The organism is Actinomycetota bacterium, assembly GCA_035697485.1.
GTDB lineage: Bacteria > Actinomycetota > UBA4738 > UBA4738 > HRBIN12 > JAOUEA01.
This window is the reverse complement of sequence record DASSCU010000063.1, coordinates 1-205,344: the sequence shown is the minus strand read 5'-3', so window position 1 is coordinate 205,344 and position 205,344 is coordinate 1. Positions and strand designations below refer to the sequence as shown.

Annotated in this window: 212 protein-coding genes and 1 riboswitch; of the genes, 115 read left to right on the top strand and 97 right to left on the bottom strand. The window is 69.8% G+C overall.

Going from position 1 to position 205,344, the window contains the following annotated elements; all coding sequences use genetic code 11:
• The 6 genes from VFI59_16770 to VFI59_16745 all read left to right on the top strand — a co-directional run.
• A partial coding sequence (locus VFI59_16770) for a type II secretion system F family protein (protein HET6715350.1) occupies positions 1-471 on the top strand: 471 nt, incomplete at its 5' end.
• Positions 472-758: 287 nt separating this feature from the next.
• Positions 759-2,387, top strand: coding sequence for a sugar transferase (locus tag VFI59_16765; protein ID HET6715349.1), 1,629 nt, complete (start codon positions 759-761; stop codon positions 2,385-2,387).
• Complete coding sequence (locus tag VFI59_16760) at positions 2,384-3,235, top strand: WecB/TagA/CpsF family glycosyltransferase (GenBank protein ID HET6715348.1); 852 nt, start codon at positions 2,384-2,386, stop codon at positions 3,233-3,235. Before VFI59_16765 ends, VFI59_16760 begins: the two co-directional genes overlap by 4 nt.
• Positions 3,236-3,299: 64 nt before the next feature.
• The gene (locus tag VFI59_16755; protein HET6715347.1) at positions 3,300-4,625 is read left to right on the top strand and encodes a UDP-glucose/GDP-mannose dehydrogenase family protein; all 1,326 of its coding nucleotides are present in this window, start codon (positions 3,300-3,302) and stop codon (positions 4,623-4,625) included.
• The gene (locus tag VFI59_16750; protein ID HET6715346.1) at positions 4,615-5,568 is read left to right on the top strand and encodes a UDP-glucuronic acid decarboxylase family protein; all 954 of its coding nucleotides are present in this window, start codon (positions 4,615-4,617) and stop codon (positions 5,566-5,568) included. Before VFI59_16755 ends, VFI59_16750 begins: the two co-directional genes overlap by 11 nt.
• A 160-nt stretch (positions 5,569-5,728) precedes the next feature.
• Positions 5,729-5,968, top strand: coding sequence for an LPXTG cell wall anchor domain-containing protein (locus VFI59_16745; GenBank protein HET6715345.1), 240 nt, complete (start codon positions 5,729-5,731; stop codon positions 5,966-5,968).
• A 78-nt stretch (positions 5,969-6,046) separates the two neighbouring features.
• On the opposite strand, the gene VFI59_16740 is transcribed toward VFI59_16745, so the two are convergent.
• On the bottom strand, positions 6,047-8,047 hold the full coding sequence (locus VFI59_16740; GenBank protein HET6715344.1) for a DUF4012 domain-containing protein: 2,001 nt from the start codon (positions 8,045-8,047) through the stop codon (positions 6,047-6,049).
• Positions 8,048-8,106: 59 nt separating this feature from the next.
• On the opposite strand from VFI59_16740, the gene pheA reads away from it, so the two are divergent.
• Both pheA and VFI59_16730 read left to right on the top strand, forming a co-directional pair.
• The gene (pheA, locus tag VFI59_16735) at positions 8,107-8,955 is read left to right on the top strand and encodes a prephenate dehydratase (protein HET6715343.1); all 849 of its coding nucleotides are present in this window, start codon (positions 8,107-8,109) and stop codon (positions 8,953-8,955) included.
• Between the two features lie 44 nt (positions 8,956-8,999).
• On the top strand, positions 9,000-10,505 hold the full coding sequence (locus VFI59_16730; GenBank protein HET6715342.1) for a PQQ-binding-like beta-propeller repeat protein: 1,506 nt from the start codon (positions 9,000-9,002) through the stop codon (positions 10,503-10,505).
• 16 nt (positions 10,506-10,521) lie between these two features.
• Here VFI59_16730 and VFI59_16725 read toward each other — a convergent pair whose 3' ends face one another.
• From VFI59_16725 to VFI59_16695, 7 genes are read right to left on the bottom strand one after another with little or no spacing between them, the layout of a single operon-like run.
• Positions 10,522-11,472, bottom strand: coding sequence for a rhomboid family intramembrane serine protease (locus tag VFI59_16725; GenBank protein HET6715341.1), 951 nt, complete (start codon positions 11,470-11,472; stop codon positions 10,522-10,524).
• A 55-nt stretch (positions 11,473-11,527) separates the two neighbouring features.
• Complete coding sequence (locus VFI59_16720) at positions 11,528-12,508, bottom strand: hypothetical protein (GenBank protein ID HET6715340.1); 981 nt, start codon at positions 12,506-12,508, stop codon at positions 11,528-11,530.
• A gap of 50 nt (positions 12,509-12,558) precedes the next feature.
• On the bottom strand, positions 12,559-13,086 hold the full coding sequence (locus VFI59_16715) for a methylated-DNA--[protein]-cysteine S-methyltransferase (protein ID HET6715339.1): 528 nt from the start codon (positions 13,084-13,086) through the stop codon (positions 12,559-12,561).
• Between the two features lie 10 nt (positions 13,087-13,096).
• The gene (locus VFI59_16710; GenBank protein ID HET6715338.1) at positions 13,097-13,846 is read right to left on the bottom strand and encodes an SCO1664 family protein; all 750 of its coding nucleotides are present in this window, start codon (positions 13,844-13,846) and stop codon (positions 13,097-13,099) included.
• The gene (locus tag VFI59_16705) at positions 13,810-14,334 is read right to left on the bottom strand and encodes a DUF3090 family protein (protein HET6715337.1); all 525 of its coding nucleotides are present in this window, start codon (positions 14,332-14,334) and stop codon (positions 13,810-13,812) included. Before VFI59_16705 ends, VFI59_16710 begins: the two co-directional genes overlap by 37 nt.
• Positions 14,335-14,339: 5 nt before the next feature.
• A complete protein-coding gene (locus VFI59_16700) occupies positions 14,340-15,032 on the bottom strand; it encodes a histidine phosphatase family protein (GenBank protein HET6715336.1) in 693 nt (230 codons plus the stop codon).
• A gap of 55 nt (positions 15,033-15,087) precedes the next feature.
• Positions 15,088-16,254, bottom strand: a complete 1,167-nt coding sequence (locus tag VFI59_16695; protein HET6715335.1) for an ATP-binding protein — start codon at positions 16,252-16,254, stop codon at positions 15,088-15,090.
• 206 nt (positions 16,255-16,460) lie between these two features.
• On the opposite strand from VFI59_16695, the gene VFI59_16690 reads away from it, so the two are divergent.
• From VFI59_16690 to VFI59_16655, 8 genes are all read left to right on the top strand, one after another.
• The gene (locus tag VFI59_16690) at positions 16,461-17,477 is read left to right on the top strand and encodes a phosphate ABC transporter substrate-binding protein PstS family protein (GenBank protein ID HET6715334.1); all 1,017 of its coding nucleotides are present in this window, start codon (positions 16,461-16,463) and stop codon (positions 17,475-17,477) included.
• A gap of 92 nt (positions 17,478-17,569) precedes the next feature.
• The gene (gene pstC, locus VFI59_16685; GenBank protein ID HET6715333.1) at positions 17,570-18,514 is read left to right on the top strand and encodes a phosphate ABC transporter permease subunit PstC; all 945 of its coding nucleotides are present in this window, start codon (positions 17,570-17,572) and stop codon (positions 18,512-18,514) included.
• Positions 18,514-19,461: a phosphate ABC transporter permease PstA gene (gene pstA / locus VFI59_16680; protein ID HET6715332.1), complete on the top strand. Its 948-nt coding sequence runs from the start codon at positions 18,514-18,516 to the stop codon at positions 19,459-19,461. The genes pstC and pstA overlap by 1 nt, the downstream gene beginning before the upstream one ends.
• Positions 19,445-20,341, top strand: coding sequence for a phosphate ABC transporter ATP-binding protein PstB (gene pstB, locus VFI59_16675; GenBank protein ID HET6715331.1), 897 nt, complete (start codon positions 19,445-19,447; stop codon positions 20,339-20,341). The genes pstA and pstB overlap by 17 nt, the downstream gene beginning before the upstream one ends.
• Entirely contained in the window at positions 20,338-21,018 is a 681-nt protein-coding gene (phoU, locus tag VFI59_16670; protein HET6715330.1) for a phosphate signaling complex protein PhoU, read from the top strand. The genes pstB and phoU overlap by 4 nt, the downstream gene beginning before the upstream one ends.
• A 26-nt stretch (positions 21,019-21,044) precedes the next feature.
• Positions 21,045-21,749, top strand: a complete 705-nt coding sequence (locus VFI59_16665) for a response regulator transcription factor (protein HET6715329.1) — start codon at positions 21,045-21,047, stop codon at positions 21,747-21,749.
• A gap of 92 nt (positions 21,750-21,841) precedes the next feature.
• Positions 21,842-22,459 (top strand): DUF47 family protein, encoded by a 618-nt coding sequence (locus VFI59_16660; GenBank protein ID HET6715328.1) that lies wholly within the window; start codon positions 21,842-21,844, stop codon positions 22,457-22,459.
• Positions 22,456-23,448: an inorganic phosphate transporter gene (locus VFI59_16655; GenBank protein ID HET6715327.1), complete on the top strand. Its 993-nt coding sequence runs from the start codon at positions 22,456-22,458 to the stop codon at positions 23,446-23,448. The genes VFI59_16660 and VFI59_16655 overlap by 4 nt, the downstream gene beginning before the upstream one ends.
• Positions 23,449-23,664: 216 nt before the next feature.
• Here VFI59_16655 and VFI59_16650 read toward each other — a convergent pair whose 3' ends face one another.
• Positions 23,665-24,288 carry a DUF47 family protein gene (locus VFI59_16650; protein ID HET6715326.1) on the bottom strand — a complete coding sequence of 208 codons (624 nt, stop codon included), beginning with the start codon at positions 24,286-24,288 and terminating at the stop codon, positions 23,665-23,667.
• A 113-nt stretch (positions 24,289-24,401) separates the two neighbouring features.
• Between VFI59_16650 and ppk1 the strand changes: the two genes are divergently transcribed.
• Genes ppk1 through VFI59_16635 form a run of 3 tightly spaced genes read left to right on the top strand, consistent with a single transcriptional unit; the run spans position 24,402 to position 28,818 of the window.
• Positions 24,402-26,477 (top strand): polyphosphate kinase 1, encoded by a 2,076-nt coding sequence (ppk1, locus tag VFI59_16645; protein HET6715325.1) that lies wholly within the window; start codon positions 24,402-24,404, stop codon positions 26,475-26,477.
• Positions 26,474-27,967, top strand: a complete 1,494-nt coding sequence (locus VFI59_16640; GenBank protein ID HET6715324.1) for a CYTH and CHAD domain-containing protein — start codon at positions 26,474-26,476, stop codon at positions 27,965-27,967. Before ppk1 ends, VFI59_16640 begins: the two co-directional genes overlap by 4 nt.
• Positions 27,964-28,818, top strand: coding sequence for an NUDIX hydrolase (locus tag VFI59_16635; protein HET6715323.1), 855 nt, complete (start codon positions 27,964-27,966; stop codon positions 28,816-28,818). The genes VFI59_16640 and VFI59_16635 overlap by 4 nt, the downstream gene beginning before the upstream one ends.
• Here the strand turns inward: VFI59_16635 and VFI59_16630 are convergent.
• Positions 28,784-29,614, bottom strand: a complete 831-nt coding sequence (locus tag VFI59_16630) for a GNAT family N-acetyltransferase (protein ID HET6715322.1) — start codon at positions 29,612-29,614, stop codon at positions 28,784-28,786. The two genes, VFI59_16635 and VFI59_16630, sit on opposite strands and share 35 nt — an antisense overlap.
• Before the next feature lie 39 nt (positions 29,615-29,653).
• On the opposite strand from VFI59_16630, the gene corA reads away from it, so the two are divergent.
• Entirely contained in the window at positions 29,654-30,628 is a 975-nt protein-coding gene (gene corA, locus VFI59_16625) for a magnesium/cobalt transporter CorA (GenBank protein HET6715321.1), read from the top strand.
• Positions 30,629-30,630: 2 nt separating this feature from the next.
• Positions 30,631-30,963: a hypothetical protein gene (locus VFI59_16620; GenBank protein ID HET6715320.1), complete on the top strand. Its 333-nt coding sequence runs from the start codon at positions 30,631-30,633 to the stop codon at positions 30,961-30,963.
• 21 nt (positions 30,964-30,984) lie between these two features.
• Here the strand turns inward: VFI59_16620 and VFI59_16615 are convergent, their stop codons facing one another.
• Complete coding sequence (locus VFI59_16615) at positions 30,985-31,428, bottom strand: transglycosylase SLT domain-containing protein (GenBank protein HET6715319.1); 444 nt, start codon at positions 31,426-31,428, stop codon at positions 30,985-30,987.
• 361 nt (positions 31,429-31,789) lie between these two features.
• On the opposite strand from VFI59_16615, the gene VFI59_16610 reads away from it, so the two are divergent.
• Positions 31,790-32,764 (top strand): 4-hydroxy-3-methylbut-2-enyl diphosphate reductase, encoded by a 975-nt coding sequence (locus VFI59_16610; protein HET6715318.1) that lies wholly within the window; start codon positions 31,790-31,792, stop codon positions 32,762-32,764.
• Between the two features lie 12 nt (positions 32,765-32,776).
• Here the strand turns inward: VFI59_16610 and VFI59_16605 are convergent, their stop codons facing one another.
• From VFI59_16605 to VFI59_16585, 5 genes are all read right to left on the bottom strand, one after another.
• On the bottom strand, positions 32,777-33,328 hold the full coding sequence (locus VFI59_16605) for an Lrp/AsnC ligand binding domain-containing protein (GenBank protein ID HET6715317.1): 552 nt from the start codon (positions 33,326-33,328) through the stop codon (positions 32,777-32,779).
• A gap of 62 nt (positions 33,329-33,390) precedes the next feature.
• Positions 33,391-34,578 (bottom strand): TrkA C-terminal domain-containing protein, encoded by a 1,188-nt coding sequence (locus VFI59_16600; protein HET6715316.1) that lies wholly within the window; start codon positions 34,576-34,578, stop codon positions 33,391-33,393.
• Positions 34,578-35,825 carry a magnesium transporter gene (locus VFI59_16595; protein HET6715315.1) on the bottom strand — a complete coding sequence of 416 codons (1,248 nt, stop codon included), beginning with the start codon at positions 35,823-35,825 and terminating at the stop codon, positions 34,578-34,580. The genes VFI59_16600 and VFI59_16595 overlap by 1 nt, the downstream gene beginning before the upstream one ends.
• 83 nt (positions 35,826-35,908) lie before the next feature.
• The gene (locus VFI59_16590; GenBank protein ID HET6715314.1) at positions 35,909-37,102 is read right to left on the bottom strand and encodes a magnesium transporter; all 1,194 of its coding nucleotides are present in this window, start codon (positions 37,100-37,102) and stop codon (positions 35,909-35,911) included.
• A gap of 144 nt (positions 37,103-37,246) precedes the next feature.
• Complete coding sequence (locus tag VFI59_16585; protein HET6715313.1) at positions 37,247-38,167, bottom strand: Fe-S cluster assembly protein HesB; 921 nt, start codon at positions 38,165-38,167, stop codon at positions 37,247-37,249.
• A gap of 23 nt (positions 38,168-38,190) precedes the next feature.
• Between VFI59_16585 and VFI59_16580 the strand changes: the two genes are divergently transcribed.
• The 3 genes from VFI59_16580 (at position 38,191) to VFI59_16570 (ending at position 41,866) form a co-directional block, all read left to right on the top strand.
• Complete coding sequence (locus VFI59_16580; protein HET6715312.1) at positions 38,191-38,463, top strand: hypothetical protein; 273 nt, start codon at positions 38,191-38,193, stop codon at positions 38,461-38,463.
• Positions 38,460-38,804 carry a TraR/DksA C4-type zinc finger protein gene (locus VFI59_16575; GenBank protein ID HET6715311.1) on the top strand — a complete coding sequence of 115 codons (345 nt, stop codon included), beginning with the start codon at positions 38,460-38,462 and terminating at the stop codon, positions 38,802-38,804. Before VFI59_16580 ends, VFI59_16575 begins: the two co-directional genes overlap by 4 nt.
• Before the next feature lie 62 nt (positions 38,805-38,866).
• Positions 38,867-41,866, top strand: a complete 3,000-nt coding sequence (locus tag VFI59_16570; GenBank protein HET6715310.1) for an MMPL family transporter — start codon at positions 38,867-38,869, stop codon at positions 41,864-41,866.
• Positions 41,867-41,891: 25 nt separating this feature from the next.
• Here VFI59_16570 and VFI59_16565 read toward each other — a convergent pair whose 3' ends face one another.
• Positions 41,892-43,811, bottom strand: a complete 1,920-nt coding sequence (locus tag VFI59_16565; protein ID HET6715309.1) for a glycoside hydrolase family 15 protein — start codon at positions 43,809-43,811, stop codon at positions 41,892-41,894.
• A 72-nt stretch (positions 43,812-43,883) separates the two neighbouring features.
• On the opposite strand from VFI59_16565, the gene otsB reads away from it, so the two are divergent.
• Positions 43,884-44,612, top strand: a complete 729-nt coding sequence (gene otsB, locus VFI59_16560; protein HET6715308.1) for a trehalose-phosphatase — start codon at positions 43,884-43,886, stop codon at positions 44,610-44,612.
• Positions 44,613-44,653: 41 nt separating this feature from the next.
• On the opposite strand, the gene VFI59_16555 is transcribed toward otsB, so the two are convergent.
• The 3 genes from VFI59_16555 to gabT all read right to left on the bottom strand — a co-directional run bounded on the left by VFI59_16555 (position 44,654) and on the right by gabT (position 48,870).
• Positions 44,654-46,129, bottom strand: coding sequence for a trehalose-6-phosphate synthase (locus VFI59_16555; GenBank protein HET6715307.1), 1,476 nt, complete (start codon positions 46,127-46,129; stop codon positions 44,654-44,656).
• Positions 46,130-46,194: 65 nt separating this feature from the next.
• On the bottom strand, positions 46,195-47,493 hold the full coding sequence (locus tag VFI59_16550; protein ID HET6715306.1) for an MFS transporter: 1,299 nt from the start codon (positions 47,491-47,493) through the stop codon (positions 46,195-46,197).
• A 36-nt stretch (positions 47,494-47,529) separates the two neighbouring features.
• Positions 47,530-48,870: a 4-aminobutyrate--2-oxoglutarate transaminase gene (gene gabT / locus VFI59_16545; protein HET6715305.1), complete on the bottom strand. Its 1,341-nt coding sequence runs from the start codon at positions 48,868-48,870 to the stop codon at positions 47,530-47,532.
• 145 nt (positions 48,871-49,015) lie between these two features.
• Between gabT and VFI59_16540 the strand changes: the two genes are divergently transcribed.
• From VFI59_16540 to VFI59_16525, 4 genes are all read left to right on the top strand, one after another.
• On the top strand, positions 49,016-50,572 hold the full coding sequence (locus VFI59_16540; GenBank protein ID HET6715304.1) for a PucR family transcriptional regulator ligand-binding domain-containing protein: 1,557 nt from the start codon (positions 49,016-49,018) through the stop codon (positions 50,570-50,572).
• A gap of 147 nt (positions 50,573-50,719) precedes the next feature.
• Positions 50,720-52,159: an aminobutyraldehyde dehydrogenase gene (locus VFI59_16535; protein ID HET6715303.1), complete on the top strand. Its 1,440-nt coding sequence runs from the start codon at positions 50,720-50,722 to the stop codon at positions 52,157-52,159.
• Positions 52,160-52,255: 96 nt separating this feature from the next.
• Positions 52,256-53,686 carry an aldehyde dehydrogenase family protein gene (locus VFI59_16530; protein HET6715302.1) on the top strand — a complete coding sequence of 477 codons (1,431 nt, stop codon included), beginning with the start codon at positions 52,256-52,258 and terminating at the stop codon, positions 53,684-53,686.
• Between the two features lie 11 nt (positions 53,687-53,697).
• On the top strand, positions 53,698-53,868 hold the full coding sequence (locus tag VFI59_16525) for a hypothetical protein (GenBank protein HET6715301.1): 171 nt from the start codon (positions 53,698-53,700) through the stop codon (positions 53,866-53,868).
• Here VFI59_16525 and VFI59_16520 read toward each other — a convergent pair.
• Positions 53,860-54,510 carry an alpha/beta fold hydrolase gene (locus tag VFI59_16520; protein HET6715300.1) on the bottom strand — a complete coding sequence of 217 codons (651 nt, stop codon included), beginning with the start codon at positions 54,508-54,510 and terminating at the stop codon, positions 53,860-53,862. The two genes, VFI59_16525 and VFI59_16520, sit on opposite strands and share 9 nt — an antisense overlap.
• A 363-nt stretch (positions 54,511-54,873) precedes the next feature.
• Here VFI59_16520 and fdxA point away from each other — a divergent pair, with 363 nt between their 5' ends.
• Together fdxA and VFI59_16510 are read left to right on the top strand one after the other, a co-directional pair.
• The gene (gene fdxA / locus VFI59_16515; protein HET6715299.1) at positions 54,874-55,200 is read left to right on the top strand and encodes a ferredoxin; all 327 of its coding nucleotides are present in this window, start codon (positions 54,874-54,876) and stop codon (positions 55,198-55,200) included.
• 148 nt (positions 55,201-55,348) lie between these two features.
• Positions 55,349-57,436 (top strand): hypothetical protein, encoded by a 2,088-nt coding sequence (locus tag VFI59_16510; protein HET6715298.1) that lies wholly within the window; start codon positions 55,349-55,351, stop codon positions 57,434-57,436.
• A 22-nt stretch (positions 57,437-57,458) separates the two neighbouring features.
• Here the strand turns inward: VFI59_16510 and VFI59_16505 are convergent, their stop codons facing one another.
• Complete coding sequence (locus VFI59_16505; protein ID HET6715297.1) at positions 57,459-60,386, bottom strand: PAS domain-containing protein; 2,928 nt, start codon at positions 60,384-60,386, stop codon at positions 57,459-57,461.
• Between the two features lie 116 nt (positions 60,387-60,502).
• Positions 60,503-61,633: a Coenzyme F420 hydrogenase/dehydrogenase, beta subunit C-terminal domain gene (locus VFI59_16500; GenBank protein HET6715296.1), complete on the bottom strand. Its 1,131-nt coding sequence runs from the start codon at positions 61,631-61,633 to the stop codon at positions 60,503-60,505.
• 126 nt (positions 61,634-61,759) lie between these two features.
• On the opposite strand from VFI59_16500, the gene VFI59_16495 reads away from it, so the two are divergent.
• Positions 61,760-62,152: a cupredoxin domain-containing protein gene (locus VFI59_16495; GenBank protein ID HET6715295.1), complete on the top strand. Its 393-nt coding sequence runs from the start codon at positions 61,760-61,762 to the stop codon at positions 62,150-62,152.
• A 40-nt stretch (positions 62,153-62,192) separates the two neighbouring features.
• Here the strand turns inward: VFI59_16495 and VFI59_16490 are convergent, their stop codons facing one another.
• Both VFI59_16490 and VFI59_16485 read right to left on the bottom strand, forming a co-directional pair.
• On the bottom strand, positions 62,193-62,543 hold the full coding sequence (locus VFI59_16490) for an iron-sulfur cluster assembly accessory protein (GenBank protein ID HET6715294.1): 351 nt from the start codon (positions 62,541-62,543) through the stop codon (positions 62,193-62,195).
• A 58-nt stretch (positions 62,544-62,601) separates the two neighbouring features.
• Positions 62,602-63,789 (bottom strand): M20 family metallopeptidase, encoded by a 1,188-nt coding sequence (locus VFI59_16485; protein HET6715293.1) that lies wholly within the window; start codon positions 63,787-63,789, stop codon positions 62,602-62,604.
• Between the two features lie 8 nt (positions 63,790-63,797).
• On the opposite strand from VFI59_16485, the gene VFI59_16480 reads away from it, so the two are divergent.
• Genes VFI59_16480 through VFI59_16470 form a run of 3 tightly spaced genes read left to right on the top strand, consistent with a single transcriptional unit; the run spans position 63,798 to position 64,974 of the window.
• Entirely contained in the window at positions 63,798-64,379 is a 582-nt protein-coding gene (locus VFI59_16480; protein ID HET6715292.1) for a CoA pyrophosphatase, read from the top strand.
• On the top strand, positions 64,364-64,810 hold the full coding sequence (locus tag VFI59_16475) for a CoA-binding protein (GenBank protein HET6715291.1): 447 nt from the start codon (positions 64,364-64,366) through the stop codon (positions 64,808-64,810). The genes VFI59_16480 and VFI59_16475 overlap by 16 nt, the downstream gene beginning before the upstream one ends.
• Positions 64,807-64,974, top strand: coding sequence for a hypothetical protein (locus VFI59_16470; GenBank protein HET6715290.1), 168 nt, complete (start codon positions 64,807-64,809; stop codon positions 64,972-64,974). Before VFI59_16475 ends, VFI59_16470 begins: the two co-directional genes overlap by 4 nt.
• Positions 64,975-64,978: 4 nt before the next feature.
• Here VFI59_16470 and VFI59_16465 read toward each other — a convergent pair whose 3' ends face one another.
• Positions 64,979-66,193, bottom strand: a complete 1,215-nt coding sequence (locus VFI59_16465) for a PQQ-dependent sugar dehydrogenase (protein ID HET6715289.1) — start codon at positions 66,191-66,193, stop codon at positions 64,979-64,981.
• Positions 66,194-66,220: 27 nt separating this feature from the next.
• On the opposite strand from VFI59_16465, the gene VFI59_16460 reads away from it, so the two are divergent.
• Entirely contained in the window at positions 66,221-66,883 is a 663-nt protein-coding gene (locus tag VFI59_16460; protein ID HET6715288.1) for a VOC family protein, read from the top strand.
• Positions 66,884-66,900: 17 nt separating this feature from the next.
• On the opposite strand, the gene VFI59_16455 is transcribed toward VFI59_16460, so the two are convergent.
• From VFI59_16455 to VFI59_16440, 4 genes are read right to left on the bottom strand one after another with little or no spacing between them, the layout of a single operon-like run.
• On the bottom strand, positions 66,901-67,635 hold the full coding sequence (locus VFI59_16455) for a class I SAM-dependent methyltransferase (GenBank protein ID HET6715287.1): 735 nt from the start codon (positions 67,633-67,635) through the stop codon (positions 66,901-66,903).
• A gap of 19 nt (positions 67,636-67,654) precedes the next feature.
• Entirely contained in the window at positions 67,655-68,815 is a 1,161-nt protein-coding gene (locus tag VFI59_16450) for a cystathionine gamma-synthase (GenBank protein HET6715286.1), read from the bottom strand.
• 9 nt (positions 68,816-68,824) lie between these two features.
• Positions 68,825-69,664 (bottom strand): DUF429 domain-containing protein, encoded by an 840-nt coding sequence (locus VFI59_16445; protein ID HET6715285.1) that lies wholly within the window; start codon positions 69,662-69,664, stop codon positions 68,825-68,827.
• Positions 69,665-69,672: 8 nt separating this feature from the next.
• Complete coding sequence (locus VFI59_16440; GenBank protein ID HET6715284.1) at positions 69,673-71,049, bottom strand: cystathionine beta-synthase; 1,377 nt, start codon at positions 71,047-71,049, stop codon at positions 69,673-69,675.
• Between the two features lie 222 nt (positions 71,050-71,271).
• Between VFI59_16440 and VFI59_16435 the strand changes: the two genes are divergently transcribed.
• Complete coding sequence (locus tag VFI59_16435) at positions 71,272-72,264, top strand: response regulator (protein ID HET6715283.1); 993 nt, start codon at positions 71,272-71,274, stop codon at positions 72,262-72,264.
• A 12-nt stretch (positions 72,265-72,276) separates the two neighbouring features.
• Here VFI59_16435 and VFI59_16430 read toward each other — a convergent pair whose 3' ends face one another.
• A complete protein-coding gene (locus tag VFI59_16430) occupies positions 72,277-73,482 on the bottom strand; it encodes an EAL domain-containing protein (GenBank protein ID HET6715282.1) in 1,206 nt (401 codons plus the stop codon).
• A gap of 137 nt (positions 73,483-73,619) precedes the next feature.
• On the opposite strand from VFI59_16430, the gene hutU reads away from it, so the two are divergent.
• From hutU to hutH, 3 genes are read left to right on the top strand one after another with little or no spacing between them, the layout of a single operon-like run.
• Entirely contained in the window at positions 73,620-75,284 is a 1,665-nt protein-coding gene (gene hutU, locus VFI59_16425) for a urocanate hydratase (GenBank protein HET6715281.1), read from the top strand.
• The gene (locus tag VFI59_16420; protein ID HET6715280.1) at positions 75,281-75,988 is read left to right on the top strand and encodes a peptidase E; all 708 of its coding nucleotides are present in this window, start codon (positions 75,281-75,283) and stop codon (positions 75,986-75,988) included. Before hutU ends, VFI59_16420 begins: the two co-directional genes overlap by 4 nt.
• Positions 75,985-77,517, top strand: a complete 1,533-nt coding sequence (gene hutH, locus VFI59_16415; GenBank protein HET6715279.1) for a histidine ammonia-lyase — start codon at positions 75,985-75,987, stop codon at positions 77,515-77,517. Before VFI59_16420 ends, hutH begins: the two co-directional genes overlap by 4 nt.
• On the opposite strand, the gene hutI is transcribed toward hutH, so the two are convergent.
• Positions 77,514-78,755 carry an imidazolonepropionase gene (gene hutI / locus VFI59_16410; GenBank protein ID HET6715278.1) on the bottom strand — a complete coding sequence of 414 codons (1,242 nt, stop codon included), beginning with the start codon at positions 78,753-78,755 and terminating at the stop codon, positions 77,514-77,516. The genes hutH and hutI overlap by 4 nt on opposite strands.
• A gap of 58 nt (positions 78,756-78,813) precedes the next feature.
• Here hutI and VFI59_16405 point away from each other — a divergent pair, with 58 nt between their 5' ends.
• From VFI59_16405 to VFI59_16390, 4 genes are all read left to right on the top strand, one after another.
• Positions 78,814-79,266: an SRPBCC family protein gene (locus VFI59_16405; protein ID HET6715277.1), complete on the top strand. Its 453-nt coding sequence runs from the start codon at positions 78,814-78,816 to the stop codon at positions 79,264-79,266.
• A gap of 22 nt (positions 79,267-79,288) precedes the next feature.
• A riboswitch (TPP riboswitch) is annotated at positions 79,289-79,382 on the top strand.
• A 6-nt stretch (positions 79,383-79,388) separates the two neighbouring features.
• Positions 79,389-80,030, top strand: coding sequence for a thiamine diphosphokinase (locus tag VFI59_16400; GenBank protein HET6715276.1), 642 nt, complete (start codon positions 79,389-79,391; stop codon positions 80,028-80,030).
• Positions 80,027-81,091 (top strand): thiamine ABC transporter substrate-binding protein, encoded by a 1,065-nt coding sequence (locus VFI59_16395; GenBank protein HET6715275.1) that lies wholly within the window; start codon positions 80,027-80,029, stop codon positions 81,089-81,091. The genes VFI59_16400 and VFI59_16395 overlap by 4 nt, the downstream gene beginning before the upstream one ends.
• Complete coding sequence (locus VFI59_16390; GenBank protein HET6715274.1) at positions 81,067-82,662, top strand: iron ABC transporter permease; 1,596 nt, start codon at positions 81,067-81,069, stop codon at positions 82,660-82,662. The genes VFI59_16395 and VFI59_16390 overlap by 25 nt, the downstream gene beginning before the upstream one ends.
• Before the next feature lie 3 nt (positions 82,663-82,665).
• Here VFI59_16390 and VFI59_16385 read toward each other — a convergent pair whose 3' ends face one another.
• A complete protein-coding gene (locus tag VFI59_16385; protein HET6715273.1) occupies positions 82,666-82,995 on the bottom strand; it encodes a cupin domain-containing protein in 330 nt (109 codons plus the stop codon).
• A gap of 99 nt (positions 82,996-83,094) precedes the next feature.
• Here VFI59_16385 and VFI59_16380 point away from each other — a divergent pair, with 99 nt between their 5' ends.
• The 5 genes from VFI59_16380 to VFI59_16360 all read left to right on the top strand — a co-directional run bounded on the left by VFI59_16380 (position 83,095) and on the right by VFI59_16360 (position 87,570).
• The gene (locus tag VFI59_16380) at positions 83,095-84,573 is read left to right on the top strand and encodes a leucyl aminopeptidase (GenBank protein HET6715272.1); all 1,479 of its coding nucleotides are present in this window, start codon (positions 83,095-83,097) and stop codon (positions 84,571-84,573) included.
• Between the two features lie 12 nt (positions 84,574-84,585).
• A complete protein-coding gene (locus VFI59_16375) occupies positions 84,586-85,311 on the top strand; it encodes a PIG-L deacetylase family protein (GenBank protein HET6715271.1) in 726 nt (241 codons plus the stop codon).
• 33 nt (positions 85,312-85,344) lie between these two features.
• Positions 85,345-86,301: a GNAT family N-acetyltransferase gene (locus VFI59_16370; protein ID HET6715270.1), complete on the top strand. Its 957-nt coding sequence runs from the start codon at positions 85,345-85,347 to the stop codon at positions 86,299-86,301.
• A 127-nt stretch (positions 86,302-86,428) separates the two neighbouring features.
• Complete coding sequence (locus VFI59_16365; GenBank protein HET6715269.1) at positions 86,429-87,112, top strand: class I SAM-dependent methyltransferase; 684 nt, start codon at positions 86,429-86,431, stop codon at positions 87,110-87,112.
• Between the two features lie 68 nt (positions 87,113-87,180).
• Complete coding sequence (locus VFI59_16360) at positions 87,181-87,570, top strand: cupredoxin domain-containing protein (protein ID HET6715268.1); 390 nt, start codon at positions 87,181-87,183, stop codon at positions 87,568-87,570.
• Between the two features lie 7 nt (positions 87,571-87,577).
• Here the strand turns inward: VFI59_16360 and VFI59_16355 are convergent, their stop codons facing one another.
• Positions 87,578-88,177, bottom strand: a complete 600-nt coding sequence (locus tag VFI59_16355; protein ID HET6715267.1) for a nitroreductase family protein — start codon at positions 88,175-88,177, stop codon at positions 87,578-87,580.
• Positions 88,178-88,233: 56 nt separating this feature from the next.
• Between VFI59_16355 and rlmJ the strand changes: the two genes are divergently transcribed.
• Positions 88,234-89,091: a 23S rRNA (adenine(2030)-N(6))-methyltransferase RlmJ gene (rlmJ, locus tag VFI59_16350; GenBank protein ID HET6715266.1), complete on the top strand. Its 858-nt coding sequence runs from the start codon at positions 88,234-88,236 to the stop codon at positions 89,089-89,091.
• Positions 89,092-89,095: 4 nt separating this feature from the next.
• Here the strand turns inward: rlmJ and VFI59_16345 are convergent, their stop codons facing one another.
• Positions 89,096-89,890 carry a methyltransferase domain-containing protein gene (locus VFI59_16345; GenBank protein HET6715265.1) on the bottom strand — a complete coding sequence of 265 codons (795 nt, stop codon included), beginning with the start codon at positions 89,888-89,890 and terminating at the stop codon, positions 89,096-89,098.
• Positions 89,891-89,947: 57 nt separating this feature from the next.
• Between VFI59_16345 and VFI59_16340 the strand changes: the two genes are divergently transcribed.
• From VFI59_16340 to VFI59_16310, 7 genes are read left to right on the top strand one after another with little or no spacing between them, the layout of a single operon-like run.
• On the top strand, positions 89,948-90,724 hold the full coding sequence (locus tag VFI59_16340; protein HET6715264.1) for a hypothetical protein: 777 nt from the start codon (positions 89,948-89,950) through the stop codon (positions 90,722-90,724).
• 3 nt (positions 90,725-90,727) lie between these two features.
• Positions 90,728-91,366, top strand: coding sequence for a CPBP family intramembrane glutamic endopeptidase (locus tag VFI59_16335; GenBank protein ID HET6715263.1), 639 nt, complete (start codon positions 90,728-90,730; stop codon positions 91,364-91,366).
• Positions 91,363-92,310: a pyridoxamine 5'-phosphate oxidase family protein gene (locus tag VFI59_16330; GenBank protein ID HET6715262.1), complete on the top strand. Its 948-nt coding sequence runs from the start codon at positions 91,363-91,365 to the stop codon at positions 92,308-92,310. The genes VFI59_16335 and VFI59_16330 overlap by 4 nt, the downstream gene beginning before the upstream one ends.
• Positions 92,307-92,756, top strand: a complete 450-nt coding sequence (locus tag VFI59_16325; protein HET6715261.1) for an SRPBCC family protein — start codon at positions 92,307-92,309, stop codon at positions 92,754-92,756. The genes VFI59_16330 and VFI59_16325 overlap by 4 nt, the downstream gene beginning before the upstream one ends.
• The gene (locus tag VFI59_16320; protein HET6715260.1) at positions 92,753-93,346 is read left to right on the top strand and encodes a phosphatase PAP2 family protein; all 594 of its coding nucleotides are present in this window, start codon (positions 92,753-92,755) and stop codon (positions 93,344-93,346) included. Before VFI59_16325 ends, VFI59_16320 begins: the two co-directional genes overlap by 4 nt.
• 11 nt (positions 93,347-93,357) lie before the next feature.
• Positions 93,358-94,344, top strand: coding sequence for a prolipoprotein diacylglyceryl transferase family protein (locus VFI59_16315; GenBank protein ID HET6715259.1), 987 nt, complete (start codon positions 93,358-93,360; stop codon positions 94,342-94,344).
• The gene (locus tag VFI59_16310) at positions 94,341-94,763 is read left to right on the top strand and encodes an ACT domain-containing protein (GenBank protein ID HET6715258.1); all 423 of its coding nucleotides are present in this window, start codon (positions 94,341-94,343) and stop codon (positions 94,761-94,763) included. Before VFI59_16315 ends, VFI59_16310 begins: the two co-directional genes overlap by 4 nt.
• Here the strand turns inward: VFI59_16310 and VFI59_16305 are convergent.
• The gene (locus VFI59_16305) at positions 94,760-95,860 is read right to left on the bottom strand and encodes an Mrp/NBP35 family ATP-binding protein (protein HET6715257.1); all 1,101 of its coding nucleotides are present in this window, start codon (positions 95,858-95,860) and stop codon (positions 94,760-94,762) included. The two genes, VFI59_16310 and VFI59_16305, sit on opposite strands and share 4 nt — an antisense overlap.
• A gap of 75 nt (positions 95,861-95,935) precedes the next feature.
• Here VFI59_16305 and VFI59_16300 point away from each other — a divergent pair, with 75 nt between their 5' ends.
• Both VFI59_16300 and VFI59_16295 read left to right on the top strand, forming a co-directional pair.
• Entirely contained in the window at positions 95,936-96,616 is a 681-nt protein-coding gene (locus VFI59_16300) for a helix-turn-helix domain-containing protein (GenBank protein ID HET6715256.1), read from the top strand.
• 148 nt (positions 96,617-96,764) lie between these two features.
• Positions 96,765-97,886 carry a PilT/PilU family type 4a pilus ATPase gene (locus VFI59_16295; GenBank protein ID HET6715255.1) on the top strand — a complete coding sequence of 374 codons (1,122 nt, stop codon included), beginning with the start codon at positions 96,765-96,767 and terminating at the stop codon, positions 97,884-97,886.
• On the opposite strand, the gene VFI59_16290 is transcribed toward VFI59_16295, so the two are convergent.
• The 5 genes from VFI59_16290 to VFI59_16270 all read right to left on the bottom strand — a co-directional run bounded on the left by VFI59_16290 (position 97,883) and on the right by VFI59_16270 (position 102,315).
• Positions 97,883-98,419: a plastocyanin/azurin family copper-binding protein gene (locus VFI59_16290; protein ID HET6715254.1), complete on the bottom strand. Its 537-nt coding sequence runs from the start codon at positions 98,417-98,419 to the stop codon at positions 97,883-97,885. The genes VFI59_16295 and VFI59_16290 overlap by 4 nt on opposite strands.
• A gap of 66 nt (positions 98,420-98,485) precedes the next feature.
• Positions 98,486-99,304, bottom strand: coding sequence for a hypothetical protein (locus VFI59_16285; protein HET6715253.1), 819 nt, complete (start codon positions 99,302-99,304; stop codon positions 98,486-98,488).
• Positions 99,301-99,897, bottom strand: a complete 597-nt coding sequence (locus VFI59_16280) for a sigma-70 family RNA polymerase sigma factor (protein HET6715252.1) — start codon at positions 99,895-99,897, stop codon at positions 99,301-99,303. The genes VFI59_16285 and VFI59_16280 overlap by 4 nt, the downstream gene beginning before the upstream one ends.
• 103 nt (positions 99,898-100,000) lie before the next feature.
• Positions 100,001-100,945, bottom strand: a complete 945-nt coding sequence (locus VFI59_16275) for an SPFH domain-containing protein (GenBank protein ID HET6715251.1) — start codon at positions 100,943-100,945, stop codon at positions 100,001-100,003.
• Positions 100,945-102,315, bottom strand: coding sequence for a nodulation protein NfeD (locus tag VFI59_16270; GenBank protein HET6715250.1), 1,371 nt, complete (start codon positions 102,313-102,315; stop codon positions 100,945-100,947). Before VFI59_16270 ends, VFI59_16275 begins: the two co-directional genes overlap by 1 nt.
• A gap of 188 nt (positions 102,316-102,503) precedes the next feature.
• On the opposite strand from VFI59_16270, the gene VFI59_16265 reads away from it, so the two are divergent.
• The 4 genes from VFI59_16265 to VFI59_16250 are packed head-to-tail and all read left to right on the top strand — an operon-like array spanning position 102,504 to position 105,188.
• Positions 102,504-103,076, top strand: coding sequence for a sigma-70 family RNA polymerase sigma factor (locus VFI59_16265; protein HET6715249.1), 573 nt, complete (start codon positions 102,504-102,506; stop codon positions 103,074-103,076).
• Complete coding sequence (locus tag VFI59_16260) at positions 103,073-103,873, top strand: zf-HC2 domain-containing protein (protein ID HET6715248.1); 801 nt, start codon at positions 103,073-103,075, stop codon at positions 103,871-103,873. The genes VFI59_16265 and VFI59_16260 overlap by 4 nt, the downstream gene beginning before the upstream one ends.
• A gap of 41 nt (positions 103,874-103,914) precedes the next feature.
• Entirely contained in the window at positions 103,915-104,922 is a 1,008-nt protein-coding gene (locus VFI59_16255; GenBank protein ID HET6715247.1) for an LLM class flavin-dependent oxidoreductase, read from the top strand.
• Between the two features lie 8 nt (positions 104,923-104,930).
• Complete coding sequence (locus VFI59_16250) at positions 104,931-105,188, top strand: hypothetical protein (protein HET6715246.1); 258 nt, start codon at positions 104,931-104,933, stop codon at positions 105,186-105,188.
• Here VFI59_16250 and VFI59_16245 read toward each other — a convergent pair.
• From VFI59_16245 to VFI59_16180, 14 genes are all read right to left on the bottom strand, one after another.
• Positions 105,185-105,451 (bottom strand): hypothetical protein, encoded by a 267-nt coding sequence (locus VFI59_16245; protein ID HET6715245.1) that lies wholly within the window; start codon positions 105,449-105,451, stop codon positions 105,185-105,187. The two genes, VFI59_16250 and VFI59_16245, sit on opposite strands and share 4 nt — an antisense overlap.
• A gap of 87 nt (positions 105,452-105,538) precedes the next feature.
• Entirely contained in the window at positions 105,539-106,498 is a 960-nt protein-coding gene (gene glpX / locus VFI59_16240) for a class II fructose-bisphosphatase (GenBank protein HET6715244.1), read from the bottom strand.
• Positions 106,499-106,577: 79 nt separating this feature from the next.
• Entirely contained in the window at positions 106,578-107,573 is a 996-nt protein-coding gene (locus VFI59_16235) for an NAD-dependent epimerase/dehydratase family protein (protein HET6715243.1), read from the bottom strand.
• 5 nt (positions 107,574-107,578) lie between these two features.
• Positions 107,579-108,190 (bottom strand): CDP-diacylglycerol--glycerol-3-phosphate 3-phosphatidyltransferase, encoded by a 612-nt coding sequence (gene pgsA / locus VFI59_16230; GenBank protein HET6715242.1) that lies wholly within the window; start codon positions 108,188-108,190, stop codon positions 107,579-107,581.
• Between the two features lie 36 nt (positions 108,191-108,226).
• Positions 108,227-110,776, bottom strand: a complete 2,550-nt coding sequence (gene ptsP, locus VFI59_16225) for a phosphoenolpyruvate--protein phosphotransferase (protein ID HET6715241.1) — start codon at positions 110,774-110,776, stop codon at positions 108,227-108,229.
• Positions 110,777-110,782: 6 nt separating this feature from the next.
• Positions 110,783-111,154 (bottom strand): hypothetical protein, encoded by a 372-nt coding sequence (locus tag VFI59_16220; protein ID HET6715240.1) that lies wholly within the window; start codon positions 111,152-111,154, stop codon positions 110,783-110,785.
• Entirely contained in the window at positions 111,154-111,618 is a 465-nt protein-coding gene (locus VFI59_16215; GenBank protein ID HET6715239.1) for a succinate dehydrogenase, read from the bottom strand. The genes VFI59_16220 and VFI59_16215 overlap by 1 nt, the downstream gene beginning before the upstream one ends.
• Complete coding sequence (locus VFI59_16210) at positions 111,615-112,373, bottom strand: succinate dehydrogenase/fumarate reductase iron-sulfur subunit (protein ID HET6715238.1); 759 nt, start codon at positions 112,371-112,373, stop codon at positions 111,615-111,617. The genes VFI59_16215 and VFI59_16210 overlap by 4 nt, the downstream gene beginning before the upstream one ends.
• Entirely contained in the window at positions 112,370-113,554 is a 1,185-nt protein-coding gene (locus VFI59_16205; protein ID HET6715237.1) for an FAD-dependent oxidoreductase, read from the bottom strand. The genes VFI59_16210 and VFI59_16205 overlap by 4 nt, the downstream gene beginning before the upstream one ends.
• Positions 113,555-113,587: 33 nt before the next feature.
• A complete protein-coding gene (locus tag VFI59_16200) occupies positions 113,588-113,821 on the bottom strand; it encodes a hypothetical protein (protein HET6715236.1) in 234 nt (77 codons plus the stop codon).
• Between the two features lie 14 nt (positions 113,822-113,835).
• Positions 113,836-115,332 (bottom strand): glycerol kinase GlpK, encoded by a 1,497-nt coding sequence (glpK, locus tag VFI59_16195; GenBank protein HET6715235.1) that lies wholly within the window; start codon positions 115,330-115,332, stop codon positions 113,836-113,838.
• 18 nt (positions 115,333-115,350) lie between these two features.
• Positions 115,351-116,001, bottom strand: a complete 651-nt coding sequence (gene dhaL, locus VFI59_16190) for a dihydroxyacetone kinase subunit DhaL (protein HET6715234.1) — start codon at positions 115,999-116,001, stop codon at positions 115,351-115,353.
• 43 nt (positions 116,002-116,044) lie between these two features.
• Complete coding sequence (gene dhaK / locus VFI59_16185) at positions 116,045-117,046, bottom strand: dihydroxyacetone kinase subunit DhaK (GenBank protein HET6715233.1); 1,002 nt, start codon at positions 117,044-117,046, stop codon at positions 116,045-116,047.
• Between the two features lie 67 nt (positions 117,047-117,113).
• Positions 117,114-117,845, bottom strand: a complete 732-nt coding sequence (locus tag VFI59_16180; GenBank protein ID HET6715232.1) for an MIP/aquaporin family protein — start codon at positions 117,843-117,845, stop codon at positions 117,114-117,116.
• A 184-nt stretch (positions 117,846-118,029) separates the two neighbouring features.
• On the opposite strand from VFI59_16180, the gene dhaL (VFI59_16175) reads away from it, so the two are divergent.
• From dhaL (VFI59_16175) to VFI59_16150, 6 genes are read left to right on the top strand one after another with little or no spacing between them, the layout of a single operon-like run.
• On the top strand, positions 118,030-118,716 hold the full coding sequence (gene dhaL / locus VFI59_16175) for a dihydroxyacetone kinase subunit DhaL (protein ID HET6715231.1): 687 nt from the start codon (positions 118,030-118,032) through the stop codon (positions 118,714-118,716).
• On the top strand, positions 118,713-119,525 hold the full coding sequence (locus VFI59_16170; GenBank protein HET6715230.1) for an IclR family transcriptional regulator: 813 nt from the start codon (positions 118,713-118,715) through the stop codon (positions 119,523-119,525). The genes dhaL (VFI59_16175) and VFI59_16170 overlap by 4 nt, the downstream gene beginning before the upstream one ends.
• Positions 119,526-119,575: 50 nt before the next feature.
• Positions 119,576-120,601, top strand: coding sequence for an alpha-hydroxy acid oxidase (locus VFI59_16165; GenBank protein HET6715229.1), 1,026 nt, complete (start codon positions 119,576-119,578; stop codon positions 120,599-120,601).
• A gap of 39 nt (positions 120,602-120,640) precedes the next feature.
• A complete protein-coding gene (locus tag VFI59_16160; protein ID HET6715228.1) occupies positions 120,641-121,471 on the top strand; it encodes a PHP domain-containing protein in 831 nt (276 codons plus the stop codon).
• A gap of 39 nt (positions 121,472-121,510) precedes the next feature.
• The gene (locus VFI59_16155) at positions 121,511-122,182 is read left to right on the top strand and encodes an HAD family hydrolase (protein ID HET6715227.1); all 672 of its coding nucleotides are present in this window, start codon (positions 121,511-121,513) and stop codon (positions 122,180-122,182) included.
• Positions 122,183-122,191: 9 nt separating this feature from the next.
• Positions 122,192-123,484, top strand: a complete 1,293-nt coding sequence (locus VFI59_16150) for an FAD-dependent oxidoreductase (protein HET6715226.1) — start codon at positions 122,192-122,194, stop codon at positions 123,482-123,484.
• A gap of 181 nt (positions 123,485-123,665) precedes the next feature.
• Here the strand turns inward: VFI59_16150 and VFI59_16145 are convergent, their stop codons facing one another.
• Positions 123,666-124,133, bottom strand: coding sequence for a CBS domain-containing protein (locus VFI59_16145; GenBank protein ID HET6715225.1), 468 nt, complete (start codon positions 124,131-124,133; stop codon positions 123,666-123,668).
• Positions 124,134-124,222: 89 nt separating this feature from the next.
• On the opposite strand from VFI59_16145, the gene VFI59_16140 reads away from it, so the two are divergent.
• Positions 124,223-124,828: a hypothetical protein gene (locus VFI59_16140; protein HET6715224.1), complete on the top strand. Its 606-nt coding sequence runs from the start codon at positions 124,223-124,225 to the stop codon at positions 124,826-124,828.
• On the opposite strand, the gene VFI59_16135 is transcribed toward VFI59_16140, so the two are convergent.
• Positions 124,815-126,173 (bottom strand): TldD/PmbA family protein, encoded by a 1,359-nt coding sequence (locus VFI59_16135; protein ID HET6715223.1) that lies wholly within the window; start codon positions 126,171-126,173, stop codon positions 124,815-124,817. The two genes, VFI59_16140 and VFI59_16135, sit on opposite strands and share 14 nt — an antisense overlap.
• On the bottom strand, positions 126,170-127,612 hold the full coding sequence (locus VFI59_16130) for a TldD/PmbA family protein (GenBank protein ID HET6715222.1): 1,443 nt from the start codon (positions 127,610-127,612) through the stop codon (positions 126,170-126,172). Before VFI59_16130 ends, VFI59_16135 begins: the two co-directional genes overlap by 4 nt.
• Before the next feature lie 123 nt (positions 127,613-127,735).
• Here VFI59_16130 and VFI59_16125 point away from each other — a divergent pair, with 123 nt between their 5' ends.
• The 4 genes from VFI59_16125 (at position 127,736) to VFI59_16110 (ending at position 130,167) form a co-directional block, all read left to right on the top strand.
• Positions 127,736-128,005 (top strand): DUF5661 family protein, encoded by a 270-nt coding sequence (locus tag VFI59_16125; protein ID HET6715221.1) that lies wholly within the window; start codon positions 127,736-127,738, stop codon positions 128,003-128,005.
• Between the two features lie 100 nt (positions 128,006-128,105).
• Positions 128,106-128,480: a cupin domain-containing protein gene (locus VFI59_16120; GenBank protein ID HET6715220.1), complete on the top strand. Its 375-nt coding sequence runs from the start codon at positions 128,106-128,108 to the stop codon at positions 128,478-128,480.
• Complete coding sequence (locus VFI59_16115) at positions 128,480-129,673, top strand: amidohydrolase family protein (protein ID HET6715219.1); 1,194 nt, start codon at positions 128,480-128,482, stop codon at positions 129,671-129,673. Before VFI59_16120 ends, VFI59_16115 begins: the two co-directional genes overlap by 1 nt.
• The gene (locus VFI59_16110; GenBank protein HET6715218.1) at positions 129,670-130,167 is read left to right on the top strand and encodes a carbonic anhydrase; all 498 of its coding nucleotides are present in this window, start codon (positions 129,670-129,672) and stop codon (positions 130,165-130,167) included. Before VFI59_16115 ends, VFI59_16110 begins: the two co-directional genes overlap by 4 nt.
• Here VFI59_16110 and VFI59_16105 read toward each other — a convergent pair.
• Positions 130,164-130,574, bottom strand: a complete 411-nt coding sequence (locus VFI59_16105) for a MarR family transcriptional regulator (GenBank protein HET6715217.1) — start codon at positions 130,572-130,574, stop codon at positions 130,164-130,166. The two genes, VFI59_16110 and VFI59_16105, sit on opposite strands and share 4 nt — an antisense overlap.
• A gap of 103 nt (positions 130,575-130,677) precedes the next feature.
• On the opposite strand from VFI59_16105, the gene VFI59_16100 reads away from it, so the two are divergent.
• Positions 130,678-131,346 (top strand): ankyrin repeat domain-containing protein, encoded by a 669-nt coding sequence (locus VFI59_16100; protein ID HET6715216.1) that lies wholly within the window; start codon positions 130,678-130,680, stop codon positions 131,344-131,346.
• A 162-nt stretch (positions 131,347-131,508) separates the two neighbouring features.
• Here VFI59_16100 and VFI59_16095 read toward each other — a convergent pair whose 3' ends face one another.
• From VFI59_16095 to VFI59_16080, 4 genes are read right to left on the bottom strand one after another with little or no spacing between them, the layout of a single operon-like run.
• A complete protein-coding gene (locus VFI59_16095; protein HET6715215.1) occupies positions 131,509-132,594 on the bottom strand; it encodes a C45 family peptidase in 1,086 nt (361 codons plus the stop codon).
• Positions 132,591-133,949 (bottom strand): transaminase, encoded by a 1,359-nt coding sequence (locus VFI59_16090; GenBank protein ID HET6715214.1) that lies wholly within the window; start codon positions 133,947-133,949, stop codon positions 132,591-132,593. The genes VFI59_16095 and VFI59_16090 overlap by 4 nt, the downstream gene beginning before the upstream one ends.
• Before the next feature lie 10 nt (positions 133,950-133,959).
• Positions 133,960-135,192: a PQQ-binding-like beta-propeller repeat protein gene (locus VFI59_16085; GenBank protein HET6715213.1), complete on the bottom strand. Its 1,233-nt coding sequence runs from the start codon at positions 135,190-135,192 to the stop codon at positions 133,960-133,962.
• Positions 135,193-135,209: 17 nt separating this feature from the next.
• A complete protein-coding gene (locus tag VFI59_16080; protein HET6715212.1) occupies positions 135,210-135,935 on the bottom strand; it encodes a phosphatase PAP2 family protein in 726 nt (241 codons plus the stop codon).
• A 71-nt stretch (positions 135,936-136,006) separates the two neighbouring features.
• Here VFI59_16080 and rmuC point away from each other — a divergent pair, with 71 nt between their 5' ends.
• Positions 136,007-137,029, top strand: a complete 1,023-nt coding sequence (gene rmuC / locus VFI59_16075) for a DNA recombination protein RmuC (GenBank protein HET6715211.1) — start codon at positions 136,007-136,009, stop codon at positions 137,027-137,029.
• Positions 137,030-137,051: 22 nt separating this feature from the next.
• Complete coding sequence (locus VFI59_16070) at positions 137,052-137,387, top strand: hypothetical protein (protein HET6715210.1); 336 nt, start codon at positions 137,052-137,054, stop codon at positions 137,385-137,387.
• Between the two features lie 205 nt (positions 137,388-137,592).
• On the opposite strand, the gene VFI59_16065 is transcribed toward VFI59_16070, so the two are convergent.
• Entirely contained in the window at positions 137,593-137,844 is a 252-nt protein-coding gene (locus VFI59_16065) for a hypothetical protein (protein ID HET6715209.1), read from the bottom strand.
• Positions 137,845-138,056: 212 nt separating this feature from the next.
• The gene (locus tag VFI59_16060; GenBank protein HET6715208.1) at positions 138,057-138,371 is read right to left on the bottom strand and encodes a hypothetical protein; all 315 of its coding nucleotides are present in this window, start codon (positions 138,369-138,371) and stop codon (positions 138,057-138,059) included.
• 269 nt (positions 138,372-138,640) lie between these two features.
• Between VFI59_16060 and argC the strand changes: the two genes are divergently transcribed.
• From argC to argH, 7 genes are read left to right on the top strand one after another with little or no spacing between them, the layout of a single operon-like run.
• The gene (gene argC / locus VFI59_16055) at positions 138,641-139,693 is read left to right on the top strand and encodes an N-acetyl-gamma-glutamyl-phosphate reductase (GenBank protein HET6715207.1); all 1,053 of its coding nucleotides are present in this window, start codon (positions 138,641-138,643) and stop codon (positions 139,691-139,693) included.
• A complete protein-coding gene (gene argJ / locus VFI59_16050; GenBank protein ID HET6715206.1) occupies positions 139,690-140,889 on the top strand; it encodes a bifunctional glutamate N-acetyltransferase/amino-acid acetyltransferase ArgJ in 1,200 nt (399 codons plus the stop codon). Before argC ends, argJ begins: the two co-directional genes overlap by 4 nt.
• Positions 140,886-141,803 (top strand): acetylglutamate kinase, encoded by a 918-nt coding sequence (gene argB / locus VFI59_16045; GenBank protein ID HET6715205.1) that lies wholly within the window; start codon positions 140,886-140,888, stop codon positions 141,801-141,803. Before argJ ends, argB begins: the two co-directional genes overlap by 4 nt.
• Positions 141,800-142,978: an acetylornithine/succinylornithine family transaminase gene (locus VFI59_16040; GenBank protein HET6715204.1), complete on the top strand. Its 1,179-nt coding sequence runs from the start codon at positions 141,800-141,802 to the stop codon at positions 142,976-142,978. Before argB ends, VFI59_16040 begins: the two co-directional genes overlap by 4 nt.
• The gene (locus VFI59_16035; protein HET6715203.1) at positions 142,975-143,451 is read left to right on the top strand and encodes an arginine repressor; all 477 of its coding nucleotides are present in this window, start codon (positions 142,975-142,977) and stop codon (positions 143,449-143,451) included. The genes VFI59_16040 and VFI59_16035 overlap by 4 nt, the downstream gene beginning before the upstream one ends.
• On the top strand, positions 143,452-144,654 hold the full coding sequence (locus VFI59_16030; GenBank protein ID HET6715202.1) for an argininosuccinate synthase: 1,203 nt from the start codon (positions 143,452-143,454) through the stop codon (positions 144,652-144,654).
• Complete coding sequence (argH, locus tag VFI59_16025; protein ID HET6715201.1) at positions 144,651-146,039, top strand: argininosuccinate lyase; 1,389 nt, start codon at positions 144,651-144,653, stop codon at positions 146,037-146,039. The genes VFI59_16030 and argH overlap by 4 nt, the downstream gene beginning before the upstream one ends.
• Here the strand turns inward: argH and VFI59_16020 are convergent.
• The gene (locus VFI59_16020) at positions 146,036-147,001 is read right to left on the bottom strand and encodes an SDR family NAD(P)-dependent oxidoreductase (GenBank protein ID HET6715200.1); all 966 of its coding nucleotides are present in this window, start codon (positions 146,999-147,001) and stop codon (positions 146,036-146,038) included. The genes argH and VFI59_16020 overlap by 4 nt on opposite strands.
• An 88-nt stretch (positions 147,002-147,089) precedes the next feature.
• Between VFI59_16020 and VFI59_16015 the strand changes: the two genes are divergently transcribed.
• Positions 147,090-147,575 (top strand): N-acetyltransferase, encoded by a 486-nt coding sequence (locus VFI59_16015; protein ID HET6715199.1) that lies wholly within the window; start codon positions 147,090-147,092, stop codon positions 147,573-147,575.
• Here VFI59_16015 and VFI59_16010 read toward each other — a convergent pair.
• Complete coding sequence (locus tag VFI59_16010; protein HET6715198.1) at positions 147,532-148,659, bottom strand: hypothetical protein; 1,128 nt, start codon at positions 148,657-148,659, stop codon at positions 147,532-147,534. The two genes, VFI59_16015 and VFI59_16010, sit on opposite strands and share 44 nt — an antisense overlap.
• A gap of 81 nt (positions 148,660-148,740) precedes the next feature.
• On the opposite strand from VFI59_16010, the gene VFI59_16005 reads away from it, so the two are divergent.
• The 3 genes from VFI59_16005 to VFI59_15995 all read left to right on the top strand — a co-directional run bounded on the left by VFI59_16005 (position 148,741) and on the right by VFI59_15995 (position 150,380).
• The gene (locus tag VFI59_16005) at positions 148,741-149,451 is read left to right on the top strand and encodes a PIG-L deacetylase family protein (protein HET6715197.1); all 711 of its coding nucleotides are present in this window, start codon (positions 148,741-148,743) and stop codon (positions 149,449-149,451) included.
• Between the two features lie 6 nt (positions 149,452-149,457).
• A complete protein-coding gene (locus tag VFI59_16000; GenBank protein ID HET6715196.1) occupies positions 149,458-149,973 on the top strand; it encodes a DUF5319 family protein in 516 nt (171 codons plus the stop codon).
• Positions 149,974-150,059: 86 nt separating this feature from the next.
• Positions 150,060-150,380, top strand: coding sequence for a GYD domain-containing protein (locus VFI59_15995; protein HET6715195.1), 321 nt, complete (start codon positions 150,060-150,062; stop codon positions 150,378-150,380).
• 19 nt (positions 150,381-150,399) lie between these two features.
• On the opposite strand, the gene ligD is transcribed toward VFI59_15995, so the two are convergent.
• Positions 150,400-152,985 (bottom strand): non-homologous end-joining DNA ligase, encoded by a 2,586-nt coding sequence (ligD, locus tag VFI59_15990; protein HET6715194.1) that lies wholly within the window; start codon positions 152,983-152,985, stop codon positions 150,400-150,402.
• 153 nt (positions 152,986-153,138) lie between these two features.
• Between ligD and VFI59_15985 the strand changes: the two genes are divergently transcribed.
• The 7 genes from VFI59_15985 (at position 153,139) to VFI59_15955 (ending at position 159,521) form a co-directional block, all read left to right on the top strand.
• Entirely contained in the window at positions 153,139-153,675 is a 537-nt protein-coding gene (locus VFI59_15985) for a hypothetical protein (protein HET6715193.1), read from the top strand.
• A gap of 5 nt (positions 153,676-153,680) precedes the next feature.
• The gene (locus tag VFI59_15980) at positions 153,681-153,932 is read left to right on the top strand and encodes a DUF6457 domain-containing protein (protein HET6715192.1); all 252 of its coding nucleotides are present in this window, start codon (positions 153,681-153,683) and stop codon (positions 153,930-153,932) included.
• 100 nt (positions 153,933-154,032) lie between these two features.
• Positions 154,033-154,959, top strand: a complete 927-nt coding sequence (locus VFI59_15975; protein ID HET6715191.1) for a Ku protein — start codon at positions 154,033-154,035, stop codon at positions 154,957-154,959.
• Complete coding sequence (locus VFI59_15970; protein ID HET6715190.1) at positions 154,956-155,900, top strand: GNAT family N-acetyltransferase; 945 nt, start codon at positions 154,956-154,958, stop codon at positions 155,898-155,900. Before VFI59_15975 ends, VFI59_15970 begins: the two co-directional genes overlap by 4 nt.
• 29 nt (positions 155,901-155,929) lie before the next feature.
• Complete coding sequence (locus tag VFI59_15965) at positions 155,930-156,268, top strand: P-II family nitrogen regulator (GenBank protein HET6715189.1); 339 nt, start codon at positions 155,930-155,932, stop codon at positions 156,266-156,268.
• Positions 156,269-156,284: 16 nt separating this feature from the next.
• Entirely contained in the window at positions 156,285-158,750 is a 2,466-nt protein-coding gene (locus VFI59_15960; protein ID HET6715188.1) for an ACT domain-containing protein, read from the top strand.
• Positions 158,751-158,858: 108 nt separating this feature from the next.
• Positions 158,859-159,521: a phosphoribosyltransferase gene (locus tag VFI59_15955; protein ID HET6715187.1), complete on the top strand. Its 663-nt coding sequence runs from the start codon at positions 158,859-158,861 to the stop codon at positions 159,519-159,521.
• Between the two features lie 15 nt (positions 159,522-159,536).
• On the opposite strand, the gene VFI59_15950 is transcribed toward VFI59_15955, so the two are convergent.
• From VFI59_15950 to VFI59_15910, 9 genes are all read right to left on the bottom strand, one after another.
• Entirely contained in the window at positions 159,537-160,037 is a 501-nt protein-coding gene (locus VFI59_15950; GenBank protein ID HET6715186.1) for a hemerythrin domain-containing protein, read from the bottom strand.
• 519 nt (positions 160,038-160,556) lie between these two features.
• Positions 160,557-161,939 (bottom strand): NAD(P)(+) transhydrogenase (Re/Si-specific) subunit beta, encoded by a 1,383-nt coding sequence (locus VFI59_15945; GenBank protein ID HET6715185.1) that lies wholly within the window; start codon positions 161,937-161,939, stop codon positions 160,557-160,559.
• Positions 161,936-162,262 carry an NAD(P) transhydrogenase subunit alpha gene (locus VFI59_15940; GenBank protein ID HET6715184.1) on the bottom strand — a complete coding sequence of 109 codons (327 nt, stop codon included), beginning with the start codon at positions 162,260-162,262 and terminating at the stop codon, positions 161,936-161,938. The genes VFI59_15945 and VFI59_15940 overlap by 4 nt, the downstream gene beginning before the upstream one ends.
• Complete coding sequence (locus VFI59_15935; protein ID HET6715183.1) at positions 162,259-163,428, bottom strand: NAD(P) transhydrogenase subunit alpha; 1,170 nt, start codon at positions 163,426-163,428, stop codon at positions 162,259-162,261. Before VFI59_15935 ends, VFI59_15940 begins: the two co-directional genes overlap by 4 nt.
• 596 nt (positions 163,429-164,024) lie before the next feature.
• On the bottom strand, positions 164,025-165,008 hold the full coding sequence (locus tag VFI59_15930) for an ABC transporter substrate-binding protein (protein ID HET6715182.1): 984 nt from the start codon (positions 165,006-165,008) through the stop codon (positions 164,025-164,027).
• Complete coding sequence (locus VFI59_15925; protein HET6715181.1) at positions 165,008-165,136, bottom strand: hypothetical protein; 129 nt, start codon at positions 165,134-165,136, stop codon at positions 165,008-165,010. Before VFI59_15925 ends, VFI59_15930 begins: the two co-directional genes overlap by 1 nt.
• A 25-nt stretch (positions 165,137-165,161) precedes the next feature.
• Entirely contained in the window at positions 165,162-165,902 is a 741-nt protein-coding gene (locus VFI59_15920) for a class I SAM-dependent methyltransferase (protein HET6715180.1), read from the bottom strand.
• A 109-nt stretch (positions 165,903-166,011) separates the two neighbouring features.
• Entirely contained in the window at positions 166,012-167,367 is a 1,356-nt protein-coding gene (locus VFI59_15915) for an adenylate/guanylate cyclase domain-containing protein (GenBank protein ID HET6715179.1), read from the bottom strand.
• Positions 167,368-168,015: 648 nt separating this feature from the next.
• Entirely contained in the window at positions 168,016-169,362 is a 1,347-nt protein-coding gene (locus tag VFI59_15910) for an alpha/beta fold hydrolase (protein HET6715178.1), read from the bottom strand.
• A gap of 188 nt (positions 169,363-169,550) precedes the next feature.
• Between VFI59_15910 and VFI59_15905 the strand changes: the two genes are divergently transcribed.
• Entirely contained in the window at positions 169,551-170,903 is a 1,353-nt protein-coding gene (locus VFI59_15905) for an adenylate/guanylate cyclase domain-containing protein (GenBank protein HET6715177.1), read from the top strand.
• 86 nt (positions 170,904-170,989) lie between these two features.
• Here VFI59_15905 and VFI59_15900 read toward each other — a convergent pair whose 3' ends face one another.
• Positions 170,990-171,727, bottom strand: a complete 738-nt coding sequence (locus VFI59_15900) for a DUF72 domain-containing protein (protein ID HET6715176.1) — start codon at positions 171,725-171,727, stop codon at positions 170,990-170,992.
• Between the two features lie 19 nt (positions 171,728-171,746).
• Between VFI59_15900 and VFI59_15895 the strand changes: the two genes are divergently transcribed.
• The 5 genes from VFI59_15895 to VFI59_15875 all read left to right on the top strand — a co-directional run bounded on the left by VFI59_15895 (position 171,747) and on the right by VFI59_15875 (position 174,410).
• The gene (locus tag VFI59_15895) at positions 171,747-172,415 is read left to right on the top strand and encodes an alpha/beta family hydrolase (GenBank protein ID HET6715175.1); all 669 of its coding nucleotides are present in this window, start codon (positions 171,747-171,749) and stop codon (positions 172,413-172,415) included.
• Positions 172,415-172,714, top strand: a complete 300-nt coding sequence (locus VFI59_15890; GenBank protein HET6715174.1) for a hypothetical protein — start codon at positions 172,415-172,417, stop codon at positions 172,712-172,714. The genes VFI59_15895 and VFI59_15890 overlap by 1 nt, the downstream gene beginning before the upstream one ends.
• A 179-nt stretch (positions 172,715-172,893) precedes the next feature.
• A complete protein-coding gene (locus VFI59_15885) occupies positions 172,894-173,280 on the top strand; it encodes a hypothetical protein (GenBank protein HET6715173.1) in 387 nt (128 codons plus the stop codon).
• Positions 173,277-173,930 carry a histidine phosphatase family protein gene (locus VFI59_15880; protein ID HET6715172.1) on the top strand — a complete coding sequence of 218 codons (654 nt, stop codon included), beginning with the start codon at positions 173,277-173,279 and terminating at the stop codon, positions 173,928-173,930. The genes VFI59_15885 and VFI59_15880 overlap by 4 nt, the downstream gene beginning before the upstream one ends.
• Before the next feature lie 96 nt (positions 173,931-174,026).
• Positions 174,027-174,410: an SCP2 sterol-binding domain-containing protein gene (locus tag VFI59_15875; protein HET6715171.1), complete on the top strand. Its 384-nt coding sequence runs from the start codon at positions 174,027-174,029 to the stop codon at positions 174,408-174,410.
• Here VFI59_15875 and VFI59_15870 read toward each other — a convergent pair.
• Entirely contained in the window at positions 174,404-174,850 is a 447-nt protein-coding gene (locus VFI59_15870) for a PaaI family thioesterase (protein HET6715170.1), read from the bottom strand. The two genes, VFI59_15875 and VFI59_15870, sit on opposite strands and share 7 nt — an antisense overlap.
• Before the next feature lie 123 nt (positions 174,851-174,973).
• On the opposite strand from VFI59_15870, the gene VFI59_15865 reads away from it, so the two are divergent.
• From VFI59_15865 to VFI59_15850, 4 genes are read left to right on the top strand one after another with little or no spacing between them, the layout of a single operon-like run.
• Positions 174,974-176,095: a BMP family ABC transporter substrate-binding protein gene (locus VFI59_15865; GenBank protein HET6715169.1), complete on the top strand. Its 1,122-nt coding sequence runs from the start codon at positions 174,974-174,976 to the stop codon at positions 176,093-176,095.
• A gap of 44 nt (positions 176,096-176,139) precedes the next feature.
• A complete protein-coding gene (locus tag VFI59_15860) occupies positions 176,140-177,651 on the top strand; it encodes an ABC transporter ATP-binding protein (protein HET6715168.1) in 1,512 nt (503 codons plus the stop codon).
• Positions 177,651-178,832 carry an ABC transporter permease gene (locus VFI59_15855; protein HET6715167.1) on the top strand — a complete coding sequence of 394 codons (1,182 nt, stop codon included), beginning with the start codon at positions 177,651-177,653 and terminating at the stop codon, positions 178,830-178,832. Before VFI59_15860 ends, VFI59_15855 begins: the two co-directional genes overlap by 1 nt.
• Positions 178,832-179,800: an ABC transporter permease gene (locus VFI59_15850; GenBank protein ID HET6715166.1), complete on the top strand. Its 969-nt coding sequence runs from the start codon at positions 178,832-178,834 to the stop codon at positions 179,798-179,800. The genes VFI59_15855 and VFI59_15850 overlap by 1 nt, the downstream gene beginning before the upstream one ends.
• A gap of 34 nt (positions 179,801-179,834) precedes the next feature.
• Here VFI59_15850 and upp read toward each other — a convergent pair whose 3' ends face one another.
• Positions 179,835-180,461: a uracil phosphoribosyltransferase gene (gene upp / locus VFI59_15845; GenBank protein HET6715165.1), complete on the bottom strand. Its 627-nt coding sequence runs from the start codon at positions 180,459-180,461 to the stop codon at positions 179,835-179,837.
• Between the two features lie 236 nt (positions 180,462-180,697).
• On the opposite strand from upp, the gene aroF reads away from it, so the two are divergent.
• Positions 180,698-181,723, top strand: coding sequence for a 3-deoxy-7-phosphoheptulonate synthase (gene aroF / locus VFI59_15840; GenBank protein ID HET6715164.1), 1,026 nt, complete (start codon positions 180,698-180,700; stop codon positions 181,721-181,723).
• A 69-nt stretch (positions 181,724-181,792) separates the two neighbouring features.
• Positions 181,793-183,166: an amidohydrolase family protein gene (locus VFI59_15835; GenBank protein ID HET6715163.1), complete on the top strand. Its 1,374-nt coding sequence runs from the start codon at positions 181,793-181,795 to the stop codon at positions 183,164-183,166.
• Between the two features lie 11 nt (positions 183,167-183,177).
• Here the strand turns inward: VFI59_15835 and VFI59_15830 are convergent, their stop codons facing one another.
• Positions 183,178-184,089: a hypothetical protein gene (locus VFI59_15830; GenBank protein HET6715162.1), complete on the bottom strand. Its 912-nt coding sequence runs from the start codon at positions 184,087-184,089 to the stop codon at positions 183,178-183,180.
• Between the two features lie 389 nt (positions 184,090-184,478).
• On the opposite strand from VFI59_15830, the gene VFI59_15825 reads away from it, so the two are divergent.
• Positions 184,479-184,850, top strand: a complete 372-nt coding sequence (locus VFI59_15825) for an RNHCP domain-containing protein (protein HET6715161.1) — start codon at positions 184,479-184,481, stop codon at positions 184,848-184,850.
• Between the two features lie 47 nt (positions 184,851-184,897).
• Here the strand turns inward: VFI59_15825 and VFI59_15820 are convergent, their stop codons facing one another.
• The 12 genes from VFI59_15820 to VFI59_15765 form a co-directional block, all read right to left on the bottom strand.
• Positions 184,898-186,298, bottom strand: coding sequence for an alpha/beta fold hydrolase (locus VFI59_15820; GenBank protein ID HET6715160.1), 1,401 nt, complete (start codon positions 186,296-186,298; stop codon positions 184,898-184,900).
• Between the two features lie 114 nt (positions 186,299-186,412).
• A complete protein-coding gene (locus VFI59_15815) occupies positions 186,413-186,850 on the bottom strand; it encodes a hypothetical protein (protein ID HET6715159.1) in 438 nt (145 codons plus the stop codon).
• A gap of 130 nt (positions 186,851-186,980) precedes the next feature.
• Positions 186,981-187,535 carry a hypothetical protein gene (locus tag VFI59_15810; GenBank protein HET6715158.1) on the bottom strand — a complete coding sequence of 185 codons (555 nt, stop codon included), beginning with the start codon at positions 187,533-187,535 and terminating at the stop codon, positions 186,981-186,983.
• Positions 187,536-187,745: 210 nt separating this feature from the next.
• Positions 187,746-188,822, bottom strand: a complete 1,077-nt coding sequence (locus VFI59_15805) for a hypothetical protein (protein HET6715157.1) — start codon at positions 188,820-188,822, stop codon at positions 187,746-187,748.
• Positions 188,823-188,872: 50 nt separating this feature from the next.
• Positions 188,873-189,805: a hypothetical protein gene (locus VFI59_15800; GenBank protein HET6715156.1), complete on the bottom strand. Its 933-nt coding sequence runs from the start codon at positions 189,803-189,805 to the stop codon at positions 188,873-188,875.
• A 184-nt stretch (positions 189,806-189,989) separates the two neighbouring features.
• Positions 189,990-191,258: an alpha/beta fold hydrolase gene (locus tag VFI59_15795; protein ID HET6715155.1), complete on the bottom strand. Its 1,269-nt coding sequence runs from the start codon at positions 191,256-191,258 to the stop codon at positions 189,990-189,992.
• Positions 191,259-191,528: 270 nt separating this feature from the next.
• Positions 191,529-192,101, bottom strand: a complete 573-nt coding sequence (locus VFI59_15790) for a hypothetical protein (GenBank protein HET6715154.1) — start codon at positions 192,099-192,101, stop codon at positions 191,529-191,531.
• A gap of 4 nt (positions 192,102-192,105) precedes the next feature.
• Entirely contained in the window at positions 192,106-193,554 is a 1,449-nt protein-coding gene (locus VFI59_15785; protein ID HET6715153.1) for an alpha/beta hydrolase, read from the bottom strand.
• A 195-nt stretch (positions 193,555-193,749) separates the two neighbouring features.
• On the bottom strand, positions 193,750-194,172 hold the full coding sequence (locus VFI59_15780; GenBank protein ID HET6715152.1) for a hypothetical protein: 423 nt from the start codon (positions 194,170-194,172) through the stop codon (positions 193,750-193,752).
• Between the two features lie 257 nt (positions 194,173-194,429).
• Positions 194,430-195,026, bottom strand: a complete 597-nt coding sequence (locus tag VFI59_15775; GenBank protein HET6715151.1) for a hypothetical protein — start codon at positions 195,024-195,026, stop codon at positions 194,430-194,432.
• A complete protein-coding gene (locus VFI59_15770) occupies positions 195,019-195,555 on the bottom strand; it encodes a sigma-70 family RNA polymerase sigma factor (protein HET6715150.1) in 537 nt (178 codons plus the stop codon). The genes VFI59_15775 and VFI59_15770 overlap by 8 nt, the downstream gene beginning before the upstream one ends.
• 143 nt (positions 195,556-195,698) lie before the next feature.
• Positions 195,699-196,073 carry a glyoxalase superfamily protein gene (locus tag VFI59_15765; protein ID HET6715149.1) on the bottom strand — a complete coding sequence of 125 codons (375 nt, stop codon included), beginning with the start codon at positions 196,071-196,073 and terminating at the stop codon, positions 195,699-195,701.
• A gap of 72 nt (positions 196,074-196,145) precedes the next feature.
• Here VFI59_15765 and VFI59_15760 point away from each other — a divergent pair, with 72 nt between their 5' ends.
• Together VFI59_15760 and VFI59_15755 are read left to right on the top strand one after the other, a co-directional pair.
• The gene (locus VFI59_15760; GenBank protein HET6715148.1) at positions 196,146-196,502 is read left to right on the top strand and encodes a metalloregulator ArsR/SmtB family transcription factor; all 357 of its coding nucleotides are present in this window, start codon (positions 196,146-196,148) and stop codon (positions 196,500-196,502) included.
• Complete coding sequence (locus VFI59_15755; GenBank protein ID HET6715147.1) at positions 196,492-196,992, top strand: SRPBCC family protein; 501 nt, start codon at positions 196,492-196,494, stop codon at positions 196,990-196,992. The genes VFI59_15760 and VFI59_15755 overlap by 11 nt, the downstream gene beginning before the upstream one ends.
• A 70-nt stretch (positions 196,993-197,062) precedes the next feature.
• Here the strand turns inward: VFI59_15755 and VFI59_15750 are convergent, their stop codons facing one another.
• Positions 197,063-197,842, bottom strand: a complete 780-nt coding sequence (locus VFI59_15750) for a hypothetical protein (GenBank protein HET6715146.1) — start codon at positions 197,840-197,842, stop codon at positions 197,063-197,065.
• A gap of 56 nt (positions 197,843-197,898) precedes the next feature.
• The gene (locus VFI59_15745) at positions 197,899-199,083 is read right to left on the bottom strand and encodes a zinc-dependent metalloprotease (GenBank protein ID HET6715145.1); all 1,185 of its coding nucleotides are present in this window, start codon (positions 199,081-199,083) and stop codon (positions 197,899-197,901) included.
• A 50-nt stretch (positions 199,084-199,133) separates the two neighbouring features.
• On the opposite strand from VFI59_15745, the gene VFI59_15740 reads away from it, so the two are divergent.
• Together VFI59_15740 and VFI59_15735 are read left to right on the top strand one after the other, a co-directional pair.
• Positions 199,134-199,586 carry a molybdenum cofactor biosynthesis protein MoaE gene (locus VFI59_15740; GenBank protein HET6715144.1) on the top strand — a complete coding sequence of 151 codons (453 nt, stop codon included), beginning with the start codon at positions 199,134-199,136 and terminating at the stop codon, positions 199,584-199,586.
• A gap of 35 nt (positions 199,587-199,621) precedes the next feature.
• Positions 199,622-200,629, top strand: coding sequence for a rod shape-determining protein (locus VFI59_15735; GenBank protein HET6715143.1), 1,008 nt, complete (start codon positions 199,622-199,624; stop codon positions 200,627-200,629).
• An 18-nt stretch (positions 200,630-200,647) separates the two neighbouring features.
• Here the strand turns inward: VFI59_15735 and VFI59_15730 are convergent, their stop codons facing one another.
• On the bottom strand, positions 200,648-201,013 hold the full coding sequence (locus VFI59_15730; protein HET6715142.1) for a hypothetical protein: 366 nt from the start codon (positions 201,011-201,013) through the stop codon (positions 200,648-200,650).
• 95 nt (positions 201,014-201,108) lie between these two features.
• On the opposite strand from VFI59_15730, the gene VFI59_15725 reads away from it, so the two are divergent.
• Both VFI59_15725 and VFI59_15720 read left to right on the top strand, forming a co-directional pair.
• The gene (locus tag VFI59_15725) at positions 201,109-202,086 is read left to right on the top strand and encodes a S16 family serine protease (protein HET6715141.1); all 978 of its coding nucleotides are present in this window, start codon (positions 201,109-201,111) and stop codon (positions 202,084-202,086) included.
• Between the two features lie 79 nt (positions 202,087-202,165).
• Complete coding sequence (locus VFI59_15720) at positions 202,166-205,054, top strand: UPF0182 family protein (protein ID HET6715140.1); 2,889 nt, start codon at positions 202,166-202,168, stop codon at positions 205,052-205,054.
• A 22-nt stretch (positions 205,055-205,076) separates the two neighbouring features.
• On the opposite strand, the gene VFI59_15715 is transcribed toward VFI59_15720, so the two are convergent.
• Positions 205,077-205,344 (bottom strand): aldehyde dehydrogenase family protein (locus VFI59_15715; GenBank protein ID HET6715139.1); only part of this gene is annotated, 268 nt, incomplete at its 5' end.

Below are 205,344 nucleotides of genomic sequence, written 5' to 3'. Positions count from 1 at the left end.
AAGGTGCAGGAGCGTCAGAAGGAGATCCTCAAGACCCTGTCCGACACGCTCGACCTGCTCACGATCAGCGTGGAGGCGGGCTTGTCGCTCAACGCCGCGATCGCCCAGGTCGTGCAGAACGTGCCGGGCGTGCTCTCGGCTGAGTTCGCCCGCATGCTGCAGGAGATCCAGCTCGGCGTGCCGCGTTCCGAGGCGTTCCGCCATCTGGCCGATCGCACCGATGTCGAGGAGCTGAACGGGTTCGCCCTCGCGATGATCCAGGCGGACGTGTTCGGTGTGTCGATCGCGAGCGTGTTGCGCACCCAAGCACAACAGCTGCGCATCAAGCGCCGTCAGGCCGCTGAGGCCAAGGCGCAGCAGACGCCGGTGAAGATCGTCTTCCCCCTGGTGCTCTGCATCTTGCCGGCCCTGTTCGTGGTCATCGTCGGCCCAGGGGCGATCCAGATCGTCACGCAGCTCTTCGCGAACTAGCACGAGCTGCACCTCGGCCCCGCGCCTCGCGCCGGCCGCTCCCGGACCCTTCCAGGTCCGGCTGCGGCCGGCGTTCGCGCATGCGACCTAAGCCATCATCCGTCTGTACCATCGAAGGAACACCCCTTGGTCGGATAGCACAGCGCGCCTAGAGTGGTTATCGTCCCCCATACAGGGGATGAGGGCAGTCACCCTCCTCGCCAGGGACAATTGGAACGTGGGGACGTCAGCTTGGCCGAACGTCTCGCCGACATCTCCCCCCGACACGAGCGAACATGAGGCGATCGGTGGAGCGACGGATCGAGGATGCGACGCCGGGAGAGGCGGCCGCCAGTCAAGGTCGACTGGAACCCCCTCCTGAGGTCGTGGTCGAAGACGAGGTCGTCGAGGAGGTCCTCGACGACCTGAGCGTGATCTCGCAAGAAGGCGATGTCGCGGTCATCCGCGACCTTCAGCCGGAACGGGCGGCGCCCGCGGACGTCGCGTCGGAGGTCGCGCCGCCCGACGTGGGGGCGCTGGCTGCCCCCGACGGCGCGACCCAGACCCGATACCGGATGTTGGTGGCCGGCCTCGTCGCGAGCGATGTGCTCTGCCTCAACCTCGTCTTGTCGGCCACCGATCTGCTCGACGAGATCGTGGTCGCCCAATCCCTCGGGCGATACGGCTGGTTGATCGCGATCGTCGGCACGCTGGCATGGGTGGGCATCTTCCACGCCTTCGGCCTCTACGCGTCGAGGCATCTCTCGTCCCCAGAAGAGATCCGGCGCGTGATCGGTGCGACGTCGGTGGGTGCCGCGCTGCTGCTGATCCTCGGCGCGGGCAGCATCACGGGCGGTCCACCTGTCATCGGCTTCGCGCTCCTGACGCTCGTGCTGCTCGAGATCGCGAGCCGGCTGGTGTGGCGGCGGTACGCGCGAAGCTTGCGACAGAAGGGGCTCCTGGCGTACCGGACGATCGTGATCGGCTCCGCGCGCGATGCGGCCGCCGTGTCGCGGGCGATGATCGACGACGAACGCAGCGGCTTCTTCCCGATCGGTCGTGTCGCGCACGAGCGGGGGAGCGATACGCCGGGGGCGCCGCACTTCCTCGGTCCGATCGGCGACTTGGCCGGGGTCGTGCGCGAGTCGAGCGCGGAAGCGATCGTCGTCGCGTCGCCGGTCTTGAGCCTCGCCGACCTCGACGCCGTGCAGCAGCTGTCTCGACGGGAGCACCTGGCGCTCCGCCTCGTGGCCCGGGTGCCGCACATGCTGACGCATCGTCTGACCCTGCAGCCGGTCGGTTCCGTCATGACCGTGTCCGTACGCCCGGCTGAGCTCTCCGGGAACCAGGCAGCGCTCAAGCGTGGGTTCGACATGGCCGCCGGCAGCTTCGCGCTGCTGATCACACTCCCCATCCAGCTGGTGATCGCCGCAGTGATCGCGATCACGTCGCCCGGGCCGGTGCTCTTCCGGCAGAAGCGGGTGACGAAGGACAACCGAGCGTTCACCGTGTACAAGTTCCGCACGATGGTGCACGGAGCCGATCGGGATATGGATGCTCGCGGTGTCGACCGCACGCAGCCGTTCTTCAAGGGTGGCGACGCACCCCCGATCACGGGGGTGGGCAAGGTGTTGCGGGCGCTGAGCCTCGATGAGCTTCCGCAGCTGTGGAACGTCGTGCGGGGTGACATGAGCCTGGTCGGGCCACGCCCGCTTCCGGCGGAGCAGGTCGAGGCGAACCCCGAGCTCTTGGGTCCACGTCACGAGGTGCGTGCGGGGCTCACCGGGTGGTGGCAGGTGAACGGTCGCAGCGACGTCGGTCCGGAGGAAGCGATCAAGCAGGATCTCTTCTACATCGAGAACTGGTCGCTCTCGCTCGACATGTACATCATCCTTCGAACCATCGGCGTCCTGCTGTTCCGCAAGGGCGCCCGATGAGCGTCTCCGAAGAGACGGTGCCGCCCGGCCTCGGCGAGGAGGCGAAGCGGGCGGCGTCGACCGGCGTCGGGAACCTCGGGCTGCAGCATCGCGAGATCTTGGGCATGCGTGTCGACGCGACCACCTACCCGGACGCGATCGATCGGGTGCTCCGCTGGGCCGACGCCGGTGGATCGCGGACCGTCGGCGTCGCCACGGTGAACAACGTGATGGAGTCGCACGACGATCCATCGTTCCGCGACGTCATGAACGACTGCGACCTCGTGACGCCCGATGGGGTCCCCCTCGTCTGGGCCCTCAAGCTCCTCGGCGTCGGGGACGCCACGCGCGTGTACGGGCCGGAGCTCACGCCTCGGCTCCTGGCTCGGGCAGCGCGCGACGCCGTGCCCGTCGGCTTCTACGGGGGGAGTCCTGAGGTGATCGACGCGCTCCGCGACGTGGCCGCGGAGCGCTGGCCCGAGCTGCGGATCGCGTACGCGTACAGCCCGCCCTTCCGACAACTCGACGAAGGCGAGGACGACGAGATCGTCAACGCCATCCTCGCGAGCGGGACGCGGATCCTCTTCGTGGGCCTCGGCTGCCCCAAGCAAGAGCGGTGGATGCGGGCCCATCGGGACCGGCTGCCGATCGTCCAGCTCGGCGTCGGCGCCGCGTTCGACTTCCTCGCCGGCACGAAGCGTCAGGCACCGGCGATCATGCAGCGTGCCGGCCTCGAATGGTTGTTCCGTCTCGCGACCGAACCCCGACGGTTGTGGAAGCGGTACCTGCGGCACAATCCGAGGTTCGTGGTGCTGTTCGGGGCGCAGGCGGTTCGCGCGCGTCGCGGTCAAGGTGGCGCGCGAGACTGACGATGCTGATTCCGGGCCGCTCGGGCCGGTGCGGAAAACCACGGAAGGTGCGGGAGGACTCGGGATGCGGGTAGGAGTCATCGGGACGGGGCACGTCGGGCTGATCACGTGTGCCTCTTTCGCGGCCGTCGGTCACGACGTGGTCGGCACCGACGCCGATCGGAGCAAGATCGACGCCCTGCTCGCCGGCGACATGCCCTTCCATGAGCCGGGCGTCGCCGATTCGATCCGCGAGGGCGTGGCCGCGGGACGACTGTCGTTCGCGCACGAGACCGAGGAGGCCGTCCCCGAGGCCGACGTGGTGTTCGTCTGCGTGGGCACGCCCCCGCGCGCGACCGGCGAGGCGAACCTGGTCGCGGTTGAACAGGCCGCTCGACAGGTGCTCCAGCATGCCGCCGCCGGTCTCGTGATCGTCGAGAAGTCGACCGTGCCGGCAGGCACCGCCGATCGGCTCGTGCGCTCGGTCTCGCTGCAGCGCGCCGATCTCGTGGGCTCGGTCCACGTGGTCTCGAACCCGGAGTTCCTCCGGGAGGGGCACGCGATGGCGGACGCGATGTCTCCGGAACGGATCCTCGTGGGTGCCTCATCGGAGTCGGCGTTCGCGGTGATGCGCGCGCTCTACGAGCCGTTCACCGATCGAGGGGCTCGCATGATCGAGACCGACATCAGGACGGCCGAACTCGCGAAGCACGCGTGCAACGCGTTCCTGGCCCTCAAGATCTCCTACGCGAACGCGCTCGCTCGTCTCTGCGAACGGGCAGACGCCGACGTCGACGCCGTCACCGAGGTGATGGGTGCCGACTCGCGGATCGGCCCTGCGTTCCTGAACGCCGGCCTCGGCTACGGGGGCTACTGCTTCCCCAAGGACCTGGTCGCGTTCGACCGGCTGTCGACCGCCCTCGGCTACGACTTCGCGATGTTGCGGGAGGTCCAGCGCATCAACGACCAGGCGGTGGACGCAGCCGTCGAGAAGATCCGAGATGCGCTGTGGAACCTCGACGACAAGCGGATCGCCCTCCTCGGCCTGGCGTTCAAACCGGGGACCGACGACGTGCGCATCGCACCGGCGCTCGAGCTTGCGTCGCGGCTCCGAGACCTCGGTGCCACCGTCGTAGGGTACGACCCGCACGCGGCGGAGAGCGCGGTTCGCGCCCAGCCGGAGCTCGAGATCGCACCCTCGGCGTACGAAGCGGCACATGGAGCCCACTGCGCGGTGCTGTGCACGGAGTGGGAGGAGTTCCAGGAGCTCGACTTCGCCAAGCTCGGTGAGGTCATGGCGACCCGGGTCTTCGTCGACGGTCGGAACGCGATCGACGCGGACGAGGTCGTCGGGCACGGGTTCCACTACTACCCGGCGGGGCGGCGCCCCTCGATCCCCGATCGTGCCTAAGGCCCTCGTCACCGGCGGGGCCGGGTTCCTCGGATCGCACCTGTGCGACCGACTTCTGGCCGATGGCTGGGGCGTCATCGCGTACGACTCGCTCCTGACCGGACGTCGCGAGAACCTCGACGAGGCCGATCGCAACCCCGACTTCGTGTTCGTGGAACACGACGTCACCTACGAGCTCCCCGATCCGGGTCCGGTTGACTGGGTGCTGCACTTCGCCTCTCCGGCCTCGCCTCCCGACTACTTCGGTCACCCCATCGAGACGCTGCGGGTGGGTGCGCTCGGCACGATGCGCGCGCTGGAGCTCGCACGCGAGCGAGGCGCGCGGTTCCTGCTCGCTTCGACCTCGGAGGTCTACGGCGATCCCGCGGTCCACCCTCAGGTGGAGTCGTATTGGGGAAACGTGAACCCCGTCGGCCCCCGGTCCGTCTACGACGAGTCCAAGCGCTACGCGGAGGCGCTCACGATGGCCTACGGCCGAACGTACGCGATGGACGCGAAGGTGGTGCGCATCTTCAACACCTACGGACCGCGGATGCGCCGGGACGACGGCAGGGCTGTGCCGAATTTCGTGGCCCAGGCGCTGAGCGGTCGACCGCTCTCGGTCTACGGGGATGGGTCGCAGACCCGCTCGCTCTGCTACGTCGACGATCTGATCGAGGGATTCCGGCGGTACCTCGACGTCGAGGAGGTCGGGCCGATGAACCTCGGGAACCCCGAGGAGGTCACGATCCTGCGGTTGGCCCGCATGGTCTCCGAGATCGTCGGCGTTGAGGAAGATATCGAGTTCCTTCCACCACTCGTGGACGATCCCGCGGTACGCTGCCCCGACGTGACGAACGCGAGACGCTGGTTGGGGTGGGAGCCGACCGTGACGCTGCGTGACGGTCTCGAGAGGACGGTCTCTTGGGCCCGAAACGCCGGGTGGGGCGCAGCTCCATCGTGACTCCCGCGCCGGCTCGTTCCGGCGGAAAGCGTTTGAAACGTGTGAGGAACGGAAATAGGCCCTTCGACGGGTTGCTCACCGTAGCCCGAACGGCCTATGATGTGCCCCAGATCGGGCGACACGGCCGTGCGGGTGCCGTGTCCAAGAGGAAGGAACGTGCATGAAGAAGGCTGCTGCGGTCTTGGTCGGCGCGATGGTCTTCATGACCATGCTCGCCGGAACCGCCTTCGCCGACTACACGGATTCACCACCGCCCGAGAACGTGGTCGAGGGCGCAGGCGGTGGCACCGCGTTCACCGGCGGCGACGCTTCGACGGCCGCGATCGTGGCGGTCGCGCTCGTTGCGGTGGGTCTCGTCGCGCTGTTCGTCGCGCGGCGTCGCACCGCGACCACGTCGTAACCGGCGGCAGGCATCGAACGAGATGCCCCGGGGCCTCAAGGCCCCGGGGCATCTTCGCGTTCCCGGGGGTCCGCGTCCTCAGCCGAAGGCGTTGGTCGCGTTGCGCCACCATCGCAGCGGCGCACGCGCCCGGAAGTGCACGACCAGGTCCACCCTGCCTTCGGGAGTGCCGCGCCAGATCGCCGCGCCGTCACGCGACGCCATCGGCTCGCTCGTCCAGACGACGTCGGTGCCCGACGGTGGGCGCACGACGACCTCGACCGCGGTCGGTTGGACCGTGATCTGCGGCAGGATCGTGAGGCGATAGACCCCTCCGGAGGAGTTCCCCCTCCACACGTCGTCGCGATGCGTGACGATCCGCAGCGTGGATCGCCCGCCGCCGGGGGTCGTGATGACGTCCTGATACCGAGGACGGCCGAGCTCCTCGCCGACGCGCATCGCCTGGTCTCGCCCGTTTCGTTGCGCCTCGATCAGCTCGCACGGCCCGGGGCACGAGGCGGTGATGATCGAGACGTTGTCGCCGGGCACGTGGCCCTCGATACCGACGCCGGGGCCGATCACGTACCGCGGCACGTCTTCGGTGGGCGCGTCGTTCTGGATCGCGATCTCGGTCGTGGCGAACGCCTCGCCCTCTCCCCCGAGGAGCACGTCGTAGCGGATCGACCGCGTCGCGTAGTAGTCGACCTTGCTCGCCGAGCGGTTGTTCACGTGCACGGCGAGGAGGTCGTTCCCGTCCGGCGCGGTCAACCCTCGATCGAGGCCCGCGAGCTCGAGGCCGCGCTGGATGGTGGGGTCGGTCGAGTAGAACTTGAGGTGTCCACCGGCGATCGCATCCGCGATCGAGTCGATCTTGCGTTGCTGGTCGGATCGCTCGGCGAGGAACCGCTCGAACGCCTGGCCGACGAGCAGCCCGAGCACGCCCTTCCGCTCCTTCGCGGCGCTGGGGTAGAGCACGTAGGCCTCGTTCGCCATGAAGTCGACGACCGACCGTGCATCGACCGAGACGCCGAGTGAGGGGATCGTTGCCGGGCCGGTGACGCGGAGCAGCTCGGCCACCGCGAACGGGTCCGCGACGATGACGCCGTCGAGTCGCTCTCCGGTTCCGAGCTCGTACGTCGAGAGTGCCGCGCGCGCCGCGGAGGGGAAGTCCGCGGTCATGTTCATGTCTCGCCAGGACCCCGCGCCTCCGTAAGCGTCCCAGTTGCGGCGGTAATCCGGGTTCGGCGCGGGCACCTGTCCCGGGTTCGCCTCCGGAAGGGTGCGGATCGGGTTGAACCGGCCGACCGACAGCGTTCCGTCCTCGGCCGTCAGGATCGCGTACGCGCCCCAGATGCCTCCGGTCCCGCGCTGTTCGGACGGACTCTCCGCGATCACGAAGTACCGTCGGGGACCGTCGGCCCCGGCGAATGCGGGGAGCCCCTCGACGAGAAGCGAGGCCGCATCGAGCGAACGGCTCGCGAACGCCATCTGCTCCTCGGCCTCGAAGCGGGCGTCCGCCACGACGGCGGGGAGCAGGCTCGACGGGGTGGCTCGAACCTCGGCGAGGGCTGCTCGCGCCGCGTCCGCGGCGAGGGCAACCTCGTCGCCCAGCTCCGACACGGTGTCGATCGGCAGCGATCCGTCCGACGGAGCGAGCGAGCCCAACCCGTCCGGGAGCGACGCGATCGCCTCGGTGAGGTCGGCGGCGGCGGCGGCGAGCGTCGCGCCGGCGTCCGCGACCCCCGAGGCGACATCGAAGGTCCGTCCGAGGACTGGGAGGATGCTCAGGGCACCTCCCAGGCCGTGCGACGCCCGGTCCCGCCCGTCGGCGAAGTGGGCCTCGGCCGCCTCGAACCGCTCCTGCGCTCGTTCGAGGTCGCCGGCGAGCAGTGCCCGGCGGCCCTGGGCGACGGCCACGCGCCCGGTCTCGGCGTCTGCCCGCACGCCGAAGCCGACGAGGAGGGCGAGCGCGACGATCGTCACGACGACGGCCACGCTCACGAGGAGGAGCGCCGTCAGTCGACGACGGTTCTTCCGCGGTCGGACCTGATCGGGTTCGTCGGCGAGGGCGTCGTCGGGGGGATGAGCCGAGATCTTCATGGGAGGGCGCGCCGTCCGACGAAGGTCGTCGGGTCGACGAACGAGCCTATCATCGGGGGTTGCGCAGGTTGTTAGGCTTCCCGGCCATGCAGGTCGCCTATCAGGGGGAACCCGGCGCCTACAGCGAGCGGGCGGTGCGCTCCCTGTTCCCCGATGCCGATCCGATGCCGTGCGAGACCGTCCGGCTCGTCTTCTCGCGGGTGACCAGCGGTGAGGCCGACCACGGCGTGGTGCCGCTCGAGAACTCGCAGGCAGGCTCGGTCAACGAGACCTACGACCAGCTCCAGCACACCAGCCTCCTGCACATCGTGGGGGAGGTGCTGGTCCGTGTCGACCACGCGCTGCTGGGGGTGTCAGGGGCCCGGCTGGAGCAGGTCCGACGTGCGCACTCCCACTGGCAGGCGCTCGCCCAGTGCGAGGAGTTCCTGTCGTCGATGCGTATCGAGCCGGTGCCCGTGCACGACACGGCCGGTGCCGCACGCCTGGTCGCTCAGCGGGGCGATCGCGAGGACGCGGCGATCGCGAGCGTGGAGGCCGGGGCCGCGCTCGGGCTCGCTGTCTTGGCGGAGCGGATCCAGACCGAGAAGGAGAACTTCACGAAGTTCGCCGCGATCTCGACGGGCGCTCCCGATCTCGGAGCTGCGGACAAGACGTCCCTGGTGATGGCCGTGCGCGACCGGCCCGGTTCCCTGCTCGCCTCCCTGCAGCCGTTCGCGGAGCGCGAGATCAACCTGCACAAGCTCGAGTCCAGGCCGAGGAGGGGCAAGCCCTTCGAGTACGTCTTCTACGTGGACCTCATGGCGCCCGTCGACGCGCCCGAGGTGGAAGACGCGCTCGCCCGCGTCGCCGAGCACACCTCGCTCCTGCGCGTGCTGGGCAGCTACCGGTCGGCGGGAGAGCCGGTCTGACGGGGTACCCGGGTGGGTTCCTCGCTGCCGATACGATGGGCCGCATGGCGCAGGACGATCGTTCCTTCCGGCCATCCCGTCGGAGCGTCGGCATCGCCGCCGGGGTGGTCTCGGCGCTGGTGGTCGCCACGGTCGGGTGGGCGCTGGTGCGCGGTGGCGACGATGGCGGCAGCACCGGCGCGGCGCCCCCCGCCTCGGTGTCCGTGCGCACCCCGAAGCCCGCGAACCGGGCCGTCCGCGGCGTCACGACGTTCCGTGGGAACGCGACCCGCTCCTACTACGGGCGTGGGCCGGTGCCGCTCGACCCCGTCGTGCGGTGGCGGCACCCGGAGGTCACGAAGCTCTGCTCAGAGTCGATCGTGGGCGTCGACGTCACGGAGTGGTGCGGCACCGGATGGACGGGCCAGCCCAACGTGATCGAGGTGCCGGGCGGCGGCGTCGAGGTGCGTGAGGGCGCCTACGACGGCAGGTATCACTTCGTGGACGGCGAGACCGGGGAGCCGGTGCGTCCCCCGCTCGTCACGCTGGATCTCGCGAAGGGATCGGCGACGACCGATCCCGACGGCTTCCCCCTCTACTACGCGGGCTCCCGCGACGGGCACCTCCGGGTGGTCGCGCTCGATCGCGACGAGCCCGAGACGCTCTGGAGCCTCGATGGGGGAACGAGCGCCCCGCGGCCTCTCCGCAACGACGACTGGGACGGCGCGCCGCTCGTGATCCGTGACCACCTGCTCGCGGGCGGTGAGAACGGCTGGTTCTACGTGATCCGCCTCGACCGCGCGTACGGGGAGGACGGACTCGTGACGGTGGCCCCCGAGGTCGTCGCGACGATCCCGGGCTTCGACGACGAGTTGTTGGCGGTGCTCGGAGACCAGGAGGTCTCGATCGAGAACTCCGTGGCCTACCGCAGGGGCGTCGCCTACTTCGCGAACTCCGGCGGGCTCGTGCAGGGATGGGACATCGGGGGCCTGCTGGACGGCGGCACCGAGGTCGAACGGGTCCTGCGGTTCTGGGTCGGCGACGACGTCGACGCGTCGATCGCGATCGACGGTCAGGGGTTCCTGTACGTCGCCGCGGAGTATCAGCGGTTCAACGATCGCTCCCGCGAGGTCGGGCAGCTCATGAAGCTCGATCCGCGACGGCCCGACGATCCCCTCATCTGGAGCATCGACGCCCGTGAGATCGGGTTCGAGGGTGCGGGCGGCAGCTGGTCGACCCCGGCGCTCTACGGCGACGTCGTGTTCTTCTCGACGGCGGCGGGGCGAGTGCTCGAGGTCGATCGAGGCACGGGGACCGTGCTGCATGAGCTGCAGGTCGGGGCGCCCTCGATCGCATCACCCGTGGTCGTCGACGGCGTGCTGATCCTGGGGGACTGCCTCGGCGACCTGTACGCGTGGGATGTCACCGATCCGTCGATCGAGCCGCCGCTGCTGTGGAAGATGCGGTTCGAGGGGTGCATCGAATCGACGCCGGCGGTGTGGCGGGGGTGGCTCTACCTCGGCACGCGCGAGGGGTACATGTACGGCATCGCCGACGCCAACGGGTCGTGAGCTCGCCTCGCTCCGCTCAGAAGAACGCGGGGAAGTCGGCTCGGTACTGCGCCGTCTGCCACGCCGCCAGCGCGAGGGCGCCGACCGTGAGGGCGGCGAAACCGGCAACGGCGATCGCGGTGCGCGTCGAGCGCGAACCCCACCCCTCCGCGATGATTCCGGCGGCCAGTCCTGCGGCGAACCCGCCGAGGTGCGCCCGCCAGTCGATGAACGAGTTGAGGCCGAACCCCAAGAGGAGGTTCAGGATCAGGAACGGCACCAGCCCTCGGAGGCGTGCCGCGGCCAAGGCCAGCTCGCGGTGCCGGTAGTTGTACGCGACGAACGCCCCGACGACGCCGAAGATCGCCCCTGAGGCCCCGACGCTCACCTGGGTGGGCTCGCCCGCGAACGCGTACGAGGCCGCGCTCGCGAACAGGCCCGTCGTGAAGAAGATCAGCAGGAAGCGCCCCCGCCCGAGCTCGCGTTCCACCACGGGACCGAAGAGCCACAGCGCGTAGGCGTTCATCAGCAGGTGCAGGATGCCACCGTGCAGGAAGATCGCCGTGACCATGCGCCACTGTTCGCCGGCCGCGATGCCGACGATGTCGCCGTCCGGGAGTTGAGCGAGGCCGATCGAAGCCCCGAGCCGCACCAGGTCGATCGTGTTGGGGCCGCTCAGCAGCGAACCTGCCCCGCCCGCCACCACCTCGAGCGCGTATCCGATGCCGATGAGCACGAGCAGCACGCTCGTGACCGACGTGGCTTTGGCGTTCGCGATCGCCACACGCCGGCCTGGTCCCTGCCGGTACTCGCGCCGCGCCTCGGCGACGCAGGTCGGGCATTGATGCCCCACCGGGGCGGCGATCATGCATTCTGTGCAGATCGGGCGACCGCACCGTGTGCAGTGCACGCCGGTGGCCACCGCGGGATGGCGGTAGCAGTGATCACCCCCGGGTGGGGGCGGCGGGATCACCGGCTGCTGTTCCATGCCGTCCATGCTACGGGCACCCCGGCGGAAGACGACGATCGATGGTCGAGTCCACTCAAGGGCGCAGGCCGTCGAGCGAGGCTCGAACGTCGTCGAGATCGAACAGCGGGCCCCACCGCTCCACGATCGTGCCGTCGGCGTCGATCAGGAACATCCACGGCTCGGTGAGGTCGCCGTCGCGCAGGAGCCAGTCGGCGGCGGCCCGGTTGACCGTGCTCTCCTCGTAGTCGCGCCAGATCTCAACGTGGATGAACTCGGCGTCCCCCCGGTACTCGTCGGCGAGCGCCTCCAGGGCCTCGACCGTGGGGCCGCAGAACTGACTCTGGCAGTACACGGGGGTTGCGAACTGGACCAGCACCGGGCGGCCCTGGCGGAGCGCGTCGGCGATCGTGGTCGCGTGCAGGTCGGGATCGGGCACGTCCGCCCCGTCCTGTGCTCGGGAGTCGATCGCGACGGCGGGCACACCCTTGGAATCCATCGTCAGGTTCTTCGTAGCGAGGGCGGCACTACCCGGCGCAGGGATCCGATGTTCCGGGTAGACCGTGAAGGCCGCATCGAGCGTCGCCAGCGCACCGTCGATCGAGGTCGTGACCGTCGCGTTCCAGATCCCCGGCTCGGGGAACGTGACGTCGGGCGTCACGTAGACGCCCGCGACGTCGGACGGGTTCGTGAGCGTTGGCCCGTCGCCGTCGCCCGGTTCGTTGCCCGGAGCCGGGACGAACCCTGCCGTCGTCGCCGGGCCTTCGAGCGGTTCCTGAGACCCGTCGCTCCCGAGGTAGCTGAAGGCGACGTCGATCTCCCCGAACGACAGCAACTGCACACCGGCCTCCTCGGTGCTCGAGAAGACCCCCACCTGCACGGCCTCGGGGGAGTCGGCCGCAAGGTCGGAGCTCGCGACCTGGGCCGAGAGCGAGGCGGCGTCTCCGGTCGGCTCGGTCGCGGACGACGTCGTGGCGGGGTCGGCCCGGTCGTTGCCGGTGCACGCCGCGGTGAGCAGCGTGAACCCGAGCACGGCGGGCAGGAGGCGTCGCGTCATGGACATCATCCTCTCGCACCGATGGTCGAACGACCGGTCGTCTCGAACGCTCACGGCACCGAGCCCTCGTGCCGCAGGAGCCAGCGTTTGCGGTCGTCGTGGCGTCCGTACCCGCCGATCGTGCCGCCCGCGTGCACCACCCGATGACACGGCACGAAGAGCTCGATCGGGCAGGCCGCGAGGGCGCTTCCGGCGGCTCGTGCGGCGCGCGGGCTTCCCGCCATGCCGGCGACGTCGCCGTAGGTCCAGAGCTCGCCGAAGGGGATCGTGGCGACGACCTCGAGCACTCGGCGTCCGAATCCCTCGCCCACGAGGGAGAGGTCAGGCGGTACCGAGAGCTCGTGTATGCGACCGGCGAAGTAGCCACGCGCCTCGCGCTGGGCCGTTGCCGCGATCGCTGTGGCCCCCGACCCCACGCCGGTCGCCGCCGGCCGTTGCCCGAACCAGCGCTCGATGCGGGCCAGCTCGAGGTCCCGACCGTCGTCGTCGAAGATCGTGGCGACGACCCCGCGATCGGAACAGACGATCGTGAGCGTCCCGATCGGGGTCGACAGCGTGCGGTGGCGCACCGCGGTCATCGTCGCAGGGTCACACGGGCGGCCACGGGTAGGGTCGTTCCCCGAGCGGCGAAGGGAACACGGGTCGGGCGAGGACGGCGTCGACCCGGCGGCCCATCGCATCGACCTCCTCGTCGGAGAGGAGGGTGTCCAGCCGCTCACGCGGAGACGTGCCCGAGGCCAACGCCTCGCCGAAGACGCCGAGCCGGTCGACGAGTGCCTGGGGGATCGGCTCGTCCATGTACTCCCAGATCACGGTGCGCAGCTTCGGGTCCTCGTGGAAGCAGACGCCGTGGTCGATGGCCCAGATGCGTCCGTCCTCGCCGAGCAGGCAGTGCCCGCCCTTGCGGTCGGCGTTGTTCACGACGAGGTCGAACGCCGCGATCTCGCGGAAGGCGTCGGGGAACCGGTCCTGCAACGTGAAATAGTGCTCCTGCGGTTCGAAGGGCACGAACAGCTGCACCGACCCGAAGCCTTCGGGCCCTTCCCGAAGCACGGTGGGAGGCACGTTCGGCCAGCCGAGCGCGGACGCGACGAGGTACGCGGCGACCTCCCGCCGCCCGAGCGATCCCTCCGGGAAGTCCCAGAGCGGGCTCTCGCCGCGGTGGGGCTTGTACACGGCCAGGGCCTCGCCGCCGTCGGGTGCCGAGGCGCGGACGAGGAACGTGTAGTTCGACGAGTTGGGGAGCAATCCGAGCAGCTCCAGGGCACCGCGCTCGAGCGCCGGCGGCACCGGCGGGGGCGTCAGTCCCGCTTCGAATGACCGTTCATCGCGGGACACGCGTGCCCCTCCGCATCGATCGGGTTCCCGCAGAACTGGCACGTCGGACGGCCCTGCTCGACGACGGCAGCGCCGTGTCGCGAGAGGGCGAACATCTGTTCCCGGGTGGCCGCGAGCTGCACGACCTCAGGCCGACCGGCCTCGTCGAGCACGGACGCGTCGTCGTCCTCGGCCTCCGGCACGGATTCCTCGATCTCGAGCACGAACAGCTGCAGGTCGTGGTCGTAACCGATCGAGAGCCTCCCGGCGCGCCACATCGGGTCGACCGGTTCCTCGAGACCGAGCTCGTCGTCGCTGGGCCCGACGCCGGTCTCGAGCTCCAGGTCGGCGAGGAGCTCGAGGATGGACGCCGCCAGCAGCTGCACCTGCTCCTTCTCCACGACGACCGTCATGAGCTGACCACGCCCCCGAGCCTGCAGGTAGAACGTGCGGGACCCCGGCTCGCCGATCGTGCCGGCGGTGATTCGGTCGACGGGCCCGAGATCCATGCGGCCTATCCTCGCAGGTTCCCTTCGGGACGCCGCCCGCGGCCGGGTGGGCGCGCCGTCTCCCAGGCGGGCGTGGCGCCGCCGGGGGCGAACCGACGCAGGTCGCCGGTGTCGTTCACGAGCAGCACCCGGGGGCTGCCCTCGCGGTCGAGCGTCACGACCGAGACCGACGCCGTGTCGACGACGATGCGTTGGAACCGTCCCAACGGCGCGCCGGCGAGGTCGGCGAGCATCACCCTCACGATGTCGCCATGGGTCGCGACGACGACGCGGCCCCGTCGATGCCGCTTCGCGATCGCATGGAGCTCACCGATCGCCCTGGCGTGGGCCTCCGGGAAGCTCTCGCCGCCCCCCGGGAACCGGAAGGTCTCGGGACGCTGCTGCACCTCACGCCATGCCTTCGTGCGACGCAGGCGCGTCAACGTCTTCCCGGTCCACGAGCCCGCGTGCATCTCGATCAGCGCGTCGCGTTCGACCACCGAAAGCCGGCAGGTCGCCGCGAGCGGCTCCACGGTCTCGACGCATCGCTCGAGCGGGCTCGAGTAGATCGCCGTGGGCCGGAGCGGTGCGAGCCGCTGCGCCAGCTGCTCGGCCTGGGCGAGACCCCTGTCGTCGAGGCCGACGCCCCGCGTCTGACCGTAGAGGATCCTCCCGGTCTGGGCGGTGAGTCCGTGTCGCACGAGGAACAGGGTCGTCATCGAGGAGCGCAGCATACGGTCGTCGGCCGTGGCTCGGCGGGCGAGGGGACGGGCCTCAGCCTTGTGCGGACGGCGACGTGGTGGGCAGCCGCACGACGAACATCGATCCGGCGCCGAGTTCGCTCGTGACGGAGACCGATCCACCGTGGTTCTCCGCCACGTGCCGGACGATCGACAGACCGAGCCCCGTGCCGCCCGTCTCGCGTGAGCGTGCGCGGTCGACCCGGTAGAAGCGCTCGAACACCCTGGGCAGATCGCGGACCGGGATCCCGATGCCGGAGTCGCTGACCGTAAGGGTCACCCCGTCGGAGCTCTCCGCGACCCGGATGTCGACGGCCCCCCCGGGTCGGGTGTACCGGATCGCGTTGTCGATCAGGTTCCGTACGAGCAGGGAGAGATCGCGGGCCGCGCCGCGGACGGTCGCAGGCACGGGCGCCTCGACCGTCAGGCGCACGTTCGCCTCTCGCGCCTGGTCCTCGTACCGTTCGGCCTCCTCGCGGACGAGCGCGTCGAGGCGGACCTCCTCGCTCAGCTCGCTGCCGGATTCGAGCCGAGAGAGGTCGAGCAGATCCGCGACGATGCGCGAGAGCCTGAGCGCTTCGCGTTCGAGCTGCGCGGCGAACCGCGTGACCGCCCGCGGGTCGTCGTCCACGACCGAGCGCAGGGTTTCGGCCGCGGCCTGGATCGACGCCGCCGGCGTCTTGAGCTCGTGGGATGCGTTCGCGACGAAGTCACGGCGGACCGTCTCGATGCGGCGGGCGTCGGTGATATCGGTCACGACCACGAGGACCGAGCCTTCGCCCGCAGGCGTGGCGGTCACGCGCAGCCAGCGAGGCGGAGCGCTGCGCTCCATCTCGACCGTGATCGGTGCCGACGACGCCGCCACCTGACGGACCGCTTCACGCAGATCGAGCGGAAAGAGCTGGGATGCTGAAGCCGGGCGACTCCCGAGATGACGCTCGAGCGCATCGTTGGCGAACGCGGTACGCAGGTCGGGATCCAGCAGCAAGACACCCTCCTGCATCGACGCCAGGATCAGGTCTTGGACCGCGCGCTCTTCCCTGACGTCCTCCTCGCGGCGGGCCAGCTCCGACGTGGCTTCGTCGGCGCGGCGCCGGGCGTCGTCGAGCCTCGATCTCGTGACCAGCATGCCCAGGAGCGCACCGAGGCCGCCGACGGCGACGAGACCGAGCACCGTGATCGCGATCGCGCCCGTGTCCATGCAGACCGGGAGCATACGCAGCGCGTTCATCGCTTCCCCGCCCGTTCGTCTCTTGTTCAGGGAATGGCACGCCGAATCTGTTGCCCGCGGACGCCGCCCTTCGGTCTGACCGAAGTTCGTTCACCCAGCGTTCATCTCGAGGTAATCGACCGTCCACCCTTCCTGCCTAACGTCGCCATCGACATGACGCTCCGAGGAGGCGGTCGATGAGGAAGCTCAGGAAGCACGTCGGGGTCCTCGCAGGACTGCTCGGGCTCTCGCTCGTGGCGACGGCGTGTGGCGGCGATGACGGTGGTTCCGGCGGCGACGTTCTCGAGGGTTCGATCGTGATCTCGGGCTCCTCAACCGTCGAGCCGATCTCATCTTTCGTGGCAGAGATCTTCAACGAGACGAATCCGAACGTCGCGATCAGCGTCGATGGGCCGGGCACGGGTGACGGCTTCGAGCTGTTCTGCAACGGCGAGACGGACATCTCCGACGCCTCCCGGCCGATCGAGGACGAGGAGGTCAAGCTCTGCGAGAAGAACGGCATCGAGTTCACCGAACTCGAGGTCGCGCTCGACGGCCTGACCGTGATGACGAGTCCGGAGAACACAGGCGTCACCTGTTTGAACGATGGTGACCTTTACGCCTTGTTCGGGCCCGAATCCGAGGGGATCGAGACATGGAACGGAGCCGACTCGCTCGCGACTGAGGTCGGCGGCAACGGGGGATTCCCCGACGCGCCGCTGGAGATCACCGCACCGGGGGAGGAATCGGGCACCTACGACGCTTTCATCGAGCTATCGGGCATCCCCGACATCGCCGAGGCGCAGGGTGTGCCCGAAGACGACTGGGAGACCCTGCGCAACGACTACCAGCCCTCGCCGAACGACAACGTGATCATCACCGCGATGGAAGGCTCCCCGGGCGCCCTCGGATTCGTGGGGTTCGCGTTCGCTGAGGAGGCTGGTGATGCGATCAAGGAACTCGAGGTCGACGGTGGCGACGGCTGCGTCGCGCCCAGCGCCGAGGCCGTCGCCGACGGCTCCTATCCGCTGTCTCGTTCGCTCTACATCTACGTGAGTGCCGACGCGGCGGCGCGCCCCGAGGTCGCCGCCTACCTCGACTACTACGTGAGCGACGAGGCCATGACCACCTTGGTGGAGGAGGTCGGCTACATCGCCCTGCCGACCGAGCGGGTCGAGGCGACGCGCTCCGCGTGGGGGTCGGCCGCTGCATGATCGAGATTGAACGCGGAGGGCGGGAACGGCTGGGGGGCGGATACCGCCCCCCGCCGCCCTCCCCGGATCGAAGCGAAGGGTAGGCCGTGGAGATGGCCAAGCCGACCGCGGACGCCCGTCTCTCGATCGGGTCGCTTCAGGGCAGCCCTCGACGCCGGCGCAAGGAAGGGTTCGTCCGGATCCTCCTGATGGCGGCCGCGATCGTCTCGATGGTCGTGAGCGTCGCCATCATCGTCGCGCTCGCCGGCAAGGCCGTCACCTTCTTGTCAAACGTGGAGCTCGGCCAGCTCTGGAGCGACGGATGGCGGCCCCGCAGCGGCGAGTTCGACGTCCTCACGATATTCATCGGGACGATCGAGGTGTCGGTCATCGCGATGATGATCGCGACCCCGCTCGGACTCGGCGCGGCGATGTACCTCTCTGAGTATGCAAACCCGAAGACGCGACGCAAGCTCAAGCCGATCCTCGAGACCCTCGCGGGGATCCCGAGTGTGGTGCTCGGGTACTTCGCCCTGCAGGTCATCAACCCGGCGCTCGTGCAACCGCTGTTCTCGTCGGCCGGCACATTCAACGTCATGGCGGCCGGCATCGGGGTCGGGATCCTCACGATCCCACTGGTCGCATCGGTCGCCGAGGACGCGATGTACGCGGTGCCGAGCGCGCTCCGCGAGGCGGCCTACGGGATCGGCGCGCGCCGCCGGAGCGTGACGACCAAGGTCGTGTTCCCGGCCGCCGTCTCGGGCATCGTGGCCGCCCTGATCCTCGGTTTCTCGCGGGCCGTCGGGGAGACGATGGTCGTGGCGATCGCCGCGGGCGCGACCGGCAGCGCGACCCGTCACCTGAATCCCCTCGAGCCGGGTCAGACGATGACCGGCGCGATCTCGTCGCTCGCGATCGGATCGGACCAGGTGAAAAGTACGACCGGGCTGAATCCGTTCGACTCGCTCTTCTTCGTCGGGCTGTTGCTGTTCGTCATGACCCTGGCCCTCAACGTCGTGTCGGAGCGGTACGTGCGGAAGGTTCGCAAGGACTTCTGATGGCGGCGATCGCACCCACCCGGCAGGTCCAGGGCTCCGTCGAGCTCGCGCTGCGGGGCAAGAAGCGCGACCTGTACGGCCGGTTCTTCCAGGCCACGTTGCTGCTCTCGTTGCTGCTCTCCCTCGCGATCCTGATCGTGCTGCTCGGCACCGCGATCTCCGATGCCTGGCCGGTGCTGTCCACGAGGGCGGGGGACTTCCTCACGAGCAACGTGTCGCGGTTGGACACACGCGCGGGTGTCCGACAAGGCATCGTCGGATCGTTGATCCTGATCGGGTTCGTCGCGGCCGTCGCGCTGCCGCTAGGCATCGCCGCCGCGATCTACCTCCAGGAGTACGCGAAGGACACGCGGACCAACCGCCTACTGACGACGAACATCCGGAACCTCGCCGGGGTGCCGTCGATCGTGTACGGCATCCTCGGGCTCGTCCTCTTCGTCCAGACCATGCGCACGGTCACCGGTCCGGACACCTTCGGCCGGAGTTTCATCTCCGGCGGCCTGACCCTGGCGGTGCTCGTGCTGCCGATCGTCATCCTCATCACGATGGAGGCCCTCAGGGCGGTACCCAAGAGCATCCGGGAGGCCGCCTACGGCGTGGGAGCCACCCGTTGGGAGGTCGTCCGGAGCCACGTGCTGCCGTACGCCGCCCCCGGCATCTTCACCGGCGTGATCCTCTCCCTGGCTCGTGCGTTCGGCGAGACCGCGCCCCTGCTGCTGGTCGGCGCCGTCACCGGCTACCTGTCGACCCCCGGCAGTCGATCACCCCTCGAGATCCTGCAAGGTCAGTACACCGCCCTTCCGACCCAGATCTTCTCGTGGTCCCGTCTCGCGGGTGAGGGCTGGAAGGCCAACACGGCGGCGGCGATCGTCGTGCTCCTCGTGATCATCCTCGTCGTGAACCTCGCCGCGATCCTGCTGAGGAACCGGTATGACCGAAAGTGGTGAGCCCATGGATACGACCGACCTGACAGCGACATCCCCCGTCGCCGAAGATGGTCCGCAACTGATCGTGAAACCGTCCGTCATCACCGAAGCCGACGAGGCCGCTCGTGAGGTCGTGTTCTCAACGACCGACCTCGCCGTGTACTACGGCGCCTTCCGGGCCGTGCGCGACATCAACCTGCCGATCCTGAAGAACGAGATCACCGCGCTGATCGGACCCTCGGGCTGTGGCAAGACCACCTTCCTGCGCTGCCTGAACCGCATGAACGACCTGATCGAGGGCGCTCGGGTCGAAGGGAAACTGCTGTACCACGGCGTCGATCTCTACGACGAGCAGGTCGACCCGGTCGAGGTTCGCCGGCGGATCGGCATGGTGTTCCAAAAGCCGAACCCGTTCCCGAAATCGATCTACGACAACATCGCGTTCGGGCCCAAGATCGCCGGGTACAAGGGGAACATGGACGAGCTCGTCGAGGAGAGCCTGCACCGAGCCGCGTTGTGGGACGAGGTGAAGGACAAGCTGAAGGAGTCCGGAATGGCGCTGTCAGGCGGCCAGCAGCAGCGCCTCTGCATCGCGAGGGCGATCGCCACGAAGCCCGACGTGATCCTGATGGACGAGCCGTGCTCGGCGCTCGATCCGATCGCGACGGCGAAGATCGAGGACCTGATGCAGGAGCTCGTGGCCGACTACACGATCGTGATCGTGACCCACAACATGCAGCAGGCGGCGCGCGTCTCCGACCGCACCGCGTTCTTCACGGTCGATGTGCACGAAGACGGCTCCCGCACCGGCACGATCGTGGAGTTCGACCGCACGGAGACGATCTTCACCAACCCGAGTGACCAACGGACCGAGGACTACGTGACGGGGCGATTCGGATGACCAGAGAGACGTTCCACGAAGAGCTCGAGAAGACCGAGCTCGAGCTGCTCAGCTTGGGTGAGCTCGCGGGCACAGCGGTCCAGCGCGCGATCGAGGCGCTGGTGCAGCATGACGACGCCAAGGCACAGGAGGTGATCGACGGAGACGATGAGATCGATGACCTCTATCTCAAGATCGATTCCGGGGTCCTGCAGATGCTCGCGCTTCAGTCGCCGGTCGCACTCGACCTCCGCCTGATCTCGGCGATCCTCCACTGCGATCTCCACCTGGAGCGTATCGGGGACCAGGCCGTCAACGTTGCGAAGCTCTACCTCGCAACCAGGGATGCTCGCGGCAGCGAGCCGATGCGCCAGCAGATCGAAGAGATGGGCACCCACGTCGTCACCATGGTGCGCACTTCGATGGAGGCATTCGGGCGGCGCGACCTCGATCTCGCATTGAAGGTGCCAGTGATGGATGATCCTGTCGATCGCCTCAACCGAACGACGCATCTCGAAGCGCTGAAGCTTGCGGACGATCCCTCGCAGCTCGACTGGGGACTCCACATGAATATGGCAGCTCGGGCGCTCGAGCGGGTCGGAGACAACGCGGTGGACATCGCCGAGCAGGTTGGCTTCCTCCTCACGGGAGAGTTCCGCGAGTTCACCGATGCCTCACATCCGGTCTCGATGGAGTGAGTGTGTTGCGGGATGGTGGCGCGGTCGTGTCCGATCCTCCGGTCTCGATACTGATCGTCGAGGACGAGGAGTCCCTCGCCGACTCGGTCCGATACAACTTGGAAAGGGAGGGGTACCGCGTCTCGGTCGCTGCGGACGGTCGGCAGGCGCTGGAGCGGTTCCGCGCGGAGCGCCCGTCGCTCGTGATCCTCGATCTGATGTTACCCGAGCTGTCGGGGCTCGATGTGTGCCGCTCGATCCGCGCGGTGAGCGACGTACCCATCATCATGGTGACGGCGAAGGATTCGGAGGCCGACAAGGTCTCAGGTCTCGAGCTCGGTGCCGACGACTATGTGACCAAGCCATTCTCCGTCCGAGAACTCGTCTCCAGGGTCCGAGCACACCTCCGTCGCGCCACGATGCGCGGCGAGCCTGAGTCGATCGACGACGTGATCCAGGGAGGACCGGTGGAGATGGACGTCGCTCGGCATGAGGTGCGGGTCGGAGGTGAGATGGTCGCGTTCCCGCCCAAGGAGTTCGAACTGCTCGAGGCTCTCCTGCGCAGGAAGGGCCGCCTGCTCACGCGCCTCTTCCTGATCGAAGAGGTGTGGGGGGCTGATTACGTTGGAGACACGAAGACTCTCGATGTGCACGTGAAACGGATCCGCCAGAAGATCGAGGCCGACCCGCACCATCCCCGTCATCTCGTGACGGTCCGTGGGCTCGGCTACCGGTTCGTCGACGACGACTGACGACGTGGTTCGCCTCTCAGTCTCGGTGGACACCCGTGGGCAAGGCCTGTACGTTCCGCACGGCCATTGTGCGGTGGGAGGGTTGTCGCGTCGTGCCGTTCCAGGTGATCCCGCGGGAGCTTGAGTTCTTCGACCTGTTCGATCGAGCTGCCGACGGCATGGTGCGGGCCGTCGTCGATCTTACGGTGCTCCTCTCCGACCTCCCGAACGCCGCACACCATGCCGAGCGGATCCGAACCCTCGAGGAAGGGGGAGACGAGCTCACCCACCAGATCCTCGCGCTCGTGAACACGACGTTCGTCACACCGTTCGACCGCAAGGACATCCATTCGCTCGCCTCGTCCATCGACGATGTGCTCGACGCCATGGAGGGACTCGCCGACCTGCTGGCGCTGCTGCCGATCAGCCACCCGTTGCCCCACTTCATGCAACAGATCGATGTCCTGCAGCGGGCGGCGACCAGCGTCGCACTCGCGGTCCATGACTTGCGAACGCTCACCGGCGTGGAGGCCGCATGCGCCGAAGTCAAGCGCGCGGAGCGCGAGGGCGACTGGGTCTACCGCCGTGGTGTTGCGGTGCTGTACTCGGGCGACTTCGGAGCGATGGAGGTGCTGATGTGGAAGGACCTCCTCGACGGAGCCGAGGACGCGATCGATCATTGTGAGGACATCGCCAACATCGTCGAATCGGTGGCGCTGAAGTTCGCATGACGATCTGGGTCGCGGCGATCATCTTCATCGCGCTTGCGTTCGACTTCTTCAATGGGTTCCACGATGCTGCGAACTCCATCGCCACCGTCGTGTCGACGCGAGTGTTGTCACCGCAGCGGGCCGTCGTGTGGGCGGCATTCTTCAACTTCGTCGCATTCATGGTCTTCGGAACCGAAGTCGCCGCGACGATCGCAAACGATGTCGTGCACCCCGACGTCTTCACCAACGCAGTGATCTTCGCCGGACTCGTCGGAGCCGTGGCGTGGGACATCATCACCTGGTGGGTTGGACTTCCGACGAGCTCTTCGCACGCCCTCGTCGGCGCGATGGCTGGGGCAGCGGTTGCCAGTGCGGGCTGGGCCTCGCTCATCGCGTCCGGGTTCCAGAAGATCGCCGTGTTCATCGTGCTGTCGCCCGTCGTCGGGCTGTTGCTGGGGTTCACCCTCATGGCGGCGATCTACTGGACGTTCCATCGATACCGCCGACTCGAGCGTCTCAACCGAGGGTTCCGGGTGGGGCAACTGTTCTCAGCAGCCTCGTTCAGCTTGGCCCACGGTGCGAACGACGCCCAGAAGACGATGGGCATCATCCTGGCGTTGCTGATTGCCAACGGAGTCCTTCCGAGTGACGCCGATGTCCCTCTCTGGGTGGTCCTGTCGGCCCATACGGCGATCGGATTGGGGACCCTCTTCGGCGGATGGCGCATCGTGCACACGATGGGTTCCAAGATCACCAAGCTCCAGCCCGCGCAGGGGATGGCGGCGGAGACGGCGGCGGCCGCGACCATCATGGCGAACACGGTTGCCGGCATCCCTGTCTCCACTACGCAAACGATCACGGGCGCGATCGTGGGGGTCGGGTCGACCCAGCGTCTGTCGGCGGTACGTTGGGGTGTCGCCGGACAGGTCGTTTGGGCGTGGGTCCTCACGATCCCAGGGGCATTCGTGATCAGCTACGTGGCGTATCTCCCGTTCAAGGCATTCGGATGACCCTCGGACGTCGATCGCTCTTCTTCGCTGCGCTCGCGGGCGTCAGCCTGCTGCTGTGGGAGCCCACACCGGCGGAGTACCGATGGGTGAACCTATTCGCGGCGGCGCTCGCCCTGCTCTGGGCGATCGCGGTCGCCCTTGAGGATCGGTCACTTGGGCGCTGGCGGCCCGCGAGCGAGAGGCGGCGGAAACCGAGGACGGGGCCGAAGGACCCGTCTACGCGTGTTTGAGAACGACGGCCTCGATCACATTCGCCACGTTCTCGAGCCCGTCGAGCGCTTCCTCGAGCGTTTCATTCACAGCCTTCCAGCGGAGCACGTCCATGGCTCGGTGGTCACCTGAGAACAGATCGGCGACCGCCCGACGGTAGAGACGATCACCCTGGTTCTCGAGGCTGTTGATCTCGACCCAGTAGGGCTCGAGCTGATCCCGTCGCAGGTTCCGGAAGGCGATCATCGCCTGCTCGGTCTGGCGAGCGGCCTGGCAAAGGACATCGACTTGATCACGCATCGCCTGACGAGGCTCCTCGATCGCGTGGAGCACGAACAGGTCGGCCGTCGCTTCCACCGCATCCATCACGTCGTCCAGCGCGGTCGCGAGCTGGTAGATGTCCTCGCGATCCATCGGGGTGACGAACGTCGTGTTGATCAGGCGGATGATCGCGTGGGTGATCTCGTCACTCTCGTGCTCCCGCTCGGCGATCCTCCGCGCCTTCGCTTCGACGTCCTCGTACTCATGCACCAGGTTGCGGAGTTGATCGGTCGCCGCGCACAGACTCGCAGCTGATTCCTGGAACAGGTCGAAGAACTGATCCGGCTTCTGTGACACCTTCAACTTCACGACCGGCCTCCCGCTTTCCTGGACCCGTACCGTCGCATCATGGCAGTCGTTCGTCCATTAGACCTTCGGTGGTTGCAACCCTCGGCTACCCGTCCGTACGATGGCCGTCCACCGTGGATGCCCAGCCCTTCCCCGAGTCCGTGACGGCCACGACCTCGCGGTACATCAATCGCGAGCTCTCCTGGCTGGAGTTCGACTCGCGCGTCCTCGCGCTGGCCGAAGATCCGGCCCGCCACCTGCTCGAGCGGGTGAAGTTCGTCGCGATCTACACGCAGAACCTCGACGAGTTCTTCCAGATCAGGGTCTCGGGTCTCGAGGAGCAGGTCGATGCCGGCGTGGCGGCCATGACCCCCGACGGCATGAATCCCCAGGAGCAATTGGAGGCAAGCCGCGAACGTGTCGTCGCGATGCAGGAACGCGCCGACGCGCTCGTGCTCGGCGACCTGCTGCCCGCGCTCGAGAAGGAACGCATCCGGGTGGTGCACTGGGAGCAGCTCGCCGACGCCGACCGGGAGTTCCTCGGGAGGCGCTTCCGCGAGCGCATCTTCCCCGTGCTCACGCCCTTGTCGGTCGACCCGTCGCACCCCTTCCCCTACATCTCCAACCTGTCGCTGAACCTCGCGGCGGCGATCCGCGATCCTCTGACGGGTGAACGCCGCTTCGCCCGAGTGAAGATCCCTCCGCTGCTGCCGAGATTCACCGACCTGCCCGACGGCGAGCGCTTCGTGCCACTCGAGGAGGTCGTGGCTGCCCACCTCGACCAGCTCTTCCCGGGTATGGACATCCTCGGGGTGCACGTGTTCCGCGTGACTCGCGACGCCGACGTTGAGGTCGAGGAGGACGAGGCCGACGACCTGCTCGCCGCGATCGAGACCGTGCTCCAGCGCCGGCAGCGAGGTGCGACCGCGATCCGGCTCGAGATCGACCCGACGATGAGCGACGAGATGCGCCAGCTCCTGATGCGCGAGCTCGGCGTCGACGAGTCCCAGGTCTACGTGGGGGAATGGCTGCTGGCGCTTGGCGACCTGTGGTTCTTCGCCCACCTGGACCGTCCCGACTTGAAGGACGAACCCTGGACGCCCGTCACCCCACCCACGCTGCAGTCGGCGGAGGGCACGGCAGACGTGTTCGAGGCGATCCGTCGCGGTGACATCCTCGTGCATCACCCGTACGACTCCTTCTCGTCGTCGGTCGAGGCGTTCGTCGAACAGGCCGCCAGCGATCCAGACGTGCTCGCGATCAAGCAGACCCTCTACCGCACGTCGTCGGACAGCCCGATCATCCATGCGCTCGTGCGCGCCGCGCAGGCCGGAAAGCAGGTCGTGGCCCTCGTCGAGCTGAAGGCGCGGTTCGACGAGCTGGCGAACATCACGTTCGCGAGGACGCTCGAGACCGCGGGCGTGCACGTCGTCTACGGCGTGGTCGGCCTCAAGACGCACGCCAAGACGTGCCTCGTGGTACGCCGCGAGGGCGGCGGCATCCGCCGCTACGCACACATCGGCACAGGCAACTACAACCCGACCACCGCCCGCCTGTACGAGGATCTCGGCCTGCTGACCGCCGATCCCGACCTCGGCGCGGACCTCACCGACCTGTTCAACCTGCTCACGGGGTACAGCCGGCAGCGCGAGTACCGCAAGCTCCTCGTCGCCCCGGTGACGATGCGTCCGGGACTCGAGGCCCTGATCCGTCGGGAGATGTCGCACGACGACGGATCCATCGTGTTGAAGATGAACAGCCTCGTCGACGCAGACCTGATCGACGCCCTCTACGAGGCGTCGCAGGCCGGGGTCGGCATCGACCTGCTCGTCCGCGGAATCTGCTGCCTCCGTCCCGGCGTGCCGGGGCTTTCCGAGGAGATCCGGGTCCGCTCGATCGTCGGTCGGTTCCTCGAGCATTCTCGCATCTACAGGTTCGGGAGCGAGCAGCGGGGATACGACTACCTGATCGGGTCGGCCGACTGGATGCCTCGCAACCTCGACCGTCGTGTGGAGGCGTTGACGCCGGTCGAGGATCCGGCGCTGCAGGAACGCCTGGACGAGATCCTGCGCGTGGGGTTCGACGACGACGAGCTCGCGTGGGAGCTGGACCCCGAGGGCGTCTGGGGCAAGGTCGCGGCGACCGAGGGCGTCGAAGCCCACCGCGTGCTCCAGGAGCTGGCGGTGGCGCGCGCCGGCGGCGATCGGTGAAGCTCGAGCGAGAGGCCAAGCTCGAGGTCGAGCCCGGCTTCCGGATGCCGGACCTCTCCTCGCTCGACGGGTCCTTCTGCGGGCGATCCGGTACGACCGAGCGGTTCGTCAGCACCTACCACGACACCGACGACCTGCGACTGGTCCGCTGGGGGGCGTCTCTCCGATACCGCAACACTGAGGGGTGGGTGGTCAAACTCCCACGGTCGGTCGCCGCCCCGACGGTGGTGCGGCAGGAGCACTCCTTCGACGGAGGTGCGGGGAAGGCGCCGGCGGAAGCGGCCGACCTCGTCCGCGGCCTCGTCCGGGGTGGATCGATCGGGCCGGTACTCCGCCTGCAGACCGTCCGCCACCGAACCCGGATCGTGCGACCGGCCGACGATCGCATGGTGGCCGAGGTCGTCGACGACGAGGTGTCGGTGCTCGAGGGCCGTCGCATCGTTGACCGGTTCCGCGAGATCGAGGTCGAGCTCGCGCACGATGCGGCCGACCCGGCGATGGCTCCGATCGTCGATCTGCTGATCGACGCCGGGGCTCGCATCGGCGAACCGTTGCCGAAGATCGTGCGCGCGCTCGGCGAACGTGCCCATGCCCCACCTGACGTGGTCGCGGCAGAGGTCGGTCCGTCGTCGACCGTCGAGGAGGTCGTTCGGTCGACGATCGCGACGTCGACGCGACGCCTGATGCAGCATGACGCTGTCGTGCGGCTCGGCGTCGACCCCGAGGGAGTGCATCAGGCTCGGGTCGCGACCCGACGGATCCGCTCCGACCTGAGGACGTTCCGCTCCCTGCTCGAGCCCAGATGGCGCGACGAGCTCCGAGGGGAGCTGGGATGGCTGGGAAGGGAGCTTGGAGGGGTCAGGGACTGCGACGTGCTCGGGGAGCGGCTTCGGGAGGACGCGCTCCTGTTGCCCGACGACGACGCGACGAACGTGGCGAAGGTGCTCGACCGGTTGCGTGCGAGACGCGATGCCGCTCGCGCCGAGATGCTCTCCGCGATGCGCGAGCCGAGGTACCTGCGGCTGCTCGACGCCCTGGTCGCCGCCTCGGCCGAACCGTGCATGCTCCGCGACGTGGCCGGTGCGCCGGCGGCCGAGGTGATGGGGGTCCTGATGGACTCCCCGTGGGGGCACCTCAAGAAGCTCTGCGACGGCCTCGGCCCCGACTCCGCCGACGCCGAGCTGCACGAAGCCCGCATCCGGGCCAAACGCGTGCGCTACGCGGCCGAGGTGCTCACCCCGGTCTTCGGCAAACCCGCCCGGACCTTCGCGCGGCGCGCCGAGACGTTGCAGGAGGTGCTCGGGAGCCATCAGGATGCGGTGATGGCCATCGCGTGGCTCCGGGAGCAGGCAGGGGGAGCGACGCCTCGCGTCGCATTCACCGCCGGTAGGCTCGCGGGCATCGAGGCGACTGGGCGCGACGAGGCACGGCGAGCGTGGCCAGACGCTTGGGCCGGCCTCCGCCGGAAACGCTTGAGGTTCTGGGAGTGAAGACCCAGATCCGCGCCGGTGGCGGTGTGGTGCGTCGACGGGGTCGCGTCGGCCCCGAGTTCGCGCTCGTGCACCGGCCGCGCTACGACGACTGGACGTTCCCCAAAGGGAAGGCCGAGGACGGGGAATCCGACGAGGAGAACGCCGAGCGCGAGGTGCGCGAAGAGACCGGCTTCCGATGTGAGCGTGGCCCCGAGGTCACCACGATCGACTACCTCGACCACCTCGACCGCCCGAAGACGGTGCGCTACTGGCTGATGTATCCGGCGGGAGGCGCGTTCGCGCCGAACGCCGAGGTGGACGAGCTGCGGTGGGTCGATGCGCCGACCGCAGCCGCCCTGCTCACCTACGACCACGACCGAGGGGTGCTGGACGCGGCGCGCTCGTTCGATCAGCCGGTCTACCTCGTGCGGCACGCGAAGGCCGGCGACCGCGACGCATGGATCGAGGACGACGTCCTGCGTCCGCTCTCGAGGCGGGGCAAGGCGCAGGCGGAAGGGCTCGTGACGCTGTTCCGCGAACTCGAGGTCGACCACCTGCTGTCGAGCCCGGCGGTGCGGTGCGTGCAGACCGTGCGGCCGCTGGCCCTCGCGAGGTCGATCACGATCGAGGAGCGTGACGAGCTCGCCGAAGGCGCGCCCACCGAGTCGGCGCTCTCGCTCGTCCGGTCGCGCGGGGGCGCCGTGGTGATATGCAGCCACGGCGACGTGATCCCCGCGATCGTGCTTGGCCTCGCCGAACGCGGGATCGAGATGCACGATCCGCCCGCCTGGCGGAAGGGCTCGACCTGGATGCTGGAACGCGACGGGGGCCTGTTCACGGCTGTCCGCTACCTCGGTCTGCCCGATTGATCGCGCCGGGGTCCACCGGGCCTCTGGTCGCAGCGAGCACGCCCGCGTGCCGGAACCCGAGCCGTTCGTACATGCCGACAACCGATCGGTCGTCCGCGTCGGCGAACAGGCAGACGTGGGAGGCGCCGCCCCGCACCGCGACCCCGATCATGTGGGCGGTCACGGCGCTCGCGAGTCCGCGCCCGCGTGCATGCTCGAAGGTCGCCACGTTGTCGATGTAGCCGACATCGTCGAGCACCAGCAGCGCTCCCAGCGACGTGAGATCTCCGCCGTCGTCGCGCACGCCGAACCAGCGCTTGCTACCCGGTGCGAGCACATCACGCTCGATCCGGGCCAGCTGGTCGGCGGTCGTGTCGTCGTCGATGCCGAACAGTGCCAGCGACTCGCGGACGCGGCCCCACAGCTCCGGTCCGTTCGGGAGCGCTTCCACCTGCCAGGACCCTTCGGCGGGCGGTTGGACGTCGAGATCCATCACCAGGTCCCAGGTGAGGCGGTGACCGCGGTCCGCGAGCTCCTGGAGCAGGCGCTCGGTGGCGCGCGGGTAGAACGAGACGACGTGCTGCACCGACGAACCCGTCTCGAGGAGCGCCGGCAGCAGGGACGCCTCGACCTCCGCGAGCGTGAGGTCGGCAGCGGCCACGTCGACGCGGGCGTAGTTCGCGTCCCAGACCGCCGGGAAGCGGCCGTCGGTCACGACAGCGCCCCACCGCGTCGGCTCCACCCGGCCGAACAGGGCGTCGAGCGCGCGCCAGAACCGCAGCACGTGCTCGGGGATCCGCGAGTCCAAGGGGATCACGACGCGAGTGTAGACGGGGCCTCCGTTAGGCTTCCTGCGATGATCACCGGCCGCCTCTATCGAGCGGGACAACCGAACGGCGAGCCGCTCGACCCCGAGCGAGCGGATGGCTGGACCCGCGGGACCGGCAGGTTCGCGTGGATCGATGTCGTCGATCCGGACGCCGCCGACCTCGCATACCTCGAGCACACGTTCGGCCTGCACCCCGTGACCCTCGAGGACGCTCAGCACCGGCGCCAACGGACGAAGGTCGAGCTCTTCGAGGGCTACGCGTTCGTCGTGCTGCGGCCGGTCACGATGGCCGGGGACACCGTGACCGCGACCGAGCACGAGATCCACGCGATCGCCGGCGCCGATTTCCTCGTGACCGTGCGATGGACGCCGCTCTACCCGTTGGATGCCGTCAAGACGAGGTGGGAGCGTCATGCCGACCTCCACGGCGCTGGGTTCGGCCTGTACGTGTTGCTCGACGAGGTCGTCGACGGCTACCTCTCCGTGGTCGAGGGTCTCGAGGACGAGGCGGACGAACTCGAGGACGTGGTCTTCGAGCGCGACGACAGCTCCGAGCGAGGATCGCATGTGCAGGAGCGTCTGTTCCGCTTGAAGCGATCGACCGTCCTCCTTCGACGCTCGGCCGCCCCACTCCGCTACGGCATCGACCTCCTGCAGGAAGAGCCTGCGTTCGCGTCCCCGGCGCTGTCGCCTTACTTCCGCGACGTGATGGACCATGTGATCCGAGTCGCCGAGCTGGCGGACAACGTGCGCGACCTGCTGACCTCGATGCTCGAGGTTCGCGTCGCTCAGGCCGCGAACCGGCTGAACGAGGTGATGAAGCAACTCAGCGCCTGGGCGGCCATCGTGCTCGTGCCGACCCTCATCGCCGGCATCTACGGCATGAATTTCAGGGACATGCCGGAGCTGCGCTGGCAGCTCGGCTATCCGCTGGCGCTCGGCATGATGGTCGGCACGGCGATCGGGCTCTACGTGGTGTTCAAGAAGCGCGGGTGGCTCTGAGGATGTGTCGAGCCCTCGTCGTGCTCTGCGTCGCTGATGACCCCGAGGGGCTCGCGGCCCTCAAGGCTTCGGCCGTCTCCGCCGAGTGGGAGCTCGCTCCGGGCGCGACCGACCTGCGATCGGCTCTCGACCAGATCGATGCCGAACGACCGCACGTGATGGTCGCGTTCGGCGCCCATGCCGAGCTGGTACGCATCGCGCGGGAACGGTTCCCGTCGATGCGGATCGTGACGGACCGGGACACGCCTGGGGCCAGCGTCGTGGCCACCTCGCTCGGCGAGGTGCGGGGCACGGTGCTCGGCCTGCCCCGCCCGGGCGGTCCGGTCGGCGCCTGATCGGCGTCCCCGTGAACGGGCTCAGATGCTCCAGTGGCTCCAGCTGCCCATGCGATGCACCATGCGCATCGTCACCATGACGTTGGCTCGGGCATTGAACGCCGACCAGCCGTCGAAGCCGAAGGAGTCGGCTCGCTCGGGCCAGTACTGACGCAGGTGCTGGAAGATGCCGCTCGCCCCGCTGTAGCCGTTGTAGGCCTTCGGGTTGAGGTGGGATTCCCGGTTGGCCACGTACAGGGCCATCGATGATCCTCCAGGCACGCTCCAGCGATCTTCGGCACATCGGATGAGCTGTTTGATGTGCCAGTCGCCCTTGCGCCAGTCGATCTGGCAGATGTGGCGACCGATGTCGGCCTCGCGGGCGTGCGCGGTGTTCACGATGGAAGCGGCGGGCACGAGGGTGATCAGCGAGGCAAGGAACAGCGCGGCCGGGAAGCGGCGGCGCTCGGTGTCGGTACGGGTCATAGATCGATTCACCCCCGCGGTGAACGGAGCTGGCAGCTGCGTTCGGGTCGCCCGGCCGTGCGGTGAGCTCTTCACCTGCGTCGCCGATCGCCCCGCGGTAGGTCGTGGGTGCGGACATCACCTCCTGTGGTCGAGATCTCAATCTGTGTGACCTATCGCGCGACGCGGCGTTCCCGACCTGCTCCCGGGCGCATGCAGGCATACGCGTACCGACCCTGGGAAGGTGGTGAGCGCAGCGTGCGCCGGGAGGAAGCGGAGGGGAACCATCCGCGTCGTGCCCGGTCACCCTACGGGCGGGCTCCGACATGCGACAACATGAACCTGACCGGTGGTCATAGACGCTGCGGCATACCATGGTTGCATGTCCGGCACCTCCGGCACCGTGCTGCTCGCTGCCCCGCGTGGCTACTGCGCAGGGGTGGAGCGCGCCGTCGACGCGGTTGAGCGTGCGCTCGCGAAGCACGGGGCCCCCGTCTACGTCCGCAAGCAGATCGTGCACAACATGCACGTCGTGCGAGACCTGGAGTCGAAGGGAGCGATCTTCGTCGAGGAGGAGACGGAGGTACCCGAGGGAGCCGTGGTCGTGCTCTCGGCACACGGGGTCGCGCCGTCGGTCTACGAGAACGCGGGGCGCCGGCACCTCGACGTGATCGACGCGACATGCCCGCTGGTCACCAAAGTGCACGTAGAGGCTCGCCGGTTCGCCGGCCGGGGTCGCACGATCGTCCTGATCGGCCACCAGGGTCACGAGGAGGTCGAGGGCACGAGCGGACAGGCTCCGGAGCGAACGATCCTCGTGCAGTCGCCGGACGATGCGCGGACCGTCGACGTGCCCGACCCGGACAACCTGAGCTACCTGACCCAGACGACCCTGTCGGTCGACGAGACGAACGAGATCGTGCGCATCCTCGAGCAGCGGTTCCCGTCGATCCAGGGACCCCCCCGCGACGACATCTGTTACGCGACCCAGAACCGACAGGACGCCGTGAAGGTGATCGCGCCGAAGTCCGATGTCATGCTCGTGATCGGATCGCAGAACTCCTCGAACTCGAATCGCCTGGCCGAGCTCTCGAGGGAGCTCGGCACGCCGGCCTTCCTCGTCGACGACGAGACCGACGTCGACGCGGCGTGGCTCGAGGGCGCCGACACCGTCGGCCTGACGTCCGGCGCGTCGGCGCCCGAATGGCTGGTGCACCGCATGTTGACCTGGCTCGCCCATCGCGGGTTCGCGACGGTCGAGGAGGTGACGCTCACCGAGGAGCGGGTGCGGTTCTCCCTGCCTGCGGGGGTGCGGCAGATCCCGGTCTCGGTCGTCGATCCGCCGAAGGCGCCCTGACGGACCGAGACCCTAGGTCCACGACGAGAACTGGTCGCGGTCTTCCTCGGGTTCCTCGTACACGATCGAGACGAGCGTGTCGGTCGAGACCACACCCGGCAGGCCGTGGATCTCCTCGAGGATCACGCCGCTCGCGACCTCCCACGGCTGCGCGACGCAGGCCATCAAGTCGTATTCGCCGCCGAGCACGGCGACACCGGAAACGTCACCCATGTCGCCCAGGCGTTCGGCGATGCCCGCGGCCGCGCCGGCCGCAGCCTTGACGTGCACGTAACAGGCGTCGCCGATGATCGCGGGAGCCTTGGGCGCCCCCCATCCGGCGATGCCGATGCGATCGGGAGGGACGACGGGTGCGGTCACGGTGCGAAGCACCCCCGGCACGTGGTGGATCTCGGAGAGCACCTGGGTGGCGATCGTCGCCAGATCGGCACCCTCGGCGTGCATCAGCACGTCCCAGGCGCCGACCACCGCGGTCGCCCGGCGCACCTGCGACTTCGATGCGAGCCCCGTGAGCACGTCGCTCATCCTCCCAGGCTCGACGTGGAGGTAGACGTAGGCGTCCATGCGCCGAGGCTAGGTCAGGGAGGGAGCCGGTACAAGGAGCCGGTCGCGTGTTGCGCTCGGCATCATCCTTCCGCTGCGACCGGCGCGCCGGTGAGGGCCCAGAGCTCCTCCTCGCCCTCCTCCGGTCCGACCGAGATCAGGCGGTCACCCTCCATGACCACGAAGCCGGGGCGCGGCCGGTAGATCCACCGGGCGCCTCGCTGCACCGCCAGCACGAACATGCCGGTCTCGGTCTCGAGCCGCATCTCCTTCAACGAGCGACCCGCCGCCGGCGAGCCCGGCTGCACGATCGTCTCCGCGCTCGTCTCCTCGGTCTCCTCGAGCGCCATCTGCACGACGGGGTGGAGCGCCTCTCCATGCTCCACGTACCAGGTCATGTCGCGTGCCGCGTCGCACATCGCCTCGCTCGCTCCGGCGAGCCGGATCAGTCCGCGGAGCTCGTCGGGATCGCGTGCCTCGGGGGCGGCCCGCAGCACCCACGATTCCAGTTCGTCGCGGAGCTGATCGCTCCGAGCCTCGAGCGCGCCGACCTCGGCGGCCAGCGATCGGTTGTTGAACAGTAGCGACGAGTACGCCATGCCCACCGCGGCCTCCGCCAGGTCCTTCATCTCCACGAGGATGTCGACAGCACGATCGAGTTCTGACAGGGCGGGTTCGTCGCCTTCGGGTGGTAGCGGCAGCGGGGGTGCGCCCGCGAGCTTGCGGAGCTCGTTCACGCCTTCGTCGGGCCCGCGCACCACGAGCACGTCGCCGTCGGCGATCACGTCGTCGGGGCCAGGGTCGAAGCGCCAGTCCAGGCCGGATCGGATCGCCACGATCCACATGCCGGTCTCGGTGGGCAGCGAGAGCTCGCGAAGGTCCCGCCCCACGAGCTCACCGCGCTCACGGACCTTCACGCGGGCGGTCATCTCGTCAGCGTGGCGCAGGTCGGGCTTGAGGGCGTCGGGGATGCCGAGCCGGGCGGCGACCACCCTGGCGATGTCGGAGGCGGCATCGCCCACCTGCTCGATCGCGTCGGCGATCCACAGGACCCCCGCCATGCCCTCGGCATCCTCGGGGCTACGCGCGGCGAGCATGGCGGTGGTGCGGAGGCGGCGCAGGTCGTCGGTCATCCGCGACTCGAGGCGCGCGACCTCGCGAGCGAGCTTGTCCTCGTTGAAGAAGACCGCGGCGTACGCGAGGTCGACCATGAGCTCGGAGGCATCTTTGAGCTCGACGAGCAGATCCTTGACGTTGCGCGGTTCGTTCATCAGGTGACCCCCAATACTGACATGACGAAGAGCACGGCGGCGACCCCGGTCAGGTCGAGCGTGGCGGTGATCGTCGGCACCCCGTGGTTGTCTGGGTCGAGTCCGAATCGAGTCGTGAGCACCGCGACGTAATAGCCCACGACCAGGGTCACCGGAAGCACGAGCAGACCCGCGAGCACGGTGCCGATAACCATGAGCCCCGACGGGGGCCGAGCGACGCCGGTGATCGACGCGAGCACGGCGGCGATCACTCCGATCGCGGTGAAGACGACGAGTCCGAGCGCGATGACGATCGTTGCGTCGACGAGCGCGGGGCGTTCGGGACGCCCTCTGGGGGTGATCACGCCCAGCTGAAGCTTGGAGGACAGGCGCGACGACAGGATGCCGCCGATGGCGCCGGCCTGGGAGACGAACGGCGGGATCAGGATGAGGATGCCCGGGATCGCTTCGAGTTCCGTGCGATGTGCCTCGAGCACGGCGCCGGCGAAGATGTCGAGCAGCGGGGCGAGGGCGCTCACACCCGCCATCTCGAGCAGCGTGCGTTGCACCACGGGAGGGCTCCGCACCACGGCCCAGGCCAGGGCACCGACCGCCGCCGCCGTGCAGAGTGCCGCAGCGACCGCATTCAGGGAAGGGTTCCGCGCGATGAACGTCGCGAGGAACAACGCGGGCAGCGTGATCATGTCGCCGATCGCCGTGACCATGGGGGTCGACACGGCATCGAGGTCCCATCCTCGACGGAACGACTGGATCGAGAGGCGGATGGTGACCACGAGGATCACCGCCGACGCGAGCACTCCGCCGATCACCGAGATCGTGACGAGATCCCAGAACGACACGGTGTCCTCGCCGAACGCCGACGCCACCAGCTTCGCCATGCCCGCGAGGTAGAAAGAGGACAGGACTGCGGAGACCACCGCGACCTCGACGTTGTGTGCGAGCAGGCCACCGCGACGGAGGGTGGGCTCGAATACGCCCGCGGCGATGCCGGTTCCGAGCCGGGCACCCATCGCTCCGAAGATCATGCCTCGCATGCCGACCGAGGCAGGGATCAGCACCAGCAATCCGGGGAGCAGCTCGAGTGTGCCAGCCATCGACCCCAGGATCAGCCCCGCGACGAAGCCGGCAGCCGTGCTGAGCGCGAGGGCGGCCACGCCCTGCTGCAGGGTCCGCCGCTCGGCGCGCAAGGTGTCGTAGACACGACGAGCGCGTCGGGGAACCAACCGGGTGCTCCTGGACGTGGCCATGGATAGGAGATTCGAGGCGCCGTCGGCGTCGGGCCGGTGGTGGCGGCCGAAGTATCGCCCGAGGTCCGGGGCCGAACAAGCTCTCAGCCAGGCAGGACCCCGAGCAACGACATCACCACCAGCAGAGCGGCGACACCCGTGAGGTCCATGCAGCTGGTGATCACGGGCACGCTCTGATCGTCCGGGTCGAGGCCGAGCCGCGCCGTTGCCACCGCGACGCCGTACGACAGCGCCAGCAACACGGGCAGCAGCGAGAGCCCGGCGAGGAGGGTGCCGCCGATCATCTCCCAAGCTCCGGGATGCGTGCGCGTGGTCAGATCCGCCAGCGCCGTCGCGCCCGATCCCACGACCAGGAACGTCACGAGCGCGAGCAGGGACACGATCGCCGCATCCACCCAGGCGAGGGGGTCCGGCCACGGGGTCGGGCGCACGAGGCCGACCTGGATCTTCGAGGAGAGACGGGAGGCGAGGATGCCTCCGAGTGCACCCGACTGTGAGACGAACGGAGGGATCAGGATGAGGATGCCCGCGTTGCGGACGAGTTCAGACTGGAACCGCCCGAGCAGGCCACCCGCGGCGACATCCAGCAACGGAGTGAGCACGATGACCCCGGTCATCTGAAGCACGATGCGGCGCACCGCGGGGCGGTCGCTCCGCATGGCCGCAACGACGCTGTACGCCGCGGCGCCGATGCATGCGACCGCAGCCGCCGCCGTCACGAGGTCGTTCTCGACCAACAAGGAGGCGAGGAACAACGTCGGAAGGGTGGCCGCATCGCCGAGCGCTGTCACCATCGGCGTGCCGACGGAGTCGAGGTCCCAGCCTCGCCGGAACGAGACCACCGAGAGCCCGACGGTGAACCCGAGGATCACGACCGACCCGAGCGCGCCGCCGACGACGGAGATCACGACGAGCTGGATCAGCGAGATCGAGGGTTCGCCGAACAGCTCGGAGGTGAGCTTCGCGAGCATCGCGAGCCAGAGCGACGACGTCAACGTCGTGACGATCGCCACCGTCACGTTGTCCCTGAGCACGCCGTCTCGAAGGAGCGTGGCGTGGAAGAGGCCAGTGTGGATGCTCGTACCCAGGCGGGCCTCGAGCGCCCCGAAGATCGTCCCTCGCATCCCGACGGCTGCCGGTATCAACACCAGGAGCCCGGGGAACCGTTCCAGCGCTCCCGTGATGTGGCTGAGGATCAGGCCCGCGACGAAACCCGCGCCCGTGCTGAGGACGAGCGCCACGATGCCCTGCCGGATCGTTCGACGTTCTGACCGCACGGCAGCGATGAGCCGCGATTGGCGGCGGACGCTGGGCATAACGGCACGTGGCTCATCGATCGGCTCCTCTGGGGGTGGGCTCAGTATCGTGGGGGGTGGGCTCAGTATCGTGCGGGAGACGAGACAGGGGCAACCGGTAGCCGATCACTCGATCCAGTCGCGGGTGAGGAACAGCCAGAACGCCAGCCCGGCCTCGTCGCCGTATCGACGGAACCGGCGCACGATCGCCGCGTCGGCCACGGGCTTGGTACGACCCGTGAGGCGAGCGTATTTCGGCCGGGTCCAGCTGTCGAGGATCAGCCGGGAGTTGCGACCGAGCGTCATCATCACGTGGGCCGCCGCGTACGGACCGACCCCCGGCAGATCGAGGAGCGCTGCCTCCAGGTCGTCGTCGGAGAGCTCGTCGGAGGTCGCCGTCGCCATCGCCTCGAGATCGACCTCGCCGGCGTCGACCCTGCGGGCGAGCTCGATCAGGTAGGGACCGCGGTATCCCGCTCGCACCTCGTCCCGGTAGAAGGCTTCAGGAGCCCCCCTCATCGCCGTGGGGGTCGGGAAGGCGTTCGTGAGCGGGCCGTCGCCACCGATCGCCGGTTCGCCGAGCGAGGAGACGAGGGCGTTCACCATCCGCACGGTGGCCCCCCAGGCGCAGTTCGTCGTGCAGATCGTCTTCACCACGTCTTCGAAGACGGTGGGGGACCGCAGCATCCGTCCGGCCCCGGTCGCCGCCCATGAGAGGTCGGGATCGTCGGCGATCAGCGCGTAGAACCTCGAGAGATCGTGATCGAGCCGCAGGACATGTGCGGCGCCCGCCAGCGCGGCGGCCTGCACGCGAGGCCCGGCCGCGGGCCCGAGCACCTCCACGCGGGCGCCTCCGCCTGGCCCGGGCCCGATCCGGATCCGGCGGGGACGAGCCTTCGGCACCCGCACGGTGACGGAGAGCGCGGTCGCGGTTTCGTCGAGCGTCGTCGGCGCCAGCTCGGCGAACCCGTGGGAGTTCAGCGTGCGCACGAGGTCGACCGGCTCCCCGCTCGGGCCGCGCAGGGGCAGCGGCAACGAGGTCGACACGACGGCCACGGTAGCATCGGGCGATGATCAGGTGCACCCCCCGAGCGGTGGCGTTGTTGCGCACCGCCGACGAGGCGGCGCGACGGTTCAACCCCGACGCCCGCATCCGACTCGTGCCCGACGACGGCGGGGTCCGGTTCGAGCTCACCGACGGGGCCGACCCTGCCGACACGGTCCTCGATCACGACGCCGGGTTCTCGCTCGTCGTGGCTCCCGGCCTCGCAGGCACTGTGGACGTCGCGGATCCCCACGACCGCCTCGTGCTGATCGCCGACGACGAGGATAGCGTCACGTGAGCCTCGATCTCGACGCGATGCGGGACACGCTCGAGGCCGAGCTCGGGTCCCTCGAGAGCGAGCTCGCAACGTTGACCGCGGTCACACGCGAACCCACCGCGACGATCGGGTTCGGTAAACGCGTCGGGGAAGGGACGAGTGAGGCGATCGGCCGGATCGAGCGGGTGGGCCAGGCCGACGCTCTCTCGGCGAAACTCGCAGGCGTGCGGCGCGCGCTGGAGAAGTTCGAGGATGGCACGTACGGCATCTGCGATCGATGTGGCGCGACGATCCCCGACGAGCGGCTCGAGGCCCGACCCTCGTCGGTGCGGTGTGTGCGTTGCAGCGCTGCGGTTCCGTGAAAGACCCCGGCCGCGCTCGGGTTTGACCCCCCGAGAACCCCCGCCCTAGGGTGGGCGCCCAGATGGCCCGTTTCCTCTACCGCATCGGACTGTTCGGCGCCCGTCATCGTCTCGTCGTCGCCGCAGTGTGGGTGGCCGTCGTCCTCGCCAGCGTCGGCGCCGTCCGGATGCTCGGCGCGAAGACCGACAACCAGCTCACGCTGCCGGGTACCGACAGCCAGGCGGCGTTCGACGTGCTCGCCGACCGGTTCCCTCCACAGCAGAACGGTACGAGTCCGTTCGTGTTCACCACCGACGACGGGAGGCTGACCGAGCGGAAGGCGAAGGATGCGGTCGACGCGACCTACCGGCGCATGAAGGGTGCCGAGCACGTGCACAGCGTCACGAACCCGCTGTCGAAGGACGGGCGGACGGCCGGCCTGCTGAGCGACGATGGGACGATCGCGTTCATGCCGGTGCTGCTCGACATCGACTCCGGGTTCATCACCGTCGATCTGGCCGAGAAGGTGCTCGACGCGACGCAGCCTGCCCGCGAGGCCGGGATCCAGGTCGCGGTGGGCGGGCCGATCGGCAGCGAGCTGTCCCAGCCCGACACCACGACCAGCGAGCGTATCGGGAACCTCTCGGCGATGGTGATCCTGGCGCTCGTGTTCGGGAGCCTCGTCGCGATGGGGTTGCCGATCCTCACCGCCGCGGTCGGCCTCGCGGTGGCCACGTCGCTGATCGGCCTGCTCGGACACCTGATCGCGGTGCCGACGGTCGCGCCCACGCTCGCGATCATGATCGGGCTCGGGGTCGGCATCGACTATGCGCTGTTCCTCGTCACGAAGCACAAGGAACAGCTGGACGCCGGCGTCGAGATGTGGGAGTCGATCGCCCGCGCCGTCTCGTCGTCGGGCAGCGCGATCGTCTTCGCGGGCAGCACCGTCGTGATCGCGCTCGTCTCGTTGGGAGTCGCCGGCATCCCGCTCGTGAGCACGCTGGGCCTCGCGTCGGCGATCGCCGTCCTGTGCGCGGTCGTCACCTCGATCACGCTGATGCCCGCGATCCTGTCGCTGGTGGGCGGCTGGATCAACCGGGTGCGGGTGCCCCGCTTGTTGCAGCTCAGGAAGCGCCCGGAGGGTCACACGCGCTGGGACGCGTGGGCGGGCGCTGTCGCCCGGCATCCCTGGCTCGCGATCGCGCTCGCCGCGGCGATCCTCACGCCGTTGATCGTTCCCCTGTTCTCCCTGCGGCTCGGGCAGGAGGACATCGGCGTGTCGCCGAAGTCCACGACCGAGCGCCAGGCCTACGACCTGCTCACGCGCGGGTTCGGCGTCGGATACAACGGCCCCCTGCTCATCGCGATGCGGCTCGACCCTCCGGCCCACCCGAGCGTCGGCTACACGAGGAAGTACGACGAAGCCATCTCGCTGCAAGCCGAGCTCGAGAAGGAACAACGGCGCCTCGAGCGGCAGCAGGCCGAGCTCGAGACCCAGCAGGACGAGCTCGAGGAGGAGCAGGCCCGACTCGAACGCAAGGGAGCCGCGCTGCAGCGCCGACAGGCGCGGCTCGAGCGGCAGCGGGCCGAGCTCGAGTTGCAGCGGGCCCGGCTCCTCCAGCAAGAGGCGCGGTTGCGCGCCCGAGCCGAGCGTCTCGCTCAGCGGGCGCGGCCGATCGCGGCCCACCTCGCCTTCATCCTGGGCCGGGAGCGGCTCGTGCAACGCCTGATCGAGCAGACGACCGACCCCGACAAGCTCGAGCGTCTACGTCGGCGCCTCGCGCGCCTCGAGGACAAGGAGGCCCGCACCCGCGTCCGGCTGGAACCGCTCCTCGAGCAGGGCCGTGCCGTGCTGGCGGACGCGGAGCGGCTCCGAGCCGAGGGCGAGGCCCTCGAACGACAGGCCGACGCGCTGCGGTCGCGGGCCGCCGGTCTCGAGGTCCAAGGAGCCGAGCTCCAGCGCCAGGCGGCGGCACTGCAGCGCGAGGGCGCGGCGCTCCAGCGGCAGGCCGACGAGCTCCAGTCCGAGGCCAACGAGGCCAACGCCCAGGAACAGCGGGCCCTGCGCCTACAGGACGAGCTCACCGACATCCTCACGAAGGCCGGAGGGGACGATCGCGGCACCGATCACCGCGTCGTGCAGGTGCAGGATGCGCTGACCTCGACCGACGGGGTCGTCGGACTCTTCCCGCCCCAGATCAACGATGCGGGAGACGCCGTCATCGTGAGCGCGATCCCGGAGCGCGCGCCCTCGTCACCGGCGACCGCCGACCTCGTCGGCACCCTGCGGATCGATGTGCTGCCGGACGCCACGGAGGGCGAGGGGGTGGTGACGAACGTCGGAGGGTCGACCGCGTCGAACGTCGACCTCGCCACGAAGATCGGTCAGCGGCTGCCGCTCGTGATCGCCACGGTGGTGCTGCTGAGCTTCCTGCTGCTCACGGTTGCCTTCCATTCGTTGACGGTGCCGCTGCAGGCTTCGGTCACCAACCTGCTGTCGGTGGCGGCGGCCCTCGGTGTGCTCACGGCCGTCTTCCAATGGGGATGGGGGCTCTCGTTGATCGGGCTCGACGTGCCTCGCGGCACCGTGCCGATCGCGAGCTACGTGCCACTGATGATGTTCGCGGTGCTGTTCGGCCTGTCCATGGACTACGAGGTGTTCTTCGTGAGCCGCGTCGAGCAGCAGCACGCCGCCGGGAGGCCGCCCCGCGAGGCCGTGCCGGCAGGGCTCGGGGCGAGCGGCCGTGTGATCTCGGCCGCGGCCCTGATCATGTTCTGCGTCTTCGCGAGCTTCGTGATCAACGGCGACCCGACCGTGAAGCAGTTCGGGGTCGGCCTGGCGGTCGCGGTGCTGCTGGCGGGCACGATGGTCGTGCTGCTGGCCCCCGCGATGCTCGTGCTCTTCGGCGGGTCCGTCTTCCGTCTGCCGGGCTTCCTCGATCGGGTGGTGCCGCGCATCGACGTCGAGGGGGGTGTGAAAGAGCGGAGCCACACCGACGTGGTGGGGGTTGCGATCGATCCGAGGGAGGTCGAGCCTGTGGGCAGCGAGCCGGCGAGCCGGCCGGGCTCAGAGGACGCATGAGCGGTCGCTCGTACGAGGCGCCGCGTCAGCGGAGCGGCGACGCCGGCGCCTCGGCCTCGGCGCGCACGATATGCATCAGGGCGTTGATCTGCGCCAGGTGCGTGAAGGCCTGCGGGAAGTTCCCCCAATGCCTGCCCGTCCGCGGGTCGATCTCCTCGGCGTAGAGACCGAGCGGGCTCGCGAACGAGAGCATCCGCTCGCAGAGGTCGCGGGCGCGTTCGAGCTCGCCGATCTCCACCAGCGCGGAGATCAGCCAGAACGAGCAGATCGCGAACGTCGCCTCCTCGCCGTCGAGACCGTCATCGATCTCCCCGACGCGGTAGCGCATCACCAGCCCCTCGAGCGTGAGCTCGTCGGCGATCGCGAGCACCGTCGCGCGGATGCGGGGGTCGTCGGCAGGCAGGAACCGCATCAGGGGGGCGAGCAGCAGCGAGGCGTCGAGGGCGTCGGACCCGTAGATCTGGGTCAGCACGCCCCGGTCATCGACGCCGTGCTCTAACACGTCGGCCTTGATCAGCTCCGCTTCGGCGGACCAGCGAGCCGCAAGCTCCGGCTTGTCGAGCACCTCGGCGAGCCTGGCTCCCCGGTCACAAGCGACCCAGCACATGATCTTCGACGACACGAAGTGCTGGGGCGTGCCGCGCATCTCCCAGATGCCCTGATCGGGCTCTCGCCAGTGCTCGACCGCCTCCTCCACCTGCCGCTCGAGACCGAACCACGCCCGGCCCGTGAGGAACTCGCCCGAGCGCATGTGCAGGTACACGCTGTCGAGCAGGGCGCCCCACACGTCGTGCTGGCGCTGATCGTGAGCGTCGTTGCCCACGCGTACGGGGCGCGCGTGCTCATAGCCTGTGAGGTGGTCGAGGAGCTGCTCGGTGAGCTCGGTCTCGCCGCCCACCCCGTACATCACCTGCAGGGACGAACCGTCTTTCACCTGATCGGCGATGAAGTAGAAGAAGCTGTTGGCCTCGAAATCGAACCCGAGCGTGTACAGGCCCCACAGCGCGAACGTCGCATCGCGCACCCAGCTGTAGCGGTAGTCCCAGTTGCGCTCACCGCCGGGGGTCTCCGGCAGCGAGGTGGTGGGCGCCGCGATCAGGGCGCCGGTCGGCGCGTAGGTCAGACCCTTCAGCGTGAGCGCCGCCCGCTGCAGATGGGAGCGCCACGGATGGTCGGGGAACTCGCCCATGTTCAGCCAGGCACGCCAGAAGTCCGCCGTCTCGTACACCCGCCGCCAGGCCCCCTCGGCGTCGGCGGGAGCGGCGTTGAGGTCGCCGTTCCAGCTCAGGGCGGCGAACGCCGACTCACCGTCGTTGAGTCGGGTGAACGCTACGGCGGCACGGCCCTCGAGGCCCAGCCGCATGTCGGTGGTGAGCCGCAGCGTGGGATCGTCCTCGCCGCCCCGTGCGATCGCCTCGGTCCAGCCGGGGCCGGCGTATTCCCAGCGCCCGTCGGTGCGACCGTAGTCGAACGCGGGCTCGCAGTTCAGCACGAGGTCGACCTGTCCCTGGATGCAGCGCACCACCCGCAGCAGCATGTGCTCGGCACGGTAATCCCCCGGCGGGCGCCGATACCCCTCGGGGCGCTCGTCGTCTCGCCAGGGGCCCATCACGAGCGCGTCCCGCACGATCAGCCACCCGGTCCGCGTCTGCCATGTGGTCTCGAGCACGTTCGAACCCGGCATGTACCGTCGGCCGGCGGGGACCAGCAGCTCGGCAGGGCCCAGCCGGAACGCCCCGGCCGAGCGGTCGAGTATCGCGCCGAAGATGCTGGGGCTGTCGGGCCGGGGCGCGCACAGCCACTCGACGCTGCCGCTGGGGCCGACCAGCGCCGTGACCTCGCGATCGCTGAGGAACCCGTACTCGGCGATCGGCGGGAACGGGCTCTGATGGCTCTGCAACGGTGCGACCGATCCACCCTGGGGCGGGTCCGCCGGGCCGGGCAGCGGGACGACGTTGGCGCTGCTCACGGGTGGCGAGTGTAGCTCCCTGCCGCGCGAACACTAGGATTTCAGGCGATGGATCGTCTCGCGTCGTTCCGAGCCTGGGAAGGCCGTGCGGGCGTGCTACTCGATTTCGACGGCACGCTGAGCCCGATCGTGGCCAAGCCCGAGCTCGCGCGCATCCGTGACGGAGCGCGCGACGCGATCGCCCGGCTGGTCGGCCGGTACGCGGTCGTCGCCATCGTCTCGGGTCGCACGGGCGACCAGCTCCGCCAGCTCGTCGGGGTCGATGGGGTCCGACTCGCGGCGCTCTACGGCCTGGCCGAGGAGGCGACGCCCCTCTCGAGCGACGTGCTCGACGAGGTGCGGAGCGTGGCGGACGGCGTGCAGGGTGCGCGGGTCGAACCCAAGGGAGGGTCGGTCGCGGTGCATTACCGCGCCGCCGAGGATGCAGCCTCGGCCCAGGGGGCGCTCGCGACCGGCCTCGCGCCGGTCGCCGAGGCGGCGGGTCTCGCGCTGCTCCCCGGCAAGATGGTGATCGAGCTCGTCCCCGCCGGGCGCCCGCTGAAGGAGGGCGCGGTCGAGCGCATCGTCGAAGAGGAGCGGCTCGACGCCGTGCTTTACGCGGGCGACGACGTGGCCGACCTACGGGCGTTCGAGGCGCTCGACCGGCTCGCCGAGCGGGGAGTGCGCACGGTGAAGGTCGCCGTGCACGGGCGCGAGACCCCCGGGGCGTTGAGCGACGCGGCCGACGTCGTCGTCGACGGTCCGGCGGGCCTCGTCACGTTGCTGCGAGGCCTGTGACCGATCCTCGACCGGACGAGGGCGGTCGGCGGCGCCCGGCGTCAACGCCGGCGTCGGGGCGGCCTGACCTGGTCGACCGCCTCGAGCTGGTCGGCGAGCCAGTTGGCCGGCGTGTGGGCCTGCACCGTGCGCGAGAGGCCGCGGGCTCGCCTCGCTCGTTCCTCGTCGGGCATCTCGAGCGCTTCACGGATCGTCTCAGCCGTCTCGGCGAGGTCGAACGGGTTCACCCCGAGCGATTGACGGCCGAGGCGACTGAACGCCCCCGCGTTGCGTGAGAGCACCAGCACGCCGTCGCGGCGGTTCACGAGCGGACCCTCCATCGCCACGAGGTTCATGCCGTCGTAGGTGGGGTTCACGAAGAGCACGTCGTAGAGGTCGTACGCGGCCACGGCGAAGGCGTAGTCCTCCTGCACCCGCACGTCGATCGGCTTCCACGTCTTCGTGCCGAACTCGGCGTTGATCCGGTCGGCCTCGGCCAGGCACTCCTCCCCGTAGTTCTGGTACTCCGGCACGTCCTCGCGCGAGGGGCTGAACAAGCAGAGGAACCGCACCGATCCGACCCATGACGGGTTGCGGCGCAGGAAGAGCTCGTACGCGAGGAAACCCCTGAGGATGTTCTTCGACGGCTCGAGCCGGTCGACCCGCAGGATGATCTTGGCGTCGCCCGCCCACTCGCGGAGCTCGACTCGCACCTCGTCGGCCTCGGGACGGTTCGCGGTCTCGCGCAGCGGCTCGGCGCTGACCGCCACCGGGAACGAACGCACGGCGCCCGTGCGCCCGTCGATGTCGAGGCGCCCCCCTCGCAGCACGCGGAGCTCGGGCAGGCTACGCGCCGACAGCAGGTAGTTCTCGGCCCACTGCTTCGACTGGAAGCCGAGCACGTCCGCTCCGGCCATGCCGCGCAGGAGCGCGGTGCGCATCGTCACGGGCAACACCCTGAGGTAGGTGGCGCCCGCGAACGGGGTGTGGGAGAAGTGCACGATCTTCGCCTCGGGCACGAGCTCCCGCAGCATGCCCGGCACGAGGCAGAGGTGGTAGTCCTGGATCAGGTAGACCGGGTCGTTGTCCGCCTCCTGGGCGAGCGCCTCGGCGAACGCCCGGTTCGCATCGACGAAGTCATGCCACGCGTCCTGCGTGCCGTCGTCGAACATCGGCGAGCGGGGGATGTCCCACAGGTTGTGGTGCACCATCCACAGGATGCGGTTCGAGACCTCGTTGTAGTAGCCGTCGTAGCGCTCCGGCGGGATCACCACGTAGCGCATGCGCTGGTGCGAGTCCGACGTGACGGTCCGCCCCTTGAGGGCGACGGCGCGGTCGCCGTCGGTCATCGCGGCCGACACCCAGGCGGTGTCATCGCGGTAGAAGACGCCGGAGAGCGCCGTGACCAGTCCGCCGGTGCCACGGCGCGGGCTCAGCCTGCCCCGGTCGTCGCGGTCGAAGCTCACGGGCCCGCGGTTCGACGCGACCACGATGGGCGACTCGATCGCACTCGCGCCGCCGGTTCCTCTCCGTGACATCGCCCGCAGTGTATCCGGACGGCTCGGGGTCGATGGGTGCGTGATCAGCGTGGCAGGACCGGGCCTCAGGCGGCGTCCGAGGGGGTCGCGTCCGCCCGGTAGCGGCGCAGCTCGGGGTAGGCGATCGCGACGACCCCGGCCCCCGCGATGCACGCCAGCCCACCGGTCACGACGCTGATCGTTGGCGTGAACCAGGTCGCGACCAGGCCCGCCTCGACGTCACCGAGCTTGGGCCCTCCGGTCACCACCAGCGAGAAGATGCCCCACAATCGCCCTCGCAACCGGTCCGGGACCATGACCTGCAGGATCGTCGACCGGAAGATCGCGCTCACCACGTCGGCGGCGCCCGCGATCGCGAGGAAGAGCAGGGCGAGCGGCAGGTTCGACCCGACGAGGCCGAATGCGGCGATCGCCGCCCCCCACCCGGCCACTGCCCAGATCACCGCCTCGCCCTGGTGCCGGATGCGCGTGACGCTGCCCGAGAACAGGACCTGTGCCAGGGCACCCACGGCGGGCGCCGCGAAGAGCAGTCCGACCACCGCCTCGCCACGGTCGAACTGGCTGACGGCCAGCACCGGGAAGAGCGCGGCCGGCATGCCGAAGATCATCGCGACGAGGTCGATCACGAACGTCGACTGGATCAGACGGTGATGCACGACGTAGCGGAACCCTTCGATCACCGCCCGGCCGCCCACGCTGGGAAGGTCTTCGTTGACTTGAGGCGGCAGGGGCTTCATCGCTACGGCCGCGATCAGCATCCCCGCGTAGCTCACGAGATCGACCGCGTACGCCCAGCCGGGACCGGTGGCGGCGATCAACACCCCGGCCAGGGCAGGGCCGACGATGCCGGTCACCTGGAACTGCATCTGGGACAGTGCCACCGCCTGGGGCATCAGCTCGTCGCCGACCAGTCGCGGCACCGACGCCTGTCGTGCGGGCATGTTGATGGCCGCCAACAGCCACGTCAGGGCGTTGGCGACGTGCAAGACTGCGATCGGTGGTTCCGGGACGAGAGCGGTCGCGACGAGCACGCCGGCGACGACCACGTGGCCGACCTGCGTCCACACGATGACCGATCGCCGGTCGTGGGCATCGATGAAGGAGCCGCCGACGAAGGTGCCTGCGACGCTTCCGACCAGGCCCGAGAGGCCGAGCAGGCCCACGGCCGCGGGCGATCCCGTGAGGGCGAACACCTGCACGTACAACCCCACCCTCGCGAACTGGGAGCCGAGCGCCGAGACGAACGAGCCGGTCCATAGCAACCGGTAGTCGCGGGACACGCGTAACGGGGTGAGATCGAGGAGCAGGCGGCGCAGACGCGGACGCACCCGACCGTCGCGGTCAGGTGCGTCGTCGGTGGGCATCCCCCAACGGTAGCAACCGTTCCGGGAACGCTGCGGTTAGGCGGTGACGGCTCCCAGCGCGGTGTCGAGCACGTCGAGGCCGTCGGCGAGCAGCGCGTCGTCGATCGTGATCGGCGGCAGCAGCCGCACCACGTTCCCGTACGTGCCGGCCGTCAGCACGAGCACGCCCTCCTCGAGGCACCGGCGAGCGATCGTGTTCATCGTCTCGGCGCTCAGCGGTTCCTTGGTGCCCCGGTCGGCCACCAGCTCGATCGCACACATCGCGCCGCGGCCCCGCACGTCGCCGACCACGTCGTAGCGCTGCGCGAACCCGTCGAAGCGGTCCATGATCGTGGCACCCACCCGGCGGGACCGTGCGAGCAGGTCATCGCGCTCGATCATGTCGAGAACCGCGAGCGAGGCCGCGGCGGCGACCGGGTTCCCGCCGTACGTGCCTCCGAGCCCACCGGCGTGCACGGCGTCCATGATCTCGGCGCGGCCCGTCACGGCGCTGATCGGCATGCCGCCGCCCATCGACTTCGCCGTGGTCACCAGATCCGGAACCACGTCCTCGTCCTCGATCGCGTACCACCGTCCGGCGCGGCCCATGCCCGACTGGATCTCGTCGGCGATGAACACGATGCCATGCCCGGCGCAGAAGTCGGCGACACCCTTCACGAAGCCGGGCGAAGGCACGATGAAGCCGCCCTCACCCTGGATCGGCTCCATGATCACCGCCGCGATGTTCTCCTCGCCGATGTGCTTGTGCATCTCGTCGACCGCGTACGCGAGCGCCTCCTCGGTGACGCGGTCGGGATGGCCGAGCCAACGGTAGGGGTAGGCGAACGGCAGTCGGTAGATCTCGGGCGCGAACGGCCCCATGCCCTGCTTGTAGGGCATCACCTTGGCCGTGAGGCTCATCGCCAGCAGCGTGCGCCCGTGGAACGCGTGGTCGAACGTCACGATGGCGCTGCGCCCCGTGTGGTAGCGGGCGATCTTCACCGCGTTCTCGACCGCCTCGGCGCCCGAGTTCGCGAACATCGTTCGCTTCGCGTGCGGGCCAGGGGTGAGGTCGTTCAGCCGCTCCGCCAGCTCGATGTAGGGCTCGTTCGCGGTCACGTGGAAGCAGGTGTGGGTGTCGAGCTCGGCCTGCCGCGTGATCGCGGCGACCACGTCCGGCGCGGCGTGCCCCACGTTCAGCACCGCGATGCCGGTCGCGAAGTCGATCAGGCGGTTCCCGTCGACGTCCTCGACGATCGCGCCGCTGGCGCGCGCGGTGACGATCGGGTGGATGTTCGCGACGCCGGCCGCGACGGACCCGCGCCGGCGCGCGAACCACTCGTTCGACTTGGGCCCCGGGATCTCGGTGACGAGCTTGCGTTCCTGAGGGATGTCCATGCTAAGGAGTGTCGGAGCCGCAGGAGGCCCTGTCAGGCACCCGCGGCGCTATGAACGGGCACCGCGTTTGTACGAACCGTCCATCTCGTTGTGGGCCGGGGGCGATGCATGGCCTTCCTCGCTGTACGGTCCGTACAATCGGCGCATGGCAGTGGCCGTGAGGGACATCGTCGCGATCCCGGGCATGCCGCTGCGCCTGCTGGCCGGCGAGGAGGACATCGACCGGCCGATCCGGTGGGTGCACGTCTCCGAGCTTGAGGACCCCACGCCTTGGCTCAAGGGCGGCGAGCTGATCCTCACGACGGGGCTCGGCATCGGGACGACTCCGGCGAAGCAGCGGGCGTACGTGAAGCGGCTGGCCGACGCGGGACTGACCGGGCTCGGCTTCGGCCTCGGTTTCACCCACGACAAGACGCCGCGTTCCTTGATCACGGCCGCGAGCCAGGTCGGCTTCCCCTTGTTCGAGGTGCCGTACCCGGTGCCGTTCATCGCGATCACCGAGGCGATCTTCACGAGGATCGTCGCCGAGCAGTACGACACCCTGCAACGTGCCGTCGACGCCGAACACGTGCTCACCCGGGCAGTGATGGAGGGCTCAGGCACCGAAGGGATCGCGCGGTCGCTCGCCGACGTCACGAAGGGGTGGGCCTTGCTGCTCGACCTGCACGGGCTGCCGATCGCCAGCACCGGGCGCGCCGCGAGCCTGCGCGCCGAGCGGGTCTGGGAGGAGCTGCGGACCCGGCGGCCCGACGGGACCTCGTTCAGTGTCACCCTCGTCGATCGCGGGCACCACATCTGGGTCCAGCCCGTGGGCGCCCGCGGCCGGGTCGAGGCATTCCTGGCCGTCGGCAAGCCGGAGCAGCCGAGCCAGCTCGATCGCATCGTGGCCGGGCACGCGCTCAGCCTCTTCGCGATCGAGCTCGCGAAGTCGCGCGCGGTGGCCGACGCGCAACGCCGTTTGCAGGGCGATTTCTTCGACGAGCTCGCGCGCGGCTCGCTCTCGACGGGCGAGGCGGTCCGTGGCCTCGCCCGGTTCGGGTTCGACAAGCACGCCCGGGTGATCGTGCTGTCTCTCGAGGCCGTCGACGGCGACCCGGAACCCGGCACGCTCGCCGACGCCGTCACCGACGATCGGTCCCGCGTGGGGGGCGGGTTCCTCGCCTCCTCGCATGACGCGGGGGTGCATCTGCTGCTGCCCGCCGATCCGGCCCCCGACCTCGCGGAGATCACGGCCTCGATCGTGGAACGGTTCGGCGGGGGGCTGCGGGTCGGCGCCGGTTCCCCGGTCGATCCCACCGACGTCGCGCGCTCCCTGCGGGAGGCTCGGTACGCGCTGCAGGTGTGCAGGCTCGAGGGCTGGCCGCACGCGGGCTTCGCCGACCTCGGGACGTACCGCTTGCTGCTGTCGATGGCCGATCCCGATGCGCTCCGAGCGTTCGCCGATTCGATGCTCGACCCACTGGACGCCTACGACCGCGACCACGGTGGCGAGCTGCTCGAGTCGCTCCAGGCCTTCCTGCAGCACAACGCGCGCTGGGAGACGGCCGCGGCGCAGCTGTTCGTGCACCGGCACACGCTGCGCTACCGCATGCGCAAGGTCGAGGAGCTCACCGGTCGCGACCTCTCGAGCAGCTTCGACCGTATGGAGTTCTGGCTCGCCCTGCGGGCTCGCGATCTGCAAGCGGCGCAGATCGACGGATGACGACCGGTCACGACTTGTCCACGGCGTCCAACGCCGGGGTGGCGTGCGGCCGTTGCGTCGGGTGGTCCGTTCGCGTACGGGCGATGCATACTGACCGCCTGAGCGTTGGTTCAGCCGAAGGTTCGCTCCCGAGCGAGGAGGGGGAACATGGGTGAGGAGAAGACCTGGAAGATGTTCATCGGTGGGGAGTGGGTGGACTCCTCGAGCGGCGAGACCGAACCCGACGTCAATCCTGCGACGGGTGAGTCCGTCGCCACCGTTCAGATCGGAACACGCGATGACGCCGACAAGGCGGTCGCCGCGGCGCGGAAGGCGTACGAGGAGGTCTGGTTCGACACACCTCCGAAGGAACGCTCCGCGATGATGTTGAAACTCGCCGACGCGCTCGACGACGACGCGGACAACCTGACCCGCCTCGAGGCTGAGGACGTCGGCAAGCCGATCTCCGTCTCGGCGGCAGACATCCCGTTCATCACCGACAACCTGCGGTTCTTCGCGGGCGCGGCCCGGGTGCAGGAAGGGAAGTCCACCGGAGAGTATGAACGAGGGTTCACGAGCATGATCCGCAGGGAGCCCCTCGGGGTAACGGTCGGGATCTGCCCATGGAACTACCCACTGATGATGGCAGCATGGAAGATCGGCCCCGCGCTCGCGGCCGGGAACACGACCATCCTCAAGCCGGCGGAGCTCACGCCTCGCACGACGTTGCGGCTGGCAGAACTCGCCGCCGACATCTTCCCGCCGGGAGTGATCAACGTCGTCACCGGCCACGGATCGGAGGTCGGCGACCAGCTCGTTCGCCATCCCGATGTCCGTCTCGTTTCGGTGACCGGCGACATATCGACCGGCAAGATCATCCAGGCGACCGCGGCGGAGACGGTCAAGCGCGTCCATCTCGAGCTCGGCGGGAAGGCGCCGGTCGTCGTGTTCGACGATGCCGACATCGAGAAGGTGGTCGAGACGCTCAAGTTTGCCGGCTACACGAACACCGGTCAGGACTGCACGGCGTCGACCCGCGTCGTCGCCGGATCCGGGATCTACGAGGACCTGCTGGCCGAGCTGGTCCCCGCGGTGGAGTCCATCAAGGTCGGAGACATCTACGACGAGACGGTCGAGATGGGGCCGCTCGTCTCCACGGGGCAGCGTGAGAGCGTTGCCGGCTTCGTGGAGCGGGCCCAGGAGACCGGGGCCAAGGTCATGACCGGCGGCGAGCCGATCGACGGCCCGGGCGCCTACTACAAGGCCACCGTCGTGGCCGACGTGGACCAGAAGGCCGAGATCATCCAGAAGGAGGTCTTCGGCCCGGTCGTGACCGTGCAGCGGTTCAGCGACGAGGATCAAGCCGTCCAATGGGCGAACGACGTCGTCTACGGTCTGGCCTCGTCGGTCTGGACCAAGGATGCGGCGCGGGCTGCGCGCGTCGCCCGCAGGCTGCAATTCGGAGCCGTGTGGGTGAACACACACTTCATGATCTCTCCCGAGATGCCCCACGGCGGTTACAAAGAGAGCGGGTACGGCAAGGACATGTCGATGTACTCGCTCGAGGACTACACGCAGATCAAGCACGTGATGTGGTCGCTCGACTGAGAGCGGCGACCTCGAGCGCGGAGCAGATGAGCGGCGATCGGGACGTCCGCCGGGGCGCCCCGTCCGCTGCCTGACGAGGAAGAGGTGACACCCCTGATGGCCGAGATCAGGCCGTTCCTGGTGAACGGCGAGTGGCGAAGCGGCGACGGCACCTTCGAGGTCCGCAACCCGTTCGACGACGAGGTGGTCGCCCTGCTCGGAGTGCCGACCGATGCCGACGTCGAGGAAGCCGTCGCGACCGCCGCCGCGACGTTCGAGGACTCGCCGAAACTGTCGGTGGCTGCGCGTTCGAGCGCGCTCGACCACATCTCGCGACGGCTCGCCGAGACGCAGGAAGAGAACGCCGAGCTGATCGCGCGCGAGGGCGGCAAGCCGCTGAAGTGGGCGCGCGTGGAGGCCGCGCGGGCCGTCTCGACGTTCCGATGGGCCTCTGAGACGCTCCGGCACGGGCAGGACGAGGCGATGCGGCTCGATACCGAGGCGGCGTTCGGCTCGCGGTTCGGCATCCTGCGACGGTTCCCGATCGGACCGGTGCTCGGCATCACGCCGTTCAACTTCCCGCTGAACCTGGTCGCGCACAAGGTGGCGCCCGCGCTCGCGGTGGGGGCGCCGATCGTCGTCAAGCCCGCGAGCGCGACCCCGCTCGGGGCCCTGCGCCTGGCGGAGTTCTTCGACGAGACCGACCTGCCCAAGGGCATGTACCAGGTGTTGCCGGTCAGCTCGAAGGTCGCCGACGCGATGGCGCGCGACGACCGGTTCCGCAAGATCTCGTTCACGGGATCGGCCGGCATCGGCTGGTACCTGAAGGGCCTGGACCCGAAGAAGAAGGTCACCCTCGAGCTCGGTGGCAACGCCGGGGTGATCGTGCACTCCGACGCCGACCTCGACCTCGCGGCCCAGCGGATCGCGTTCGGCGGCTACTACCAGGCCGGCCAGAGTTGCATCAGCGTGCAGCGGGTGCTCGTCGCGAGCGAGGTGTACGAGGACTTCGCGGCGCGGCTCACCAAGCAGGTCGAGCAGCTGAAGGTCGGCGACCCGATGGACGAGACGGTCGATGTCGGCCCGGTGATCACCCGCAGCGAGGTCGACCGCATCGCTGAGTGGGTCGCCGAGGCTGAGGCGCAGGGGGCGGAGGTGCTCACAGGCGGGAAGGCCGACGGGCCGTTCTTCGAGCCGACCCTTATCTCGCAGACCACGCCGCAGATGAAGGTGCGCTGCGAGGAGGTGTTCGGCCCCGTCTGCACGATCACGCCGTACCAGACCTTCGAGGAGGCACTCGCCGAGGTCAACGACTCGAAGTACGGGCTGCAGGCCGGCGTGTTCACGAACGACATCAACCGCGCCTTCGACGCGCACCGCACCCTCGAGGTCGGCGGCGTGATCGTGAACGACGTGAGCGCGTTCCGGGCCGACCAGATGCCTTACGGCGGCTCGAAGGAATCCGGGTTCGGGCGTGAGGGATTGCGCTTCGCGATGGAGGAGATGACCGAGCCGCGCATCATGGTGCTCTCGCACGTGCCGCTCTAGGGCGCGACCGCGTGGAGCTCGTCAGCTACGCCGTTGCCGCCGCGGTGGTGGCGTTCGGCATCTTCGTCGTGCGGCGACTGATCCTGTCGTGGCGTCGCACATTTCGCCCCGACGAGGGGGACGGAGCCGGCGGGGTTGGGCGGTCGGGCGAGGAGCCCGGCGGCGGGGCACCGTCAGGCTGACGCGGCGAGCACGTCGTCGACGAACGCACCGACGACCGCCGCAGCCTCGCGCTCGCGTCGCCACAGGTAGTGATCGGCGCCCTCGACGACGTGGAGACGGCCCTCGGGCAGGCCGGCCGTGAACCTACGGGCGTCCTCGGGTGGGCAGTGCGTGTCGTCGTCGCCGGCGAGCACGAGCACCGGACGCTTCAGGGCGCGAAGCTCCGAGGGATGCGGGATCGGGGGCAGCGCCAGGTCGTCGGGGCGCAGCGGCATGCCGAGGAGCGCCAGGGCGGCCACCCGGCTGTCGTCGAGCGCCTCGCGAAGCGCGACGCTCGCCCCGAACGACCAGCCGCAGGCGACCGTCGGCAGGTCGGGCGCGTCCTCGCGTACCCGCCCGATCGCCGCGCGTGCGTCGCGGATCTCCTCGCGGCCACCGCCGTACGTGCCGCCCGAGCCCATCACCCCACGGAAGTTGAACAACAGCACGACGAAGCCACGGGCCCCGGCGAGCTCGTTCCGCAGGGCCCACAGGATCGGGTGGTCCTTGCTGCCGCCGTGCTCGGGATGCGGATGGCAGAGGATCGCCGACCCCTTCGGGGCATGGTCCGGGCGTCGGAGCTCACCCTCGATGCGAAGACCGTCGTCGGTCGAGAACGTCACCGGTTCCACCTCTGCGACGATGGCAGTCGTGGACGCGTCGCGACAACCGGCGAGGCGATGGGCGTGGGATCCGCCGCCGCGGCCGCCGCCGGGTCGGGAGGGGCCGGATCTGACTCGAGGCCGTGAAGCCCTTGCTCGCACGGGTGTGTCTGACCTGCGACGCATCCCACGCCCGAGCTCGGCTCCACGCTACCGGCGGCCGGGGTGCGATCTGCCCGTGGCGTACCCGGTGCCCCACGGCGCGGACGGTCAGGCGCGGTGGCACACCTTCCGGAATCTCGCCCCGCTGGGTGAGTTGCAGCGGCGGTCCGGGGGCGTACACTGGGTTTGCAAGGTCGACACCGTGGAAAAGAGGTTTATGCCATGACCTACACGATCGCGGAACCCTGCATCGACGTGAAGGACCGAGCGTGCGTCGATGAGTGCCCGGTCGACTGCATCTACGAAGGCCCGCGCATGCTCTACATCCAACCCGACGAGTGCGTGGACTGCGGCGCGTGCGAGCCCGCCTGCCCCGTCACGGCGATCTTCTACGAGGACGACGTGCCCGGCGAGTGGAAGCAGTTCACGCCGATCAACGCTGAGTTCTTCAACGACGACGTGAGCGGCCTCGGATCGCCCGGTGGAGCGGCCCAGGTCGGACCGGCAGCCGTCGACCACCCCGTCGTGGCCGGATGGCAGGCGATCTAGCGTCCGGGTGGTGAGCACGACCTCGCAGGGCCCTGGGCTTCGCCCGGGGCCCTTCAGCGTGTGCCACCTGGGATGACGCGCCTCGACCCTGGAGTCGGAACGTTTCCCACATGACAGGATGTCCTGGACGACCCGGAGGCGGATGGTGATGGATCGACGGAGACGCCTGCCGGCGTTCATGTATGCGGCACCGATCGCGATCGTGATCACCGTGCTGGCGGTGTGGGCGCCGATCGGGGCCACGGCCGAGGAGCCCTCGACCGTGGCCGGCGCCGGATCGACGCTCGCTCCGGCGGTCGCACCCGAGGTCGCCCGCGCCGTACTGCGTCGCCCTGGTGCCGTGGTGCGATCGGGGGACGACTTCACCGTGGAGGAGGTCGACGTCCCTCCGGCCATGCGGGCCCCCGGGACCCCGGCTCGTGTCTACCGGGTGCGGTTCGCCGGCCGGTACGCGCCGCGAGCCCTCCAGTACGTGCTGACCCTCGACGGCGTCCCCCTCGCGACCGCCGTGCCCTCGCCGAACCAGCGCTCGGTCGTGGCGCTCACCGACGATGGGGCCGTCGCGTCGGGGGCGCTCGCGCTCACCTATGGCGGCCGCCCGGCCTCTGAGTCGCCGACATCGGCGATCGAGGCGCCGTCTCATCGGCGACCGCGACCCCTCCCGTCGCCCGGGCCCTACGACGTGGCGCGACGCGAGTACGACTTCGGCGACCGGGCGTTCCAGCCGACCGAGCTCGGCGCCAAGGTCGAGGTCAGGGCCGACGTGCACTTTCCGAAGGGGTTGCCCGACGGGCCGTATCCGATCGTGCTGTTCATGCACGGGAACCACTCGTCGTGCTACCGGGGGGCTCGCGCCGGATACCGCTGGCCCTGCCGGGAAGGCTGGAAGCCGCTCCCGAACCACGAGGGGTACGACTACGCGGCCTCCCGCCTCGCGAGCTACGGCTACGTCGTGGTCTCGGTCAGCGCCAACGGGGTCAACGTGTTCGGCAATCGGCTGGAGGACTCGGGCATGCGCCAGCGCGGCGAGTTGCTCGAGGAGCACCTCGACCTGTGGCAGACGTGGTCGACGACCGGCGGCGAACCGTTCGACGACCGGTTCGTGGGACAGGTCGACATGACCACGATCGGCACGATGGGTCACTCCCGCGGCGGCGAGGGTGTGGTGTGGCACGTGATCGTCGACCGGGAACGCGCCGATCCGTTCGGTATCGACGCGATCCTGCCGATCGCGCCGGTCGACTTCACCCGTGAGACCGTGAATCGCGCCCCGCTGGCGGTCGTGCTGCCGTACTGCGACGGCGACGTCTTCGATCTGCAGGGGGTGCACCTCTTCGACGACGCGCGCTACCGGGTGGCGGGCGACCCTGAGCCGAAGCACTCCCTCACGCTGTACGGGGCGAACCACAACTACTTCAACACCGTCTGGACCCCGTCGTCCGGCTATCCGGGCTCGTTCGACGATACGTTCGGGCGATGCGAAGGCAAACTCACGCCGGCGCAGCAGCGACGCATCGGGGCTGCGTACATCGTGTCGTACTTCCGCCGGTACCTCGGCGGCGAGACCGGCCTGGACCCGGAATGGACCGGAGAGAGCACACCGGTCGGCGTGAACCCCACCCGCGCGCTCGTGTCCTACCTGGCGCCCGACCAGCCCGGACGCCGCCTCGACGTCGACCGCTTCACCCGCGAGCGCTCGATCGCTCGCACCGAGACGGGGGAGGCCGTGGTCGCATCGAGCCTGTCGCTGCTCGCGTGGTGCGCGAACACCTTCGAGATCCCGTGCGTGCCGGGCGATCTATCGTTCACCGATGCCCACCTGCCCGGGCTCTCGCGTGGTGTGTTCGGCTGGTCGGGCCGCGACGGTGTGGCGCGGTTCGACCTCGGCGCGGGGGTCGACGTGCGAGCGTTCGACGCCTTGCAGTTCAGGGCCACCGTGAACCCCGGTTATCGGGCCAACGCGGGAGTTTCGTATCAGGACCTTTCCGTGTCCCTCATCGACGGCAACGGCGATGAGGTCTCGGTGGCGGCCGCCGAGGTCGGGAACGAGGCGCTCCGCTTCCCGTCGGGACTCCGTCGGTTCTCCGGGCACGTGATCCTGCAGCAGCTGCGCTTCCCGCTGGCAGGCTTCGACGCCCTCGATCTCGCAGACGTCCGGGCGATCGAGATCCGGTTCGATCGCACGAACAAGGGTGTGATCGACGTAGCCGACCTCGCGTTCAGCGCGGGCGTCTGAGCCGTCCGCGACGCTCGAACGATCAGCGGGGCGGGGGCGTCGCGAACGGGTCGGTGTCGGCGTCGCTCGGCTCGGTTGCGTCGCCGGCCGCCTCGGGGTCGGCCGGCAAGAAGACCCGGAACGATGCCCCGCCGCCGTCGCGCTCCTGCACCCACGCCCGACCCCCCTGCAGCTCGGCGAAGCGGCGTACGAGCGTGAGCCCGACACCGACGCCGGGGGAGTGACGGGGCGCGTCGGGTCCCTGCCGGAATGCTTCGAACACCGTGTCCTGCAGGCCCTCGGGCACGCCCGAACCGTCGTCTTCGACCGCGATCCGGACCCCGCCGGGGTGCGCCTGGACCCGAACCCAAACGGTGGCCGTGGCGGGAGCATGGCGCGCGGCGTTGGCGAGCAGGTTCTCCACGATGCGCTCCACCTTGGCCGCGTCGACCGGCTGCCGCACAGGCTCCAGTTCGACGATGAGGCGATCGCGGGGCACGAGCTCGGATTCCTCGACGACGCGGCCGACGAGCGCGTCCACGTCGGTCTCCTCGAGCTGGGGGGCGACGATGCCGCGGGCGAGCCGATCCATGTCGAGCAGGTTCGTGACGAGGCGTTCGAGCCGTCGGGCGTTGGCGGCGATGCGACCGGCGAGGTCGCGAGAGTCGGCTTCGTCGAGCTGCATGTCGCCGCGCTCGAGCGTGATCGCGAGGCCGAGGATCGCGGCGAGCGGTGTCCGGAGGTCGTGCGAGACTGCTTGCAGGAACGTGTTCTTCATCTCGTCGAGCGAGCGGAGCCGCTGGCTCGCCTCGCGCTCGACGGCGAGCGCCCGCTCCAGCTGTGCCTGGGATTCCTTCCGTTCCGTCACGTCGAGCAGGAACCCTTGCCAGTAGGGCGTCTTGCCGGGTAGTTCCACCAGGCGGGCCTCGTCCTGGACCCACACGATCCGCCCGTCCTTCGCGATCATCCGGTACTCCATCGAGAAGTGGTCGTCCCCCGTGGTGTTGCTCTCGGCATCTGCAGAGAGCACGCGGTCGCGATCGTCCGGGTGGATGATCGATCGCCAGAGTGTGGGATCGGCTCGGATGTCCTCGAGCGTGTAGCCGATCAGGTCCGTGTTGCCGGGCGCGATGTACGTGGTGAGCGAGACCGTCGGGTCGTCGGGATCGATCTCCTGGGTGTAGAAGATCGCCTGGTTCTGCTCGACGATCGTTCGGAATTTCAGCTCGGCCTCGCGGAGCCGCTCCTCCGCCTCCTTGCGCTCGGTGATGTCGACCAGGAACCCCTGCCAGAAGCCCTCGTCGTCGGGGTCGGGCACGAACGTGGCCTCGTCGTGCACCCAGATCCATCGGCCGTCGGCGTGCCGGAAGCGGTAGTCGAGCGTGTAGGGCTCCTTCGTCTCGTTGGAGCGGTCGTCGACCTCGTGCACGAGCGCCCGGTCGTCGGCGTGGATCCGATCCCGCCAGAAGTCGGGGGTCCAGGTCCAGAGCTCGGGCGTGTAGCCGAACAGGTCAACCACCTGGGGGCTGATGTAGAACTTCGCCGGATCACCTTCCGGCGATTCGCGGTACACGACGGCCGGGATGTGCTCGATCAGCGCGCGGTGTCGCTGCTCGGCCTGGCGGAGCTGTTCCTCGGCGTGCTTGCGCTCGGTGACGTCGAGCATCACGCCCTGCCAGTAGAGGGGACCGCCGAGCGCGTCGCGCACGACCACCGACTCGTCGTGGATCCACACCTCGCGGCCGTCGACCGCGATCATCCGGTACTCCTGCTGGTACGGCTCGAGGGAGCCGTTCGTCCGCACGCTCTCGGCCATCACGCGGTCGCGATCGTCGGGATGGATCACCTCGAGCCAGAACCCGGGGGCTCCCCATGCCGCCGGGGGGTACCCGAGGACCGCCTCGATCTGTGGGCTCAGGTAGCTGCTGACGGACGTCGGCTCGTAGAGCTCGACGATCGACTCGGTGTAGGTGATCGCGGGTGTGCGCTCCACGAGCAGGCGGTAGCGCTCCTCGGCCTGACGCACGTCTTCCTGGGCTTGCATGCGTTCCGTGATGTCCATCATGAAGCCGAGGAAGTGATCGAGCTGCCCGTCGTCACGCAGGACCGGGGTCGACGTGTCGTGGATCCATCGGTATGAGCCGTCCGCGGTCCGCATGCGGTACACCTCGTCGAACGTCGAGACGTCGGCGGACTCGAGCACCCCCGACGCCTCGAGCCTCGCCAGGTCGTCGGGATGGATCAGCGTGAACCAGAATGCGGGGTCGGCGAGGAACCGCTCGGGCTCGTAGCCCAGGATCGCCCGGACCTGTGGGCTGACGAACTCCATGCGGACGTCGCCGGGCGCGACCACCGCGTCGACGTAGGTGACGGCCGGGATGTGCTCGATCACTTGTCGCCACCGCTGCTCCGCGACCCGACGGTCGTCCTCGACCTGTTGGCGGGACACCGCGGCGCCGATCAGCGTGGCCGCGGCACGCAGCGCCTCGAGCTCGGAGCTCCACCGACGCTCGCGCTCGCAGTCGTCGAACCCGATCGTGCCCCACCACCGGTCACCGGCGAAGATCGGATGCTCGGCGATCGACACGACGCCGTGTCGGACGAAGACGGGTCGCTCGGTCTCGGGCAGCTCTGCGATGTGGCTCACCACGGGCTCTCCTCGCGCGAGCATCGTCGCCCACCGCGCGAACCCACCGTCCCACGGAGTCCCCGCGAAGGCGGGGCCGGCTCGCGGCGGCACACCCGGGCCGCACCACTCGTGTCGCATCGTGCCGAGTGCCCGACCCGTCTCGTCGGTGCGGTTCTCGATCACGAACGCTCGTGACGCCCCCGCGGCGCGTCCCATGCGATCGAGCACCTCGTCGGCGGCCTCCCGCCAGTCGGCGGCGAGCAGGAGGCGCTCGGCTGCATGGGCCACCGCCTCGAGCACGGCGTCGTGGCGCACGGACTCGGCCGTGCGGACTGTGTCCACCCCTGTCGCCTCCTCTCGTACCCCGGTCCGCGGTGCGGGCGCACGCGGACAGGACCCCGAAGGGTCACGTCTCGTGTATCGGCCGATGGTGGCCGGGGTGTAGGCGGCGCGAGCGGTCAGGCGGGATCTGGCATGAGGCCAGGTGTGGTTCCTGCGGAAGGCATCTCGCCGGGTTCCGGCCACCTGGCTCGCGACTTCGCCGCGAGCTTGAACATCAGCTCGACCGCCTTCGGGTCCTCGGAGGCCGGCCGGGCCTCGACGACCTCGTCCGCGAGGGCGCGTTGCCAGATGTCCGCACCGCGATCGGTCCGCACGATCGTGAGCGTCCACCCCTCGGACTGCCCGAGACCGCCGAACGAGATGTCGGCATGCTCCGCTGCGAAGTCGGGGCAGCGCAGGCACCCCGGACGCGTGTACCGGTGGGCCTCCTTCAGCGAGTAGGCCTGCTCGTCACCGTCGTCGGTGTAGAAGAGCAGCTTGCCCTTCACGTTCACCCGGGCGAGGCGATCGAGGTCGAGCCCCAGCTCGTGCTGGGCGATGTCCACCATGAGCCCGTCGTAGGTGAACGTCTTCGAGCACAGCAGGCCGAACGTCCAGGCGATCTTCCTGCGCCACTTGTTCACGCGTCGCGCCTCCATCGACCCGGTCACGCTGGCCTGGCAGCTCATGCCGACGAGGGCGACCTTCGACAGTCCCATCTCGGCCGCCTGCAGGAGAGCCAGGGGGTTCGCCGAGTAGGTGTAGCGAGAGCCCGCCGTGTCGAGCACACCCTGGGCGTCGGTGACGACCGTGGGTTCGGCGTCCCACGCCCGGTCGTCGGAGAGCTTCGACGTGCATGCTCCGTCGATCTGACCGGTGGCGAGCCCCCAGATCAAGAGCGACGAGACGACCCCGCCGTCCTGGCCGCTCATCAACACCTCAGGAGCTGTGGCGCGGGCGAGCACGATCTCGCGGTGCTTGCCGATCACCTCGTCGGGGCTGCGCGCCATGCCGAACAGCGTGGTATCGATCTCGGCTTCCCAGTCGCGGAACCTCGGGCACGCGAGGGTGCACAGCGAGCAGCCCTTGTCGCCGTGAGAGCAACGGTCGGGGCCTTCGTCCTGCAGCTGCACGGGCTCGTAGTCCTCGTAGCCCAGCACGTTGAACGGACAGGCGACGATGCACGCGGTGCAGCCGGTGCACAACCCGGTGGTCACCACCTCGTCGTAGAGATGCTTCCACTGGGTCTTGTCGGTCGGCGCCGGCATCGCCCGCAGCATAGCCCACGATGTCGCCCGGACCGTCGCCGTTCGCAGAGCCGTTGGGACTGGGATAGGCTCGGGAGGCCGTCGCGACTCCGATCGATCGGGGCATCCGGGCAAGAAGGGGGAACGATGAGACCGACCACGGTCCGATCAGCGACATCGTTCGCGACGATCCTCCTGCTGATCCTCGCGGTCGGGGCGTGTTCGGGCGACTCGGACGGCGGAGGCTCGGAGACGTCGGAGACGGACGCCGAGGTGGGAGACCTCGCGCCCGGGTCGGCCGCGGTCAACATCGTGGACCTCACGTTCGAGCCCACCACGATCACGGTGGCCGCGGGATCGACCGATATCGCGATCACGAACGCCGACTCGACCGACCACACGTTCACGCTCGACGACGACACCGTGAACCAGCCGGTGGCGGCGGGGGAGAAGGTGACGGTCACCGTGGACCTCTCTTCCTCGGTGGGATTCCACTGCGAGATCCATCCGTCGATGACGGGTACGCTGCAAGTGGCGTGACGGTGCGGTCAGGCGACCAGGGGCAGCCGGACGCTACCGGTCAGACGCTGAAGGATTCACCACAGGCGCACTCATGCTTGGCCTGCGGGTTCACCATCTTGAGCCCGCCGCCGAGGAGCGAGTCGTTGAACTCGAGGGTCGAGCCGGAGACGATCGGGGCGCTGGCCGGGTCGATCAGGACCCGGAAGCCGCCGGGACCCTCCACCACGTGGTCGCCCTCGGCGGGCGCATCGTCGAGGGTCAGCTCGTAGCTGAAGCCCGAACACCCACCCGCGGTCACGCGGATGCGCAAGGCAGCCTGGGGGCGGCCGTCACGCTCGGCCAACGCGCGCGCCCTCGCCGCCGCGGCGTCCGTGATCGTGATCAGGGGCGTGGTGGCGATGATGTCCATCCCCCAAGGATACGCCGGGAAACGGCGAACGCGAAGGCGGCGGAGGAACGCGGAGCGACTACGCGAGCGACGCCGCGAACATGCGTGCGTACGCCCGCGCCCCGGCCACGAGCTCGTGGACCGGCACCCACTCGTCGGCGGCGTGGGCCACCGTGAGGGATCCCGGTCCGCAGATCACCGTGGGGATGGAGGCTTGGTTGATGTAGAAGCGTGCATCGGTGATGCCGGTAAACCCGACCAGCTCGGGCGCGGTGCCCGTCGTCGCCCGGACGGCCTCGACCGCGATCCGAGCGATGTCGGTGTCGGACGACGCTTCGGCCGCGTCGGTCCATTCCCGGAGCTCGACTTCGATCTCGACCTCGGGGTGCTCGGCGCGCAGTGACGCGACGAGCGCCAGGAACGGCGTGCGCACGGCGTCGGGATCGGACTCGCCCGGCACGGTGCGGCGGTCGATATCGACCTCGCATCGGTCCGGGACGACGTTGGGGGCGCTGCCGCCGGCGATCAGGGCGGCGTTCACCGTGGGCCGGCCCACGAGGGGATGTTCGAGGTCGGGGAGCGCGTCGGACAGCCGCAGCAGGAAGCGCGCCATCGAGGTGATCGCGTTCACGCCCTGGTGGGGCTGGGAGCCGTGGGCAGCCCTCCCGAAGGCCGTCGCCGTGAACCAGGCGCCCCCGCGCTCGGCGATCCCGACCTGCAGCTCGCTCGGCTCGCCCACGATCGCCGCGTCCTGGACCAGCAGGCCGCGTTCCCAGAGCACCTTCGTGCCGTGCACGCCGGCGAGCTCCTCATCGGCCGCCAGGTGGAAGACGAGCGAACCCGTGAGGGGCGTGGCGGCCCGGCGCAGCGCCGATGCGGCGGCGAGCGCGGCCCCGATCGAGCCCTTCATGTCCGCGGCGCCGCGCCCGACGAGGCGCCCGTCGTCGCAGACCTCGCCGGCCCACGGGTCGTGTCGCCACGTGTCGAGGGAACCGGCAGGCACGACGTCGAGGTGGCCGTTCCACGCGAGGCGGTAGCCGGTCTCGGTGCCCAGCGAGGCCACCACGCTCGGTCGCCCGGCATCCGAGCGGACGATCTCGGGCGTCGCCCCGAGCTCCATGAGGATGTCGCTCGCGACGGCCGCCGCCAGATCCTCAGTGCCGCCGGGGTTCTCGCTCTTCGCGGCGATCAGCGCCCGGGTATAGGCGAGCACCTCGTCGGGATCGACGGCGGCCGCGGCGGCGTCGAGCACGGCCTCCTCTACCATGGCGCGCGATGCTACACGCCGACGCGCTCGCGTCGCTCGCCGCGTCGCTCGACGACGAGCCGTCGCCGTTGCCCGGGACCGGCGACCGTCTCGCCGCGGTGCTCGCCCCGATCGTCCTCGAGCCGGCGCCGTCCCTGGTCTTCACGGTGCGGGCGGCCGCGCTCTCGCGCCACGCCGGGGAGATCTCGTTCCCGGGGGGGTTGCAGGACCCAGGTGAGACACTCGCCGAGACTGCGCTGCGCGAGGCGCACGAGGAGATCGGGCTCGAGCCGGCGCTGCTCCACCTGCTCGGCGCTCTGCCTCCCGTGCACACGTTCGTGAGCGGCATCCTCGTGGTGCCGTTCGTCGGCGTGCTCGACCGCACGCCGGCGTTCACGGTGAACGAAGCTGAGATCGACGAGGTGCTGGTGTTCGGCATCGAACGCCTGGCGTCGGCCGAGCGGACGGTGAGCTACGACCGCCCGGACGGGCGCACCTGGCGAGGGTTCGCCTACGAGATCGAGGGACACACCGTGTGGGGAGCGACCGGATGGATGCTCCACACGTTGCTCGAGACGATCAGGAAGGAGACGACATGGCCGATGCCGTGAACGCGGTGGCTCCAGAGGATCGAGAGCTTCGCATCCTGCTGGGGGAGGCCCGCACGATCGCCGTGGTGGGGCTCTCGTCGAGGCCCGGCCGCCCGTCGCTCGACGTCGCCGCCTACTTGCAACAGCGTGGTTACCGCATCGTGCCCGTGAATCCGCGAGAGACCGAGGTTCTGGGCGAACCGGCCTATCCGTCGTTGCGGGACATCCCTGAGGACCTGGCGATCGACGTGGTGGACGTATTCCGGCGCGCGGAGGACACGCCGCCGATCGCGCGCGATGCCGTGGCGATCGGTGCGAAGGTGCTGTGGCTGCAGGACGGCATCGTGAACGAGGAGGCGTACCGCATCGCGACCGAGGCGGGCCTCGAGGTGATCATGGGCGTGTGCATCAGGCGCACCGATCAACGACTGCAAAGGGAGGGGACCGCATGACCGCGTGGGAGTACTTCGTCGCGCCGCTGCTCGAGCACAACCCGGGCGAGATCCTGAACACGTTCGGCAGCGACGGCTGGGAACTGGTCTCGGTCGTGGCGCAGCCGACGCCTTCGGGGGCGCTCTCCACGGTCGCCTACATGAAGCGGCCGAAGCCCGCCTGACCGCTCATCGATCGTCGCCGGGATCGCCCTGCCGGAGCCGGCGACCGGCCACGAGCCGGGCGCCGAGCGCGCCCGCCAGCACGACGAGCGCGGCGATCGCGATCCATGGACGCAACGAGTCGCCGTCGTCCGCCGTGGCCCCCACCTGTGGCGAGGGGATGGCCGAGCGTGGGTCGGTCAGCGTCGGGGCCCGGGTGGACCCGCTCGCCTCCTCGAGGCGGAGGGTCCAGATCGAGTCGGCGGTGGCGACGTAGAGGGCGCCGTCGGGCCCGAGCAGCACGTCGGTCACCCCCGCCGGGAACCGAGCGATCTCCTCCGCCCCCGCGGTGGCGTCCGCCGATGCAGGTAAGCGCCACAGTCGGCCGTCGAACGATCCGAACCACAGGTCGCCGTCGGCCACCGCGCAGCCGGTCAAGGCGACCGTCTGGGGGAACACCACGACGGGATCCACGAAACGGCTGTCGCCGGAGGTGCCCGTGACCGCCGGCCAGCCGTAGTTCCTCCCCGGTTCGATCAGGTTCACCTCGTCGTCGACGTCGGGTCCGTTCTCGGTCTCCCAGAGCGCCCCGGTCGCAGGATCGACGCAGAGGCCGAACGAGTTGCGGTGCCCGATCGACCAGACGGGGTTGTCGGGCCCGAACGGGTTGTCCGGCGGCACGCCCCCCGCAGCCGTCAGCCGCACGATCTTGCCGCCGATATCGGTCTCGTCCTGCGCCCGATCGGACTCGTGCGCCTCGCCCAGCGCCACGAACAGCGAACCGTCGCTCCCGAACGCGAGGTCTCCGCCGTTGTGGTAGCCGGCGACGGCACTGATGCCGTCGAGGAGCGTCTCCGGCTGACCCCCGGCGACCGTACCGTCCGCAAGCACGCGGACGAGCCGGTTCAGGCCATCCCTCGGATCGGAGTGGTACAGGTAGATCCACGGGTCGCGTTCGAAGTCCGGATGCACTGCGATGCCGAGCAGTCCGCGCTCCGCGTCGCCGATCACCGGAAGCGTGATGAACGGCCGATCGACCAGCCGGCCGTCGGGCGCGACGACCCGCACGTTGCCGGTCTCCTTCTCCGTGAACAGCAGCGTCCCGTCGGGCAGGAACGCCATGTTCGTCGGGAACGCGAGGTCGTCGAGGAACCGCCGAGGCGCGAGGTCGGCAGCGGCGGCCGGTGCGGCGAGGGCGGCGACGATCACGAGGGTCGCGACCGCGAGTCTGGCCGGGCGCATCCATCGACGGTATCGCGAGATGGGACGATGGCTGGGTCCGCGACGACGGAGGTGCGGGTGTACTCGATCGATCACGTGGTGCTCGCGGTGTCGGACCTCGACCGAGCGGGGGAGCGGCTGCATCGCGAGCACGGGCTTGCCTCGGTCGCCGGCGGCGCGCATCCGCGGTGGGGAACGGGCAACCGCATCGTGCCGCTGGGTGACAGCTACATCGAGCTCATCGCCGTCGTCGATCACGAGGTTGGCAGCTCGACCCCACTCGGGCGGGCGCTCCTGGCGTCGTCCGAGGACGGGCGAGACCGGTGGTTCGCCGTCTGCGTGTCGGATACCGAGCTCGAGGTGACCGCCCAACGACTCGGGCTGCATGTGGAGGCCGGCGCTCGCAGGCGACCCGACGGGGTGGAGCTCCGGTGGCGCGGCGCAGGCATCGACGACGAGGCACGCGATGCGTGGCTGCCGTTCTTCATCACCTGGGACGTGCCCGCCGATCTGCATCCAGGACGGACGGCGATCCGCCACGAGGTCGACGTCACCGGGATCGCGCGCGTAGAGATCGCGGGCGACCCCGTACGCCTGCGCGAGTGGCTCGGACCCGAGGGCGGCGGCCTGCCGATCGACGTGTCCGACGGCGACGCTCAGGTTCGAGCGGTGTATCTCTCGCTCGCCGACGGCGCGACGCTCAGGCTCTGAGGCCAACCTGCGCCGGCTCAGTCCGGTCGGTGGCCCACGATGGCACGGAGGCCGACGGGCAGCGTCTCGTCCCCGAACGCCGGTCCGACGGTCGCCTCCACACCGTGCCCGGCGAGCAGGGCCGGCACGAGCGAGGTGTCGACCATCACGTTGTCGTGCCGCTCGTCGTCGCGCCGCCACGAGCCGTCGTCCTCGCGGATGAACGTGGCCATCCGGCGCACGAACCGGTCGGGGGAGGGCACCGAGAACTCGGTCACGATCGCCCAATCCTCGCCGACCCATCCCCTGCTGGGCTGGTCGATGCGGGACGCGGCCCACTCGAGGTCGCACAGGTCGAGCGCGAGCACGCCGCCGGGTCGCAGCGAGTCCGCGATCGCCATCAGCGCCCGGTCGATCGCCTCTGCGGTCGGCAGGTAACTGAGCGCGTGTCCGACCGAGACGATCGCGTCGGCGGCGGGGATCGGATCGTCGGGGAGGGTGAGGCGGCGGATCTCCTGAGCCTTACCGGCGACCACCCCGGCGAGCTCGAGCATGGCGGGCGAGGCGTCGGTGGCGATCACGCGATGACCGGCGTCGAGCAGATGCCTCGTCAGCAACCCGCTGCCGCATCCGAGCTCGACGACGAGACCGTCCCGGGCGCGGACCGGCTCGAGCAGCGCCAGGATGCCCGGGGCGCAGTCGTCGGCATGGAACCCGAACCCCCGATGGTGCACGAGGGCCAGGTCGCGCCGGTAGTAGGGCTCGTCGCTCATGGGCCCCTCGACGGCACGCTCACGGCTGGCCCGTGAGGGCACGGTCGAGGTCCTCGATCAGGTCGTCGGGGTGCTCGATCCCCACGGAGAGCCGCACGAGGTCGGCCGGCACCTCGAGCGGCGACCCGGCCACGCTCGCATGTGTCATCGGACCGGGTACCTCGATCAGCGACTCGACCCCGCCGAGCGATTCCGCCAGGAGGAAGAGCTCGGTTCGGCGCGCGACGCCGAGCGCCCGCTCGGCGCTGCCGACCCGGAACGACACCATGCCGCCGAAATCGGTCATCTGCCGGGCGGCCACGTCGTGCGCTGGATGGCCCTCGAGGCCGGGGTAGAGGACCCGGGTGACGGCCGGGCTGGTGCGCAGGTAGCCGGCGACCGCCTTCGCCCCGGCGCAGTGGGCCCGCATCCGTACCGCGAGCGTCTTCAGGCCCCGCAGGGCGAGGTAGCTGTCCATCGGACCGGGCACGGCACCCACGGCGTTCACGAGGAAGCCGAGCCGCTCGATCCACTCCTCGTCGCTCGTGACGATGGCTCCGCCGATCAGGTCGGAGTGCCCGCCGACGTACTTCGTCACGCTGTGCACGACTGCGTCGGCGCCGAGCACGAGCGGACGCTGCAGGGCAGGCGTGGCGAACGTGTTGTCGACCACGACGCGGGCGCCGTGCTCGTGGGCGACGGCGCATACCGCGCCGATGTCGACGATCTTCAGCAGCGGGTTCGACGGCGTCTCGATCCAGACGAGCTTCGTGGCCGGTGTCAGCGCCGCCGACAGCGCATCGAGATCGCCGAGGTCGACCGTCGAGAACGCGAGACCCCAGTCGGTCAGCACCTTCGACAGCAGCCGGTAGGTGCCGCCGTACACGTCGTCGGCCAGCACGACGTGGTCGCCCGGTCGAAGGGTCAACAGGAGGGTGGTCTCGGCGCCGAGTCCGCTCGAGAACGCGAACCCGTGCGCGCCGCCCTCGAGCGAGGCGAGCGCCTGCTGGAAGGCCTCCCTCGTTGGGTTCCCGCCGCGCGCGTAGTCCCAGACCTTCGGGGAGCCGACCTCGGGTTGTGCGTAGGTCGAGGTCTGGTAGATCGGCACGTTCACCGCGCCGTAGAGGGCGTCGGGGTCCTGCCCGGCGTGGATCGCTCTGGTCTCGAACCGATATCGGCCGGTGGCTTCCTCGTCACTCATCGGCGCTCCTCATCGCATCTCGGGTGGTGGCTTCCAACCACGGGTAGCGAGCTCGTCCATCGCGTCGGCGCCTTCGCGGGCGCGCCTCCACAGCATGGCCTTGCGCTTCGCGTCGTGCCCAGGCGCGAACTCTCCACGGACGAGGCGATCGCAGGCCGGGTCGCCGCACGCGCAGTAGGTGAACAGCGGCTGGGTCTCGCGTGGTGCGGCCGAACCCTGTCGGTAGGGCGTGGCCGGCAGCGCGGCCGACGGCACCACGATCACGCCCTCGCTCGGATCGCCTGGGGCGAACCGCTTCCCGTCGAGCGCGTACAGCCCGGTGAGCGCGGCGAGGGCGGCGTCCACGCGATCGGCGGACCCGAGCTCGTCGGTTCGCACGCCTTGAGCCCGCAAGACGGCCGTACGCCAGGCGCGCTTGTTCGTCCCCTTGGGCGCGAGGCAGCCCGCCAGCACGACGGCGGTGGCATGCGGGAAGACCTCGAGGGCTTTCCCGCGGGGGCTGCCGGCTGAGTACGCCGGGAACCCCGCGGCGGCGGCCTGCGTGAACACTTCGAACCCGACCTCCATCCAGGCGAAGAAGCGATTGCCCTTGCCGTGGGCCTCGCTCGGCGTGTTGAACGAGGAGATGTTGAGGGCCGCCAGCTCGCGCTCGGTCAACCGTGAGCGACCTGACGGCGCCCAGCGAGGCGGCGAGTCGATCGCGACGACGTCGGGAAGCAGCTTGCGGATCAGTCGCTCGACGTCGTGCACGTGCACGCGAGAGGACACGTGCAGGGGAACGCGACGCTCGTCGAGCAGCACGACGTCGAGGCCCTTGCCCGCGCCGACGTCGATACCCAGCGACCGCACCGCAGCCGCTACCGCTGGGCCTGGCGACGGTGGGCGATGAAGTCGAGCAGGTCGCTGCGCGTGAGCACGCCGAGCACCTGGCCGGCCTTCGCGACGAGCACCGCGGGCGCCTGCTCGAGTTGTGCGAAGGCCGCCTCGATCGGTTGGTCCCACTCGACGAACGGGATCGGCGGCGCCATGACCTCGGCCACGTCTGCCTGCAGCGCGTCCGGGTCGCGGAAGACGCGCTCGAGCAGCTCACGGTCGCGGATCGAGCCCACGAACTGGGTCACGTCCGCGGACCTCTCGCGCACGACGGGCGCCTGGGAGATCGAGCTCGCCTGCAGCACGTCGACCGCCTGGCGCACCTTGTCGTGCGCGTTCACGGTGATCAGCGCCGGTAGCTCGGCACCCTTGGACGAGAGCACCTGCTCGACGGTCGTCACCTCGGGCCCCTCGAGGAACCCGTACTGGCGCATCCAGCCGTCGGAGTACAGCTTCGAGAGGTAGTTGCGGCCGGTGTCGGGCAGCAGGACCACGATCGTGGTGTCGTCGCCGTAGTCGCGCGCGACCTCGAGCGCGGCGTAGACCGCGGAGCCGCACGAGCCGCCGACGAGGATGCCTTCCTGTCGCGTGACGGCCCGCGCCGTGAGGAACGCCTCGCGGTCGGGTACCCGCACCCAGCGGTCGACGATGTCGGGGTCGAACGTCTCCGGGAAGAAGTCCTCGCCGATGCCCTCGGTGAGGTAGGGGCGCGGCTCGTCGCCCGTGTACACGGAACCCTCGGTGTCCGCCCCGACGATCACGACGTCGGGGTTCTGCGACTTCAGGAAGCGGCCGACGCCGGTGACCGTGCCGCCCGTGCCGACCCCGGCGACGAAGACGTCGATGCGCCCGTCGGTCTGTTCCCAGATCTCGGGGCCGGTCGTGTCGAAGTGCGTGGCGGGGTTCTCCTGATTGAAGTACTGGTTGGGCTGGAACGCCCCGGGGATCTCGTCGGCCAGGCGGGACGCGACCGAGTAGTACGACTCCGGCGACTCCCGCGGCACGGCGGTCGGGGTGATGATCACCTCGGCGCCGTACGCGCGCAGCAGCGAGATCTTCTCTTGGCTCATCTTGTCGGGCATCACGAAGATGCAGCGGTAGCCGCGGATCGCCGCGGCGATCGCGAGACCGTGCCCGGTGTTGCCCGAGGTGGGTTCGACGATCGTGCCGCCTGGGCGCAGCGTGCCCGCGCGTTCGGCGGCTTCGATCATGCGGATGCCGATGCGATCCTTCACGGACCCGCCCGGGTTCAACATCTCGACCTTGGCCAGGATCGTCGGGTGCAGCCCGCGCGAGACCGACCGCAGGCGCACGAGGGGGGTGTTCCCCATCGCGTCGAGGAACGTGTCCAGCACCTGCATCGACCGACCCCCTTGCCCAGTGTGGTGCGGCTATCGTGCCACGCGGGGCCGACCGGCGTCCGGGGCCGCGCCGGGTGTTCGACAGGATGCTCGGACATGCTTCACCTCGCGGGATAAAGTGCCGAATCCATGAACCGACGCATGCGGCGACGCGCATGACGACCTGAACGCGTCGCCGATGGCCGAGGTCGCGCGGGAGCGCGAGGGATCGAGGATGATGTGGTGACCGAGGGGAACCGCACCGACCAGGCGGAGATCGAGACCGCCGCCGACGGCAACGGCGGTGGAGAGAGCCTCCTCGTGGTCGACGACGACCCGTTCATCGCCAGGTTGCTCGAGATCGAGCTGCGCGCCGCTGGCTACGACGTGCGGGTCGCCGCCGACGGCGCCCTCGCGCTCGACGCGGCGCGCGAGCGTCGCCCCGACCTCGTACTGGCCGACGTGATGATGCCCAACATGGACGGTTTCGAGCTGACCCGCCGCTTGCGGCAGGACCCGAGCACGGCGGCCGTCTCGGTGATCATGCTCACCGCGCGTGGACTCTCGGCCGACAAGCTCGAAGGGTTCGCGATCGGCGCCGACGACTACATCGTCAAGCCCTTCGACACCCCGGAGCTGTTGGCCCGGATCCGCGGCGTGCTGCGCCGCTCCCGCGACACGCGCACGCAGTCGCCGCTCACCGGACTGCCCGGCAACGTGCGTATCGAGGAGGAGATCGACGCCCGGCTCGCGCGCTCCGACCCGTTCGCGATCCTCTACGCCGACCTCGACAACTTCAAGGCGTACAACGACCACTACGGTTTCATGCGGGGCGACGAGGTGATCCAGGCGTCGGCCCGGCTGATCGGCGACGCCGCACGTTCTGCGTCCGACGGCGCGGCCTTCATCGGCCACGTCGGCGGTGACGACTTCGTGGTCGTGGTCGCTCCCGACCTGTCGGAACCGGTCGCCCAGGCGATCGTGTCGGCGTTCGACGGGGCCGCGCCCGGCTTCTACGACGAGAGCGACCGTGAGCGCGGCTACATCGAGGTCACGAACCGCCGCGGCGAGCTGCAGCGGTTCGGCGTCCTCACCCTGTCGATCGGGATCGCGAGCACGGCCAAGCGATCGTTCCAGCATTACGCCGAGGCCGTCGCCGTCGCCGCGGAGATGAAGCAGTACACGAAGGGGTCGGAGACGTCGTCGTGGGCGGTGGACCGCCGCAGCGGCGAGTAGCGACCGGGAGGGTCAGGGAAGCGGGCCGGGCTCCGCGAGGTAGAACCCCTGTCCGTAGCCCACGCCCAGCTCGCGCAGCGTCGCGAGCTCGTTCGCCGTCTCGATGCCCTCGGCCACGAGCGAGAAGCCCATCTCGTGCGCGAACGAGACGAGCGCCGTCGCGAGCGCGCGCTTCGCGCGGTCCGAGTCGATGTCGCGGGTGAGGCTCAGATCGAGCTTCACGATGTCGGGCGCGATGCGCACCGTGTGCCGCAGGCTGGCGAAGCCCGCCCCGGCGTCGTCGATCGCCACCCTCGCTCCTCGAGCCCGCAGGGGGGCCAGTGCGTCGACGAGGTCGTCGTAGTCCTCGACCGCCTCGTGCTCCGTGATCTCGAGCAGCAGCCGGTCGGCGACCGGCTCGACGAGCGCCGCCAGCTCGGCCGAGACGGCGGCGCGGTGCGAGCAGTTCACGGCGAGGTACACGCCCGGGTCGATCCGCGGCAGGACGCGCAACGCTCGGGTCAGCGTCGTCAGCTCGAGCTGCACGCCGAGCGCCAGCGAGACAGCCTCGGTGAACCACTCGTTGGGTGGCCGGGGCGGAGGCGTCGCGAAGCGAGCGAGCGCCTCGATGCCCACCGTCGTGCCCACCGCGAGATCGACGATCGGCTGGAACGCCATCGAGATGCCCTCGCCGTCGACGAACCGCTGGATCTCGGCACGGCGTGCGTCGAGCCGCTCGCGCTCGTCCTCCTCGCGACGCAGCTGCTTCGTGAGCTCCGACACGATGCCGGCGATGACCTCGGTCGACAGGCTCGCGCCGCCCGCCATCACCTTCTGGATCGAGCCGACGATCTCCTCACCGGCGGTCCCCTTGACGAGGTAGCCCACCGCGCCGGCCCGGAGCATCTCGAGCACCGTCGACCGATCTTCGAACGCGGAGAGCGCGATCACGCGTGTGTCGGGGGAGCAGCGGGCGATCTCGCGTGCCGCCCGGGCGCCGCCGCCCGCCGGCATCGAGACGTCGACGAGCGCGACGTCGGGGCGCTCGTCGCCGGCGAGCGCGATAGCCTCGTCGGCGTCGCCCGCCGCGCCGATCAGCCTCAGGTCGTCCTCGTGTGCGAGTAGGTCGGCCAGGGCGACTCGCAGCTCGGGCTCGTCGTCGGCGATCAGCACGCGGATCGGCTCGGTCACGAGCCCACCGGCGCCGCCAGCATCGTAGGGGGAAGTTCCGACGGCCATCGGAGGGACGCTACCCGGCCTGAACGGGCCACTCAAGCATCCCGGACACGCCGAGAGCCATGCCCGCCCTGGGCGAGCGGGCCTGCCGCCGCAGTAGCATCGCGCGGAAGGAAGCGTCGGGCCGTGGAGGTGACGCGATGACCGCTCGAGAGATCCGTGCGCCACGTGGCAGCGAGTTGTCGTGCCGATCCTGGCCGCAGGAAGCGGCGATGCGCATGCTGATGAACAACCTCGACCCCGAGGTGGCCGAGCGGCCGCAGGACCTCGTCGTATACGGCGGCACCGGGCGCGCCGCTCGCAGCTGGGAGGCATTCGACGCGATCGTGCGCTCGCTGCGTACGCTCGCCGACGACGAGACCCTCCTCGTGCAATCGGGCAAGCCGGTCGCGGTCTTCCGGACTCACGACCTGGCCCCTCGCGTGTTGATCTCGAACTCGATGCTCGTGCCGAAGTGGGCCGACTGGGAGACGTTCCGCGCGCTGGAGGCCCAGGGCCTCACGATGTACGGGCAGATGACCGCCGGGTCGTGGATCTACATCGGGACCCAGGGCATCCTGCAAGGCACGTACGAGACGCTCGCCGAGTGCTCGCACCAGCACTTCGACGGCTCGCTCGCCGGCACGGTGACGCTCACCGGCGGGCTCGGCGGCATGGGCGGTGCCCAGCCGCTCGCCGTCACGATGAACGGCGGCGTCGCGCTCTGCGTCGAGGTCGACCCCGCGCGCATCGAGCGTCGCGTGAAGACGCGCTACCTCGACCGCGAGACCAACGAGCTCGACGAGGCGCTGCGCTGGGCCGACGAGGCGAAGGCAGCGGGGGAGGCGGTCTCGATCGGGTTGGTCGGCAACTGCGGCGAGGTGTTGCCGGCCCTGCTCGCCCGAGGCTGGCAGCCCGATGTCGTCACCGATCAGACCTCCGCCCACGACCCGCTCGGCGGCTACGTGCCGGCCGGTCTCTCGCTCGCCGAGGCCGTCGAGCTGCGCGTGCGCGACGCCGCCGGGTACGTGCACCGTGCCGAAGCGTCGATGGCGGCCCACGTCGAGGCGATCGTGGGCTTCGCGGCCCGCGGAGCGGTCGCGTTCGACTACGGCAACAACCTGCGCGCCGGGGCGGAGGCCGGCGGGCTCCCGCACGACGTCGCGTTCAGCTACCCAGGGTTCGTGCCGGCGTTCGTGAGGCCGCTGTTCTGCGAGGGCAAGGGCCCGTTCCGGTGGGCGGCGCTCTCGGGCGACCCCGCCGACATCGCCGCGACCGACGCCGCCGTGGCCGAGCTCTTCCCCGACGACGAACGCCTGCAGCGGTGGCTGCGCCTCGCGTCCGAACGGGTGACCTTCCAGGGTCTGCCCGCTCGCATCTGTTGGCTGGGCTACGGCGAGCGCGATCGGGCGGGGACGCGGTTCAATGAACTCGTCGCTTCGGGCGCGGTGAGCGCGCCGATCGTGATCGGGCGTGACCACCTCGACGCCGGCAGCGTCGCGAGCCCGTACCGCGAGACCGAGGCGATGCGCGACGGCTCCGACGCGATCGCGGACTGGCCGATCCTGAACGCGCTCGTGAACACGGCCGCCGGCGCCCACTGGGTGAGCGTGCACCACGGGGGCGGCGTGGGCATCGGCTCGTCGATCCACGCCGGCATGGTCGTCGTGGCCGACGGCACGGTGAACGCGGCCGAGCGCCTCGAGCGTGTGCTCACCTCCGACCCGGGCATGGGCGTGGTCCGCCACGTCGACGCCGGGTACGAACGGGCGATCGAGGTCGCGCGGGAGCGCGGCGTACGGGTGCCGATGCAGGAGGCGGAGTGAGCGACGCGCACATCGTTGCGATGGGCGGCGGGCAGTGGCCCGACGACCCGGTGTACGGCTTCATCTTCGACCTGACGGGGGCGGCGCGCCCCAAGGTGCTGTTCGTGCCGACCGCCGTCGGCGACGCCGACCGCGCCGTCGCCACGTTCTACCGATCGTTCCCGTCGCACTCGTTCGAGCCGAGCGATCTCGCCCTCTTCCATCGCACGGTGGAGGACCTGCGCTCGTTGGTGCTCACCCAGGATGTCGTGTTCGTGAGCGGCGGCAACACCCTGAACCTGCTCGCGATCTGGCGGGCGCACGGGCTCGACGGGATCCTGCGGGAGGCTTGGGACGCGGGCGTGGTGCTCGCGGGGGGCAGCGCCGGCGCGAACTGCTGGTTCGAGGCCTCGACGACCGACTCCTACCTCCTCGGGCGTGCCGACCCGCTTCCGGACGGGCTGGGGTTCGTGCCGGGAAGCTTCTGTCCTCACTTCGACTCCGAGGCGTCGCGCCGGCCCGAGTACCGCCGCCTGGTCGGGGAAGGCGTGCTGCCGCCCGGCATCGCGTGCGACGACCTCGCCGCGGTGCACCTGATCGGCAACGAGGTGGCCGAGGTGCTGGTCTCCGATGCCGGCGCCGGCGCGCGACGGGTCGAGCCGGGCGAGCGCGGCGACGTGGTCGAGACCCCGCTCGAGACACGGCTGCTGGCGGCATCGGCATGACCGTTGCGATCGGCGGCCGGTTGTCGGCGTCCGACGTGGTGGCGGTCGCCGGCGGGGCGCCCGTCTCGTTCGGCGACGACGCCCGCGCCCGGGTCTCTGCGGCGCGGGCCGTGATCGACGATGCTGTGGCGAGCGGCGACACGATCTACGGGGTCACGACCGGCTTCGGAGCGCTCGCCCACACCCGCGTGGAACCGGCGCAGGCATCGACCCTGCAGCACGGCATCGTGCGGTCACACGCGACGGCTGTGGGTGCGCCGCTGCCGCGTGAGGAGGCACGGGCGATGCTGCTGCTCCGCGCCCACGTGCTGGCCCTCGGGCACTCGGGGGTGCGGCCCGAGGTGGTCGACCTGATGGTCGCGATGCTGAACGAGGACGTGGTGCCGGCCGTACCCCAGCAGGGATCGCTCGGCGCGTCGGGCGATCTCGCCCCACTCGCGAACCTCGCCCTGCCGCTGATCGGCCACGGCGATGTGCTGTCGCCGGAAGGCGGCGTGGAACCGGCCGTCGGCGCGATGGCCCGAGCCGGGCTCTCGCCGCTGACGCTCCAGGCGAAGGAAGGACTCGCCCTGGTGAACGGCACCCAGGGCATGCTGGCGATCGGCATCCTGTCGGTCGAGCGAGCCGCGACGCTCGCACGAACCGCCGACGTCGTCGCGGCGATGACGATCGAGGCGTCGCTCGGCACCGACCGTCCCTTCGACGAGCGGTTGCAGGCGCTGCGTCCGCACCCGGGGCAGGCGGTGAGCGCGGCGAACCTGCGCCGGCTCCTCGCCACCTCGCCGATCCTCGCGTCGCATCGCGAGTCGCCGCACATCGTGCAGGACGCGTACTCGCTGCGGTGCGCGCCGCAGGTGCACGGCGCGACCCGCGACGCGCTCGACTACGCGCGCGGCGTGCTCGCGATCGAGATCAACAGCGTGAGCGACAACCCGATCGTGCTGCCCGACGGCGGCGAGGTCGTGAGCGGGGGAAACTTCCACGGGCAGCCGGTGGCCGTGGCGCTCGACACCGTGGCGACCGCGCTCGTGTCGCTCGCATCGATCGCCGAACGCCGTCTCTACCGCCTGCTCGACGAACACCAGTCCAATGGGCTGCCGCCGTTCCTCGTGCACGGCTCCGGGCTGAACTCCGGCTTCATGCTCGTGCAGTACACGGCAGCGTCGCTCGTGAGCGAATGCAAGACGCTCGCCCACCCTGCGTCGGTCGATTCGATCCCGTCGAGCGCCGGCCAGGAGGACCACGTGAGCATGGGCATGACGTCGGCCCGCCACGCGCGGGAGATCGTCGCGAACGCCGAGACCGTGCTCGCGCTCGAGGCGCTCGGGGCGGCGCAGGCGCTCGACCTTCGGGCGCCGCTCGAGCCGGGTCCGGCAACGCGGGCGGTGCACGCGACGATCAGGGCTCACGTGCCGTTCTTCGAGGCCGACCGCGAGTTCGGCCCCGATATCGAGGATGCCGTGAGCCTGGTGCGAGAAGGCCGCTTGATCGCGGCCGCGGAGGCGGCGACCGGCGGCCCGTTCGACTAGTCCATGACGGACGAGTCGGCTCGGCGCCGATAGGCGATCTCGCCACTCACGATCGTCGCGACCACCGGGTGATGACCCGGGCGATACGGCACCTGGGCGAACGACGCGTCTTCCAGCAGCACCAGGTCGGCGCGTTTCCCGGGCTCGAGCGTGCCGAGGCGGTCCGCGAGGCCCAGCACCCACGCGGGGTTGAGGGTCGCTGCGGTCAGCGCCTCGAGGGGCGGCACCTCGTAGACCCCCGCCGCCATCGCGATCACCTCGGGCATCGACACCACGGGCGACGTGCCGGGGTTCGCGTCGGTTGCGAGCGCGATCGGCACGCCGGCGTCCCTGAGGGCCCGGGCCGGCGCCGGCTCCCCGCGCAGGAAGAACGTCGACGCGGGCAGGAGGCCGGCGACCGTCCCGCTCGCGGTCAGGGCCGCCACGCCCTCGGGCGAGCAGTGGTTCAGGTGGTCGGCGCTGCGCGCGCCGAGCCGCGCCGAGGCCGCCGCAGCGCCCGAGTCGCCGAGCTGGTCGGCGTGCACCCGCAGCTCGAGCCCGGCGCCGCTCGTCGCCGCGGCGATCGCATCCAGGTCGTCGACCGAGAACGCGATGTCCTCGACGTAGACGTCGACCGCCTGGGCGAGTCCTCCTCGGGCGGCTTCCGGGATCAGCTCGTCGCACGCGATGCGTACCCAGTCCTTCCGAGCTATCCCCGCCGGCACCGCGTGGGCGGCGAGCAACGTGACGCTGCAGGTCTGGCGTGCCTCATCGGCCAGCCGGCGCGCGAGCCGCGCGCCGCGCAGCTCCTGTTCCACCGAGAGGCCGTAGCCCGTCTTCAGCTCGAGGGCCGTCGTGCCGTGGACGAGCATCTCGTCGAGCAGCGCACTCGAGAACGCGACGATCTCATCGTCGGTGGCCTCGGCGAACATGCGCGCCGACCGGAAGATGCCACCGTCGCCGCCGTGCAGCTTCCGATAGGAGACGCCGCGCAGGCGCGCCTCGAACTCGTCGGCGCGCCAGCCGACGAACGGCAGATGCGTGTGCTGGTCGACGAACCCCGCCACCAGGCACCCGCGATCTGCGTCGCCGAGGGTCGGTTCCCAGGGAAGGCCGTCGGCGGTGCCCGCGTGCACGATCGTGCCCTCGCCGTCCCAGGCGATCCCGACGCCTCCCTCGGTCGTCCTGGCCGGCTCGACCGACGGGCGGGTGCCTCGCGCCGTCGCCATCGCCGCAGCCACGACCGCACCCCGCGCCATGGCGGCAGCTTACGCGTGCATCGGCTCGCCTTTCGCGCCTCCGCCTAGACTCGACATCGTGTTGGTCCAACGCGAGATCGTGCTGCCGGTTCCCCTCGAGGAGGCTTGGACCGTGCTGATGGACTGGGAGCGCCAGGCCGACTGGATGCTCGACGCCGACGGCGTGACGGTCGTGTCCGAGCAGCGGGAAGGGGTCGGCGTGCGGCTCGCCGTGCGGACACGCATCCTCGGGGTGCCGGCGTTCACCGAGCCGATGGAGGTGGTGGTGTGGGATCCGCCGCGCCGGCTCGACATCCGCCACGGCTCGCTCGTGACCGGCACGGGCACGTGGCTCCTCGACCCGATCGAGGGTGGGACCCGGTTCACGTGGCGCGAGGACGTCCGCCTCGCCGTGCCGGTCGTCGGCGAGCTGGCGGCGACCCTCTACCGACCGGTGATGCGGGTGCTGATGGGCCGGGCGATGCAGGGGCTGCGCGGGTTCCTGATCGCGACCGGCCCCGCCCGGACCTGAGTGCGGCCCTATACTCGGGGGAGAACAGGGGAGCTCGGGGGACCGGGCTGAGAGGCCGGCTGATGGTGCCGGCGACCCGACGAACCTGAACCGGGTAATGCCGGCGGAGGGAGTTCCGGGCGGTGCGATCGGCATTCATCTTCTGCGGCGGCGGTCCCGCGCGCCTTCCGGTCGAGGTGCCCGACGGCGCGCTCGTGATCGCGGCCGACGTCGGCCTGGCCGAAGCGAACCGGCTCGGCGTCGCCGTCGACCTGCTCGTCGGCGACCTCGATTCGGTGGATCCGGTGGACCTCGAGGCGTTCGAGGACGCCGGCGGCGAGGTGCGGCGGCATCCCGAGGACAAGGACGCCACCGACCTCGAGCTCGCGATCACCGACGCGATCGTCGCGGGCGCGGGGCGTCTCCTCGTCGTCGGCGGCGATCGTGGCCGGCTCGACCACCTGCTCGCGAACGCCGTGCTGCTGGCCTCCCCTCGTCACGCAGCGGTCGAGGTCGACGCGATCTTCGGCGCCACGCGCCTGCACGTCGTGCGCGGCCGCCGGGAGCTCGTGGGGGTGCCCGGCGAGCTGATCAGCCTGTTCGCGCTCGGCGGGCCGGCTCACGGCGTGCGTGCCTTCGGGGTGCGATGGCCGCTCGACGGCGCCGTGCTGGAGCCCGGCTCGAGCCTCGGGGTCAGCAACCGTTTCGTCACCGAGCGCGCCGTGATCGAGGTACGCGACGGCGTCGTGCTCGCGATCCGGCCGGGCGTCGAGGACGACGCATGAAGGCACGCGCCCCCGTGGCGGCGCTCGCGCTCCTCGCGCTCGTCGCCGGCGCCTGCTCGGGCAGCGAGGAGACCGCCGACGGCCCGCAGCCGACGGTCACCGTCACGCTGCTCACGCACGACTCCTTCGACGTCAGCAGGGACGTCGTGCGCGCGTTCGAGCGAGAGAGCGGCATCGATCTGCAGATCGTGCCTGCCGGCGACGCCGGGCAGCTCGTGAACCGGGCCATCCTGACCGCGGGCAACCCCGAGGGCGACGTGCTGTTCGGCGTCGACGACAACCTGTTCCCGAAGGCAGTCGAGGAAGGCGTGTTCGAGCCGTACGAGTCGCCCGAGCTCTCGCGGGTCGAGGAAGCCTACGAGCTCGATCCGACCCATGCCGTCACGCCGGTCGACCACGGGGACGTCTGCCTCAATGTGGACCTGGGTTGGTTCGGAGAGCGGGGCCTCCCGCCGCCCGGAGACCTCGGCGACCTCACCGAAGGGCGGTACCGGGGACTCACCGTGGTCGAGAACCCGGCGACCTCCACGCCCGGGCTCGCGTTCATGCTCGCGTCGATCGTCCGGTTCGGCGACGACGGCTGGCAGGCGTTCTGGCGCGACCTGCGCGCGAACGACGTGCTCGTCGTCGACGGCTGGGAGCAGGCCTACTTCGGCGAGTTCTCGGGAGCGGGCGGGGGGGAGGGCGAGCGTCCGATCGTGGTGTCGTACGCGACGAGCCCGGTCGCCGAGGTGGTCTTCGCCGAGGAAACGCTCGATCGGGCGCCGACCGCCGCGGTCATCGAGAGCTGCTACCGCCAGGTGGAGTTCGCCGGCGTGCTCGCCGGCACCGAACACCCTCGCGAAGCCGGAGCGGTGATCGACTTCCTGCTGTCGAGGCCCTTCCAGGAAGATGTGCCCCTGCGCATGTTCGTCTTCCCGGTGGTGGGCGACGCCGAGCTCCCCGAGGAGTTCGTCCGGTGGGGCGAGGAGCCCGAGTCGCCGCTCGCCCTGCCGCCCGAGCAGGTCTCGGCCGAGCGGGAGGCGTGGGTGCAGACGTGGACCGACCTGATGCTCGGCTGAGCCGGGCCACCGCCGGACGTCTCGCGCTCGCCGCCGTGCCGGCGGTGTTCCTCGGCCTCTTCTTCGTCTACCCGCTCGTCTCGATCGTCGGGTCGGTGGTCGGCGACGTCTCGCCGGGGACCGTGCTCGGCGATGCCCGCCTGCGTGGCGTGATCTGGTTCACGACCTGGCAGGCCGTGGTGTCGACGGCCATGACGCTCGCGGCCGGCCTGCCGGCCGCGTACCTGCTCGCACGCTTCCGGTTCCCGGGGCGGTCGGCCCTGCGGGTCGCGACGCTCGTGGCCTTCGTGCTGCCGACCGTCGTCGTCGGCGCCGCGTTCGCGGGTCCTCGACCCTCGTTGGCCGCCCTGTTCGCCGCGCACGTCTTCTTCAACCTCGCGGTGGTGGTGCGCGTCGTCGGCGGGTTCTGGTCGCAGCTCGACCCCGCCTACGAGGACGTCGCGGCCGAGATAGGTGCGACCGGACTGCGGCGCTTCACCGACGTGCTGCTGCCGCTCGCGCGTCCATCGATCGTGGGGGCGGCGACCCTGGTCTTCCTGTTCACGTTCACGTCGTTCGGCGTGGCCCTGCTGCTCGCGGGGCCGGCACGGGCGACGATCGAGGTGGAGATCTTCCGGCAGACGTCGCAGCTGTTGAACCTGCCGGTGGCGGCGGCGCTGACGCTCGTGCAGCTGGCGATCGTCTCGGGGTTGCTGTGGGCGACCTCGGTGACCGAGACGCGGACCGGGGTGCGCCAACAGGTGGTGGCGTCGACCGATGCGGCTCGGCGACCTCGCACTCGGGGAGAGCGTCTCTTCGTCGCCGTGGTCGCCCCGCTCCTCGCGGTCGCCGTGGTCGCGCCCCCGATGCGCCTGCTGTGGCGATCGGTGCGCACACCGACCGGGCTCACGCTCCGGCGCTACCTCGACCTCGGGGACGTGCGCGAGGGCAGCGCCCTGCCGATCTCGCCGCTCGACGCGGTGGCGACGTCGCTCCGGGTCGCGGTCGGGGCCGCGGTGATCTCGATCGTCGTGGGCGTGGTCTCGGCCTGGGTGGTGGCGAACTCGCGCCGGGGCTCGTGGCTCCGCGGCCTGTCCGCCGTGCCTCTCGGCGTCTCTGCGGTCACGATCGGGTTCGGATACGTCGTCGCCTTCGACGCCGGCGTGCTCGACCTGCGTGGCAGCGTCTTCCTGCTCGTCGCGGCGCAGGCGGTGGTCGCGGTCCCCTTCGTCGTGCGCCTTGTCGAGCCTGTGCTCAGCGCGACCGGCGTCGAGCTGCGGGAACAGGCAGCGGCGCTGGGCGCCTCGCCGTGGCAGACGGCTCTCGACGTGGTGCTCCCGGTCGCTTCCCGGGCGATCCTCGGCGCCGGCGCCTTCGCGTTCGCCGTAGCGCTGGGGGAGTTCGGCGCGACCGCGTTCGTCGCCCGGCTTGACTCGCCCACCATGCCGGTCGCGATCGTCCGCCTGCTCTCTCAGCCCGGGGCCGCTTCCGTGGGCCAGGCCACCGCGATGAGCGTGGTGCTGATGGCCGTGACGGCCGCGATCACGGTCGCGATCGACCGCTTCAGGGTCGGCGCCTTCGGCCGGATCTGACGGTCAGATCGAAGGCGTCGGGGGAGGCGCCGCGGTCACCTGCACGACCGCCGGTTCCTCCGAGGCGTTACGGATCGTGAGCTCGGTGCCGGCCGGCACGAGCACGGCGTTCCATTGGCTCATGCGGGTGCGCCCCTTGCCGACCTGCACCGCGACCTCGCCGGCGAGCACCGACACGATCGCGTCGGAGCCGGTGTCGGCGATCGGGCCGATGCCCTGCGCACCCTGCAGGCAGATCAGCTGGCTCCAGATGTGCTCGGTCTCGAACAGGACCTCGGTGCGCGCCGCCTCGTCGTCGAACCAGACGAGGTCTCGCATGTCTCGCGGCTTCATCGCCGCTCAGCCTACGAGCCGCGCCGATAGACTGCCCGGCAACGCGCGCGTCCATCGCGGCGCCCGGTTGAGACCCACGACGAAGGAGCGGAACGCCACGTGACCACCTACGCCTACTCGAGCGAGTCCCCCGCCGATGTGAAGGCCGGGCTCCTGATCGTGCCGGTGTTCCAGGGACCGAAGCCCGGACCGGGGGTCCGAGAGACCGGGCTCGCGCGGGCCTACGCCGACTCGAAGCTCACCGGGAAGAAGGGTGAGGCGGTGCTCGTGACGCGGCGCGACCGCGACCGGTTCGCCGCCGGCGCCGTCCTGCTCGTCGGGGTCGGACCCAAGGAGGAGCTCACGATCGAGGGCATGCGCCGCGCGCTCGGCCGCGCCGCCGGCACCGCACGACGCTTCGCGAGCGTCGCGACGACGTTCCCCCAGGCCTTCGGAGCGCGTCAGGCGGCCGACGCCGTCCAGGCGGCCGCGGAGGGCCTCGGGCTCGGCGACTACCGTTTCGACCGCTATCGCACGAAGCGCGAGGACCCGACCGGCCTGAAGCGGGTCGTGGTCGTTGGCAACCCGAGGTGGGAGGCGAGGGGACTCGCCGCGGCCGTGAAGCGCGGGTCGATCGTCGTCGACGCCGTCTGCTGGGCGCGCGACCTCGTGAACACCCCGGCGGGCGACATGCCGCCCGCCGAGATCGCCCGCGAGGCGCAGCGCATGGCCCGCTCGGTCGGCCTTACCTGCAAGGTCTGGAACGAGTCCCAGCTCGAGAAGGGCGGGTTCGGTGGCATCCTCGGCGTGGGCAAGGGGAGCGTGAACCCTCCGCGCCTGATCGAACTCACCTACACGGGCGCCGGCAACGCCACACCGATCGCCCTCACGGGCAAAGGCATCGCCTTCGACTCGGGCGGCTTGTCGATCAAGGACGCCAAGGGCATGGAGACGATGAAGGACGACATGGGCGGCGCCGCGTCGATCCTCGGCACGATGAAGGCGATCGCCCGGCTGAAGCCGAAGATCAACGTGATCGCGGCGATCCCGTGCAGCGAGAACATGCCGAGCGGCTCGGCGCAGAAGCCCGGCGACGTGATCACCCACCGCGGCGGGAAGACCTCCGAGGTGCTGAACACCGACGCGGAGGGCCGGCTCGTGCTCGCCGACGCGCTCGCCCTGCTGGCCGAGCGCAAGCCCCAGCTGATCGTCGACACCGCGACCCTCACTGGCGCGTGCGTGGTCGCGCTCGGCACCGCCATCACCGGGGCGTTCGGGAACGACGACGGCGTGATCCGCGACCTGATCGCCGCGGGAGACGCGACCGGCGAGCCGATCTGGCAGATGCCGCTGCACCAGGACTACCGCCCGCTGATCGACTCCAGCGTCGCCGACATCAAGAACATCGGCGACCGCTGGGGGGGCGCGATCACCGCGGCGTGGTTCCTCGCCGAGTTCGTCGGCGACACCCCCTGGTGCCACCTCGACATCGCGGGCCCGGCGTTCAGCGATCGCGGCACCGATCTCAGCCCTCGCGGTGCCACCGGCACGCCCGTGCGGGCGCTCGTTCGGTTCGTGCTCGACCGGGCGGCCGCATAGGGGTCCGACGCGATGGCAGCGGCCCCTCCCGATCCGCGTACGGGACCGGCGCTCGGCATCTTCGCGCACCCCGACGACGCCGAGATCGCTGCGGGGGGGCTGCTCGCGAACTGGGTCGACGCCGGGCGCGAGGTCCACCTGCTGGTGCTCACGAACGGCGATCGAGGTTCGCAGGATCCGCAGCTGGATCGGGCAGAGCTGGCCCGCGTCCGTGCCCGCGAGACGCAGGACGCCGGCGACGTCCTCGGCCTCGCGAGCGTCCGTATCCTCGACGTGCACGACGGCGACCTGCAGAACACCGACGACGTGCGGGAGCAGGTCGTGCGGCGCATCCGCGAGGTGCGAGCCGAGACCGTGCTCTCGGTCGACCCGACCGCCGTGTTCTTCCGCAACAGCTACTACAACCACTCTGACCACCGCAACGCGGGCTGGATCGCGCTCGACTCGGCGTTCCCCGGCTCGGGGAACCCGCACTTCTTCCCCGAGCACCTAGGCGACGGCATCGGCGTGCAGGACGCCACCGACGTCTGGCTCGGCTGGACGAACGAGCCGAACCACACCGAGGATGTCACCGGTACGTGGCAGCGGAAGATCGACGCCCTCGCGAAGCACGACTCTCAGCTGTCCGAAGGCATCGCGTACTTCGAGCGGTTCCTGGTCGAGGAGGCCGAGGCATCGGGGACGAAGATCGGTGTCGGCCGGGCCGAGGAGTTCCGTCGGCTCGATCTCTCGGAGTGAGACGCGCACCGCTGTGGCACGGAGGGCAGAGCGATGGCGAACGGAAGCATGAACCTCCCCGCCGGCTACGGGTTCCGGCCGCCGACACCCGACGATCTCGACGCGGTGGGCGGCGTGCTCGTCGCCGACCTCCGCGAGGCTGCCGAGGAGTCCGTCCTCGACGCCGACTTCATCCGGCAGGTGTGGAGCCGGCCGGACTTCGATCTCGCCGCCGACGCCTGGGTCGTGACGGAGGGCGCGGGAACGATCGTCGCATACGGGCAGGTCAGGAGTGAGGAACCCGACGTCGTCGGCTCGTGGGGGGTCGTCCATCCCGAGCACCGAGGGCGCGGCATCGGTTCGTCGCTGTTGGACCGGATCGAAGCGCGGGCCGACGAGCGCTTGGCGGGGGTCCCGTCTCCGCGATTCCGCCATTCGATCAACGCGGGGGACCGAGCCGCGGCGGCGTTGCTTCGTGTCCGAGACCTGTATCCGATCCGCCACTACTGGCACATGCGGATCGACCTCACGCCACCGCTCGAGCCGGGGCCCTCGTCGGAGGCGATCGAGATCGGTGGGATCGAGCCGGGCGACGATCTCCGGGCGATCCACGCGGTCCTCGAGGACGCGTTCGCCGACGACCCGGGCGACCATCCCGGATCGTTCGATCGTTGGATCGAGGAAGAGACGGCGAGCCCGAGCTACGATCCCACGCTCTGGCTCGTGGCGCGGGACCGCGGGGCCGCGGTTGGCGCGCTCGCCGCGAGCGCAGGCGACGACGGTGGATGGGTGGACTGGCTCGCGGTCCTCGCCTCCCATCGAGGGCGTGGGATCGGCGCGACACTCCTTCGTCGTTCGTTCGCGTTATTTGCGGCCCGCGGGGTGCGACGGGCGATGGTGAGCGTCGACTCGGAGAACGTGACCGGCGCGACGGCCGTCTACGAGCGCGTGGGCATGCGGGTCGTCAGCGGGTGGGACCTGTGGGAACGCCTGCCTGCCGACCCGCGCTGACACGGACGCTCGCGACGATCGATCAACCCCGACGTACGATCCGCGCCATGAACGAGTGGATCGTCGTCGTCGGACTCGTGGTGGTCGTCATCCGCGCGAGAGCGTCAGGCGGGCCGGTCGACGTTCGATGAGCTGGCCAGAGGCGTTCGCGGATCGCTACGACGAGTGGTCGGCACACATGGCCGACGATGTCGCGTTCTACGTCGGGCTGGCGCTCGAGACCGATGGACCGCTCGTCGAGCTCGCGGTCGGTAATGGCCGGGTCGCGATCCCGGTCGCGCGAGCGACCGGTCGCCGCGTCATCGGCATCGACTCCTCGCCGGCGATGCTCGAGTTGGCTCGCAACGATGCGGCCGAGGCTGGCGCCGAGCTCGACCTGCGTGAGGGCGACATGCGCGACATCGCTCTCGACGAGCTGGCGGCGCTGATCTACTGCCCGTTCCGAGCCCTCCTGCACATTCCGACCTGGCAGGACCGTCGCCGCACGTTCGAACGGGTCACCGCCTCGCTCCGTCCAGGGGGGCGGTTCGCATGGAACGCGTTCGCGTTCGATCATCGGATCGCGAGCGAGCTGGACGGGCGGCACCAGGACGCGCCGGTGCCTCACACGAACCGGTACGCCGTCGGGGAAAACCGCATCGACATCGAGCTCGATGGCGGTGACACCAGCTCGCTGTGGTGGGCGACCAAGAACGAATGGCTCGGGTTGATCGATGTCGCGGGCCTCCACCTCGAGTCGCTCCACGGAGGCTTCGCAGGCGAGCCGTTCGACGACGAGAGTCGCGAGTACGTGTTCGTCGTGCGCCGCTGAACGCCGCGAGTCGGGACGATGCCCCGGCGCGTGGTCGGCGGTATCCTTGGTCGAACCGAGGGGGGCTGATGACGAAGGCGACGATCCTGGCGGTCCTGGTCGCGACGTTCACCGTGGTGGCGTGCTCGGGCGACGAGACGGAACCGGTCGAGGAGACGGGTTCACCCGCCGCGGCGCAGGAGCAGGGATGCGACTCGCCGGTCGAGACCGCGACGATCCAGATCGCCGACTTCGCCTTCGACCCGAACTGCATCGAGTTGCCGGCGGGCACGGATACGTTGGCGATCGAGAACAGCGACGACACCGATCACACGTTCACGATCGCCGAGGCGGACCTGAACGCTGAGATCGGTCCGGGGGAGGACGTCGGGGTCGACGTCGCAGCGATCAACGACGGCGTCTGGGCGTTCCGATGCAGCATCCACCCGCAGATGACCGGGTTCCTCACCCGCCGCTGACCCCGTCCTACCAACGCCCGCGGTGGACCTGTTCTTCGAACGGGCGTCGCAGTCGTTTCGCGCCCGAGCCGCTCGGCCCCTCGTCGTCGGCTCGCAACCCGAACCCCAGGATGCCGATCGGACGCAGACCCTCCGGCACTCCGAAGCGGTCCAGCAGGTCGCGCTCGCCATGGGTGATGCCGAAGAACCAGCCGCCGAGGCGCTCGTCGACGGCTGCCAGCAACATCAGCATCGACGCCATCGCGGCATCGATCTCCCAGAACTTCACCGGCCAGTTGTCGGCGGTGTCCATGCCGAACGCGATCTTGTCCGGCTGGGAGTACCGCTCGAGGTAGCGACCGGGGTCCGGGATCGGGAGCACGATCACCGTCGGCCCGACCCCGACGTCGTCGAGGTCCCAGCCGAACTCCGGATCTCGCGTGACCTCCCAGAAGATCGCGATGTCGTCGGGCTGATCGAGTACGAGGAACTCCACCCCTTGGGCGAACCCAGCGGACGGTCCTCGTCGGCCGGCCTCAAGCACCCGGTCCATCAGCTCGCGTGGGACGGGGCGTTGGTCGAACCGCCGCACCATGCGCCGACGCCGGACGACCTCCGTGAACTCCATGGTGGCGAGAGCCTAGCCCACCACGCGATCGCCACCTGCCGTAGGCTCCCGTTCGAATGGCGAACCCCCACTTCGGCGCGATCGGTGACGTCTGGAAGCATCTCGTCCTCGGCGACCTGCTCGATCGCCTGCGTCCCGCCCGCTACTGGGAGACGCACGCCGGGTCGGGCACTTATACGCTCGATCGCGAGTGGGAGCGCGAGTACGGCATCTTCACGCTGCTGCGTGAGGCGCCTCGGGCGCCGGCGATCGAGGCCTCGAGGTACCTCTGGCTCGTCCGCACCCTGCCGCCGGCCGAGGACGAGGAGCCCCGCTATCCGGGCTCGGCGCGTCTCGCGATGGAGGTGCTCGGAGATTCGGCGACCTACCTGCTCTGCGACCTCGACTCGGGAAGCGTCGCGGATCTCACCCGATCGGCGCGTGAGCTCGACCTGACCGACCTCGTGCGTATCGAACACGCCGACGGCATCGCGACGATCAACGATGCGGCGCGGCAGCTCGGGCCCGGGAGCGCCGCCTCGACGCTCGTGATGATCGACCCGTTCGACGAAGGCCAGCGCTCCGTCGACGACATGGATTCGCTCGATCTCTTCCAGGAGCTGGCACGCGCCGGCTTCCCGACCGTGCTCTGGCACGGCTACGACGACGCGGCCGACCGCGACGCAGCCAGGTCGCGTGCCTCCATCGAAGGCCTCGACTCGTGGTCACTGGACATCGACACGGCGTTCTTCCGTGGTGACTCGACGCTGAACCCGGGGGTCGGGGGGTGCGGGATGCTCCTCGCGAACGTGCCGGGCGACGACCTGGGCCACGCGGAGCGGCTCGGCCGCCAGCTCGCGGCCCTCTACGACGAGGCCCTGATGCCCGATGGCTCTCCGGGCTCCCTGTCGTTCGCGAGGACGGACCTCGGCTGAGCCGTCAAGCTGGCTTCGTCGCCGTCGCGATGATGACCTCTCGGAAGTCGTTCAACGGATCGGGGAACCGCTCCGCGAACATGGCTCTCGTACGTTCCCGCAGCGACGCCCATCCCGACTCTCCGAGCATGTTCCGCACGAAGCGTCCGGTCGCCCAGACCTGCAGGCCGTCGAGGTAGTCGTCGAGCGCGTAGGTCCAGTGGTACTTCACGACCTCGGTCCGCACGCTGCGGAACCCCGCGTCGATCAGCGTCTCCTCCACGTTCGTGCGCGAGCGGAAGCGCTCGTGCCATGGAGCGGCCTCCGCGTACGCGGGACCAAGCATCTCCCTCGGCACGACCGACTCGACCATCTCGCGCCAGGCCTGCTGGTACGCGTCGACCCCATCGGTCCACGAGGTGAACCCGACCCGGCCCCCCACGCGCAGCACCCGCGCGATATCGAACAGGGCCGTCTCGACTTTGTTGAAGTGGGCGAGCACGAACGAGCCGATCGCCGCGTCGAACCGGCCCGGCCCGAACGGCAGATCGATCACCTGGGCGGCCGCGACCGGCACCTTCGGTCGTTCGCGGCAGGCGACGCGGAGCATGCCGATCGACTCGTCGACCCCGACCGCCCGCCCCCCCGCATCGGCCGCGACCTGTGCGGCGACCCCGGTGCCGGTGCCGACGTCGAGCACGTCGGCCCCGTCGGCGATGCCCACCATCTCGACGAGGTCGCGTGCGACCTCGACGAAGCGCGAGGCATGCACGCGCTCGTAGGTCTCGGCTACATCGTCGTAGGTGCGCCAGTCGTTCATGCCCGCCAGCCTACCGGGCCGCGGGTAGGCTTCGGGCCGTATGCGACGGGGCACACGGTGACCGGCGCGGCCGGCTACATGGCGCTCGTGCTGGCCGAGGCGGTGGCCGGCTCGCTCTCGTTCCTCTGGCTCAGCCCTCTGTGGAACGAGGTCAAGCGGGGGTTCTTCACGCTCACGACCGCGATCCTGCTCGCGCTCGCCGCCGGAGCCTGGCTCTCGACCCGCGCCGCGTCGATCCCGGGAGACGATCCCGGTCGATGGGCCGAGACGCTGACGCTCGCGAGCGCGGCCGCGGTCGGGATCTCGTTCGTGCTGATGCTCGCGAAGCAGCATCTGCCTGCGCGGATCATCGGCGTCGCGAGCGTCGGGATCTCGATCGCCGCCCTTGTGGCGATGGCGGGCACCGGACGTCAGTCGTTCTCGGTCGCCCTGTTCCAGCTGCTCGCCGGTGCCGCGTTCCTCGGCTCGATCACCGTCGGCTTGCTGTTGGGCCACTGGTACCTCACCGACCGTGGTTTGAGCCGCGGCCCGATCGACCGGCTCACGACCGCGATGCTGATCGCCGTGGTGGTCGAGGCTGTCGCGGTCGTCACCAGTGGTTTCGGCGGCGTCGAGAGCTCCACGTCGCTGAACCCACTGCTCACCGCGGGGGCGCTCGCCCCGTGGATCGCGCTGGGCATGGTCCTCGCGACGTTCCTGATCGCGCTGCTGACCCGGGCAGCGCTCAAGGGGGAACGGGCGTCCGCCGTGCAGTCGGCCACCGGCTTCTACTACCTCGCGGTCGTCACAGCCTTCACGGCCGAGGTCGCCGTGAAGACCCGGTTCCTGGGCTAGGCGATGCAGGTCGCCGTCATGCTCGTTGGGACCGTCGCCGAGATCGTCGGTTGGTGGCTCGTGTCCACCGGTCGCTTCGACGTGTGGAAGCTCATGCCGATCGTGCTCGGCTCGATGGGCGTCGCCGCCGTGCTCGTGCATCCACCGGTCGCCGCGGTGGACCCCTCGGTCGCGGCCGCGGCGGCCGTCGGGATCGGCGCCGGACTCGCGCTCTACCTCGGCACGCGCGTCTTCGTATGGATCGCGTCGCGCTGGGCGCCGTTCCGCCGCGACGTGCTCGATCAGTACGGACAGGCGGGCGAGGTCACGCTCGCTCGGTCCCTCGTGCTGAGCCTCGCGATCATGGTGCCGGCTGAGGAGTTGTTCTGGCGTGGGTTGTTCCAGGGGCGCCTCGGTCAGGTCACCACGGCGAGCGCGGCGGCAGTGATCGCGTGGCTCGCGTACATCGTCGCCAACGTCGCGAGCCGCAGTCTGCCGATCGTGGCCGGGGCGATCGTCGGAGGCGCCGTCTGGGGAGCCCTCGCATGGTGGTCGGGGGGTGTGCTCGCGAGCCTTGCGAGCCATATCCTGTGGACCGGACTGATGCTCGCGTTCCCACCGGGGGCGGGGCGGCCGGCGATCGAAGGAGGGTCGGCGAGGTGAGCTTCCTGTCGACGGCGGTGCAGCAGGTGCTGGAAGACGCGCGGTTCTGCGCCGTGGCCACCTCCACGCCGCGGGGCCCCCATTGCACGCCGCTCGTCTTCGCGTACTCGGGCGGGCGTGTATGGCTCACGACCTCGCGTGGCTCGGTGAAGACGCGCGCGTGGAAGGTCGACTCCGGCGTCGCCGGCCTCGTGCGTCTCGGCGATCTCGCCGTCACCTTCACCGGCACGGTCAAGACCTACGACGCGCTCGACCGCAACTCCTGGGCGGCGGCGGTCACCGGCGCCACCTCGATCGCGCGCGCCACCGCGCGGTTCAGCAAGAAGAACGCTCGATTCTTCGCCGGATACGCGTTCGACGCCCGGCAGGTGCCGCTCGCATGGACCCCGCCGGGCCGCGTCTTCGTGGGCATCGATCTCGAACGAACGGCCCTGCTGGACGAGGACGGCGTGCAGGAGGGCCGGGGTCGATGGGGCGGCGAGGCGATGGGGCACGCCACGTTCCGCAAGGTGAAGCAGGGCACCGATCCGCTCGCCGTGCTGCCGCCCGACGTGGCGACGACGCTCGGTCGCAGCGGCGAGGGCGCGCTGACCGTCTCGGGCACCCGCGGGCCCGTCGTGCTCCCGGTGCGGTGGCTCGCCGAGCCTTCCGCCCTCTACGCGGCGCTCCCCGCTGAGTCGCTCGCGCTCGCCGGCGCCGGACCCGACGCGCCGGTGGCCCTCACGATCGACGAGGCGAGCGAGTGGCGTGCGCGTGACATGGCCGGCGCGATGGTGCAGGGCACGGCTGCGCTCTACGTGCTCGACGCACTCGGCTCGGGCGCGAAGTCCGCGCGCACGATCGCGACCGCGCTCCATCCGGGCGCCGGCGCACTCGTGCGCATCAACCCGAACCGCCTCGTGTGGTGGAAGGGTTGGTCGAGCGGGAGCGCGGCGGCGGCATGACGACGGTCGAGTTCTCCGTCGAGGTCGACGCGCCCGCCGAGACGGTGTGGGAGATCGCCAGCGACCCGCGGAACCTCCCTCAGTGGGACAAGCACATCGTCCGCGTAGATGTTCCCGAAGGAGGGATGGCACGGGATGCTCGGTACGACGTCGTGATGTCCCTCATGGGCGTGCAGGCCACGGTGCGCGCCACTGTGCTGGAGTGGGAACCCCCATGGCGGTCGAGCGTGCGCCTCGAGGGGCTGATCGACGCGACCGTCACGACCTCGGTGGCCTCCCTGCCGTTCGATCGCAGCGTGCTACGGCACGAGGTGACGTATCGGTTCCGCGGCCCCCTCGGCGGGTTCGGCGCGGCGGGCCTGAACGCGATGGGCGGTGCCGGCTACGCGCTGCGCCACGGGGTGCTCGCGCAGAAGCGAGAGATCGAGGAGCGAGCCCGGGCGTGACGTTGCGCTCGGTCGTGAAGGGGGCGGCGTACGCGGCCTCCGCCGCCGCTCTCGGCTACGTCGCCCTCGCGACCGACGAGGGACGCGCCGCCGACGCGGATCTCTTCGCAGCCGTGAACCGGGGACACGGTCCGGTCGCCGACCGCCTGTTCGCCGGGATCACCGAGCTCGGCTCCCTCTACGGGGTCGGAGCCGCTGCGGGCACGCTGGCCGCGCTGGGCCGTCCACGCGAGGCCGGGCGGGCGTTCGCCGCGGCCGGCGCCACGTGGCTGCTCGGGCAGGGGGTGAAGAAGCTGGTCGACCGGCCACGGCCCTACGATGCCGATCCCGGCGGCACCCGCGCGATGATCGCGCCACCGACGGGCACGTCGTGGCCGAGCAGCCATCCGGCGGTGCTCACCGCGTTCACGAGCGTCGCGGGGCGCGAGCTCGGCTCGGCTCGGTTCGCGCGAGCCGGCATGACGGCGCTGGGTGCGACGGTCGCCGCTTCCCGCGTGTACCTGGGCGTGCACTACCCGAGCGACGTGGCGAGCGGCCTCCTGGTGGGACACGCCGTCGCAGCGATGTGGCCTCGGGGACGGCGCGGCTAGACTGCCGCGCGGTGGTGCATCCCCTCGCGCAGATCGGCTGGCCGGTTCTCGACCGTTTCCGTTTCGGGGACGCGTTCGCGATCTCCCCCCACGGCCTGTTCATCGCGATCGGCTTCGTGGTCGGCGCCTGGCTGCTCGGGCGCATCGCGCCGCGCTGGGGGGTCGCGCACGACGACGTGCAGGGGGTCGTGTTCTGGTCGCTGATCGGCGCGATCGTCGGGGCCCGGCTCTTCTACGTGATCGGGCACTTCTCGGAGTTCGACTCGGTCGTCGGCATGCTCAAGATCTGGGAAGGCGGCATCTCGCTGCTCGGCGGCATCGCCGGCGCGGTGATCGTGAACGTCCCGCGGGTCCGCCGCGAGGGCTACCGGTTCTTCCAGGTCGCCGACCCCGTCGCACCGTCGCTCGCGCTCGGCATCGCGATCGGTCGCATCGGCGACCTGATCATCGCCGATCATCTCGGCAGGCCGACCAGCTGGCTCCTCGCGTGGACCTACCGGGGCGGCGCGATCGCGCCGCCGTTCTCGTGCCGGGAAGGGTTCTGCCAGGCATCGCTGCAGGGAGGACACCTCGAGACGGTCTCGGGCGACGGCGCCCGGTTGCTCGACGATGCCGGACGGGTCGTCGCCGACGGCGTCGGGGTTCATCAGACCGCCCTCTACGACCTGCTGAGCGCGACCGCGCTGTTCCTGCTGTTGTTCGTCGTGCTGATGCGCCGGCCGCGGCGCGAGGGCATCCTCACCCTGACGTTCGGCCTGTGGTACGGCGTCTCGCGCCTCGTGGAGGACTCGTTCCGCATCGACAAGCGCTTCGCCGGTCTCACGGGCAGCCAGTGGACCGCGCTCACGGTCGCCACGGTCTGCGCCGCGGTGCTGGTGTGGTTCGCGCGCCATCCAGATCCGAACGCGCCGAGCAGCGGGGGACCGGCGCGCCCGGACGAGCCGACCTCCGACGAGCGAACGGTCTCGGCCGGTCCGCCGACCGAGGTGGTCGCGTGAGCGCCGTTCGTCCCGACGCGTCGGCGCTGCGCATCGTGGCGATGCCGGGCGCGTACACCGTCTGCCGGTTCCCGGCGGGCGATCCGGTGCCGTCGTGGGTCGCGGGACCCTTCACGTCGGTCACCCGCACATCGAACGAGCTCTCGATCGTTTGCCGCACCGAACGGGTGCCCGCCGAGGTCCCCGGGGAAGACGGCTGGCGGTGCCTTCACATCGACGATACGTTCGACCTCTCGCTCGTCGGCGTGCTGCATTCCCTGACGGAACCGCTCGCCGCCGCCGGGGTCTCGGTGTTCACGATCGCGACCTACGACACCGACTACGTGCTCGTGCGCCGCTTCGCCGAGGCGGTGGCGGCACTGCGGAAGGCCGGGCACGAAGTTGTCGGCGACCTCGACGACGAGTCCATAGGGGACTAGCTGGTCATCAGCGTCAGGGGCTTGCCCACGTTCGACTTCGTCGCGCGCGCAACCGCCGACGCGGCCTCTCTCAGGGCCACGCTCGCCGGCGCGTCGGGCTCCGTGATCACGATCGGCGAACCCGTGTCGCCGCCCTCGCGCATCGCGGGCATCAGGGGCACCTGCGCCATCAGCGGCACGTTCAGATGCTCGGCCGCCTCCCGCCCGCCCCCCTCGCCGAAGATCGCCTCACGCTCGCCGCAGTGCGGGCAGACGAACCAGCTCATGTTCTCGACGACGCCGATCGGACGCAGGTTCGTGCGCTCGGCCATGCGGCCGGCCCGCTCGGCCACGGTGCGCGCGGCCTCCTGCGGGGTGGTGACGACGAGCATCGAGGCTCCCGGCAGGAACGAGGCGAGCGAGATCGACACGTCGCCCGTGCCCGGGGGCAGGTCGCACAGCAGGAAGTCGAGGTCGCCCCAGTAGACATCGCCGAGGAACTGCTCGATCGCTTTGTGCAGCATCGGGCCGCGCCAGATCACCGGCGTATCGTCGGGTACGAAGAAGCCCATCGAGATCACTTTCACGCCGTAGCCTTCGAGCGGCAGGATCATGTTCTCGAAGCCCACGGGCTTCCCCGAGACGCCCAGCATGCGCGGCACGCTGAAACCCCAGACGTCGGCGTCGAGCACGCCGACCTTCTTCCCCTCGGTCGCCATCGCCGCGGCGAGGTTCACGGTGATCGACGACTTGCCGACCCCGCCCTTGCCCGAGGCGACCGCGATCACCGAGGTCGACGGCGGGAACTGGATCTTCTGCTGCGGGGCGGGGGCACCGCCGCGGAGCGTCGAGACGAGCCCCTCGCGCTGCTGCTGGCTCATCGGGGTGAGTCGCACGTCGACTCGCTCGACCCCCTCGAGCGGCTCGACGACGGCGGTCACGTCGTTCGTGATGCGGTCCTTGAGCGGGCACCCCTCGATCGTGAGGAGCACGTGCACCTCGACCCGGGCGCCGTCGATCGCGATCGACTCAAGCATTCCGATGTCCTCGATCGGGCGCCCGATCTCGGGGTCCATTACGCCTCGCAGCGCCTGTCGCACCTGCTCCTCGGTGACCACGGTCGTCCCTTTCCCTCTAAGCTTGATTCACACGGTGTTGGCCGTGGAAATCCATGATACGCGCGGGGGGTCCGAGTGGCCGAGCCGTCTCCGATCGAGGTCCACAAGGCGCTGGCCGACGACACGCGGTACCGGTTGTACCGCTACCTGCGCTTGTCGGGCCGCCCGGTCTCGGTGCGGGAGCTTTCGATCCGACTCGGGCTGCACGTCAACACGCTGCGCCCGCACCTGCGGCGCCTCGAGGAAGCCGGCCTGATCACGAGTGAGGCGCAGCGGGGCGTCGCCTCGGTGGGCCGACCCCAGACGGTCTACTCCGTCGTCGATCGTGAGGAACGCGAGGGTCGAGACTACCGCCTGTTTGCGGAGATCGTGGCCGGGCACGTCACGGGTGCCCGACAGCGGTCGCGCGCGGTCGCATCCGCGCGGGAATGGGGTGCGTACCTCGTGGGACGAGCGGCGCCGAGGCCGGGCGGTCGCACCTCGAGCGGTCCGAACCTCGCGGTGCTGCAGGAGGCGCTCTCCGAGGCAGGGTTCGACCCGCGGTTCCGACGGCGCGGGCGTGACAGGGTGGACATCACGCTGCGCGACTGTCCCTTCCGCGATCTCCTCGACGAGCACCGCGACCTCGTGTGCCAACTGCACCGTGGGCTCCTCGAGGGCATGCTTGCGAGCTCCCGGCCGCCGATGCGCCTGGACACGTTCGAGCCCCTCGCCGATCGTTCCGCGGTCTGCCGCCTCTCGGCGGTGCCCGACTGAGCCTTCGCGACCTACGTACGTATCGCCCGTGGCGAACCGCGTACTCAGACTGAAGTCGAGCCCCGTCTCGTCCGATGCAGAGGGAGCACACCCGGGCGACGGCGGTTGGCCCGGCATCGTCCTGCGAACAACGTCGGAGGAACAGGGTATGGAGCAGTTGGCCACGTCGTCGTCGGACGGCACGCCCATCGTGCCGGAGTTCAACGCCTGGCTCGAACAGCTCGTCGACGGGGAAGGTTCGGACTTGCACGTGAAGGTCGGCTCGCCCCCGATGATCAGGCTTCCGAAGGGACTTCGGCGGCTCGATCGCGATCCGCTCACCGGCATCGAGTGCCAGGCGATCGCCGACGGCATCATCCCTCCCGATCGGAAGCAGCGGTTCCTCGACACGGGTGAGGTGGACTTCGCCTACTCGATCCACAACGTCGGACGCTTCCGAGTGAACGTGTTCCGTCAGCGTGGCTCGGTCAGCATGGTGCTGCGGAAGCTGCGGTTCGGCGGACCGGCGTTCGAGGAGATCGGCCTGCCCGATGCCGTGCGCAAGATCGCCGACGAGCAGCGAGGACTGGTCCTCGTGACAGGACCGACCGGGTCGGGGAAGACGACGACCCTCGCCGCGATGATCGACTACATCAACAAGTCCAAGCCCGTGCACATCGTCACGATCGAGGACCCGATCGAGGTGTTGCACAAGGACGAGATGGCATCGATCAACCAGCGGGAGGTGGGCAACGACACCCAGGACTTCCTCGTCGCCCTGCGTGCGGCCATGCGGCAGGACCCCGACGTGATCCTGATCGGCGAGATGCGCGACACCGAGACGGTGCGGGCGGCGATCGCCGCCGCCGAGACCGGGCATCTCGTGATGTCGACGCTGCACACGGTCGACGCGACGGAGACCGTGAACCGCGTGATCGACTTCTTCCCGCCCTACCAGCAGAAGCAGGTGCGACTCGCCCTGGCCGGCACGCTGCGCGGCATCATCTGTCAGCGGCTCGTGCCGACCGTCGACGGCGGTCGTCTGCCCAGTCTCGAGATCCTGATCAACACGGGACGCGTTGCCGAGCGCATCGCCGACCCCGACAAGACTCACGAGATCAAGGACGTGATCCAGGACGGGTCCTTCTACGGCATGATCACGTTCGATCAGTGCCTGCTGCAGCTCGTGCAGGAGGGCAAGGTCACGGTCGAGGACGCCTTCCAGGCCGTCTCGAACCGCCACGACTTCGAGCTGGCGATGCAGCAGGCCGGCATGCCGCTCCCTGTCTAGGCGGCCGTCGGGCTCGCGGCGTCGCGCCTGCGGAGGCCGGCCAGGCCCACGCCCGCTGCCGCCCCGAGCACCAGGCCGACGGCTCCCGCGGCGAGCCATGCTCCGCTGTCCGACTCGGACCCCGACGAGGCGGTGGGCGGTCCGGTGTCGGCGAGCGCCTGCACGCCGGTATCCTCGCCGACCACGACCACCCCGTTCATGCCGGGATGCAGCGTGCAGGCGAACGGGTAGATGCCGTCGACCTTGAACGAGGTCGTGAACCGATCGCCCTGCCCCATGTCCTCGTAGTGGCCCCACCCCGTGCCGCTCACGTTGTGTGCGAAGGGGTCGCGGTTGACGAACGTGATCGTCTCGCCGACGTCGACCCGAAGCGTCGACGGCGTGAAGCAGGCACCCTCCAACGCCACCTGTTCGGCCGATCCCTCGGTCGGAGCGCAGTGGCCGCCGCCACCGGCGGCCGCGATCGTCGTGCCGGCGAGCGCTCCGATCGTGCCCAGCACGACGATCGTCGCGATCCTTCGTGTGCGCGTCATCACGGCCTCCCGTCCCCTCTCTCGATCCCGCCCTCACTACACCGTCGGCGGACGCGGGGTTCCGTCTCAGCCCACGTCGACGACGGGCTCGACGGATCCGGCGATACGGACCGCCCGGTGCTTCCCGAGCGCGGTCTCGAGGCGGAACGTGAACCCGGCGTCCTGCCAGATCAGCACGTTCCCCGTCACGAGCACCTCGATCGGCTCGTCGTCGGTGATCATGACCAGCTCGTGCTCGCCGGTCGTCCAGAAGGCCGGCCGGCCCTCGACGATCGCCTCGCCGAAGCGGTTCGTCTCGGCGAACAGCTGCTTCGATGCGACTTCCCATGAACCCTCGAACTGCATCAGCACGGCTCCCACTCCCGTGCCCGGGAGCACCGGCAGGTCGGAGGTGGGTGACCACGCGCTCGTGATGCGCCGGACGACGCGATCGGAGTCGAAGGCGATCTCGGTCTCGTCGACCCATGTCCGGTCGGGGGGGCCGAGCGCCGGCGGCAACGCGGCGGGGAACCCCGCGATCGCCTCGGCCTCCTCCGGCGACACCTCGCGCCCGAGGTCGGCGGATGTCGCGACGTTCGTAGGGAGCGCCGTCGGCCTGCCGGGCAGCACCTCGACCACCACGGCGCCGAGCTCGAACACGACCCTCGCGGCCAGGGCGGCGCCGGCGAGCGCGAGCAGCGCCGCGGCGATCACGAGCAGCGTGCGCCGGCGACTCGGGAGTGAGAGCCGGGGCGCGACGAGCGACGGCGAGGCCTCGAACGCGCGGATCGTGGTCCCGACCGCCGCCGCGACGTCCGGCGTCCGAGGCCAGTCGACGCGGGTGGCCAGCTCGGCGAGCGCGGCCTCCAGCTGCTTGTCGGTCGGCGCGCGCATCCGGTCGCTCACGGTCTCTCCGCCTCCGCGAATGGGGTCGTCGCCGCCAGCTCCGTGCGCAGCCGCACGAGCGCCCTCGAGAGCCTGGACTTCACCGTGCCGGGGGCGACGTCGAGCGCCTCGGCCGTCTCGGCCTCGGACATCTCGAACAGGTACCGGTAGGCAACCACCATCCGGTCTCGCTCGGGAAGCCGGTCGATCGCGGCGAGCAGGCCCTCGGCGTCGGCCCGCCCGAGCGCCGCGGCTTCGGGCGAGGGGGCCGCGACCTCCGATCCGATCGCCGCCGCCCGCACCGCGAGGCCTTCCCGGCGCCGCGCGGACCGCCCGCGGTTGCGCGCTTCGTTCGCCACGATCCGCAGGACCCACGGCCGGAACGGCGCGCCGGGCCGGAACCTCGGCAGCGCGTAGTACGCCTTCACGAACGCGTCCTGCACGGCATCCTCCGCCTCGCCACGGTCGCGCACGACCAGCCAGGCGACGCGGAAGGCGATGGCTTGGTACCGCGTCACCAGCTCTTCGAACGCGCCGACGTCGCCGTCGCGGGCTCGGACGGCGAGCTCGGCGTCCTCCGATGGTCGGCCCTGCATGGGGCGCTGATCGCTCACGTCTCGACCGTCATACACCAGCCCGTGGCTCCGGGTTCCCGGCGCACGAGGGCGCCCGCCGGAGCGGACGCCCTCACGGAAGGGACGGCGTCGGAGCGATCGGTCAGGACGCCGGAGCGGCGACCTCCGGTCCGGGCGACGGGCCGTTCGCCGACGCGGCCTCCGCCACGGCCGTGAAGCCGGAGACGAGGCTCGAGAGCTCCATCGGGACGATGACCTTCGACGACGGCGACATCCCGAGGGACCGCAGCGCTTCGAGGTACTGCAGCTTCATCGTCTTGGCGTCGGCGCCCATCGCCTGCTCGTTGATCGTCTTCAGCGCGAGCGCGAAGCCCTCGGCACGCAGGATCGCCGCCTGGCGCTCACCCTCGGCCGTGAGGATCGCGGACTGCTTCGATCCCTCGGCGTTCAGGATGGCGGCTTCCTTGTTGCCCTCGGCGACCGTGATCGCCGCGGCTTTGGCGCCGTCGGCCTCGGTGACGACCGCGCGCCGCGTGCGCTCGGCCGACATCTGGCGGGTCATCGCCTCCTGGACCGAAGCGGGCGGGATGATCTCGCGGATCTCGACGTTCGTGACCTTCACGCCCCAGCGCTCCGTCACTTCGTCGAGCTTGATGCGCAGCAGCGTGTTGATCTCGTCGCGCTTGGCGAGCATGTCGTCGAGGGGGATGTCGCCGATCACCGCGCGCAGCGTGGTCGACGCGATGTTCAGCGCGGCGCCGGCGAAGTTCCCCACCTGCACCACCGAGGTCTGCGCGTCCATCACCTTGTAGAACATGACGAAGTCGACCGCGATCGGGGCGTTGTCCTTGGTGATGGAATCCTGCCGCGGGATCTCCAGGTAGAACTCGCGGAGATCCACCGTGATGCCCTTGTCGACGAAGGGGATCAGGATCACGAGTCCCGGTCCCTTCTGTCCCAGCAGGCGACCCAGCCGGAAGACGACCAGGCGCTGGTACTCCGGCACGATCTTGATCGCCTTGGCCAGGAACAGCACGACCAACAGCACCACCAGGATCATCCCGATCAAGGCGGGACTGATGTTCATCAGTGGTTCCTCCCTTCCTCGGCCGCCATGGTGGCTGCCGCATCGTGCTCGGAGGTGTCGCGGTCGACGGTGAGCACGAGACCGTCGAGGCTGGTGACCCTGACCGGCGAGCCGGCAGGGATCGTGGACCCGTCGGCCGAGATGGCGCGCCATTCCTCGGACGCGACCCGGACGATGCCGTGGGGGGTGAGCCCGGCCCCGATCGCGACGCCGGTGCGCCCGACGACGGTCTCGGCCCCCTGGGCGGCGGGCATGCGGCGGATCGAGAGCACCTTGCGCAGCACGATCGCGAAGAACGCGCCGACGAAGACCGCGGTGCCAACGAGCACGGCGGGCGACACCGAGACGCCGCCGGCGCGGTCGTACAGGAACCACCCGCCGAGCAGCAGGCAGATCGTGCCGGCGATGCCCCACAGGCCGAACCCGGGTGCGTTCAGCTCGACGACCATCAGCACGGCGGCGGCGACGAGCAGGATGATGCCGACCAGCTGCACCGGCAGCACGCCGAACGACACGATCGCGAGGATCAGCATCGCGGTGCCGATCGTGCCCGAGAAGATGTGGCCGGGCACGAGCAGCTCGAGCACGATCAACGCGAGACCGAGCCAGAAGAAGACGAACGCGAGGGTCGGATCCAGCAACGTGTGCAGGAACCCGACGAAGCCCCCCATCGAGCGATCGACGACCGGCGTGCCCGCGGTCTCGAGCGTGACCTCCTGGCCGTCGCCGAGCGTGACCGTCTCGCCGTCGATCTCGTCGAGGAGCGCCTCGGTGGTCGGCGCGATGAGGTCGATGACCCCGTCGGCGAGTGCCTGTTCGGCGCTGATGCTGACCGCGTCGGTCACGAACGATTCGGCCACGTCGGCGTTGCGGTCGTACTCCTCAGCGATCGCGCGCATCGAGGCGGCGGCGTCGTTCACGGCCTTGTCGGAGCCGACCGCGCCGTCGATGCCCACCGGGGTCGCGGCACCCACGTTCGTGCCGGGCGCCATCGCGGCGATGTCGCACGACAGCAGAACGAACGACCCCGCCGACGCCGCCCGAGCGCCCGACGGAGCGACGTAGCACACCACGGGCACGTCGGCGTTCAGGGTCGCCTGTGTGATCTCCCGGGTCGACGACACGAGACCGCCCGGCGTGTCGATCTCGATCAGCACCGCGGGTGCGCCGGTGTCGGCCGCCTCCTGGATCCCGTTCGCGAGGTAGTCGGCCACGAAGGGATCGACCACACCGTCGAGGTGCAATCGCAGGACCGAACCCTGGTCGGGCGATTGAGCGTCGGAGGGCCCGGCGAGGCCGATCAGGCCGAGGACCGAGAGGGTCAGCGCCGTGGTGAGCCGAGCCGCGTGACCCAACCGTGTCGTCGTCATCTCCGTGCCATGGATTCGCCACATGTTGCGGTTCGGTTCTCCTTCGTCGGCCCGCGGAACCGAGCCTAGCCTGCCGGCGAACCCGATACAGCAAGGAGCGTCGGAGTACGATGGATGTCCGCGACCGCGGGTCGTGCCGGCGGCAAGCCGCGATCGTCCGAGGCTCCGTATACCGGAAGGAACACCGGGTGCAGGCTCGCAACGACGGACCGCTCCTCCCGAAAGAGGAACAGCAACTGATGGAAGGGCTCCTCGCCGGCAACGACGACGCGATCCGCGCGCTCTACGCGCGGTACGGTCGACCGATCTACTCGCTCGGCTACCGGCTGCTTGGTACGCGGGAGTCGGCGGAGGAGCTCACGCAGGACGTCTTCCTCACCGCGTGGCGCAAGGCAGCGCGGTTCGACCCCTCGCGGGGGCGCCTCTCGACGTGGCTGATGACGATCGCGCACAACCTCGCGGTCGATCGGCTCCGTCGCGAGACCGGCGTCTCCCGGCCCACCCTCGTGCTCGTCGACGAGGTGCCCGATGCTCCTGGGCTCGACGAGGAAGCCGTGCTGATCGAACGGGACGCGGCGCTGCGGGCGCTATCCTCGCTCACCGAGGCCGAGCGTCGCCTGGTGGCGCGCGCGTATTTCCGGGGGATGACCGCACGCGAGATCGCGGAATCCGACGGCATCCCGCTCGGAACGGTCAAGACCCGGCTGCGCTCGGCGATGATCAAGGTACGGAAGGCGAACGAGGGCAAGGAACTGCTGTGAACTGCGCGACGGTGCGCGATCGATTGGCGGAGCATGCCCTGGGGGCCTTGTCCCCGCGCGACGTCGCGCCCGTCGACCGCCATCTCGCCTGGTGCGCCGCCTGCCGGAAGGAAGCGGGCGAGCTGCAGCGAGCCACCGCCACCCTCGCGTTCGGGGTCGCCTCGCTCGCGCCGCCCGTGGAGCTCGAGGAACGGACCATCGCTGCCGTGCACCAGGCCGTCGAGCAGCGCGACCGCCGGCCATCGACGCCCCGTCGCAGCCGGCTCACGCTCATCGCAGCCCTGACCGGGATGCTCGCGGTGCTCGGCACGGGCTGGGGCGCGGTGATGGCCAACCGGGCCGCGGATTCCGATCGGCTCGTGCAGCTCGAGACGCTTCGCTCCCAGAGCGCCGTGGAGCGGTTCCGGGACCTGTTGAACTCCGCCGAGTTCGGAGATCCGGAGGACGAGGTGTTCCTCGGCACGCTGAGTCCGTCGGCCACCGGTGGCGGAGGGGGGAGCGCCCTCACGCTCGTCTCGCCATCGATCATCGACATGTCCATCGTGCTCGTGAACGGCGTGCCGCAGGAGGCCAGGGAGCAGCTGCCGTTCACGGTTCGGCTCCGCGGTGACGACGGCGTGCTGATGGTCGGTCGCATCGAGAAGGGCGACCTCGACGACAGTGGCGCCGGCATCGTGATGCGGGAGTTCGACGAGCTCGTGGGGTACGACTCGGTGGTCGTCCGCGACGTCGACGGCGACATCGTGATGAGCGGCTTGATGCAGACGCGCGCGACCGTCACGAGCCCTGGTCCCTAGCCAGGCGCCGGTCGCCGACTCGCGAGCCGTATCCTCCTCGCATGCGATTCGGCCTCAGCCTCCCGCACTACGGCTTCTCGCTCCCAGGAGGAGCTCCGATCACGTTCGAGGCGATGTGCGACTGGGCGGCGCGCGCCGAACGCCTCGGGTTCGATTCGATCTGGGTCTCCGACCACTTCTACTACTCGTTCGATCGATACGGCGCCGATCCGACGCCGATCGCGGCGGTCGAGCCCCTGACCGCGATCGCCGGACTGGCGACCGTGACCGAACGGATCCGCATGGGAACCCTCGTGCTGGGTGCCCCGTTCCGTCACCCGTCGATCCTCGCGAAGATGGCGACGACGATCGACGCCATCTCTCACGGGCGGCTCGAGCTCGGCCTCGGGGCCGGCTGGCTCGAGCGAGAATTCACCGCGTTCGGCTATCGATACGGCTCCGTCGGCGAACGCTTCGACGCGCTCGAGGAGTCGTTGCAGGTGCTGCACGCGCTGTTCTCCGGTGGCCCGGCCACGTTCGAGGGCCGCACGGTCTCGCTGCGTGATGCGCACCTACGACCGGCGTCCACGCAGTCGCGCATCCCCGTCTGGGTGGGCGGCAAGGGGGGGCCACGCCTGTTGCGTCTCGCCGCCCGCTACGCCGACGGATGGAACGCCGTGTGGCGGTGGTCCCCCGAGACGTACGGCGAACGTGCCACGGCTGCCCGCGCGGCATGTGAGCGGGAGGACCGCGATCCGGCGACCTTCCGGTTCTCCGTGGGACTCTACTCGTTGTTGGGTGAGACCGAGGAGGCCTTCCGGGCGGTGTTCGAACGCGGCAGAGCGGCCATGCCGGGAGATGCCATGCGCGACGAGACCGAGTCGTCATGGCGGGCCGACACCCTCTCGGGCACGCCGGAGCAGGCGATCGAGCGGATCCGCGAGTTCGGGGCCGTCGGGGTGGAGGAGATCGTTGTCGCGCCGTGGATCTTGCCGTTCTCGGTGCACGAGCCGGAGATGGTCGACCTGCTCGCCGAGCAGGTCATCGCACCGTTCCGTGACCTGGGATGACGGGATCCATGGACGACGGCTCGTCTGACGACACGCTGGCATCGGCGGTCTCCGTGCTCCGAGATGCTTCGGAACCGCTCCATTGGACGGTGATCCAGGACCGCGCCCTGCGGGCGGGGTTGCTCGACCCGTTCAGGACGCCCAACGTTCGCCGGGAGCTGCTCGCCGCGCTCCGTCGCGGTGTGCAGCAGGGTGTGCTGCAGGCCGCCGGCACGGGCGTGTACGAGCTCGCTCGATCGCCGAGCGAGGGCGGTGAAGGAGACTAGCCGGCCTTCTGCTTCGGAGGGCGGCCGCGGCGCTTCCCGGTGGCCGTTCGACTCGTGGGCTTCTTCGCGCTCGATGCGGAGGCGCGACCGGCCACCACACCCTTGCGACGTCCCGGTCGCGGCTTGCGGGCTCCCGTGACCAGTTCGTTCACATGGTTCGAACAGAGGTCCTTCACGAAGTTGCCGCGTGAGACCTTGATCGTGATGGTTTCCGCGGCGGGCTTGCCGCACGCGTCGCAAACGAGGATCGTCTTCTCGGCCATCCCTTCCCCCCCCAGATCGTCGGGACCGGGCTCAGGATACGCGCAACCGAGAGGGTTCCACCAGGCGTGCGCGACGAGCGCTGGTTCTCAGGGGCGGTAGGCGATGGGGGAGAACCGTTCGAGTTTCTCGAAACGGTGTTCCGCCTCGACCCACCTGACGGTGCCCGAACGTGAGCGCATCACCATCGAGTGGGTGGTCGCGCCATCGGGCCAGTATCGGACGCCGCGCAGCAGCGAACCGTCGGTGATGCCCGTCGCGGCGAAGAACACGTCGTCACCGCTCACCAGGTCGTCAGCCGTGAGGACCGCCTCGAGATCGAACCCGCCGTCGATCAGCGCCTGGCGCTCGGCGTCGTCGCGAGGGTACAGGCGGCCTTGGATCGCTCCGCCGAGGCACTTCAGCGCCGCTGCCGCGATCACGCCCTCGGGTGTGCCGCCGATGCCGAGCAGCAGATCGATCCCCGTGCGCGGCGCCGCCGCTGCGATCGCTCCGGCCACGTCGCCGTCGCTGATCAGGAAGACGCGCGCGCCGACGCTGCGCACGGCATCGATCATATCCGAGTGGCGTGGCCGGTCGAGGATCGTCACGCTCACGTCCTCAGGCTTGACGCCCTTGGCCTTCGCCACGAGACGCACGTTCTCCTCGGGCGGGGCCGTCACGTCGATCACCCCCGCCGCCTCGGCCCCGGCGGCGATCTTCTCCATGTAGACCGCGGCGCCCGGGAAGAACATCGTGCCCCGTTCCGCCAGCGCGATCACGGCCACCGCGTTGGGCTGGCCGACCGCGGTGAGACGGGTACCGTCGATCGGATCGACCGCCACGTCGACGCCGGGGCCGTCACCGTTGCCGACGTCCTCGCCGTTGAAGAGCATCGGGGCCTCGTCCTTCTCGCCCTCGCCGATCACCACGGTGCCGTTCATCGAGACGGTGTCGATCATCAGACGCATCGCGTCGACGGCGGCCGCGTCGGCCGCGATCTTGTCGCCGTGTCCGATCCAGCGCCCGGCCGCCAGCGCCGCTGCCTCGGTGACACGTGCGAGCTCCATCGCCAGGTTCCGGTCCGGACGGGCCTCATTCACGGGTTCCTCCTCGTTCTCCGCGGCTGCCGTGTGGACGCGTGCGACTTCATCCTATCGGTGGCGGCGCGAGGCCTCGATCCGAGTACCAGGCGAGCGTGCGCCGGATCGTGACCTCGATCGGCGTGTACCGCAGGCCGAGTTCCCGCTCGGCGAGCGACGCGTCGAAGCGGTGCCCGTGCAGCAGTGTGCGTACCGTCTCGTGACAGATGCGGCCGTCGCGCCGCAACACGCGCGCCATCGCGCCGGCGACGGCGCCACCCATCGAAGCCAGTGCGCGAGGGGCGAACCAGACCCTGCGCGGATGGCCGGAGGCCTGCCGGAGTAGCGTCACGGCCGTGCGCACGTCGAACGACGCGCCGCTCACGAGGTAGCGCTTCCCGGGCACCCCGTCGCGCTCGGCGAGCAGGTGGGCGTCGGTGCAGTCGTCGATGTCGACCACCGAGAGCCAGGTGTTCACGAGCACGGGCAGGCGACCGTTCACGATGTCGAGCAGCAGCAACGCTGAGCCTCCCGTCCGGCCCGGTCCCTGCACCGACGACGGGTTCACCGACACGACCGGCACCCCGAGCCTCTCCCCGAGCGAGAGCACGCGACGTTCCCCCAGGACCTTCGAGCGTTCGTAGTTCGAGAGGAAGGTGCCGCGATGCGGGGTGTCCTCGCGGCCGATCCGCCCGGTCCGTTCGCCGATCGTGGTCGCCGACGAGGTATGCACGACCCGTGATGCCCGCGCCGCCGCCGCCGCGCGCACCACCGCGGCGGCGCCCTCGACGTTCACGCGGAGCATCGGGCCCGGGTCGCGTGCGCACATCGCGTTCGCACCCGCGACATGGAAGACGGTGCCGCACCCACGCATCCCCCGCAGCAGAGCCTCGTGGTCGAAGAGGTCGCCCCGCACGACCATGGCCCCGAGCGCTGCGAGCATCGCCGCCGTCTCCTCCGAGCGCGCGAGCACACGCACCTGCCGCCCTTCGGCGAGCATCCGTCGGACGAGGGCGCCGCCCAGGAACCCCGACGCACCCGTGACGAAGACCGGTCCCGGCACGGGTCTCAGCGACCCGACGCGGCCGAGTCGCGCCCTGGTGCCGTCGAGGTGCGGCCCGACAGCACCGAATGGAACCGCACCAGGTACTGCACCGCCGAGACGATCGTGACCACGGCCGCGACCGCCATGAGCCATTGGTCGAGGTACCAGTCGCCGATGCGGATGTCGGGCCGCCAGATCGCGAAGGTGATCGCGACGAACTGGATCGTCGCTTTCCACTTCCCCCACATCGATGGGGTCAACACGATGCCGTCGGAGGCGGAGACCGCACCCCGCAGCCCCATGATCAGCAACTCGCGGCCCACGATCACGAACGCGATCCAGGCGGAGACGTGGTCCACGGCGACGAGCGCGAGCACCACCCCTGAGACGAGCAGCTTGTCGGCGGCGGTGTCGAGGAAGCTGCCGAACGTGGTGGTCTGCTTCCACCGGCGGGCGAGCCGCCCGTCGACGAAGTCGGTGGCGGCGGCGACGGCGAACAGCAGCGCGGCGGTGGGTTCGACCCACGGGGCCGGGTCGTGCACGAGCACCATGCCCATCACCACCGGAGTCAGCGCGATGCGCAGGTACGTGATGAACGCGAGGAAGGCGGCGGCTCGTTCGTCGGGGTTCCTCATGGCCTCGTGAGCGAATCGTACCGGCTCGACCCGACGCTACGCCGAGCCGAGCAGATCGCGGACCTCGGCCGCCGTCGTGCACGCGAGGGCCCGGGCGGCGATCGCCCGGGCGTCGGCGACGGTCGTCGAGCGGACGGCGTCCTTGACGCTCGCGATCGCCGGGGCTGCCATCGAGAGCTCCCGCACCCCGAGCCCGAGCAGGAGCGCGGTCGCGAGCTCGTCACCGGCGAGCTCGCCGCAGACGCCTACCCATCGGCCGTGCGTCTCGGCACCGTCGGCCGTGGCCGCGATCAGGCGTAGCACGGCCGGATGCAGAGGGTCGTTGAGCGCGGCCACGTGCTCGTTGCCTCGATCGGCCGCGAGGGTGTACTGGGTCAGGTCGTTGGTACCGATCGAGAAGAAGTCGGCGTCCGCCGCCAGGCTGGCGGCCGTGAGGGCGGCGGACGGCACCTCCACCATGATGCCGACCTCGATCGCCGGGTCGAGGGCCGTCTCCCGACGCGCTCGATCGAGTGCGGCGCGAGCTTCCTCGAGCTCGCCGGTCGTCGCGATCATGGGGAACATCACGCGGACCGGGTGATCGACGGCGACGCGGAGCAGCGCCCGGAGCTGTGCGAGCAGCAGCTCGGGGCGAGCGAGGCCGAGCCTGATGCCGCGCACCCCCAGGAACGGGTTCTCCTCGCGCGCCTGTCCCAAGGCGGCGACCGGCTTGTCGGCGCCCGCGTCGAGCGTGCGGACGAGGAGCGGCCGTCCGTCGAGCGCCTCGCCGGCTGCGCGGTAGGCGGCCTCCTGCTCGTCCTCGTCCGGCAGGGCGGCGCGGTCCATGAAGAGGAACTCGGTGCGGAACAGCCCGATGCCGTCGGCGCCCGCGGCGACGGCGGCGGCCACCTCCGCCGGTCCGCCGACGTTCGCCGCCACCTCGACCGTCGTACCGTCGATGGTCGTGGCGGGCTCACCCGCGCTCGCCAACAACCCAGCCAGGCGCTCGGCCCGCTCCCGTCGCTCGGACTCGAACCGCGCGACGACGTCGGGCGGAGGATCGACGACGACCTCGCCGCTGGCGCCATCGACCGCCAGCGACGAACCCTCGGCGAGCGAGAGCACGCGGGGTCCGACGCCCACGACCGCCGGGATGCCGAGCGCGCGCGCCAGCACGGCGGCGTGCGAGGTCGGACCGCCGTGGACGGTGACGATGCCGAGCGTCATCGCCGGATCGAGCCCGGCCGTGTCGGCGGGCGTCAGGTCGGCGGCGACGAGGATGCCGGGTTCGTCGAGCCGGGGCGCCGGCACGGGCACGCCGAGGACGCGGGCCAGCACCTGCGCGCCGACGCTGCGCAGGTCGATCGCCCGCGCACGCATGTACTCGTCGTCGAGCACGTCCCACTCGGCGGCCACGGCGTCGACCGCGTCGCGCCATGCGACGGCCGCGGTGCGGCCTCGCTCGGCGATCGCCCGGCGGGCCGGCCCGAGCAGGGCTTCGTCGCGCAGGAACAGCAGGTGCGCGTCGAAGATGCTGGCCTCGTCCTCGCCGGCGCGCAGCGCGACCGCGTCGCGCTGCGCCACGATCGCATCGGCGGTCGCGCGCAGGGCGGCGTCGAGCGTGGCGTGCTCCTCGGCAGGGTCGGTCCCCGCGGTCTCGGGCACGTCGAGGGGGGGCGTGTGGAATCGACGCAGCTCGCCCACGGCGACGCCGGGCGAGGCGGCGAAGCCCGTCACCACGCCCTCGTCGAAAGCCCCGGCGGTTCCTCGATCCGGCTCGGTGACGGGCTCGGGCAGCGCCGCCGTCTCCACCGCCGTGGCATCGAGCGGCTCGTCGAACCGGCGAGCGGCGAGCGCCCGGATCTCGGCGATCGCGTCCCTCGCACCGGGCCCCTCGGCTCGCACCTCGACCTCGTGGCCCGCACGCACGCCGAGCGTCGCCACGGCGTTCAGGCTGCTCGCGTCGGCAGGGCCGACACCGGTCGTGACGTTGCGCACGCTCACGGAGGCTTCGTATCCGGCGGCGGTCTGCACGAAACGGGCGGCAGGCCGAGCATGGAGCCCGTGGGGGAGGTCGACGGGGAACACGGCTACCGCGGTCGCACCGGCCTCGGCCGACGCCGCGCCGGGCTCTCCGGACGGCTCGCCGGCCACGGTTGGTCTCGCGCCCTCCTCTGCATCGGTTGCGAGGTGGGCGATCTTGCCTGCCAACCCCGAACGGGCTTCCGCGGCGACCGCCTCGAGCGGCATGCCCAGCTTGGCGGTGACCGCCGCCGCGACGGCACCCTCGACGAGCGGGGCCTCGCAGAGCAGGATCCGGTCACGCCGCTCGTCGCCGATCAGATCGACGGCCATCTCGGCCGAGAGCACCGCGCTGCCCAGGTCCATCAGGACGAGCACGCCGTCGTCGGACCATGCCCGCTCGATCGCCTGCATCACGAGGACCGCATCCGTGCCGATCGGATGCTCGGGACCATCGGGCCCTTCGACGGCCTCGAGTCCGCCGGCCGTCTCGAGCCTCACCTCGGATCCGCCCATCTCACGCGCGAGCTCGGCCACGCCCTTGGCGATGCGGGCGCTGTGGGAGACGATGACGACGCCGACCACGACCCGTCAGGCCCTCGAGGCCAGCACGCCGATCAGCGCGAACCCGTACGCGACCGTCAGGACCCCGAGGATGACGAGACCGCGTTCCAGCAACCGCCGCCGGTGGTCCGACAGCCCGAAGTCCAGCAGCACCGAGCGCAGGCCGAGCATCGCGTGGGCGGTCACGACGACCAGGAACACCCCTTCGATCACGAAGATGATCGGCGTGCTGACGTAGTCGAGCACGTGCTGGTACGTGCGCAGGCCGCCGACCTCCTCGACGACGAAGTGGTGCGCCACCATGTGGATCGTCACGAGCACCAGCAGCGAGATCCCGGTGATCGCTGTCCATCGCCAGCTGCGAGACCTCGTCGACCGTTGTGGGGTGGCCGTCGCCATCAGCCGCCGGCCCCGAAGACGTGGAGCGCCGTGTAGACGAGCAGGATCGTGCCGAACGCCATGAGCGACCAGAACAGTGCCTTCTGGTGGCTCGTCACGAAGCCGCTCCCGACCAGCGCCAGTCGCGTGCCGTTCAGGCCGTGCACGAGCAGGCCGAAGACCAGCAGCACGTCGAGCCCGAGGAACAACGGCGTCGTCGCGATCTCGAGGAAGTCGTTCCAGGAGTCCTCGCCTCCGAGCAGCAGCGTCAGCACGGCCAGGTGCAGGTAAAGGTAGAACACGATCCCGAGGCCGGTGATGCGATTCATCGAGAACGCGAGATGGCCGGTGCTGCGGCGACGCACGTCGAACCAGGCGACGGGCCCCGGCAGCTTCCGCGGCACCGGGCCCGCCTCGCGACGGCTGCGCAGGATCTCCTCCACGCCGGGATCGCGCTCGGGCGCGGGGGTATGCGACCCGTTCATGCCGAGGCCTCGCTCGCGCTCGACGGGCGCTCGGGCACCTCGAGATCGCGATCCTTCCTGCGGTGACGCAGCTCCTTGCGCAGGGCCATGATCCGCTGGGCGGGTCGCACGTCGCTCGGGCAGGCTTCCGTGCACTCGAACGCGGCATGGCATCGCCACGCGCCCGTGTCCTGGTCGGCCCAGTCGAGGATCGCGTCACGATCCGCGCCGCGCGCCTCCTCGAGCAGCCGCTGCGCGTACGCCAGGGCGGCGGGGCCCAGGTACGTGTCATCGGTCGCGGCGACGGGGCACGCCGAGAGACAGAGCCCGCACTCGATGCAGTCCTCGTAGCGCTCGTGCTCGTCGATACCGTCGGCCGTGCGGGACTCGGACAGGAACTCGCTCCCCCGCACGATCGGATGCGGCTCTGGGTAGCGCGCCACGAACGGCCCCATGTCGACGACCACGTCGTGGAGCACCGGCAGGTTCGCGAGCGGGTCCACGGTGACCGTGCCCGAGATGTCGGAGAGCTTCGTCACACACGCGAGCCGCTCCTTGCCGTTCACGCGGACCCCGCACGTGCCGCACGACGCATGGAAGCACGAATGCCGCAGCCCGAGCGTCAGGTCCTGGTGGAGCTGGATCCATCGCAGAGCCTCGAGCACCGTCGTGCGCTCGTCCACCGGCACGTCGTGCTCCTCGATGTGGGGCTGGTGGTCGCCGCGCTTGAATCGGTGCACGCGGAGCCGTCGAGTCGTGACAGCGTCGTCCGTCATGCCGCGAACGCCGCCGTGTGGGGGAGGAGCACCGTGTCTCGCGTGCGGCACGCGGTCTCGATGCCGAGCTTGCGGCTCACCACATCGGCGCAGACCTCGGCCATGCCCCGCAGCGTCGTGCCCTTCCCGCCGGTGATCGTGACGAAGCCTTCGACGCCGTCGTCGACCGCGTGGTCGATCGTCTTGAAGGTGCGGGAGAGCTCACGTCCCGAATCTGCATCGTCACGGGAACCGATCAGCGGACGAGCGGCGGACCAGGCAGAGCGATAGGGCGCCTCACGCACCGCCGGCACGAGCACCGACCCCTCGTCGATCATGCGTTGGACGTGGTCGGAGGGGACGCCGAGATCGTCGGGATCCTCGACCACCCACGAGCTCGTCCCGATGACGGACAGAGCGCGTTGGGGCACCACGATGTCCCCGTCTCCCGAGCTGTGGAGCCGGTTGATCACCATGTTGCAGAGCCGCCCTCGCACGGCGAGCATCACGCCGGGCGAGGGGCGGATCGGCACGTCGACCCCAGCCATGCGCGCGACCTGCTCCGACCATGGACCGGTCGCGTTCACGACGAGGTCGGCGCCGATGCGGGTCTCACGGCCGGTGACGAGGTCGCGCACCCGCGCCCCCGAGACGACCCCCGCCGCGAGCTCGAGGTCGATCACGTCGACCCAACTCAACAGGTCGGCCCCGTTCGCCTTCGCCGTGGCGAAGAACCGGAGCGGCATGCGCATCGCGTCCATCGTGGCGTCGGGTACGCGCACCGCGACCTTCAGCGCCGGGTTCAGCAGAGGTTCCAGGCGAAGTGCCTCGTCCGGCTGCAGCACCTGGGTCGGGATGCCGGTCTCCTCGCACCCCGCGAGGAAGCCGGGCAGGTACGTCATGTCCTCGTCGGTCACGCCCACGAACAGCCCGTCGTTCTCCTCGAAGGACCCGGGCGCGATGCGGCGGAGCAGCATGTTCTCCTCGATGCACTCCACCGCGGACTCCTGATCGTTCACGGCGTAGCGCGCCCCGCTGTGCAGCAGGCCGTGGTGGCGCCCGGTCGTGCCTGACGTGAACTCGCCGCGCTCGACGAGGGTCACGCGCGCGCCTCGGAGGGCCAGATCGTGGGCGAGGGCGCCACCGGTGCCGCCGCCGCCCACGATCAAGATGTGTGGAGTCGAGCCCGCACCCCCGTTCATCGGCGGATCATGCCACGATCAGGAGGATCGGGATCAGTCGTCCTCCCGTTCCTGGCCAGCCGCGAAGTCGCCGCGCTCCGGGGTGTCGGGGCGCTCGTCCTCGTCGGCCTGGCCCTCGCCGAACGTGCCCTTCTCGACCTCCTCGGGCTCGTGATGTTCCTGCTCCTGGCCCTCGGCGAAGTCGCCGTGGGTGTCGGTGTCGGGGTCGTGCTCGGCCTGCCCTTCGGCGAACGTGCCCTCGTGCTCGTCGTGTTCCTTCTCGCTCATCGCGACCTCCCGGCTCACTCGACCCAGTCGAAGGTGCGGGTCACGGCCTTCTTCCACATCGCGTACTCCTTCTCACGCTCGGCCGCGTCCATGACGGGTGTCCATTCCTTGTCCTTGCCCCAGTTGCCGCGCAGATCGTCGATCGTGCTCCAGAACCCCGTCGCGAGGCCGGCCGCGTAGGCGGCGCCGAGTGATGTGGTCTCGGCCACGGTCGGGCGGATCACCGGCACGCCGAGCACATCGGCCTGTGTCTGCATCAGCAGGTCGTTGTACACCATGCCTCCGTCGACCTTCAGCGAGGTGAGCTCGACGCCGGAATCGGCGTTCATGGCGTCGACCACCTCGCGGCTCTGCCACGCGGTGGCCTCGAGCGTGGCACGCGCGATGTGCCCGGCGTTGACGAAGCGGGTGAGTCCCGCGATCACGCCTCGAGCCTCGCTGCGCCAGTAGGGGGCGAAGAGACCCGAGAACGCGGGCACGAAGTAGACGCCTCCGTTGTCGTCGACGGTCCGCGCGAGCGCCTCGACGTCGGGTGAGGCGTCGATCATCTTCAGGTTGTCGCGCAGCCACTGCACCAGGGCACCCGTGATCGCGATCGAGCCTTCGAGCATGTATGCGGCAGGCTGGTCTCCGATCTTGTAGCCCACGCCCGTGATCAGCCCGTTCTTCGATTGCACCGCCTCCGTCCCCGTGTTCAGCAGCAGGAACGACCCGGTGCCGTACGTGTTCTTGGCCTCTCCGACATCGAAGCAGGTCTGGCCGAACAGGGCCGCCTGCTGGTCGCCGAGATCGCCGGCAACTGCGACGCCCGCCGCCGCGCCGACCGCCTCACCGTAGACCTGGCTCGAAGAGCGGATCTCGGGCAGCATCGAGCGAGGCACGCCGATCGAGTTCAGGAGATCGTCGTCCCAATCCAGCGTCTCGAGGTTCATCAGCATGGTGCGGCTGGCGTTGGTCACGTCGGTGACGTGCTGGCCACCGTCGACGCCGCCCGTGAGGTTCCAGATGCACCAGGTGTCGATGTTGCCGAACGCCAGTTCGCCGGCATCGGCTCGAGCCCGCGCCCCTTCGACGTTCTCGAGGATCCATCGGACCTTCGGGCCGGAGAAGTACGTGGCGATCGGGAGCCCCGTCTTCTCGCGGAAGCGGTCCTGGCCGCCGTCGGCGATGAGCTCGTTGCAGATCTGGTCGGTGCGTGTGTCCTGCCACACGAGCGCGTTGTGGATCGCCTGTCCCGTGGAGCGGTCCCACACCACCGTCGTCTCACGCTGGTTCGTGATGCCGATCGCAGCGATGTCGCCCGCCGACAGACTCGCCTTCGCGAGGGCGCCGGCGATGACCTCCTGGCTGCGGGTCCAGATCTCGGCGGGGTCATGCTCGACCCAGCCAGGCTTGGGGAAGATCTGCTCGTGTTCCTTCTGGTCGACCCCCACGACCTGGCCGCCGTGGTCGAAGATCATGAAGCGCGTGCTGGTCGTGCCCTGGTCGAGGGCTCCGACGTACTCAGCCATCTGGGGCCTCCTCCGTTGTCAGGCGTCGCCGACCCAAGTGTCGGCGACGCTTCGCAGCAACAGGTAGCTCGAGGTCGCGCCGGGATCCTGATGCCCGGCGCTGCGCTCACCGAGGTAGCTCGCCCGTCCCTTGCGGGCGACGAGCGGGATCGTGTCGGTCATGCCCTGCTCGGCGGCATCGGCCGAACGACGGAGCGCCGCGGGCAGGTCCGCTCCCTCTGCGATCGCGGCGGCGAACGCGTCACGGCCGGGGATCAGCGCATCGACCATCGTCTTGTCGCCGGGCTCCGCCTTCCCACGTGCCTGCACGCCCGAGACCGCGGCGGCGAGGGCGGCCGCCCAGTCGTCGGCCGTGATCGGATCCTTGCCGGCCGTCGCGATGCCGAGCTGCAGGAACAACGTGCCGTAGAGGGGCCCGCCGGCCCCGCCGACGGTCGAGACGAGGGTCATGCCGACGACCTTGAAGAGGGCGCCGACGTCGCCGGGCGGGGACGAGTCGAGCTTCGCCAACACCGCCTGGAACCCGCGATCCATGTTGATGCCGTGGTCGGCGTCGCCGATCGCGGAGTCCAGTTCGGTCAGGTAGGCCCTGTTCTCGGCGATCGTCGCCGCGAAGGCCTTCAGCCACGCCACGACGGCGTCGTAGGAGATGCCCGTGCCCTCGCTCATCTCGGCGCCGATCCCTCCGTTCCGCCCGCCGGGGGCGAGGGGTTCAGACCCCCCACCGCAGACCGGCCGTCTTCACGGGAGCGTCCCACAGCTGCGTGAAGTCGTCGCTCAGCTTCAGCAGCGTGATCGAGCACCCGGCCATCTCGAGCGAGGTGATGTACGAGCCGATCAGGTTCCGCGAGATCGTGATGCCGCGGCCCGAGAGGAACTTGTTGAGCTCGTTGTAGACCACGTACAGCTCGAGCATGGGTGTGCCGCCCATGCCGTTCACGAACGCCAGCACCTGGTCGCCCTTGCCGAACGGAAGGTCGTCGACGATCGCGGTCGCCATCATGTCGACGATCTCCGACGCCTGCTTCATCTTCATGCGCTCGCGCCCGGGCTCGCCGTGGATGCCGACGCCCATCTCGATCTCGTCGTCGCCCAGCTCGAAGGTTGGACTGCCCGCCGCCGGCACGGTGCACGACGTGAGCGCCATGCCCATCGAGCGGCCGTTGGCGTTCACCTCTCGGCAGATGTCGGCGACCTCCTTCAGGGGCCGCTTCTGTTCCGCGGCCGCACCGGCGATCTTCTCCATCAGTACGGTCGTGCCCACTCCCCGACGACCCGCGGTGTACAGGGAGTCCTGTACCGCCACGTCGTCGTCGACCACGACGGATTCGACCTCGGTGCCCTCGGCGCGACAGAGCTCCGCCGCCATCTCGAAGTTCATGACGTCGCCGGTGTAGTTCTTCACGATGTGGACGACGCCGGCCCCGCCGTCGACGGCCTTGGTGGCCGCTTCCATCTGGTCGGGGGTGGGAGAGGTGAACACCTCGCCGGGGCAGGCGGCGTCGAGCATGCCCGCGCCGACGAATCCACCGTGCATCGGCTCGTGTCCGGACCCTCCCCCCGAGATGAGGGCGACCTTGCCCTGCACGGGGGCGTCGGCCCGGGTGATGAAGTACGGGTCGTACGACACCTTCACGAGGTCGGGGTGGGCCGCCTCGATGCCCTGGAGCTCTTCCCGGACGACGTTCGCCGGGTCGTTGATCAACTTCTTCATGCGTGCCTCGCTTCCCGTCGCGGAGGGGCGGCGGGAGGGCTCACGGACCCCCCCGCCCGACCGTCTCTCAACCGAAGACCGCGTCGGCCGCCAGCGCGCCGAGCACGCCGCCGACGATCGGCCCGACGACCGGGATCCATGAGTAGGCCCAGTCGGAACTGCCCTTGCCGGCGATCGGCAGGATCGCGTGCATGATGCGCGGGCCGAGGTCGCGGGCGGGGTTGATCGCGTACCCGGTCGGTCCGCCGAGCGACAGGCCGATGACGAGGACCAGCAGGCCGACGGGCAAGGCGCCGGTCTCGAGCCACCCTCCCGTGGCGAGGTCCGCGGCGAAGACCTGCGGCACGATCGCGAGGATCCCGAACACCAGCATGAACGTGCCGACGATCTCGGTGATCAGGTTCGCGGCCGTGTTGCGGATCGCCGGCCCGGTCGAGAACACCGCGAGCTTCAGACCCGGGTCGTCGGTGTCGGCCCAGTGCACGAGGTATGAGAGGTACACGAGCAAGGCCCCGATCGCCGCGCCGAGGAACTGACCTGCGATCAGCGTCGGCACGTCGCTCCACTCGACCAGGTCGATCGAGGCGAGGCCGATCGTGACGGCGGGGTTCAGGTGCGCGACGCCGCCGCTCACCGCAACGCTCGCCAGCACGCCCATGAAGACCGCCATCCCCCATGCCCAGGTGACGACGATCCATCCGCCGTTCTGCGCCTTCGACTTGTTCAGCAGCACCCCGGCGACGACCCCGTCGCCGAGCAAGATCAGCACCGCCGTGCCGACCACCTCTCCGAGGAACATCTGAGCGACCACCCCCTCCGTACCGGGCCCCACCGTCGGGACCATGTCGAGGCGAGCCAACTCTGTTCGCAACAAGTTGTCAATAGTCCCGTCATACCGTCGCAACATCGACCATAGAGAACATCGTTCGGTATCGTCGAACACTCGAAAGTGGAAGTTGACACGGCCTGGAGGCGGTTCGATGGTGGCGGCGGTGACAGAACGGGCCGACGACGGGCGTGAGAGGGTGTTCGACGTGTACGACGCCACTACCATCCGGCGCTGGGTTCGCGGATGTGCCGACGAGATCGCCGCCAACCGGGACTTCCTGACCCAGCTCGACGCGGCGATCGGCGACGCCGACCACGGCATCAACATGGATCGCGGATTCTCGGCCGCCGTGACCGACCTCGACGCGACCTCCGACCTTCCCGCGGGTGAGCTGTTGATCCGGGTCGGGGGCACCCTGATCTATCGCGTGGGAGGCGCGGCCGGACCGTTGTTCGGCACGTGTCTGCGCCGGGCCGGGGAGGCGTTCGGCGACGTCGAGTCGTTCGATGCCGAGGACCTGCTGAAGGCGCTGCGCTCGGGCCTCGACGGCATCCAGGGGCTGGGGGCGGCGGAGGAAGGCGACAAGACGATCGTCGACGCCTACGCGCCGGCGCTCGCGGCGTTCGAGCGGGAGCTGCGCGCCGGCGGCGACGGGGGCACGGCGTCCCGCAAAGCGGCCGAGGCCGCGCGCGAGGGCATGCGTGCGACGGTGCCGATGCAGGCGCGCAAGGGCCGGGCCTCGTACCTCGGACCGAGGAGCGTGGGGCACCAGGATCCGGGGGCAACCTCGACCTCGTACCTGTTCGCTGCCCTCGCACGATCGTTGGACGGTGGTCGTTGACCGGTTCGGCACCGCGCAGAGGCACGATCCAGTCGGTCGAGCGCGCCGCCCGCATCCTCAAGGTGCTCGGCACGGGCACGTCGCGCATGGGCGTCACCGAGGTGGCCGAGCGTCTCGGGCTCGCGAAGGGCACGGCCTACGGCCTGTTGCGCACGCTCGAGGCGCAGGAGCTCGTGGAGCAGGATCCTGAGACCGACAAGTACCGGCTCGGGCCGGCGATGCTGCAGCTGGGGAACGCGTTCCTCGACAACCACGAGCTGCGGGCACGGTCGCTGCTGTGGGCCGACTCGCTCGCATCGCGGGTCGGCGACGCGGTGCGCGTGGGGGTGTTGCACGGGTCGAACGTGCTGATCGTGCATCACGTGTTCCGCCCCGACAACTCGGTGCAGATCCTCGAGGTAGGCGCCTCGATCCCGTGGCACGCGTGCGCTCTGGGCAAGGCCATCGTGGCGTATCTGCCGGAGGCATCGCGCCGGGCGCTGCTCGGGTCGGAGCTTGTGCCGCTCACCGGTCGCACGGTCACCGACCCCACCGTGCTCGAAGCGATGCTCGCCTCGGTGGCCGAGGAAGGCACCGCACTCGAGGACGGCGAGGCGATCGTCGGAGAGGCCGAGATCGCTGCACCGGTCTTCGACGACCGTGGCCACTCCGTCGGGGCGATCGGCGTCGTGGGCCCGGTCGAACGGCTCCTGCCCGAGGGGCGGCACGCCGCCGCGGTCGTCGCGGCGGTGCGCGAGACATCGCGGGGTCTCTCCCGCGACATGGGCGCCGGTCGCGTCGGCGCGAGGAGCGGGGCTGCCCGTCGATAGGTCGATAGTGTGGTGTCCGGACATGGGGCGCCGACGATAGGCTCCCGCCGATGAGCGAAACCCCCCGGTACGTCACGGTCGAGGACTACCTGCCGGTCGCGCGCGCCGCGATCGCCGCGGACGTCTGGGATTACTACGAAGGCGGGGCCGGCGACGAGCGGACGCTCGCGGAGAACCGACGCGCCTTCGACCGGTGGATGCTGCGCCCCCGGTTCCTTCGGGGCGCGGGGTCTCCCGACACCTCGACCGGCATCCTCGGCTCGACGTTGCGGTTCCCGGTCGGTGTGGCGCCGTGGGCCTACCAGCGACTCGCGCATCCCGACGGGGAGCTCGCCACCGCTCGGGCGGCGGCCGCCGTCGGCACCGTGATGGTCGTGTCCTCGACCGCCGAGTCCTACCTCGAGGATGTCGCGGCCGCGAGCGACGGCCCGAAGTGGTGGCAGCTCTACGTGGCGGAGGATCGTGGATTCACCGAGGCGATGCTCCGGCGCGTGGTCTCGGCGGGATACGAGGCGATCTGCTGGACCGTCGATTTCGTCGTCAACGGGCTGCGGCACCGCGACACGCGCAGCGGGTTCGTGATGCCGATCGGCATCGGAGCGAGCGACTACCTGTTCGACGCGTCGATCACGTGGGACGACCTCGGCTGGATCAAGGATCGAGCACCCGGGGTGCCCGTGATCGTCAAAGGTCTCCTCACCGCGGAGGACGCCGAGCTCGCCGTGCAGGCGGGCGCCGACGCGATCGTCGTCTCGAACCACGGAGGGCGCCAGCTCGACCGGTCGCCGGCGGGGCTCGACGCCCTGCCCGAGGTGGCGGCGCAGGTCGCGGGACGGGTGCCGGTGCTGATGGACGGTGGCGTTCGGCGCGGTACCGATGTGCTCACCGCCTTGGCGCTGGGCGCGAGCGCGGTGCTCGTTGCACGCCCGACGATCTGGGGTCTCGCAGCCGATGGGGAAGCGGGGGTCGCGGGTGTGCTCGAGATCCTCCGTGCAGAGTTCGAGAACGCGATGGCGCTGACCGGGTGCCGCTCGGTCGACGAGATCGGCCGGGCGCTCGTGACGCCTGCACCGTAGTCGGTCGGTCCCGCGAGCGCTGTCTGGGACCATCTGGGGATGAGCGGATACGACCTCCACACCCACTCCACCTTCAGCGACGGCACGGAGACGCCCACCCACAACGTGAGGCTCGCGCTCGAGCGCGGCATGGCCGGCCTCGGCGTCACCGACCACGACACGTTCGCCGGCCTCGACGAGGCGGCGGCCGCGGCCCACGGCACCGGTCTCGAGATCGTGCCCGGCATCGAGTTCTCGGCCGAGTACGACGGGGCCAGCCTGCACGTGCTCGGCTACTGGGTCGATCCCGCCCACGAACCTCTGCAAGAGGAGCTGAAGCGGCTCACCGACACCCGGTTCCGGCGCGGCGAGATGATGATCGAGAAGTTGCAGGAGGCGGGCTACGAGATCTCGTTCGACGACGTGCGGCAGATCGCGGGCGACGACCTGATCGCTCGCCCCCACGTCGCACAGGCCATGGTCGAAGCGGGCATCGTCGAGACCGAGAAGGAAGCCTTCGATCGGTACATCGCCGACGGTGGCCTCGCGTACGTGCCGAAGCATGCGTTGCACCCGGTCCAGGCCCTGCGGCTGATCGGCGATGCGGGGGGCGTCTGCGTGCTCGCCCACCCCGCGATGTGGAAGGGCAACGGTTCCGTGCCCGATGAACTGATCGAGGAGATGGCCGAGGGTGGCATGGTCGGACTGGAGGTCGACCATCCCGACCACGACGAGGCCACCCGCGCCTCCTACCGAGCGATGGCCGAACGTCTCGACCTGGTGCCGACGGGGTCGAGCGATTGCCACGGGGCCCGATACGGATTCCGGCTCGGGTGCAACACGACGCCGGTCGAGCTCGTCGACGAGCTGAAGCGGCGCGCGGGCCGCTGAGCCCTCGTCCGGCCCGCGGGTGCGTCTACGATGCCCACCGTGACCGATCCGGCGCTCGAGATGGTGTTCTTCGACATCGGTGGAGTGATGTACGACGACACGGTGTACGCGCGCTCGTGGCGGAGTGCCCTGCGCGAGTCCGGCGCCGAATTCACCGACGAGGAGTTCGACCTCGAGTACGCGGCAGCCCGGGCAGAGCAGTCGGAGTCCTTCCGACGTCGGCTCACGACGCGGTTCCTGGGCTCCATCGACGACCTCACCGCCGTCGAGGCGCGCGCCGCGCGCTACTGGGCATATCCGCCCACCGCGCTCTACCCCGACGTCGTGCCGTGCCTCGAGGCGCTCGAGGGACGCTTCCGGCTCGGGGTGATCGCGAACCAACCGTCGTCGGTGCGACGGGCGATGGAGCGCGACGGCCTGACGCGGTTCTTCGAGGTCTGGGGCGTGAGCGACGACCTCGGCCTGCAGAAGCCCGACCCTCGGCTCTTCTCGCACGTGCTCTACACCGCAGGCGTGTCGCCGGCGCGCTCGGTGATGCTGGGCGACCGTCTCGACTACGACGTGTGTCCGGCGAAGGCCGCGGGCATGCGGGCGGTGTGGGTGCTCCGCGGGGAGGCGCCCGACGAGCCCACCCAAGCGCAGCTCTCGCAGGCCGACGCGTCGATCGACGATCTCGGCGAGGTTCCCGCGTTGCTCGTCTCCTGGTCGTAACGTCGGGCCATGCACGTCGTGATCGTGGGGGGAGGCGCCGCCGGACTGAACGCGGCGCGGGGGCTGCAGCAGCGGCTGCGCTCGGGAGGGCATTCCCTCACCGTGGTCTCGACGGAGAACGTCTTCCTCTACCAGTCGCTGCTACCGGAAGCCGCGGGGGGAACGCTCGAGCCCCGTCACGTGGTCGTACCGCTGCGTTCGGCGCTCCGACACGCCCGGGTGGTCGTCGGCGACGTCGAGCGGGTCGACGTCGGGCACCGGCTGCTGCACCTGCGGGGCGTCGACGGTGACCGGTTCGAGTTGCCGTACGACCAGCTCGTGCTGGCACCGGGGTCGCGCTCGCGCACGCTGCCCGTGCCCGGACTCGCGGCCCACGGCATCGGGTTCAAGACGCTCGGCGAGGCGATCCTGCTGCGCAACCACGTGTTGTCGAGGCTCGAGGCCGCATCGCAGCGTCCGCCGCGCGACCCGCGGCGCCGGGCCGCCCTCACGTTCGTGTTCGTGGGGGCAGGGTACGCCGGGGTCGAGGCCCTGGGGGAGCTCGAGGACCTCTGCCGATGGGCCCTGAAGCACATGCCGGAGATCGGACCCGATGAGCCGCGCTGGGTGCTGGTCGAGGCACTCGATGAGATCCTTCCCGAGATCGGCGGCGATCTCGGGACGTGGGCCGCGCGGGAACTGGCCGAGCGGGGCATCGAGATCAAGACGGACACGCGTCTGGACTCGGTCGAGGGCGGGGTGGTGCGGCTGAGTGACGGGGAGACGTTCCCGGCGGAGACGCTCGTGTGGACCGCAGGCGTCAAGCCCGAACCGCTCGCGGCACTCTCCGACCTACCCGTCGACGATCACGGCAGGCTGCGGGTCGACGCCGCGATGCGCGTGCAGGGGTTCGAGGGCGTGATCTGGGCGGCGGGCGATGCCGCGGCCGTGCCGGACCTCGTGACCGGCGGGTTCTGCCCGCCGTCGGCGCAGTACGCGACGCGGCAGGGCAGGCGGCTCGCGGCGAACGTGCTCGCGACGATCGAGGGCCGCGACGTGGAGCCCTTCCGGTTCAAGGCGTTGGGGGCGTTGTGCTCACTCGGGCGGTACCGGGGGGTCGCCGTCGTCATGGGTGTGCATCTGCGCGGGTTCCCGGCGTGGTTCGTGACCCGCTCGTACCACCTGCTGCAGCTGCCCACGCTGAACCGGAAGGTGCGCGTCGTGCTCGATTGGACGCTGTCGCTGTTCTTCCCACGCGACGTGGCGGCGCTGGGGTCGCTGCACGACCCGACGGAGGCGTTCGAGAGAGCGTCGGAGGGATAGCCCCGGGGGGTTTGGGGCCGGGTGTCGAGAGCGGCGACCCGAGCCGACTCGGCAGGGAGCCTCGTCGCCACTCGGCAGGGTGTCCGCAGCACCCCCTGCGACGGAACACGGAAGCCCTTGCCCAAGTCACCGGAACGCGAGCAAGGCAGGCGCTGCCGTTGGCGCCGACCCGGGCCGGGCCCTACGCGCCCTTGCGGCGCTGTTTCTGCAGCTCGCTCGCGGCCTTCAGCGCCTTGTGGCTCCGTGCGATGTCGGGCATCTCAGCGCCGCTCGCGAGCTCCTCGGCGGCCCACCGCGTGAGGTCGCGGATCGACACGATGCCGACCACTCGCCCCCGGTCGACCACCGGCAGGTGACGGATGTTCCGCGCCACCATGTGCTCGGCGGCGTCGGCGAGGTCCATCTTGGGGGCCACGGTCTCGAGGTCGCGCCGGGTCATGCCGTGCGCCACCTTCACCGAGTGGGGATCACCGCCTGCGGCCACCAGGTTCACGATGTCGCGCTCGGTCACGATGCCGGCGAGCTTCTTCCCGTCGAGCACCACCACCGACGAGATGCCGTTCGTGCGCATCGTCTTGGCGACGTCGGCGAACGTGTCTTCGGCGTCGGCCGTCTTCACGTCGGTATGCATCACGTCGGCGACCTGCATCGTTGCCTGCCTCCTCGAGGAAGGGCTCGGAACCTTTGGAGGCGGTCAGCCTACCGCGTCGACAGGCTCGGCCGTCGTAGAACCGTTCCGTGCACGGCATCAGGGCTCTCGTCGTCTCGCTCATGCTCGCGGTGCTCGTGCCGTCGTGTTCGATGAGGCATGCCACGGTGGGCGTGCGGGCGAACCGCGAAGGCGAGGCCGTGATCCTGGCGCCGCAGTGCGCAGACGAGCGCATCGAGGCCGTGCAGGTCGCCGATCTCGACGGACCCGTGCGGTGGCGGATCGAGGGAGGCGGGAGCGCGGTCGTCCCCGTCTTCGTGGTCGGTGTCGTGCCGCCGTCGATGCGCGAGCGCGATCCGCTCGAGGGCGTGCTCGATCCGGACGACGCCTACGTCGCCACCGTGGAGTACGCGGGCTCGATGCCCGACACCGAGGTGGAGTTCCGCACGGCGAGCCTGTCGCCCGACCGGGTGATCGACGACGAGGGCGTCTACCGCACGCGACAGGAGTTCATCGAGGAAGCCGACCTCGGTTGCGCGGGGGGCTGGCTCTGGGTGGCCGCAGCGATCGGCATCGTTGTGCTGCTCGCCGTTGCCGCCGGCAGCGTCTGGGTGATCGTGCGCACGCTCCGGAAGGCCAAGCGCTTGCGCGAGGCGGAGGCGACCCCGGACCGTCCCGATCTCAGTGGTCGCTGACCCCCGAGAAGTGGAACTCGTCGACCTTCAGTGCAGGTACGCGTGAAGCGCTGAAGAAGAACTCGCTCGCGAGGTGCGCCTCGCGCCCGACCATCGAGACGCTCGAGAGCGCCCCGAGGATCGACTGCGTGAACCGCAGGTTGCGCACGGGCCCGACGACCTCACCGTGCTCGATCAGGAACGTCCCGTCGCGCGTCATGCCCGTGATCGACGATTCCATCGGGTTCACGATGTTCGAGTAGTGGAACCTGGTCACGAGGAGTCCTCGCTCCGTGGAGCGGACCATCTCCTCGACCGTCGCGTCGCCGGTGCCCATGAACAGGTGCAGCGGGAAGGGTCCCTCGGGGTTCGGCGACGGCAGGCCGTGGCCGGTCGACGGGCGGCCAGCTTCCTTGCCGGTGCGCCGGTCGTACACGACGCCGCGGAAGACGCCGTCGCCGACCAAATCGACCCGCTGTTTCGGGGTGCCTTCGAAGTCGAACGGCACCCCGAGCGTGCGGGGGTCGGTGCCGTCGTCCCAGATCGACACCGACGGCGCCGCGACCTGCCGGCCTTCCTTGCCGTCGAAGCAGGAGCGTCCCTCGATGTAGGCGCGCCCGGCGAAACCCACCCATGCGAGGAAGCCCACGAGCGTCGCCGTGGCGGCGGGCTCGAGCACCACGGTGTACGTCCCGGCGTCGAGCGCCCGCGGAGAGGCGGACCCGACCGCCTTCTCGTTGGCTGTGCGACCGATCGCGCCGGCGTCGATCGGGCCGGTCGAACCCGCGAAGACCTCGGCGAACCCGCTGCCGCCGTCAGGCCCGGAGACGACCGTTGTGAGCGAGGCCAGCGTCGACGGCGCCCAGCAGAACTGGCCCTCGCTGTTCGCGAGCCCCAGCTCGACGGCGATCGTCTCGTAGGCGCCGGCCGCCCTGCAGTCGGGGGCGCACGCTCCGATCAGCTGCGCGACTGCGTCCGCCCGCATCGCGGGTGAGGCCGAGGCGGTGTCCTCGAAGAACCGATCCACGTCTGGGGCGGGCGCGGGCGGTGCGAGCCCCGGCCACTGAGGGTCGGCCGCGACGACCTCCGCCATCTCGAGCGCGCTGCGGGCGGCGGCTAATGCGCCCTCGGGTGTGGCCTCGTTGGAGGCAGCCACCCCGACGTGGCCGCTCTTCACGACGCGCACACGCAGCCCGGTGTCCTCGCGCGCGATGCTCTGGTGGATCTCCGAGTTCGCGAACCGGGTGAGCCCGCCCGATTCGTGCATCAGCAGCACCTCGACCCCGTCGGCGCCCCGCAGCTCCAGGGCGCCGCCGGCGATCCGACGGAACGAGTCGGGGCCGAGCACGCCCCCGGCACCGCTCACCCGCGCACCCCCACCTGCACGTTGTGGAACCGCGCCGGGGAGGCCCCGTGCCCGACCCGGCCCACCTGTCCGGGCTGCCCCTTCCCGCAGTTCGGCGTGCCCCACACGACCCAGTCCTCGGCGCCACCGATCGCGTCGCACGACCCCCAGAACTCCGGGGTGATGCCCGTGTAGTTCGGGTTCTTGTACGGGGTGGCGAGGGCGCCGTGCTCGATGCGCCACGCCTGCTCGCATCCGAACTGGAAGTTGATGCGCTTGTCGTCGATCGACCACGAGCTGTTCGTCGTCATGAAGATGCCTCGATCCGTGTCGCCGATGATCTCGGAGAGGGTTCCCTCACGGGGCTCGATCGAGATGTTCGTCATGCGGATCAGCGGCAGGTGGCTCCACCCGTCGGCCCGGCTCGTGGCGTTCGAGGTCTGGCCCACGACGCCTGCGGTCTCGCGGCTCGACAGGAAGTTCTCGAAGATGCCGTCGACGATGATCGGCACGCGCTGGGCCGGCACGCCTTCGTCGTCGAAGCCGAAGGTGCCGAGCCCTCCCGGCAGCGTGGCGTCGGCCGTGATCGACACCAGGTCGCTCGCGTACCGCACCTTCCCCCGGTCGTCCGGTGAGAGCCACGACGACCCGGCGTAGGCCTCCTCCATGCCGAGCACGCGGTCGAGCTCGATCGGGTGGCCGATCGATTCGTGGATCTGCAGCTCCATCTGACCCGAGTCGAGCACCAGGGTCGTGACCTCGCTCGGGCACTCGGGCGCGGAGAGCAGCGCCACGGCCTCGGCACCGATACGTTCGGCCTCCTCGATCAGGCCCAACGTGCGGATGTGCTCGTAGCCGGCCGCCTTCACGTGTCCGCGGAACGAGTTCGGATAGCTGCGCCGCTGCATGTCACCGTCGGCGACCGCGACGGCCTCGATGCCGCCGCCCGAGTTCGTGATCACCTGCTCGATCGCGGCGCCGTCGCTCGAAGCGAACCAGGTCGAGCGGCGGAAGAAGTCGAGGCCGGCCTCGGCGAAGGAGAGTCCGGGCACACCCTGCATCACGCGCGAGGCCTCCATCAGCAGGGCGACCTTCTCCTCGAGCGGCACGGTGAAGGGGTCCTCCTTCACGGGCGTGCGCCACGAGGCCGTGGCCGGGTCCACCGGCGTCAGCGAGACCGCGTCGCCGGGCAGGCGCTGCGCGGCTTTGGCCATCTCGACGGCGAGCCGCGCGGTGCGAGCGATCTCGGCGTCATCGAGCCGGGCGGTGGCGGCGAAGCCCCAGCGCCCGCCCACCAGCACCCGGATCCCGACCCCCGTCGATGTCGAGCGGTCGATGCCCTCCATCTCCTGGTTGCGGACGGTGAGCGACTCGCTCTCGTCGGTCCCGGCGCGCGCATCGGCGAGATCGGCGCCCGCCGATCGTGCGGCGTCGACGGCCATCTTCGCGACGTCGAGCACGCGAGCCTCCCTCCGGTCCGGAACGTATCGGCCCCGGGCCGAGGACCCGGACGACGCGGGGCATCGTACCCGGTGCGACCCACGGATACCCGGTCACGATGGAGATGACACGGGAGGTGTGGCATGGACGGACAGCGGCATGGGTTCACCGAGGAGCAGGCCCTCGCTTCGGCGGCCGAGATCGGCCTCGATCTGAGCACCGCGCCCTTCGACGTCGAGCAGTTCCGACGGGGCATGGAGGTGGAACTGGAACACGGGCGCCGCGATCCTGTGACCGACGTCACCGATGACGACCCGCTGGTCACGGCCAAGATCGCGTGGGCGCACCTGAAGGAGTTCCCCGACTACTACGACCGGCTGGAGCGCATGGAGGCCGAGGCAGAGGCGACCTGAAGACGGCGTGACCCGAACGTCGGACCGGCGGGTTGGTGGGCTCGCGGGCCCGGGTGGGAAGATGCCCGCCCGAGTCGACGACGCCTGAGGAGGACCTTCCGTGCCGGTCGAACGCGCCGACGATCACCCCACCTTCGAGCTGGGCGGCAACACCGTGACCAGCCTCGCTGCACCGAGCCGTGGTGCCGATGAGGCGGCGTTGTTCCGCATCTCCGTGCCTCCTGGTGGCGGCCTGCCGGCTCACCACCACGATCACCTCGACGTCTTCGCGGTGGAAGCCGGTGGCGGAACGTTCCACATCGACGACGCGTCGTTCGAGCTGTCAGCGGGCGACTCGGTCGTCGTGCCGGTCGGTGCCGTGCACTACCTGGAGGCCGGCGACGCCGGCGCGACGATCGTGGTGACGATGCTCGCCGGCACGAAGCTGGTGCGGGCCGACGACGGCACCGAGATCGTCCCGCCCTGGGTGGGCTGATGGCGCGCGCCACCTACGTCGCCGACGTCACGCTCTTCGACGGGCTGCGGGTCCGACGCCGGCAGGGCGTGTTGATCGAGGGAGAACGCATCGTCTGGACGGGGTCGCACGTTCGGGCGCCCCGTACCACCCGCGCCGCCCGCGCCGTCGACGGGACCGGCCGCACGCTTACCCCTGGCCTCGTCGACTGCCACGTGCACCTCAACTTCGACGGGGGCGCAGACTTCGCTGCGGAAGCCGCCGAGATGGGCCTGGCCCTCGCGACGATCAAGGCGACGGCGAACGCCGGGAAGCACCTCGGGGGCGGCGTGACCACCGTGCGCGACCTGGGCGGACTCGGCACGTGCGAGCTGGCCTGGGCGATCGACCGGGGCGTGGTCCCGGGGCCTCGGTTGGTGGCGGCGGGTCGGGCCCTCACGATCACCGGGGGTCACGGGCACAACGTGGCCTTCGCGCGCGAGGTCGACGGCGCCGATGCGGTCCGCAGGGCTGTGCGCGAGGAGATCAAGTCGGGGGCGAGGGCGATCAAGGTCGTGGCGACCGGCGGAGTGCTGACCCCCGGGATCGGCGCCACGTTCACCGCGTTCACGCCCGAGGAGATCGGCGCCGCGGTCGACGAGGCACACTCGTGGGGCAGGGGTGTGGCGGCACACGCGATCGGCGCGGAGGGCGTGACGGGCGCGGTCCGGGCCGGGGTCGACTCCGTCGAGCACTGCGTGCAGCTCACGAGGGCGACCGCCGCGCTGATGGCCGAACGCGGCACGTTCCGGGGGCCGACGTTGTCGGCGGCGTTCGGCATGGTGGAGCACCCGGCCGAGGTGCCCGACTATGCCCTCGAGAAGATCCATTCGGTGCTCGACGATGCCGAGCGGGCGCAGACGCTCGCGCTGCGGATGAAGGTGCGCCATGTCTGCAGCACCGACGCGGGCACCCCGTTCAATCCGCACGGGAACGCGCCGGTCGAGCTCGCGCGCTTGGTCGCATGGGGCATGCGCCCGCTCGACGCGATGGTCGCGGGCACCTCGAGCGGCGCTGAGCTGCTCCGAGTGCCCGACGTCGGACACGTGCGCGAGGGTGCCCTCGCCGATCTCGTGCTCTACGACGCGAACCCCGTCGACGACATCGCCGCGCTGCAGCGGCCGCGCGCCGTCTGGAAAGGCGGCGAGGTGGTTGCCGGGAGGGCGGTCCGGTGAGCTTCCGCGACGAGGCGCTCGAGGCCAACGCGGTCTACGCGGCGGGCTTTCCCGTCGGCGACCGGCAGGCCCCGCCGACGCGGCGGGTCGCCGTGCTGGCGTGCATGGATGCCCGCCTGCGCCCCGAGGACGCGCTCGGGCTCTCGCTCGGTGAGGCCCACGTGATCCGCAACGCCGGTGGGCGGGTCACCGACGACGTGGTGCGGTCGTTGGTGCTGTCCTCGGCGGTGCTCGGCACGCGGCAGGCGGTCGTGATCCATCACACGGACTGCGGTCTGCTGGGCGCGAGCGACGCGGCGTTGCGTGCGCGCGTGACCCAGGTCACCGGGGAGGACGTCGGCGACCTCGGCTTCCTGCCGTTCGACGACGCCCACGGCGCCCTGATCGACGACGTGCGGGCGATCGAGAACGACCGGCGGCTGACCTTCGGATCCGTGAACGGCTTCCTGTACGACGTGACCACGGGGCGGCTGCGCGAGGTCTCGCCGGGCTAGCGCTCGACGGCCAGCGCGTGCTCCAGCGCCGCGACGCCGCGGGCGAGCTGCGCGAGCTCCCGCTGCGGAAGGCCCGCCAGCAGGGTGCTGAACGCCTCCACGCGTCGCCTGCGACCCTCCAGCATCGCGTCGCGACCGCGCTCGGTCGCCTCGACCCTGACCGCGCGGGCGTCGTCGGGGTCGGGGGAGCGGGAGACGTAACCGTCGCGCTCGAGGCCGTCGACGAGTCGGGTCATCGTCGGCGGCTCGACCTGCTCCAGGTGCGCGAGCTCGCCGATGCGCTGCGGTCCCGCGAAGACGAGCACCGAGAGCGCGGACAGGCGCGGGGCGGAGATGCCCAGTGCCTCGTCCTCCACGCGCAAGCGGCGCAACAGGTGGATCGCGGCCGAGTGCAACCGATCGGCCACCGCATCCACGTCTCGCGCTGGGGAAGTGCGTCCTGGCGTGGTCACCGCGCGTACGCTGGCATATTTAGTTAGGCTACGCAAATAGAAACCGAGGGGGCCTCCGATGGCAAGCACATCCGATGGGTTGTTCGCGGCGATCGAGGCGGGCGACGTCGCGCGGGTGCGGGCGATGGTGGACGACGACCCGTCGCTCGCGTCGGCGCGTGACGCCGAGGGCGTCTCTGCTCTGATGCGGGCGCGCTACCGGCTCGACCGGAGGATGATCGAAGTGCTGCAGTCGCGGGTAACGGAGATGGACCTGTTCGAGTCGGCCGCCGCCGGCGACCTCGACCGGCTCACCGAGCTGCTCGCCTACGACCCGGCCTCGATCGACGGGCGCAGCGCCGACGGCTTCACGGCATTGCACTTCGCCGCGTTCTTCGGCCGCCCGGACGCTGCACGGCTGCTCGTCAACCACGCGGCCGACGTCGACGCCCGCGGCACCGGCTGGATGATCGGCACTCCCTTACATTCCGCGGCGAGCGGCAGCCACGCCGAGGTCGTCGGCGTGTTGCTGGAAGCGGGCGCCGATCCGAACGCGAGGCAGTCGGGTGGGTGGACGCCGTTGCACGCGGCGGCACGAGGCGGCGACGTCACGAGCGTCACCCTGCTCCTCGCCTCGGGTGCCGACCCGGAAGCCACGAACGACGAGGGCACGAGCGTGCTCGAGATGGCGCGGGGGAGCGGCGATGTGCCCACGGCCGCGGCGATCACGGCCGCCCTGGAACGCTGATCGCTCGCTCAGACGGCGTCCGTGAGCACCCGGCGCGTCCGGCCCTGTTCGATCGGGGCCACGCACCGTACCCACTCCGAACCATCGTGAACCCCGCGCGGGCCGTCATCGATGCCGACCAAGCCCGCTCTGCCGGGGACCGGTCGGAAGCCCAAGACAGCTTCAGCGGCAGGGATACTCGGCGAAGATGTACTCCTGCGCATCGGAGTCGCACGGGTTCCCGCGGCCGAAGATGATGCGACCGACGGTGACGTCGGCGACGCACCAGAAGACCGTCTTCTCGTTCGGTCGACCGAACTCCGGGTGGCGACAGATCGAATCCGGCTTCGTCTCGTGGTCGCTCAGGATCTCGCGCATCGTCGCGGCCGTGACCGAGCCCGGTGGCCGAGCGGCGATCAGTTCGCGTGCCCGTCCGTACCGGATCGCGGAGTGCTCCGCGTAGGCGGGGTCGCCTTCGAACGGGAGCATCCGGTTGCAGACGTAGTGGTTCGTGTGCACGAGGTGCCCCGCGTCATCGAGGCCCGTGACCTCGGCGTCGGTGGCGCTTCCCTCGACGTTGGCGACGCCGTCGTCGGCGCTCGTGAGCACGTTGTTGTAGCTCGACGCGCGGTCGTGTCGCAGCGACATCGACACCATCTCGTCGAGGGTGCGGGCCCGCATCATCTCGAGCACCTGATGGGAGCGTGAGATGCCGAGCTGCTCGTCGTTGGGCGAGAGCTCGTTGCCGGTGAGTGAGAGCCCGGCCGAGTTCCAGCCGACGGAGAGCCACGGCACGCCGCCGAGCTGGAAGATCGTCGGGTCGCCCGCGACCTGCTTCTCGATCGCGACGATGTGCTCCTCGGCGGCGGGGCGCAGGTCGTTCGTGTGGCCGACGAGCAGGTGGCCGTCGGCGGTCGCGCTCGGTCCGGCCACGACGTCGCTGCACCGGCCCTGCGTCGCCTTCCGGCGCGGTTCGTACCAGAGCTCCTCGATCGAGGCCGCGAAGAGGTCGAGCGGGTCGATGCCCGCGGCTTCCGCGATGCCTTCCAGCTCCTCGACGAGCCAGGGGAGCCGCGGCTCGGTGAACGCGAGGTACTCCCTCGCCAGGGCGCGCTGCTCCTCGACCGTGCGCCCCGCGGGCAGGTCGTCGAAGACGTGTACCGCCTCGGCATGGATACGGTCGCGGGCGGTCTCCCCGAGCTGGCGACCCACCTCGAGGTGGTTCGGTGCGGAGACCCGGATGACGTCGATGCGTGGCGGAGGGGTCACGTCGTCAGCTCCCCGATGAGCGACGCGAACGCGCCGACGTAGGCGTCGACGTCACCCTCGGTGGCCGGCACGGCGCAGGTCGGGCCGGCGCCGACGATCGCCTCCCAGACGCCGCGGTTCGCGAGGTACACGCGGATCAGGCGCCGCAGCGGCACGTCGAGGGCCTCGTAGGCCTCGTCGGCATCGCGCGGCATCGTCGGCGTGAACGTATAGCCCGAGCGCGGCCAGAAGCGGTGGGTCGTCCAGGGGAGTCCGGCGCTCGACACCGCTGCCTCGATGCCGTCGGCGAGGCGGGCGCCGAGCGCCTGCGTGTGCGCGTACGCCTCGGGCGTGAGGACCTCGCCCATCGTGGCCTTCGCGGCCGCCATCGACAGCGGGTTGCCGAACAGCGTGCCGCCCGTCGCCACCACCCGCTTCTCGTCGTCGCGGCCGGCAGGGCGGCGCAGCGTCTCGGCGACCTCGTCGGTCATGCCGTACGCCCCGAGCGGCACGCCGCCGGCGATCGACTTCCCGATCGAGACGATGTCGGGCTGCAGCGACCACATCGCGGTGAGTCCGCCTGGGCCGACGACCTGCGTGTGGGTCTCGTCGTAGCAGAGCAGGGTGCCGGTCTCGCGGGTCGCGGCGCGCACCGCTTCGTGGAACCCGGGCTCGGGCACGAGTAGGCCGATCGCGTTCGTGAGCGCCGGCTCGGTCGTCACGATCGCGATCTCGCGCGTCTGGAGCGCGGAACGCAGCGCCCGCGCGTCGTTGAACGGCACCATCACGACCTTGTCCGTGACGTCGCGCGGCAGCCCGGCTTCCTCGGGCACGAGCCTGCCGTCCTCGACGGCGACGAGGCCCTCGTCGAAGTGCCCGTGGTACTTCCCGCCGAAGAACAGCACCTTCTCGCGCCCGGTCATCACCCTGGCCACCCGGATGGTCTCGAGGTTCGCGTGGGTGGCGCTCAACGTGAACTGCCATCGCGGGAGCCCGTACCGTCGTCCGAGCTCTTCCGCGACCCAGATCGAGTCCTCGTTCGGCAGCAGGAACTGCGACCCGGCCGCGATGCGGCGGGAGACCGCCTCGACGACCGGCTCGGGGCCGTAGCCGCCGAACATCGACATGTCGGCGATGTTGAAGTCGGCGTACTCGTTGCCGTCGACGTCTCGGAACCGAGCCCCCTTGGCATCGTCGACCCAGAGCGGCGGGTGATCGTAGGAAGTGCGGAGCCATGACATCGGCACGCCGTTGGGCATCACCCGTTCGGCGCGGTGCCAGGTCTCGATGCAGCGCGGATGGGTCTCGATGAACCGGGAGTCCTCGCGTGCCTTCAGCTCCGCGACCTTGGCGGGGTCGATGCCGCGCGCGCTCATGCGGGTACGTCTACCACGCGAAGGCTTCCAGGGACCCGTGGCCCGTCCCCGCGAGCGTGGCGTCGGGCGCGATCACGGCGGGGGCCAGCGCAGGATCGGCGAGCGAGCGCGCGCGGGTGGGACGGCACCCGACCCCCTCGGCTGAACAGGCGAGGTTCACCCTGAAGATCGTGCCGGCCTGCGAGGTCACGACTGCGCGGTTGCCCTCGACCACCGGCGTGAACAGCGGTGCCGACGTCAGGTCGTAGACGCCGATCGGCTCACATCGAGGGTCGTCGCAGGTCGGTGCGAACACCCAGAGACGTCCACGATCGTCGCCGACGAGCACTCGGTCGCCCGCGACCGCCGGAGGGCTCGTCGCCCCGGTCGCGAACGGCGCACCCGGCACGAACGGCGCCCGCCACTCCGGGTCGCATCGTCCCGTGCACGACAGGGAGAACGCCATCAGTTGCCCGCGCGCCACCGCGTACGCGACACCGTCGCCGATCGCGACCGACGTCGCGGGGCCGTCGGTGCGGCCTGTCCACACCGGCCGGCAATCCTCGCCACAGACCGCGGGATAGGCGGCAACGCCGCCGCGCGTCGACGAGGACGCCACGATCACGAGACCGCCGCCGAGCGCCGGCGGCCCCGACGCGGGCCGCCCCGGCACGTCGGCGCTCCACGCGGCAGGACATGCGAGGTCCTCGCTCGCGCATCCCACGGGGAAGGCGTAGAGCTCGTCGGACGTGACGTAGACGAGGTCGAAGTTCGCCGCCGGCTGGGAGACGGTGCCGTCGCCCGCGACGCCGACCCACTCCGGGGAACAGCCTTCGCCGTCACAGGTCGAGGGGAACGCGTAGAGCTGACCTTCCGAGGACCCCACGAAGACTCGCTCGTCGCGGACCGTCGGCACCGAGAGCGGTCCGTCCGGCACCACGCCGCGCCAGCTCGGGGCGCACCGGTCGGCGTCGACGGGGCAAGAGACCGGGAACGCGGTGAGCTGATCACCCGCCACGAAGAGCTGCCCGCCGTCGATCGCGAGGCCGCTGACCGGGCCGGTGATCGTCGCGCGCCACTCGGCGGACGGGCTGCCGGTCGCGGCCGTCGGCCGGGGTTCCTGGTCGGCGGCGCGCAGCATCCGGATCGCACCGCCGACCACGAGCAGGCCGAGCGCCGTCGCGAGCAGCGCGAGGGCGACGCGCTTCGTCGTCTGCCGATGCCGGTCGTAGGTGGCTCGCAGGTGGCCGAACACGGCGCACATCGTGGCGCAGGCGAGGGTCAGGTGTCTCGCTCGTCGGAACGGCCGGTGAGCTGGGTGTCCCGGTCTCGGGCGCGGTCGTCTCGGATCAGCTGCAACGTCGCTGCCGACAGGAGCGCAGCGCCCGCGCCGAGCAGCGATCCCGCGATCACGTCGGAGAGCCAGTGGTGGTCCACCACCGTGCGCGAGAGGGCCATCAGCACGATCCAGACGACGGCGAGCACGCCCCATGGCCGCCGGGAGCGCCACGGGCTCGAGGTCACGAGCACGAGGCCGACCGCGACCTGGGCGGCCGTCTTCGCGTGTGCGCTCGGGAACGACGTGAACGGGTCCTCGGGGTCGATCGCGGTCGGACGTTCCCGGGCGAGTCCCGGTTTGAGCACCGCGGTGATCACGTCGGCGAGGACCCAGCCGAGCAACCATGCCCCGAGGTCCCAGCGACGGCGACGGATCGCGAGCCAGACCGCGATCGCGATGCGGAACGGCACCATGACCACCCCGGCGCCGAGACGCTCGAACGCTTCGCCGAGCGACTCGATCCAGCCGGGCCAGCCGAGCGACGTGCGTCGCCACGCGTCGTCGACCCCCCGCAGGAACGGCGGCTCGGCCACGTCGGACGCGACCACGATCGCGAGCAGCCCGACCCCGCAGAGCATCGCGACGCCGATCGCCAAGGTCCGGCGAGGATCTCGGACCAGGTCGCCGTCCCGGCGCGGCCGCTCATGCATGTCGAGGCCCTCGCGCACGCGACTGACTCTAGATGTCGGAGGGGGTCGTTACGGTCGGACATCGACTTCCCCGACTTCAGGAGGAACCCGTGAGCGAGCAGATCGGTTTCGTGCTGCTGGCGGTCGTGTGCGGACTCGTCGCCGGCGTGGCTCTGGCGGGCAGGCGCCGCCCGACCGAGGACGGAGTGGCGGCGGCCGACCCGGCCACGGCGCGCATGGAGGCCCGCCTCGAGGTACAGGCCGCCGAGCTGCGGCGCCTCGCCGACACCGCCGCCGCACGCGACCTCGCCGCCGAGCAGCTGCGTGCCGGCGTCGAGGGCGCGCGTCGCGCGCTGCAGGAGCTCACCGTCCGTGAGCAGGAACGGCGCGAGGCCGACGCGGACCAGCGAGAGGTGATCCGTCGGCTCTCGACGGTCCTGGCCGGCGGCGCATCGAAAGGACGCGCCGGCGAGCACGTCCTCCGCGACCATCTGTCGGCGCTCCCACCCACGATGCTCGTCACCGACTTCCGGGTCGGAGGGAAGGTCGTGGAGTTCGGGCTGCTGCTGTCCGACGGCCGGCGGCTGCCCATCGACTCGAAGTGGACGGCACTCGCCGAGCTCGAGGCCCTCGAGGCGGCGCCCGAAGGGGTGGAGCGGGACGCGTGTGCGCGGGCGGTCGAGAAGGCCGTCGCCTCGCGGGCCCGCGAGGTCTCGCAGTATCTCGATCCTGCCGTGACGGCGCCGGTCGCCGTGGCCGCCGTGCCCGACGCAGCCTACGAGGGGCTGCGTCGCGCGCACGCCGACGCCTACGTGCACGGAGTCGTGATCGTGCCGTACTCGACGGCCCTGCCGATCGTGCTGTTCCTCTACGCCCTCGTGCAGCGCTTCGGCGACGCCGCCGACGTGCAGGCGAGCCTCGCCGAGGTGGGCGCCGTGCTCGACTCGCTCGAGGCCGTGGTCGAGAACCGATTCGCGCGCGCCGGCACGATGATCACGAACGGCGCCGACGAGTTCCGCTCGCAGCTCGGCAAGGCGCGCGGCTCGATCGCGCGCGCCCGAGCCTCGACGATCGAGCCCGACGCCGACGCGCCGCTCGGCGACGATGGCGGTCCGTTGTCCGTCGTGCGCTGAGGGGTGTGCGAAGCTTCCGCGCATGGACTTCGAGGAGGCGCTGGCCAAGCTCGGCTTCCGCCTCGGTGAGAAGCGGGCATTCGGCGGCGGCGCACGGCTCTACGAGGCCCATCCCAACGCGTTCATGACGTACACCGTGCAGGCCTTCGACGACGGCACGGCGATCTTCAGCTGGGAGTTCGCGCTCGGCGAGTACCTCGCCGTGCGAGGGTTGCAGGTCGGGTCCGACGAGGCGCTGAACCAGTTCGTCTTCCCTCGGGAGGACTTTCGCGGGGCGCACGACGCTGCGTGGCTCGTCGGTGCGATCGAGCAGACCGAGGCGATGCTCTCGACGATCAGGCTGGACCGGCCGGAGTGATCGGCCGTCTCCCGACTTCCCGCCGACTGCGACGCTCTCGTTGGGTCAAGTGATACCGATGGGCTACGCGCGCTGTCACCCGCAAGGGTTCGGCGCTGAAGGCCGCGTCCAGCTCCACCTTGGTCAGCACCTCCCTCTGCACGTGGTCGGCGAGCATCTTGAAGGGGCGGTCGAACGTCCTTTCTCGTGACCACGTTCGTCGAGGCTAACGACCTCGCCCGTTGACCTGAACAAGCTCGTCGACACTCGCTTCATCTGATGCCGCGGCCGATACAGAAGACTGGTTCGGCGGGATCTGACTCTCCCTACCCGAGTCGTCCGAACCGTCATCCGTACACGCCGCGGACGCGACGACCACCATCACGACCGCGATCCGCCCGATCGCCTGATAGGGAATGTGCCGCACGACGACCGACCCCTTGCCCGCCGTGATCGACGGTGAAGCGGTGTCGGTCATTCGTTTCGACCCCCGTTCAGCGGGCATCCACTGCGGGCGGTCATTTCATCCCAACACCGGGCCCAGCGTCGGTCGAATCCCCTGGGTCAACGACGAGGGTGGTGCAAATCTCCGCAGCGGCGGGCTGCAACGCCTCACGCCTGAGTCCGGGCTCCCGGCCACCTCAGTTCCTGTCAAGTTGTCCCGGTGCCGCTCCCGGTGAGGCCGATTCCTCACGCGTCGGTCGAGGGGGGCGCCTCCGCGGTGAGGCCATCGGCGAGCCTCAGGTCCGATGGTGAGACCCCCACCCGCCGCAGCGCCGATCGGATCGCGGTTCGGCCCTGTTTCGACGCCGTCGCCTCGTCGCTGGCCTCGATGGCGACTTCGACGACGATCCCCTTGAGGGTGTCGTCAGCGAGCTCGGCGAACACGCTCGCCCCCTCGATATCAGGCAACCGCGCCAGGGTGCGCTCGAGAAGCCATTCGATCTCCCTGGTCGCTGGGACCGGCGGGTCGACGAGGTACGCCCGGCGCACGAGGTAGATCACGGGCGGACGGTATCGGCGGTCACCCCTGGCGCTATGGGTCGTCCGTCCCTTTCTCACAGGGTCGCACGGCCCCGAGGGGTCACATGGGTGACCCGCAAGCGGAACAGATGGTCGCTGCGACGCGGAGCTAGGAGCCTTCCGATCAGCGCGGCGCGGTCGGCGTCGCTGGGGTGGTCAGGTCCGAGCCGTGTCCGTGTAGGTGATCCGTGAACCGGCCCGCTTCGCGTGTCTGTGGTCATGGTTACCCATCTTGTGCATACTTATGCATCATGACGGAGAAGATCCGTGTTGCTGTGCTCGGCGCGTCCGGCTACGCCGGCGGGGAGCTCGTGCGCCTGCTCGCGGGGCACCGGCGTGCCGAGGTCACGTTCCTGGCGGCCAAGGACTCCGCCGGGAAGACGCTCGCCGAGGTCCATCCTCACCTGGTATCGCTGCCGATCGCCGGGAACGCCATGGAGCCGATCGAGCCCGACGCGATCGCCGGGGCGGCCGACGTCGTGTTCTCGGCCCTGCCGAACGGCACGAGCGCCTCACTCGTGCCGGCGCTGCTCGAGGCCGGGCTCCGCGTGATCGACCTCGCGGGGGACTTTCGGCTCCCCGCCGAGGCGTACCCGGAGTGGTACGGCTTCGAGCATCCCGCGCCCGCGCTGCTCGAGAAGGCGGTGTACGGCGTGCCCGAGCTGTTCGGCGAGCAGGTCGAGGGTGCGGAGCTCATCGCGAACCCGGGTTGCTACGCGACCGCGGCGATCCTCGGCCTCGCACCACTGCTGGGTGAGGGACTGATCGAGCCCGGCGCGATCCGCGTCGACGGGAAGACAGGCCTGTCGGGCGCGGGCAAGGCGGCGAACGACTCCACGATCTACACGTCGACCGAGGAGAGCATCCGGCCCTACCGCGTGCCGACGCACCAGCACACGCCCGAGATCGAGCGGGGGCTGGAGCTCGCGACCGGCGTCGCTCCGCCCGTGCTGTTCGTTCCGCACCTCGTGCCGGCGGTGCGGGGCGTGCTCACGACGAGTTACGCGACGCTCACCGAAGGAACGACGACCGAGACGCTCACCGAGGCGCTCACGGTCGCGTATGCCGGGCGTCCGTTCGTGCGGGTGCTCGCGCCCGGGGCCATGGCCGATTCCAAGCGCGTGCGCGGCACGAACGTGATCGAGCTGCAGGCCGTCGCCGACGCCCGCACCGGCACGGCCGCGATCGTCGGTGCCGTGGACAACCTCGTGAAGGGCGCGGCCGGCCAGGCGATCCAGAACCTGAACCTCGCGCTGGGCCTCGACGAGGCGGAGGGTCTGCCGACCCTGGCGGTGTACCCGTGAGCGTCACGTATCCGCTGGGGTTCCGCGCCGCGGGTGTCACGGCCGGCGTCAAGCCGAGCGGGCTGCCCGATCTGGGACTGCTCGTGGGCGACCCCGGCACGACGGCCGCGGCGCTGTTCACCACGAACGGCGTGGCGGCCGCGCCGATCGAGGTCGGGAGAGACCGCCTCGCGCGCGGCCGCATCAGAGCGGTGCTCGTGAACAGCGGCCAGGCCAACGCTGCCACGGGCGCTCGAGGGATCGACGATGCCCTCGCGACGAGCGCCGAGGTCGCGTCGCTCCTCGATGCCCAGCCCGACGAGGTGCTGCCGAGCTCGACGGGTGTGATCGGCGAGCCGCTGCACGTCGAGCAGATGCGCGCGGCGACGCCGGCGCTGGTCGGGGCGCTTTCACCGGACGGCGGCGAGCAGTTCGCCCACGCGATCATGACGACCGATACCGTGGACAAGCAGGCCTCGGCCGACGCGGGGGCGGTCCGGGTGGGCGGGTGCGCCAAGGGGGTCGGCATGATCGCGCCGAATCTCGCCACCATGCTCGCCTTCGTGACGACCGACGCGCTCGTGGCCGCCGACGATCTGCGAGCGATCGCGACCGAGCGGCTCGCACCACGGTTCAACGCGCTCACGGTCGACGGGTGCACCTCGACGAACGACACGGTGCTGCTGCTCGCGAGCGGCGCGGAGCCCGGCGACGACGTCGTGGTGCCCGGTTCCTCCGCCTGGGACGACCTCGTCGGCGCGATCGACGCCGTGGGCGAGTCCCTCGTCTCCCAGCTGATCGCCGACGGCGAGGGCGTGACCCACGTGATGATCGTCGACGTCGAGGGCGCCGCGAACGACGACGACGCTCGCCGGGTCGCGAAGGCCGTGGCCGACTCGCCACTCGTCAAGACGGCGGTGTTCGGCGCCGACCCGAACCCTGGACGCTTCCTCCAGGCCGCCGGCGCCGCCGGTGTGTCGGTCGACCCCGGCCTGCTCGACGTGTCGATCGGCGGCGTGGCGCTGGCGGTCGGCGGCGTGATCCCGCCGTCGTACTTCGAGCCCGCATCACCCATCGCCGACGAGGCCCGCGCCGCGATGAAGGAAGCCGAGATCGCCGTGCGCGTGCGTCTGGGCGAGGGGCCGGGCAGGAGCCGCGCCTACGGCTGCGACCTGAGCTACGAGTACGTGCGCATCAACGGGGAGTACACGACATGACGACCGAGCTTCCGCCGCAGATCCGTCAGCGCACCGTCGCCAAGGCTCGCACCTTGCTCGAGGCCCTGCCGTTCATGCGAGAGCACCACGGGAAGGTGATCGTCGTGAAGTACGGGGGCGCGGCGATGGACACGGTCGGCCTCGCGTCCTCGTTCGCAGAGGACATCGCCCTGCTGCAGAGCGCGGGCATCACCGCCGTCGTGGTGCACGGCGGCGGGCCGCAAGTCACCAACCTCAGCGAGCGGCTCGGCATCGAGACCACGTTCGTCGACGGCCTGCGCGTCACCGACGCGGAGACGCTCGACGTCGCGACGATGGTGCTCGCCGGCAAGCTCAACACCGAGGTCGTCGCGTCGCTCGTGACGGGCGGCGTGCGGGCGGTGGGGCTCTCGGGCGTCGATGGTGGGTTGCTCCTGGCGAGGAAGCAGGCCGGCCCCGACCTCGGGTTCGTGGGCGAGGTGGTGCACGTGAACGCCGATGTGCTGCGCACGCTCACCGAGCAGCGCTTCGTGCCGGTGGTCGCGAGCATCGCGGTCGACGAGACGACCGGGCAGGCCTACAACGTGAACGCCGACGTGGTGGCGAGCCAGCTCGCGATCGAACTCGGCGCCGAGAAGCTGGTCTTCATCAACGATGTCCCCGGGCTGATCGGGCCGAACGGCGACCTGCTGAGCGAGCTCTCGGCCTCGCAGTGCCTCGACCTGCTGGGGCAACCCGGGGTCGTCGCCGGGGGCATGATCCCGAAGCTCGAGAGCGCCGTCGCCGCGCTGTCGGCGGGGGTCGGCCGGGTCCACCTCGTCGACGGACGGGTCGAGCACTCCCTCGTGCTCGAGATGTTCACGCCGGAGGGCGTCGGCACGATGGTCACGCCCGACGCCCCGATCGGGCGGGCCCCCGAGGTACCGCCGGCATGAACGAGCCGCACGTGATGCCGACGTACGCGCGGTACCCGCTCACGCTCGTTCGCGGAGCCGGGACACGGGTATGGGACGAGACCGGCCGCGACTACCTCGACTTCGCCGGCGCCCTCGGGGTGAACGCCCTGGGACATTCGCACCCCGCCTGGGTCGCGGCTGTGCGTGACCAGCTCGACACGCTCGACATGGTCAGCAACCTGTACGCGACCGAGCCGCAGGCCGCGCTCGCCGACCGGCTCGCCACGCTGATGCCCGTGGCCGATGCGCGCGTGTTCTTCTGCAACTCCGGCGCCGAGGCCAACGAGGCCGCGATCAAGCTCGCCCGCAAGCACGGCCTCGCGAACGGGAAGCCGGCGATCGTCGCGCTCGACGGCTCGTTCCACGGACGCACGACGGCGACGCTCGCCGCTACCGGCCAGCCGCCGAAGCGGGCGGCGTTCGAGCCGCTCGTGGACTGGTTCCGGTTCGTGCCGCCCGGCGACCTCGACGCGATCGACGCCGCGATCACCGGCGACGTCGGCGCGGTGCTGCTCGAGCCCGTGATGGGCGAGGGCGGCGTGCGCCCGCTCGACGAGGCGTACCTGCGAGGCGTGCGGGCACTGTGCGACGAGCGGGTCACGCTGCTCGTCGCCGACGAGGTGCAGTCGGGTCTCGGGCGCTGCGGCGAGTGGGCGGCCCTGCAGCATGCCGGGGTCGAGGCCGACGTTCTCACCCTCGCCAAGGCCCTCGGCGGCGGGCTCCCGATCGGGGCGATGCTTGCGCGCGCGAGCATCTCGTTCGAGCCGGGTGACCACGCGTCGACGTTCGGCGGCGGCCCGATCGTCTGCGCGGGTGCGCTGGCGGTGATCGACGCGATCGAGCGCGACGGGCTGCTCGAGCGGGCGCGTGCGATCGGCGAGGAGCTTCCCGCGGCGGTCGCCGCCGCCGCACCGGGCGCCGTCGTCGAGGCCCGCGGGCGCGGATGCCTCTGGGGCTTCCAGCTCGCACGTCCGGTCGCGAATGAGGTCGTGGTCGCGATGATCGCCGAGGGCGTGCTCTCGAGCCCGGCCGGCCCCGACGTCGTCCGCATGTCGCCGCCGCTGATCGCGAGCGATGCCGACGTGGCCGAGGCCGCGCGCGCGTTCGGCGCGGCCGTGGCACGCGTGCTCGAGCCCGAGGAGGTGTCGCCGTGACCCGTGCCAACGGCGCGTCGAAATCGAAGCGGCAGCAGGCGATCCTGGGTCTGCTCGCGAGGGAGCGTCTCGCGAGCCAGCAGGAGATCCGCGAGCGGCTCGCGTACATGGGTATCGAAGCGACGCAGTCCACGATCAGCCGCGACATCGAGGAGCTCGGCCTCGCCCGCGTGCACGATGCCCAGGGCACGCGCTACGTGGTGCCGGGCGACGCCGGTTCCTACGGGCCGATGGCGCTGCTGCGGCACCTGCTCGACGAGTTCGCGTTGTCGTTCGTCGCCAGCGACGCCGGACTGATCGTCCGAACCTCGCCCGGCGCCGCCGCGGCCCTCGCCGAGGGCATCGATCGCGCCGGGCTCGACGGGGTGGCCGGCACGATCGCCGGCGACAACACGATCCTGATCCTCGGCCGCGAGGGCGTGAAGCCGCCCGCGATCGAGCGATCGCTCAACCAGATCATGGAGGCAAGCTGAATGGACGCCAACCCGAAGAAGGCGGTGCTCGCCTACAGCGGCGGGCTCGACACATCGGTCACGATCCGCTGGCTCACCGAGCAGGGCTACGAGGTGCACGCGGTCGCGGTCGACGTCGGCCAGCGCGAGGACTTCGACGAGATCGTCGAGCGCGGGAAGAAGGCCGGTTCGGCGAGCGTGCGCGTGGCCGACGCCGTCGAACGCTACGCGGCGGAGTTCCTCACGCCCGCGATCAAGGCCAACGGCCTCTACGAGGGGAAGTACCCGATGGTCTCGGGGCTCGCGCGCCCCTGCATCGTCGAGGAGGTCGTCGACGTCGCACGCGAGGTCGGCGCGCACGTGGTCGCGCACGGCTGCACCGGCAAGGGGAACGACCAGGTCCGGTTCGAGGTCTCGTTCGGCGTGCTCGCGCCCGACCTCGAGGTGCTCGCGCCGATCCGCGACGCCCACATCCCGCGCGAGAAGGCGATCGCGCTCTCCGGTGAGTGGGGCATCCCGATCGCGAGCGTCGTTGCGACCTACTCGGTCGACGAGAACCTCTGGGGACGCACCGCGGAATGCGGCCCGCTCGAGGATCCGTGGGTGGCGCCGCCCGAGGACGCGTTCGAGCGCACCGCCCCGCCCGAGGCCAGGCCTGCCGAGCCCGCCGAGATCACCCTGACGTTCGACCGCGGGGTCCCGGTCGCGCTCGACGGCGAGACCGTCGCGCTCCCCGAGCTGATCCGCCGCCTCGACGTGCTCGGCGGTTCCTACGGGTTCGGCCGGGTCGACATGATCGAGAACCGCCGCGTGGGCATCAAGAGCCGCGAGCTCTACGAGGTGCCGGGGGCACTCGCGATCATCCGTGCCCACCAGGCGCTGGAGGACGTGACGTTGGAGCGCGAGCTCGCGCACCACAAGCCGCAGCTCGAGCAGCGTTGGGCAGACCTCGTGTACGACGGTCAGTGGTTCTCGCCGCTGCGGGTCGCGATCGACGCCTACGTGGACGCGACCCAGGCCCACGTGACCGGCGAGGTCCGGCTTCGGTTCGAGCCCGGCTCGTGCACGGTCGTCGGTCGGCGCAGCGAGCACTCCCTGTACGACCTGTCGCTCGCCACGTACGGCAGCGGCGATGCGTTCGACCAGTCCGACGCCGAGGGCTACGTGCGCCTCTACGGCCTGCCGCTCAAGGTCTGGTCGGCCAAGCAGGGGACCGGCGCGTGACGGAGGACACCCCGCTCTGGGCGGGACGCTTCTCCTCCCCGCCGGCCCCGGAAGCGCACGCGCTCGGTCGCTCGCTCCGCTTCGACGTGCGCCTGGCGTCGGCGGACGTCGACGCGTCGATCGCGCACGTCCGCGCGCTGCAGGACGCCGGCCTGCTCGACGGCGACGAGGCCGCGGCGCTCGAGGAGGCGCTCGCGGCGGTTGGTGACGACATGGCGGAGGGGCGGTTCGTCTTCCACGAGGCCGACGAGGACATCCACTCGGCGATCGAACGGGGCGTGACCGATCGGCTCGGTGACCTCGGTGCGAAGCTGCACGCCGGCCGCTCCCGCAACGACCTCGTCGTGACCGATCTCCGGCTCTGGCTGCTCGCGGCCGGCAGGCGCATCGACGGTCTCGTTGTCGCGTTGGCGGAGGCGCTGATCGTGCGTGCCCGCGAGCATGCCGAGACCGTGATGCCAGGGACGACCCACGCGCGGTTCGCTCAGACGGTCACGCTCGGCCACCACCTGCTCGCCCACGCCTGGGCGCTCGCCCGAGATCTCGAACGCCTGCACGGGTGGTCGGCCCGCACGTCGACCAGCGCGCTCGGCGCCGGCGCCACCGCCACCTCGACGCTGGGACTCGACCCCGACATGACTGCCGCTCGCCTCGGCATGCATCGCGCGTTCACGAACTCGATCGATGCGGTGAGCGACCGCGACTTCGTGCAGGAGTTCCTCTCGGTTTCGGCGATCTGCGCCACGCACCTGTCGCGCCTCGCGGCCGATGTCACCCGCTGGACAGACGAGTCGCTCGGATGGGCCTCGCTCGACGAGGCGTACTCGACCGGGTCGAGCATGATGCCCCAGAAGCGCAACCCCGACACCGCCGAGCTGGCGCGTGGCAAGGCGGCCCGGGTCGTCGGTGACCTCGTCGCCCTCACGGCCCTCCTGCAGGGCCTCCCCCTCGGCTACCATCGCGACCTGCAGGAGGACAAGGAACCCGCGTTCGACGCCGCCGACACCCTCGAACTCGTGCTCTCCGCGCTCACGGGCGCCATCTCGACGATCCGGTTCGACGCGAGCGCGATGCGCGCCGCGTGCGTGGCCGAAGGACTCTACGCGACCGATCTCGCGGAGGCGCTCGTTCGCGACGGGGTGCCGTTCCGCGAGGCCCATCGGCGCACGGGCGAGCTGCTGAAGCGCGTCGAGGAGGAAGGCCGCTCGCTCGCCGATCTCACCGACGACGAGTGGAAGAGGTTCGGCCTGGCCGACGGTGCCACACTCCTCGATCCCGATCGGAGCGTCGCCGCTCGAACGATCGTCGGCGGTCCGTCGCCCGAGAGCGTACGGCACCAGGCCGATGCGCTCGAGCGGACGATCGCCGGGCGTCCGGCGCCTTAGGGCGACGCCGCTCCGGTCAGGCGCTCACAGAGCCTCCACAGCTTGTCGCGCTCCTCGGCGGTTGCCCGCGACGGCACGAGCTTCGTCGTCGAGCGCGGCGCGCGGTCGAGCCAGAACCTCCCCGTGACCCGGCCGGGCTCGTCGGCGGCCGCGAGCCACACGATCGTGTCGGCGCCTTGTTCGGGGGAGCGCAGGATCGGTCCGAGAAGCGTGCGGAACCCGGGCAGTCCCGTCTCGAGCCCCGGCGTGTCGGCCCATCCCGGATGCATCGCGTGCACCGCGACGCGATCGCCGCGAAGGCGCTTGCCCCATTCCTCGGCGAGCACGACCTGCGCCCGCTTCGCGCGCGCATAGGCGGTCGCGCCGGAATAGTCCTCGGGGCCCATCTCGAGCTCGTCGACGTCGAGCGGCTGGGTGTACATGCCCCCGCTTGCGATCCAGAGGACGCGTGCCCCGTCGGGCGTCGCCCTCAGGAGCGGCAGGACCTCGTTCGTCAGCAGGAACGGGCCGAGGACCATCGTCGCGAACGTCATCTCGTAACCGTCGACCGACTCCTTGCGCTCGGCGAGCAGCGCGCCGGCGTTGTGCACGAGCACGTCGAGCCGGGACTCCCGCTCGGCGATCTGATCGGCCAGGCGACGGACGTCGTCGAGCGAGCTGAGGTCGGCCACGTACAGGCCGGCTCGGCCTGCACCGAGCGCGTCGATCTCCTCGACGGCGGCCGCACCACGTCCGGCGTCGCGGGCGACGATCCGCACGTCGGCGCCGAGACCGGCGAGTTCTTTCGCCGTCACGAGCCCGAGTCCGGAGTTCCCGCCCGTGATCACGACGATCTTGCCGGCCATGTCGAGCGAGGCGAGATCCTGCCAGTCGTACAGGCGCCGGCGCGCCTCGTAGCCAACCTTCGTGAAGCTGCCGACGACGGTGGTCTCGAGCACCGCGTCGATCGCCTTCCTCAGCATGACGCCGCCGTCATCTCGTCCTGGTTCCCATGTCTCCGAACCTACCCTCACGCCACCCGATGCATCCATCGTGAGACCATGCGTCGCCATGCGCTTCTCGGTCAGGGCCCTCACCGGGCAGGACGCCGACGCGGTCGCCGGCTGGCGATACCCGGCCCCGTACGACGTCTACGACGCGTCCGAGGATCCATCGTTCGAGGAGGGGATGCGCGACCCGGAGCGCTGGGGCGAGCTGGAGTTCGCGGTCGACGACGCAGAGACCGGCGAGCTGGCGGGGTTCCTCGCACTGACCGCGAGCGCGGACCACGGGAGCGTCGAGATCGGGCTCGGTCTTCGTCCCGATCTGACCGGACGAGGCCTGGGCCCGAGCTACATCGAGGCTGCGATGGCCTTCGCACGTGAGCGCTGGCGGCCGAGCATGTTCGTGCTCGACGTCTTCCCGTGGAACGAGCGAGCGATCCGCGCTTACGAGCGTGCCGGGTTCGAGCGCGGAGACATCTACGTGCGGCGGTTCCCCGACGGGAACGAGGTCACGTTCCTGCGGATGGCTCGCCCCGCGGATCCGGGGGCGTGATTGGCACCCCGCGTTCGCGCTGCAACTCGAGGTACTCGCTCCGGCGGCGGAACGTGTCGCGCAGCTCGGCCGTCAGCGAGTCGACGAACTGGTCGCGATACGCCGCGTCGACGAGGATCGTCACCGCGTAGTACAGCCCCGCGAAGGCCGCGACCCCGGTCGCCACGCGCAGCAGCGCCTCGTTCACCTGCACGTCGTCACCGAACCACGCGATCGTGAAGTACACGTCGTCGGGCGTGAGCAGCCAGGTCTCGCGGACGGTCGCGTTCACGAGCAGGGCGCCGAGCACCACGTAGAACAGCCAGATCGCCGTGCTCACGAAGACCACCTGCAGCATCTCGCTGATCAGGGCGACGGCCGCGAGGTTGAGGCGCTCCTTGCGGCGCAGCGGCACGTCGCCCACGGCCGACTCTCCCTGCACCTCCCGCACGACGCCGGGCAGCCGCACGGCCAGGAACACCATCGCGAGCAGCACGAACAGCGCCATCGCCGTCCAGAACGCACCGGGCCCCGGCGACGTGAACACCTGCCAGATCTCGGTCGTGAAGAACATCACGAGGGAGAAGAAGAGCAGCAGCGGTACCGCGCGCACGAGTACCGACAGCGACGCCCCGAGCTGGGCGAAGAAGCGCCGGCCGGTCCACCGGACGAGCGAGACGACACCGAACCCGATCACGAGGTACACGAGCAGCAGCAGGAACGCGTTCACGAGCATGGTGTTGAACCCGAACAGGAACTGCCCGCTGAATACGATCGGCAGCAGCCCCGGCAGCACGACGAACGCGATCAGTTCCGGCGGGCCGACGCGCGTCGGCACCGAGAGGAACCGCCGGCCCCGCGCGACGTTCAACAGGCCGAACGCCCCGACGAGGATCGCGGCACCGCCGAGCGCCAGCAGCAGGTTGACCCAGCCCTTCTCCACGTCCATCGCGTTCACGATCTCGAGCACGAACACGATCGTGAGGAAGGGGATCGCGCGCGTGAACACGTCCTCGGCCGCCGAGAAGTCCAGGATCAGGTTCGGCAACCCGTCGCGCCGGAAGCCGCGCTCGAGCTCAGCGATGCGTGCCGCGTCGTCGCTCACCCGAGCATCGAACCACGCTCGAGCCGCCGATCCCTGGAGGCGATGGGTCCTTCCGCGTCGAGGTCGCTAGGCTGAACCCACATGCGGGAACCGACCTTCTCGAGCGCGCTCGTGCTGTTCGCCCACCCCGACGACGCGGAGTTCATGTGCGGTGGCACGATCGCGAAGTGGGCTCGCGAGGGTTGCGAGGTCCACTACGTCGTCTGCACCGACGGGTCAGCCGGATCGAACGAGCCTGGGGCAAACCGCGATCAGGTCGCGCCCGTCCGGGAGCGGGAGCAACGGGCCGCCGCCGACGTGCTCGGTGTGAAGAGCGTGACGTTCCTCGGGGAGATCGACGGCCTGCTCGAGGTGACGCCGGCGACGCGGAAGAAGGTCACGCGCGAGGTGCGCCGGCTGCGGCCCGAGGTGCTCGTCGCGCCCGACCCCTCGCGGCTCTGGTCGGGGCAGGGCTACATCAACCACTGGGACCACAAGCAGGCGGGGCTGCTCGCGCTCGCGGCGGTGATGCCGGACGCGCCCACCCGCGTGATGTTCTCCGAGCTCGAGGACGAGGGCATCGAGCCGTACGAGGTCCCGAACCTGCTGCTCTCGGGCAACGAGCCCGACACGTACGTCGACATCACCGACACGATCGACATCAAGCTCGAGGCGCTCGCTCAGCACGTGTCCGAGGAAGGCGAGGCGGCGGCCCCGTGGGTGCGCGAGCGTGCCCGCACCATGGGCGACGAGGCCGGCGTCGAGTACGCCGAGGCCTTCAAGGCGTTCCGCTTCTCAGACGACGATGAGTAGGTGAGCATGGAATTCGAGATGGATCCCGAGCAGGAGGAGCCGTTCGAGCTCTCGGATGAGGAACGTCGCGACATCGTGGCCGACCTCGACGACCTGGCTGCGATGCGCACGGTCTTCTCGCCCCAGGGCGTGAAGGGCGTCGTGATCGCCTGCCAGGACTGCGGCACCAACCACTACTTCGAGTGGGAGCTGCTGCGCGACAACCTCGAGCAGATGCTGACCACCGGCGAACCGCGACCCCACGAGCCGGCGTTCGATCTCGTCGAGGACGAGTACATCCAATGGGACTACGGCAAGGGCTACGTCGACGCGGTCGCCGACGCCGGTCTCGAGCCCGACAAGCGCATCGAGGTCACGCAGTGCCCCTGGTGCGAGACACCGTTCGACGACGTGTTCGCGTTCTGCCCGACATGCGGCCGCACGCTCGCGACCGTGCGTCTCTACCGCGAGCTCCTGGACCGGGGCTTCGACGAGCGCGACGTGCGCGCGCTGCTGGTGCGCGCCGGCTACGAACCGTTCTGACGCGCCTCTGATTGCGGTCGTCGCGCATGAGGGTCACGATGGTGCCCTGCCCGCGACTGCGTGTGCCCGCGAGAGGGGGAAGCGGCATGGCCCGGTTCATGTTCAAGGTCTCCTACAGCAAGGAGGGCATGCAGGGCGTGATGAAGGAGGGTGCCGTCAGCCGGCGCACCTTCATCGAGAAGATGGCCGCCGAGATGGGCGGATCGATCGCATCGTTCGACTTCGCGTTCGGCGAGACCGATGTATACGTGATCTCCGAGATGCCCGACCAGGTTACGGCCGCCGCCGTCGCGACCGCGGTCGGTGCTTCGGGCGCGGGGAACATCGAGACGGTCGTGCTGCTTTCGGCCGAGGAGATCGATCGCGCGATCGCGAAGAACGCGCCCTACCGGGCACCCGGCGCCTGAGGGCGGCATGCGCGCGCCGTCACCGGCGCTTCCCAGCCCTCGAAACCCGTCGTGAGCCGGCGACCGGCTCCAGCACGCACTCCTCAGGCGGCACGTCGGGGCGCATGCCCCGGAACGACGGCGCGCGCATCTTCTGGGTGCTCTTCGTCATCTCGAGGAAGCGCACCTCGCACACGAGCTCGGGTTCGACGAACGTCGCTCCCTTGACGGCGGCCAGTGATTCGTCGTCGATCGGGGTGTCGCGCCGAACGAGGGACTCGAGCTGCGACATCAGGTCCGACAGCATGCGGTCGGTGAATCCCGACCCGACCTGACCGACCCATCGCAGCTCGCCGTCGACGATCGCGCCGACGAGGAGCGCGCCGAACGATCCGACCCGACCACCCTTGCCCGGCGTCCACCCCAGGATCACGCAGGCCTGGGTGTTCATCAGCTTGATCTTGCGCCAGTCGAGCGTGCGGCGTCCGGGGAGGTAGGTCGAGCCGAGCCGCTTCGCCATCACGCCCTCGAGCCCGAGCTCCTTCGCACGCTCGGTGAACGACACCCCGTCGCCGGCAACGTGCGCGGTGACGTGCAGCCGGTGATCCTGCTCCACGATCAGCTCGAGCAGCTCGCGGCGCTGTTCCAGTGGAAGCCCCGTCGTGTCGTGGCCGTCGAGCCAGAGCAGGTCGAACGCCACGAGCGAGACCGGCGTGGTCTTCGAGGCCCGGCTGATCGCGCGCTGTCCCGTGAGGTTCATGCGTTGCTGCAGCACCTCGAACGAGGGTCGCCCCACGTCGTCGAACGCGACGATCTCACCGTCGATCACCGCGTTCACCTGGTCGACGAGCTCGTGCACCATGTGCAGCTCGGGGTACTGCTCGGTGGCATCGCGCCCGGTGCGGGTGCGCAGGCGCGTCTCGCCCGTGCCGAGCTCGGCGAGGCAGCGGATCCCGTCGAGCTTCGGCTCGAACCACCATCCCGGATCGTCGAACGTCTCCCACCCGCCCTCGGCGAGCATCGGCTGGAACCGGGGCGGGGCGGGGATCAACGGCGACGATTGCGCACTTGCGAGGAAGGCGAGCCAGTCCGTCTTCGTCTTCACGAGATGGAACTCGAGACCGGGGTATCGCCGGCCGTGCAGCACGAACGAGACCTTCGTGTCGGTCCACTCGACGGGCTCGTACCAGCCGTCGTCGAAGATGCGCACCTCGCCGGCGCCGTAGTGGCCCTCGGGGATCGTGCCCTCGAACCGCCCGTACTCCAGCGGGTGCACCTCGGTCTGCACCGCGAGCCGCTTGTCGCCCTTGGCGACCGGCAGGCCTTTGGGCACCGCCCACGACGGCAGCGCACCGTCGCGCTCGAGGCGCACGTCGTAGTGCAGGCGCGTCGCCCGGTGCTTGTGGATCACGAACGAGTTCCCGCTCGGCGTGACCTCCCCGGGCGCCGGCTCGGTGGTGCCCTCGGGTCCGAAGTCGCGCCGGCGAACGTACTCGAACAGCGCGGGGTCCTTCGACGCCGTCGCGATCTCCTCGGAGGTCCGCTGCGCGACCGTCTTCGCGGCCGTGCGCGGAAGCGGGGCATCGATCGCGGGCGACGATGCCTCCCCGTCGATGTGCGCCGGGTCGACGCCGAGCGCCTCGAGCGCGGTGCTCAGGTCGGCGGCCTCGGTGCGCACACCCTCGAACAGGTCGCCGACGCGACCGAACCGTTCCCAGACGTTGTCGATGCGGAAGTCGCTCGGCTCGAACCCGCCCTCGAACACCTCGTCCCACGCGAGCGGGGTCGACACCGGCGCGCGAGGCTCTGGCCGCACCGAGTACACCGCGGCGATGTTCGCCCCGGAGCGGTTCATGTTGTGGTCGATGAAGATCTTCCCGGTGCGATCGGCGATCTTCCACGCCATCGTGACCCGGTCGGGGTCGGCACCCTTGATCAGGCGGCCGGCCGCGCCGACGAACGCCCGCACGAGGTCGTACGAGTACGTGCCGCGGAGCACCGGCACGTAGATCTGCAGTCCGGTGGCGCCGCTCGTCTTGGGGAACGCCGGCAGCCCGAGCTGGTCGAGCAGCACCTTGATGTGGCGCGCCACGACCAGCACGTCCTCGTAGGTGTACGGCTCGAACGGATCGAGGTCGAAGAAGAGGTAGTCGGGGTGCACCACATCGGCGCAGCGGGAGTGCAGGGGGTGGAACTCGATGCAGCCGAGGTTCGCGACGTAGAGCAGCCCGGCCGCGTCCGCGATCGTGAGGTAATCGATCTCGCCCCCCTTGGCGTCCTCGCTCTGCACGACGCAGCGCCCGAGCCAGTCCGGCGTGTGCGAGGGGGCCGACTTCTCATAGAAGAAGTCCCCGTCGATGCCGTCGGGCATGCGCTTCATCGTGAGCGGACGCCCCGCGAGGTGCGGCACGATCAGCGACGCGACGTTCGCGTAATACGCGACCAGGTCGCCCTTCGTGATGCCCTCGTCGGGCCAGAAGATCTTCGTCAGGTTCGACAGGCGCAGCTCGCGCTCGCCGATCTCGGTCCACCAGACGTCGCCGTCGCGCCGGGTCTCGAGGGCGACCGGCATCTCGACGGTGAACGCCTCCTTCGAGGTGCGGGCGCGCTTCCGCTTGGCCGGCATGTCGCCGATGGTAGCCCGGTGACCCAACGGGGTCGGGGTGGTCCCGGGATCCGCACGTCGTCGGGCTGACATGTTCGAGCGGCCGATGGCGCTGCGCACGCACCCCGTGGTAGGAAGCACACTCGGAGCAGGCACCGACCGGACGGGGGGACGATGGAGCGGTTGAAGCGGAACCCGGCTGGGTGGGGACTCGTACTGGGAGGCGCCGTGGTCTCGGCGTCGACCCTGCTCACCTGGTTCGTCGTCGAGGGAGGGGGCGGCGATGAACGCATTCGTGCGATCGAGGCCGTGTCGGGGCAGACCATCCTGTTCCTCGGCGTCGCCGCGCTGATCTGCGGCGTGCTGGTGATGATCTCCCTCGGCGGGGGCAAGTACGTCTGGGCGACCCTCGGGTTGCTGGCGTCGGGCGTCGCCCTCGCCGCCGCGATCTGGGGCGTGGTCGACACCGAGGGCCTCGCCGCCAGGTTCGCCGACGTCGAGGCGTTCTCGACGCTCATCACGTTCAGCGCCGACGCCTCCCGCGGCGACACCGTGACCCAGGCGTTCGAGGACGGCTCGGTGTCTGCCCGGCCCGCGATCGGGATGTTCGTCGCGCTCGCCGGAGGCTTGCTGGCGATCGCGGGCGCCCTTCTCTCCTACCGGTACACGCCCCCGGTCGCCGACCGGACGACCTACGAGCGGGAGGGCTGAGGGGTATGGAGGACTGGCTGAGCACCGCGGCCGGCGCGCTCGGGGTCGAGCCGGTCGGTGACGACATGCAGGATCGACTGCTCGGCGTCGCACGCGACGTCGCCCACGGCGTCGAACGCAAGCTCACCCCGATCGCGACGTTCATGCTCGGCGAGGCAGTGCAACGCAGGGTCGCGGCGGGAGAGGATCGCGCCGGCGCGTTCGCGGCCGCGTTGGCCGACCTGGAACGCGCGATCGACGCTGACCACGACTCATAGTCTCGGTCGCGCCCTCCCTCCCAGCACGTCGGCACCTCGGGATAGGATGACGTTTCCGCGCCCTGTGCTGCGGGAACGCTGACACGCGGAGGGGACTTCCATGCCGAGAGCGATGTGGAAAGGGGCCATCTCGTTCGGCCTCGTGACGATCCCGGTGGCCGTCTACCCGGCGACCGAGGAGAAGACGCTGCGCTTCAACCAGCTCCACGACGAGGACATGGGGCGAATCCGGTACAAGCGCATGTGCGAGAAGGACGGCGAGATCGTCGACTTCGAGCACATCGTGAAGGGTTACGAGTACGAGAAGGATCGCTACGTCGTGCTCACCGACGAGGACTTCGACGCCGTGCCGGTCGAGTCGAGCCGCGCGATCGACATCCAGCAGTTCGTCGACCTCGACGAGATCGATCCGATGATGTTCAAGAAGTCCTACTACCTCACGCCCGACGAGACCGGCGCGAAGGCCTACGCACTCCTGCGCGAGGCGATGAGCCAGGACAACAAGGTCGGCATCGCGAAGGTCAGCTTCCGCGACAAGGAGCACCTCGCCGCGCTGCGCTTCAAGGACGATGCGTTCGTGCTCGAGACGATGTACTGGCCCGACGAGATCCGCGAGGCCGAGTTCGGCGACGTCGACGTCAGCACCAAGGTGCGCGGGCAGGAGGTCGAGATGGCCCGCCAGCTGATCGAGAACCTCACCGCCGAGTGGAACCCCGACGAGTTCACCGACGAGTACCGAGAGGCGATGCTGAAGATCGTCGAGGCGAAGATCAACGGCGAAGAGATCGAGATCGTCGAGGCCGAACCGACCGCGAAGGTCGTCGACCTGATGGAGGCCTTGAAGGCGAGCGTGGCGGCGGCGAAGAAGCAGGCCGACGACGAGCAGGAGGCCCCCCGCAAGAAACCAGCGGCGAAGAAGTCCACCGCGAAGACGTCCGCCGCGAAGAAGTCCACCGCCAAGAAGACGACGGCGAAGAAGGCCACCGCCAAGAAGACGACGACCCGAAAGAAGGCCGTCGGAGAATGACGTTCCCCGTCCCGTACCGGGCTCGCCCGGCGCGGCGCGACGACCTCGATGTCCTCGTGGCCCTCTTCGAGGCCCGGGACCGGGTCGATGTCGGGTTCGTCGACCAGTCCCGCGACGAGATCGTCGCCGACTGGGCGATGGCGAGGTTCGACTTCGACCGCGACACGATCGTCGCGGAGGCCCCCGACGGGGTGATCGCCGGCTACGGCCTCGTGCTGGCGCACGACGCCACCGTGCAGATCTTCGCGATGGGCACGGTGCATCCCGAGCACGCCGGTCGCGGGCTGGGCTCGGCGCTGATCCACGAGACCGAACGACGCGCTGCGCTCCGGCTTCCTGCAGGCGTGAGCGCCCCGTTCCGCTCGTACATGCCGGCGACGGACGCCGCCGCCCGGCAATTGTTCGTCGAGCACGGCTACCGCCTCGTCCGCTCGTTCTGGCACATGCAGTGCGAGCTGCCGGCCGTCGATGCGCACGCGGAGTCGCCCGACGGCATCACGATGCGGCTCGGTCGGCCGCACGGCGACGAGGTCATCGCGTACCGGGTCCTCGACGAGGCGTTCCGTGACAACTTCGGCTACGAGCCCGCGGACCAGGAGGAGTGGCTCCAGGAGTTCCGGGGGATGCCCGGGTACGACCCGTCGCTCATCGTGCTCGCGTTCGAGGGCGAGGAGCCGATCGGCGCCTCGGTCAACCTGGCGGCCGACGACGGCGTGGGGTGGGTCGGCGACCTCGGCGTGCGCGAAGCCTGGCGGCGCCGAGGCGTGGGCAGGGCGTTGCTCGCCCGATCGTTCGCGGAGCTCATCGCACGCGGGCACCACGAGGTGCGGCTGGGCGTGGACACCGAGAACGCGACGGGCGCGACCGACCTGTACGCGGGGGTCGGCATGACGGTTCGACGCCGACATGACCTGTACGAGAAGCAGCTCACGGGCGCGTAAGCTGATGCCCCCGTCCCGGAGGACCCGCCATGAAGCTCGTGACCGCCATCGTCAAGCCACACCGCGTCGACGAGGTGAAGGAAGCCCTGCGTGACCTCGGCGTGAACGGCCTCACCACGACCGACGTCGAGGGGTTCGGCCGCCAACGCGGCCACACCGAGGTGTACCGGGGGGCCGAGTACCAGGTCGACTTCGTGCCCAAGGTGAAGCTCGAGGTCCTCGTGTCCGACGGCGAGGTGCAGGGTGTGGTCGACGCGATCGTCAAGGCGGCCCGCACCGGCAAGATCGGCGACGGCAAGCTCTGGGTCACCGAGACCGAACAGGTGATCCGCATCCGCACGGGCGAGATGGGCCCCGACGCGGTCTGATCCGCGTCATCCGGAGATGGAGGCCGCACGCCTGGGCGGAAGCATCGAGCGGCTTCGCGGGGAGCTCCGCGCACTCGATCGCGCCTACTCGCCGGGGCATCACGGCCTGTGGTCGGCGAGGCGCCGGGCCGAGCTGCTCGACGGCGCCCTGACCGAGATGTTCGGCGCCGCGGAGTCGCCGCCGGGCGTCGGTCTCTCGGCGATCGGAGGCTACGGCCGCGAGCAACAACTTCCGCGATCCGACCTCGACCTGCTGATCGTGCACGACGGTCGGTCACCAGAGGAGGTGGCGGCGCTCGCCGAACGCCTCCTCTACCCGTTGTGGGACGGTGGGTTCGAGGTCGGACACGCGGTACGCACGCCCATCGAGTGCGAGCAGGTGGCCCGGGAACATCTCGACGCACTGACGTCGATGCTCGACCTGCGCCCGGTCGCCGGCGACCGGGCGATCGCCGGTGAGGCCGCCGACCGGGTCCGCGCTGTCGCGGCCGGCGACGTGGCGGCGTTCGCCCGCGCCCTACGCGAGGACGCCCTCGTGCGAGCGGAACGGTTCGGCGTCACGGCCCATCTGCTCGAGCCGGACCTCAAGAACGGAGCCGGAGGACTCCGCGACGTCCAGGCGGTGCGCTGGACGACGGCCGTCGCCGGTGATGCCTTGCTGCGCACGGCCGAGCGAGAGAGGATCGATGCCGCCGAGGAGTTCCTGACGCGCGTCCGCAGCGCCTTGCAGTTCGAGTCCGGCACGCACGGCGATCGCTTGCCCCTCGAACTGCAGCCTCCCGTCGCCCGGTCGATGGGGTTCGGAGACGAACCGCGCCTGATCGCCGAGGACGGGCTGATGCGTGCAGTCTTCGAGCACGCCCGGGCAGTCCGCTGGATCGCCGAGAACGTCCTGGCCCGTGCCGCCGGGGGCGCATCGATGCCGACCGGGACGCCTGAGCCGTTCACCGGACCGAACGAGGCGCTGGAGGCGCTCGCCACGGTCGCGGAGTCGGGCGACCGGCCGGACGCCCGGCTCCTCGACTCGCTCGAGGTGACCCCTATCGCCGACACGGTCGCGTGGACCGACCGCACACGCGGGGCGTTCATGCGGATCCTCCGATCGGGTGAGGCTGGGGTCGCGGCCCTCGACGCCCTCGACCGTCTCGGGGTGATGGGCACCCTCATGCCGGCGTGGGGAGACGTCCGCTACCGTCCCCAACGCGATCCGTACCACCGCTTCACGGTCGACACGCATCTCACGACGACTCTCGTCGAGATGGGCCGCCTGATCGCGGGTCGCGACGAAGACCCGCTCACGGCGGGTGCTCTCGCGCACGGAGCCGATCACGACGGCCTCCTGCTCGGCGCCTTGCTCCACGACATCGGGAAGACCGGTGAGGGCGGACACGTGCCTGCGGGCGTGCGGATCGCGACCGAGACGCTCGACCATATGGGCGCGCCGCTGCCGACCCGCGACCTCGCGGCGTTCATGGTCGCCGAGCATCTCCTCCTTCCCGACACGGCGACGCGCCGCGACCTCACCGACGAGAACCTCATCCTCGACGTGGCCGCGCGCATCGGGTCACCCGAGCACCTTGCCGCCCTCACCCTGTTGGCGAAGGCCGACGCGATCGCGACGGGCCCCTCGGCATGGACCCCGTGGCGCCAGACACTGCTGCGCGAGCTCGTGACCCGAGTGCAGCGCGTCTTCGAACGAGGGCACATGGGTGCCGAGCTCGCTCAGCAGCTCACCGAGCGGATCGACGCGGTCCGGGACCTGCTCGAGGCAGAGCCCGACGACGTCGTCGAACGGTTCGTGCTCCGCATGCCGCGCGGCTACTTCCTCTCGGTCGAGCCCGAGCGCGTCGCCGCTCACTATCCGACGATCGCGCCCGACGTTGGATCCACGGAGGTGCGCGCGAACGCTCGACCGGGGATGAAGCCGGGTACGTACGAGCTGCTGGTCGTCGCGGCCGACCGTCCGGGGCTCCTCTCCTGGATCGCGGGCGCCGTCGCGCTCGCCGGACTGTCGATCCTCACCGCGCAGGCGTTCACGACCGACGACGGTGTCGCCGTCGACGTGTTCGAGGTCGAGGGGGTGTTCGAGGACGAAGTCGACGATGCGCGGTGGCGCGAGTTCCGCGGCGTGCTGCGCAAGGCCGTCGAGGGGCGTCTCTCGCTCGATCACCTGGTGGCGAAGAGACGGGCGCGCTACCCCGGGCCTCGCTCGCACGCCCCGATCACGGTCTCGGTCGACAACGAGGCGTCGGATTACTCCACGGTGGTCGAGGTCGGAGCTCCGGATCGGATCGGGCTGCTGTATGACATCACCAGCGCACTCGCGGAGCTCACGCTCGACGTGCACCTCGCGAAGGTCGCGACCTACACCGATCGGGTGATCGACTCCTTCTACGTGCGCGATACGCTGGGGCGCAAAGTCACCGACGCTCGACAGGTCGGCGAGATCGGGTCGGTCGTTCGGGATCGTCTGACCGGGTAGCCCACCCGCGGGGCCGTCCCCGCCGGGACCTTTCGCCCTTGCGACCCCGATGGCGACCGACGATGCTCGGATCGGGAGCGGCGATCGGGTCTGGAGGCGATGACCATGATGTTCCGCGATCGAGTCGATGCCGGGCGGCGGCTGGCCGAGCGGCTCGCGGCCCACAGCGGCGAGTCGGCCGTCGTCGTGGCGTTGCCGCGCGGCGGTGTGCCCGTCGCGGCCGAGGTGGCGAAGGCGCTGGGGGCGCCGCTCGACGTCCTCGTGGTCCGCAAGCTCGGATGTCCCTGGCAGCCCGAGCTCGGCATGGGGGCGATCGCCGAGGGCGACATCACGGTGCGCAACGAGGATCTGATCGAACGCATCGGTGTGGACGATGCGACGATCCGGGCGGTCGCCGACCGTGAACGGACCGAACTCGACCGCCGGATCCGTCGCTACCGCGGCGACCGACCCCCCGTGCCGGTCGAGGGACGCACCGCGATCCTCGTGGACGACGGCATCGCGACCGGATCGACGGCGCGGGCCGCGGTCGACGTGCTCCGTCGGCGAGGCGCTTCCCGGGTCGTGCTGGCCGTCCCCGTCGCGCCCCGCGAGGCGGTCACCGCCCTCGCCGACGTGGCGGACGAGGTCGTGGCCGTCGAGACACCGCGCCTGTTCATGGCGATCGGGCAGTTCTACGACGATTTCACCCAGACCTCCGACGACGAGGTCGCGACCCTGCTGGCCGAGCGGTCGCCCGAACGGCCCGAGGGCTCGGCGGACGTCCGCTGACCGCCACGCCCGCGCTCACTCGGCGAGGAGCTCGGCCTTCTCCATCGTGTCGAGGCTGTCCTCCAGGTCCTGGCGGATCGCCGCCTCGAGCTCACGGTCGAGGGCCGGCAGGCAGATCTCCTCTTCCTTGGTCATGTGCAGGTCGACCAACATCTCCAGGCCGTGCAACGTGCGGACGAGCTTCCGACGGTTCTCCGGCTCGAGCCCGCCCTGCGACAGCGCCTGTTCGGCCAGCGCCACCTCGCGCTCGAGACCGGCGATCGCGCGGTGGTCCATCGCCAGCAGGTCGACGCTCATCCGGCCTTCCGCTCGGGCGAGGGCCGGGTAGAGCACGCGGTCCTCCACGTCCATGTGCCGCAGCATCCCGTGAGCCAGCAGCCCGTGGAGCTCCGACAGCTCACGGTGCAGCGATGCCTCGTTGAGCGCCGCCGAGTCGGCCGCGGCCCGGCACGCCGATGCGATGCGGCCCCGGAGCGCCGCATGCGCTTCCAGGAACGATGCCCAAGGTTGCGACATGACTTCCACCTCCATCGTCATGGTCCGCCGCGGTTCCGTGCATCGGGCCGCGCGGACTTCCGATGCCACCGTAGGGCGGGCCACCGGCGCCCGACCCGTGGCATGGGCCCCTCGTCGGGGGGCCGTTCGCCCCGGACCCTCGGTCGCGAACGGGCGCACGCTGGTCTCGATCGGAGGTTGGTCGTGGTGGCCGTATCGAGGACGCCGGTGCCGGAAGCCTGCAGCGCATGCGGCTCCCCGATCCTCCTTCCCAGCAGCATCGAAGCGGGGGTCGCGATGTGCGGGGTGTGCGGTGCGCACGTCCGCAGGGCGGGTGGACACGTCCGCATGACGTGGGCGGCCCGACAGCCGTTCGCGGGACGACCGCCGCACGAGCAGGTCGCTGACGCCTCGACCGCGTAGCCGGACCACGCTTCCACCGTAGGTCTCCCGGCAGCGCTTCGGGCCGAGCATGAGGCCTGCCGTGACGGGGCCGGACATCGCCTGAGGGACCGCGCGGCGGACGCTCCGACGCGACGGTCAGACGGCGCTCCGCTGCGTCGAGAGCTCGAGGGCGACGCCGGCGGCGACCTCGCGGGCGTCCCCGAACAGCATCATCGTCTGCGGCAGGAAGAAGAGCTGGTTCTCGATGCCGGAGAACCCCGACCGCAGGCTTCGCTTGACCACGATCACGGACCGGGCGTGGTCGACGTCGAGGATCGGCATGCCGAAGATCGGGCTCTGTCGGTCGTGCCGTGCTGCCGGGTTCACCGTGTCGTTCGCGCCGATCACGAGCACGACATCCGTCCGCTCGAACTCGGGGTTGATCTGCTCGAGATCGACCAGCAGGTCGTAGGGGACGTTCGCCTCGGCGAGGAGCACGTTCATGTGACCCGGCATGCGCCCGGCGACCGGGTGGATCGCGAACCGCACCTCGACGCCGCGGGCGATCAGGAGGTTCGCGATCTCGGCGACCTTGTGCTGGGCCTGGGCCGCCGCCATGCCGTATCCCGGCACGATGACGACGAAGCTCGCCGAGTCGAGCAGCATCGCTGCCTCCTCCACGCTCGTCACGCGCACCGGCCGCTGGGCGTCGCCGCTCGCCGTCTGCTCGGCCCCGAACCCCCCGAAGATCACGTTCGTGAACGTGCGGTTCATCGCACGGCACATGAAGATCGAGAGCAGGAAGCCCGACGAGCCGTCGAGGGCGCCGGCGATGATCAGGATCGGGTTGGCGATCGCGAACCCGAGCGCCGCGCCGCTCAGGCCCGCGAAGGAGTTCAACAGCGAGATCACGACCGGCATGTCTGCGCCGCCGATGCGCATCACCATCATCACGCCGAACGCGAGCCCGATCGCGACCAGCCACGGCAGCACCGAGACCCGGGTCGGATCGAGCGCCAGGACGACCACGATCGCGACGCCCGCGGCGAGGACGACCCCGTTCACGACGTTCTGCTCGGGGAAGGTGAGCGGTCGGTCCCTCACGAAACCCTGCAGCTTCCCGAACGCCACGAGGCTGCCGGTGAACGTCAGACATCCCAGCAGGATCTCGGCCGCGAGCACGGTGGTCGCGAACCTCGCGAGACCCCCGTCGCCGAGGTCGAGCTCGGCGATGCCCACCAGCGCGGCCGCGAGCGCGCCGAACGCGTGGGACAGCGCGATCCGCTGCGGCATCGCGGTCAACGGCACGAACACGGCGATCAACGCGCCGATCGTGGCACCGACGACGACTGCGATCGCGATCCACCGCACGTCGACGATCTGCTCCTTCAGGAGCGTGCCGACGACCGCGAGGAGCATGCCTGCCTCGCCCACACGCACGGCCCGCCGCGCGGTCGCCGGGTGGGTGAGCCACTTGAGCGCGAGCACGAAGCAGCCGCCGGCCGCCACGTACAGCAGCCCCACCACCCACGTCGTCACGGCGCTCGCCCCGCCTTCGATACCTCGGGGTCACGGCGCTCGCGCCGTCGGAACGTCTTGAGCATCCGGTCGGTGATCAGGAAGCCACCGACCACGTTGATTGTCGACGCCGTGACCGCGATCCCGCCGAGCACCGTCGCGAACGTCCCTCGCCCGGAGCCCGCGAGGATGAGCGACGCCACGAGCGAGATACCCGAGATCGCGTTCGTGAGCGACATCAGGGGGGTGTGCAGCAACGGCGGCACCCGACGGATCACCTCGAAGCCGAGGAACGTCGCGAGCATGAAGATCGTCAGCCCAGTGAGGATCGCGTCGGCGCTCATGGCGTCGCCCCCTCGAGCCGAGCGACCAGCTGCGGATGCACGATCGCACCCCCTTCGGCCACGAGCGTCGACGCCACGACAGGATCGGCACGGTCGGGTGAGAAGGCGCCGTTGTGGATCAGCACCGCGAGGAACTCCGTGAGGTTCCTCGAGAACATCAGGCTCGCCTGCTGCGGCACCGACGCCGCCAGGTTCGTGGGGCCGAGGATCGTCACGCCGTGCGCGACGACCGTCGCATCGGGCTGGGTGAGCGAGCAGTTGCCGCCGTTGGGCGCCGCGAGGTCCACCACGACCGACCCTGGTCGCATGCCGGCGATCGCATCCTCGGTGAGCAGGATCGGCGCAGGTCCTCCCGGGATCACGGCCGAGCACACGACGGCATCGACGTCAGAGACCACGCCGGCCAGATGCTCCTGCTGCCGTCGCTCGAACGCTTCGCCGAGCGCCTTCGCGTAGCCGCTCGCATCCTCGGCATCGCCGGGCGCCAGGGGCAGCGGGACGAGCCGAGCGCCGAGGCTCTCGACGTCTTCCTGCGCAGCGGGCCGCACGTCGTAGGCCTCGACCATCGCGCCGAGACGGCGCGCGGTCGCGATCGCCTGCAACCCCACGACCCCGGCGCCGATCACGAGCACCCGCGCGGGCGGGAACGTCCCCGCGGCCGTCGTGAGCATCGGCATCAGTGTCGGGAGCCGGTCGGCGGCCAGGATCACGGCCTTGTAGCCCGCGGCGGTCGCCTGGGAGGAGAGCACGTCCATGCTCTGAGCCCTGGCGATCCGAGGCACGAGATCCATCGCGAACACGGTCACGCCGCACGCTGCGAGCTCGCTCACCTCGGCGATCCGTCGGTACGGATCCGCCAGTCCGATCACGACCTGGCCGGGCCGGTGGAACGCCAGATCGGCGCGGCCCGGTGCGCCGTTGGCGGGGTACGTGCGCACCTGCAAGACGATGTCGGCGCCGAGCGCCCCGGCCCTGTCAACGATGCCTGCGCCGTGGTGCTCGAACTCCGCGTCGGGGAACCCGGCCCGCACGCCTGCGTCCGCTTCCAGCACGAGGCGCAGCCCGAGCGCATCGAGCCGCGCCACGGCCTGCGGTGTCGCGGCCACCCGCGTCTCCCCGGGGTACGTCTCGCTGGGAACGCCGACGACGAGCTGTTCTGCTGCCACGCAGCCATGCTGGCAGCGAGTGCTCCTCCGGAGACGGGTCGTCAGCAACCCCGCCGGAAGGCCGTTCGGCAGCACATCACTCGGACGCCATGACAGGTCCCTCCCGCCGACGGTGAGTCGGGGGAGACGGTGGTGTTCTCAGAGGGGTTCCGGTTGGTCCCTTGGAGCTCGACGCGAGCAACTCGCCATGGAGGAACCGCCGACCGCCGTTCCGGCGTGGCGACATCCGGCCGTGATCGTGGCCGGTGTCGCCGCCATCCTCGCCGTGTCCCTCGCGGTGTTCGCTCTCGCGAGAGTCGGCGAGGAAGGTCCGGTTCCCGCGGTGAACACGCTCGTGCGGCTGGACGGCGACGCCGTGGCCGCCGTCGCGCCCGTGGGGTCGGGTCCGCAGGCGGTCGCCGTTCAGGGAGGAGCCACCGTGTGGTGGCGAACACGTCCGATCGAACGGTCCAGCGAGTTGATGCCGCCTCCGCCACGGCCCAACCCGCCGAAGGAGGGCTCCTGTACGGACCGACGAGCATCGCGATCGGTGAGGGGTACGTCTGGATAGGAAGCAGCCTCACGTCCGACCGGGAGCGCCGGTCACGCTGACATCATCACGACCTGAGATCCCACGTGGCGGGGTGGAACAGCTCGCGGACCTCGAGCTCTCGGGGAGAGAGGCCCTCCGCGTGCGACCAGCGGGTGACCGCGTCCAGCTCGGCTCGGTTCGCCTCGAGGCCGTACGACCAGTAGTCCTCGCCCATGAGCGCGCGGATCGTGTCGAGCTCGACCCACGGCAGGGTGACCCTGAGGAAGTTCGTCTGCTCGAGGTCGTGGATCGCGAGCCGCTTCGCCTCAGCGAACGCGCCGTGGACGTGCAGCGGCAGCCACGGATGGCGTTCTGCGAGCTCGCGACGGACCGCAACGACGTGCATGATCGGGAACAGCTTCGTCTCCTCGTAGAAGCGGCGTTCCTCGGCGTGGTGGTCGGGCCAGAGTCGGCGCACCCGGGGGTCGCCGGTCAGGAAGCTCGACGGGGGGCGCGGCGAGATGAGCGCGTCGAGCACGCCCTCGGCGAGCATCCCGTTGAGGGTCGCGTCGGCGTCGATCGGGCGGAGCTCGATGTCGTCGCGCAGGTTGATCGGGATCCGGTCCTTCGCACCGGGTTGCTCCAGTCCCCCGCTGCGCCACTGGATCGCCGAGGGCGGCACGCCGTGACGATCGGCGAGGATGCCGCGGACCCACAACGCCGCGGTCTGCTGGAACTCCGGCGTGCCGACGGTCCGTCCCGCGAGGTCCTCCGCACGGTCGATGCCGCTGGCCGCGTGCACGTACACGGCCGAATGCCGGAACGCGCGCGACGGGAACGCCGGCACCGCGATGTAGGGGCTCGAGTCCCTGCCGACGACCACGAGGTAGCTGCTGAGCGAGAGCTCGGTCACGTCGAACTCCCGATCGCGCAGCGCTCTGCCGAACAGGTCCTCCGGCTCACCGGTGGTCGGCGTGACCTCGCAGCCTTCGATCGGGACGCGCCCCTCGAGGATCGGTCGAGAGCGATCCGTCACCGTGGTCGCGAACGAGATCCTCAGCGGCGCCATCACACCACTGGGTTCGAGAGCGTGCCGATCCCGTCGATCGACACCTCGACGAGATCGCCCACCCCTGCCGCCACCAAGACGCTGATCCGAACGGCCGGTGTCGTCGAGGTGTATCGGACGAGATGCATGAACCCTCCCTGGGTCGCAGCAGCGTCAGTGTGTGTCGTGGCGGATCACGGACGCGGTCCAGAGCCGGGTCTCGTAGCGGACCCGCATCGAGCCCTCGGGGAATCGATCACGCGTGATCCGCTCGACCCGCTGCAGGAACGACCTTCGATCGCCCTCGGACATCGCTGCGGTGTAGCTCTTACTCCGCTCCTCCATGAGCCAGCCGTCCACGGTGACGTCGCGCACCCATGGGATCACGACCATCGGCTCCGGATCGAACAGGCCCGATCGGCGGGCGTCGGCACCGACGTCATGGAACCGATGGTGTCGACGGGCGTCGGTCTCAGCTTCCACGGCCGTCCAGTAGGCGTCGAACCATGCTTCGCCGTCGGCATGTGGGAGTGACCACCAGGCCGCCCATCGGCCACCACGTCGGAGCACGCGAGCCGCCTCACCCCACCTTCGTCGTTCGTCGAGCCAGTGCCACGACTGAGCGAAGCAGATCATGTCCGCGCAGCGATCCCGGAAAGGCATGAACGCACCATCCGCGACGACGGCCGCGAGCCCGGGCGTACGACTGGCGGCCTTCCCGAGGACCCCGCCCCCGATGTCGAACGCGACGACGCGCGCACCCCGTCTGAGCAGCGCTCGTGTCGCGATCCCGGTTCCCGCACCACCTTCGAGGATCAGTAGTCCGGCGAGCGGCTCCAGGGCGTCGAACACCGCCTCCGGATGGTCGGGTCGTCCAGCCTCGTACTCGTCGGCGACCGGATCGAATGAAACCATGCGCGACAGTATGGCGGCCTGGCCGGACACACCGGCCCGGGATCATGCATCGATGCGCAGGAGCCCCTCCAGCCGCTTGGCCATCTCTCACGACCACCGTGGTCGAAGGTCAGCTCACGACCCGATAGAGACGCCAGCGGTCGGGGATCCCCTTCAACTCGTGCTCGCCGGCGTCATCGAAGGAGAGGCCGCTGCCGGAGACAAGGTCCCTCACGGTTTGAGAGACGAGCACCTCTGACGGGCCAGCGAGCGCTCCAACCCGGGCCCCGATCGCTACGGCAAGGCCGGCGATGTCCTCCCCGTCGAGCTCGACCTCGCCTGTGTGCAGGCCTGTGCGGACATCGATTCCGAGCGACGTTATCGCGCTCGCGATCGCGATCGCGCAGCGGACGGCCCGCGCGGGCCCGTCGAAGGTTGCGAGGAATCCGTCCCCCATCGTCTTCACCTCACGCCCGCGGAACCGGGCAAGTTGCGCTCGCACGATGGCGTCGTGCTCCTCTCGGATCTCGCGCCAGCGTCGGTCGCCGAGGGAGGTGGCCTGCACGGTCGAATCGACGATGTCGGTGAACAAGACGGTGGCGAGCACGCGGTCGAACGACGATTCTTCCTCTCGCAGGCCGTCCACGAACGACCCGATCTCCCGAAGGATCGACTCGGCGCGGGAGTACCAGTGCAGACCGTGGACATTCGGACCCTGACCGCTCGCCAGCTCCACCGACCGAGCGCCCGGGACGTGCGCAGCAACGTAGCGGGAGGCCTCGGGGACGTTCTCCCAGGTTCCGTCGAGATCGACGAACACGAGCGACGGCACGTGGACCGCCGGGAGCACGGAGCGGATATCGGTGCCCACGTAGCGCTCCATCTCCGCGGCGAGCGCCGCCGGAGTGATGGAGGAACGCATGTAGCGCGCGAACCAGTCCAGCTCCCGTTCGTCGACCTGCCCGGCGGATGTCTCATGAACCCACGCTTGGCTACCCCAGTGCTTGCGGATACCGGCCGCGCCCTCTCGCCACTGCTCGGGTGTCAAAGCCCACGGCGTCTCGGGGGTCCACGAGTAGGTGGGGAAGGCGTCGATCAGGACCAGTCCCGACGTCCGTGACGGGTGGCCAGCCGCGAAGAGGCACGCTAGCAGCGCGCTCTCTCCGGAGGCGACGATCAACGCCCGATCCGAGGCGGCGGCGTCCAGGACGACGCTGACATCGTCGACGTACGCGTCGATGTCCTGCACATCGCGTGCGGAGAAGCGATCCGAACAGCCCCAGCCACGCCGGTCGGTCAGGATCAACCTGCCGTGTTCGTTGAGACCGCGGAGGAACCGCGACAGGTGCCGGCCCTCCCAGCCAAGGTCGACGTTCGAGCAGTAACCCTGCACGTAGAGGAGGTCGAGCGGCCCTTGACCCAGTACCTGATAGGCGAGACACACGTCGCCGCTCCAGGCATAACGCGTCTCAGGTCGCAGAGTCATGAACCCACCCACACGGTAGCGGCGCCGGCGATCGGGGACACCCTTGAGTTCGCGCTCGCCGATGCTCCACGCGTGCCGGACGCCGGGTTCTTCCCGGGGCCAGTGTGATTCGCCGAGGTCGAGGACCGCAAGCAGGCTGGCTCGGTGAGAGCATCGTTGCCAAACGGGATGCCCAGCCGCCGGGCTACATCGAATCGCGCCGCTGCGTCATTCTGTGAGACGCAAGATGTCTTCGAGGCGCTTGGCCATCTTCGGGCCGAAACCGTCATCCTCGTGCTTGAAGTGGGTTCTATCAGCCATATGCGCTGCGTAACAAGGGAATCCGCTCAATTCGCTAGGCCTCTGACCTGGGCGTTTGAGAGCGTACCGCGTCCGACTTGTTTCTAACTCGTACTGCTTGTAGCGCGAGGCGTTGACCTGCGATTCCCTTCTGCTTCTCACCCGACTCACTGGTCACAACGTTAGATCTAGGACGACGAGCTCCTACTCGTACGCGTCACGAGCGCGATGAGCATCCATCCCCGTTCGCTCCCTCTGGCGACCACTGCGTCGTCGAAGGTCAGCTCACCACCCGGTAGACACGCCAGCGGCCAGGGACGCCGATCTGCGCATTTTGTGCCTGTCGTGCGTAAGCCGAGGTGGTGATGCTCATGTCACGACCCGATACAGGCGCCAGCGGTCGGGGACGCCTTTCAACTCGTGTTCGCCCCCGTCCTCGAAGATGAGGCCGCTCCCCGCAACGAGATCCTTCACGGTCTGGGAGACGAGCACCTGCGAGGGACCGGCGAGAGCGCCCACCCGGGCACCGATCACCACGCCGAGGCCCGCGACGTCATCGCCCTCGATCGCGACCTCGCCGGTGTGCACTCCCGCCCGTATCTCGATCCCGAGCGGACCGACCGCGGCGGCGACCGCCGTCGCGCAGCGCACCCCGCGTGCCGGCCCGTCGAACGTCGCGAGGAACCCATCGCCCATCGTCTTGATCTCGCGTCCGCGGTACCGGGCGATCTGCGAGCGCACGATCTGATCATGACGGGCACGCACGTCGCGCCAGCCGGCATCACCGAGCGCGGCCGCCTGCACGGTGGAGTCGACCACGTCCGTGAACAGCACCGTCGCGAGGACGCGATCGAAGTCCGCCTCCTCGACCCGGAGCGACTCGACGAACGCCGCGACGTGGGGGACGAGATCGTCGAGCGGGTACAGGTGGTCGTCTCCCGGGAGCTCCAAGATGCGCGCGCCGGGTGTGTGCGCCGCGGTGTACCGCCCCTCGTCCAACTTCGTCTGGCGGTCGCCGGTCCGATGCAGGACGAGCGTCGGAGCCTGCACGGACGGGAGGATGTGGCGGACGTCGGTCTCCATCACCGCGCGATCGCGGGCGATCGCGTCTCCCGGGCTGGCGGAGAGCCGGAGCTGCCTCCCGAACGCTCGCACCACGGTCTCGTCGTGCAGGAGCGACGGGGACAGATCCTCGAGGACCTCGCGGACGAAGGCGTCGGTGCCCCACGCATGCTCGATCCGTTCGAAGTACTCCTCGTACATCTCCCTGCTCCAGGTCCCCGGGTAGTCGGGCGCCGGTGTGCCACGCACCATCGGGGCCTGCACGATCACCCCCGACGTGCGATGCGGGTGCGTCGCGGCGAACGTGAAGCAGAGGGACGCGCCGCTCTCGATCCCGAACAGGAACGCACGCTCCGATGACGCTGCGTCCATCACGGCGCGGATGTCGTCCATCTGCGCTTCGATCGTGGCTGCTTCGCCGGTCCACGAACGGTCCGACGTGCCGCTGCCGCGCCGATCGAAGACCAACACCCGGCCGATCGAGGCCAAGCCCCGGACGAACGAGACGAATGGAGGGAAGTCCCAGGCGGCTTCGATGTTGGAGTAGTCGAACGGGACGAACACGATGTCTACAGGACCGGAGCCCACCACCTGGTAGCCCACGTGGATCCCGTCCGCCGCGCGCGCGTACCGTGTCTCGGGGGATTGGGCCATGACGTCACCTGATACAGATGCCACGGTCGGGGACGCTTTTGAGCTCGTGCTCGCCAATGCTCCACGCGGGCCGGACGCCAGGGTTCTTCACGCGGCCAGTCTGGTTCGCCAGGGTCGAGGACCGCAACCCGGCCGGCTCGATGAGCGAAAGCATTGCCTAACGTATTGCGGTTGCCCAGGATAGCTCCGTGGACTTGCCAGAGACGCGATACGCCGAGACCACGGATGGTGTGTCCATCGCGTACCAGGTGGTCGACGACGGCCCGGTCGACCTCGTGTGGATCCCGGGCTTCGTCTCACACGTCGAGTTCGGATGGACCCATCCACCGCTCGCCCGCCTCTACCGCAGGATCGCGTCGTTCTCTCGGTTGATCCTGTTCGACAAGCGCGGCACCGGGCTCTCAGATCGCGTCGCCCCGAACTACGTCCCCGATCTTGAGACGCGGATGATCGACGTCCAAGCGGTGATGGATGCCACCGACTCCGAGCGAGCGGTGATCCTCGGTCTGTCAGAGGGTGGCCCGATGGCCATGCTCTTCGCTGCGACGTATCCGGAGCGCACGATCGCGTTGGTGGCGTTCGGAGAGACACCTCGGTACGCATGGGCCCCAGACTTCCCGTGGGGCGAAACGGACGAGGAGCTCGAGCGATTCATCGCCGAGGACCGGGCTCGATGGGGCACCAACGACTGGGCCGCTGACGAGCTGCGTTCGTGGGCTGGGCGGAGCAAGGCCGACGATCCAGTCGAGGTGGCGTTCTTCGCCACCCTCGCGCGCATGGGTGCGAGTCCTGGCGCAGGAGAGACGCTCTGGCGGATGAACCACCAGATCGACGTCCGTGCGATCCTTCCCTCGATCCACGTTCCGACGCTCGAGATCGCTCGCGAGGGTGACCCGGTGCCGCCGCCGGATGGGTACACGGCGAAGCGCATCCCCGGTTGCCGTCACGTGACGCTGCCGGGAGACGATCACTTCCCGTGGCAGGGTGATGCAGAAGCGTTGATCGCCGAGATCGAACGGTTCATCCGCTCGGTGCACGATGACGAGGCAGAGCTGTCACGGGTTCTCTGCACCGTCCTGTTCACCGACATCGTGGATTCCACCGCCCAGGCGGCCGCCATGGGCGATCGTCGCTGGCGCGAGGTCGCGGACGATCACGATCGCATCTTGCGTGGGCAGATCGCCCGCTACCACGGGCGGGAGGTCAAGACGATGGGCGACGGGTTCCTCGCGACCTTCGACGGACCGGCACGCGCGATCCGTGCGGCGACCGCGTCCGCGGAAGCGGTCAAACGGCTCGGTATCGAGATCCGCGCCGGACTTCATACCGGCGAGTGCGAACGCATCGGGGAAGACGTGGGCGGCATCGCTGTGGCGATCGGTGCCCGGGTCGGCGCGAAGGCGCGCCCGTCGGAAGTACTGGTGTCGCAGACGGTGAAGGACCTCGTTGCGGGGAGCGGCCTCATCTTCGAGGACGGGGGCGAACACGAGTTGAAGGGCGTCCCCGACCGCTGGCGCCTGTATCGGGTCATCAACAACTGATCGTTCGCGAACCGAGCCGGTGCTGACCGTCGGATGTTGACCATCCGTTGCCTAAGTGCTGAATTGGCGCTAGGAAGGGCCCTCGGTCAACCGCTGCTTCGTTCTGCGTGCAGCAGGCCTTCCAGCCGCTTCGCCATCTTGGGGCTCGCGCCACGATCCTCGTGCTTGAAGTAGCAGAAGATGTCGGCCCCGGACTCGAGCGCTGGCCGGATCCTTTCCGCCCACTCCTGAAGCTCACCGTCGCCGTACTCGGTCTTGCGCAGCCGCAGGTATCCAACCGGCTCCCACGAGAGCTCCTCGGGCTTCGGGTCGCGCTCGTCGGTCTCCGCCACGCACCACGCGATGCCCTGGTCGCGCAGCAGGTCTTTGGCCTCGTTCCACGACGCGTGACGGAATTCCATCGCGAACGCGGGCGGCCCCGGCGGCAGGTAGCCGACGAACCGCTCGATCAGCTCACGGTCGTAGTGCAGGTTCGGCGGGCACTGGAACAGCACGCACCCGAGCCGGTCGCCGAGCACCTTCGCGCGGTCGAGGAAGTCGCGCACATCGTCGTCCGCGTCACGAAGTCTCTTGAAGTGCGTGATGCGCTGGTTCGCCTTCAGCGTGAACACGAATCCGTCGGCCGCCTGCTCGCGCCACGTGGTCAGCGACTTCTCCGTCGGGAACCGCCGGAACGTGTAGTTGATCTCGACCGAGCTGAGCTGGGTCGAGTAGTAGTGCAGCATCTCCCGGTTCTTCAAGCCCTCCGGGTAGAAGACGCCGTGCTTCCACCCGTCGAACGAGAACCCACTCGTGCCGAGGTGCAACGTGCCCTTCGCCGTCATGGCATGCATGATGGCACGCGTGCCGACGGCCGAGGAACGACTCACGATCGACGTGCCAGACAAGGGTCTGGTGAGCGCCGCCCTCGTGCGGCCTCGCGACGCGTTCGCTTCGCTGGCGCTGTTCCACGGGGCCGGCGCGGGCATGGACCATCCGTTCATGTCAGGGTTCGCCCGCGCGATCGCCGATGAGGGCGTCGCGACGGTGCGATGCAACTTCCCCTACATGGAAGCAGGCAAGCGCTCACCGGACCGCCAGCCGGTCGCGATCGCCACCGTGCGGGCGGCCTTCGACCTGGCGGTCGAGCGAACGGTCGACGGCGAGCCCGTCTGGGTCGGCGGGAAGTCGTTCGGGGGCCGCATGGCGAGCCTCGCGGTCGCCGAGGGCACGCCAGCCGCCGGGCTCGTCCTCCTCGGATATCCGCTGCACCCCCCGGGCAAGCCCGAGCGGGTGCGTGACGAGCACCTGTACGGGATCGAGGTGCCGATGCTGTTCCTGCAGGGGACGAAGGATCCGTTCGCGACGGCCGCGGTCCTCGGACCCGTGCTCGAGAAGCTCCCGACCGCGACGCTGCATGCGGTCGACGGGGGTGGGCACTCGCTGGAGCGGTCGCGCGGCGACGATGCCCGCGAGGTCGCGGCTTCGTTCGGCCCCCTCGTCGCGGCGTTCATGCGCGGGGAGCGCGTCTGATGCCGCGGAAGCACCGCCGCAACCCCGAGTACTTCCGGCCGCCGGATCCGGTCGACCCGACCCGAACGACGCCCGACGCGCCGGGGTGGGCGAGCGCCCCCGGCTTCGACGTGCGCGCGGTCGGCGGTCAGAAGTCCTATCGGTGCCCCGGGTGCGACCACGAGGTCCGCGCCGGTATCGTGCACCTGGTCGTGGTACCGGTCGGTGATGTCGATGCGCGCCGTCACTGGCACACCGAGTGCTGGCGCAGGGAGCTCCGGCGTCAAGGCCTCTATCGCCCACTCCAACCCGGGATGTAGTCGGCGACGGGGGCTACGATGCCAACCGTGGAACCCGCGACGAGCGATCGATCCGAGGCGTGCGTGCCGGTCTCCACGTCCAAGCGATTGCCGTGCGACCTGTGCGGCCACCCCATGGAGCCAGAGCACGCGCACTACCGGTGCCCCGCCTGTCACTACATCCTTCCCTGCTGCGGCTGGTGAGCGGCGTGCCCGACGAGGTCCGCGCCCGCATGTGGGAAACGGGCGGCCGGCACTACGCCCGTGTGCTCGACGTCCCCGCGTTCATCGAGGTGACCGGTGTCAGCAGGCGGGAGTGCCTGGCCGAGCTGCGGCGGGTCACCGACGGCGATGGGGACCTCGTGGTCGAGGTCGTGCCCGACGTGGTGGGGGTCGCCGAGGCAGCCGAGATCATGGGCTGGGACAAGCGCCGTGTCGTGACCTACATCGACCGGGGCTCGTTCCCCGAGCCGATCACCGCGCTCGCGTCGGGTCGCATCTGGCTCCGTGAGGACGTGCAGGCCTACGCCGACGAGTGGCGCGCACGACGTGCATCACGCGCCGGCCGCCCGGAGGCCGTGCGATGAGCGACCGGCGCCTCTACCTGATCAGGCATGCCCGCCCCGACTACTCGTCGACGGTTCATACCCGCACGCCGCTCGGTCTGCAGTACGACCCGCCGCTGGGCGAGGTCGGCATCGAGCAAGCCGAGCGTCTGGCCGATCGGCTCCAGCTGCTCGAGCGCCCCGCGGCCGTCTACTCCTCGACGCTGGCCCGAGCCCGCGAGACCGCCTGCGTCTACGCCGACCGCGTCGCGATGCCCGTGATCGAGCGGGACGACCTCTGCGAGTGGTTCGCGGGGGAATGGGAGGCCAAGGACTTCGAGCAGATCTTCGCGGAGCACCCCGAGGCGATCGATCTGTTCCGCAACCAGAACCCCGCGTGGCACCTCGCCCCGGGCAGCGAGCGGGCCGACGAGTTCCAACGCCGATGCGTCGCGGCGGTCGAGTCGATCATCGATGCCCGGCCCGAGGGCGACGTCGTGGTCGTCGCGCACGGTGGCGTGATCAACGCCTACTTCAGCCACATCCTCGGCATCCGCGACCAGGACATGTTCTTCCTGCCCGAGAACACGAGCCTGAACACGGTCGTGATCCGAGGGCGGGAGCGGCTCGCGTGGTTCCTTTCCGACGCCTCGCATCTCACCGATCCCGGCTGGTTCGAGCTCCGCGAGTAGGAGCGCCACCTCGCCGAGGGGCGCTGAGCCGCCCGCCTATACTCGCCCGCAACCACCGGCCCCGAGAGCCGAGTCCGAGGCAAGGAGACGATCGACGTGTCCGTGAGGTTCCTGTCCACCGAGTGGGCCGACGCCGTGAAGGCGCAGCTGAACGCGAACGACGAGTTCCGCCAGGCCTCCGCGAGCCAGCACGCCACGATCCAGCAGATCATCACGTCGGGCGCGGGCGACACCCACTATTGGATCGAGATCGCCGAGGGCACGATCGACATGGGCGTGGGCGACGCCGACGGCCCCGATGCGACGATCACCCAGAGCTATGAGACCGCCGTGAAGCTCGCGAAGAGCGAGCTCTCGGTCGTGACCGCGTTCATGACAGGCAAGGTCAAGGTCGCCGGGAACATGGGGCTGCTGATGGGTCTGCAGGGTGCGCTCTCGCAGCTGCCCGCGGCGATGCAGGCCGTCGACACCGACTACTGAGGAGCCACCGGCTCTTCCTCGGGCGGCGGTGAGATCGCGATCGTCACCTGCGCCCGGGCGAGCATGGTGCCGTCGGAGGCGGCGACCTCGGCCTCCGCGAACGCGATCCGACGGCCCAACCGCACGACCCTCCCGGTCGCGAGCAGGGTTCCCGGCCTCGCCGGAGCGAGGTACTGCACGTCGAGGTTCACGCTCACGTGGCCGCTCCCGGGCGCGATCGCGGAGCGGACCGCGAGCCCGGCCGCGGTGTCGGCCAGGGTCGCGAGCACGCCGCCGTGCACCGTGCCGTGCAGGTTGGTGTGATCCTGGAGGGCGTCGAGGCGCAGGTCGACCGCGCCGTCGCGTACGGCCTCGACGGAGATGCCCATCGACGAATGGAACGGCGACGCCGCCACGCGGTCCCTGATCTCCGCGGCGATGCGCTGATCGAGCTCCGACATCCGGCCTCCATCCCGGCTGCGTAGTCTCCCACGGAACTTCGTTTGACGGTCCTCAGAGCCGAGGGGACAATCCACGCTGACCGCGCCCGTGCGGTCCACGCGAGACGTATGGAGGGGGAGGGCATGCGACGACGTTGGCGCGCGCAGATGGTCGCAGCGGTCGTGGTCATCGGCAGCTTCGCCACTGCATGTAGTGGAGGCGGCAACCCTTGCGAGGTGCCCGAGGAGGCAGCCAACCCCGATGGCGCCTCGGTCGGCATCGCGTTCGACATCGGCGGTATCGGCGACAAGTCGTTCAACGACGCCGCCAAGCGGGGGTTCGACCAGGCGGTCGACGAAGGCCTTGTGAGCGAGGCGAGCTGCCTCGAGCCCGACGAGTCGGGCTCGAACCGCGACGAGAACCTGCTCGCGCTCGCCGACGACGGGTTCGACCTGATCCTCGGGATCGGCTTCGCGTTCTCGCCGGCCGTGAACGAGAACGCCGGGAACTACCCCGACCAGCACTTCGCGGTGATCGACGGGTACGCGACCTGTCCGCCGGACATCTGCTCCGACATCCCCAACCCGGCACCCGCGAACGTGACCGACCTCACCTTCGAGGAACAGGAAGGGTCGTTCCTCGTCGGCGTCGCGGCCGCCCTGCAGGCGCAGAAGGATGGGTCCGACACCGTCGGCTTCCTCGGGGGACAGACGGGATTCCTGATCGGCAAGTTTGAGGCCGGATACCGCGACGGCGTGCAGGCCGTGGACCCCAACATGACCGTGCTCGTCGAGTACATCGGCGACAGTACGGCAGCGTTCAACGACGCGGTCACGGGTGAGAACCTCTCGACGAAGATGTACGATGAGGGGGCCGATGTGATCTACCACGCCGCGGGGGCTTCCGGCGCGGGGCTCTTCACCGCCGCGGTGAAGGCCGACAAGATCGCGATCGGCGTCGACTCGGACCAGTACGAGCTGGTTAGTGCCGACCAGAAGCCGCTGGTGCTCACATCCATGCTCAAGCGGGTGGACACCGCCGTCTACGACGCCATCGCGCAAACCGGCGAGGGCTCGATCGAAGGCGGGGCTCAGGTGTTCGGCCTCGCCGAGGACGGCATCTCGTACTCGAACGCGAACACGGAGCTCATGACCGAGGACATCATCGATCAGGTCGAGGACTACAAGGCGCAGATCCTCGACGGCAGCATCGTTCCTTCGTGTGACCCGACGAACCTGGAGCTTGGGTGTGGTGAGGAGGCCTGAGCGACGCGGGTCAGCGCGGCACGCATGAGCCGGAGGCGGGGTCGGTGACGACCTCGCCTTCGGTCGTCTTGGAGCACGTCACGAAGCGATTCCCCGGGGTGGTGGCCAACGACGACGTCTCGCTCGAGATCAAGCCGGGAGAGGTCCTCGCGATCATCGGGGAGAACGGCGCCGGCAAGTCGACCTTGATGCGCATCCTCTACGGCATGTATCCGGCCGAGGAAGGCCGCATCACGATCGCCGGCGAGGAGGTACGCATCCACTCGCCGCGAGACGCGATCGCCCGTGGCATCGGCATGGTCCACCAGCACTTCGTGCTTGTCGACCCGTTCACGGTCACCGAGAACGTGATCCTCGGCGATGAGGGCGGCCGCGTGTTGCACACCGATGACGCTGAGCAGCGCGTGAAGATCCTCGCCGACTCCTACGGGTTCCACATCGACCCGGGTGCGACGGTAGATGATCTGTCCGTTGGAGAGGAACAGCGGGTCGAGATCCTCAAGGCACTCTACCGGGGGGTCGACATCCTGATCCTCGACGAGCCCACGGCGGTGCTCACACCGCCCGAGACGCAGGAGTTGTTCGAGAACCTCCGCTTCCTGAAGGCCGACCGCAAGTCGATCGTTTTCATCAGCCACAAGCTCGACGAGGTGCTGCAGATCGCCGACCGCATCCTGGTGCTTCGGCGCGGGGCGGTGGTCGGCGAGACCACGCCGGCCGAGACCAGCAAGTCCGAGCTCGCCGAGATGATGGTGGGCCGACCGGTTCTCTTCCGGTTGGAGAAACCGGCCGCCGAGGTGGGGGCCACGGTCCTCCGGCTCGACGACGTGCGGGCCGAAGGCAAGCTCAACGGGGTCTCGCTCGAAGTGCGAGGCGGCGAGATCGTCGGGATCGCCGGCGTCGAGGGCAACGGGCAGAAGGAGCTCGCCGAAGCCATCATCGGCGTGACGACGGCGACGTCAGGGCACGTCTTCATCGGGGACGACGAGATCACCCACGCGCAGGTCGCCCGGATCCGAAACGAAGGCGTGGGCTACATCCCGGAGGATCGCCACGACCAGGGGCTCGTGCTCGACATGAGCCTGTGGGAGAACGGCGTGCTCGGGCGCCAGGACGACAGCCCCTTCGTCAACGGCTGGGGTGTCCTGATGCTCGGGAAGATCAAGGAGCTGGCCGAGCGGTTGATCCGAACATTCGACGTCCGAGCGCGCGGCATCAACGTGCTCGCCAGAACCCTGTCCGGGGGCAATCAGCAGAAGCTCATCCTGGCCCGCGAGCTCGAGACCGACCCGAAGCTGCTGCTGGCGGCGCAGCCGACGAGGGGACTCGATGTCGGCGCGATCGAGTTCGTCTGGCGGCAGATCCTCGACCAGAAGGCCGAGGGCCGGGCTGTGCTGCTGATCTCTGCGGAGCTCGACGAGATCTACGCGTTGTCCGACCGCATCCTCACGTTGTACGAGGGGCGCATCACCGGTGAGTTCTCGCCCGACGATCCGCCCGAGCGCATCGGGGCCGCCATGCTGGGGCGCAACGAGACCGAGCGGGCGGCGTCCTGATGGCGACCGCGACCGCCGAGCTGCATGCCCCCGGCCGGCCTGCGTGGCTCGATGCCACGATCGTGCAGGGCGTCGCGCTGCTGGTCGCAGTCGGGGTCGCGCTCGTCGCCGGGGCCCTCATCGCCGTCGGCTACGGCGCGAACCCACTCGACGTGTACGGGGCGATCCTCGAGTACTCGTTACAGGACGTGACCAGCTTCGGTGCGATGCTCGCCACGGCCGCGCCCTTGATCTTCTCCGCGCTCGCGCTGGCGGTCTGCTTCAAAGCGGGGCTGTTCAACATCGGGGTGGAGGGGCAGTTCCTCTTCGCGATGGTGATCGCCGCCTGGGCGGCCTTGTCGCTCGACGCGCTCCCCGGGGCCCTGCATCTGATCGCCGTCCTCGTCGCGGCCATGCTCGGCGGTATGGCGTTCGCAGCCGTACCAGCGGTGCTGAAGGTGAAGACGGGAGCGCACGAGGTCGTCACCACGATCATGATGAACGGCATCGCGGTGAGCGTGATCGCCTGGGCACTCAACGGGCCGCTCAAGCTCTCGAGCTTGCCGACGGGAACGAACGCCGACCTGCGCAGCGACATCTTCGAGGACAGCGCACTCGTGCCGCGGATGGGCGGGGCGCTCGGCATCGAAGACCGGGCACAGCTCTCGTGGCTGTTTCCGCTCGCGATCGTCGCCGCGCTCGCGGTGTGGTTCCTGATCAAGCGCATGCGCCTGGGCTACGAGGCTCGCGCGGTCGGGGCGTCACCGGGATCTGCGCGGGCCGGCGGCATCGAGATCGGGTCCGTGCAGATCAAGTTGTTCCTGATCAGCGGCGCGCTCGCCGGCCTCGTCGGCATGCAGCAGCTGCTCGTCGAACGGGGGGCGCTCGTGCAGAACTACCAGGCACTGCTCGGATTCACGGGCATCGCCGTGGCGTTCCTTGCCCGCAACAACCCGATCGGCATCATCTTCGCCGCGATCGTGTGGGCGATCCTCACGCGGGGAGACACCGCGGTGCAGCTCCAGGCCGGTCTGCCTCGGGAGTTCGTGATCATCCTGCAGGGCATCCTGATCATGTCGGTGGTGATTGTGTACGAGATCGCCGCGCGGCGGTTGGCCACCAGGCAGCTCCTTCGGGAAGCCGAGGACATCGGCGACGCCGAAGCACCGGGCGATATCGCAGCGACGGAGGGCACGGCCTGATGCTCGGGGATCTCGGTGCCGCGATCCAGATCGCCTTCACGTACTTCACGATCCTCTACCTCACAGGGCTCGGCGGGCTCTTCAGCGAGCGATCGGGGATCGTGAACATCGGCCTCGAGGGTCTCATGGTGATCGGCACCGTCACCGGGGCCTTTGGGACCGTGTTCTTCACGGACGACCTGGGTCTCGGCGTGCCGGTTGGCCCAATCCTCGGATTGCTGTTCGGCATGCTGTGCGGAGCCGCGTTCGCGTCGGTGCATGCGCTCGCCACGATCACGTTCCGCGTCGACCACATCGTGTCGGGGGTGGTCATCAACCTCGTGGCAGTCGGGCTGGCTCGGTTCCTCTCGTCGGTGTTCTTCGGTCAGGCAACCCAGTCGGATCCCGGCGCTGCTCACCTCCCCCTGATCGACATCCCGCTGCTCTCGTCGCTTCCCGCCGGGCTCGGTCGAGCGTTCCAGGACCTCTCACCGGTCGTGGTCGTGGCCGCCCTCGCGGTGGCGCCTGCCTGGTACGCCTTGTACCGGACGAGGTGGGGACTGCGGCTCCGCTCGGCGGGAGAGAACCCCGAGGCGACCCGCTCGCTCGGCGTGCGGGTGGCGCCGCTCCGCTGGCAGGCGGTGCTGCTCTCGGGGGCGCTGGCGGGGCTCTCCGGGGCCTATCTGTCGGTCGAGGTCGTGAACAACTGGCGCGAGGGACAGACGCTCGGCCTCGGCTTCATCGCCTTGGCCGCGCTGATCCTCTCGAATTGGAGCCCGGTACGCCTGATCGGCGCCGCGTTCCTCTTCGGCTTCGCGCTCGCGATCCCTCGGCGGCTCGCCGACCTGCCCGGCATCGAGGTACTGCCTCCGCAGATCATCCGCATGACGCCCTACGTGGTGACCATCGTGGTGCTCGCCGGCTTCGTCGGGAAGGTCCGTCCCCCTTCGGCCGCGGGCAGGGCATACGAGGGCGGAAGCGCGATCTAGCCGGGCCGCGCGAGTCGGTCTCGTCCAGAGTGGACTAGTACGTGCCGTACAGGCGATCGCCGAAGTCCCCGAGCCCGGGCATGATGTAGGCGTTCGCGTTCAGCTCGCGGTCGAGCGCCGCGGCGACGATGGGCACGTCCGGGTGATCGGCCTGCAGCCGGGCGCGCCCCTCGGGGGCGGCGACCACGCACACGAACGTGATGTCGTCGGCGCCGGCCTCCTTCACGTAGCCGACGGCGGCACTCCCGGAGCCTCCGGTCGCGAGCATCGGGTCGACCACGAGGGCCTTGCGCCCGCCGAGATCGGGGAGCTTCGCATAGTAGTCACGCGGCTCGTGCGTCTCCTCGTCGCGCTCCATGCCGAGGTAGCCCACCACGGCGTCGGGATAGAGGTCGGTGACGGCCTCGAGGAGTCCGAGGCCGGCGCGGAGGACCGGGATGGCGACGACCCGCTTCGCGACCTGGGTGCCCTCGAACGGCTCGAGCGGGGTGTCCACCTTCCGCGGCTCGGACGCGAGGTCACGCGTGGCCTCGGTGATCAGCAGCAATCCGAGGCGGCGGGTGAGCGCCCGGTATTCGGCCGGCCCGGTCTCTCGGTCGCGCAGGCGCGTCAGCAGGTCGCCGGCGAGCGGGTGGTCCAGCACGGTGAACGCGGCGGTCATCGAGGCGCATCCTACGCGAGCGAGCCGGGGCACGTGGCAGGCGCTGCTTGCCATCGTGTGTCCTCGTCGGGCATCATGACGCCGTCATGCAGGGGTACTTCGGCTTCTGGTTCACCTACTTCGGGCGCGACCCGGGGTAGTCGCCGGCAGCCATCCAGCGACAGCGGCCCCGGGTCGGTACCCGGGGCTTTCTCGTCTCGGCGTGCCGCCCCCGGGCGAGGACGAAGGGATCGCACATGGTCGTCGTCATGAAACAGGACGCGACGGACTCGGACATCGAGGTCGTCTGCGAGAAGGTGCGCAACGCCGGGGGTGAGGCGTTCGTCTCCCGCGGCGCCGTGCACACGGTGGTCGGCCTCGTGGGCGACACCGCGCGCTTCCAGGCGATCCCGTTCCCGCAACTCGCGGGCGTCGACCACGTGATCCAGATCGGCAAGCCGTACAAGATGGTCGCGCGCGACCTGCACCCCGAGGCGACGACGGTGATGGTGGGCTCGACGCCCGTGGGACGCAGCACCTTCACGATCATCGCCGGCCCGTGTGCGGTCGAGAGCGAGGAACAGGCGATGATCGCGACCCGCGCAGCGAAGGCCGCGGGGGCGACGGTGCTGCGCGGCGACATCTACAAGCCGAGGACGTCGCCGTACTCCTTCCAAGGCCTCGGGGAGCGCGGGCTCGAGATCCTCGTGGAGTGCCGCCGCGACACCGGGCTGCCGATCATCATCGAGGTCGTCGACGTGTCGCAGGTGGGCCGCGTCGCCGAGATCGCCGACTGCATCCGGGTCGGCACGCGCAACGCGCAGAACTTCGAGCTGCTGAAGGAGGTCGGGCTCACGGCGAAGCCCGTGATGCTGAAGCGCGGACTCGCGATGACGATCGACGAATGGCTGCAGGCGGCGGAGTACGTTGCGCAGCGAGGGAACTCCGAGGTGATCCTCTGCGAGCGGGGCATCCGCACGTTCGAACCGGCCACGCGGAACACGCTCGATCTCGCCGGCATGGCGGTGGCACAGCACGAGTCGCACCTGCCGGTGATCGTCGATCCGTCGCACGCGGTCGGCAAGAAGCATCTGGTGGCGCCGATGGCGCGCGCGGCGGTGGCCGCCGGGGCCGACGCCGTGATGATCGACGTGCACCACGATCCGGAGGCCGCGCTCTGCGACGGACCGCAGGCGCTGCTGCCCGAGGAGATGGAAGCCCTCGGCAAGGAGCTGGTGGCGCTCGCCGAGGCGATGGGCCGCCCCGTGAACCGCCCGACGTGAGGGTTCACGCCGCGCCTTGACCCACGGATCTCCACGCTCCTACTGTCGGTGCGCCCGAAGGGGGGTTCCGTGCGGAGGATCGCATCGACGGCGCTGCTCGTCACGCTCCTCGTTCTCGCGACGCCGAGCGCGGGAACGCCGCACCTCGGCACCGGCACGTACCCCGACCTGATCGTGCACGACGCGGTCGTGCTCACCATGGACCCCGATCTGCCCACAGCCTCCGCGTTCGCGGTCACGGGTGATCGGTTCGTGGCGGTCGGAAGCGACGAGGACGTCGTGGGCCTCGCCGGCCAGAGCACCACTCTGATCGACCTCGATGGCAAGGCCGTCACGCCGGGGTTCATCGACTCGCACAGCCACTGGATCGGCGACCGCGGGCTGTACGGGGTCGCGTGGCCCCGGAAGGCGATCCAGATGGCGCTCGAGGGTGGGTGGACCAGCATCAACGAGCATTTCGTCAACCAGGAGCGACTGGACGAGCTCACCGGGCTCGATGCCGCCGGCGAGCTACGCCTGCGCGTCAACGCGTACCTCCCCGTCAACTACGGTCGCCACCAGCGGTTCGGGATGTGGTTCTCCGATCACACACCCGGCGAGGTCATCGGGCCGAGGCTCCGACTGGCAGGGGTGAAGTTCTTCATCGACGCCTGCAGCCCCAACACGATGTACATGACGCAGGGGCGCGCGGACGACCCGAGGGACTTCGGGAACTTCCACTGGAAGCGCATCGAGCTGCGGCGCATGGTCCGCCGGGTGCACGAGGCCGGCTGGCAGATCGCCGCGCATTCGTGCGGAGACGCCGCGACCGACGAGTTCCTCGACGCGCTGAAGCTCGCGTTCGGCGAGGAGGAAGGGAGTCAGTTCCGGGCCCGGCTCGAGCACGCGATCGCGCTCCGCAAGGACCAATTGAGGCGCATCCGCAGGATGGGCGTCTCGCCTTCGTTCCAGGTCACGTTCGTCGATTCCGACTGGAAGTGGGTCATGCGGCACGAATTCGACGACGAGCAGCTCGAGCTCATGGCGCGCTGGCGCGACATCGCCGAGGACCCGCGACTGCACGCGATGGCGAGCACGGACTCGCCGTTCGGCGAGGACTATCCGGACCTGCAGCCCACGACGGTGATGGACGCGCTGGCACAGGCGACGACGCGGATCGCGAAGCCTGGCCAGCATCCGCCTCGGTACATGCGCGAACAGCGCCTCACGCTCATGCAGGCGCTGCGTCTGCTCACCGTCGGCGGCGCATACGGGATCTTCGCCGAGGACGACCTGGGAACCGTGGCGCCCGGGAGGCTCGCCGACTTCGTCGTGCTCTCGGAGGATCCTCGCGACGTCCGTCTGCGGGCGCTCGAAGGCGTCGACGTCGCCTTGGTGTTCGTGGGTGGCTCGCTCGAGGTCTGTGCTCCCGGCTACGAGGCTCAGTGTCCTTCGTCCCCTTGACCGAGGTCCGCTCACGATTCCGCGAGCGAACCCCAGTCGAGGAACCGGGGCGATGCCGGCAAAGCGGCGATCAAGGTTCGGTCACTGCCGTCCGGTCGCATCTTGAAGATCCGGAAGCGCTCGTGGTCCAGGTTCTCCACCCTCACGACGATCTTGCGTCCGTTGGGAGAGTAGGTTCCGACGAACGCCCCGAGCTTGCCGGTCGCCGATGTCAGCATCTCCGGATCCGAGCCGTCCGGGTCGATCGCGAACACGTTCGGGTTCCGGCTGTAGTCGTAGGGCGAGGTGAACACGATGCGGCTCCCGTCGGGGGCCCAGTCGTGTTTGATGACCAGCAAGAGGTTGGGCGAGACGAGCTCTCGGACGTCGGTGCCGTCGATATCGACGGCGAACAAGCCGTTCTCCCGGAGGAAGGTCACGGTCCGGCCGTCCGGTGAGACCTCCGGGTTCGCGTCACCACCCTCGGCTGCGGGCAGGGGATTCGTCGTCAGGCGCCGCCCGGGAGCGTCGGAACCGTCGGCGCGCATCAGGAAGATCCCGTTGCGACGCCTCCCGCCCGAGTACACGAGATGGTTCCCGTCGGGGGTGAACGCAGCCTGGCCACCAGGGGTCGTCACCTCGTGCAGGCCGCCACCGTGGCGGTTCATGACGTAGAGCGCCTGATCCTCGAGCCAGAACACGATCCTCGTGCCGTCGGGCGACCAGTCGGGTGCGATCGCGTTGCCGTCGAGGTGCGTGAGCCGCCGGAGGTCGGTCCCGTCGGCCCTGATGGTGTAGATTTCCCCGCCCGAGCCCCTGTCGAGCGAGAACGCGATCCGACCGTTCTGGCCCGGCATGGTGGCCAGCGCTGCCGGCCCGGCGATCGAAACCATCGCCAAGGCGGCGATCCCTGTGATCGTGAGCAGTGTGATAAGTCGCCTCATCGATGTGGTCCCTCCGCCAGCACTCGCAAGTGTTCCCAGCCCTTCGCCGCATGGATCAGCTGAAACAACGGCGGGTTATCGATCCTCACCCTGAAGAACACGCGAGACCACGGAACGTTGAGGCTGCCGGCGATCGCGTCGTCGAGTGCTCGTTGGCACTCCTCGTGCGCCGTGCTCGAAGATCCGACCGCCGGCCGAGCCGACGTGCTAGGGTTCGGACACCGCCACGGCGTCGTCCGTGGCCCGACCGAGGAAGGGGTGCGATCTATGTCTGCCGCGACTGCGGTCACCGCGTCGTGCCCCGACGCCGGTCGTCCCAGCATCCGCTGATCGTCCGCGCCCTCCGGGCACGACGGTGCATCCACCGTTCGAGCTTGGAGGTCCGTCCGATGTCCCACGATGCACGGCGCGGCGAGCGGCGCCATCGTCAGCGCTCGTTCCGGTGCGGCCATTGCCGATCCGACGTGCCGACCCAGGCGGTCGGCACCGAGCACCGCAACCACTGCCCGAGTTGCCTCTGGAGCAGGCATGTCGACCATACGCCGGGCGACCGCGCGTCGACGTGTGGCTCCCTCATGGAGCCGATCGCGATCACCGTGCGCGGCGACGGGGAGTGGGTGCTCGTGCACCGATGCGGCGGGTGCGGGGTGGTGCACCTCAACCGCTCGGCGGGCGACGACAACCCTCTGCTGCTGGTGAGACTCGCCGTGAAGCCGATCGTGCAGTCACCGTTCCCGCTCGAGCTGCTCGCGCAGCTGTGAGGGATACATGACCGCTCGCTCGAGCGCTCCTCGGGCGCAATCGGAGATCAGGCCACTTCGAAATGCGGCGCAGGCATCTCGTCGTCGATGCAACTCGTGTCCGGTGGCGAGGCCGGGTCGTCCACCCAACCGTTGCGCAACCTCCTCGGACAGTCGAACGCGAGCATGTTGTGGCCGTTGAACGGGAACGACACCGGGAAGGCCGATGTGAGACCCGCCCCCGTCTCGGCCAGCGCCCGAGGACTGTACGCGTCGAACGCGCCGTACAGGATGAGGGCCGGGATGTCCGACGACATCGGTCGCTGCGCGGTGGCGTCGGCCGCTCCGACCGGCCAGACATCGCACACATCGAGCATCGGGCTCCGGCCGTACGCCTCGGCGATGCCCGGGTTGCCGGCCGACGTCTTATCCAGCCGGGCCTCGTCGATGAACGGCACCTCGTCGTGGCAGACGAATGAGTAGTACGTGCCCTCGCTGAAGTCGTACCGCTCACACTTCGGCAGGTAGCCCACACACCAGCCAGGGTCCTCGGCAAGGAAGCGGGCGACGAGCCTGACGTCGCCGTCGAGGGCTGCGTGCACGGCCGCGGGGACGAGCGGCGCGCCACCGAGATCCTGATCGGAGAGCATGACCCGCACGCCACGGACGAACGCGGCGCCGTCGACCACCACGTCGACCGGGTGGTCGAGTCCCGACCGGTCCTTCTCGACACGAACGGTCACCGGGTGGCCCTGCAGCCGGGCTGCCGCTTCGTCGAACGCGTCCACGAGTTCGGGGAACGCCTCGTGGCAGCGCACCTGCTCGGCGCACACGGCTGACAAACGGTGCATGGCGTCGTGAAGATCGTCCGGCGCCGCGGTCAGCCCATCGAGTTGCGGGAACTGCGGCGTGTCCAGGACGACGGAACGGATGCGTTTGGGAAACCGACGCATCGACTCCAGCACGATCCTCGATGCGGTGCCGTGCACCTGGATGTTCCACCGATCGATCCCGAGCGTTCGCCGCAGGTCCTCGATGTCGGCGGCGGCCGCCTCGAGCGTGTACGCGGCCGGATCGATCCCCTCGCGAACCAGCCTGTCGTAGCAGTCGCTCGCCGCGCTTCGAAGTCCCGCGCGGGCGGACGGTTCCGACATGGGGGCTCCGATGAGCTGTTCGGCCACGGCACGAACCTCAGGACAGGCGAGCGACGGTTGGGAGTGGGCCGCCCCGCGCTGATCGAGGATGATCAGCTCTCGATGAGTTCGCTGCGCGAGCGGCGCGATCCCGCCGTAGTCGGCGGTCGTGGCCAGCTCGACCCCGCCGTGGAGCATCGGGTCGGGCGTCGTGCTCCCGCCCGGGGGACGGACCCTGATCACGAACAACCGGATCGTGCGTCCCTCGGGCTTCGACCGATCCTCGAGCACGGTCAGGTACCCGCACGAATGCTCCGTGAGGATCACGAAGGACACGTCTTCCGGGCATGCGACGGGTTCGAAGGTAGGCCGGAAAGCTGAATCCTGGGTGCAGGACGCGAATCCCATAACGGTGAGGACGATGAGACCGATCGCCACCCGTGTTGCCATCTAGCTCATCCTGGTGAATGCTCCCGCTATCCAAGCCGCGACAAGATAGACACGCTCGTAGGTCAACTCCCCCTTACTCGTGGGAGCGGTCAACTTGACGAGGTGCATCGTCATTGTGTCGCCCTCGATCGTGAAGTCGATCGTACTGTGATCGAAACCGTCATCGAGCACCACGGTGTCGCCGTCCTTGAACTCGTAGCTCGAATCCCAGCCGATCGTGCCGTCATCACCGATCCCGATCACTCGGCCGTCGAGGAACCGGAGCTCGAATGGCCCTACCTCGCCCGCACAGCCATCAGGGAACGCCGCGATCCATTCGGCTTCGCTGAACCCAGCCGCGATTACGGTCTCCCGCCGCACCGAGCACGGGACCTTGTCGTGGAACCAGTTTCCCTCGAGCGGGTCCGTCGGTTCGGTCGACACGGCATCCGATGTCATCATCGACCCCTCAGGACGACCGCTCGCCCCGTCCAGGCTGGTGCATGCAATCGTGAGGGTCGAGATAGCAGCGGTGAAGGTCAACACGACCAGCCGCCGATCGATCCTTCCCGGTGTCATCGATCCTCCCTCAACTCATCCGCTCGAACGGGGCGACCCCGACGGCGGCTCCGACGAACGGATCGGGGTCGACCAGATCGATCGTGAGCCGGTCGCCTTCGATCCGGAACTCGAACGTGTACGTTCCGTCGATGTTCTGATCGCCGTCACTCGCGGTGAAGGTGTGATCGTCGACGAGCTCGTACGTGGCTTCTGTGCCGACGACTCCGCCCGGGTCGAACCAGACCATCTGCCCGTCCTGGACCCGCAGGATCCGCTCCCAGCTGGCCGGCGCGTACTTGCAGAGATCGTTCCTCGGGGGAAGTTTTGCGTCCTCCGACCAATACGCCCCCGCGGCCATCGGGCGGACGTACTCCTCGAACATGGCGCGCCCTTCGGCCCCCAGCTCCTTTGTCCCCCGCCTGAACGCGCGCACCTGATCGTCGCACGTGAACTCCTGGCGCCATTCGCCCTCGAGCGGATCGGCTCGTGCAGCTTCCCGCGTCGCGCTCGATGCCGGACGGCTCTCGGTGACGGGCTCGGTTGCTCCGTCGGAGCTGCACCCAGCGAGCATCGCGGCCAACATGACGAGCGCCGTTCCACCGGTCCGCCGCGACGCGTACCTCGATCGACGCGGTGGAGTGCGAGCGGATCCGCGATCAACGTCCTGCCGTCTCATGAACGACACCCCGTTGGCGGGCATCCCGGACCTGTGGATGCTGTGCTGTGAAGCGTCATGCATCTTCCTCCTCTGGATCAGGCACGTCCATGGGTGCCGCGCGGAATGGCGGTGTCGCTAGCGGCACCCCTCGATCTCGGGCAGGAGTGCAGGGAGTTCCCGGCACCATGCCGCCTTCGCAGTCGCGGCCTCCCTGCCGGAGATGGATGTGGTCGTTCCAGCCAGCCGGGCGCCGCCGGCGATCGGTGGGTCGGTGCCCCACGCCGGGGCGTTCACGCCGACGTTCCGGATCCGGATGCGAGTTTCGCCGCTGCCGTCGGCGTCCATCACAAAGAGGTCCGAGCAACAGAAGTCGTCGTAGCGACGGTCGCTCGCGAAGACGATCGACGCACCGTCGGGCGAGTATCGGGACGCGAAGTCGTTGTTCGGGTAGCTCGCCGGGGTCAGCCGTTGGATGCCCGTTCCGTCGGGATTCACGACGTAGACGTTGCTGGGAAGGCGGCAGCAGTTGCTGGAGAACGTGATGCGCTGCCCGTCGGGGGACCAGTCCGGCCTAAATGCTTCCAGGGACGGAGCCGTGACGGCATGGAGTCCGGACCCGTCGGGCGACATCACGTGGATCTGGGCGATGATTCCGTTCGCGAAGAGTCTGGTGAAGGCGATCTCGCTGCCGTCGGGCGAGAAGGATGGGTTGAAGTCTGCGGCATCGAAGGGCACGGGCGTGAGCGCCTGCCTGTCGGTTCCGTCGGTTCGGATCGAGAACAGTGCGCAGCCAGGCCTCGGCTCGTGTCGACACCGGGTGTAGAGCAGGCGAGTCCCGTCCGGCGTGTAAGTCGGTGCGAAGTCCTCCACGGCTCGGCCATCACGTGCGACCCGACGAACGTGGCGCCCGTCGTCGTCCATGATCCACAACCGCCATCGCCCGCTCATGTTGCTCGCGAAGGCGATGTGCTTCCCGTCGGGAGCCCATGCGGGCGAGGATGCGAACTCGCCTTCACCCACGTCCGTGAGCTGCCGGAGCCCCGTCCCGTCGGGGTTCACCGCGTAGATCTGTCCGGTGATGTAATCGTCGAACGCGATCCTGCCGTTGGTGCCGGGGTACTGCGCTCCGGCGGGGCCGGCCGAGGCGAACGTCAGGCCGGCCGCTATGAGGATCACGATCCAGAGACCGGGGGGCGTTCGCTTGGCTCGCATAGAGGATCTCCTTCCTGATGAAGTCGATGAGGCGACGTCCACCCGATGGCTCATGACGCGACCCTCGGCTGCCAATCGGAGGAGAAGATGCCACGCGCCCTTACGAGGGTGTGGAGATCGGTTCCGTCGGCGTTCATCACGGAGAGTCGACCGCTGAGGAGCACGATCCTCCGCCCGTTCGGGGAGTAGCTGGCTGCCACGCCATGGTCGTTAAGCAGCATCGGGTCGCTCCCCGAGGCTGTCATGACCCAGACGCTGTCGACGATCTCGTCCGGGATGCCCTTGATCGTGTCGAACAGGATCGTGGAACCGTCGGGCGACCATTTCGGCCCCGATGCTTCGAGGGCGGGCTCGGTGAGACGGTGCAGCCCGCCTCCGTCGGCGTCCATCACCCAGATAGCGGTGACCATCCCGCCTCGGTTGGCGCTGAAGGAGATGTGCTGCCCGTCCGGAGAGTAGCTGGGGCCGTTGTGGACCCAGTTCCCGCCGAGGAGCTTCGTGAGACCGGTGCCGTCGGCGTCAACCCGCGCGATGTCGCAGTACGTCGCGAACCCGAACGGCCTGGCACAGCGGGAGAAGACGATGTGATCGCCATCAGGCGACCAAGCGGGTGCCGTGTCGTCGAAGCCCGGGTCCTTCATGACACGGTGCTGTCCGGTGCCATCGGCGTTCATCACCCAGATGCGGCCGTTGCCGTTCTCGGAACAGAACTCTCCGGTCGTGTCCTTCACAGCGAAGACAATGTGGCGTCCGTCGGCGGACCACTTCGGCTGGGAGGCGCAGCGTCGACCCTTGAAGTGGGTGAGCTGCCGGACGCCGGTGCCGTCGGGTCGAACCGTGAAGATCTGGGAGTGACCACTTCCATCGGTGTCGAAGGCGATCTGGCCGTTCTTCCCCGGGAACGCGGCTTGGGCCGTTCCGGCGGCCGCCACGAGCAGTCCCATCAATCCCATGGCGGTCAGGATCATCGGCGTTCGCTTCATCGCCCCTCCCGGTTGTGGATCCTGTGGGCTTGCATACGCGCCTCCTTCATCACTGCTGGGTCCGGTCAACCGGACGGCTGCTTGCGATCCGAGACTCGAACCGGAACTCGTTGTTCACCATGAAGAACACTCGAGGCGGCGGAACGTTGAGTTGCTTCGCGCTGATGTGGGCGCGGGTGCGAGCTCAGCGGAGCGCGAACCGGGGGGCTGGCATCCGCACTACGCAGCCTGTGTCCGGCGGCAACGTGGGGGCGTCGACCCACACATTGCGGAATCTCCGGGGACAGTCGAACGCTAGGAGGTTGTGGCCGTTGTACGGGAACTCGACGAGGTACGCCGACGACAGCCTTGCCTCGGCCTCCTCGACGAGTGAGGCCGGGCTGTACGCGTCGAACGCGCCGTGGAAGATCAGGGTCGGGATGTCCGACGAGACTGGCTCGTTCGCGACTGCGTCGGTCTTCCCAACCGGCCACACTTCGCAGATGTCCGGATAGGGGCTCCGTCCGAACGCTTCGACGATCCCTTGATCACCCGCTGCCCACGACTCGAGGCGCGACGGGTCGACGAACGGCACCTCGTCGTGGCAGAGGAAAGAGTAGTAGGTGCCCTCGCTGTAGTCGTTCCATTCGCAGAAAGGCAGGTACCCGACACAACCACCTGGGTCTAGGGCGAGGAAGCGAGCCGCGAGGCGGAGGTCACCTCTGTGGGCTGCCGAGACGGTGAGAGGCACCAATGGGGCGCCTTCTGGCCCGCCGTCGGACACCATCACCCTGATCGCCCGGACGAAGGCAGCCCCATCGACGATCACGTTCACGGGATGGTCGAGGTCGATCCCATGCGATCCCCTTCGCACACTGACGGTTACCGGGTCGGCGTTGAGCTGTGTGATCACCTCGACGAAAGCCGTGGCGAGCTCGGGGAACGCGCGATCGCAGCGCGCGTCCTTCGCGCACGCGGCGAAGAGTTGTCCCATAGCGTCGCGCAGATCCCGCGGTGCCTCGGTCAGGCCCTCGAGCTGGGGGAACTGCGGCGAGTCGAGTTGCACAGACCGGATGTGCTCGGGGAAACGTCGGATCATCTCCATAGTGATCCGCGAAGCGGTGCCGATCACATGGATGTTCCAACGTTCGATGCTGAGCGCCCTCCGAAGATCCTCGGCATCGGCAGCCGCGGCTTCCAGCGTGTAGGCCGAAGGATCGATGCCTTCGGACACCAGCCGGTCGTGGCAGACCGCGGCGGCACTGGTGAGGGCGTCCCGGGCAGAGGGGTCCGACAGGCGGGCTCCCAGGACCTTCTCCGACATCGCTCGAACCTCAGGGCAGGCCAGTGGCGGCTCCGAGTGACCAGTGCCTCGCTGATCGAGCATGATCACCTCTCTGTGAGTGCGCTGGGCCAGCGGAGCGATCCCCTGATAGTCGTTGCCCATGGCCAATTCGATGCCTGGATGAAACATCGGGTCCGGCGAGGCCTTCCCCGGTGGCCGGATCCTCACGACGAACAGTCGGATCGTGTGCCCGTCGGGTTCCGATCGATCCTCGAGCACCGTCAGGTATCCACACGAGTGATCGTTGAGGATGACCAATGACACGTCGTCCGGACAGGGGGCGACCTCGAACGTCGGGCGGAACGAGGCATCCGTCGAGGTGCAGGAAGCAGTGAGCAGGACGGCGACGGTCACGACGCCGATCTGTCGGCGTCGGATTCCGCGACACTTCATCGTCCATTAACGCACGCGAACCCACGTGCCGGGTTCGAGTGTTGAGGCTTCCCAGGGGCTGGGCCACTGGACATCCAGGGTGAGGCGATCGCCCACGATACGGTAGGTGACCTTCGCCTCCTCGGTCCAGTTCCCTGAGCCGTCGTCGCGACCGATGAAGGCGTCGTGGCCTTCGATCAGCTCGTACGTCGGAACACTCGACACCTCGGGATGCTGGGGGTTCCATGTGACGAACGTGCCGTTGGCGAAACGCAGTCGCAGCGTCACCGACCGGTCCTTCCCGCAGAGGTCCCCGCGCGGCGGTTCGTCCGGAAGCCTGAACACATCCTGCACAAGGACGGCGATCCACCGGTCATACAGCTTGGGATTTGACTCTCGCTCGAGCGTGCGGACCATGTCCTGGCATGAGAAATGCGTTTGCCACTCGCCCTCGAGGGGATCTGATAGCCCTATCGTCTCAGCCAGAGTAGGTGATGCCTCCGCCTGGCTGGCAGGCGCTTGGCGCGATGCCGTATCACCGGAGCTGCATGCCGCCAGCAGCAGCGTCATCGCTCCGAGTATCGCGATGGTTCGTTTCATGGCGTCACACCTCCTGGATGTGGAACGGGATCTGCATGTCCCTGAGGCAGCTCGCGGCGGTTGGTGCGGATGTCGGTTCATCGATCCACGCGTTGCGTATCTCGAGAGCGCATTCGTTATGGCCCAGGGTGTTGTGAACGTCGGTGACTGCGATCACCCGCGCCTGCTCGAACGACTCGGCGGCAGCTCGGGCCACGGACGGCGGGCTGAACGGGTCGAACCGACCGACCAGGATCAGGAGCGGCACGTCGGTCAGCACGGGTTCGTGTACGGCGGGGTCGGCGGGCGACACGTTCCAGCCCTCGCAGGCCGCGAGGTAGGGATGCTGCCCGATCACTTGCGCGATGGCTGGGTCGCCGGCCGTCTCGGCCTCGAGCGCGGCGTGATCCACCAACGGCGCCTGGTCATGGCACAGGACCGTGAGATACGCGCCCAGGCTGAATGACTCGTCGGGCTCACATCGCGGGCGGTAGCCGGCGCACAGCAAGGGCCCCGAGGCGACGATGGCCGCCAACCGGGGGGTCATGCGTCCCGCGGCCGCCGATGCGACCATATCTGGCAGTGACCCGGCTGCGTCCGGATGGACGCCACCCAGAACGAAACCCGCAACGCGGAGGAACATGGCTGCATCCACCGTGACCTCGGTTCGTTCGCCGTCGTGCGACGTGATCCGGCGCTGAAGGGAGGTGCGCTCGAGCTGTGCGAGGGCTTCGGACCCCGAGGCTGCCAGGTCGGGGTAGGCCTTCTCGCACCGTACATCTGTCTCGCACGCTGCGTACAGGCTCTTCAGCGCGGAGCGTGTCCCTGTGACAACGCCGCTGACCTCGTCGATCTGGGGGAACTGCGGCGAGTCCATGAAGGCCGCTCGAACGTGCGGCTGGAACTCTCTCAGGTATTCGAGCAGGTAGCGTGACGTCGTCCCGTAGCTCGCGAGGTTCCACTGCGGGACGCCAAGAGCCACGCGCAGGTCCTCGGCATCCTGAGCGACGGCCTGCACGCCGAAGTCGCTGACGTCCACCCCGTCGGATGCGAGGCGATCACGGCACGCCTGGACGGCCACGACGAACTCCCCGGTGAGCGAGTGGGGGCTCGTTGTCCTCTCGCCGCCTTCCAGCGCTGTCACCTCCGGGCACTCCAGCGACGGCTCGGAATGGCCGACGCCGCGCACCTCCACCAGGTAGGCGATCCGGTGTGTCCGGCTGGCAAGCGGCGCGAGACCCGAGAACCCGTCGGGGCGGCCGAGATCGCTCCCGAAGACCAGGATCGGATCGGGCGACGGCCTCGCGTCCTCGGGGAAGACCTTCACCACGAACATGCCGACCCTCCCGCCCTGCGGGTCCGATCGGTCTTGGGGCACGGTGAGGAACCCGCACTTGTGCTTCTCGATGAATTGGGTTTCCACGTCATCGGGGCAAGCCGACCAGTCCAGGGTCGGGCTGAACGCCTTCCTCACGGCGTCGCCATCCGATGCCTCATCCGCGGCACCGCCTGCCGTACACGAGACGGCGAGCAGACTTGCCGCCGCGACGACAATCCATCGCTCGAGAGACTTCATCCCGTCATCCCGTCCATTTCCGGAGTGCTCACATCTAGGATGAAGACGCGAGTCCGCGGAACGTTGAGTCGTTCGGTGCTCAGCGCCAATGATTCACGCCACTCGAACGTACGGAGCTCGTTCAGGAACACCCCCAGCCCAGGGGTCCTGATGCTTCCTTCCCAACTGCTCGAACCAGAGCCGGTTGCCGGCGATCTCGAACGTGAACCTGTATGTGGCCTCGGTGCACCGCAGGAAGCTCTCGCAGACGGCGATGTCCTGGCCGCCGTCGTTCATGGTGAGCATGTGATCGCCTATCAGCTCGTAGGTGACCAGCCACGTCCCGCCACCTGGCGAGCTGAAGGTCATCTGTCCATTGGCGACGCGCATGATCTCGGTCCTGTCCCCGGCGCCTGCGCAGAGCGCCTGAGGGGTGAGTCGTGTGGCGGTCCCTGCGCTCGGGCCCCACGCGAAGTCGCGGATGTAGTAGGCGATCAGATCGGGCCGCGCTGTGCTCAGTCCGGTCGTCTCGGCCATCGCTCTGCGCGTCCTCGGGGATATCACGTGCATGTTCGTGATGAACGTTCGGACGTTGTCCTCGCACGTGTAGGTCTGGCGCCACTCGCCCTCGAGCGGGTCAGGGGACGCCCGGGATGGCGTCTGGCTCCGTGCTGGCGACGAACCGACTTGCCCGGGTGCGCGCCCTGTGGAAGCGGCACCGCCGTCGGTACACGCGGAGAGCACCACGACCATCATCAGGACGAAGGTGCGGAGACGACGGAGCGTCGAGCCGGTCAAGGTCCGCGCCTCCACGGCTGAGATCCGAAGAGCGCCGCACGGACCTCGCACTCGTCGACGAGCGGTGTGAGCGTGAGCCGGTACCTGGTCAGCTCCCAGCGGTACACGCCGGGCTCGATGTCGGCGCATGTGAGGTTCACGAACGCGTTGGTGGTGAACTGGTTGCCCGAGAGCCTGAAGTTGATCCCGGTGGGCGCCTCCCCCTCCCGCTGGAAGCCGGGGGGCAACCTCAGGTGCATGACGCCGTTGGGCTTGAGCCGCATCGTGTACGTTCCCGCCATCCCGTTGGCCGCGACGACCGGATCGTTCTCCCCAAGCGTGGTCGCGTAGACGCCGGCGATCAGTCCGTACGAATCCGCGTCGGCGCTGGCGGGCGGCGGCGAGGCGGCCGGCTGCCGTCCACCGCCTGACTCTCGCAGCGTCGTGACGACTCCCCACGTGCCGGCCCCCGCGATCGCGAAGGCCAGGAGCCCGGCGCCGATCTTCCGGTTGCGCTGCTTCCGCCGGTGACGTTCGAACAACCGGTCCAAGGCCCCTGGCGCGAGCTCGAACCGCCGGCTCGTGCGCTCGAGGTCCGGGCCGATGTCAGACATCTTCCGGCTCCAGGGTTCGCTTCATGGCCGCTCGGCCCTGCGATGCGAGGGCCCGGATCGTTCCCGGCCGAACGCCGAGCACGCGCCCGGCCGCCTCGGAGCTGTAGCCGAGCAGTTCGGTGAGCACGATCGCCGCGCGCTGTCGAGAGGTGAGCTCGGACAGCCCCTGCTCCACCATGAATCTGGCGTCCGCGGCCGCGAACTGGTCCACGCTCTCGCGCACGCTGAATGCCCGACGCAGGGCCATCGCCGCGCGCTTCGTTCGCCGGTTGAAGAGGTTGAAGGCCGTTCGATACAGGTATCCGGTCGGATCCTCCATCAGCCGAACTCGGTCCCAGCGCTCGAACACCTTGAGGAACGCATCCTGCATGACCTCTTCGGCCTCGTGGCGGTTCCCCGTGACGAGGCACAGCCGCCGGAACATCGTCGGGCTCTCGATCTCGAAGAACTCCTCGAAGCTCTGCGCGTCGCTCACGGCCTCGTCCGTGGCGAGACCGCGTGAGACCACGAGCCTGAGCGTTTCAGGCATCCGAAGGGGAGAACACCCGACATGCCCGAAGTGTTGAGGAGAAGCATCGGAGACCGACACGACCATGGGCGTTCAAAGGCGAATCCGCAAGCCCGCCGCCGCCTCCACGCTGCTCCGCCGAGGGCCGGTGGAAGTCGAGGGGCTCAGATGCGATCCGGCAGCTGCTGCACGCTCCAGGCGTTGCCGTCGGGATCGCTGAAGAAGACGAAGGAGCCCCACGGGAAGACCTGGATCTCGCTCGCATCGACGCCGCGGCCCACGAGTTCGGCCCGAGCTACCTCGATGTCGTCGACCACGAGCTGCAGGCCGGCGACCGAGCCGGGAGCCGACTCGGTGAGGCCGGTGCCGATCGAGATCGAACATGCCGAGCCCGGGGGGGTGAGCTGCACGAACCGCAGCTCGTCGGTGACCTTGTGGTCGTGGTCGAGGGTGAAGCCGACCTGGTCGGCGTAGAAGGACTTCGCCCGGTCGACGTCCGACACGGGCACGTTCACGAGTTCCAGCCTGAAGTCGGTCATGCGGGCATCGTATCCAGAGGGCGCGCACGCCGCGCGTTGACACATACCGATATAGACATATATAGTCGCGCCATGGCACGAGCGGCCACCACGACTGATGCTTTCAACGCGGTGGCTGAGCCGCGCCGACGGGCGATCCTCGATGTCCTCGCCATCGGGGAACGGCCCGTGAACGACCTCGTATCGGCCCTCGGCCTCGCCCAGCCGCAGGTCTCGAAGCACCTGCGCGTGCTGCGCGAGGTCGGGCTGGTCGACGTGCGCTCGGACGGGCGGCGCCGCATGTACCGGGTGAACGGCCGGTCATTGAAGCCGATCCACGACTGGGTGCGCACGTTCGAGGAGACCTGGACCCAGCGCTTCGAGCAGCTGGACACGGTGTTGGAGGAGCTCAAGGAACGAGAGGAAGGAGATGGGAACGATGGTGACTAGCGGGACCGCGGTGGTGACGCTTCCGTCGGAGACGCAGATCCAGATCACGAGGGAGTTCGAGGCTCCCAGGCACCTGGTGTACCGGGCCTGGACCACGCCGGAGCTGATCGAACGGTGGTGGAGCGGCAAGCGCGGTGAGGTGAGCGTCGCCGACGTCGACCTGCGGGTGGGCGGCTCGTGGCGCTACCTCATGACCGCGAACGAGGGGTTCGAGGTCGGGTTCCACGGGGAGTTCCGGGAGATCGTTCCGAACGAGCGCATCGTGAACACCGAGATCTACGACACCGGCCCTGGAGCGGAGGAGGCCCAGGGCCTCGAACCGGCGCTGATCACGACGACGTTCACCGAGGTCGACGGCCGCACGCTGCTCACGCAGACCACGGAGTGCCACAGCGCCGAGGTGCGAGACATGATCCTCGAGTCGGGCATGGAAGCCGGCATGCAGGAGTCGATGGATCGCCTCGAGCAGGTCGCCGGATCGCTCGCCTGAACCGGCGCGCGACGCGTCAGAACGCCGGCATCCACGTGCGGATCCGCGAGCGCCGCGAGTGGTGCGCGGATCAGTTCGCGACGTTGGGGATGAGCTCGACGATGTCGCACGAGCCTCGCCACTTCGCGATGTTCTCGGCGGGCGAGCCCACGCGGCTCTTCCGCTTGTCGGCGAGCACGGCGGCGGCCGCCTCCCACTCCGCGCCCTCGAGCCGTCGCTGCGCAGCCCAGAACTCCTCCAGCGAGGTGTCGCGGCCCTTCCGCCGGGTGACGACGAGGAGCTGCTGGGCGTCGGGCACGCCCGGTACCGTCTGCTCCTCGGGCCCGGGCTCCCGCTTCGAGATCACGAAGATCTTCCCGTCCTTGTACGCGAACCACACCGGGGCCGTGCGCCGCTTCCCGGCTCGCTCCTCGCCGACCCAGATCACGTCGGACTTCTTCAGCCCGTCCTCGGTCTCCTTCGCGAGCTTCGCCGGCGCGCTCTGCACGAAGACCGGAAACTCGATCTCGCCCACGATCGCGTCGTCGATGATGAACGACGCCACGTACGTGCCGGTTTCGTCGAACACCGCGTCGCCCACGCGATCGAGCTCGGTCGTGAGGTCCATCGCCCCGGCCATGCGGCGTGGCTCGGGCCCCCACCGCCAGATCGTGCGTCCCGAGGGTCCGATCAGCCGGATCTCCTCGCTCACGACGCCGACGGGCACCTTCCACGCGCGGAAGATGACGAACGGCAGCGCCGGGCCGGGCTGCCCGACGAGGTAGACGCCGTCGTTCGCCTGGGCGCCGTACGCCTCCCACACACGCTCGTCGACGACGGCTGCCGCGACGAGCTCTCCGACCGGATCCATCGAGCGGAGAGGATATACGACCGTTCCCGCCGCAGCGGCGTTCCCGGGCCCTCGCCTCAGACCGTGCGGGCGAGCCACAACCGCGGCTCGGCCACCTCCGGCAGCGACGGCATCGCGTCGGGGCTCTCCCACATCCGCGACAACGTCGCCTCGTCGGTGAGTGAGACCACCGTGTCGCAGAATGCCCGTCCGGCCTCGTACTGCTCGCGCTTCATCTCCACGCCGAGGAGCCGCTCGAACACCGGATCGCCGGCCTCGCCCTCTCGGTAGCGGCGCATCGCCTCCTCGATCCGGCCGTACGAGGGCAGCAGCTCGGCGCCGAGCGTGTGCATCACGTGGTCGCCGTAGCCCTCGGCCGCCGACATGAACGCCTGGATCCTGCCCAGCTTCAGCCGCTGCTCGTCGTCGAGCTCGGCGCCGAAGAGACCCTCGTCGCTCTGGAGCATCTGCTGCAGCGTCTCGGGGTCGCTCGCGTCGATCGTCGCCAACCGCGACCGCAGGCCTTCCATGTCGAACCGCAGCGTCGACAGGAAGTCGTCGAGCAGCTCAGCGAACCGGGTGCGCGCCCACGGCTGGGCGAACTCGAACCGGTGCGTCACCTCGTGCAGTGCCACGAACGTGCGGAAGTCGGTCGGGTCGAGCGACCAATCCGTCTCGAACCGGCGCACGTTCGGCACCACGAACATCACCGCGCCCGGTCCCGATCGTGGCACCGCCACGTCGTACTGGCCGAGCACCCGCTGCGCGAGAAACCCGAGCACCTGCCCGACCTGCGCGCCCATCAGCAGCGGCGAGATCTGGGCGAGCATGCCGCTCATCGCCTGCATCTCGGGCGGCATGGACCCATGCTGCGCGAGATCCATCGACTCGCCGATGCGCCTGGCGGCCGGCTCCAGCAGGCCGGCGAGGTTCTCGGCGTTCGCCCCGATCCACTCCGCGCGGCGCACCGCGCGCACGTCGGCCACGTCGATCGGCGGGTCGAGACCCGTGAACCGCGCGACGTGCAGCTCGGCGACTCGCACGGCTTCCTCGAAGCCATGGCGCTCCTCGTCGGTGGCGTCGTGGTCGTCGCCTGCTTCGGCGGCGCTCGCGACCGCGACCTGCCGCGCGAGCTCCCAGTTCACGGGTCCCGACGACGACGACATCACCCGCTGCATCTCGCGGAACAGCGGCGCGTCGCGCAACGACTCCGGATCCATGCCGAACGGGAACCCGAACCCGCTGCTTCCTTGATCGCTCATCGTCTCATCGTACGACCCCTCGGTCCTTCGGCCTTGGTTACGATGGCCGCGTGTCCGACCTGCGAACCGGCTCCGACCCCGACGCGAGCGTCCTGACGCGCGTGCAGGATGCGCCGCTCTCGCTCGACGAGGCGGCGGCGGCCGTTGCCGACCCGGCCGCCGGCGCGGTGTGCATCTTCACCGGCACGGTGCGCGATCATTCCGACGCCGGAGGCGTCACCGGCCTCACCTACGAGGCCTGGCACGAGCTCGCGGAGCAGCGGCTCCATGAGCTCGCCGGTGAGATCCTGGAGCGCTGGCCGGCTCGCCGCGTCGCGATCGTGCACCGCGTCGGCTCGCTCGAGGTCGGCGAGACGAGCGTGATCGTCGCCGTCTCGGCGCCCCACCGCGCCGAGGCGTTCGAGGCCTGTCGCCACGGCATCGAGCGGCTCAAGGAGGACGTGCCCATCTGGAAGAAGGAAGGCCTCGTCTCAGGCGAGGCCCACTGGGTGATGGGCAGCTAGATGGCGGCCTTCTCTCTCAGGACTCCTCGATAGCGATGGGCCGCGATCTCGCGATCGACCTCGGGACCGCGAACACCCTCGTCTACCGACAGGGCGAAGGTGTGGTGTTCGATGAGCCCGCCGTCGTCGCCGTGCGGGCGGACACCGGCGAGGTGCTCGCCATGGGTGAGGAAGCATGGCAGCTGCTCGGCAACGACGCTGGCAACGTGCTCGCGGTGCGACCGCTCAAGCAGGGCACGATGACCGAATTCGACGTGACGCAGGCCATGATCGAGGTCGTGATCCGCCGCACGATGACCGTGCGCTTCCCGCGTCCCCGGGTCCTGGTGGCCGTGCCGTCGATGAGCTCGGAGGTCGAGCGCCGTGCGATCGAGGACGCGATCCGGTCGGCGGGGGTGCGCCAGGTGACATTGGTCGAGGAACCACTCGCCGCCGCGATCGGCGCCGGGCTGCCCGTGCACGAGCCGGTGGGACACCTCGTCGTCGACATCGGCGGCGGCCGCTCGGAGATGGCGGTCGTGTCGATGGGGGGCGTCGTGAGCGGCCGCTCGGCCGCGCTCGGCGGGTTCGATCTCGACGGCGCCGTTCAGCAACACATCCGCACCGAGTACGGCGTCGCGATCGGGGAGAAGGCCGCCGAGGAGATCAAGGTCGCGATCGGATCGGCCTTCCCGACGCCGGGCAGCAAGGCCGCCGTCGTGATCGGACGCGAGCTCGCCACCGGGAACACCGTCGAGGTGAAGGTCACCGAGGACGAGATCCGCAAGGCGATCGGCGAGCCGGTGCACGGCATCGTCGAGGCCACCCGCCTCACGCTCGCCGAGGCGCCGCCCGAGCTCACGCATGACGTGCTCGAGACGGGCATGTTCCTCACCGGCGGGGGAGCGCTGCTGCGGGGCTTCGACATGTTGCTGGCCCAGGAGTGCGAGGTGCCCGTTCACGTCGTGGAACGGCCGCTCGAGACGGTGGTCGTCGGCACGGGTCGCATGCTCGAGCACCTCGAGGATTACCGGTCGGCGTTCCAGCTCGTCCGCCGTCGGTGACGCCGTGGCGGCCGGGCGTCAAGCGCCTGCGTCGGAGAAGAGCCGGGAGACGAACGACGCCAGCGCCCACAACGAGAGCGCCAGCGCGATCGCGCCGATCGCGACCGCGATCACGAGGCCCATCGCACCGCCGAGCCGGGCATGCCACGACGGCGCGCCCGACGCGACCGGGATGTACCCCTCCGGCACCTCGGTCCGCCGCTCGGTCGGAGCCAGCGCTGAGCGCGTGACGCCCCCTTCGCCGCTCGACCACGCGCCGATCTCGTCGTCCGTTCCGGGGAGGGGAGGCTCGGCCGAGCTCGTCGGTTCGGTGTCGCCGGCGGTCAGCCGGTAGACGAGCACGCCGACGGCCACGGCGATGACCACCACCAGCACGGTTCCCACGGGCTCGTCCTCCTCTCGGCGGCACGAGCGTACTTCGCCCGCAGGGGTTCCGTGAAGGAAGATCTCCGATGCCGCCCGTACTATCGAGGCCCACCATGAGACGCACCGCCCGCGTTGTCGCCCTCGTCGTCCTGTTCGCCATCGCGTTCGCCGCGGCCTGGATCCGGCTGCCCTACTACGCGGTCGGGCCGGGGCCGGCGAACGACGTCGCGCCGCTGATCGACGTGCAGGACGTGCCCCGGTACGCATCCGAGGGCACGCTGATCTTGACGACCGTACGCTGGCAGCAGGTCACCGCGCTCCAGTCGCTCGTGGCGTGGATCGACGAGTCGCGGTTCATCGTCGGCGAGGAGGCGATCTATCCCCCCGGAGCCGATCGCGAGCAGGAGCAGGAGCGCGCGATCTCCCAGATGGACCAGAGCAAGATCGACGCGTCGATCGTGGTCCTCAACGAGCTGTTCGACTACCCGGAGGAACATGGCAAGGGCGCCCTGATCCAGGCCGTCGGTCCCGATTGCCCGGCCGAGGGCGAGCTCTTCGTCGGCGACGTGGTGCTGGCGATCGACGGCCGACGCGTCGACTCGACCCAGGAGGCGAGGCGGACGATCGACCGCGTGCCGCTCGACGAGCCGCTGGCCTTCCGGGTGCGCGCCGCTGGCGAGGTCCACGACATCGAGCTGCTGCGGGAGCCCTGCGTCCCCGACAACGAGGAACCGCTGGTCGGCATCAGCATGGTCGACGCGTTCCCGTTCCCGATCGAGATCTCGAGCGGCGACGTGGGCGGTCCCTCGGGCGGCCTGATGTTCTCGTTGGGCCTGTACGACGCGCTCACCCCCGAGGACCTCACGGGGGGGCGGACGATCGCCGGCACCGGCACGATCGACCCCGGTGGCGACGTCGGCCCGATCGGGAACATCGCCGACAAGGTGATCGGGGCCGAGCGCGCGGGAGCGTCCGTCTTCCTCGTGCCCGCCGACAACATGGACGAGCTCGCCGACGTCGACACCGAGGGCATGCGGCTCATCTCCGTGGCGACGTTCGACGACGCCGTCGAGGCGCTCGAGGGGCTGTGACGGCCGTCGCATATCACCGCATGCGTTAGGCTCGCCGTGGGCGCGCCCGCCGCCCATCCGAGGAGGAACGACCCGAACCATGTCGACCGTCCGCATCCCCACGCGCCAGCGACGCTGGCCCGCGTTCGTGATCGGCGGGGTCGTCGTGCTCGCCGTGCTCTTCACGGTGATGTCGACGTTCTACATCGACCTGCTCTGGTACCGCGAGATCGATCAGTCCGGCGTGTTCTGGACGGAGCTGCGGACGAAGGTCGCGCTCGGCACCGTGTTCGGGTTGTTGTTCTTCGGGCTGCTCTACGCGAACCTGCTCGTCACGCGCCGCCTCGCGCCGCCGCCCCTGCGGTTCCTGACCCCGGAACAGGAGGCGATCGAACGGTTGCGCATGTCGTTCGAGCCGTTCCTCGGGTGGGCGCTGCCGGTCGGCGCCGCGGCGCTCGCGTTGCTGGTGGGCATCGGGGTCTCGCGGCAGTGGCAGGTGTTCCTGCTCTGGCGGCACTCGAGCGGCGTCGAGTTCGGTGATGTCGAGCCGTTGTTCCAGCGCGACCCTGCCTTCTACGTCTTCTCGCTGCCGTGGCTGAAGTTCCTGCAGGGATGGCTGTTCTCGACGCTCGTCGGGATCACGTTCCTCACGGCGATCGCGCACTTCTTCTGGGGCGGCATCCGACCGCAGGCGCGCACGTGGGGAGAGCGGGTCGCCCCTGCGACGAGGGCGCACCTGTCGGTGCTGCTGGGCCTGATCATGCTGGTCAAGGCCTGGGGCTACTACCTCGGGCGGTTCGACCTGCTCACCTCGCGGCGGGGCGTGGTGCAGGGGGCGTCCTACACCGACGTGAACGCGCAGTTGCCGGCGTTGAACTTCCTGATCATCGCTGCGGTGATCTGTGCGGTGCTCTTCTTCGCGAACATCTGGCGGCAGCGTTGGGCACTCCCGATCATCGCCGTGATCGTGCTGGGCGCCGTCTCGGTGCTGCTCGGCACGGCCTACCCGGCGTTCGTGCAGCGCTTCCGGGTCACCCCGCAGGAGTTCCAGCGCGAGCAGGAATACATCGCCGACAACATCGCGGGCACGACCACCGCCTTCGACATCGAGCCGGGCGGCGTCGAGGCCCCGCCGGAACAGTCGTACGAGCCGCAGGTGACCGCAGCGCAACTGCGAGCCAACCAGACCACGAAGGACAACATCCGGCTGTGGCGGCCTTCGATCATCGGACAGAACTTCCAGTCGCTGCAGCGGTTCCGCTCGTTCTACGAGTTCCGCGACGTCGATGTCGACCGCTACGACATCGACGGCGAGCGCAACGTGCTCATGGTCTCCGGCCGGGAGGTGTCGCAGGCCGGCATCCAGGCCGAGGCCCGCACGTGGCAGAACGAGCACCTCGTGTACACGCACGGGTACGGGGCGGTCGCCGCCAGGGTGAACACCGCGAACGCCGAGGGCGCGCCGATCTTCACGCTCTCCGATCTGCCTCCGCCGGCGACCGACCAGCCGGCGTTGGAAGAGCCTCGCATCTACTTCGGGGAGGGCGACGCGAGCGACGCTTCCTTCGTGATCACGAAGACGAAGACGCCGGAGCTCGACTACGAGGGGGCCCCGTCGGGCTACGAGTACCAAGGGACCGGTGGCATCGAGGTCGGCAACGTGGTGCAGCGGGCGTTGTTCGCGTGGCGCTTCCGAGACGTGAACCTGCTGATCTCCGGACAGATCGTGCCGACGAGCCGCATCATGATCTACCGCGACATCTACGCCCGGGCCCCGAAGCCGGTGCCCTTCCTCACGTTCGACCGCGACCCCTACCTCACGATCGTCGACGGTCGTCTCGTGTGGATCTGGGACGCCTACACCACCACGAACGAGTACCCGTACTCGGAGTCGATCAACCTGCAGGATGCCACCGAGGGTGATCTGCCTTCAGTCCTCGCGAACTACATGCGCAACGCCGTGAAGGTGACGGTCGACGCCTACGAGGGCTCGATGACGTACTACGCCGATACGACCGACCCGATCATCCAGGTGTGGGCCCGTGCGTACCCCGGGCTGTTCACCGATGTCGCCGAGGCTCCCGAGGAGGTCCGCGCCCACTTCCGGTACCCCGAGAACCTCTTCCAGGTGCAGGCCACGCAGTACGCCAACTACCACGTCACCGATCCCGAGGTCTTCTACCAGAAGCAGGACCGGTGGGAGATCGCGGCCGACCCGACGCAGCAACCGATCGACGTCGCCGCGGGCACCACCTCCACTTCGTCCCTCGATGCGGCACCCAGGCTGCGCCCCTACTACCTGCTGATGCGTGCGCCTGGAGAAGCCGAGGAATCGTTCCAGCTCGTGCTGCCGTTCGTGCCGGAGGGCCGCCAGAACATGGTGGCGTGGCTGGCCGCGGAATCCGACCCCGGCGAGAACTACGGGCGGCTCCTCTCCCTCGAGCTTCCCGCTTCTGAGAACGTGCCGGGACCGTCGATCGTGTTCTCGCGAATCAACCAGGACCCGCAGTTCTCATCCGAACGCACGCTGCTCGGCCAAGGCGGCTCGACCGTGCTCTTCGGCGATCTGCTGGTGATCCCGATGGCGAACTCCTTCCTCTACGTGCAACCGGTCTACGTGCAGGCGAACCAGTCGGCGGCGGTGCCCGAGCTGAAGCGGGTCGTCGTGGCCAACGGTGACGTGGTCGGTGTCGGACAGACGCTCGACGAGGCGCTCGCGGAGTCGGTGGCGGGCCAGGTGGAACCCGACGGCGACGGTGGGGGTGACGGTGGCGTCGATCGCACGGTCGCCGAGTTGCTGGCCGAGGCCGCGCAGCACTTCGAGGCGGCCGACGCGGCGCTGCGCGAGGGCGACCTCGCGACCTACCAGGAGGAGATCCGGGCCGCGCAGGACCTCGTGGCGCAGGCGCTCGAGCTCTCCGGAGCGACGCCCCCCGTGGAGGGCGAGGCCGCGGCGTCCCCATCGCCCTCGGCCTCTCCGACGCCGTAGGCGGACCGGATCCGGCCGGTCGTCACTCCGGCAGGCGGAACCCCAGATCGGCCTCGACGTCGGCGACGTCCATCTGCGCCTTCTGTAGGTGGCCCGAGTAGTCCCAGTTCATCGACTGCCAGCGGGTGAACTGGTCGAGGACCCAGACGCCCGACTGCCGCGAGCCGTTCCCGCTGCGTCCGTTGCCGCCGAACGGCAGGTGCGCCTCGGCGCCCGAGGTCGAGTTGTTCACGCTCACCATGCCCGCCGAGATGCGTTCGCGGAAGCGGAAGACGCTCAGCGGGTCGCTC

Bases quoted from the DNA above. Each gene is read 5' to 3' on its own strand.
- dhaK (HET6715233.1), bottom strand. From the start codon at position 117,046: ATGAAGAAGTTGATCAACGACCCGGCGAACGTCGTCCGGGAAGAGCTC.
- VFI59_15815 (HET6715159.1), bottom strand. From the start codon at position 186,850: ATGACATCGGATGCCGTGTCGACCGAACCGACGGACCCGCTCGAGGGA.
- VFI59_15870 (HET6715170.1), bottom strand. From the start codon at position 174,850: ATGTCGGAGCTCGATCAGCGCATCGCCGCGGAGATCAGGGACCGCGTG.
- VFI59_16220 (HET6715240.1), bottom strand. From the start codon at position 111,154: ATGGCGACGGCCACCCCACAACGGTCGACGAGGTCTCGCAGCTGGCGA.
- argB (HET6715205.1), top strand. From the start codon at position 140,886: ATGACGACCGAGCTTCCGCCGCAGATCCGTCAGCGCACCGTCGCCAAG.
- VFI59_16145 (HET6715225.1), bottom strand. From the start codon at position 124,133: ATGCAGGTCGCCGACGTGATGCATACCGACGTGAAGACGGCCGACGCC.
- glpX (HET6715244.1), bottom strand. From the start codon at position 106,498: ATGGAGCTCGCACGTGTCACCGAGGCAGCGGCGCTGGCGGCCGGGCGC.
- VFI59_15880 (HET6715172.1), top strand. From the start codon at position 173,277: ATGAGCGACCGGCGCCTCTACCTGATCAGGCATGCCCGCCCCGACTAC.
- VFI59_16455 (HET6715287.1), bottom strand. From the start codon at position 67,635: ATGAGCGACGAGCCCTACTACCGGCGCGACCTGGCCCTCGTGCACCAT.
- VFI59_16490 (HET6715294.1), bottom strand. From the start codon at position 62,543: ATGGACATCATCGCCACCACGCCCCTGATCACGATCACGGACGCCGCG.
- hutH (HET6715279.1), top strand. From the start codon at position 75,985: ATGACCGTTGCGATCGGCGGCCGGTTGTCGGCGTCCGACGTGGTGGCG.
- rlmJ (HET6715266.1), top strand. From the start codon at position 88,234: ATGGCGAACCCCCACTTCGGCGCGATCGGTGACGTCTGGAAGCATCTC.
- VFI59_16465 (HET6715289.1), bottom strand. From the start codon at position 66,193: ATGCGCCCGGCCAGACTCGCGGTCGCGACCCTCGTGATCGTCGCCGCC.
- VFI59_16430 (HET6715282.1), bottom strand. From the start codon at position 73,482: ATGGCCGTCGGAACTTCCCCCTACGATGCTGGCGGCGCCGGTGGGCTC.
- VFI59_15760 (HET6715148.1), top strand. From the start codon at position 196,146: ATGGCACGAGCGGCCACCACGACTGATGCTTTCAACGCGGTGGCTGAG.
- VFI59_16205 (HET6715237.1), bottom strand. From the start codon at position 113,554: ATGAACGGGGGTGCGGGCTCGACTCCACACATCTTGATCGTGGGCGGC.
- VFI59_16180 (HET6715232.1), bottom strand. From the start codon at position 117,845: ATGTTCCTCGGAGAGGTGGTCGGCACGGCGGTGCTGATCTTGCTCGGC.
- VFI59_16715 (HET6715339.1), bottom strand. From the start codon at position 13,086: ATGACCGCGGTGCGCCACCGCACGCTGTCGACCCCGATCGGGACGCTC.
- hutI (HET6715278.1), bottom strand. From the start codon at position 78,755: ATGGCGCGGGGTGCGGTCGTGGCTGCGGCGATGGCGACGGCGCGAGGC.
- VFI59_16760 (HET6715348.1), top strand. From the start codon at position 2,384: ATGAGCGTCTCCGAAGAGACGGTGCCGCCCGGCCTCGGCGAGGAGGCG.
- VFI59_16705 (HET6715337.1), bottom strand. From the start codon at position 14,334: ATGGATCTCGGGCCCGTCGACCGAATCACCGCCGGCACGATCGGCGAG.
- VFI59_16125 (HET6715221.1), top strand. From the start codon at position 127,736: ATGGACGGACAGCGGCATGGGTTCACCGAGGAGCAGGCCCTCGCTTCG.
- VFI59_16365 (HET6715269.1), top strand. From the start codon at position 86,429: ATGAGCTGGCCAGAGGCGTTCGCGGATCGCTACGACGAGTGGTCGGCA.
- VFI59_16290 (HET6715254.1), bottom strand. From the start codon at position 98,419: ATGACGCGCACACGAAGGATCGCGACGATCGTCGTGCTGGGCACGATC.
- VFI59_16475 (HET6715291.1), top strand. From the start codon at position 64,364: ATGGCCGATGCCGTGAACGCGGTGGCTCCAGAGGATCGAGAGCTTCGC.
- VFI59_16150 (HET6715226.1), top strand. From the start codon at position 122,192: ATGCACGTCGTGATCGTGGGGGGAGGCGCCGCCGGACTGAACGCGGCG.
- VFI59_15985 (HET6715193.1), top strand. From the start codon at position 153,139: ATGGAGCGGTTGAAGCGGAACCCGGCTGGGTGGGGACTCGTACTGGGA.
- VFI59_15925 (HET6715181.1), bottom strand. From the start codon at position 165,136: ATGCATCTCGTCCGATACACCTCGACGACACCGGCCGTTCGGATCAGC.
- VFI59_16255 (HET6715247.1), top strand. From the start codon at position 103,915: ATGCGATTCGGCCTCAGCCTCCCGCACTACGGCTTCTCGCTCCCAGGA.
- VFI59_16695 (HET6715335.1), bottom strand. From the start codon at position 16,254: ATGGACACGGGCGCGATCGCGATCACGGTGCTCGGTCTCGTCGCCGTC.
- VFI59_15970 (HET6715190.1), top strand. From the start codon at position 154,956: ATGACGTTCCCCGTCCCGTACCGGGCTCGCCCGGCGCGGCGCGACGAC.
- VFI59_15995 (HET6715195.1), top strand. From the start codon at position 150,060: ATGGCCCGGTTCATGTTCAAGGTCTCCTACAGCAAGGAGGGCATGCAG.
- VFI59_16275 (HET6715251.1), bottom strand. From the start codon at position 100,945: ATGAACATCAGTCCCGCCTTGATCGGGATGATCCTGGTGGTGCTGTTG.
- VFI59_15725 (HET6715141.1), top strand. From the start codon at position 201,109: ATGAGACGCACCGCCCGCGTTGTCGCCCTCGTCGTCCTGTTCGCCATC.
- VFI59_16370 (HET6715270.1), top strand. From the start codon at position 85,345: ATGGCGAACGGAAGCATGAACCTCCCCGCCGGCTACGGGTTCCGGCCG.
- VFI59_16535 (HET6715303.1), top strand. From the start codon at position 50,720: ATGGGTGAGGAGAAGACCTGGAAGATGTTCATCGGTGGGGAGTGGGTG.
- VFI59_15810 (HET6715158.1), bottom strand. From the start codon at position 187,535: ATGTTGGCCGCGATGCTCGCTGGGTGCAGCTCCGACGGAGCAACCGAG.
- VFI59_16730 (HET6715342.1), top strand. From the start codon at position 9,000: ATGGCGCAGGACGATCGTTCCTTCCGGCCATCCCGTCGGAGCGTCGGC.
- pgsA (HET6715242.1), bottom strand. From the start codon at position 108,190: ATGAGGAACCCCGACGAACGAGCCGCCGCCTTCCTCGCGTTCATCACG.
- VFI59_15765 (HET6715149.1), bottom strand. From the start codon at position 196,073: ATGACCGACTTCAGGCTGGAACTCGTGAACGTGCCCGTGTCGGACGTC.
- VFI59_16530 (HET6715302.1), top strand. From the start codon at position 52,256: ATGGCCGAGATCAGGCCGTTCCTGGTGAACGGCGAGTGGCGAAGCGGC.
- VFI59_15940 (HET6715184.1), bottom strand. From the start codon at position 162,262: ATGAGCGCCGACGCGATCCTCACTGGGCTGACGATCTTCATGCTCGCG.
- VFI59_15920 (HET6715180.1), bottom strand. From the start codon at position 165,902: ATGGTTTCATTCGATCCGGTCGCCGACGAGTACGAGGCTGGACGACCC.
- VFI59_16550 (HET6715306.1), bottom strand. From the start codon at position 47,493: ATGCCCACCGACGACGCACCTGACCGCGACGGTCGGGTGCGTCCGCGT.
- gabT (HET6715305.1), bottom strand. From the start codon at position 48,870: ATGGACATCCCTCAGGAACGCAAGCTCGTCACCGAGATCCCGGGGCCC.
- VFI59_16395 (HET6715275.1), top strand. From the start codon at position 80,027: ATGAAGGCACGCGCCCCCGTGGCGGCGCTCGCGCTCCTCGCGCTCGTC.
- VFI59_15770 (HET6715150.1), bottom strand. From the start codon at position 195,555: ATGCCTGAAACGCTCAGGCTCGTGGTCTCACGCGGTCTCGCCACGGAC.
- VFI59_15755 (HET6715147.1), top strand. From the start codon at position 196,492: ATGGTGACTAGCGGGACCGCGGTGGTGACGCTTCCGTCGGAGACGCAG.
- VFI59_16270 (HET6715250.1), bottom strand. From the start codon at position 102,315: ATGACGACGACACGGTTGGGTCACGCGGCTCGGCTCACCACGGCGCTG.
- VFI59_15790 (HET6715154.1), bottom strand. From the start codon at position 192,101: ATGAAACGAACCATCGCGATACTCGGAGCGATGACGCTGCTGCTGGCG.
- VFI59_15750 (HET6715146.1), bottom strand. From the start codon at position 197,842: ATGGATCCGGTCGGAGAGCTCGTCGCGGCAGCCGTCGTCGACGAGCGT.
- VFI59_16460 (HET6715288.1), top strand. From the start codon at position 66,221: ATGGCTGGGTCCGCGACGACGGAGGTGCGGGTGTACTCGATCGATCAC.
- VFI59_16690 (HET6715334.1), top strand. From the start codon at position 16,461: ATGAGGAAGCTCAGGAAGCACGTCGGGGTCCTCGCAGGACTGCTCGGG.
- VFI59_16540 (HET6715304.1), top strand. From the start codon at position 49,016: ATGGCAGTGGCCGTGAGGGACATCGTCGCGATCCCGGGCATGCCGCTG.
- VFI59_15915 (HET6715179.1), bottom strand. From the start codon at position 167,367: ATGACTCTGCGACCTGAGACGCGTTATGCCTGGAGCGGCGACGTGTGT.
- VFI59_16030 (HET6715202.1), top strand. From the start codon at position 143,452: ATGGACGCCAACCCGAAGAAGGCGGTGCTCGCCTACAGCGGCGGGCTC.
- VFI59_15955 (HET6715187.1), top strand. From the start codon at position 158,859: ATGTTCCGCGATCGAGTCGATGCCGGGCGGCGGCTGGCCGAGCGGCTC.
- VFI59_15735 (HET6715143.1), top strand. From the start codon at position 199,622: ATGGGCCGCGATCTCGCGATCGACCTCGGGACCGCGAACACCCTCGTC.
- VFI59_16740 (HET6715344.1), bottom strand. From the start codon at position 8,047: ATGAAGATCTCGGCTCATCCCCCCGACGACGCCCTCGCCGACGAACCC.
- VFI59_16115 (HET6715219.1), top strand. From the start codon at position 128,480: ATGGCGCGCGCCACCTACGTCGCCGACGTCACGCTCTTCGACGGGCTG.
- hutU (HET6715281.1), top strand. From the start codon at position 73,620: ATGACCGCTCGAGAGATCCGTGCGCCACGTGGCAGCGAGTTGTCGTGC.
- VFI59_16600 (HET6715316.1), bottom strand. From the start codon at position 34,578: ATGAACGAACCGCGCAACGTCAAGGATCTGCTCGTCGAGCTCAAAGAT.
- VFI59_15950 (HET6715186.1), bottom strand. From the start codon at position 160,037: ATGTCGCAACCTTGGGCATCGTTCCTGGAAGCGCATGCGGCGCTCCGG.
- VFI59_16510 (HET6715298.1), top strand. From the start codon at position 55,349: ATGGATCGACGGAGACGCCTGCCGGCGTTCATGTATGCGGCACCGATC.
- VFI59_16160 (HET6715228.1), top strand. From the start codon at position 120,641: ATGAGCGGATACGACCTCCACACCCACTCCACCTTCAGCGACGGCACG.
- VFI59_16450 (HET6715286.1), bottom strand. From the start codon at position 68,815: ATGAGTGACGAGGAAGCCACCGGCCGATATCGGTTCGAGACCAGAGCG.
- VFI59_16655 (HET6715327.1), top strand. From the start codon at position 22,456: ATGACGATCTGGGTCGCGGCGATCATCTTCATCGCGCTTGCGTTCGAC.
- VFI59_16495 (HET6715295.1), top strand. From the start codon at position 61,760: ATGAGACCGACCACGGTCCGATCAGCGACATCGTTCGCGACGATCCTC.
- VFI59_16015 (HET6715199.1), top strand. From the start codon at position 147,090: ATGCGCTTCTCGGTCAGGGCCCTCACCGGGCAGGACGCCGACGCGGTC.
- VFI59_16040 (HET6715204.1), top strand. From the start codon at position 141,800: ATGAACGAGCCGCACGTGATGCCGACGTACGCGCGGTACCCGCTCACG.
- corA (HET6715321.1), top strand. From the start codon at position 29,654: ATGATCACCGGCCGCCTCTATCGAGCGGGACAACCGAACGGCGAGCCG.
- VFI59_16000 (HET6715196.1), top strand. From the start codon at position 149,458: ATGGAATTCGAGATGGATCCCGAGCAGGAGGAGCCGTTCGAGCTCTCG.
- VFI59_16360 (HET6715268.1), top strand. From the start codon at position 87,181: ATGACGAAGGCGACGATCCTGGCGGTCCTGGTCGCGACGTTCACCGTG.
- VFI59_16165 (HET6715229.1), top strand. From the start codon at position 119,576: ATGAGCGAAACCCCCCGGTACGTCACGGTCGAGGACTACCTGCCGGTC.
- VFI59_16570 (HET6715310.1), top strand. From the start codon at position 38,867: ATGGCCCGTTTCCTCTACCGCATCGGACTGTTCGGCGCCCGTCATCGT.
- VFI59_16725 (HET6715341.1), bottom strand. From the start codon at position 11,472: ATGGAACAGCAGCCGGTGATCCCGCCGCCCCCACCCGGGGGTGATCAC.
- otsB (HET6715308.1), top strand. From the start codon at position 43,884: ATGGATCGTCTCGCGTCGTTCCGAGCCTGGGAAGGCCGTGCGGGCGTG.
- VFI59_16020 (HET6715200.1), bottom strand. From the start codon at position 147,001: ATGCTGAGGAAGGCGATCGACGCGGTGCTCGAGACCACCGTCGTCGGC.
- VFI59_16210 (HET6715238.1), bottom strand. From the start codon at position 112,373: ATGACGGACGACGCTGTCACGACTCGACGGCTCCGCGTGCACCGATTC.
- VFI59_16100 (HET6715216.1), top strand. From the start codon at position 130,678: ATGGCAAGCACATCCGATGGGTTGTTCGCGGCGATCGAGGCGGGCGAC.
- VFI59_15965 (HET6715189.1), top strand. From the start codon at position 155,930: ATGAAGCTCGTGACCGCCATCGTCAAGCCACACCGCGTCGACGAGGTG.
- VFI59_16605 (HET6715317.1), bottom strand. From the start codon at position 33,328: ATGGACGCCTACGTCTACCTCCACGTCGAGCCTGGGAGGATGAGCGAC.
- VFI59_16090 (HET6715214.1), bottom strand. From the start codon at position 133,949: ATGAGCGCGCGCGGCATCGACCCCGCCAAGGTCGCGGAGCTGAAGGCA.
- VFI59_15855 (HET6715167.1), top strand. From the start codon at position 177,651: ATGGCGACCGCGACCGCCGAGCTGCATGCCCCCGGCCGGCCTGCGTGG.
- VFI59_16610 (HET6715318.1), top strand. From the start codon at position 31,790: ATGTCCGGCACCTCCGGCACCGTGCTGCTCGCTGCCCCGCGTGGCTAC.
- VFI59_16250 (HET6715246.1), top strand. From the start codon at position 104,931: ATGGACGACGGCTCGTCTGACGACACGCTGGCATCGGCGGTCTCCGTG.
- VFI59_16720 (HET6715340.1), bottom strand. From the start codon at position 12,508: ATGACGCGACGCCTCCTGCCCGCCGTGCTCGGGTTCACGCTGCTCACC.
- VFI59_16745 (HET6715345.1), top strand. From the start codon at position 5,729: ATGAAGAAGGCTGCTGCGGTCTTGGTCGGCGCGATGGTCTTCATGACC.
- VFI59_15865 (HET6715169.1), top strand. From the start codon at position 174,974: ATGCGACGACGTTGGCGCGCGCAGATGGTCGCAGCGGTCGTGGTCATC.
- phoU (HET6715330.1), top strand. From the start codon at position 20,338: ATGACCAGAGAGACGTTCCACGAAGAGCTCGAGAAGACCGAGCTCGAG.
- VFI59_16485 (HET6715293.1), bottom strand. From the start codon at position 63,789: ATGGTAGAGGAGGCCGTGCTCGACGCCGCCGCGGCCGCCGTCGATCCC.
- pstC (HET6715333.1), top strand. From the start codon at position 17,570: ATGGCCAAGCCGACCGCGGACGCCCGTCTCTCGATCGGGTCGCTTCAG.
- VFI59_16555 (HET6715307.1), bottom strand. From the start codon at position 46,129: ATGTCACGGAGAGGAACCGGCGGCGCGAGTGCGATCGAGTCGCCCATC.
- VFI59_16595 (HET6715315.1), bottom strand. From the start codon at position 35,825: ATGGCCACGTCCAGGAGCACCCGGTTGGTTCCCCGACGCGCTCGTCGT.
- VFI59_16005 (HET6715197.1), top strand. From the start codon at position 148,741: ATGCGGGAACCGACCTTCTCGAGCGCGCTCGTGCTGTTCGCCCACCCC.
- VFI59_15720 (HET6715140.1), top strand. From the start codon at position 202,166: ATGTCGACCGTCCGCATCCCCACGCGCCAGCGACGCTGGCCCGCGTTC.
- VFI59_16620 (HET6715320.1), top strand. From the start codon at position 30,631: ATGTGTCGAGCCCTCGTCGTGCTCTGCGTCGCTGATGACCCCGAGGGG.
- VFI59_16700 (HET6715336.1), bottom strand. From the start codon at position 15,032: ATGACGACCCTGTTCCTCGTGCGACACGGACTCACCGCCCAGACCGGG.
- VFI59_15795 (HET6715155.1), bottom strand. From the start codon at position 191,258: ATGTTTCATCCAGGCATCGAATTGGCCATGGGCAACGACTATCAGGGG.
- VFI59_16580 (HET6715312.1), top strand. From the start codon at position 38,191: ATGATCAGGTGCACCCCCCGAGCGGTGGCGTTGTTGCGCACCGCCGAC.
- pstA (HET6715332.1), top strand. From the start codon at position 18,514: ATGGCGGCGATCGCACCCACCCGGCAGGTCCAGGGCTCCGTCGAGCTC.
- ligD (HET6715194.1), bottom strand. From the start codon at position 152,985: ATGCCGGCCAAGCGGAAGCGCGCCCGCACCTCGAAGGAGGCGTTCACC.
- VFI59_15800 (HET6715156.1), bottom strand. From the start codon at position 189,805: ATGAAGCGAACGCCGATGATCCTGACCGCCATGGGATTGATGGGACTG.
- VFI59_15910 (HET6715178.1), bottom strand. From the start codon at position 169,362: ATGGCCCAATCCCCCGAGACACGGTACGCGCGCGCGGCGGACGGGATC.
- VFI59_16215 (HET6715239.1), bottom strand. From the start codon at position 111,618: ATGAACGGGTCGCATACCCCCGCGCCCGAGCGCGATCCCGGCGTGGAG.
- VFI59_15960 (HET6715188.1), top strand. From the start codon at position 156,285: ATGGAGGCCGCACGCCTGGGCGGAAGCATCGAGCGGCTTCGCGGGGAG.
- VFI59_16200 (HET6715236.1), bottom strand. From the start codon at position 113,821: ATGAGCGAGAAGGAACACGACGAGCACGAGGGCACGTTCGCCGAAGGG.
- VFI59_16070 (HET6715210.1), top strand. From the start codon at position 137,052: ATGGACTTCGAGGAGGCGCTGGCCAAGCTCGGCTTCCGCCTCGGTGAG.
- VFI59_15930 (HET6715182.1), bottom strand. From the start codon at position 165,008: ATGGCGCCGCTGAGGATCTCGTTCGCGACCACGGTGACGGATCGCTCT.
- VFI59_15890 (HET6715174.1), top strand. From the start codon at position 172,415: ATGCCGCGGAAGCACCGCCGCAACCCCGAGTACTTCCGGCCGCCGGAT.
- VFI59_16375 (HET6715271.1), top strand. From the start codon at position 84,586: ATGGCAGCGGCCCCTCCCGATCCGCGTACGGGACCGGCGCTCGGCATC.
- glpK (HET6715235.1), bottom strand. From the start codon at position 115,332: ATGGCTGAGTACGTCGGAGCCCTCGACCAGGGCACGACCAGCACGCGC.
- VFI59_15980 (HET6715192.1), top strand. From the start codon at position 153,681: ATGGAGGACTGGCTGAGCACCGCGGCCGGCGCGCTCGGGGTCGAGCCG.
- VFI59_16245 (HET6715245.1), bottom strand. From the start codon at position 105,451: ATGGCCGAGAAGACGATCCTCGTTTGCGACGCGTGCGGCAAGCCCGCC.
- VFI59_16500 (HET6715296.1), bottom strand. From the start codon at position 61,633: ATGCCGGCGCCGACCGACAAGACCCAGTGGAAGCATCTCTACGACGAG.
- VFI59_15780 (HET6715152.1), bottom strand. From the start codon at position 194,172: ATGGCCGAGACGACCGGACTGAGCACAGCGCGGCCCGATCTGATCGCC.
- VFI59_16615 (HET6715319.1), bottom strand. From the start codon at position 31,428: ATGACCCGTACCGACACCGAGCGCCGCCGCTTCCCGGCCGCGCTGTTC.
- VFI59_16295 (HET6715255.1), top strand. From the start codon at position 96,765: ATGGAGCAGTTGGCCACGTCGTCGTCGGACGGCACGCCCATCGTGCCG.
- VFI59_16440 (HET6715284.1), bottom strand. From the start codon at position 71,049: ATGCAGGTGCTGGACACGTTCCTCGACGCGATGGGGAACACCCCCCTC.
- VFI59_15900 (HET6715176.1), bottom strand. From the start codon at position 171,727: ATGACGGCGAAGGGCACGTTGCACCTCGGCACGAGTGGGTTCTCGTTC.
- VFI59_16085 (HET6715213.1), bottom strand. From the start codon at position 135,192: ATGTGCGCCGTGTTCGGCCACCTGCGAGCCACCTACGACCGGCATCGG.
- VFI59_16345 (HET6715265.1), bottom strand. From the start codon at position 89,890: ATGAACGACTGGCGCACCTACGACGATGTAGCCGAGACCTACGAGCGC.
- VFI59_16470 (HET6715290.1), top strand. From the start codon at position 64,807: ATGACCGCGTGGGAGTACTTCGTCGCGCCGCTGCTCGAGCACAACCCG.
- aroF (HET6715164.1), top strand. From the start codon at position 180,698: ATGGTCGTCGTCATGAAACAGGACGCGACGGACTCGGACATCGAGGTC.
- VFI59_15825 (HET6715161.1), top strand. From the start codon at position 184,479: ATGTCCCACGATGCACGGCGCGGCGAGCGGCGCCATCGTCAGCGCTCG.
- VFI59_15805 (HET6715157.1), bottom strand. From the start codon at position 188,822: ATGCGAGCCAAGCGAACGCCCCCCGGTCTCTGGATCGTGATCCTCATA.
- VFI59_15830 (HET6715162.1), bottom strand. From the start codon at position 184,089: ATGAGGCGACTTATCACACTGCTCACGATCACAGGGATCGCCGCCTTG.
- VFI59_16355 (HET6715267.1), bottom strand. From the start codon at position 88,177: ATGGAGTTCACGGAGGTCGTCCGGCGTCGGCGCATGGTGCGGCGGTTC.
- VFI59_15850 (HET6715166.1), top strand. From the start codon at position 178,832: ATGCTCGGGGATCTCGGTGCCGCGATCCAGATCGCCTTCACGTACTTC.
- VFI59_16385 (HET6715273.1), bottom strand. From the start codon at position 82,995: ATGAAGCCGCGAGACATGCGAGACCTCGTCTGGTTCGACGACGAGGCG.
- argC (HET6715207.1), top strand. From the start codon at position 138,641: ATGACGGAGAAGATCCGTGTTGCTGTGCTCGGCGCGTCCGGCTACGCC.
- VFI59_15745 (HET6715145.1), bottom strand. From the start codon at position 199,083: ATGAGCGATCAAGGAAGCAGCGGGTTCGGGTTCCCGTTCGGCATGGAT.
- VFI59_16065 (HET6715209.1), bottom strand. From the start codon at position 137,844: ATGACCGACACCGCTTCACCGTCGATCACGGCGGGCAAGGGGTCGGTC.
- upp (HET6715165.1), bottom strand. From the start codon at position 180,461: ATGACCGCCGCGTTCACCGTGCTGGACCACCCGCTCGCCGGCGACCTG.
- VFI59_16325 (HET6715261.1), top strand. From the start codon at position 92,307: ATGACGACGGTCGAGTTCTCCGTCGAGGTCGACGCGCCCGCCGAGACG.
- VFI59_15975 (HET6715191.1), top strand. From the start codon at position 154,033: ATGCCGAGAGCGATGTGGAAAGGGGCCATCTCGTTCGGCCTCGTGACG.
- VFI59_16755 (HET6715347.1), top strand. From the start codon at position 3,300: ATGCGGGTAGGAGTCATCGGGACGGGGCACGTCGGGCTGATCACGTGT.
- dhaL (HET6715234.1), bottom strand. From the start codon at position 116,001: ATGAGCGAGGGCACGGGCATCTCCTACGACGCCGTCGTGGCGTGGCTG.
- pstB (HET6715331.1), top strand. From the start codon at position 19,445: ATGACCGAAAGTGGTGAGCCCATGGATACGACCGACCTGACAGCGACA.
- VFI59_16480 (HET6715292.1), top strand. From the start codon at position 63,798: ATGCTACACGCCGACGCGCTCGCGTCGCTCGCCGCGTCGCTCGACGAC.
- VFI59_15775 (HET6715151.1), bottom strand. From the start codon at position 195,026: ATGTCTGACATCGGCCCGGACCTCGAGCGCACGAGCCGGCGGTTCGAG.
- fdxA (HET6715299.1), top strand. From the start codon at position 54,874: ATGACCTACACGATCGCGGAACCCTGCATCGACGTGAAGGACCGAGCG.
- VFI59_16335 (HET6715263.1), top strand. From the start codon at position 90,728: ATGCAGGTCGCCGTCATGCTCGTTGGGACCGTCGCCGAGATCGTCGGT.